Annotated in this window: 213 protein-coding genes and 3 pseudogenes (2 of these 216 cut by a window edge); 111 read left to right on the top strand and 105 right to left on the bottom strand. The window is 69.1% G+C overall.

What is annotated here, in order from left to right; all coding sequences use genetic code 11:
• On the top strand, positions 1-106 hold the 3' portion of the coding sequence (locus LTT66_RS18525; RefSeq protein ID WP_233059920.1) for a mechanosensitive ion channel family protein. It extends 875 nt beyond the left edge of the window; the window shows 106 of its 981 coding nt (coding positions 876-981); its start codon lies beyond the left edge, outside the window; it ends in the stop codon at positions 104-106.
• A 133-nt stretch (positions 107-239) separates the two neighbouring features.
• Here the strand turns inward: LTT66_RS18525 and LTT66_RS18530 are convergent, their stop codons facing one another.
• The gene (locus tag LTT66_RS18530) at positions 240-1,415 is read right to left on the bottom strand and encodes an acyl-CoA dehydrogenase family protein (RefSeq protein ID WP_233059921.1); all 1,176 of its coding nucleotides are present in this window, start codon (positions 1,413-1,415) and stop codon (positions 240-242) included.
• Between the two features lie 231 nt (positions 1,416-1,646).
• On the opposite strand from LTT66_RS18530, the gene LTT66_RS18535 reads away from it, so the two are divergent.
• Positions 1,647-2,789: a cystathionine gamma-synthase gene (locus LTT66_RS18535; protein ID WP_195033509.1), complete on the top strand. Its 1,143-nt coding sequence runs from the start codon at positions 1,647-1,649 to the stop codon at positions 2,787-2,789.
• Between the two features lie 97 nt (positions 2,790-2,886).
• Here the strand turns inward: LTT66_RS18535 and greA are convergent, their stop codons facing one another.
• Both greA and LTT66_RS18545 read right to left on the bottom strand, forming a co-directional pair.
• On the bottom strand, positions 2,887-3,381 hold the full coding sequence (gene greA, locus LTT66_RS18540; protein ID WP_043697694.1) for a transcription elongation factor GreA: 495 nt from the start codon (positions 3,379-3,381) through the stop codon (positions 2,887-2,889).
• A gap of 298 nt (positions 3,382-3,679) precedes the next feature.
• On the bottom strand, positions 3,680-4,150 hold the full coding sequence (locus LTT66_RS18545; protein WP_181723405.1) for a DUF4307 domain-containing protein: 471 nt from the start codon (positions 4,148-4,150) through the stop codon (positions 3,680-3,682).
• 119 nt (positions 4,151-4,269) lie between these two features.
• Here LTT66_RS18545 and mca point away from each other — a divergent pair, with 119 nt between their 5' ends.
• The 3 genes from mca to LTT66_RS18560 all read left to right on the top strand — a co-directional run bounded on the left by mca (position 4,270) and on the right by LTT66_RS18560 (position 6,874).
• On the top strand, positions 4,270-5,136 hold the full coding sequence (gene mca / locus LTT66_RS18550) for a mycothiol conjugate amidase Mca (protein WP_233069316.1): 867 nt from the start codon (positions 4,270-4,272) through the stop codon (positions 5,134-5,136).
• Positions 5,133-5,411, top strand: a complete 279-nt coding sequence (locus LTT66_RS18555) for a hypothetical protein (RefSeq protein ID WP_233059922.1) — start codon at positions 5,133-5,135, stop codon at positions 5,409-5,411. Before mca ends, LTT66_RS18555 begins: the two co-directional genes overlap by 4 nt.
• Before the next feature lie 152 nt (positions 5,412-5,563).
• Positions 5,564-6,874: an FAD-binding oxidoreductase gene (locus LTT66_RS18560; protein ID WP_233059923.1), complete on the top strand. Its 1,311-nt coding sequence runs from the start codon at positions 5,564-5,566 to the stop codon at positions 6,872-6,874.
• Positions 6,875-6,941: 67 nt separating this feature from the next.
• On the opposite strand, the gene LTT66_RS18565 is transcribed toward LTT66_RS18560, so the two are convergent.
• Complete coding sequence (locus LTT66_RS18565; RefSeq protein WP_233059924.1) at positions 6,942-8,546, bottom strand: TROVE domain-containing protein; 1,605 nt, start codon at positions 8,544-8,546, stop codon at positions 6,942-6,944.
• Positions 8,547-9,325: 779 nt separating this feature from the next.
• Between LTT66_RS18565 and LTT66_RS18570 the strand changes: the two genes are divergently transcribed.
• Both LTT66_RS18570 and LTT66_RS18575 read left to right on the top strand, forming a co-directional pair.
• Positions 9,326-9,904, top strand: a complete 579-nt coding sequence (locus tag LTT66_RS18570) for a TIGR03086 family metal-binding protein (RefSeq protein WP_233059925.1) — start codon at positions 9,326-9,328, stop codon at positions 9,902-9,904.
• A gap of 465 nt (positions 9,905-10,369) precedes the next feature.
• Positions 10,370-12,424, top strand: coding sequence for a thioredoxin domain-containing protein (locus tag LTT66_RS18575; protein WP_233059926.1), 2,055 nt, complete (start codon positions 10,370-10,372; stop codon positions 12,422-12,424).
• 49 nt (positions 12,425-12,473) lie between these two features.
• Here LTT66_RS18575 and LTT66_RS18580 read toward each other — a convergent pair whose 3' ends face one another.
• Together LTT66_RS18580 and trhA are read right to left on the bottom strand one after the other, a co-directional pair.
• Positions 12,474-14,111 carry an adenylate/guanylate cyclase domain-containing protein gene (locus LTT66_RS18580; RefSeq protein WP_233059927.1) on the bottom strand — a complete coding sequence of 546 codons (1,638 nt, stop codon included), beginning with the start codon at positions 14,109-14,111 and terminating at the stop codon, positions 12,474-12,476.
• Positions 14,112-14,341: 230 nt separating this feature from the next.
• Positions 14,342-15,043 carry a PAQR family membrane homeostasis protein TrhA gene (trhA, locus tag LTT66_RS18585; protein WP_408638643.1) on the bottom strand — a complete coding sequence of 234 codons (702 nt, stop codon included), beginning with the start codon at positions 15,041-15,043 and terminating at the stop codon, positions 14,342-14,344.
• A 188-nt stretch (positions 15,044-15,231) separates the two neighbouring features.
• On the opposite strand from trhA, the gene LTT66_RS18590 reads away from it, so the two are divergent.
• Together LTT66_RS18590 and LTT66_RS18595 are read left to right on the top strand one after the other, a co-directional pair.
• The gene (locus LTT66_RS18590) at positions 15,232-16,011 is read left to right on the top strand and encodes an isoprenyl transferase (RefSeq protein ID WP_043697657.1); all 780 of its coding nucleotides are present in this window, start codon (positions 15,232-15,234) and stop codon (positions 16,009-16,011) included.
• 61 nt (positions 16,012-16,072) lie between these two features.
• On the top strand, positions 16,073-16,681 hold the full coding sequence (locus tag LTT66_RS18595; RefSeq protein ID WP_233059928.1) for a hypothetical protein: 609 nt from the start codon (positions 16,073-16,075) through the stop codon (positions 16,679-16,681).
• A 6-nt stretch (positions 16,682-16,687) separates the two neighbouring features.
• Here the strand turns inward: LTT66_RS18595 and coaA are convergent, their stop codons facing one another.
• On the bottom strand, positions 16,688-17,620 hold the full coding sequence (gene coaA / locus LTT66_RS18600) for a type I pantothenate kinase (RefSeq protein WP_181723412.1): 933 nt from the start codon (positions 17,618-17,620) through the stop codon (positions 16,688-16,690).
• A 181-nt stretch (positions 17,621-17,801) separates the two neighbouring features.
• Between coaA and LTT66_RS18605 the strand changes: the two genes are divergently transcribed.
• Positions 17,802-19,001, top strand: coding sequence for a DUF885 domain-containing protein (locus LTT66_RS18605; protein ID WP_233059929.1), 1,200 nt, complete (start codon positions 17,802-17,804; stop codon positions 18,999-19,001).
• Between the two features lie 300 nt (positions 19,002-19,301).
• On the opposite strand, the pseudogene LTT66_RS18610 reads toward LTT66_RS18605, so the two are convergent.
• A pseudogene (locus tag LTT66_RS18610) lies at positions 19,302-19,577 on the bottom strand (PaaI family thioesterase); the annotation flags it as partial.
• Between LTT66_RS18610 and LTT66_RS18615 the strand changes: the two are divergent.
• Both LTT66_RS18615 and glyA read left to right on the top strand, forming a co-directional pair.
• Positions 19,578-20,093, top strand: a complete 516-nt coding sequence (locus LTT66_RS18615; RefSeq protein WP_233059930.1) for an LmrA/YxaF family transcription factor — start codon at positions 19,578-19,580, stop codon at positions 20,091-20,093.
• Positions 20,094-20,283: 190 nt separating this feature from the next.
• Positions 20,284-21,510, top strand: a complete 1,227-nt coding sequence (glyA, locus tag LTT66_RS18620) for a serine hydroxymethyltransferase (RefSeq protein ID WP_233069317.1) — start codon at positions 20,284-20,286, stop codon at positions 21,508-21,510.
• A gap of 74 nt (positions 21,511-21,584) precedes the next feature.
• Here the strand turns inward: glyA and LTT66_RS18625 are convergent, their stop codons facing one another.
• From LTT66_RS18625 to LTT66_RS18650, 6 genes are all read right to left on the bottom strand, one after another.
• Entirely contained in the window at positions 21,585-22,025 is a 441-nt protein-coding gene (locus LTT66_RS18625) for a nuclear transport factor 2 family protein (protein WP_233059931.1), read from the bottom strand.
• Positions 22,026-22,060: 35 nt separating this feature from the next.
• Positions 22,061-22,801 carry an ESX secretion-associated protein EspG gene (locus tag LTT66_RS18630; protein ID WP_233059932.1) on the bottom strand — a complete coding sequence of 247 codons (741 nt, stop codon included), beginning with the start codon at positions 22,799-22,801 and terminating at the stop codon, positions 22,061-22,063.
• Positions 22,798-24,006, bottom strand: a complete 1,209-nt coding sequence (locus LTT66_RS18635) for a hypothetical protein (RefSeq protein ID WP_233059933.1) — start codon at positions 24,004-24,006, stop codon at positions 22,798-22,800. Before LTT66_RS18635 ends, LTT66_RS18630 begins: the two co-directional genes overlap by 4 nt.
• Positions 24,007-24,024: 18 nt before the next feature.
• Entirely contained in the window at positions 24,025-24,621 is a 597-nt protein-coding gene (locus LTT66_RS18640; protein WP_233059934.1) for a DUF3558 domain-containing protein, read from the bottom strand.
• On the bottom strand, positions 24,618-25,004 hold the full coding sequence (locus LTT66_RS18645; RefSeq protein ID WP_233059935.1) for a hypothetical protein: 387 nt from the start codon (positions 25,002-25,004) through the stop codon (positions 24,618-24,620). The genes LTT66_RS18640 and LTT66_RS18645 overlap by 4 nt, the downstream gene beginning before the upstream one ends.
• Positions 25,005-25,204: 200 nt before the next feature.
• Positions 25,205-26,401 carry an FAD-dependent monooxygenase gene (locus tag LTT66_RS18650; protein WP_233059936.1) on the bottom strand — a complete coding sequence of 399 codons (1,197 nt, stop codon included), beginning with the start codon at positions 26,399-26,401 and terminating at the stop codon, positions 25,205-25,207.
• Between the two features lie 114 nt (positions 26,402-26,515).
• Between LTT66_RS18650 and LTT66_RS18655 the strand changes: the two genes are divergently transcribed.
• Positions 26,516-27,259 (top strand): TetR/AcrR family transcriptional regulator, encoded by a 744-nt coding sequence (locus tag LTT66_RS18655; RefSeq protein WP_195067690.1) that lies wholly within the window; start codon positions 26,516-26,518, stop codon positions 27,257-27,259.
• Positions 27,256-27,678, top strand: coding sequence for a limonene-1,2-epoxide hydrolase family protein (locus LTT66_RS18660; RefSeq protein ID WP_233059937.1), 423 nt, complete (start codon positions 27,256-27,258; stop codon positions 27,676-27,678). Before LTT66_RS18655 ends, LTT66_RS18660 begins: the two co-directional genes overlap by 4 nt.
• 6 nt (positions 27,679-27,684) lie before the next feature.
• On the opposite strand, the gene LTT66_RS18665 is transcribed toward LTT66_RS18660, so the two are convergent.
• Positions 27,685-27,957, bottom strand: a complete 273-nt coding sequence (locus LTT66_RS18665; RefSeq protein WP_195095032.1) for a hypothetical protein — start codon at positions 27,955-27,957, stop codon at positions 27,685-27,687.
• Positions 27,958-28,043: 86 nt separating this feature from the next.
• Between LTT66_RS18665 and LTT66_RS18670 the strand changes: the two genes are divergently transcribed.
• From LTT66_RS18670 to LTT66_RS18685, 4 genes are all read left to right on the top strand, one after another.
• On the top strand, positions 28,044-28,412 hold the full coding sequence (locus LTT66_RS18670; RefSeq protein ID WP_233059938.1) for a DUF488 domain-containing protein: 369 nt from the start codon (positions 28,044-28,046) through the stop codon (positions 28,410-28,412).
• 266 nt (positions 28,413-28,678) lie between these two features.
• Positions 28,679-30,064, top strand: coding sequence for a PhoH family protein (locus LTT66_RS18675; RefSeq protein WP_181723426.1), 1,386 nt, complete (start codon positions 28,679-28,681; stop codon positions 30,062-30,064).
• 186 nt (positions 30,065-30,250) lie between these two features.
• Positions 30,251-30,835: an LGFP repeat-containing protein gene (locus tag LTT66_RS18680; protein ID WP_233059939.1), complete on the top strand. Its 585-nt coding sequence runs from the start codon at positions 30,251-30,253 to the stop codon at positions 30,833-30,835.
• 102 nt (positions 30,836-30,937) lie between these two features.
• A complete protein-coding gene (locus LTT66_RS18685; protein WP_233059940.1) occupies positions 30,938-31,795 on the top strand; it encodes an acyl-ACP desaturase in 858 nt (285 codons plus the stop codon).
• A gap of 101 nt (positions 31,796-31,896) precedes the next feature.
• Here LTT66_RS18685 and LTT66_RS18690 read toward each other — a convergent pair whose 3' ends face one another.
• The gene (locus LTT66_RS18690; protein WP_233059941.1) at positions 31,897-33,300 is read right to left on the bottom strand and encodes a class II fumarate hydratase; all 1,404 of its coding nucleotides are present in this window, start codon (positions 33,298-33,300) and stop codon (positions 31,897-31,899) included.
• 656 nt (positions 33,301-33,956) lie between these two features.
• Entirely contained in the window at positions 33,957-35,000 is a 1,044-nt protein-coding gene (gene glpX / locus LTT66_RS18695) for a class II fructose-bisphosphatase (protein ID WP_181723429.1), read from the bottom strand.
• A gap of 130 nt (positions 35,001-35,130) precedes the next feature.
• Here glpX and LTT66_RS18700 point away from each other — a divergent pair, with 130 nt between their 5' ends.
• Both LTT66_RS18700 and LTT66_RS18705 read left to right on the top strand, forming a co-directional pair.
• Positions 35,131-35,697, top strand: coding sequence for a DUF4245 domain-containing protein (locus LTT66_RS18700; protein ID WP_195067682.1), 567 nt, complete (start codon positions 35,131-35,133; stop codon positions 35,695-35,697).
• Positions 35,698-35,895: 198 nt separating this feature from the next.
• A complete protein-coding gene (locus LTT66_RS18705; RefSeq protein ID WP_233059942.1) occupies positions 35,896-36,387 on the top strand; it encodes a GNAT family N-acetyltransferase in 492 nt (163 codons plus the stop codon).
• Positions 36,388-36,408: 21 nt separating this feature from the next.
• Here the strand turns inward: LTT66_RS18705 and LTT66_RS18710 are convergent, their stop codons facing one another.
• The 4 genes from LTT66_RS18710 to LTT66_RS18725 form a co-directional block, all read right to left on the bottom strand.
• Positions 36,409-36,753 carry a VOC family protein gene (locus LTT66_RS18710; protein ID WP_233059943.1) on the bottom strand — a complete coding sequence of 115 codons (345 nt, stop codon included), beginning with the start codon at positions 36,751-36,753 and terminating at the stop codon, positions 36,409-36,411.
• Entirely contained in the window at positions 36,750-36,956 is a 207-nt protein-coding gene (locus LTT66_RS18715; protein WP_195033582.1) for an exodeoxyribonuclease VII small subunit, read from the bottom strand. The genes LTT66_RS18710 and LTT66_RS18715 overlap by 4 nt, the downstream gene beginning before the upstream one ends.
• A 71-nt stretch (positions 36,957-37,027) precedes the next feature.
• Positions 37,028-38,347 carry an exodeoxyribonuclease VII large subunit gene (gene xseA, locus LTT66_RS18720; RefSeq protein WP_181723433.1) on the bottom strand — a complete coding sequence of 440 codons (1,320 nt, stop codon included), beginning with the start codon at positions 38,345-38,347 and terminating at the stop codon, positions 37,028-37,030.
• The gene (locus tag LTT66_RS18725; protein ID WP_233059944.1) at positions 38,344-38,955 is read right to left on the bottom strand and encodes a lipid droplet-associated protein; all 612 of its coding nucleotides are present in this window, start codon (positions 38,953-38,955) and stop codon (positions 38,344-38,346) included. Before LTT66_RS18725 ends, xseA begins: the two co-directional genes overlap by 4 nt.
• 295 nt (positions 38,956-39,250) lie before the next feature.
• Here LTT66_RS18725 and LTT66_RS18730 point away from each other — a divergent pair, with 295 nt between their 5' ends.
• Entirely contained in the window at positions 39,251-40,261 is a 1,011-nt protein-coding gene (locus LTT66_RS18730) for a 4-hydroxy-3-methylbut-2-enyl diphosphate reductase (RefSeq protein ID WP_233059945.1), read from the top strand.
• A 270-nt stretch (positions 40,262-40,531) separates the two neighbouring features.
• On the opposite strand, the gene LTT66_RS18735 is transcribed toward LTT66_RS18730, so the two are convergent.
• Together LTT66_RS18735 and LTT66_RS18740 are read right to left on the bottom strand one after the other, a co-directional pair.
• Positions 40,532-41,401 (bottom strand): DUF6542 domain-containing protein, encoded by an 870-nt coding sequence (locus LTT66_RS18735; RefSeq protein WP_233059946.1) that lies wholly within the window; start codon positions 41,399-41,401, stop codon positions 40,532-40,534.
• A 58-nt stretch (positions 41,402-41,459) separates the two neighbouring features.
• On the bottom strand, positions 41,460-42,605 hold the full coding sequence (locus tag LTT66_RS18740) for a DNA recombination protein RmuC (protein WP_233059947.1): 1,146 nt from the start codon (positions 42,603-42,605) through the stop codon (positions 41,460-41,462).
• A 317-nt stretch (positions 42,606-42,922) separates the two neighbouring features.
• Here LTT66_RS18740 and LTT66_RS18745 point away from each other — a divergent pair, with 317 nt between their 5' ends.
• Together LTT66_RS18745 and LTT66_RS18750 are read left to right on the top strand one after the other, a co-directional pair.
• Positions 42,923-44,098, top strand: coding sequence for an exonuclease SbcCD subunit D (locus tag LTT66_RS18745; RefSeq protein ID WP_233059948.1), 1,176 nt, complete (start codon positions 42,923-42,925; stop codon positions 44,096-44,098).
• A gap of 34 nt (positions 44,099-44,132) precedes the next feature.
• Positions 44,133-47,318 carry an AAA family ATPase gene (locus LTT66_RS18750; protein ID WP_233059949.1) on the top strand — a complete coding sequence of 1,062 codons (3,186 nt, stop codon included), beginning with the start codon at positions 44,133-44,135 and terminating at the stop codon, positions 47,316-47,318.
• A gap of 149 nt (positions 47,319-47,467) precedes the next feature.
• Here LTT66_RS18750 and LTT66_RS18755 read toward each other — a convergent pair whose 3' ends face one another.
• From LTT66_RS18755 to LTT66_RS18770, 4 genes are all read right to left on the bottom strand, one after another.
• Positions 47,468-48,010, bottom strand: a complete 543-nt coding sequence (locus tag LTT66_RS18755; protein WP_233059950.1) for a methylated-DNA--[protein]-cysteine S-methyltransferase — start codon at positions 48,008-48,010, stop codon at positions 47,468-47,470.
• Positions 48,007-49,638, bottom strand: coding sequence for a DNA-3-methyladenine glycosylase 2 family protein (locus LTT66_RS18760; protein WP_233059951.1), 1,632 nt, complete (start codon positions 49,636-49,638; stop codon positions 48,007-48,009). The genes LTT66_RS18755 and LTT66_RS18760 overlap by 4 nt, the downstream gene beginning before the upstream one ends.
• A 161-nt stretch (positions 49,639-49,799) precedes the next feature.
• Positions 49,800-50,003 (bottom strand): YbdD/YjiX family protein, encoded by a 204-nt coding sequence (locus LTT66_RS18765; protein ID WP_233069319.1) that lies wholly within the window; start codon positions 50,001-50,003, stop codon positions 49,800-49,802.
• A 53-nt stretch (positions 50,004-50,056) separates the two neighbouring features.
• A complete protein-coding gene (locus tag LTT66_RS18770) occupies positions 50,057-52,315 on the bottom strand; it encodes a carbon starvation CstA family protein (RefSeq protein ID WP_233059952.1) in 2,259 nt (752 codons plus the stop codon).
• Positions 52,316-52,519: 204 nt separating this feature from the next.
• Between LTT66_RS18770 and LTT66_RS18775 the strand changes: the two genes are divergently transcribed.
• From LTT66_RS18775 to LTT66_RS18785, 3 genes are read left to right on the top strand one after another with little or no spacing between them, the layout of a single operon-like run.
• A complete protein-coding gene (locus tag LTT66_RS18775; RefSeq protein ID WP_233059953.1) occupies positions 52,520-53,833 on the top strand; it encodes an ABC transporter substrate-binding protein in 1,314 nt (437 codons plus the stop codon).
• Positions 53,834-53,889: 56 nt separating this feature from the next.
• Entirely contained in the window at positions 53,890-54,765 is an 876-nt protein-coding gene (locus LTT66_RS18780) for a carbohydrate ABC transporter permease (protein ID WP_233069320.1), read from the top strand.
• Between the two features lie 50 nt (positions 54,766-54,815).
• A complete protein-coding gene (locus tag LTT66_RS18785) occupies positions 54,816-55,670 on the top strand; it encodes a carbohydrate ABC transporter permease (RefSeq protein ID WP_233069321.1) in 855 nt (284 codons plus the stop codon).
• Here the strand turns inward: LTT66_RS18785 and LTT66_RS18790 are convergent.
• Together LTT66_RS18790 and LTT66_RS18795 are read right to left on the bottom strand one after the other, a co-directional pair.
• Positions 55,667-56,089, bottom strand: coding sequence for a VOC family protein (locus LTT66_RS18790; protein WP_233059954.1), 423 nt, complete (start codon positions 56,087-56,089; stop codon positions 55,667-55,669). The genes LTT66_RS18785 and LTT66_RS18790 overlap by 4 nt on opposite strands.
• 10 nt (positions 56,090-56,099) lie before the next feature.
• A complete protein-coding gene (locus tag LTT66_RS18795; protein ID WP_233059955.1) occupies positions 56,100-56,936 on the bottom strand; it encodes a helix-turn-helix domain-containing protein in 837 nt (278 codons plus the stop codon).
• 407 nt (positions 56,937-57,343) lie between these two features.
• Here LTT66_RS18795 and LTT66_RS18800 point away from each other — a divergent pair, with 407 nt between their 5' ends.
• The 4 genes from LTT66_RS18800 to LTT66_RS18815 all read left to right on the top strand — a co-directional run bounded on the left by LTT66_RS18800 (position 57,344) and on the right by LTT66_RS18815 (position 63,405).
• Positions 57,344-58,267, top strand: a complete 924-nt coding sequence (locus tag LTT66_RS18800) for a quinone oxidoreductase family protein (protein WP_233059956.1) — start codon at positions 57,344-57,346, stop codon at positions 58,265-58,267.
• A 250-nt stretch (positions 58,268-58,517) separates the two neighbouring features.
• On the top strand, positions 58,518-59,612 hold the full coding sequence (ychF, locus tag LTT66_RS18805) for a redox-regulated ATPase YchF (RefSeq protein WP_233059957.1): 1,095 nt from the start codon (positions 58,518-58,520) through the stop codon (positions 59,610-59,612).
• Between the two features lie 358 nt (positions 59,613-59,970).
• A complete protein-coding gene (locus tag LTT66_RS18810; protein WP_233059958.1) occupies positions 59,971-61,920 on the top strand; it encodes a hypothetical protein in 1,950 nt (649 codons plus the stop codon).
• 957 nt (positions 61,921-62,877) lie between these two features.
• Entirely contained in the window at positions 62,878-63,405 is a 528-nt protein-coding gene (locus LTT66_RS18815) for a DUF6508 domain-containing protein (RefSeq protein WP_233059959.1), read from the top strand.
• A gap of 135 nt (positions 63,406-63,540) precedes the next feature.
• On the opposite strand, the gene LTT66_RS18820 is transcribed toward LTT66_RS18815, so the two are convergent.
• Positions 63,541-64,686: a transcription termination factor Rho, short form gene (locus LTT66_RS18820; RefSeq protein ID WP_332909626.1), complete on the bottom strand. Its 1,146-nt coding sequence runs from the start codon at positions 64,684-64,686 to the stop codon at positions 63,541-63,543.
• Between the two features lie 448 nt (positions 64,687-65,134).
• Here LTT66_RS18820 and LTT66_RS18825 point away from each other — a divergent pair, with 448 nt between their 5' ends.
• From LTT66_RS18825 to LTT66_RS18835, 3 genes are all read left to right on the top strand, one after another.
• Positions 65,135-66,664, top strand: coding sequence for an FAD-dependent monooxygenase (locus LTT66_RS18825; protein WP_233059960.1), 1,530 nt, complete (start codon positions 65,135-65,137; stop codon positions 66,662-66,664).
• Positions 66,665-66,936: 272 nt separating this feature from the next.
• Positions 66,937-67,962: a transglycosylase SLT domain-containing protein gene (locus LTT66_RS18830; RefSeq protein ID WP_233059961.1), complete on the top strand. Its 1,026-nt coding sequence runs from the start codon at positions 66,937-66,939 to the stop codon at positions 67,960-67,962.
• A 243-nt stretch (positions 67,963-68,205) separates the two neighbouring features.
• Entirely contained in the window at positions 68,206-69,825 is a 1,620-nt protein-coding gene (locus tag LTT66_RS18835) for a hypothetical protein (RefSeq protein ID WP_233059962.1), read from the top strand.
• Positions 69,826-69,834: 9 nt separating this feature from the next.
• On the opposite strand, the gene LTT66_RS18840 is transcribed toward LTT66_RS18835, so the two are convergent.
• Positions 69,835-70,173 (bottom strand): VOC family protein, encoded by a 339-nt coding sequence (locus LTT66_RS18840; RefSeq protein WP_181723179.1) that lies wholly within the window; start codon positions 70,171-70,173, stop codon positions 69,835-69,837.
• Positions 70,170-70,346, bottom strand: coding sequence for a ribbon-helix-helix domain-containing protein (locus LTT66_RS18845; RefSeq protein WP_233059963.1), 177 nt, complete (start codon positions 70,344-70,346; stop codon positions 70,170-70,172). The genes LTT66_RS18840 and LTT66_RS18845 overlap by 4 nt, the downstream gene beginning before the upstream one ends.
• 85 nt (positions 70,347-70,431) lie before the next feature.
• Between LTT66_RS18845 and LTT66_RS18850 the strand changes: the two genes are divergently transcribed.
• From LTT66_RS18850 to LTT66_RS18895, 9 genes are all read left to right on the top strand, one after another.
• Positions 70,432-71,826, top strand: coding sequence for an ATP-binding protein (locus LTT66_RS18850; RefSeq protein ID WP_195067658.1), 1,395 nt, complete (start codon positions 70,432-70,434; stop codon positions 71,824-71,826).
• A 25-nt stretch (positions 71,827-71,851) separates the two neighbouring features.
• A complete protein-coding gene (locus LTT66_RS18855) occupies positions 71,852-73,801 on the top strand; it encodes a vWA domain-containing protein (RefSeq protein WP_233059964.1) in 1,950 nt (649 codons plus the stop codon).
• Between the two features lie 101 nt (positions 73,802-73,902).
• The gene (locus LTT66_RS18860) at positions 73,903-74,244 is read left to right on the top strand and encodes a hypothetical protein (RefSeq protein WP_195067657.1); all 342 of its coding nucleotides are present in this window, start codon (positions 73,903-73,905) and stop codon (positions 74,242-74,244) included.
• 466 nt (positions 74,245-74,710) lie between these two features.
• Positions 74,711-75,064 (top strand): roadblock/LC7 domain-containing protein, encoded by a 354-nt coding sequence (locus tag LTT66_RS18865; RefSeq protein ID WP_220135733.1) that lies wholly within the window; start codon positions 74,711-74,713, stop codon positions 75,062-75,064.
• A complete protein-coding gene (locus LTT66_RS18870) occupies positions 75,054-75,884 on the top strand; it encodes a hypothetical protein (RefSeq protein WP_233059965.1) in 831 nt (276 codons plus the stop codon). The genes LTT66_RS18865 and LTT66_RS18870 overlap by 11 nt, the downstream gene beginning before the upstream one ends.
• Entirely contained in the window at positions 75,881-76,357 is a 477-nt protein-coding gene (locus tag LTT66_RS18875; RefSeq protein WP_233059966.1) for a roadblock/LC7 domain-containing protein, read from the top strand. Before LTT66_RS18870 ends, LTT66_RS18875 begins: the two co-directional genes overlap by 4 nt.
• 11 nt (positions 76,358-76,368) lie before the next feature.
• Complete coding sequence (locus tag LTT66_RS18880) at positions 76,369-76,740, top strand: hypothetical protein (protein WP_233059967.1); 372 nt, start codon at positions 76,369-76,371, stop codon at positions 76,738-76,740.
• 83 nt (positions 76,741-76,823) lie between these two features.
• Positions 76,824-77,408 (top strand): NADPH-dependent FMN reductase, encoded by a 585-nt coding sequence (locus LTT66_RS18885; RefSeq protein WP_233059968.1) that lies wholly within the window; start codon positions 76,824-76,826, stop codon positions 77,406-77,408.
• A gap of 269 nt (positions 77,409-77,677) precedes the next feature.
• A complete protein-coding gene (locus tag LTT66_RS18895; RefSeq protein ID WP_233059969.1) occupies positions 77,678-77,890 on the top strand; it encodes a hypothetical protein in 213 nt (70 codons plus the stop codon).
• Between the two features lie 5 nt (positions 77,891-77,895).
• Here the strand turns inward: LTT66_RS18895 and LTT66_RS18900 are convergent, their stop codons facing one another.
• Together LTT66_RS18900 and LTT66_RS18905 are read right to left on the bottom strand one after the other, a co-directional pair.
• Positions 77,896-78,201 (bottom strand): hypothetical protein, encoded by a 306-nt coding sequence (locus tag LTT66_RS18900; protein ID WP_195067653.1) that lies wholly within the window; start codon positions 78,199-78,201, stop codon positions 77,896-77,898.
• Positions 78,202-78,210: 9 nt separating this feature from the next.
• Positions 78,211-79,137, bottom strand: coding sequence for a DMT family transporter (locus tag LTT66_RS18905; RefSeq protein ID WP_233059970.1), 927 nt, complete (start codon positions 79,135-79,137; stop codon positions 78,211-78,213).
• A 66-nt stretch (positions 79,138-79,203) separates the two neighbouring features.
• Here LTT66_RS18905 and LTT66_RS18910 point away from each other — a divergent pair, with 66 nt between their 5' ends.
• Complete coding sequence (locus LTT66_RS18910) at positions 79,204-80,019, top strand: AraC family transcriptional regulator (RefSeq protein ID WP_233059971.1); 816 nt, start codon at positions 79,204-79,206, stop codon at positions 80,017-80,019.
• 15 nt (positions 80,020-80,034) lie between these two features.
• Here LTT66_RS18910 and LTT66_RS18915 read toward each other — a convergent pair whose 3' ends face one another.
• Positions 80,035-80,517, bottom strand: a complete 483-nt coding sequence (locus LTT66_RS18915) for a MarR family winged helix-turn-helix transcriptional regulator (RefSeq protein ID WP_181723188.1) — start codon at positions 80,515-80,517, stop codon at positions 80,035-80,037.
• A gap of 71 nt (positions 80,518-80,588) precedes the next feature.
• On the opposite strand from LTT66_RS18915, the gene LTT66_RS18920 reads away from it, so the two are divergent.
• A complete protein-coding gene (locus tag LTT66_RS18920; RefSeq protein WP_233059972.1) occupies positions 80,589-82,046 on the top strand; it encodes an MFS transporter in 1,458 nt (485 codons plus the stop codon).
• 14 nt (positions 82,047-82,060) lie between these two features.
• On the opposite strand, the gene LTT66_RS18925 is transcribed toward LTT66_RS18920, so the two are convergent.
• The gene (locus LTT66_RS18925) at positions 82,061-83,032 is read right to left on the bottom strand and encodes a helix-turn-helix transcriptional regulator (protein ID WP_233059973.1); all 972 of its coding nucleotides are present in this window, start codon (positions 83,030-83,032) and stop codon (positions 82,061-82,063) included.
• An 89-nt stretch (positions 83,033-83,121) separates the two neighbouring features.
• Between LTT66_RS18925 and LTT66_RS18930 the strand changes: the two genes are divergently transcribed.
• Positions 83,122-83,760: a TIGR03086 family metal-binding protein gene (locus LTT66_RS18930; RefSeq protein WP_233059974.1), complete on the top strand. Its 639-nt coding sequence runs from the start codon at positions 83,122-83,124 to the stop codon at positions 83,758-83,760.
• Positions 83,761-83,978: 218 nt separating this feature from the next.
• On the opposite strand, the gene LTT66_RS18935 is transcribed toward LTT66_RS18930, so the two are convergent.
• From LTT66_RS18935 to LTT66_RS18950, 4 genes are read right to left on the bottom strand one after another with little or no spacing between them, the layout of a single operon-like run.
• Positions 83,979-84,953: a glycine betaine ABC transporter substrate-binding protein gene (locus tag LTT66_RS18935; RefSeq protein ID WP_233059975.1), complete on the bottom strand. Its 975-nt coding sequence runs from the start codon at positions 84,951-84,953 to the stop codon at positions 83,979-83,981.
• Positions 84,950-85,711, bottom strand: a complete 762-nt coding sequence (locus tag LTT66_RS18940) for an ABC transporter permease (RefSeq protein WP_233059976.1) — start codon at positions 85,709-85,711, stop codon at positions 84,950-84,952. Before LTT66_RS18940 ends, LTT66_RS18935 begins: the two co-directional genes overlap by 4 nt.
• Positions 85,708-86,904: an ABC transporter ATP-binding protein gene (locus tag LTT66_RS18945; protein ID WP_269821962.1), complete on the bottom strand. Its 1,197-nt coding sequence runs from the start codon at positions 86,902-86,904 to the stop codon at positions 85,708-85,710. Before LTT66_RS18945 ends, LTT66_RS18940 begins: the two co-directional genes overlap by 4 nt.
• A complete protein-coding gene (locus LTT66_RS18950) occupies positions 86,897-87,547 on the bottom strand; it encodes an ABC transporter permease (RefSeq protein ID WP_181723234.1) in 651 nt (216 codons plus the stop codon). Before LTT66_RS18950 ends, LTT66_RS18945 begins: the two co-directional genes overlap by 8 nt.
• 198 nt (positions 87,548-87,745) lie before the next feature.
• Here LTT66_RS18950 and LTT66_RS18955 point away from each other — a divergent pair, with 198 nt between their 5' ends.
• From LTT66_RS18955 to LTT66_RS18965, 3 genes are all read left to right on the top strand, one after another.
• The gene (locus LTT66_RS18955) at positions 87,746-88,348 is read left to right on the top strand and encodes a CHAP domain-containing protein (RefSeq protein ID WP_233059977.1); all 603 of its coding nucleotides are present in this window, start codon (positions 87,746-87,748) and stop codon (positions 88,346-88,348) included.
• Positions 88,349-88,578: 230 nt separating this feature from the next.
• Positions 88,579-89,706 carry a hypothetical protein gene (locus LTT66_RS18960; protein ID WP_233059978.1) on the top strand — a complete coding sequence of 376 codons (1,128 nt, stop codon included), beginning with the start codon at positions 88,579-88,581 and terminating at the stop codon, positions 89,704-89,706.
• A 180-nt stretch (positions 89,707-89,886) separates the two neighbouring features.
• On the top strand, positions 89,887-90,600 hold the full coding sequence (locus LTT66_RS18965; protein ID WP_233059979.1) for a DUF1906 domain-containing protein: 714 nt from the start codon (positions 89,887-89,889) through the stop codon (positions 90,598-90,600).
• 526 nt (positions 90,601-91,126) lie between these two features.
• Here the strand turns inward: LTT66_RS18965 and LTT66_RS18970 are convergent.
• The gene (locus LTT66_RS18970) at positions 91,127-91,504 is read right to left on the bottom strand and encodes a hypothetical protein (RefSeq protein WP_195033439.1); all 378 of its coding nucleotides are present in this window, start codon (positions 91,502-91,504) and stop codon (positions 91,127-91,129) included.
• Between the two features lie 121 nt (positions 91,505-91,625).
• Positions 91,626-92,426, bottom strand: coding sequence for an Rv1157c family protein (locus tag LTT66_RS18975; RefSeq protein ID WP_233059980.1), 801 nt, complete (start codon positions 92,424-92,426; stop codon positions 91,626-91,628).
• Between the two features lie 344 nt (positions 92,427-92,770).
• Here LTT66_RS18975 and LTT66_RS18980 point away from each other — a divergent pair, with 344 nt between their 5' ends.
• The gene (locus LTT66_RS18980; protein ID WP_456299727.1) at positions 92,771-93,976 is read left to right on the top strand and encodes a mannosyltransferase; all 1,206 of its coding nucleotides are present in this window, start codon (positions 92,771-92,773) and stop codon (positions 93,974-93,976) included.
• Positions 93,977-94,394: 418 nt separating this feature from the next.
• On the opposite strand, the gene LTT66_RS18985 is transcribed toward LTT66_RS18980, so the two are convergent.
• Together LTT66_RS18985 and LTT66_RS18990 are read right to left on the bottom strand one after the other, a co-directional pair.
• On the bottom strand, positions 94,395-94,682 hold the full coding sequence (locus LTT66_RS18985; protein ID WP_043697419.1) for a 4a-hydroxytetrahydrobiopterin dehydratase: 288 nt from the start codon (positions 94,680-94,682) through the stop codon (positions 94,395-94,397).
• 52 nt (positions 94,683-94,734) lie between these two features.
• Positions 94,735-94,911, bottom strand: coding sequence for a hypothetical protein (locus LTT66_RS18990; RefSeq protein ID WP_085994939.1), 177 nt, complete (start codon positions 94,909-94,911; stop codon positions 94,735-94,737).
• Between the two features lie 231 nt (positions 94,912-95,142).
• Between LTT66_RS18990 and typA the strand changes: the two genes are divergently transcribed.
• The 5 genes from typA (at position 95,143) to LTT66_RS19015 (ending at position 101,364) form a co-directional block, all read left to right on the top strand.
• Positions 95,143-97,041, top strand: coding sequence for a translational GTPase TypA (gene typA / locus LTT66_RS18995; protein WP_233059982.1), 1,899 nt, complete (start codon positions 95,143-95,145; stop codon positions 97,039-97,041).
• 903 nt (positions 97,042-97,944) lie between these two features.
• Positions 97,945-99,723: an ABC transporter family substrate-binding protein gene (locus LTT66_RS19000; RefSeq protein ID WP_408638646.1), complete on the top strand. Its 1,779-nt coding sequence runs from the start codon at positions 97,945-97,947 to the stop codon at positions 99,721-99,723.
• Entirely contained in the window at positions 99,720-100,604 is an 885-nt protein-coding gene (mshB, locus tag LTT66_RS19005; protein WP_233059983.1) for an N-acetyl-1-D-myo-inositol-2-amino-2-deoxy-alpha-D-glucopyranoside deacetylase, read from the top strand. Before LTT66_RS19000 ends, mshB begins: the two co-directional genes overlap by 4 nt.
• Positions 100,605-100,768: 164 nt before the next feature.
• Entirely contained in the window at positions 100,769-100,927 is a 159-nt protein-coding gene (locus LTT66_RS19010; protein ID WP_174188148.1) for a hypothetical protein, read from the top strand.
• Positions 100,924-101,364, top strand: a complete 441-nt coding sequence (locus LTT66_RS19015; RefSeq protein ID WP_233059984.1) for a hypothetical protein — start codon at positions 100,924-100,926, stop codon at positions 101,362-101,364. The genes LTT66_RS19010 and LTT66_RS19015 overlap by 4 nt, the downstream gene beginning before the upstream one ends.
• A gap of 176 nt (positions 101,365-101,540) precedes the next feature.
• Here LTT66_RS19015 and LTT66_RS19020 read toward each other — a convergent pair whose 3' ends face one another.
• Both LTT66_RS19020 and LTT66_RS19025 read right to left on the bottom strand, forming a co-directional pair.
• Positions 101,541-103,148 (bottom strand): PH domain-containing protein, encoded by a 1,608-nt coding sequence (locus tag LTT66_RS19020; RefSeq protein ID WP_233059985.1) that lies wholly within the window; start codon positions 103,146-103,148, stop codon positions 101,541-101,543.
• Entirely contained in the window at positions 103,145-103,642 is a 498-nt protein-coding gene (locus LTT66_RS19025) for a PH domain-containing protein (RefSeq protein WP_233059986.1), read from the bottom strand. The genes LTT66_RS19020 and LTT66_RS19025 overlap by 4 nt, the downstream gene beginning before the upstream one ends.
• Positions 103,643-103,958: 316 nt before the next feature.
• On the opposite strand from LTT66_RS19025, the gene LTT66_RS19030 reads away from it, so the two are divergent.
• The 4 genes from LTT66_RS19030 (at position 103,959) to pruA (ending at position 110,111) form a co-directional block, all read left to right on the top strand.
• The gene (locus tag LTT66_RS19030; protein WP_233059987.1) at positions 103,959-106,571 is read left to right on the top strand and encodes a bifunctional FO biosynthesis protein CofGH; all 2,613 of its coding nucleotides are present in this window, start codon (positions 103,959-103,961) and stop codon (positions 106,569-106,571) included.
• A 370-nt stretch (positions 106,572-106,941) separates the two neighbouring features.
• The gene (fdxA, locus tag LTT66_RS19035) at positions 106,942-107,265 is read left to right on the top strand and encodes a ferredoxin (RefSeq protein WP_043697397.1); all 324 of its coding nucleotides are present in this window, start codon (positions 106,942-106,944) and stop codon (positions 107,263-107,265) included.
• A gap of 8 nt (positions 107,266-107,273) precedes the next feature.
• Positions 107,274-108,383 carry a succinyldiaminopimelate transaminase gene (gene dapC / locus LTT66_RS19040; RefSeq protein ID WP_233069324.1) on the top strand — a complete coding sequence of 370 codons (1,110 nt, stop codon included), beginning with the start codon at positions 107,274-107,276 and terminating at the stop codon, positions 108,381-108,383.
• Between the two features lie 93 nt (positions 108,384-108,476).
• On the top strand, positions 108,477-110,111 hold the full coding sequence (gene pruA / locus LTT66_RS19045) for an L-glutamate gamma-semialdehyde dehydrogenase (protein WP_233059988.1): 1,635 nt from the start codon (positions 108,477-108,479) through the stop codon (positions 110,109-110,111).
• Positions 110,112-110,120: 9 nt separating this feature from the next.
• Here pruA and LTT66_RS19050 read toward each other — a convergent pair whose 3' ends face one another.
• Positions 110,121-110,984: an oxygenase MpaB family protein gene (locus LTT66_RS19050; RefSeq protein ID WP_233059989.1), complete on the bottom strand. Its 864-nt coding sequence runs from the start codon at positions 110,982-110,984 to the stop codon at positions 110,121-110,123.
• A gap of 168 nt (positions 110,985-111,152) precedes the next feature.
• Here LTT66_RS19050 and LTT66_RS19055 point away from each other — a divergent pair, with 168 nt between their 5' ends.
• Entirely contained in the window at positions 111,153-111,785 is a 633-nt protein-coding gene (locus tag LTT66_RS19055) for a TetR/AcrR family transcriptional regulator (protein WP_233059990.1), read from the top strand.
• Positions 111,786-111,789: 4 nt separating this feature from the next.
• Here LTT66_RS19055 and LTT66_RS19060 read toward each other — a convergent pair whose 3' ends face one another.
• The gene (locus LTT66_RS19060; RefSeq protein ID WP_233059991.1) at positions 111,790-112,497 is read right to left on the bottom strand and encodes a hypothetical protein; all 708 of its coding nucleotides are present in this window, start codon (positions 112,495-112,497) and stop codon (positions 111,790-111,792) included.
• Positions 112,498-112,628: 131 nt separating this feature from the next.
• The gene (locus tag LTT66_RS19065; RefSeq protein WP_233069325.1) at positions 112,629-113,480 is read right to left on the bottom strand and encodes an oxygenase MpaB family protein; all 852 of its coding nucleotides are present in this window, start codon (positions 113,478-113,480) and stop codon (positions 112,629-112,631) included.
• A 145-nt stretch (positions 113,481-113,625) separates the two neighbouring features.
• Between LTT66_RS19065 and LTT66_RS19070 the strand changes: the two genes are divergently transcribed.
• The 5 genes from LTT66_RS19070 to LTT66_RS19090 all read left to right on the top strand — a co-directional run bounded on the left by LTT66_RS19070 (position 113,626) and on the right by LTT66_RS19090 (position 116,615).
• Positions 113,626-115,044 (top strand): acyl-CoA synthetase, encoded by a 1,419-nt coding sequence (locus tag LTT66_RS19070; RefSeq protein WP_233059992.1) that lies wholly within the window; start codon positions 113,626-113,628, stop codon positions 115,042-115,044.
• Positions 115,045-115,078: 34 nt separating this feature from the next.
• Positions 115,079-115,471: a PPOX class F420-dependent oxidoreductase gene (locus tag LTT66_RS19075; RefSeq protein ID WP_233059993.1), complete on the top strand. Its 393-nt coding sequence runs from the start codon at positions 115,079-115,081 to the stop codon at positions 115,469-115,471.
• A gap of 130 nt (positions 115,472-115,601) precedes the next feature.
• Positions 115,602-115,871, top strand: a complete 270-nt coding sequence (locus LTT66_RS19080; RefSeq protein ID WP_233059994.1) for a hypothetical protein — start codon at positions 115,602-115,604, stop codon at positions 115,869-115,871.
• A 75-nt stretch (positions 115,872-115,946) separates the two neighbouring features.
• Positions 115,947-116,141, top strand: a complete 195-nt coding sequence (locus tag LTT66_RS19085) for a hypothetical protein (protein WP_233059995.1) — start codon at positions 115,947-115,949, stop codon at positions 116,139-116,141.
• A 159-nt stretch (positions 116,142-116,300) separates the two neighbouring features.
• Positions 116,301-116,615 (top strand): putative quinol monooxygenase, encoded by a 315-nt coding sequence (locus tag LTT66_RS19090; RefSeq protein ID WP_233059996.1) that lies wholly within the window; start codon positions 116,301-116,303, stop codon positions 116,613-116,615.
• 53 nt (positions 116,616-116,668) lie between these two features.
• Here LTT66_RS19090 and dapD read toward each other — a convergent pair whose 3' ends face one another.
• Positions 116,669-117,616 (bottom strand): 2,3,4,5-tetrahydropyridine-2,6-dicarboxylate N-succinyltransferase, encoded by a 948-nt coding sequence (gene dapD / locus LTT66_RS19095; RefSeq protein WP_233059997.1) that lies wholly within the window; start codon positions 117,614-117,616, stop codon positions 116,669-116,671.
• A 284-nt stretch (positions 117,617-117,900) separates the two neighbouring features.
• On the opposite strand from dapD, the gene dapE reads away from it, so the two are divergent.
• From dapE to LTT66_RS19125, 6 genes are all read left to right on the top strand, one after another.
• Positions 117,901-118,974, top strand: coding sequence for a succinyl-diaminopimelate desuccinylase (gene dapE / locus LTT66_RS19100; protein ID WP_233069326.1), 1,074 nt, complete (start codon positions 117,901-117,903; stop codon positions 118,972-118,974).
• A 275-nt stretch (positions 118,975-119,249) separates the two neighbouring features.
• Positions 119,250-120,059 carry an LOG family protein gene (locus LTT66_RS19105; protein ID WP_233059998.1) on the top strand — a complete coding sequence of 270 codons (810 nt, stop codon included), beginning with the start codon at positions 119,250-119,252 and terminating at the stop codon, positions 120,057-120,059.
• Positions 120,053-120,625, top strand: coding sequence for an LOG family protein (locus LTT66_RS19110; RefSeq protein WP_408638647.1), 573 nt, complete (start codon positions 120,053-120,055; stop codon positions 120,623-120,625). The genes LTT66_RS19105 and LTT66_RS19110 overlap by 7 nt, the downstream gene beginning before the upstream one ends.
• Positions 120,612-122,399: a long-chain-acyl-CoA synthetase gene (locus tag LTT66_RS19115; protein WP_233060000.1), complete on the top strand. Its 1,788-nt coding sequence runs from the start codon at positions 120,612-120,614 to the stop codon at positions 122,397-122,399. The genes LTT66_RS19110 and LTT66_RS19115 overlap by 14 nt, the downstream gene beginning before the upstream one ends.
• Positions 122,400-122,574: 175 nt before the next feature.
• Positions 122,575-123,456 carry a dihydropteroate synthase gene (folP, locus tag LTT66_RS19120; protein ID WP_195067627.1) on the top strand — a complete coding sequence of 294 codons (882 nt, stop codon included), beginning with the start codon at positions 122,575-122,577 and terminating at the stop codon, positions 123,454-123,456.
• Positions 123,453-124,391, top strand: coding sequence for a glucosyl-3-phosphoglycerate synthase (locus LTT66_RS19125; protein WP_181723219.1), 939 nt, complete (start codon positions 123,453-123,455; stop codon positions 124,389-124,391). Before folP ends, LTT66_RS19125 begins: the two co-directional genes overlap by 4 nt.
• A 31-nt stretch (positions 124,392-124,422) precedes the next feature.
• Here the strand turns inward: LTT66_RS19125 and LTT66_RS19130 are convergent, their stop codons facing one another.
• The 9 genes from LTT66_RS19130 to sigE form a co-directional block, all read right to left on the bottom strand.
• Positions 124,423-124,758 carry a hypothetical protein gene (locus tag LTT66_RS19130; RefSeq protein ID WP_181723220.1) on the bottom strand — a complete coding sequence of 112 codons (336 nt, stop codon included), beginning with the start codon at positions 124,756-124,758 and terminating at the stop codon, positions 124,423-124,425.
• A gap of 164 nt (positions 124,759-124,922) precedes the next feature.
• A complete protein-coding gene (locus tag LTT66_RS19135; RefSeq protein WP_233069327.1) occupies positions 124,923-126,074 on the bottom strand; it encodes an XdhC family protein in 1,152 nt (383 codons plus the stop codon).
• A 91-nt stretch (positions 126,075-126,165) separates the two neighbouring features.
• On the bottom strand, positions 126,166-126,513 hold the full coding sequence (locus tag LTT66_RS19140) for a hypothetical protein (protein WP_233060001.1): 348 nt from the start codon (positions 126,511-126,513) through the stop codon (positions 126,166-126,168).
• A 22-nt stretch (positions 126,514-126,535) separates the two neighbouring features.
• Entirely contained in the window at positions 126,536-127,102 is a 567-nt protein-coding gene (locus LTT66_RS19145) for a hypothetical protein (RefSeq protein WP_233060002.1), read from the bottom strand.
• Positions 127,103-127,454: 352 nt separating this feature from the next.
• The gene (locus tag LTT66_RS19150) at positions 127,455-128,312 is read right to left on the bottom strand and encodes a hypothetical protein (protein ID WP_181723223.1); all 858 of its coding nucleotides are present in this window, start codon (positions 128,310-128,312) and stop codon (positions 127,455-127,457) included.
• Between the two features lie 52 nt (positions 128,313-128,364).
• Entirely contained in the window at positions 128,365-128,781 is a 417-nt protein-coding gene (tatB, locus tag LTT66_RS19155; protein ID WP_043697347.1) for a Sec-independent protein translocase protein TatB, read from the bottom strand.
• 101 nt (positions 128,782-128,882) lie between these two features.
• On the bottom strand, positions 128,883-130,421 hold the full coding sequence (locus LTT66_RS19160) for a S1C family serine protease (protein ID WP_269821963.1): 1,539 nt from the start codon (positions 130,419-130,421) through the stop codon (positions 128,883-128,885).
• A gap of 10 nt (positions 130,422-130,431) precedes the next feature.
• Positions 130,432-130,830 (bottom strand): hypothetical protein, encoded by a 399-nt coding sequence (locus tag LTT66_RS19165; RefSeq protein ID WP_233060003.1) that lies wholly within the window; start codon positions 130,828-130,830, stop codon positions 130,432-130,434.
• A 58-nt stretch (positions 130,831-130,888) separates the two neighbouring features.
• Positions 130,889-131,548 (bottom strand): RNA polymerase sigma factor SigE, encoded by a 660-nt coding sequence (gene sigE / locus LTT66_RS19170; protein WP_228782238.1) that lies wholly within the window; start codon positions 131,546-131,548, stop codon positions 130,889-130,891.
• A 285-nt stretch (positions 131,549-131,833) separates the two neighbouring features.
• Here sigE and LTT66_RS19175 point away from each other — a divergent pair, with 285 nt between their 5' ends.
• The 3 genes from LTT66_RS19175 to LTT66_RS19185 all read left to right on the top strand — a co-directional run bounded on the left by LTT66_RS19175 (position 131,834) and on the right by LTT66_RS19185 (position 133,264).
• Positions 131,834-132,466 carry an O-methyltransferase gene (locus LTT66_RS19175; protein ID WP_372478679.1) on the top strand — a complete coding sequence of 211 codons (633 nt, stop codon included), beginning with the start codon at positions 131,834-131,836 and terminating at the stop codon, positions 132,464-132,466.
• Between the two features lie 87 nt (positions 132,467-132,553).
• Positions 132,554-132,787 (top strand): hypothetical protein, encoded by a 234-nt coding sequence (locus LTT66_RS19180; protein ID WP_195033404.1) that lies wholly within the window; start codon positions 132,554-132,556, stop codon positions 132,785-132,787.
• A 246-nt stretch (positions 132,788-133,033) separates the two neighbouring features.
• Positions 133,034-133,264 carry a hypothetical protein gene (locus tag LTT66_RS19185; RefSeq protein ID WP_043697335.1) on the top strand — a complete coding sequence of 77 codons (231 nt, stop codon included), beginning with the start codon at positions 133,034-133,036 and terminating at the stop codon, positions 133,262-133,264.
• Between the two features lie 15 nt (positions 133,265-133,279).
• Here the strand turns inward: LTT66_RS19185 and glgC are convergent, their stop codons facing one another.
• Complete coding sequence (glgC, locus tag LTT66_RS19190; RefSeq protein ID WP_043697332.1) at positions 133,280-134,494, bottom strand: glucose-1-phosphate adenylyltransferase; 1,215 nt, start codon at positions 134,492-134,494, stop codon at positions 133,280-133,282.
• Between the two features lie 137 nt (positions 134,495-134,631).
• Here glgC and glgA point away from each other — a divergent pair, with 137 nt between their 5' ends.
• Complete coding sequence (gene glgA, locus LTT66_RS19195; RefSeq protein ID WP_233069329.1) at positions 134,632-135,786, top strand: glycogen synthase; 1,155 nt, start codon at positions 134,632-134,634, stop codon at positions 135,784-135,786.
• A gap of 11 nt (positions 135,787-135,797) precedes the next feature.
• Here glgA and LTT66_RS19200 read toward each other — a convergent pair whose 3' ends face one another.
• The 9 genes from LTT66_RS19200 to LTT66_RS19240 all read right to left on the bottom strand — a co-directional run bounded on the left by LTT66_RS19200 (position 135,798) and on the right by LTT66_RS19240 (position 143,696).
• A complete protein-coding gene (locus LTT66_RS19200) occupies positions 135,798-136,628 on the bottom strand; it encodes a putative RNA methyltransferase (protein WP_408638857.1) in 831 nt (276 codons plus the stop codon).
• 45 nt (positions 136,629-136,673) lie between these two features.
• Positions 136,674-136,841: a DUF3117 domain-containing protein gene (locus LTT66_RS19205; protein ID WP_011211259.1), complete on the bottom strand. Its 168-nt coding sequence runs from the start codon at positions 136,839-136,841 to the stop codon at positions 136,674-136,676.
• 141 nt (positions 136,842-136,982) lie between these two features.
• Positions 136,983-137,606, bottom strand: coding sequence for a DNA-3-methyladenine glycosylase I (locus LTT66_RS19210; RefSeq protein WP_233060005.1), 624 nt, complete (start codon positions 137,604-137,606; stop codon positions 136,983-136,985).
• Entirely contained in the window at positions 137,573-137,893 is a 321-nt protein-coding gene (locus LTT66_RS19215) for a DivIVA domain-containing protein (protein ID WP_043697329.1), read from the bottom strand. Before LTT66_RS19215 ends, LTT66_RS19210 begins: the two co-directional genes overlap by 34 nt.
• A 142-nt stretch (positions 137,894-138,035) precedes the next feature.
• The gene (locus LTT66_RS19220) at positions 138,036-139,172 is read right to left on the bottom strand and encodes an Mrp/NBP35 family ATP-binding protein (RefSeq protein WP_233060006.1); all 1,137 of its coding nucleotides are present in this window, start codon (positions 139,170-139,172) and stop codon (positions 138,036-138,038) included.
• 19 nt (positions 139,173-139,191) lie between these two features.
• A complete protein-coding gene (locus tag LTT66_RS19225; RefSeq protein WP_233060007.1) occupies positions 139,192-140,052 on the bottom strand; it encodes a lytic transglycosylase domain-containing protein in 861 nt (286 codons plus the stop codon).
• A gap of 112 nt (positions 140,053-140,164) precedes the next feature.
• A complete protein-coding gene (locus LTT66_RS19230) occupies positions 140,165-141,571 on the bottom strand; it encodes a lytic murein transglycosylase (RefSeq protein ID WP_408638648.1) in 1,407 nt (468 codons plus the stop codon).
• 138 nt (positions 141,572-141,709) lie between these two features.
• The gene (locus LTT66_RS19235; protein ID WP_408638649.1) at positions 141,710-142,360 is read right to left on the bottom strand and encodes a DUF1003 domain-containing protein; all 651 of its coding nucleotides are present in this window, start codon (positions 142,358-142,360) and stop codon (positions 141,710-141,712) included.
• 55 nt (positions 142,361-142,415) lie between these two features.
• Positions 142,416-143,696 (bottom strand): magnesium transporter MgtE N-terminal domain-containing protein, encoded by a 1,281-nt coding sequence (locus LTT66_RS19240; RefSeq protein WP_233060009.1) that lies wholly within the window; start codon positions 143,694-143,696, stop codon positions 142,416-142,418.
• 62 nt (positions 143,697-143,758) lie between these two features.
• On the opposite strand from LTT66_RS19240, the gene LTT66_RS19245 reads away from it, so the two are divergent.
• Genes LTT66_RS19245 through LTT66_RS19255 form a run of 3 tightly spaced genes read left to right on the top strand, consistent with a single transcriptional unit; the run spans position 143,759 to position 145,807 of the window.
• Positions 143,759-144,715: an HpcH/HpaI aldolase/citrate lyase family protein gene (locus LTT66_RS19245; RefSeq protein WP_181719363.1), complete on the top strand. Its 957-nt coding sequence runs from the start codon at positions 143,759-143,761 to the stop codon at positions 144,713-144,715.
• Positions 144,716-144,727: 12 nt separating this feature from the next.
• Positions 144,728-145,222 carry a general stress protein gene (locus LTT66_RS19250; RefSeq protein ID WP_181719338.1) on the top strand — a complete coding sequence of 165 codons (495 nt, stop codon included), beginning with the start codon at positions 144,728-144,730 and terminating at the stop codon, positions 145,220-145,222.
• Positions 145,223-145,225: 3 nt separating this feature from the next.
• Positions 145,226-145,807, top strand: coding sequence for a suppressor of fused domain protein (locus tag LTT66_RS19255; RefSeq protein ID WP_233060010.1), 582 nt, complete (start codon positions 145,226-145,228; stop codon positions 145,805-145,807).
• A gap of 11 nt (positions 145,808-145,818) precedes the next feature.
• Here the strand turns inward: LTT66_RS19255 and LTT66_RS19260 are convergent.
• A pseudogene (locus tag LTT66_RS19260) lies at positions 145,819-146,909 on the bottom strand (magnesium and cobalt transport protein CorA).
• A 74-nt stretch (positions 146,910-146,983) separates the two neighbouring features.
• Between LTT66_RS19260 and LTT66_RS19265 the strand changes: the two are divergent.
• The 4 genes from LTT66_RS19265 to LTT66_RS19280 all read left to right on the top strand — a co-directional run bounded on the left by LTT66_RS19265 (position 146,984) and on the right by LTT66_RS19280 (position 151,414).
• Complete coding sequence (locus tag LTT66_RS19265) at positions 146,984-147,838, top strand: PHP domain-containing protein (RefSeq protein WP_233060011.1); 855 nt, start codon at positions 146,984-146,986, stop codon at positions 147,836-147,838.
• On the top strand, positions 147,835-148,101 hold the full coding sequence (locus tag LTT66_RS19270) for a hypothetical protein (RefSeq protein ID WP_233060012.1): 267 nt from the start codon (positions 147,835-147,837) through the stop codon (positions 148,099-148,101). Before LTT66_RS19265 ends, LTT66_RS19270 begins: the two co-directional genes overlap by 4 nt.
• Positions 148,102-148,151: 50 nt before the next feature.
• A complete protein-coding gene (locus tag LTT66_RS19275; protein ID WP_233060013.1) occupies positions 148,152-149,690 on the top strand; it encodes an FAD-dependent oxidoreductase in 1,539 nt (512 codons plus the stop codon).
• A gap of 527 nt (positions 149,691-150,217) precedes the next feature.
• Complete coding sequence (locus LTT66_RS19280) at positions 150,218-151,414, top strand: NAD(P)-dependent malic enzyme (RefSeq protein WP_408638650.1); 1,197 nt, start codon at positions 150,218-150,220, stop codon at positions 151,412-151,414.
• Positions 151,415-151,505: 91 nt separating this feature from the next.
• Here LTT66_RS19280 and LTT66_RS19285 read toward each other — a convergent pair whose 3' ends face one another.
• The 4 genes from LTT66_RS19285 to LTT66_RS19300 are packed head-to-tail and all read right to left on the bottom strand — an operon-like array spanning position 151,506 to position 154,939.
• Positions 151,506-152,222 (bottom strand): ABC transporter permease, encoded by a 717-nt coding sequence (locus LTT66_RS19285; protein WP_233060014.1) that lies wholly within the window; start codon positions 152,220-152,222, stop codon positions 151,506-151,508.
• Positions 152,219-152,887 (bottom strand): ABC transporter permease, encoded by a 669-nt coding sequence (locus LTT66_RS19290; protein ID WP_233060015.1) that lies wholly within the window; start codon positions 152,885-152,887, stop codon positions 152,219-152,221. Before LTT66_RS19290 ends, LTT66_RS19285 begins: the two co-directional genes overlap by 4 nt.
• 6 nt (positions 152,888-152,893) lie before the next feature.
• Positions 152,894-154,042 carry an ABC transporter ATP-binding protein gene (locus LTT66_RS19295; protein WP_233060016.1) on the bottom strand — a complete coding sequence of 383 codons (1,149 nt, stop codon included), beginning with the start codon at positions 154,040-154,042 and terminating at the stop codon, positions 152,894-152,896.
• Positions 154,043-154,054: 12 nt separating this feature from the next.
• Positions 154,055-154,939 carry an ABC transporter substrate-binding protein gene (locus LTT66_RS19300; RefSeq protein ID WP_233069331.1) on the bottom strand — a complete coding sequence of 295 codons (885 nt, stop codon included), beginning with the start codon at positions 154,937-154,939 and terminating at the stop codon, positions 154,055-154,057.
• A 243-nt stretch (positions 154,940-155,182) separates the two neighbouring features.
• Here LTT66_RS19300 and LTT66_RS19305 point away from each other — a divergent pair, with 243 nt between their 5' ends.
• From LTT66_RS19305 to LTT66_RS19315, 3 genes are all read left to right on the top strand, one after another.
• Positions 155,183-156,073: a glycine betaine ABC transporter substrate-binding protein gene (locus tag LTT66_RS19305; protein WP_233060017.1), complete on the top strand. Its 891-nt coding sequence runs from the start codon at positions 155,183-155,185 to the stop codon at positions 156,071-156,073.
• A 483-nt stretch (positions 156,074-156,556) separates the two neighbouring features.
• Positions 156,557-157,261 (top strand): PadR family transcriptional regulator, encoded by a 705-nt coding sequence (locus LTT66_RS19310; protein WP_233060018.1) that lies wholly within the window; start codon positions 156,557-156,559, stop codon positions 157,259-157,261.
• Between the two features lie 11 nt (positions 157,262-157,272).
• Positions 157,273-158,754, top strand: a complete 1,482-nt coding sequence (locus LTT66_RS19315; protein WP_195096257.1) for a DHA2 family efflux MFS transporter permease subunit — start codon at positions 157,273-157,275, stop codon at positions 158,752-158,754.
• A gap of 99 nt (positions 158,755-158,853) precedes the next feature.
• On the opposite strand, the gene LTT66_RS19320 is transcribed toward LTT66_RS19315, so the two are convergent.
• The 5 genes from LTT66_RS19320 to LTT66_RS19340 form a co-directional block, all read right to left on the bottom strand.
• The gene (locus LTT66_RS19320; protein ID WP_233060019.1) at positions 158,854-160,533 is read right to left on the bottom strand and encodes a molybdopterin-dependent oxidoreductase; all 1,680 of its coding nucleotides are present in this window, start codon (positions 160,531-160,533) and stop codon (positions 158,854-158,856) included.
• Between the two features lie 171 nt (positions 160,534-160,704).
• Complete coding sequence (locus tag LTT66_RS19325; RefSeq protein ID WP_233060020.1) at positions 160,705-162,498, bottom strand: AMP-dependent synthetase/ligase; 1,794 nt, start codon at positions 162,496-162,498, stop codon at positions 160,705-160,707.
• Between the two features lie 118 nt (positions 162,499-162,616).
• The gene (locus tag LTT66_RS19330) at positions 162,617-163,534 is read right to left on the bottom strand and encodes an alpha/beta hydrolase (RefSeq protein ID WP_233060021.1); all 918 of its coding nucleotides are present in this window, start codon (positions 163,532-163,534) and stop codon (positions 162,617-162,619) included.
• Between the two features lie 22 nt (positions 163,535-163,556).
• A complete protein-coding gene (locus LTT66_RS19335) occupies positions 163,557-164,387 on the bottom strand; it encodes an SDR family NAD(P)-dependent oxidoreductase (protein WP_233060022.1) in 831 nt (276 codons plus the stop codon).
• On the bottom strand, positions 164,384-165,913 hold the full coding sequence (locus LTT66_RS19340; protein ID WP_233060023.1) for a flavin-containing monooxygenase: 1,530 nt from the start codon (positions 165,911-165,913) through the stop codon (positions 164,384-164,386). Before LTT66_RS19340 ends, LTT66_RS19335 begins: the two co-directional genes overlap by 4 nt.
• Before the next feature lie 70 nt (positions 165,914-165,983).
• On the opposite strand from LTT66_RS19340, the gene LTT66_RS19345 reads away from it, so the two are divergent.
• Both LTT66_RS19345 and LTT66_RS19350 read left to right on the top strand, forming a co-directional pair.
• Positions 165,984-166,616, top strand: a complete 633-nt coding sequence (locus LTT66_RS19345) for a TetR/AcrR family transcriptional regulator (RefSeq protein WP_233060024.1) — start codon at positions 165,984-165,986, stop codon at positions 166,614-166,616.
• Positions 166,617-166,643: 27 nt separating this feature from the next.
• Positions 166,644-168,692 (top strand): nuclease-related domain-containing protein, encoded by a 2,049-nt coding sequence (locus tag LTT66_RS19350; protein WP_233060025.1) that lies wholly within the window; start codon positions 166,644-166,646, stop codon positions 168,690-168,692.
• Positions 168,693-168,813: 121 nt separating this feature from the next.
• Here LTT66_RS19350 and LTT66_RS19355 read toward each other — a convergent pair whose 3' ends face one another.
• On the bottom strand, positions 168,814-173,010 hold the full coding sequence (locus tag LTT66_RS19355; RefSeq protein ID WP_233060026.1) for a CHAT domain-containing tetratricopeptide repeat protein: 4,197 nt from the start codon (positions 173,008-173,010) through the stop codon (positions 168,814-168,816).
• Between the two features lie 278 nt (positions 173,011-173,288).
• Here LTT66_RS19355 and LTT66_RS19360 point away from each other — a divergent pair, with 278 nt between their 5' ends.
• Positions 173,289-173,471: a hypothetical protein gene (locus LTT66_RS19360; protein ID WP_233060027.1), complete on the top strand. Its 183-nt coding sequence runs from the start codon at positions 173,289-173,291 to the stop codon at positions 173,469-173,471.
• A 24-nt stretch (positions 173,472-173,495) separates the two neighbouring features.
• On the opposite strand, the gene LTT66_RS19365 is transcribed toward LTT66_RS19360, so the two are convergent.
• Positions 173,496-173,711, bottom strand: a complete 216-nt coding sequence (locus tag LTT66_RS19365) for a hypothetical protein (RefSeq protein ID WP_233060028.1) — start codon at positions 173,709-173,711, stop codon at positions 173,496-173,498.
• A gap of 607 nt (positions 173,712-174,318) precedes the next feature.
• Between LTT66_RS19365 and LTT66_RS19370 the strand changes: the two genes are divergently transcribed.
• Together LTT66_RS19370 and LTT66_RS19375 are read left to right on the top strand one after the other, a co-directional pair.
• A complete protein-coding gene (locus LTT66_RS19370; RefSeq protein WP_233060029.1) occupies positions 174,319-175,122 on the top strand; it encodes a helix-turn-helix domain-containing protein in 804 nt (267 codons plus the stop codon).
• A gap of 2 nt (positions 175,123-175,124) precedes the next feature.
• Complete coding sequence (locus LTT66_RS19375) at positions 175,125-175,331, top strand: DUF397 domain-containing protein (RefSeq protein WP_233060030.1); 207 nt, start codon at positions 175,125-175,127, stop codon at positions 175,329-175,331.
• 109 nt (positions 175,332-175,440) lie between these two features.
• Here the strand turns inward: LTT66_RS19375 and LTT66_RS19380 are convergent, their stop codons facing one another.
• The 3 genes from LTT66_RS19380 to LTT66_RS19390 form a co-directional block, all read right to left on the bottom strand.
• Complete coding sequence (locus LTT66_RS19380; protein ID WP_233060031.1) at positions 175,441-176,205, bottom strand: hypothetical protein; 765 nt, start codon at positions 176,203-176,205, stop codon at positions 175,441-175,443.
• Between the two features lie 61 nt (positions 176,206-176,266).
• Entirely contained in the window at positions 176,267-177,520 is a 1,254-nt protein-coding gene (locus LTT66_RS19385; protein ID WP_233060032.1) for a DUF6973 domain-containing protein, read from the bottom strand.
• Positions 177,521-177,532: 12 nt separating this feature from the next.
• Positions 177,533-177,877, bottom strand: coding sequence for a hypothetical protein (locus LTT66_RS19390; RefSeq protein ID WP_233060033.1), 345 nt, complete (start codon positions 177,875-177,877; stop codon positions 177,533-177,535).
• A 321-nt stretch (positions 177,878-178,198) separates the two neighbouring features.
• On the opposite strand from LTT66_RS19390, the gene LTT66_RS19395 reads away from it, so the two are divergent.
• The 3 genes from LTT66_RS19395 to LTT66_RS19405 all read left to right on the top strand — a co-directional run bounded on the left by LTT66_RS19395 (position 178,199) and on the right by LTT66_RS19405 (position 180,044).
• Positions 178,199-179,236, top strand: a complete 1,038-nt coding sequence (locus LTT66_RS19395; RefSeq protein WP_233060034.1) for a GIY-YIG nuclease family protein — start codon at positions 178,199-178,201, stop codon at positions 179,234-179,236.
• A 158-nt stretch (positions 179,237-179,394) separates the two neighbouring features.
• Complete coding sequence (locus LTT66_RS19400; protein ID WP_195046562.1) at positions 179,395-179,652, top strand: hypothetical protein; 258 nt, start codon at positions 179,395-179,397, stop codon at positions 179,650-179,652.
• Positions 179,652-180,044 (top strand): PIN domain-containing protein, encoded by a 393-nt coding sequence (locus LTT66_RS19405; RefSeq protein WP_233060035.1) that lies wholly within the window; start codon positions 179,652-179,654, stop codon positions 180,042-180,044. Before LTT66_RS19400 ends, LTT66_RS19405 begins: the two co-directional genes overlap by 1 nt.
• A gap of 72 nt (positions 180,045-180,116) precedes the next feature.
• Here LTT66_RS19405 and LTT66_RS19410 read toward each other — a convergent pair whose 3' ends face one another.
• From LTT66_RS19410 to LTT66_RS19435, 6 genes are all read right to left on the bottom strand, one after another.
• Positions 180,117-183,860 carry a multifunctional oxoglutarate decarboxylase/oxoglutarate dehydrogenase thiamine pyrophosphate-binding subunit/dihydrolipoyllysine-residue succinyltransferase subunit gene (locus LTT66_RS19410; protein WP_408638651.1) on the bottom strand — a complete coding sequence of 1,248 codons (3,744 nt, stop codon included), beginning with the start codon at positions 183,858-183,860 and terminating at the stop codon, positions 180,117-180,119.
• Between the two features lie 175 nt (positions 183,861-184,035).
• The gene (locus LTT66_RS19415; RefSeq protein WP_233060037.1) at positions 184,036-187,899 is read right to left on the bottom strand and encodes an ABC transporter ATP-binding protein; all 3,864 of its coding nucleotides are present in this window, start codon (positions 187,897-187,899) and stop codon (positions 184,036-184,038) included.
• 51 nt (positions 187,900-187,950) lie between these two features.
• Positions 187,951-188,733, bottom strand: coding sequence for an ABC transporter permease (locus LTT66_RS19420; protein ID WP_233060038.1), 783 nt, complete (start codon positions 188,731-188,733; stop codon positions 187,951-187,953).
• The gene (locus LTT66_RS19425) at positions 188,730-189,716 is read right to left on the bottom strand and encodes an ABC transporter ATP-binding protein (protein WP_233060039.1); all 987 of its coding nucleotides are present in this window, start codon (positions 189,714-189,716) and stop codon (positions 188,730-188,732) included. Before LTT66_RS19425 ends, LTT66_RS19420 begins: the two co-directional genes overlap by 4 nt.
• A complete protein-coding gene (locus LTT66_RS19430; RefSeq protein ID WP_195096290.1) occupies positions 189,713-190,444 on the bottom strand; it encodes a hypothetical protein in 732 nt (243 codons plus the stop codon). The genes LTT66_RS19425 and LTT66_RS19430 overlap by 4 nt, the downstream gene beginning before the upstream one ends.
• A 202-nt stretch (positions 190,445-190,646) precedes the next feature.
• On the bottom strand, positions 190,647-191,669 hold the full coding sequence (locus LTT66_RS19435; RefSeq protein ID WP_195065128.1) for a glutathione S-transferase family protein: 1,023 nt from the start codon (positions 191,667-191,669) through the stop codon (positions 190,647-190,649).
• A 41-nt stretch (positions 191,670-191,710) separates the two neighbouring features.
• Here LTT66_RS19435 and LTT66_RS19440 point away from each other — a divergent pair, with 41 nt between their 5' ends.
• Positions 191,711-192,505 carry an enoyl-CoA hydratase/isomerase family protein gene (locus tag LTT66_RS19440; RefSeq protein WP_233060040.1) on the top strand — a complete coding sequence of 265 codons (795 nt, stop codon included), beginning with the start codon at positions 191,711-191,713 and terminating at the stop codon, positions 192,503-192,505.
• A gap of 92 nt (positions 192,506-192,597) precedes the next feature.
• Positions 192,598-193,857, top strand: coding sequence for a class I adenylate-forming enzyme family protein (locus LTT66_RS19445; RefSeq protein ID WP_233060041.1), 1,260 nt, complete (start codon positions 192,598-192,600; stop codon positions 193,855-193,857).
• Between the two features lie 7 nt (positions 193,858-193,864).
• Here the strand turns inward: LTT66_RS19445 and LTT66_RS19450 are convergent, their stop codons facing one another.
• Positions 193,865-194,611 (bottom strand): tyrosine-protein phosphatase, encoded by a 747-nt coding sequence (locus LTT66_RS19450; RefSeq protein WP_233060042.1) that lies wholly within the window; start codon positions 194,609-194,611, stop codon positions 193,865-193,867.
• Between the two features lie 413 nt (positions 194,612-195,024).
• Between LTT66_RS19450 and LTT66_RS19455 the strand changes: the two genes are divergently transcribed.
• Positions 195,025-195,507 carry a TetR family transcriptional regulator gene (locus LTT66_RS19455; protein ID WP_228825726.1) on the top strand — a complete coding sequence of 161 codons (483 nt, stop codon included), beginning with the start codon at positions 195,025-195,027 and terminating at the stop codon, positions 195,505-195,507.
• A 43-nt stretch (positions 195,508-195,550) separates the two neighbouring features.
• The gene (locus tag LTT66_RS19460) at positions 195,551-196,729 is read left to right on the top strand and encodes an amino acid deaminase/aldolase (RefSeq protein WP_233060043.1); all 1,179 of its coding nucleotides are present in this window, start codon (positions 195,551-195,553) and stop codon (positions 196,727-196,729) included.
• On the opposite strand, the gene LTT66_RS19465 is transcribed toward LTT66_RS19460, so the two are convergent.
• Both LTT66_RS19465 and LTT66_RS19470 read right to left on the bottom strand, forming a co-directional pair.
• A complete protein-coding gene (locus tag LTT66_RS19465; RefSeq protein WP_233069332.1) occupies positions 196,699-200,085 on the bottom strand; it encodes an AAA domain-containing protein in 3,387 nt (1,128 codons plus the stop codon). The two genes, LTT66_RS19460 and LTT66_RS19465, sit on opposite strands and share 31 nt — an antisense overlap.
• 116 nt (positions 200,086-200,201) lie before the next feature.
• Positions 200,202-201,992, bottom strand: coding sequence for a DEAD/DEAH box helicase (locus LTT66_RS19470; RefSeq protein ID WP_233060044.1), 1,791 nt, complete (start codon positions 201,990-201,992; stop codon positions 200,202-200,204).
• Positions 201,993-202,054: 62 nt separating this feature from the next.
• Between LTT66_RS19470 and LTT66_RS19475 the strand changes: the two genes are divergently transcribed.
• Together LTT66_RS19475 and LTT66_RS19480 are read left to right on the top strand one after the other, a co-directional pair.
• On the top strand, positions 202,055-202,909 hold the full coding sequence (locus LTT66_RS19475) for a carbon-nitrogen hydrolase family protein (protein WP_233060045.1): 855 nt from the start codon (positions 202,055-202,057) through the stop codon (positions 202,907-202,909).
• Positions 202,910-202,920: 11 nt separating this feature from the next.
• Positions 202,921-203,544 (top strand): phosphoribosyltransferase, encoded by a 624-nt coding sequence (locus tag LTT66_RS19480; protein WP_233060046.1) that lies wholly within the window; start codon positions 202,921-202,923, stop codon positions 203,542-203,544.
• A 6-nt stretch (positions 203,545-203,550) separates the two neighbouring features.
• Here LTT66_RS19480 and LTT66_RS19485 read toward each other — a convergent pair.
• From LTT66_RS19485 to LTT66_RS19505, 5 genes and pseudogenes are all read right to left on the bottom strand, one after another.
• Positions 203,551-203,819 (bottom strand): annotated as a pseudogene (locus LTT66_RS19485) (hypothetical protein).
• A gap of 177 nt (positions 203,820-203,996) precedes the next feature.
• A complete protein-coding gene (locus tag LTT66_RS19490; protein WP_233060047.1) occupies positions 203,997-204,845 on the bottom strand; it encodes an ESX secretion-associated protein EspG in 849 nt (282 codons plus the stop codon).
• Positions 204,827-206,122 carry a WXG100 family type VII secretion target gene (locus LTT66_RS19495; RefSeq protein ID WP_233060048.1) on the bottom strand — a complete coding sequence of 432 codons (1,296 nt, stop codon included), beginning with the start codon at positions 206,120-206,122 and terminating at the stop codon, positions 204,827-204,829. Before LTT66_RS19495 ends, LTT66_RS19490 begins: the two co-directional genes overlap by 19 nt.
• Positions 206,115-206,549, bottom strand: a complete 435-nt coding sequence (locus LTT66_RS19500) for a hypothetical protein (RefSeq protein WP_233060049.1) — start codon at positions 206,547-206,549, stop codon at positions 206,115-206,117. The genes LTT66_RS19495 and LTT66_RS19500 overlap by 8 nt, the downstream gene beginning before the upstream one ends.
• Before the next feature lie 34 nt (positions 206,550-206,583).
• Positions 206,584-207,300, bottom strand: coding sequence for an alpha/beta hydrolase (locus LTT66_RS19505; protein ID WP_233060050.1), 717 nt, complete (start codon positions 207,298-207,300; stop codon positions 206,584-206,586).
• 140 nt (positions 207,301-207,440) lie between these two features.
• On the opposite strand from LTT66_RS19505, the gene LTT66_RS19510 reads away from it, so the two are divergent.
• Positions 207,441-208,319: an NHL repeat-containing protein gene (locus LTT66_RS19510; RefSeq protein ID WP_233060051.1), complete on the top strand. Its 879-nt coding sequence runs from the start codon at positions 207,441-207,443 to the stop codon at positions 208,317-208,319.
• Positions 208,320-208,382: 63 nt separating this feature from the next.
• Here LTT66_RS19510 and LTT66_RS19515 read toward each other — a convergent pair whose 3' ends face one another.
• Together LTT66_RS19515 and LTT66_RS19520 are read right to left on the bottom strand one after the other, a co-directional pair.
• Entirely contained in the window at positions 208,383-208,691 is a 309-nt protein-coding gene (locus LTT66_RS19515) for an antibiotic biosynthesis monooxygenase family protein (RefSeq protein ID WP_233060052.1), read from the bottom strand.
• A gap of 244 nt (positions 208,692-208,935) precedes the next feature.
• A complete protein-coding gene (locus tag LTT66_RS19520; RefSeq protein ID WP_233060053.1) occupies positions 208,936-209,934 on the bottom strand; it encodes a helix-turn-helix transcriptional regulator in 999 nt (332 codons plus the stop codon).
• A 96-nt stretch (positions 209,935-210,030) separates the two neighbouring features.
• Between LTT66_RS19520 and LTT66_RS19525 the strand changes: the two genes are divergently transcribed.
• Positions 210,031-211,167, top strand: a complete 1,137-nt coding sequence (locus LTT66_RS19525) for an epoxide hydrolase family protein (protein ID WP_233060054.1) — start codon at positions 210,031-210,033, stop codon at positions 211,165-211,167.
• Between the two features lie 147 nt (positions 211,168-211,314).
• Here LTT66_RS19525 and LTT66_RS19530 read toward each other — a convergent pair whose 3' ends face one another.
• Complete coding sequence (locus LTT66_RS19530; RefSeq protein WP_233060055.1) at positions 211,315-212,034, bottom strand: hypothetical protein; 720 nt, start codon at positions 212,032-212,034, stop codon at positions 211,315-211,317.
• A 194-nt stretch (positions 212,035-212,228) separates the two neighbouring features.
• Between LTT66_RS19530 and LTT66_RS19535 the strand changes: the two genes are divergently transcribed.
• Entirely contained in the window at positions 212,229-213,401 is a 1,173-nt protein-coding gene (locus LTT66_RS19535) for an acyl-CoA dehydrogenase family protein (protein WP_181719294.1), read from the top strand.
• A gap of 9 nt (positions 213,402-213,410) precedes the next feature.
• Positions 213,411-214,535 (top strand): acyl-CoA dehydrogenase family protein, encoded by a 1,125-nt coding sequence (locus LTT66_RS19540; RefSeq protein WP_233060056.1) that lies wholly within the window; start codon positions 213,411-213,413, stop codon positions 214,533-214,535.
• A gap of 39 nt (positions 214,536-214,574) precedes the next feature.
• On the opposite strand, the gene LTT66_RS19545 is transcribed toward LTT66_RS19540, so the two are convergent.
• On the bottom strand, positions 214,575-215,009 hold the full coding sequence (locus LTT66_RS19545; protein WP_195064963.1) for a hypothetical protein: 435 nt from the start codon (positions 215,007-215,009) through the stop codon (positions 214,575-214,577).
• Positions 215,010-215,357: 348 nt separating this feature from the next.
• Between LTT66_RS19545 and LTT66_RS19550 the strand changes: the two genes are divergently transcribed.
• Together LTT66_RS19550 and LTT66_RS19555 are read left to right on the top strand one after the other, a co-directional pair.
• Positions 215,358-215,597: a hypothetical protein gene (locus tag LTT66_RS19550; protein WP_051169234.1), complete on the top strand. Its 240-nt coding sequence runs from the start codon at positions 215,358-215,360 to the stop codon at positions 215,595-215,597.
• Between the two features lie 89 nt (positions 215,598-215,686).
• On the top strand, positions 215,687-216,517 hold the full coding sequence (locus tag LTT66_RS19555; protein WP_233060057.1) for a GNAT family N-acetyltransferase: 831 nt from the start codon (positions 215,687-215,689) through the stop codon (positions 216,515-216,517).
• Positions 216,518-216,605: 88 nt separating this feature from the next.
• Here the strand turns inward: LTT66_RS19555 and LTT66_RS19560 are convergent, their stop codons facing one another.
• Genes LTT66_RS19560 through LTT66_RS19570 form a run of 3 tightly spaced genes read right to left on the bottom strand, consistent with a single transcriptional unit; the run spans position 216,606 to position 221,370 of the window.
• Positions 216,606-218,216 (bottom strand): serine/threonine-protein kinase, encoded by a 1,611-nt coding sequence (locus tag LTT66_RS19560; RefSeq protein ID WP_269821964.1) that lies wholly within the window; start codon positions 218,214-218,216, stop codon positions 216,606-216,608.
• Positions 218,217-218,219: 3 nt separating this feature from the next.
• Positions 218,220-220,040: a serine/threonine-protein kinase gene (locus LTT66_RS19565; RefSeq protein ID WP_233060058.1), complete on the bottom strand. Its 1,821-nt coding sequence runs from the start codon at positions 220,038-220,040 to the stop codon at positions 218,220-218,222.
• Positions 220,024-221,370, bottom strand: a complete 1,347-nt coding sequence (locus tag LTT66_RS19570; RefSeq protein WP_233060059.1) for a serine/threonine-protein kinase — start codon at positions 221,368-221,370, stop codon at positions 220,024-220,026. Before LTT66_RS19570 ends, LTT66_RS19565 begins: the two co-directional genes overlap by 17 nt.
• A gap of 143 nt (positions 221,371-221,513) precedes the next feature.
• On the opposite strand from LTT66_RS19570, the gene LTT66_RS19575 reads away from it, so the two are divergent.
• From LTT66_RS19575 to LTT66_RS19605, 7 genes are all read left to right on the top strand, one after another.
• A complete protein-coding gene (locus LTT66_RS19575) occupies positions 221,514-222,281 on the top strand; it encodes a deoxyribonuclease IV (RefSeq protein ID WP_233060060.1) in 768 nt (255 codons plus the stop codon).
• Positions 222,282-222,386: 105 nt separating this feature from the next.
• The gene (locus LTT66_RS19580) at positions 222,387-223,319 is read left to right on the top strand and encodes a TauD/TfdA dioxygenase family protein (RefSeq protein WP_233060061.1); all 933 of its coding nucleotides are present in this window, start codon (positions 222,387-222,389) and stop codon (positions 223,317-223,319) included.
• Between the two features lie 427 nt (positions 223,320-223,746).
• Complete coding sequence (locus LTT66_RS19585) at positions 223,747-224,967, top strand: CaiB/BaiF CoA transferase family protein (RefSeq protein ID WP_233060062.1); 1,221 nt, start codon at positions 223,747-223,749, stop codon at positions 224,965-224,967.
• Entirely contained in the window at positions 224,964-225,131 is a 168-nt protein-coding gene (locus LTT66_RS19590; protein WP_157229815.1) for a hypothetical protein, read from the top strand. Before LTT66_RS19585 ends, LTT66_RS19590 begins: the two co-directional genes overlap by 4 nt.
• A complete protein-coding gene (locus tag LTT66_RS19595; protein WP_233060063.1) occupies positions 225,128-226,051 on the top strand; it encodes a hydroxymethylglutaryl-CoA lyase in 924 nt (307 codons plus the stop codon). Before LTT66_RS19590 ends, LTT66_RS19595 begins: the two co-directional genes overlap by 4 nt.
• A gap of 251 nt (positions 226,052-226,302) precedes the next feature.
• Positions 226,303-227,079, top strand: a complete 777-nt coding sequence (locus tag LTT66_RS19600) for an ABC transporter ATP-binding protein (RefSeq protein ID WP_233060064.1) — start codon at positions 226,303-226,305, stop codon at positions 227,077-227,079.
• A gap of 34 nt (positions 227,080-227,113) precedes the next feature.
• Positions 227,114-227,875, top strand: the 5' end (the start) of a protein-coding gene (locus LTT66_RS19605) for an ABC transporter permease (protein WP_233060065.1). It continues 1,767 nt past the right edge of the window; 762 of the gene's 2,529 nt are visible here — the first part of the coding sequence; the start codon lies at positions 227,114-227,116; its stop codon lies beyond the right edge, outside the window.

Raw genomic sequence — 227,875 nt, forward strand, 5'->3', positions numbered from 1 at the left:
GCACGGCGCGCGGCCCCGGGGGCGGCATCGCGGGGAGGGATCGAGGCCGGTCTATCCGCAGTCGGGGGAGTACTCGGACCATCTCGATGGGGACGATTTTCGCTAGCGGCTCGCCTCGAGGCACACCCGGTGCGATGTGCCTGAATATGGCAATTGTCCAGTTTTCTCTGGTCGGCGATTTTTATCCGCCACGGTTCGTTAGGTAATCGGACCCCAGGAATTCGAAGGCGAAAGCGTTTTCAGCGGAAGGCATTCGCATCCGTCAAGGCCCGGCCGAGCACCAGCTGGTGCACCTCGGCGGTGCCCTCGTAGGTGAGCACCGACTCCAAATTGTTCGCATGGCGAAGCACGGGATAGTCGAGCGTGATGCCGTTGGCGCCGAGGATGGTGCGACACTCGCGAGCGATGGCGATGGCCTCGCGCGTGCTGTTCAGCTTGCCCGCGCTCACCTGTTCGGGCGTGACCTCGCCGCGGTCCTTGAGCCGCGCGATGTGCAGCGCGAGCAGCTGACCTTTGCCGAACTCCAGCGCCATGTCGGCGAGTTTGGCCTGGGTGAGCTGGTAGGCCGCAAGCGGCTTGTCGAACACCTCGCGGGTCCTGGCGTACTCGATGGTGGACGCCAGACATTCGCGCGCCGCGCCCAGCGCGCCGAAGACGATGCCGAACCGCGCCTCGCCCAGGCAGGCCAGCGGCGAGGCCAGTCCGCGCGACCCGGGCAGCACCGCGTCGGCGGGCAGGCGGACGTCGTCGAAGTCCAGCTCCGCGGTGATCGACGCGCGCAGCGACAGTTTGCGGTGCATCTCGCGCGCCGTGAACCCGGGCGTGCCCGCGGGTACCAGGAATCCGCGGATCACCTGCTTGCCCTCGTCCTCGGTCTGCGCCCAGACCACCGCGACGTCGCTCACCGACCCGTTGGTGATCCACATCTTCGATCCGTTCAGCACCCAGTCGGCGCCGTCGCGCTCGGCCCGGGTGCGCATGCCGCCGGGGTTCGAGCCGAAGTCGGGTTCGGTCAGCCCGAAGCAGCCGAGCACGCGGCCCGCGGCCAACTCGGGCAACCACTGCTGCTTCTGTTCCTCCGAGCCGTATTTGTGGATCGCCGTCATCGCCAGCGAGCCCTGGACCGAGACCATGCTGCGGACGCCGGAGTCGACCGCCTCCAGCTCCTGGCAGGCCAGGCCGTAGGTGGTCGCCGACATGCCCGCGCAGCCGTATCCCTCCAGATGCATGCCGAGCAGGCCGAGTTCGCCCAGTTCCGGGGCGATCTCGCGGGCCGGGAAGGTGCCCGCCTCGAACCACTCCGCGATGTGCGGACGCAGCCGCTTGGCCGCGAAGGCCGCGACGGTGTCCCGGATCTCGCGCTCGTCCTCGGACAGCAGCGCATCGGTGGCGAAGAGTTCTTCCACGGTGACCATGGACTCAGCGTAAACGGGGACGGAGGCGAGGAGACCGAGCTCACGTCTGCGGACCTCGGACGCAAGATTTCCGGCACAGACCTGATACGCACGTAAATTCGATCGCATCGAAGGGCGTACGAGCACCGTGCCGACGCCGTTGCGGCGGTTTGCCCGATTTGCCCGCGCGCACGGCCGCGATATGCAAGACCGGGAAGTTGCCCGGGCATCGCCCCGATTAGGCTGGCCCTCATGAGCGAGCTGGGATTCTCCACACGGGCCGTGCACGCCGGGTACGAACCCGATCCGCAGACCGGCGCGGTGAATGTGCCCATCTACGCGAGTTCGACGTTCGCCCAGGACGGCGTGGGCGGGTTGCGCGGCGGTTTCGAATACGCCCGCACCGGCAACCCGACGCGGTCGGTGCTGGAGGCGAACCTCGCCGCGCTGGAATCGGGCCGCTACGGCCGGGCGTTCGCGTCCGGCATGGCCGCGACCGACTGTGCGCTGCGCGCCACGCTGCGTCCGGGTGATCACATCGTGATCCCCGACGACGCCTACGGCGGCACCTTCCGGCTGATCGACAAGGTCTTCAGCCAGTGGGGCATCGAGCATTCCCCCGCGCACGTGTTCAACGTGGACGAGATGCGCGCCGCGATCCGGCCGAACACCAAGCTGGTGTGGATCGAGACCCCGACCAACCCGCTGCTGAGCATCGGCGACATCCCCGCGCTGGCCGACGTCGCGCACGCCGCGGGCGCGAAACTGGTGGTGGACAACACCTTCGCGACCCCTTATCTGCAGCAGCCCCTGCTGCTGGGCGCCGACATCGTGGTGCACTCCACCACCAAGTACCTGGGCGGGCACTCCGACGTCATCGGCGGCGCGCTGATCACGAACGATCCGGAACTCGACGCGGCGTTCGCGTTCCTGCAGAACGGCGCGGGCGCGGTGCCCGGCCCGTTCGACGCCTTCCTCACGCTGCGCGGCATCAAGACCCTCGCGCTGCGGATGGAGCGGCACTGCGACAACGCCGAAACCCTGGCCGAGTTCCTGTCCGGGCACCCCGCGATCTCGCAGGTGATCTACCCCGGCCTGCCGGAGCACCCGGGCCATGCCGTCGCGGGCAAGCAGATGCGGCGGTTCGGCGGGATGATCTCGGTGCGCCTGCACGGCGACGTCGAGGCGGCGCGCAAGTTCTGCTCGCGCACCGAAGTGTTCACCCTCGCCGAGTCGCTGGGCGGCATCGAATCGTTGATCGAGCATCCGGCCGCGATGACGCACGCCTCCACGGAGGGTTCCGAGCTGGAGGTGCCCGCGGATCTGGTGCGGCTCTCGGTCGGAATCGAGGATGTCAGCGACCTGCTTGCGGACATCGAACAGGCATTGAGCTAGGTTCACGGACATGAGGAAGCGGCCGCACCCGATGATCGGGCGCGGCCGCTCGTGTCCGCGGGGGTGTCGGCCGGGCGCGGGGCCACGGCCGAGTGCATCAGCTGTGGTAGGGCTCGGCGCTGAGCAGGGTGACCTTCATCGTGTTGCCGTTGGGCAGCGTGTACTCCCTGGTCTCGCCCACCTTGGCGTCGATGAGCGCGCCACCGAGCGGGGAGTTCGGCGAGTAGGTCTCCAGCTTGGAATCGTTGAGGCCCTCCTCGCGCGTGGCGATCAGGAAGGTCTCGGTGTCCGTCTCGTCGCCGTCGTAGTAGACCTTGACGACCGACCCGGGAAGTGCGACGCCGGATTTGGTGGGGGCGACCCCGACCTTGGCGTTGTTCAGCAGCTCTTGCAGCTGGCGAATGCGCGCCTCCTGCTGACCCTGCTCCTCGCGCGCGGCGTGGTATCCGCCGTTCTCCTTGAGGTCGCCCTCTTCCCGGCGTTCGTTGATCTCGGCGGCGATGACCGGACGGTTGGCGATGAGCGCGTCGAGTTCGCTCTTGAGCCTGTCGTGCGACTCCGGGGTCAGCCAGGTCACTTGCGTCTCAGTCATCTCGATCACTCCCTAGTAGTTGTTCCCGGCGGGCCGGGATTCCCTGAGCACCGGCGTGTACCCACCCGGAAGCGGGCACGCACCAGTCGACGGCTAGAGCGATCCTGGGAAGTTCAACGAACCCCGACAGGCCCTTGGTCGCGGGCATGCTCGCAAGCCCGAACCGTCAGCGCTGGCCGCCAATGCAGCAAACACGGCTCCGAGCCCCGGAACCGTGTATCACGCCATTTTAGCATGATTCACAAATGTGCAGGTCGGAGTTGATTTCGTGGGCAGGTCACCGGTGGATGCGCGGAAATCAGCCAGCTCTTAGATAGCCGGGTACCTGATCGCTGCACGCGTAAACACTGCCCGAGGCGGGCCGTGCGGACGAGCGCACGACGGTGGTCAGCTCCACCGTCCCGCTGCCCGACGGTTCGACCAGCACCTCGCGGCGGCCGAGTTCGGAGCCGTCGCGCGCCATGGCGCGCACGAAACACACCACCGGCCGCTGCGGGTCGGCCCTGGTGACCTTGAGCCGGATGGTCATGGTCGAGTCGTCGACGACGACGTACCCGAGCTGCTCGGCCTCGATGTCGTCCGGCCCGTATTTCTGGTATCCGAGATAGGCGACGCCGAGCCCGGCGAGCACCACGACCACGCCGAGCGCGGGGACGACCCATCGGCGCCGCTTGCGGGGCCGGGTGCCGTAGCGGTCGGCGGGCGGGCCGCCCGGCGACGCCGCCCTGGCCTCGGCGTCACCGCCGGCTTCCGGCGCGGGCTGGCTCATGCTGGTCGCTCCCGGGGGGTACGTCGGAACAAATGTGGGTCGAATGGAACTATAGGTAACGAAGCCCCGACACCCGCGACCAGAGCGACGGAGAACGAGACGTGAGTGGCCTTCGCCTCATGGCGGTGCACGCCCACCCAGACGACGAATCCAGCAAGGGTGCCGCGACGACCGCCCGCTACGCCGACGAAGGACACGACGTCCTCGTCGTGACGCTGACCGGCGGAGAGCGTGGAAGCATCCTGAACCCGGCCATGGACACGCCCGGCGTCCTGGAGCGGATCCACGAGATCCGCCGCGAGGAGATGGCCGCCGCGGCCCGCGCGCTCGGCGTGCGCCAGCACTGGCTCGGCTTCGTCGACTCGGGCCTGCCCGAGGGCGACCCGCTGCCGCCGCTGCCCGAGGGCTGCTTCGCGCTGGTTCCGCTGGAGGAGGCCACCGAGGCCTTGGTGCGCGTGGTGCGCGAGTTCAAGCCGCACGTGATCACCACCTACGACGAGACCGGCGGCTACCCGCACCCCGACCACATCCGCTGCCACGAGGTGTCGATGGCGGCGTTCGAGGCGGCGGGCGATCCCGAGCGCTTCCCCGCGGCGGGGGAGCCGTGGACGCCGCTCAAGCTGTACTACGACCACGGCTTCAGCATGCGGCGGATGGAGGTGTTCGCCGCGGAGTACGAGCGTCTCGGCGAGCCGTTCCCGATGCAGGAGTGGCTGGACCGGATGCGCAAGTACACCGCCGAGCGCGGTGACATGTTCTCCCGGATCACCACCCAGATCGAGTGCTCCAAGTACTTCCCGCAGCGCGACGACGCCTTGCGCGCGCACGCGACGCAGATCGACCCCAACGGCGCGTTCTTCGCCGTTCCGCTGGAGATACAGCAGCGGTTGTGGCCGACCGAGGAGTTCGAGCTGGCCAAGACCAGGGTGCGCACCGAACTCCCGGAGACCGACCTGTTCGCGGGCATCGAGGACGAGCGGTCGTGACGCTGGTCCTGCTCGCCCAGACGCCCGGCACGCCGACCGGCCCCGAGTTCGGCAAGGCGTCGCCGCTCGGCCTGGTCATCGTGCTGCTCCTGCTCGCGGGCACCTTCCTGCTGATCCGGTCGATGAACCGGCACATCAAGGGCCTGCCCGCGACCTTCGAGCCCGAGCATCCCGAGCCGGACCAGGAGGCCGACGAGGGAACCGAGCACGGCATCACCCGGCGCGCCGAGGAGTCGAAGGGCGCCGACCCCGAGGGACGCGCCGAGTCGAGCTGACCGGCGCGGGCCCCTGAACTGCGCGTTGTTACCTTTCCGCGTTCTCTTTCGTCACTGAGGTAGGCGCGGCGCGAACCACGGCCCCTCCAGGGCGGCCGGTATCGAATTCGTTGCTCGCGTCTGCTTCCGAAGGCTGAGAGTCAGGACAGGCAATGACATTCGACGAACTGCGGACCGCGCTGCCCGGCCGCGTGCTGGTGGCCGGTGACGAGGGCTTCGAGAGCGCGGCCAGGCCGTGGACGACAACGGTCGCCCAGCCGGTGGCCGCCGTGGCGTGGGCCGGGGACGCCGACGGCGTCGCGAGCGTGGTCCGGTACGCGGGCCGCGCGGGCGTGCCGGTGGTCACCCAGCCGACCGGCCACGGCGCGTCCGGCGGAGTGCCGGACGCGATCCTGCTGCGCACCGGACAGTTGGACGGCATCGAGATCGACGTCCAGCGGCGAGTGGCGCGGGTGGGCGCGGGCGTGCCGTGGGGCCGGGTGCAGGCCGCCGCCGCCCGGCACGGGTTGACCGGCCTCGCGGGCAGCAACCCGGTCGTCGGCGTCACCGGTTACACCCTCGGCGGCGGCATGAGCTGGTTCGGCCGCAAGCACGGCTGGGCCAGTGACGCCGTACGCGCGTTCGAGGTGGTGGACGCCGACGGCGCCCAGCGCCGTATCACGGCCGAGGACGACCCGGACCTGTTCTGGGCGCTGCGCGGCGGCGGTGGCGACTTCGCCGTGGTCACCGGGCTCGAATTCGCGCTGTTCCCGGCGCCGGAGCTGTTCGGCGGCCGCATGCTGTGGCCGGAAACACGCGTACGCGAGGTGTTCGACGTCTTCCAGGAGATCACCGCCGCGGCGCCGGAGGAGCTGACGGTGTGGTTGCAGCGTCTGCAGATCCCGGACGCGCCGCCGATGGTCGGGCTGGACGTGGTGTATCTGGGTGATCCGGATCGCGGCCGGTCGCTGCTGGCCGCGCTCGACGCCATCGGGAATCCGATCCTGGACAAGCGGGGCGTTTTCGGGCCCGCCGACATCGGCGCCGTCACCGGCGAACCCACCGGCCCGAGCCCGGCGCTCTCGCGCGCCGAGCAGCTGACCGAACTCGGCGACGCCGTGCTCAAAACCCTGATCGATGAACCGGTCGCCCCGCTGGCGAACATCCAGATCCGGCATCTGGGCGGCGCGCTGGCCGAAGCCCGGCCGGATGCGGGCGCGCGCGGCCCGGTCACCGAGCCGTACCTGCTCTACTGCCTGGGCCTGGGGCTGCCGCATCTCGCCGACGCGGTCCGGGCCCGGCGCACCGCCATCGTCGGCGCGGTGAGCGGGCAGATCAGCGGCCGCAAGCCGTACACCTTCCTCACCCCCGAGGAAAGCGCCGCCGCCGCGTTCGATTCCGCGACGCTGACCCGGCTGCGTGAGATCAAGCGCGCCCGGGACCCGCACGGCGTCATCCGGGCCAACTACCCGGTACTCGGGTAGCCGCCGACGACGGCAAGACGAATGGCCGCGGGGCCGGGACCGGTGATGGTCTCGGCCCCGCGGCCGTTCAGAAGGGCCAGTCGGCGTCGCGGCCCGCTTCCAGCAGCGGGATCATCCGGAACGCCGCGTCGGTCAGGCCGCCGAAGGTGTGCCGGTACGGGGTGCCGCCAGGGGCGTGCCCGTAGCGGTAGCCCGCCAGGTTCCAGGTGTAGAGCGGTACCCGGCCGGGTACCGCCCGGCCGACGTCGCCGTCGTTGGCCTGCTCGTCGGTCAGGATGACGACCCGGTCGTGCCCCGCGTAGTGCTCGCGGACCGCGCCCACCGTGTCGGTTCCCCAGCCGAGGAAGTAACCCTCCGCGCGCCACCGCCGCACCGCCCCGAGCACCGGCTCGGCGCGCCGCTGCGGGAACACCAGGCTGGCGGGCTGAGCACGGCCCTGCCGGGTGGCGCCCACGCTGGAGTACGACACCACGTCCGCGTGCGCGCAGCGCCGGGCGAGCGCGAGGCCGAACAGCGCCGCGGCGTCCCAGCGCGCCAGCGAGCCGTCCTTGGCGAACCCGGCCTGCATCGAGCCCGAGGTGTCCACCAGCACCAGCGTCCGCCCGGTCAGCGCGGGCACGGCGGCCAGCGAATGTCCGAGCGCCTGCTCGAGCGCGTGCCCCCAGCGCAGCGAGGGCGCGGCCCGGTACGCCGACAGGAACCGCATCGGCAGCTGCCGCGAACGGGCCACCCGGCCCGGATCGGCGAGTTCGGCGGCCACGTCCGCGGCCACGGCGTCGCTGACCCCGGCCTGGTCGAAGTTGCGCAGGTTACGCAGCTTGGCCATGTAGCCCATGGACGGGATCAGCGCCTCCCACACCGTCGCGTCCATCGGACCCTGCAGCCAGCCGGCCACCGCCTCCCAGGTCATGCCCGCCGCGTGCAGGGTGGCACGGGCCCGCTCGGCGTCGTCGAACAGCGCGCGGCGCTGCTGCACCGGACGAGCCATCAGCTCCGCGCGGGCACGAAGCACGGTCAGCGCGGCGTCCGGTCCGGTCGTGCGTCCGTACCGCCGGTCCAGCGCGTGGGCGAACAACGCGCCCTGCCACGGCCGGTCGGCCGCGGGCGTGGGGTGGGTCAGCTGCAGCACGTCGGCGAACCGGAAGGCCCGCGCGGCGCTGTCCCACTTGAGCAGGGCGCGCTCGTCGTACAACCGGCGCACGGCGTCGGCGACGCCGCGCTTGACCGGCTGAGGCAGGGCGCGCCCGTGCACCGCGGTCCAGTAGGCGAGCAGTTCTCCCGGCTCGTCGGCGCGCTGCAGCACCGAGTCGACCACCTGCCGCGACATCCCCGCCGCGCCCGCGTCGAGCCGTGCCTTGGCGAACTCGGCGGCGCCCACGATCGCGGCGCTGCGCAGATTCGCCTCGGTGCGCAGCCAGCGCAGGAAGCGGGCGGTCCACTCGGGAGTGGCGATCGTCGCCGCGCGTACCAGCGCGGCATAGCGCTCGTCGCGCTCACCGGCGGACTCGTAGAAGGTGTGCTCACCGACCAGGTTCGTGACGGCCAACAGGAACAGCTCGCTCTGTGGCGTGCGGGCATATCCCGCGCCGCCCTCGAAGGTGCGGCCGGTCGGACGGGTCTCGCTGGTGATCGGTGCGGTCGCGCCGGGGCGCGCGACGTTGAACTTGCTCATGGATTTCCCCCAGTTGCATCGGGGACAGTCGCCGCGCCGCGGCCCGAGATCGAAATCCGTTGCGGCGATGTGCCGGTCGACGCAGGCGCGGTGCGGTCTGCTCGCGGAAGTAGCCGTGTCGGTCGCACCGGGCCGGTGCGTTGCGATGCCCCCCGAGATCGATATTCGCCTGCGGCATCTCCCGAAGGGTCGTGGTCGAGAAGTAGCCGCCTGCTTCGCACCGGGAGGTGCGATGGAATTGTGCTGCACCCGGGTTTGCTCCGGGTGCACGAAAACTGTATCGGTGTGAATTGGATTGCCGCACCTTATTTTTCGCGCGGGGCGTCCGAGGAAAATCGGCGACGGCCTGCTCGCCATATCGAGCGGCCGAAATGGTTCGGCGGGAGTTGAACCCGAAGTAGCCGTTGCCTGCGCACCGGACGCGGCGAGCCGGCCGTGGCCCGCACCGGTTCACGCGCGCATGAATCGCTTTGTAGCGCATCCGAGATCGAAGTCGGCGACGGTACGTACCGCTCTGCCATTGAGCTACCGGACCGTGCGGTCCGGGCGGGACTCGAACCCGCAACCTGTCCATTAGAAGTGGAAGTAACCGTTGCCTGCGCACCGGGTGCCCAACGAGCGTAACGAGCGCGTCCGATACGCGCATCCGATTATTTCTCACGGACGCCGGAAGCACACTGCCGGCAACTATCTCGGCGCAAGGTGGTGTTCGCAATGCCGCGCCCTTGTCGGCGTCCTGTGTTACCAATTCAGCCAAACCGCTCGACCGAAGGAAGCTCATGGACAACGTGATCGGACAGATCGACCGCGCACTGGACGCGACCGGAGCGATCGTCGCCGCCGTGGGGGGAGCGGGTCTGGCCGCGCCGACGCCGTGCCGGGACTGGGACGTGCGCGCCGTCCTCAATCACACCGTGGGCGGCATGCACGTCTTCGCGGCCGCGCTGAGCGGCACCGATGCGGGCGCCGAGCACGAATCCGACTGGCTCGGCGGCGATCCGCAGGGCGCGTACGCCGCGGCGGCGGAGGTGGACCGCGCCGCCTGGCACCGGCCCGACGCGCTGGACGGCACGGTGGGCATAGCGCTCGGGGAGCTGCCCGGCCCGGCGGCGGCAGTGGTGCATCTCACCGAGGTTCTCGTGCACGGGGTCGATATCGCGGTGGCCATCGATCGGCCGGACCTGGCCGACGACGAGTTGTGTGGCGAACTGCTCGCCACCATGCAAGCCATGGGTGGTATCGAGAGTTTCCGGGCACCGGGCATTTTCGGACCCGAGGTCGTCGTCGCCGACGACGAACCGGCGCACCGGAGGCTGTTGGCATATGTCGGTCGAGAGGTACTTGCCCGGACCGCCTGATCGGCGGAACGCGCTCGCGACCGGGCCGCGGCAAGGATTGCGCACTCTGCCCGGTTGCCGGGCATTGTCCATCGGACGTCGCCGGACCGCATTAATGCGTAAAGGGAATCTTTTATATTCGATGATTCGCATTCTCGTGGGGAGCGGCCGATAGGGATCGGCCGCTCCCGCACAGCGCGTTGGGCGCCCGAGATCTGGGCGGCGACGGAATACCGGCTCGAGCGAATCGAGCCCGACGGGTCCGAAGACCCTGCCTTGGATAGCTCTGCCGATTGAGCTACCGGATCACCGCGATCCGGACGGGACTCGAACCCGCAACCCATCCATCGAATACGGAAGTAGCCGTTGCCTGCGCACCGGGCGCGGATAGGACTGTAACCGGCCGGAGGAAATGGGCGCGACTCATTTTCCAGACCCCGGCCCGTGCTGCCCGCACGGCGCCGGGAAGGGCCGTACGGTGGAGCCATGAACCGGCTCGGAAAGGCGACGTCTCCGTATCTGCGCCAGCATGCGGACAACCCGGTGCACTGGCGGGAGTGGGATGCCGAGGCACTGGCCGAAGCGCGCGAGCGGGACGTGCCCGTCCTGCTCTCGGTCGGGTACGCGTCCTGTCACTGGTGCCACGTCATGGCGCACGAGTCGTTCGAGGACGCGGACACCGCCGACCAGATGAACGCGAATTTCGTCTGCGTGAAGGTCGACCGGGAGGAGCGGCCCGACCTGGACGCGGTGTACATGAACGCCACCGTCGCGATGACCGGTCAGGGCGGCTGGCCGATGACCTGCTTCCTGACCGCGGACGGCGAGCCGTTCTACTGCGGCACCTACTACCCGAAGCTGCCACGCGGCGGCATGCCGTCGTTCACCCAGCTGCTCACCGCGATCACGGAGACCTGGCGCACCCGGCGCGACGAGGTGAACCAGGCGTCCGCGCAGGTGGCGGCGGCGTTGCGGGAGCAGACCGCTGGACTGCCCGACGCGGAGCTGACGATCACGCCGGAGCTGCTCTCCCATGCCGTCGCGGCCGTGCTGCGCGACGAGGACGCCGAGCGCGGCGGGTTCGGCGGCGCGCCCAAATTCCCGCCGTCGGCGCTGCTGGAAGGTCTGCTGCGGCACTGGGAGCGGACCGGTGACCGCGCGGTGTTCGACGCGGTGGCCCGCACCGCCGAGGCGATGGTCCGCGGCGGCATCTACGACCAGCTGCGCGGTGGATTCGCGCGGTATTCGGTGGACGCCGCGTGGGTGGTGCCGCATTTCGAGAAGATGCTCTACGACAACGCGCAACTGCTGCGCGCCTACGCGCACCTGGCCCGGCGCACCACATCGGTGCTGCCGGAATCGTTGTCGCATCGAGTCACGCGGGAGACCGTACGATTCCTGCTCGATGACCTGGGCACCGCCCACGGCGGGTTCGCCTCGGCGCTGGACGCCGACACCCACCTGGAGCCCGGTGCACCCGGCGTCGAAGGCGCGACATATGTGTGGACGCCCGCCGAGCTGGCCGGCGTTCTCGGTTCGATGGACGGGGCATGGGCGGCCGAATTCTTCGGCGTCACCACCGCGGGAAACTTCGAGCAGGGCACCTCGGTGCTGACCAGGTACACCGAGCCGACCACGGCGGAGGACGCCGCGCGCCTGGACCGTGTCCGCGCGGCGCTGATCGCCGCCCGCGACCGCCGCCCGCAGCCGGAGCGGGACGACAAAGTGGTGACCGCGTGGAACGGAATGGCGATCACCGCGCTCGCCGAGGCCGCGGCCGCGCTGGACGAGCCGGAGTGGACCGCTGCCGCCGTGCGGTGCGCGCGCTTCCTGCTGGCCGAGCACCTGGTGGACGGACGGTTGCGGCGCGCCTCGCTCGGCGGCGTCGCCGGCGCGGCGCCCGGCATCCTGGAGGACTACGCCTGGCTGGTCACCGGACTGCTCGCACTGCACCAGGCCACCGGCGAACTGGGCTGGCTCGAAGACGCGCAACGCCTGCTGGACACCGCGATCGGGCACTTCGCCGACCCCGATCAGCCGGGCAGCTGGTTCGACACCGCCGACGACGCCGAAACCCTCGTCACCCGCCCGCGCGACCCGATCGACGGCGCCACCCCGGCGGGCGCTTCGGCCCTGGCCGAGGCGCTGGTCACGGCCGCGGCCACCAGCGACCCGGAACGGGCCGCCCGCTACCGCGGACTGGCCGATCGCACTCTCGAGCGCGGCGCGATCGTCCTGGCGCGCGCACCCCGTTCGGCGGGCCAGTGGCTCACCGTCGCCGAGGCGGCGCTGCGCGGACCACTGCAGGTCGCCATCGCCACCACCGAATCGGCCGCGCATCCCACCGAGTTGCTGGTTACCGCCCGGCTGGCCGCCCCGGGCGGCTCGGTCGTGCTCGCCGCCGCCCCGAACACCGTCCCGCTCCTGGCTGACCGGCCCCTGGTACAGAACGCTGCCGCTGCCTACGTATGCCGCGGCTCCGTCTGCGACCTCCCGGTCTCCAGCCCGGACCAACTCCGCATGGCACTGCAACGGAACTAGCGCCACCTCGCCACTGTGCGCGACGACCCTTACGCGCCGGCGGCGCTGCCTAACGCCGCGGCGGGGCGTCGAGTTCGATGTCCGGCACCCCGGTGTTGTCGGATGCGGCTGCGGCCGTGTGGATGTCGATGACCGGGTTGGTGTCCGGAGGTAGGTCGCGGCCGTCGAGCTGATCGTTGTGCGTCGCAGTGCGTTCCGGGTGGGCGCCGGAGGTGTCGCAATCGGTCCAGCAGGCCGTGGGCTCCTTCATGCCGCGCAGCACGATGGAGTCGTAGAACGTCCACTTGGCGCTTTCGTGGTCCGTGGCGGCATCGATCACCGCTTGGCTCACCAGGATTCGCCGCGGTACCTCTTTGGCCGCCGTGGTGAGGCGGGCGGCTTCGTTGACGGCGTCGCCGATCACGGTGAACTCGAGCCGGGTATCGGAGCCGACGTCACCGGCGAAGACCGGCCCGCGCGCGACGCCGATCCCGATGTCGAGCTCCCCGGTGGCGATCACCTCGTCCCGGATACGGCGCGCCGCCCGTAGGGCTGGGGTCGCGTTGTCGCGCAGGGCGATCGGGGCTCCGAAGACGCACAGGGCCGCGTCGCCCTCGAACTTGTTGACCAGGCCGTTGTTCTCCTCGGTCGCCGCGACGACGATCGAGAGCAGCCGGTTCAGCTTGGCCACGAACTCCTGCGGCGGCAGTCCCGTGGACAGTTCCACCGAGCCGGTCACATCGACGAACAGCGCCGATACCTCGCGCACGTCACCGGTGAGGTCGGCCCCGCGGGCGAGCGCGCGCTCGGCCACCTCCGTCCCGACGTGCCTGCCGAAGACTTCCCGCATCCGCTCCCGCTCGCGCAGGTTCGCGGCCAGCTCGTTGACCGAGTGCTCCAACCTGCCGATCTCGCTGGTGCTGCCGATCGGCACCCGGGCGCCGAGATCGCCCTGGGCGATCCGGTCCAGTGCGCGGCGCAGCGTGCGCATCGGCGCGGCCACCGAGCGGGCGAGGAAAGCGGTGGCCAGCGCGCCGACGCCGATGCCGACGCCGGACAGGTAGATGGCGGTGCGGACCCGGTCGGGTGCCGCCGCGGCCGGGTCGGCCAGCACCACGATCAGCATGAGCAGCGGAAGCGCTGCCGCCACCGCCCAGGTCACCACGACCCGCACCAGCACCGAGGCACTCCAGTGCATCGTCCAGCCGAGCACCCCGGCCACCACCGGGATGGTCGGCCGGATCAACCGGTCGACGATCAGGAAGGTGACCGCCGCCGATTCGAAGGCGCCGATCGTGAACAGCGCCGCCGTGACGCCGGGGTCGTTGTCCGGGCTCAGATGCGCGAAGGTCGCGGTCGCCACGATCACGCCGGGAATCCACAGGGCCAGCGCGCGCAGGCTGATCGCGATGGGCAGCAGCAGCAGGCGGCGCGCCTCCGCCTCGGTCGGTTTGCGCGCGGCGTCGAGCCAGCCGAAGTAGACCTTCCGGTCGCGCACCGCGAGCACGATTCCGGCCAGGAACCCGACCGCCGGGTAGATGCCGACGAAGGCCAGCGCCTTCACCCAGTCCGGGCCCAGCCGGCCGAGAAATCCGTTCAACCACAGCTGGGTGACGATCACGGCGAGGCCGCTGAGGTTCGCCGTGGTGACCAGCGCGGCCAGACCACCCCGCGCTTTGAGCGCCCAGACGACGAGCTTCGCGATCATCGGACGCGCGACCCCGATGGACGACGCCCGCCGATGCGCCTCGGGTCCGGTGCGGCCGCGGGGCGCGGTGGGACGATGCCGCGCGAGGCGGCGACGAAGAACACGAACGAGCAGCATAGAACCAGGACGACCGGCACAGGCGGTTTCCCGGTCATCTCGCCGGACCGGCCCGGGAACCGATCGGCCACCTCGCCCCCTCTCGTTCTACCTCCCCCGTCGACTCTAGGCGTTCAGCGCAGGACCACCAGCCAGACCGCCGCGTAATGGGTCAGTGCCGCGAGCACCGTGGCCGCGTGGAAGAACTCGTGGTGGCCGAAGACGGTCGGCCACGGGTTCGGCCACTTGGTGGCGTAGAGGATCGCGCCGCCGCTGTAGAACAGGCCGCCGATCAGCAGCAGGATCAGCGGCGCGATGCCGATCTGGCCGTTCAGTTGCCCGGCCACCGGTACGATCGCCCAGCCGAGCAGCAAGTAGAGCGGAACGCCGACCCATCGGGGAGCGGTCGGCCACAGCAGCTTCAGCGCCACTCCGGCCAGCGCCCCCGCCCAGACCACCGCCAGTAGCGTCTGCCCCGTGCGCCCGGGCAGGCCGAGCAGGGCGAACGGCGTATAGCTGCCCGCGATGAAGAGGAAGATCATCGAGTGGTCGGCTCGTTTCATCCGGATGCGGGCGCGCGGGGTGGGCCAGGTCACCCGGTGGTAGACGGCACTGACGCCGAACAGCCCGCACACGGTGAGGCCGTAGATCAGCGTCGACCATCCCGCGGTCGCCGAGACCGTGGTGGCGGTGGCGACCAGCACCACCGCCGCGATCGCGGCGACGCCGACCGCCCAGGTGTGGATCCATCCCCGCAAACGGGGTTTGACCAGCGCCTCGGCGAGCGCTTCGTTCGCCGAACCGGGGACCGACGTGACCGGTGCCGCATCGGACACGAGTACCTCCTAGTGGGCGCGGGGGGACGACGATCGTCCGTCGCCGCGCCGGGCCGAGTGGGACGAGGCAGCCACCTAGCTGAACCCGTCGGTAACCTACGCAACCGTAACTTGCGACCTCCTGGCTACTGTACCGGCGTATCGCGGTCGATGCCGGGATCGTGTCGCCGAGGCGTAGGGTTGCCCGCGTGGAACTTCCGAGTCAGGTGCGGGGTCTGCCGTATCGCATCTACGAGGCCCGGCTGTCCAGGCAGCTGGCCGGCAAACAACATCCCCGCCATGTCGCGGTGATGTGTGACGGAAATCGCCGGTGGGCGCGGGAGAACGGTTTCACCGACGTCAGTCACGGCCACCGGGTCGGAGCGCTCAAGATCGCCGAGCTGGTGGGCTGGTGTGAGGCCGAGGGCATCGAGATGGTGACCGTCTACCTGCTGTCCACCGAGAACCTCCAGCGCGATCCGGACGAATTGGAGACGCTGTTCGAGGTGATCACCGACGTGGTGGAGGAGCTGTCGGCGCCGGAGCAGAACTGGAGCGTGCGCATCGTCGGCTCGCTGGACGGCTTCCCCGAGCTGATCGCCAAGCGGCTGCGCACCGCGGCCGAGCGCACCGAGGGGCGGGGCGGCGTGCACGTCAACGTCGCGGTCGGCTACGGCGGCAGACAGGAGATCACCGACGCGGTGCGCTCGCTGGTCCGCCAGGAGATCGCCGCGGGCGAGACCGGCGAGGATCTGGTCCAGTCGATCACCGTCAACGCCATCGGCCAGCACCTCTACACCTCCGGTCAGCCGGACCCCGACCTGGTCATTCGCACCTCCGGAGAGCAGCGGCTGTCCGGATTCCTGCTGTGGCAGAGCGCATACTCGGAGATATGGTTCACCGAGGCGTACTGGCCGGAGTTCCGTCGGGTGGATTTCCTGCGGGCGCTGCGCGACTTCGCCGCGCGCCATCGCCGTTTCGGCGTCTGATTCGATCTTGGCCGGGTGAATCCGGCGCCACCGCCGTCCTTCTCGCGTACCGTGCGGTCTCATGAGCTCGTTCGACCACCGGTCCGCCGACGCCGCCGGAGCCGTGCAGCACGGGCCGGGCGACTCGATCAGCTATGCGGAGTTCGGTAGACGCTTCCTGGAGTACGCCGCCTCCGAGGACCGCATCTCCGGCGCGTTCGATCAGTTGACCGGTACCGCATTCGATTTCGGCCCGATCGGGGTCGGCCCGGGACGGCTGGCCAAGGTGACCGCGGAGGTCCAACTCGGCTCGGCGCGGCTGCGCCGCCACGACGACGAGACGATCGTCTTCGAATTGATCATCCCGCTGGACCTCGACCTGCTGCTGGACCTGGCGGTCGACCGGCATCGGTTCCACGCCGAGGGCACCGTGCACCTGCACCTGACGGTGCGCACGGCCGCGCCGCTGCGGGTGGTGATCGATATCGCCGAGCCGCGCCCGGGCGACGTGCGCGTCGACGTGGCCGCCGCCACCAAGCGCGGGCAACTGCTGCGCATCCTCGCCAGCGTCGACCACGAGATCAGGCGTTTCGTCGCCCGGTATATCTCCGCCGAGATCCGTAAGCCGCACATCGCCGCGGTCCGCGATATCGATGTCGCCCGGCGCCTGGACCAGGCCTGGAAATTGTAAGCGGAATCACAATTTCCGCAGTCGCAGCCGATTGATGCTGTGGTCGGCGTCCTTGCGCAGCACCAGTGTGGCGCGCGGGCGGGTGGGCAGAATGTTCTCCACCAGATTCGGCCGGTTGGTGTTGTTCCAGATCTCCTGCGCGGCGGCGGTCGCCTGCTCGTCGTTGAATCCGGAGTAGTGGTGGAAATGCGCGTTCGGGTCGGCGAAGGCCGTCTTGCGCAGGGTGAGAAATCGTTGCACGTACCACTTCTCGATGTCCTCGATACGCGCGTCCACGTAGATCGAGAAGTCGAACAGGTCCGAGACCATCAGGCGCGGACCGGTCTGCAGCACGTTCAAGCCCTCCACGATCAGAATGTCGGGCTGGCGCACGCAGTGCAGCTTGCCCGACACGATGTCGTAGGAGATGTGCGAATACACCGGGGCGCACACTTCGGCGGCGCCGGATTTCACCTCGGTGACGAATCGCAGCAGCTTGCGGCGGTCGTAGCTCTCCGGGAATCCCTTGCGATGCATGATGCCGCGCCGGGTGAGTTCCGCGGTGGGATAGAGAAATCCGTCGGTGGTCACCAGGTCGACCCGCGGGTGGTGGTCCCAGCGCGCCAGCAGCGCCTGGAGCACGCGCGCGGTGGTTGACTTGCCCACCGCGACGCTGCCCGCGACGCCGATCACGAACGGTACCTGCTGGTCGGGATGGGTTTCGCCGAGGAAGGTCGCGGTCGCGGCGAACAGCCGCTGACGCGCGGCCACTTGCAGATGGATGAGACGAGCGAGCGGGAGATAGACCTCCGCGACTTCCTCGAGATCGATCTGTTCTCCGAGGCCGCGCAGGCCGATCAGTTCTTCCTCGGTGAGCACCAAAGGAGTCGACTTACGCAGGGTTCGCCACTGTTTCCGGTCGAATTCCACGTAGGGACTCGGCTCGCTCATTCGTGCCACTTACCCGACACTCCGTTTCGGCAAACACGCACAGTTACCGTGCGGATCCGGTGAGATTCGGTCTAGCTGTCGCCGCATAGCCGAATTCTGCTCCGCGTCGACATCGTGGGATGACCGGGGTACCACTACCGGTTGGTAACCGACTCGATGAGCCAGGTGTGAGCCGCTAATGTCGGCTGGCATGGAAGCGCATCCGCTCGTGACCGAATACCTGCGGCTCGGCTTGGCCTTCGACCGGTTGGAGGAAGGGTTCGTGGACGCCTTCACCGGCGATCCCGCGTTGCGCCGCGAGGTGCGGAACGCACCCGCGCCGCAGCCGCGCGAACTGGCTCGTCGTGCCGCCGAGTTGCGCGCCGCGGTGCCGGAGGCCGGATTGGCGCCGGGGCGCGCCGAATTCCTCGACGTGCACCTGCGCGCGCTGGAATGCTCCGGGCGGAAATTCGCCGGAGACGACATCGGGTTCGTCGAGGAAGTGCGCGCGTACTTCGACGTGGACATCGCACCCGGCGACGTGGACGACTACCGCGACGCCCACCGGCAGATGGACGAGGTGCTCGCCGGGGACGGGCAGCTGGCCGAACGGGTGGCCGCGCATCGCAAAGCCGACGAGATCCCCCCGGAACGCCTGTCGGCCTGCGTCGAGGCGTTCTCGAGCGCGCTGCGCGAGCTGGTCCGCGCCCGCTATCCGCTGCCCGACCACGAGCACGTCATCTACGAGGTGGTCGGGGACAAGCCTTGGTCCGGGTTCAACTACTACCTGGGCAACTACCGCTCCCGCGTCGCGATCAACTCCGACCTGAAACAGCACATGGCGCACCTGCCGCAGCTGATCGCGCACGAGTCCTACCCGGGGCATCACACCGAGCACTGCCGCAAGGAGGCCAGGCTGGTGGCCGCCGGGCAGGCCGAGCAGACGTTGTTCCTGGTGAACACCCCGCAGTGCCTGATGGCCGAGGGGCTCGCCGATCTGGCACTGCGTTCGATCGTCGGGCCGGGGTGGGGCAAGTGGGCACAGGAGATCTACGCCGATCTCGGGCTGCGCTTCGACGGCGAACGAGCCGAACGGCTTTCGAACGCCTCGGCCAAGCTGCTCGGCGTGCGCCAGGACGCCGCGCTACTGCTGCACGACCGGGGGCGTACGCACGACGAGGTCGCGGAGTTCTTGCAGACCTGGAATTTGACGACGCCGGAGCGAGCGCGCCAGTCGCTGCGGTTCCTGTCCTCGCCGCTGTGGCGGGCCTACATCTCCACTTATGTGGAGGGGTACCGGCTGCTGGGCGGATGGCTCGATCGCGCCGTCGACGCCGACGACCGAGCCGATCGCTTCCGCAGGCTGCTCGACGAGCCGCTCACTCCGGGTGCGGTGCGCGCCGCGGCGTGAGCCGGCGGGTCGCGCGGCTCGACCCCGGCGGGCCGAGCCGCGCGGGCTCAGGGTGGGACACGGGCTACTGGATCACCGCGCAGCCCTGCCCGCCCGCGGAGATGCTGCACAGCAGCAGCGAGAGGGTGCGCAGCAGCGCCTCGACCGGGGAGTTGGGTACCGAGACCAAGCCGACCATGTTCGTTCCTTCGTCAGGTGATGTGCACTGTCACCAGGAAAACCGGTCGGCGCACCATCGCTCGTTACGGCTCGTAGAGCCCCATGAATCAGGGGCCCGTCCGTGCGGGTGCGCTCCTCGGGTCAAGCTCGCGCGCGAAAGATGACGCAGGTGGTAGTGGCGTGTGCGACCAGGCGGCCCTGTTCGTCGACCACCCGTCCTTCGGCGGTCGCGGTGGTGCGCCCGACGTGGATCGTGGTGCCGGTGGCGGTGAGGCGTTGTCCGTCGGTGGGAACGGCGCGGATGTAGTTGATCTTCAGCTCCAGCGTCGTGTATCCGACGCCCGCCTCCAGCGTCGTGTGCACCGCGCAGCCCATCACCGAGTCGAGCAGGGTGGCGCAGATATTCGCGAGCAGGGTGTGCACGCCGCGGGGCTGACCACCCTGCTGGAACGGAGCAACGCCTCGCGCAACTCGCTCTACCAGCATTTCCCCGCGGGCAAGAGCGAGCTGGTCGAGGCCGCCACCCGGGTAGCGGGCGCGCGGATCGGCGAGGTGATCGACAAGGTCACCGCCGCGCCGCCGCGCCGGTGGTTCGATTCGCTGCTCGGCTGGTGGGTCTCCGCACTGGAGAAGACCGGCTATCGAGCCGGTTGCCCGGTCCTCGGGGCCGCGCCGGCCGAGTCCGAGCCTCGGGTGCAGGCCGCGGCGGGCGAGGTCTTCGCCGCCTGGCACGACCGGCTCGGCGCGGCGCTCCTCGCCGCGGGCATGTCCGCCGAGGAGGCGCGCTCCTTCAGCAGTTTCGCGTTCAGTGCGATGGAGGGCGCCATCGCCCAGGCGCGGGCGATGAAGTCCACGCAGCCGCTGGTGGACGCGCAACGGCAGCTGGGGGTGCTGTTGGCGAACTACCTGCCCGAGGACGGCGAATCCCGCTGAGGGCAGCTCGCCGCGCACCAGCGTGGCGCACGTCACCACCGGGCCACCCGACCCGCCTGTGCTGACACAGGGGATGAACCCCCTGCTCGGGGGATCGGCCCCCGGCCCATAGACTGAGGCCGTGACGCAGACGACCGCCTCTGTCAATTCCCAGTCTCTCGGTGAGCTCGATCCGGAGCTCGCTGCCGCGATGGCAGGCGAGCTCGCCCGCGAACGCGACACACTCGAGATGATCGCCTCGGAGAACTTCGTGCCGCGCGCGGTGCTGCAGGCGCAGGGCAGCGTGCTCACCAACAAGTACGCCGAGGGCTACCCGGGGCGGCGCTACTACGGCGGCTGCGAGCACGTCGACGTGGTGGAGACCCTCGCGCGCGACCGCGCCAAGGAGCTGTTCGGCGCCGACTTCGCCAACGTGCAGCCGCATTCCGGCGCGCAGGCCAACGCCGCGGTGCTGATGTCGCTGATGGATCCGGGCGACAAGCTGCTGGGCCTGGACCTCGCGCACGGCGGTCACCTCACCCACGGCATGCGCCTGAACTTCTCCGGCAAGCTGTACGAGGTGCACTCCTACGGGGTGAGCAAGGAAGACCACCGCGTCGACATGGACGAGGTGCGCGAGATCGCGTTGCAGGCGCGGCCCAAGGTGATCGTGGCGGGTTGGTCGGCCTACCCGCGCCATCAGGACTTCGCGGCGTTCCGCTCGATCGCCGACGAGGTCGGCGCGTACCTGTGGGTGGACATGGCGCACTTCGCGGGTCTGGTCGCCGCCGGTCTGCACCCCTCGCCGGTGCCCTACGCCGACGTGGTGTCCTCCACCGTGCACAAGACCCTCGGCGGTCCACGCTCGGGCCTGATCCTTGCCAAGCAGGAGTACGCCAAGAAGATCAACAGCGCGGTGTTCCCGGGTCAGCAGGGCGGCCCGCTCATGCACGCCATCGCCGCCAAGGCCGTCGCGTTCAAGATCGCCGCCGGCGAGGAGTTCAAGAATCGTCAGGAGCGCACCCTGTCGGGTGCGAAGATCCTGGCCGAGCGGCTCACCGCCGCCGACGTCAAGGACAAGGGCATCAGCGTGCTCACCGGCGGCACCGACGTGCACCTGGTGCTGGTCGACCTGCGTAACTCCGAACTCGACGGCCAGCAGGGCGAGGACCTGCTGCACGAGATCGGTATCACGGTCAACCGCAACGCCGTTCCGTTCGACCCGCGTCCCCCGATGGTCACCTCCGGCCTGCGGATCGGCACCGCCGCCCTGGCCACCCGTGGCTTCGGCGACACCGAGTTCACCGAGGTCGCCGACATCATCGCCGCGGCGCTGGCCGGCAGCGCCGACCTGGACTCGCTGCGCGCCCGGGTGAGCAAGCTGGCGCAGGATGTTCCGCTGTACGACGGTCTGGAGGACTGGCGCCTGCTGGGCTGACGCTCGCATCCGCTTCGCACATCCGCTGTCGGTCAGCGGATGTGCGAAGCCGGGAGCGCGAGTCGCCGCCGGGCTCAGGAACCCGGTATCTCGATGCCTTTGGCGGCCGCGAGTTCGATGAGCTTCCGCATTTCATCGATGGCGACCGCGACGTAGACGCGTAGCACGTCGTCGTCATCGCGGCGCAGCAGATATTCGTAGTCACTGTCGGTGAGCAATGCGCCCGCGGCGTCGAAGAAGTGCCATCGGACGTGCAGGCGGGTGATGCGCGCGGTGAGTTCGACCTGGCCCAGCAAGGTGTGGTCCACCCTCGCGAGCCCCAGCGCGCGATATAGGGGATAGGACTGGCGCAGACCCTCCGCCATGTCCGCGCGGGAAGCCAGCGAACCGACGAATCCGTCGCCCACGATCGTGCCCGGCGTGCCCCACAGCGCGGCCGAACGCTCGGCGTCGAACGAGCTCAACGCCTGCTGATACGCGACCAGAAATGCCTCGATCTCGTCCCGAGTTGCCATGGTCTCAAACTACGAGGCGGCGCCGCGATCCGGAACTACCGATCCATGCGCGCTTTCGCCCGCACGATCGACTCGTCCAGATATCGGGTGATATCGGCGCTGGTACCGGGTCGGATCATCAGGGCGCGATTGGCGGGCACCTCGCAGTACCGACCGTCGGTCGTGTCGATCCAGCGCAGGCGCCCGGTCCGCAGCGGCGCGGCGTTGCGCGGGCCGAGCAGCACGACGGCGGTGCCGCGGGTGGTGCACGACTGCCGCCAGAAACGCCGGTAGCGTTCCTTGGCCTGGCTGGCAGGCGCGTTGCCGAACAAATCCGGGCGATCGTCGTTGAGATCATCGAGCAAAAAGCTCTTCTCACCGACCGTTCCAGCGGGGGTTTGCGGCAGTAGGCGCACCACTTCGGTGGCGAGCTGGTCGACTCGGCAGCGGCGCAGCTGGACTCGGCCACCATCCGGCGCGGGTGATTGCACGGCGAGCACACCGGAGCCGGTGCGTGTCCCGCACGCGACGGCGCGCAGTTCGACACCCTCGCGCGTGTTGTCGTAGCCGAACAGTTCGATGCGCCAGTCGGGGCCGGCCAGCGTGCCGATCGCGCTGCGCAGGGGCAGCCGCTCGTCGCGGTCCAGTTCGGCGCGGAACTGCCGCTGATACTCCTGGTACTCGTTCAGGCCGGGAAACCGGCTGGTGAACCGGAACGGGAAGGGCATGCGATCGAGCCCGGTCCCGAACCACGCCGCGGCGAACTGCTCGGCCGACAGCGACCACTGCGCCATCATTTCTCTCCGAGGGCGGGCGGCACGGTCGGTTGCACCTCGCCGAGCAATTCCTTCGCGTGTTCCTCGGTGCGCAGGTACTTCGGCGACTTGTGCTCGTCGTCGTCCGTGCGCCTGCCGCGCATCCCCGGCGGGACCATGCCCGGGTAGCCGGGAACGCCGGGCGCCCCGGGGCGTCCCGCCGGAGCGGATGACCCAGGGGACGCGGCCGGGGCGGTGGGCTGAGCGGGACGTGAAGTGCCCGATCGTGCTTCGTTCTCCGCGGGGCTCGGAGTTCCCACCGCACCGGGCGTGCCCGGCCTGGCCGGCGTGCCGTTGGGCCTGCTGTCGAACGACACCGGCGTGACGGCGGCGGGCGCGGTCGGCAGCGGCGCGGTGGACGGCAACGGGGTAGCCGAAGTCGGCGTCTGCGTCCTCGTGGTGGAGGCGGGCGTGGTGGCCGCCGCGTCCTGATTCTGCGAAACGGCCTGCGGGGTAGTCGTCTCCGGAGCGTTTTCGCTCGTCTGCTGTGACTGGTCGTCCGGGTGGCCTTCCTCCGCCGTATCGCTGGGTGTGGCGGTGTCCTCGGAGGTGTGATTGCCGCCGGAAGACGGCTTGTCGCCCGAGGAGGATGTGTCGGCGGGGCGAGTGCCGTCCACCGGCTGCGAACCGGCGTTCACGCCCGCTTCCGTACCGGCGCCGGTCTCGATACCCGCCGGTGCCGCGGCGGCGGGGCTGACCGGGGGCGGCAGCGTGGGAATGGCCGGCGCGGTGGCCCCGTACGGCTGGATGTACTGGGTGTTCATTTCGTCGCGGGCTTGCTCCTCCCGCGAGTTGCGCTGTTCGGGATCGGCCGAGCCACCCGAAGTGTCGGCCAGGTCGGGCACCGACATCTTGAACTTGGCCGCCGCGTCCGCCGCCGCCGACAGCGGCACACCCTGCGCGCCGAGCGCATCGCCGAATTCGCCCATCCGCGCCGCGTAGTCCCGCACGCCGCGGACCGCGCTGTCGGCCGCCGCGCCTTCCCACTGCTGCTCAACGGCCTTCTTGATCGCGGACTCGAACTGCTGCCCCGCGTTCGTGACCGCCGCGGCGATGGCCGACCACGCGGCGAGCGCGCTGTCGAGCCCGGCCGGATTCATCGCGTCCGCCGCCTGTTTGATCTCCGCGTGCGAGAAGCTCTGCGCGTTCTCCGGATTGGTGATCGCGCGGCCGTCGGTTTGTCTCATGATCGCTTCCCCCGGTGTTCAGCTGCCCGCGGGCAGCAGTGGTGCGACTGCTCGGGCGATGTCGGTGGCGTTGTCACACGGTGACAGTTTGCGTGGGTGCTTGCCGCTCGGATCGTCGACGAGGATGTACAGCGAGCCGCCGTGCAACTCGACGTTGACCGTGCAGCCACCAGGAACGTCAGGGCGAGCTTCGTACCGCAATGCATTCCGACGACCGATCGGGACACCTATGGCCGAAGGAAACCTCTCCTTCACCTGGTCGAGCGTCCCGTTCGTCGTTTGGATCGTGAGGCTGTACCCGGCTCGCGCGACATAGCGGCAACCCTTCCAGCTGATCCCGCTCGTGCTGTTCTGCTTAGGGACGGGTGGCAGCGCGTCCCATTGGTGGTCGGCCAAGAACTGAGGCGTCAGGGCGGTGCAGGGATCGAACGATGTCTGCGAGCCGGGCCCGGCAGTCGAACTCGTCTCCGTGCCTGCGGCATTCGGTCGCGTCATCGATGTCGCATTCTGTGAGGACGTGGTCTCGTCCCCACATCCGATGAGCAGTACCGCCAGCGCCGCCGCTGCTGCGAAACCCGCCGTCGGCCGAAAAACCCTGTGCTCGCTGCCGCTCATACGCCGAGTTCCCGCATCTTGGCGGCGAACTCGGCATCGGTGCGCTGGTAGGAGTCGCAGATCGCCTTGAACATGGCTCGGATCTCCTCGGCGACGGAAATGTAGTCGCTCAGAGTGTCATAGGCGTTGTTCGGGCCCCCGAAAGCTTTCTCCCGGAACAGCCGAACCAGTTCGACTGCCGATGAAAGGCGCGGATTGTCCTCGCCCAACCCCCACTGCGTCTTCTCGCCTAGATCACGAGCGTCCGCGCGGGCACCGGTGAGCTGGTCGATCAACTCCTGGCACGCCTGGTCGATCTCGACGAACCCTTGCGGGTCCATCCGCACCTGCAATGCCCCGGTTTTCGCAGCGTCGATGTACCCGGGAAACGGGCTGTCCGCCATAGCCGCCCCTTCCGTCAGTGCCGTCTGACTTTATAGACGCGTCTGATCTCGCTCCGGTTCCATCGAAACACAGCCGATCGCACGGAGCCGACCGGTCGTGCCTCACTGCATCTGCGGCGCGGCCGCGGCGAACTGGGATGTCGTGCCCTGCCCCGGCCGGCGCGCGGGGTCCGATCGCTGTCAAGGCGGGTGGCGGATGATCAGCGCGCGCCGGCGGTGCCGACCAGTGCGGGGTAGTCCTTCAGATCGATGTCGTTGGCGGCGTTGTCGCTGTACTTGGTCATCAATGCGAACAGCCGGGATTCGAGGAACCAGTCGCGCATCTTGATGCCGCGCGCGGTCTTCGGCGCCAGGAAACGACCGGCGTTGCTGTTGCCCGCGATCTTCGCGTAGCGCTTCATGAGTTCGTCGTAGCGGGCGAACGCGGTCGTGTGATCGCCGTCCGCCAGGGCGAGTTCCCCCGCGATGACGTACGCGCCGACCACGGCGAGCCCGGTACCGAAGCCGCCCAGCGTGTTTCCGTACGCGGAATCGCCGACCAGGGCGACCCGGCCCTTGGTGTATCCGTCCGGCATGCGGACCTGGCTGATCGAGTCCATGTAGAAATCGTCGAATCCGGCCAGTTCGGTGAGCATGCGCGGCACCTCCCAGCCGACCTCGGCGTAGGTCTCGGTGAGGATGCGGCGCTGGGCCGCGCTGTCGTCGCGGGCGTAGTCGAGTTCGGGAGCGGCGAACATGTACATCTGCTGCGCCTTCGGTCCGCCGCTGATCGCGAGTCGTCCTGGAGCGTTGTGACCGTAGGCGGTCGCGCGTTCGGGCCGTCCGGCTGTCTTGCCGCCCCGTGGGCTCGCGCCCGCGACGGCGTAGTAGTAGCCCAGGTACTTCACGAAGTCGCGCTCGGGGCCGAAGGCCAGGCGGCGAACCCGCGAGTGGATGCCGTCCGCGCCGAAGACGAGGTCGAAGGTGCGTGCGGGCGCGTGCTCGAACTCGACGTGCACGCCTGCCGCGGTCTCGGTGAGCGCGGCGACCGAATCGCCGAACAGGTACTCGCAGCGGTCGCCGGTGCGGCTGTAGAGGATTTCGGACAGGTCGCCGCGCAGGATTTCGACGTCGCCGCCGGTGAATTCGCCCGACATCAGCGCCCGCCGCGAGCCCCGCTCGTCCACGAAGACCGTGTCGGTGGTGCCCGTCCTGCGCTCCTCGACGTCGTGCAGGATGCCCATCCGTTCCAGCACGGTGCGGTGGGTGCGGCCCTTGAAGTCGATCGCCTGACCGCCGGGCCGCAGCGTGCGGGCGCGCTCGACGACGGTGACCGCGAATCCGTATCGGTGCAGCCAGTAGGCCAGAGCGGGCCCGGCGATGCCGGCGCCGGAAACGAGGACGGTGGTGCTGCGCATGAGTCTCTCCAGAGTCAAAAATCTGTGTCCAAAGGAAACTGTATCCGACGGACGCTGATCAGCGTATGGTAGACACAGTTTCGGGTCAAGACGTTCTCCGGAAGGATTTCGGGCATGCCGACACCGACCACACTCGAACTGCTCTGGGGTACCGGTCACCGCCCGACGCGCGGTCCGAAACCCGCGCTGTCGGTGGAGCGGATCGTCGCGGAGGCGATCGCGCTGGCCGACGCCGAAGGGCTGGCGAGCCTGTCCATGCAGCGCCTGGCCGAGCGCCTGGGTTTCACCAAGATGTCGCTCTACCGCTACGTGCCGGGCAAGGCCGAACTCGTCGCGCTGATGCTGGACACCGCCCTGGGCGCACCCCCGGAGATGGGCGGCGTCGACGGCGCGGCGGAGGAGGCTTGGCGCGGCCGGCTGAGCGTGTGGTGCGAGACGGTCTACGAACGCTTGCGCGAGCACCCCTGGTCGCTGGAGGTGTCGGTGGGGGTGCGGCCGATCGGGCCGAACGAGATGGCCTGGATGGAGTCCGCGCTGGCGGCGCTCGCCGACACCGGGCTCACCACCGCCGAGCGCCTGGACACCGTCGTCCTGCTGATCGGGCACGCCCGCAGCCTGGTGCAGCAGACGCGGGTGGTGGACGCCGACGAGTTCGAGAAACAGATCGCCGGGCAGCTGGCCGAGATGGTGGCCGCGGCGGCGGATCGCTACCCGGCCGCGGTCGCCGCCTTCGCCGAGGAGGGTGCGGTCGCCGGAGGAGAGGGCGCGCTGAAATTCGGCATCGGGCGCATCCTCGACGGACTGGCCGTGCTCATCGCGCGCCGCGGAGGACCGGCGCGGCCTACGCTCGGACCATGACCGACGAACCCGACCTGAGACAGGACTCGATCACCACCGTGCGGGAGTTCTTCGCCGCGCTGGAAATCGGCGCCGCCGAGGAGGCGATCGACCTGCTGCACCCGGACATCGTCTGGAAGAACACCTCGCTGCCCGATGTGAAGGGCCTGCGCCGGGTCGCGGGCGTGCTGCGCGGCCTCCGCCGCGACTGGCTCGGCTTCGGCGTCGACCTGCATCACATCGCCGCCGACGGCGACGTCGTGCTCACCGACCGCACCGACTACCTGCGCTTCGGGCCGGTGCGTGTCGGATTCTGGGTGACCGGCACCTTCGAACTGCGCGACGGCCGAATCATCCTGTGGCACGACCACTTCAGTTGGGAGAACGTCCTGCGCGGCACCGGAGTCGGCCTCTGGCGCGCGGCGCTGAAGCGGGGCTGACCCGGCTCAGGAGTGCTGAGCCAGGTAGTCCAGGTAGACCGGCCGCAGCACCTCGGCGACCGCGCCGTCGCCCGCGTGGACGTACTGGTCGAGCATCGGCAGCACGTACTTGATGTCCGCCTCGCTCTCGCCCACGTTGCCCGCCGCGGCCTCCGCGGCCGGGATCGAGGTGAGCAGCCGCCACAGGAACCTCACGTCGCCGCGCCGCACGGCCAGCTTCATCGCCCGGTCGTGCAGCTCCTTCGACGACAGCTTCTCCAAATCCTCATTACCGGACATACCAGCGACTCTAACCGTCGAATCGGGCGACAGCGACCGCGTGGCGAATCATTATCGTCCCCGGAAGCCGTGCTGCGATGACTGCTATGACACCGCAAACGCCGCCCGCCTTCCGCGTGAAGCGCGTCTACGACACCCCGGACCCGGACGACGGCACGCGGGTGCTGGTCGACCGGCTCTGGCCGAGGGGGCTCACCAAAGCGCAAGCGCGGGTCGATCGCTGGCCCAAGGCGCTCACCCCGTCCACCGAATTGCGCCGCTGGTTCCATGCCGACCGGGACGCGCGCGGCCCGGAATTCGCCCGCCGCTACCGCGCGGAACTGGCGGCGCCGGATGTTCAGCAATATTTGCGGGAATTGCGCACGATGGCCGCCGAAGGTCCGGTGACATTGCTCACCGCCGTACAGGATCCGGCGAACAGCCATGTTCCGGTGTTGCTCGACGTGCTGCGTTGAACCCGCGCGACGTGCGGGTTTACCACAAATTCACGGACATGCTTCCCGGTCCCTGAGCGCGGATGCCCCGGTCGAAGGTAGCGTCGGGTGTGCGGGCCGCGGCGGTGTGGCTCGTACGGGAGGTCCTGGCCGTGACTGAGCTACTCAGTACGAGGGGGCCGGTCCCCGGCCCTCGTGGCGCCTGACGGCAACGTCGGGTCCATCAGGACGGACCGGTCCAGCGAGATCGTTCGTGCGACTGCCGCGCGAACACAGAGGAGCCCACCGTGACTGCTGCACGCTCCGTTTCCGCTCCCTCGGCGAACTCCAGCTCCGCGAAAGGCGGAGCCGCCGCGAAGGGGGCCCGCCCCTCGCAATCAGCCGGCAAAACCTTCGTCATCGACACGTCCGTCCTGTTGTCGGATCCCTGGTCCTTCACCCGGTTCGGCGAGCACGACGTGGTGTTACCCCTGGTGGTCATCAGTGAACTCGAGGCCAAACGGCACCATCACGAACTGGGCTGGTTCGCGCGCGAAGCCCTGCGCAACCTGGACGATCTGCGCCTGCAGTACGGCAGGCTGGATCAGCAGGTGCCGATCGGCGCCGAGGGCGGAACGTTGCAGGTGGAACTGAACCACACCGATCCCGCGGTCCTTCCGGTCGGCTTCCGCACCGACACCAACGATGCCCGGATCCTGGCCTGTGCGCTCAACCTCGCGGCCGAGGGCCGCGAAGTGGTGTTGGTGTCCAAGGACATTCCGCTGCGGGTCAAGGCCGGCGCGGTGGGCTTGCACGCCGACGAGTACCACGCCCAGGACGTGGTGACCTCCGGTTGGTCCGGCATGGTGGAGCTCGACGTCAGCACGGCGCGCATCGATCAGCTCTACGCCGAGTCGGTGATCGATCTGGACGAGGCGCGAGAGCTGCCCTGCCACACCGGCATCCGGCTGCTCGGCGTCAGCTCCAGCGCTCTCGGCCGGGTCACGCCGGACAAGCGGGTGCAGCTGGTGCGCGAGCGCGAGGCGTTCGGGCTGCACGGCCGGTCCGCCGAGCAGCGCATCGCCCTCGATCTGCTGCTGGACGAGAGCGTCGGCATCGTCTCGCTCGGCGGCCGCGCGGGCACGGGCAAGTCGGCGCTGGCGTTGACCGCGGGCTTGGAGGCGGTGCTGGAACGGCGCACGCAACGCAAGGTGGTGGTGTTCCGCCCGCTCTACGCGGTCGGCGGCCAAGAGCTGGGCTACCTGCCCGGCAGCGAGAGCGAGAAGATGGGCCCCTGGGCGCAGGCGGTCTTCGACACGCTCGACGGGCTGGCCAGCCGCGAGGTGATGGAGGAGGTGCTCGCCCGCGACATGCTGGAGGTGTTGCCGCTGACCCACATTCGCGGGCGGTCGCTGCACGACTCCTTCGTGATCGTGGACGAAGCCCAGTCGCTGGAGCGGAATGTCCTGCTCACGGTGCTCAGCCGCCTGGGAACCGGCTCGCGGGTGGTGCTCACCCACGATGTGGCTCAGCGCGACAACTTGCGCGTCGGCAGGCACGACGGCGTCGCGGCGGTGGTCGAGAAGCTCAAAGGCCATCCGCTTTTCGCGCACATCACGCTGACCCGTAGCGAGCGCTCGCCGATCGCGGCGCTGGTCACCGAGATGCTGGAGGAATACGGCCCCAACGCCTGATCCCGCAGCACCGCCCGAGGGTGTGTTTCACGGCACATCCGCCGGGTAATATCCGCCGCGATAGCTGTTCGATATGACCCGGTGACCTCGTCGGTCACCGGGTCATCGCCTGACAATCGGCCGAGGCTACGCGCGGCGTCACGGAGCCCGTGGTGTGTGCCGGTAGCCCACAGCGAGAGGATGGACATGCACCACTTCGCTCGACGAACGGCTGGATTCACCGCGGTGCTCGCCGCGGCAGGGCTGGCGTTGGCCGGCTGTGGCGACGACAACGACTCCGACACCGCCGCCACCATGACCGGCATGGTGACGACCATGATGACCACGCTCGCGCCCGGGACCACCACGCCCGACAACGACCGGACCACCACCGAGAACCGTGCGACGGGCACCGCGGGCCCGGCCGCCGAAGGGACCAAGATCCCCACTCCGGCCGGTGAGATCTCCGTCGACGGCGACATCTACGAGAAGTACACCGAGCTCGGCGGCCCCACCGGCACGCTCGGCCTCCCGCTGGAAGCCGAGGAGAAGGGCCCCGACGACGGCGAGTACCAGGACTTCGCGGGCGGCACGATCTACGAGGCCAAGGAAGGCGAACCGCACGTCGTCTGGGGTGAGATCCGCAAGGCGTGGGAGGACAACGGCGGCGCGCAGGGCCAGCTCGGCTACCCGGTCAGCGACGAGAAGGACATCCCAGGCGGTAAGCAGAGCGATTTCACCGGCGGCACCATCACCTGGGTGGACGGTACTATCACCGTCACGCCGAAGTAGTAACCCGGGATTTCGGCGTCCGGGACCGCCCTGCGGTCCCGGTAGCCCGCCCATTCCATCCATCCGCCCCCGCTTCGCGGGCCAAGCCGCTAGGTTATCTCGGTGCAAACTCTCCTGACCGATCGCGAATTGCTCGAATCGCTCGCGGTGGACGTAGAACTGCTGCTGCGCAAGCACGTCGATGTCGCCGACGGGTGGCAGCCACACGACTTCGTGCCGTGGGACGACGGGCGCAACTTCGCCTTCCTCGGCGGTACCGACTGGTCGCCGGAACAGTCCGAGCTCAGCGACACCGCCAAACTGGCGTTGACCGTCTCCGTGCTGATCGCCGACAACTTGCCCTCGTATCACCGCGAGATCGGCAAGTACCTGCGCACCGGCGCGTGGTGGCGCTGGGTCGGCCGCTGGACGGCCGAGGAGAACCGTCACGAGATCATGATCCGCAACTACCTCATGGTCACCAGGGCCGTCGACCCGGTGCAACTGGAGCGGTTGCGGATGGAGCACATGACCAAGGGCTTCCGCCGCCCGGCGATGCACCTGCTCGATGTGCTGGCCAACTGCGCGTTCGAGGAGGTCGCCAGCGCGGTCCGGCACCGCAACATCGCCGCGCTCGGGGAGAACCCCCTGGTCACCGCTATGGCCGAGCGCATCGCGCGGGACGACGAACTGCAGTCGGTCTTCTTCGCCGACCTGGTCGCCGCCGCGCTCGACCTGGTGCCGGACCAGACCGTGCGGGCCATCGCCGACCGCGTCGCCGGTTTCGAGGTCCCGACCGTGACGCTGCCGGACGGCCGCAGCAGCGACGCGGCGCTGGCCGAGGCGGGCGTCTACGACCGGTCCAAGGAGGACGAGCTGGTCTTCGCGCCGTTGCTGCGGCGGTGGAACATCTTCACCCGCACCGATTTCGGCCCGGACGGTGTGCTGGCGCGCGAGGAACTCTCGCGCTTGCGCGACTGACCTGCCGTCATCCGAGACGGACCCGCTTCGCGGGCGTTCCAGCCGAAAACGCCACCTCGGTAGCCCCACGGCTACCGAGGTGGCGTTCGTTTGCGGTCTCCTCAGTCCTGCTCTTTCACCTTCGCCATGGCCAGCACGTCGAGTCGGCGGTCGAGTTCCGCTTCGGTCAGTTTCTCGTCGAGCAGCCCGCGATCGATGACGGTCTGGCGAATCGTCTTCTTTTCCTTCAGCGCTTCCTTCGCGACCGCGGCCGCCTCCTCGTAACCGATCGCCGAGTTCAGCGGGGTCACGATCGAGGGGGAGGACTCGGCGAGCGTACGCAGGTGCTCGACGTTGGCGGCCAGACCGCGCACGCACTTGTCGGCGAAGAGGCGAGAGACATTGGCCAGCAGGCGAATCGACTCCAGCAGGTTGCGAGCCATCACCGGGATGTACACGTTCAGTTCGAAAGCGCCGTTCGCGCCCGCGAAGGCGACCGCGGCGTCGTTGCCGATCACCTGCGCGCCGACCTGAGTGACCGCCTCGGGCAGAACCGGATTCACCTTGCCCGGCATGATGGAGCTGCCCGGCTGCAGATCCGGCAGCTGGAGCTCGGCCAGACCGGTCAGCGGGCCCGAGCCCATCCAGCGAATGTCGTTGGCGATCTTGGTCAGGCTCACCGCGATCGTGCGGAGCGCGCCGGACGCCTCGACCAGACCGTCGCGCGCGGCCTGCGCCTCGAAGTGGTCCTCGGCCTCGCGCAGCGCATCGATGCCGGTGGTGCGCACCAGTTCCGCGACGACCTTCGCGCCGAAGCCGTCCGGTGCGTTCAGCCCGGTGCCGACCGCCGTTCCGCCGATCGGCAGTTCGCCCAGCCGCGGCAGCGTCGCCATGACACGGTCGATGCTCGCCGCGATCTGACGGGTGTAGCCGCCGAACTCCTGACCCAGGGTGACCGGCACCGCGTCCATCAGGTGGGTGCGCCCGGACTTGACCACGGTCCGCCATTCCACCGACTTGTCCAGCAGCGCCAGTCGCAGATGTTCCAGCGCGGGAACCAGATCCGTGATGACCGCCTCGGTGGCGGCCAGATGCGTCGCCGTCGGAAAGGTGTCGTTGGACGACTGCGACATGTTCACGTCGTCGTTCGGGTGGACGGTGACGCCCTTCGCCTTGGCCAGCGAGGCGATCACCTCGTTGGCGTTCATGTTCGAGCTGGTGCCGGAACCGGTTTGGAAGACGTCGATCGGGAACTGATCGTCGTGCTTGCCTTCGGCGATCTCGTTCGCCGCGGCGACGATGGCATCGGCCTTGCCGGGATCGAGCAGACCCAGGTCGCGGTTCACCGTGGCGCACGCGGCCTTCAGCAGGCCGAGCGCGCGGATCTGCGCGCGCTCCAAGCCGCGTCCGCTGATCGGGAAGTTCTCCACGGCCCGCTGCGTCTGCGCCCGCCACAAAGCGTCCACCGGAACCCGAACCTCGCCCATGGTGTCGTGCTCGATGCGGTACTGCTGCTCCTCGGTCATAATTCCGACCCTATGCCGCAGCCGCCCCCCATGGGGCAGCCACGCCTGAGGTCATTCGCACACCCCAGCCGCCACGCACCGGGAATACGAAACCGACTCCCCGAATGCCGCCGCTCCCATATGAAAGCCGTGCTCGCGCCCGATATCGCGAAGGGCACCGTCGAGCTGTCGTGATGGCCGTGCGAATGCTCACCCGACTCGCCCCGAGGATCTGCTGCTCCGCGACGAATCGCCACGGACAGCTGTTTCGCCCCGGGCAGCGCGATCGGGTACCCGAGGGGTATTGCTGGATCCCAGCCCCCCAGCCCCCCAGCCCCCCAGCCCCCCGGCACCACTCGGCCACTCCGGTTTCGAGCGGAGCGAGACCGAGCATTGTCCGTTCGCGGTCCGGCTCGCGTCCGAACGACTGCGGCGTTGGCGATGAGGGGCTGCTCGTCACCCACGACGGCGAACCCCCGATCGCGCGGCTATCAACCTCACGCGCCCTGCTGACCTCGACCCCAGGTTTCGAGCGAAGCGAGACCGAGCATGCGCCGTTCGCGGCCCGGCTCGCCTCCGAGCGGCCGCCGCGTCCGCGACGAAGTCGCCAGCGGCGGTCGCTCGGAGGCGAGCCATAAGGGGGCCGCGAACACGCCGCGACGAAGTCGCGGCCAATATCACGGCAGCGGCGGAACCGCGTGTTCGTCGCCGATGAAGTCGACCGAGGAGTATTCGCGCAGCTTGGTCAGGCGGTGGTAGGCGTCGATCATGCGGACGGTGCCGGACTTCGAGCGCATGACGATCGACTGGGTGGACGCGCCGCCGCCGTAGTAGCGCACGCCGCGTAGCAGGTCGCCGTCGGTGACGCCGGTGGCGCAGAAGAAGACGTTCTCACCGGAGACGAGGTCCTCGGTGGTCAGCACGCGGTCGAGGTCGTGGCCCGCGTCGATGGCCTTCTGCCGTTCCTCGTCGTCCTTCGGCGCGAGCTTGCCCTGCAACTCGCCGCCCATGCAGCGGATCGCGGCGGCGGCGATGATGCCCTCGGGCGTGCCGCCGATGCCGACCAGGATGTCGGTGCCGGACTCCGGGCGGGCCGCGGCGATCGCGCCCGCGACGTCGCCGTCGGAGATCAGGCGGATGCGGGCGCCCGCGTCGCGCACCTGCTGGATCAGTTCGGCGTGCCGGGGACGGTCCAGGATGCAGACGGTCAGGTCGGACTTCGACAAGCTCTTGGCCTTGGCGACCCGGCGGATGTTCTCGCCGATCGGCGCCGAGATATCGAGCACGTCGGCAGCGTCGGGACCGACGGCGATCTTGTGCATGTAGAACACCGCGGACGGGTCGAACATGGCGCCGCGCTCGGCGACCGCGAGCACCGAGATCGCGCCCGGTACGCCCTTGGACATCAGCGTGGTGCCGTCGATCGGGTCCACCGCGAAGTCCACTTCGGGGCCGGTGCCGTCGCCGACGGCCTCGCCGTTGTACAGCATGGGCGCCTCGTCCTTCTCGCCCTCGCCGATGACGACGATGCCGCGCATGGACACCGAGCTGACCAGCTGCCGCATGGCGTCGACGGCGGCGCCGTCGCCCCCTTCCTTGTCGCCGCGCCCGACCCACCGGCCCGCGGCCATCGCCCCTGCCTCGGTCACGCGGACCAGCTCGAGTGCGAGGTTGCGGTCGGGCGCCTCGCGGCGGCTAGGTGTGGGGGAAGTTGCCGTCATTGCGGGGTGCCTCCTGTGCGTCGGTACGTACCGGTCGATTGTCTCATTCGATGTGGCACGGGCGTACACCCCTGCTCGACGGTGTCGGGGTGCGCGGGGCAGCGTTACCGTCCGAGTGGATACTGGGAGCGTGTCGTACCAAAAGCCACGCATCCTGAACGACTACCGGGATCTGTTCTGGTCGCTGATCCCGTTGGTGTTGATCGCGCTGGTTTTCGCGGGCCTGGCCAGCCAGTGCAGTTTCGCCGCGAACGGTCCGACGCAGGGGCAGATCCCGCACTTCGACGCGCGGGCGGCGCTCACCGCCGACGCTCGCTCCATGCCGTTCCCGATCCGCAACCCGGACCTGCCCGCGGACTGGACGCCGAACTCCGGCAGCCGGGAGTCCATCGGCGGCACCGGCGGCGGACCGGCCAGCACGGTCGGCTACATCACGCCGCAGGGCACCTACATGCGATTCACCCAGAGCAACGCCACCGAGGAGGCGCTGGCCCGGTTCGTGCTCGGCTCCCGGTACGCCGGCGGCACCGAGCAGGTCGGCGCGCAGAAGTGGATCGTCTACGCCGAGCAGGGCTCGGAGACCGCCTGGATCACCGACCTCGGCCAGTCCCGCGTGCTGATCACCGGCGCGGGCAATCAAGCGGCGTTCACCACGCTCGCCCAGGCGATCACCGCGGCGCAACCACTGAAGCCCTGAAACGCCCTTGCCTTCGGCCGCGCGCGACCGTTAAGTTTGCCGCGGTACGAGACACGTGCCGAACCGGATCCCGGAGGTCGATGAATATGGCTGCCGCCAGCCGTATTTCGCATGCCCTTCGCCGGTTCGCGCGCTCCTGATTCTTCCGCAGACTCCTCGACGTGAACCGGTCTGTTCATCGATGACCAGGAGTATCACGTGTCTGTTTCCATCTCTTCCGATCTGCTCACCGAACGCCTGATCCTGCGGTCGTGGTCCGCCGGTGCGGCGGCCGCCGTGCTCGATGGCCGGCGTCATGCCCTGTGGGCGGCGGATTTCCCGGCCGAGGGAGATCGCGTCATCGCGGGGTTGTTCGCCGCGCATCCGGACTGGCTCGGACCTTTCGGGCACCGGCTGATCGTCGAGCGATCGAGTGGACTCGTCGTCGGATCGATCGGGCTGTTCTGGCCGCCCGCCGACGGCGAGCTGGAGCTCGGGTACGGCATCGTCGCCTCGCGGCGCGGTCGTGGCTACGCGACCGAGGCCACCGTCGCTTTGACGGCGCACGCGTTCACCGCGCCCGGCGTCCGCGTGGTGCGCGCCGATGTGGAACTGGCCAATCCACCGTCGGTGCGGGTGCTGGAGAAAGCCGGGTTCGAGCGGGTGAGCAGCGAGGACGGCGTCGCGCGGTTCCGCGCCGTGGCGCGGTAGGAGCGATTCCGAGGACCGCCGTCAGCGGTGGCTCACCACGTTGACGATGGTCCCGCTCGGGTCGCGGACGAAGAAGCGGCGCACGCCCCACGGCTCGTCGCGCAAGGGGTAGACGATGTCGGCCCCTGCGGCGATGACCGCCGCGTGCACGGCGTCGACGTCGTCCACCTCCACACTGATGTCCGGCTGGAGCTGTTCGGCCTCCGGGCCGACGAGCAGGACCTGGGCGGTCGGGTTGGACGGCGAGACCATCGTCACCACCCAGCCCAGGTCCATCGCCTCGCGGAAACCGAGCAGCCGGTAGAAGTCGCGGCTCGCGGCCAGGTCGGCGGTGCGGACGTCGGGCGTGGCGCGGCGGATGGTCATTGCGGCTGTTCCAGGTCGGTGCGGTGCAGCGCGTCCTCGACGCGCTTGCGCGCGCCCGCCAGGTGTTCTTCGCAGCGGTTGGCCAGCGCCTCGCCGCGCTCCCACAGGGCGAGGGATTCGTCCAGGTCGAGGCCGCCTTGCTCGAGGATCTTGACGACGTTGACGAGTTCGTCGCGCGCCCGTTCGTAACCGAAACCGGCGATCTCGGCCGATTCGTCGGCCGGGTCGGCGCCCGTCCCGTTCTTCCCCGCGGACTTGCCGGACTCGGCCAAGGTCAGTTCCTCCCTGTGTCGGTGTGCTTGGCGCCCAGCGCCTGAGTGCCGAGCGCGGCGGCCGTGACGGCGCCGTCGGCGACCCGGATGCGCAGCTGGCTGCCCGCGGGCGCGTCCTCGATGGAACGCACCACCTCCCGTTCCCGGCCGGTGACGCGCTGTACGACAGCGTAGCCACGCGACAGTGTGGCGGCCGGGCCCACGGCGGTGAGTTTCTCGCGCAGGTGCCGGGTGGCCGTGGATTCGGTGCGGATGAGCTGCTCGGCGCAGCGGTGCGCGGCCGTGCGCAGGCGTTCCACCTCTTCCTGGCGGCGATCGATCTCGCGCAGTGGTGCGGCGAGTACCGGCCGCGACCGCAGCTGGGCCAGCGCCCTGGTCTCCCGGTCGACCCAGCCGCGCAGCGCGGCGGCGGTGCGTTCGCGCAGTTCGCGGATGCAGGCCAGTTCGGCGGCGGCGTCCGGGACGATCCGCTTGGCGGCATCGGTCGGGGTGGCCGCGCGCAGGTCGGCGACCAGGTCGCTGAGCGGGTTGTCCGGCTCGTGGCCGATCGCGCTCACGATCGGCGTGGTCGCGGCCACGATGGCGCGGCACAGCGCCTCATCGGAGAACGGCAGCAGGTCTTCCACGCTGCCGCCGCCGCGCGCGAGCACGATCACCTCGACGGCCGGGTGGCGATCCAGCTCGGCCAGGGCGGCGAGCATCTGCGGCACCGCGGTCGGTCCCTGCACGGCGGTATTGCGGATTTCGAAACGGACCGCGGGCCAACGATTCCTGGCGACGCTCAGCACGTCGCGCTCCGCGGCACTGGCGCGGCCGGTGATCAGGCCGACCGTCCCGGGCAGGAACGGGATCGGGCGCTTGAGCCTGGGATCGAACAGCCCCTCGGCGGCCAGTAGCGCCTTCAGTCGTTCGATGCGGGCCAGCAGTTCGCCGATGCCGACCGGCCGAATCTCCAGCACGCGCAAGGAGATCGTGCCGCGCCCGGTGAAGAACGAGAGCTTGCCGTAGACCACCACTCGGCTGCCCTCTTGCAGGGGCACGGGGGAATTGCGAATGAGATCGGGGTCACAGGTCACCGACAGCGACATGTCGGCGGACGAGTCGCGCAGCACCAGGAACGCGGTCCGGGTGCCGGGACGGAGGTTGATCTGGGTGATCTGGCCCTCCACCCAGATGCTGCCGAGCCGGTCGATCCACTGGGCGACCTTGATGGACACCGAGCGCACCGGCCACGGGTGCTCGGCGGAATTGGCCGGTGCGGCGGGTTGGCCGGGGGTTTCCCGGCCGACCGCGGGCGACGCGGGTGTCCTTGGTTCGGTCACTGGGCCTGCACGGTGGCGATCCGGTTCGTCAGCATGGTCACGAACGGCGCCCTGGCGCGGGTGTGCTGCTCGTACTCCAGCAGCGCGACGAGGTCTTCGAGGGTCAGCATGCGCAGCCGTGCGCGCAACTGGGCCAGGGTCATGTTGGCGTAGTCGTATCGGACGGCGACTTCCGGTTCGGCGATCGCGGGCGCTTCCGCGACAGGGTCGGGATCGGATTCCGGCTCGGCCGGTTGCTCCCCGATCGTCGTCACCGGGGCGGCATGGCCGTTGGTCTCGCCCGCGCGGAACGGTTCGGGATCGTCGGCGGTGTAGAGGTCGAATCGGCTCGCGCGATGCGAGGCGGGGCTCGGCTCGTCGGCGAGGTCCTCGTCGAACGTGGCCCACTCCGGCTGCTCGACCGGGCGGTTGGACAGTCGATCGAAAACCGCGTCGCCCTTCAGCGCCAGACTGGTCACGAACTGCTGGACGTGCATCGTCGTCTGCAGCATCTGACTGATGGCCGTGATCGGGAAATTCATTGCCGCCGTAGGTAGCCGACGGGATTCCTCGAGAGCGTATACGGCGGCTCCGGCTGCGACCCGGGCCAGAAAGGGTGGTCGAAACATGGTCCTAGCCTGCCCGAAATGGTGTGTTATGCAAAGGAGGGGCGAGCGCGGTTCGGATATTCGCCCGTTCCGGCGCGCGGCCGATCGGCCGGAATTGCGCGGCGCTGTGCTCATAATGCGGAGAATAAACGCAGGTCCCGGCGAAGTGTCCGAGACATTCGCCGCGGCATGTCGGCAACCCCGCGGTGACGGCCTTCCGTCCCAGCTCGCGGCCCGTGCTCCGCGGATCTCGCGGGGGATGTGACGGACAACTCCCGGAGGTGGCGGGGTCCCGGGCCGCACGTATCCTGTGGGCATGTCTTCGGCCATTCCCTTGAACGTCGGAATCGCCCGCTCGGCAGGCGCCGGAAACGCCGTTGCCGACGGCGGAAAACGCGTGCTGCTCGCGGAGCCGCGCGGGTACTGCGCCGGCGTGGACCGCGCGGTCGAAACCGTGGAGAAGGCGCTCGACAAGCACGGCGCGCCGATCTACGTGCGTAAGGAGATCGTGCACAACCGGCATGTCGTGGAGACGCTGCGCGACCGCGGCGTGGTCTTCGTCGACGAGACCGACGAGGTGCCCGAGGGCGCGGTCGTCGTGTTCTCCGCGCACGGCGTGTCGCCCGCGGTGCACGCGTCGGCCGCCGCGCGCAGTCTGCACACCATCGACGCCACCTGCCCGCTGGTGACCAAGGTGCACCAGGAGGCCAAGCGCTTCGCCCGTGACGACTACGACATCCTGCTGATCGGTCACGAGGGCCACGAGGAGGTCGAGGGCACCGCCGGTGAGGCGCCCGAGCACGTCCAGCTGGTCGACGGGCCGGACGCGGTGGACAAGGTCAGCGTGCGCGACGAGTCGAAGGTGATCTGGCTCTCGCAGACCACGTTGAGCGTGGACGAGACGATGGAGACGGTGCAGCGGCTGCGCGAGCGCTTCCCCGGACTGCAGGACCCGCCGAGCGACGACATCTGCTACGCCACGCAGAACCGCCAGGTCGCGGTGAAGGCGATGGCGCCCGAATGCGACCTGGTGATCGTGGTCGGCTCCCGCAACTCGTCGAACTCGGTGCGTCTGGTCGAGGTCGCGCTCGGGGCGGGCGCCAAGGCGGCCTACCTGGTGGACTTCGCCCGCGAAATCGACCCGGCCTGGCTCGAGGGTGTCCGCACGATCGGTATCACCTCGGGAGCCTCGGTCCCCGACATCCTGGTCCGCGGCGTCCTGGACATGCTGGCCGAGCACGGTTACGGGGAGGTCCAGCCGGTCACCACGGCCAACGAGACCCTCGTCTTCTCGCTGCCCCGGGAACTGCGCGACGCCCGTCGCTGACGCCGAGCCCCGCGCAGGCGGGTGCGGGCTTCGGTACGTGTTCGGCGGGCCGCCCGCGAACGTGTCGCACCTGCGCTGGTGCCGCCGATCGCGAGCATGCGGTGCGATCCGTTCACCATTGCCGACGAGACCCTCGTCTTCGCGTTTCGCTGGGCATCGAGCGACGTTCGTCGCTGAAGCCGCGCTCGCGCGGGTGGTGGGGCTTCGGTACGTGCTGGTCGATCGCCCGGGGACGCGGAATTCGCGCAGCCGGGCGAGCGGCGAACTCGCCTACAAGTTCTCCGGCCTGCGCCGTTCCGTGCGGCTGGAATCGCGTTCGCGGTAGCGCACATTGGGCTGGGGATGCGGCGGCATGTCGCGTCGGCGCGCGCCGCGCGGTGGTTCGCCGTCGGGACGGGGCGTGGCAGCGGCCGGACGGCCTGCACCCCGGGCCGGGCCCCGGCCTTCGCGCGGACGAGACGGTGCGACCCGGGGCGCGGCATCGGCGACCTGCGCCGCCGGTCGGCGGGCCGGCCGAGGCGCGGGCTCGTCCGCGTCGTCCAGCGGGGGCTCATCGGGCTGCTTCTTCGGGCGGCGGGCTTTGCGGCGCGCCGAGTCCGCGAGGCCGCCGGACGAACGCGCGGGCCCGCTCTTCTTCGCCTGCGACCGCTTACCCCAGCTCTCGCCACGGCGGCGAGACGAGGGCGGCCGGGCCGCCTCCTCTTCGCGGCGGTGCAGATAGATCCGGGCGCCGCCGATCAGCAGGACGGCGATCGTGGCGAGCATCATCGTCGGGAACCGGTTCACCAGCGGGATCGCCAGGTTCAGCAGGATGTCCTTCAGCGAGGTCGAGCCACGACCGGTGAGCTGCTGATAAGCCAGCGGCACGGCGATGAAGAGCAGCAGGGGCGGCAGCACCATCGTGCTGAACAAGCCGCGATAGCGCACGGCGGCGACGGCCGCCACGCACCCGAGGACGTACAGCGCGGCGAACGTGCCGGTCAGTTCGGCGCTGCCGCCGCTGGCATCGATCAGAAACCCCAGAAACGTGCACGCAACCGCGATCAGGATCGCCGCGCCGACCGGGATCCCCGGCACCGACGGCAGGATCGAGCGTTGCGGCGCGGGCACCCGGGATCGCACACGTTCGGAAGCAGCCACGACATGCACACTAGTTGCCGCCGTGCTCGGCGGCGTGGCGGCACGGCTATCGGGCTGGTTACTCACCCGCGTCGGCGAAGCCCACCGCGCGGGGCAGGGAATCCACCCGCCCGATCGTAGGCACGTCCTGCTCGGCTATTTCCAGGTCGTGCAGCTTGCGCGCGGTGACCATCACCCGCGACTCCACGGAGGCCACGGTGTAGTTGAACGCCTCCACGGCTTTGCCGAGTTGCGCGCCGAGCCGGTCCAGATGCTTGCCGGTCATGCCGAGCCGGTGATACAGCTCACGCCCGAGACGCTGCACCGTCGCCATGTCCTCGGACAGCGCCTCCTGCCGCCAGCCGAAGGCGATGGTGCGGAGCAACGCGATCAGAGTGGTCGGCGTAGCGAGGATCACGTTGCGGCCGAACGCGTACTCCAGCAGCTCCGAATCGGTGGTCAGGGCCGCGTCCAGGAACGGATCGCCGGGCACGAACAGCACCACGAATTCCGGCGTGGGCTCGAAGGCGGCCCAGTACGCCTTGTCCGACAGCTGGTCGACGTGCGCGCGCAGATGTTTGGCGTGCCTGGTGAGCAGCTCGGCGCGCACATCGGGGTCGTCGGTGCCGCAGGCGTCCAGGTAGGCGGCGAACGGCACCTTCGCGTCCACCACGATGTGCCGGGCGCCCGCCAGCCGCACCACCAGGTCCGGCCGCACCGTGCGGTCGTCCTCGCCGCGACCCGTTCGGTGCACCTGCGTCTGGAAGTCACAGTGCCTGGTCATCCCGGCGAGCTCGACCACCCGTTCCAGCTGGATCTCGCCCCATCGCCCCCGTACCTGGGGCGCGCGCAGCGCCGCGACCAGCTGGCCGGTCTGCCCGGTGAGCTGGTGGGAGGTGCGCTGCATGCTCGCGACCTGTTCGCGCAGACCCGAATACGCGTTGATCCGCTGTCGCTCGACCTGCTGGATGTGCTCGTTCAGCGCGCCGACCGCCGCGCGCAGCGGCTCCACCATCGCACCGACGGCGTGCGAATGCCTGCGCGCGGCATCCTCGTTGGCGGCGCTGAGCGACTGGCGTAGCAATCGCTCGTTGTCCGCCGCGACCGCCAGGCGCGCCTCCGCCGCCGTGGCGCGGTGACCGGCGCGCGCGGTATGGCCCAGCCAGCCGAGGCCGAGACCGGCGGCGAACACCAGCAGCAGTGCGACGAGCATCGGTGCGGTCATAGCGCCGATAGTGCCGTACGTCACCGACAAGAAGCCGGCAGTGGGCAACTGCCCGGCATCGCGTCGGCAATCGGCGCTGCCAGCGCGTTCCGCAAAGATCCGCACACCATTCGAGATTCCGGCATCCGGAATCGCCTGCGTCGCGCGGGAATGGAGGCAAACGGATATGCGGTGATTCGCATGTCGGCGAATCCCGCCCGCCGGGCCGGACACGTGCGCTCGTTCCGGTGGACACGCCGTAGCCCGGCTGGGCAGATGCGACTCAGCCGGGCCTGGCGATTGAAGTCTGTCGGTGGGTTGCCCTACGGTTTCGCGGCATGCGGATGCTGCACACCTCGGACTGGCACATCGGGCGCACGTTCCACGGGGTCGATCTGCTTGCCGACCAGACTCGTTCACTGACCGCGATCGCGGAGCTGGTGGCCGAGGAGTCGGTCGACGTGGTGGTGCTGCCCGGTGACGTGTACGACCGGTCGATTCCGAGCGCCGACGCGATCGCGGTGTGCAACCGGGGATTCGAGGCCATTCGTGCCGCGGGGGCCCAGATCGTGGCCACCTCGGGCAATCACGATTCACCTGCCCGGTTGGGCGCGGGCGCGAGCTTCGCCGCGGCGGGCGGGTTGTATCTACGCACCACCGTCGCCGACGCCGATCGCCCTGTCCTGCTGGAGGACGAGCACGGGCCGGTGGCGTTCTACGGCATCCCGTACTTGGAGCCGGAGATCACCCGCGCCGAACTCGAAGTGCCGCAGGCACGCTCGCACGCCGAGATCCTGGACGCGGCCATGGCGCGCATCCGTGCCGACATCACACGGCGGCCAGGGGCACGGACGGTCGTACTCGCCCACGCCTTCGTCGTCGGTGCGGAGGCCACCGGATCGGAGCGCTCGATCTCGGTCGGCGGCGTGGAGACGGTTCCGCTGTCCGCCTTCGACGGCATCGACTACGTGGCCCTCGGCCACCTGCACTCGCCGCAGACGCTGGCCGAGCCGGTGCGCTACTCCGGTTCGCCGCTGCCGTACTCGTTCGGCGAGAACGCGCATCGCAAAGCGGTCTGGATCGTCGACCTGGACGCCTCCGGCCTGGGCGCGGTGCGACGCCGGGACCTGCCGACCGTCCGCGGGCTGAGCAAGCTCACCGGCACCCTGGACGAGCTGCTCAGCGGCACGCAGCACACCGCGGCCGAACAGCACTACGTGTCCGCCGTGCTCACCGATGTCGCCCGCCCGGTCGACGCGATGCGCAAGCTGCGCGAACGGTTCCCCTATGCCGTCCACGTCGAATGGGCGCGGCCCGAGGGGAGCCCGGAACTGCGCTACCGTGAGCGGGTGCACGGCCGCCGCGACATCGAAGTAGCCCGGAGCTTCCTCACCGACGTCCGCGGCCTACCCAGCGCGAGCGAGATGACCTGGCTGGAGCGGGCGCTTGCCGCCGCCGTCGCCGAGCCCGAACAGGTGACCACGGTGAGCGCCACCGAGGAACTGACCGCATGAGCGCACCGCCGAGGCCGGGCGTAGGCGCGGTGGCATGAGGCTGCACAAGCTGGAGATGATCGCGTTCGGTCCGTTCGCCGAGCCCACGGTCGTCGACTTCGACGCGCTCGGCGCCGACGGTTTGTTCCTGCTGCACGGCCAGACCGGCGCCGGCAAAACCACGGTGCTGGACGCGATCGCGTTCGCGCTCTACGGCAGAGTCCCCGGCGCACGCGGGGAGAGCAAGCGGCTGCATTCCGATCACGCACCGGAGCACACGCCACCGCAGGTGACGCTGGAGGCGACGCTGGGTGGACGGCGGCTGCGGCTCACGCGCAGCCCCGAGTTCCAGCGTCGCAAGCGAGACGGCACCGGCCTGCGCACCATCAACCCGAAGGCGACGCTGACCTGGCTGGACGGCCGCGGGGAGAACCTCTCCCGAATACCCGATATCGGCGAGGAGGTGCTGCGCCTGCTCGGCATGAGCGCCGACCAGTTCTTCCAGGTGGTGCTGCTTCCGCAAGGCGATTTCGCCCGATTCCTGCGGGCCGACAACGAAGATCGGGAGAAGCTGCTCGAAAAGCTCTTCGACACCGGACGTTTCGGCACCGCCGAGCACTGGCTCGCCGAGCAGCGCCGCGCCGCCGAAGCGGAGTTGGACGCTCGTACAGACGGCATCAAGCGGCTGATCACCCAGGTGGGTATGGCGGCGGGGGTGGCGGATTCGGCCGGTCTGACGGAGTGCGTGGGTTGGTCACAGGACCTGCTGTCCAGCGCCCGCGCCGATCTGGCTACCGCCGTGGCGGAACTCGAACGCTGCCAGCGAGAATCGGCCCGCGCCCGCGAGCGGGCCGACCAGCAGCGTCGGCTGCACGAGCTGCGCCGCCGCATGTCCGCCGCGCGTGCCCAACTGGACGACTACGCCGCAGGCGCCGAGCTTCGGGCCGCGGCACAGGCCGAACTCGAACTCGCGCGCCGGGCCGAGCCGGTGGCCGCCGCCATCGACGAAGCGCGTTCGGCGGTGCGCATCCAGCGGCAGCGCGACGGCGAAGAGCGTGACGCGGCGCGACGACTGGCGGCCCGGCTCCTGGAACCGGCGAGCGTGGAACTCGGCGGTACCGAGCTGGTCGATCCCGATGGCGCGCAGGTGCGCGACGACGCCGACATCGACGCGGCGATCCAGCGCTGGAGCGGGCAGATCGGCGCACTGGACGAAGTGCTGACCGTCGCCGCCGGCGCCACCCGGCTCGAGGGTGAACTCGGCGCGCTGCGCACCGAGGACGCGACGCTCGCCCGGCGCGTCACCGAACTCGCCGCGCGGCGCGACGAGCTGCCCGCCGCGCTCACCGCGGCCGAGGCCAGGCTGCGCGAAGCCACCGAAGCGGTCGCGGCGTTGCCCGGAATCACCAGCGAAACCGAGCGGTTGCAGGCCGCCGCGACGGCGGCGGTCGAACTGGCCGCCCGCCGTACCGACCTCGACCACGCCCGAGTCGAGTTCGACGCCGCCCGCTCGGCACACCTCGACGCCAGAGAACTCGTGCTGGAACTGCGCGAGCGCAGGCTGTCCGGCATGGCCGCCGAACTGGCTGGTGGGCTGGTCGCCGGAAGTCCGTGCGCGGTCTGCGGTTCCGCGGAGCATCCGGCGCCCGCCCGGCCCACCGACACCGCGGTGTCCAAGGACGAGGAGGAAGCCGCCGTGGCGGCCGAGCGCGCGGCGGAGGACACCCGTGACCGCGCGCTGGCCCGCATCACCGGGCTGGAGCGGGAGATCGAGGCGCTCCTCGCCCGCGGCGGCGACACCGACCGCGTCGAACTCGCCGCAGTCCTGCGCGCCGCGACCGACCGCTACGAGGACACCTCCGAACTGGCCGCCGGCGCCGAGGGGCTGCGCATCGAACTGACCCGTTTGCGCGACGACGAGGCGCGCCTGCACGACGAGCTGCGCGCCTGCGAAGCGCGTCGCAGCGCGGTCGCCGCCACCATCGTGTCCGCGCAGTCGCGCCTTACCGAGCTCACCGAACGGCTGCGCGCCGCGGCGGGCGCCGACGAGACCGTCGACCGGCGCCGTGCCCGGCTCGCTGCCCTCGTCGCCGAGGCCGCCGCCCTGCGCGATGCGCGCGCGGAAGCGGCGGCGGCGCGGGAACAGGTCTCGCTGATCGCGGATCGGGTCGAAAAGTTGGCTCGTGCCGCGGGTTTCGTGCCGGAAGGCGAGTTCGGTGCGGCGCTGCCCGCGGACTCCTCGTCGGCGGATCTCTCCGGGGCAGGATCGGCGGTTCCCGAGAAATCCGGCGAGGTGGTCCGCCCCGGCTCGGGCTCCGCTGGTGCAGACGAACCGGTGCACCGCGACGCCACCGCCCGTGACAATGTCGCACTTCTGACCGCGTACGCGAAGGTCGTCGCGGTCGCGGCGCGCGGCCCGCAGCGGCAAGCGGAGATCGAAGCGGACCTCGTGGCGGCCGACCGCGCCCGTGCCGCGGCGGAAGCCGTCCTGGCGGAACCGGAGATCCGTGCGGCGTCGGAGCAGGAGCCCGGCGACCTGGCCGAACTCGACGCGCTCGTGGCGGCCGCGCAGAACGAACTCAACGCCGCGGTGGCCGCGCACGCCGAGGCGAGCAGGCGGGCGAGCCAGCTCGAGGACCTCGGCGGTCAGCTCTGGGCCGCCGTGGACCGGATCGCCCCGGCCCGGCAGGCGTTCGAGGAACTGGACGGCCTCGCCGACGTGGTCGCCGGGCGCGGTGCGAACAACCGCCGCATGTCGCTGCACTCCTACGTTCTGGCCGCTCGCTTGGAAGAGGTCGCTCAGGCCGGGTCGCTGCGGTTGCGCAGGATGTCCGGAGGCCGCTACGAATTCGTGCACTCCGACAAGGCCGGTCCGCGCGGTCGCCGAGGCGGGCTCGGCCTCGACATCCGTGACGACTACACCGGAGCTGTCCGCCCGGCCAAGACTCTCTCCGGCGGTGAGACCTTCATGGCGTCGCTGTCGCTGGCGCTGGGCTTGGCCGACACCGTCGCCGCCGAATCGGGCGGCCTGGTGCTGGACACCCTGTTCATCGATGAGGGCTTCGGCGGCTTGGACGCCGACACCCTGGACGCCGTGATGGGCGTGCTCGACGAACTCCGCGCGGGCGGCCGGGTGGTCGGCGTCGTCAGTCACGTGGACGAGATGCGCCAGCGCATCCCGAGCCGCCTGCACGTCCTCCGTGGCCGCGCAGGCTCCCGTTTGCAAGCGACCCTCGCCTGACAGCTCCGCGGCGGCGCCGCACCGGCATCGCCGGATTGTCATGCCGCCGTTCGCTCACCACGCCCGAACCACCTCATTAGCCCACGCCTTTTGCGCCGGGGCAGGCCCGAGTGGCACACGGTCTGCGCGCCGAATCGCCGTCCGGCGGCTCACCCTTCGTGGTCGAGCAGCCACCGCTTGATCGGCAATCCCCAGCGGAAGCCGCCGAGCGCGCCGCCGATGCGCAGGATTCGGTGGCAGGGCACGAAGAGGGCGGCGGCGTTGCGGGCGCACGCGTTGGCCGCGGCGCGGGTGGCGTCGGGGCGGCCGGAGCGGGCGGCGAATTCGGTGTAGGTGAGCGGGCTGCCCGCGGGGACGGCGCGGAGCACTTCCCACGCGTGCAGGAGGAACTCACCGGACTGCTGTCGAACGGGGATCGGGTCGATCGCCGTGAGGTCGCCTTCGTGGTAGGCGGCGACAGCGCTGGTCACCTCGCCCAGCGCATCTCGCTGCCGCAGCCCGGCAGGGCGGAGGGTGGGGTGGATCAGGCCGCGCAGGTTTTCCGCGTCGGACGTCCAACCGGAAGCCAGGACCGCGCCGTCGGAGTCGATGAGGGTGGTGAACGGTCCGAGCGGGGTATCCGTGACGGCGAAATCCGCTGTGGTGGTGCGGATGCCGCGAACTGCGGCGCGGACGGCGATGCTGGCGTTCATGATTCGACACGGCCTTTCGTGGTGGCGAGCGCGGGAACTTCGGCAGGCGTGGCGCGGCTGGTCAGCGCCGCTTTCCACAAGTGCATCGACAGGTACGACCGCCACGGCGCCCAGCGCGCGGTGTCGGTCAGATCGATGCCGAGGAGGCTCGCGCCGCGGCGGACGACCAGATCGGTGCCGAGCAGGACGTCCGGGTCGGCGAGCAGCCGCATGGTCACGTAGTCGGCCGTCCACGGTCCGACACCGTCCAGTGCGAGCAGATCGCGGCGCAGGTCGGCAGCGGTGCGGCCCTGGTGCAGCAGCAGCTCACCGGAGGCGAGTGCCGCGGCGGCCCCGACGATGGAACGGATCCGCCGCGCCGGGCCGGTCAAGACCTCGGCGCCCCGTTCGGCGATCGTCTCCGGCGCCGGGAACAGCAGCGGGATCGGCCCGTCCACCCGCTCGCCGAGCGCCTCGACCAGCCGGGCGGTGTGCGTGGCCGCGGCGGACACCGAGATCTGCTGCCCGATCATGGTGCGCAGCAGGAGCTCGGCTCCGTCCAGGCACCCGGGCACGCGAATACCCGGCGTGAACGACAGGCGCCCCGCGTCGAACGTGTTCACGTCGGGGAGCGCTTCGCTTTCGGGCGGAGAGCCCGCCCCCGCGTCCGGCAAATCTTCGGCGGCGTGTTCCGGCAATCGGTCCCCGGGGCCTCCGCGCGCCGCGGCTCCCACACCGAGCGCTTCATCGATCCCGACCGGATCGGCGTCCAGATCCAGCAGGTGCCGCAGTCGCGTCACCGTCGGCGCGAGATCGCGCATGTCGTGCAGAGACAATTCCGCCCGCACGTGGTCGCGCTGGAAGCTCAGCCGCGTGGTGGCGTGCCCGTGGGGCGTGCGCAGGTTCCTGGTGTAGGTGCGGTTCTCCCAAAGCTCCATACCCGGCACGACATGCGCGGACAGGAACCACTCCAGCCAGGCCCGGTCGAGCGGTTCTCGATAGGGCAGGCGCAGCGTGAGCGATCCGCTGCCCCCGGGCACCGGCCGCGCGGGGGCCGCGGTCTTCGCGCGCTGCGCCTCGAGTCGCATGGTGGTGGGGCTGACCGCGAACACCTCGCGCACCGTGTCGTTGAACTGACGGATGGAGGCGAATCCCGCCGCGAACGCGATATCGGACATGGGCATCGCGGTGGTCTGGATCAGCAGCCGCGCGGTGTGGGCTCGGTGCGCCCTGGCCAGCGCCAGCGGCCCAGCGCCCAGTTCGGTGGTCAGCACCCGGGTGAGCTGGCGCTGGGAATAGCCGAGCGTGGCGGCCAGCCCGGGCACCCCGGCCCGTTCGACCACGCCGTCACCGATCAGCCGCATCGCGCGCGCCGCCAGGTCCGCCCTCGTGTTCCACAGCGGCGAGCCGGGCGCCGCGTCGGGCAGGCAGCGGCGGCAGGCCCGGTAGCCCGCCTGCTGCGCCGCGGCGGCGGTCGGCAGGAACGACACGTTGGCCCGCTTCGGGGTGATCGCCGGACACGAAGGGCGGCAATAGATTCCGGTGGTGCGCACCGCGGTGAAGAATTGCCCGTCGAATCGCGAGTCCCGGGTCGACACCGCCCGGTAGCAACGTTCGAAATCCAATGCCGTGATCGTCACGCACACCACAATGGCAGCTGCGGCGAACCCGTGCTAGCGGGAATCGGCCACGACCGCGGGTGGTGGTCACCACCTCGCACAACTGCCATGACATCGCACAACTGTCGACCCACCACAGGTGTGGGAACTGCCAAAACGACGTGTGGCGGCACGCGCCGAAATCGTCCCGCTCAGCAGCAGCGGTTGGCCGGATTGCGATCCGCCTCGGCATGCCGCTGCCGCCAATACTCGCGCTCGGTCGGAACGGCGCGGTCCGGATGCCTGCGGCGCAGGTGTTCGACGTAGCGCTGGTAGTCCTGCCCGCCGAGGATGGAGTTGAACCACCAGACACCCGCGCGGAAGCCGTCGCGGCAGACGTGGGCGGCCGTGCGCAGCCGGGTGCCGGCCGGTCGCTCGGACCGGTCGGCACCCTTGCTCGCGGAATCGCTCATTGCGCGTGGACGTGTGCAGCGCCCGGAGCGCGCACCTTTCCGGTCGCGATCAACTCGTCCCACTGCTTCTGGACTTCCTTCTCCGCCGCCGTGGCGACGAATCCGCTGGGCGCGAAGATCTTCGACGGCTCCTCCGGCGTCTCGGTGGTCGTCGTCTCCCCGGAGCGCCGGGCCCGGTAGGCCACCACCGCGCCGACGACCGCCACGATCAGCACCAGCACCGCGAACACGATCGACAACGTGCCCTGGATGAAGGTGTTGCGCACGATCGCGTCCATGTCGTCCTGGGTCTTCGCCGTCAGGCAGAGCTTCCCGGCGTCCTGCGCGGTCTGGCAGATGCTGTGCTGCTTCCAGTATCCGAGCTTCGGGTCGGCGGAGAAGATCTTCTGCCACGACGCCGTCATGGTCACCACGAGGTCCCAGACCAGCGGAATGCCCGGAATCCAGGCCCATTTCGCCAGGCCCTTCTTCACCACGATCACCAGCACCACGGTCAGCGCGATGGCCGCGAGCAACTGGTTGGCGATGCCGAACAGCGGGAACAGCGTGTTGATGCCGCCCAGCGGATCGGTGACACCCATCAGCAGAATCGAACCCCAAGCGGCGACCACGATGGCGGAGCACAGCCAGGCGCCCACCCGCCAGGACGGATCACGGAACTTCTTCGCGGGTCCGCCGAAGTTGCCCAGCGCGTCGGAGAGCATGAACCGCGCCACCCGGGTGCCCGCGTCGATCGTGGTGAGGATGAACAGCGCCTCGAACATGATCGCGAAGTGGTACCAGAACGACTTCATGCTCGCGCCACCGAGGAATTGGTGGAACACCTCGGAGATGCCGACCGCCAGCGTCGGCGCGCCGCCCGTGCGGGAGATGATCGTCGACTCGCCGACATCGCTCGCCGCCTGGCTCAGCTCCGCAGGCGTCACCGCGGGCCCGCTGAGCCCGAGGCTGTTGGTGTAGGCGGCGGCCTTCTCCGCGGTGCCGCCGGTGAGACCGACCGGCGCGTTCATCGCGAAGTACAGGTGCTGGTCGATGATCGAGGCGGTGATGATGGCCATGACCGCGACGAACGACTCCATCAGCATGCCGCCGTAGCCGATCATCCTGGCGTGCGATTCCTTCTCCAGCAGCTTCGGCGTGGTGCCGGAGGAGACCAGCGCGTGGAAACCGCTCAGCGCGCCGCAGGCGATGGTGATGAACAGGAACGGGAACAGCGAGCCCGCGAAGGCAGGACCGGTGCCGCTGGACGCGAACGACGAGACGGCGGGCGCGTGCAGCACCGGCAGCGTGACCAGGATGCCGACCGCGAGCAGCACGATCGTGCCGACCTTCATGAACGTCGACAGGTAGTCGCGCGGCGCCAGCAGCAGCCACACCGGAAGCACCGAGGCGAAGAAACCGTAGGCGATCAGCAGCCAGGAGATGGTCACCGGCGAGAGTGTGAACCAGTCCGCGCCCCAGTCGGTTTCCGACACCCAGCCGCCGCTCACGATGGCCAGCAGCAGCAGGGCGAACCCGATGGCGGAGACCTCCCCGACCTTGCCCGGCCGCAGGAACCGCAGGTACACGCCCATGAACAGCGCGATCGGAATGGTCATGCCGATCGAGAAGACGCCCCACGGGCTGTGCGCGAGCGCGTTGACGACCACCAGGGCGAGCACCGCCAAGAGGATCATCATGATCACCAGAACGCCGACGATGGCCGACCAGCCGCCGATCACGCCCAGCTCGTCGCGGGCCATCTGCCCGAGGCTGCGACCGCGCCGCTTCATCGAAACCCACAGCACCAGGTAGTCCTGCACGGCGCCGGCCAGGACTACACCGACCACGATCCAGATGGTCCCCGGCAGGTAGCCCATCTGCGCGGCCAGCACCGGTCCGACCAGCGGCCCCGCGCCCGCGATGGCGGCGAAATGGTGCCCGTAGAGCACCCGCCGGTCCATCGGCATGTAGTCCTTGCCGTTCTCCAGGATCTCGGCGGGCGTGGCCAGGTCGTCGCGAGGTTTGGTGATCTTGCGTTCGATGAACCTGGCGTAGAACCGATACGCGATGACGTAGGTGGACACCGCGGCGATCACGATCCACACCGCGTTCACCGATTCGCCGCGCGAGATGGCGAGCACCGCCCAAGCTATGGCGCCGAGCACGCCGATCCCGGCGAAGATCAATTTCTTGGCCGGAGTGATCGGGGACTTGTCGACCACGCCGACGGGCGGCAGATCGGGATCGGTCCGCAGATATTCGATTGTCGCCATCGGCCTACTCTCCTGTGAAACGCGCAGGATCTTGCTGAAACACGTGACAACGTATCCGATCGGAGTTCGCCGTCGTGCCGATTCCGGACGCCAGGCGGGCACCGTGAAATATTGTTCATGTGTCGGCCGTCACCATGTGATTGCCGAACGTATGCTGCCATGCGGTTCGAGGAGCTCCACATCCGCCCTGGGAGGAGGGCTGCGTTGCGTGCGAATCCCGTCGCCCGGGTCCGTCGCCGGACGCTGCTCGGGTCGGCGCTGGCCGCCGGGCTGCTGGCAGGCGGCGGATGCGGTTCCGACGACGACGCGTTGACCTTCTTCTTCCAGGCCAGACCGGAAGAGGCGCGGGTGCGGCTGAAGATCATCGACGAGTTCCGGAAACTGCACCCGGAGATCAAGATTCGCACCATCATGTCGGGGCCGGACCCGCTGCAGCAGATGCTCACCTACTGCGCGGGCGGCAAGTGCCCGGACGTGCTGATGGCCTGGGAGCTGCTGTATTCCGGGCTGGCCGAGCGCGGTGTACTCCTGGACCTGAACGCGCTGCTGCATCGCGATCCGCAATACGCGGCCCAGCTCCGCGCCGACAGCTACCCGGCGCTGTACGACACCTTCGGCTACGCGGGTGGGCAGTACGCGTTGCCCGAACAGTGGTCGGGGATATTCCTGTACTACAACCGGCGACTGTTCGAAGAGGCTGGGATCAGCCCGCCCGTGCGCTGGCGCGACGCCTGGTCGTTCGATGAGTTCCTGGCTGCCGCTGCCGCGTTGACCAGGCATGACTCGTCCGGCCGGACCAGGTGGGGCTTCGCCGACGCCTGGGTGCCGTACTTCTCGGCGGCCTGCTTCGGCATGAACAACGGGGCCGAGTGGTTCTCACCGTCGGTGAATCCGACCAGGACCAACCTCGGCGATCCGCGGTTCGCCGAAGGGTTCCAGTTCTACGCCGACCTCGCCGTACGTCATCGCGTGGCGCCGAAAGCCGCCGACACGCTCTCGGTTTCAGCGCCCGATCTGTTCCGGCGGGGCCGGGCGGCGATGGCACTGGGCGGGCACTGGCTGTATTCCGAATTCGCCGGACACGACGATCTCCCCATCGACGTCACGGTGCTGCCGGTCGGCCCGCGGGGCGGTCCCGGCGCCGTCACCGACGTCGGCAGCACCGGGCTGGCCATCGCCGCGGACAGTCCACGCATCGAACAGGCGTGGGAGTTCGTGAAGTTCGCGACCGGGCCGGTAGGGCAGGCGATCATCGCAGCGTCCGGGCTGTTCGTGCCGGTGCTGAAGTCGGCCATGAGTTCGCCGGGTTTCGCCGCCGCGCACCGTGAGGTCCGCAATCTCGAGGTGTTCACCGACGGCCCGGCCAGTTCCCGGCCGCTGCCGGTGACCCCGGCGTGGGGCAAAGTGTCGGCCTTGCTCGAGCGCGGCTCCAACCGAGTGTTGCGCGGCGCCGCCACCGCCGCGTCCTTGGACGGGCGTTTCGCCGCCGACGTCGACGCGCTGCTGGACACGCCATGAGCCGGGCACGGCCGTCGCAAACCGCGGGCAAAGACCTCGGCGGCGTTTCGTCCCGTCTGGCCCGGCGTCGGGAGCGTGCCGGTTGGGCATTCGTCGCGCCCAATGTGGCGGCCGTGGCGATTTTCTTGTTGTTTCCGCTGGCCTTTTCGCTCTATCTGAGTTTTCATTCGTGGGACTTGTTCAGCCCCATGCGTTTTGTCGGTCTGGACAACTATCGGCGGCTGTTCGGATCCGATCCGTTGTTTCTCATCGCCGTGCGCAACACGGCCGTTTTCACGGTGCTGACCTTGGTGCCCACGGTGACGATCGGACTCGCCGTCGCCGCTGCGCTGAATCGAAAGCTGGCCGGTATCGGGATCTTTCGGACGATCGCGTTCCTGCCGCTGGTCGCGTCGGCGGTCGCGATGGCGGTGGTGTGGCGGTTCCTGTTCACCGACGACGGGTTGCTGAACCTCGCGCTCGGCTGGATCGGCATCGACGCCGTGCCCTGGCTGACCGACCCCGATTGGGCGCTGGTCTCGCTCAGCATCGTCACCGTGTGGAAGAGCGTGCCCTTCGCGACGGTCATCCTGCTCGCCGCGATGCAGGGAGTGCCGGAAACGCTCTACGAGGCCGCGAAGATCGACGGGGCCGGGGCGCTGCGGCGGTTCTTCGCGATCACCGTGCCGTTGATCCGGGGGCCGCTGTCGTTCGTCTTCATCATCACGATCATCAACTCGGTGCAGGCATTCGACCAGGCCTACGCGCTGACCGGCGGTAACGGCGGTCCGGAGACCGGGACCTATCTGCTGGGGATCATGGTGTTCCAGAACGCGTTCGGCTTCTACGAGGTGGGCTACGCCTCCGCGCTGGCCTGGGTGATCTTCGCGATGCTGTTCGTGCTGACGCTGGTGCAACTGCGGATGGCCCGGCGGTCGGAGGTGGAACAGTGAACACCTACGAGGTGGTGCGACGCGCGCTGCCGGTCCGGCGTGATCGCGCGATCGTCGCGTCCAGCCGGGTAGACCGCGCGATCGTGCGGCGGGTGGTTCGCGGGACCGTGCTGTACGCCGTGCTGGCCGGCATCGCGTGGTGCGCGCTGCTGCCGATCCTGTGGGCCGTGTCCGGCTCGCTGAAGCGGGACGGGGAAATCGCCGACGCCGCGTTTCTCCCGCAGCGGCCGCAGTGGTCGAACTACGGCAAGGTCTTCGATCTGCTGCCGATGGGGCGAATGCTGCTCAACACCACGATCTACGCGGTGTGCGTCACGGCGGGGCAGGTTTTCTTCTGCTCACTGGCCGGTTACGCGTTCGCGCGCTTGCGTTTTCGCGGGCGCGACATGCTGTTCCTCGCCTATCTCGCGACGCTGATGGTGCCGCTGACCGTCACGGTGATCCCGCAGTTCCTGCTGATGCGGGCGTTCGGCTGGGTGGACACCCCGTGGGCGATGATCGTGCCCGGACTGTTCGGCAGCGCGTTCGGCACGTACCTGATGCGGCAGTTCTTCCGTACGCTGCCCGAGGAACTGGAGGAGGCCGCCATCCTCGACGGCTGCTCCACCTGGCAGGTCTACTGGCGGGTCCTGCTGCCGCACACCCGTCCCGCGCTGATGGTGCTCGCCGTGCTCACTTGGATCACGGTGTGGAACGACTTCCTCTGGCCTTTGGTGATGATCCAGCGCGAGGACGTCGCCACCGCGACACTGGGCCTGGTCCGGCTGCAAGGCCAGTACCACACCCAGTGGCCGATCCTCATGGCCGCCGCGGTCGTCATCCTGCTTCCGCTGCTGGTGATCTACGCGATCGCCCAGCGAGCGTTCATCCGCGGCATCGCGATGTCGGGGCTGGGTGGTCGTTAGTCGGTCGAACCCCAGTAGGTGCCGAAGCTCCACAGGTTGCCCTCGGGGTCGCGGACGGTGAAGCCGCGCGAGCCGTAGTCCTCGTCGCGCAGGTCACGGACAACTTCCGCACCGGCGGCGGTCGCTCGGGTGAACAAGGCGTCCGGCTCCTCGCAGACCAGGTAGACCGAGTCGGTGCCGGTCGGGCGGGTGCCGAACGGTCCGTCGTCCTTGCCCGCCGAGCCGAACATGACGCCGCCGCCCAGCGGCCAGCGCAGTTCCGCGTGCTCGACGATCGACGGATCGTCCTCGCGGGCGTAGAGCGCGGCCTCCCGGAAGCCGAACGCCTCGACCAGGAAGGTGGCCATGGCGCGGGCATCGCGGAAGGTCAGGGTGGGCCAGACGGCGGTGCGGGTGCTGATTTCTGTCGGATTCGTCATGCGTCGATCGTCATCCGGCGGACTCGTCGGCGGCTTGGACAGATGGAACCTCCTCGGCCAGCCAGCCGGTCGGACTGGTTCCGGCGAGGTCGGCGAAGTCGCGATCCAAATGGGCCTGGTCGTAGTACCCGCACGTGGCGGCCACCTGAGCGATCGTGATGTACGAAGGCGTCTGCGCGAGCATGCGCCGCGCCCGCTCGAAACGGGTGATCCGAGCGGCGAGCTTCGGGCTCAGACCGAACTCACGACTGAACCGGCGCGTCAGATGCTGCCTGCTCCACCCGATCTCCTCGGCCAGCGGGCCGATCGCGATGCCGCCGCCCGAACCGACCACACTGCGCCAAGCCCAGGTGAGTTCGGGACCGACCGAGCGATCCGGATCGGCGAGCCCCGAAAGCACCTGATCGCAGGTGGCGAAACGAGCAGGCCAGGTCGGCGCGGATTGCAGCCGCTCCCACAACTCCCGGCCTGCGGGGCCGACGACATCCGAGAATTCGACCGACGTGTCCCACAGCGCCGCCGCGGGGATGCCGAACAAGGTGCGGCAACCGAGCGGCGTCAGCGCCACGGCCACGCCCTCTTGGCGGCCGTCGTGCGCGATCAGCGCCGTGCTCGCCTGCAGGCCGCTCAGCACGCACCGGTAGTTCTGCGGAGCCTGTCGCGGATCGGTCTGCTCCACGACGTCGATCGTGGGGCCGATCGCGACGATGAACGTCATGTGCCGCGAGGGCAGCCCGCGATGGATCCCCGCCGCGAACCCGGACATGCGATACCCGAGGTAGCGGTCGATGAACGCCGCGAGCGCGGGTGCCGGACGCGCCGTCACCACTTCCGTGGTCGGCTCCATACGGGTCACGCTACGCCAGGAGACCGACATGTGGCCCGCCGTGAGGTCGATCAGTTCGCCACGTTGACGTGCTTGTGAATCGCCGATCCGTCGGTGGCCGGGTCGAGCAGGCAGCCGGCTCGGTCGTCGGCCGCGATACGGATACCGAACAGTACGTTCCGCTCGACCGCGGTGCGGACGCGGCACCAGCGCCGGTTGAATCCGCTCGCGAATCGGCACGGACCCTGGTTCGTAGTCTCGGGCAGTGGGCGCGGCGGGTGCGTCGATCGTGACGGCGAACGCTTGCCGGGGCGCCTCTCCGCCGGCGCCAGGGGACGGTGAGATGTACCACTACAGCGTGTAGTTGACTGGGGTCACCGGCCTGGATCCGGTTACCGTTGCGCCTCCTAACGATTTCTGGAGGTGTGATGCGGCGGGTGCAGTACGAGCGCAGCGGTGGTCCCGAGGTGCTCGAGCTCGTCTCGGTCGAGGTCCCGGCGCCCGGGCCGGGTGAGCTCCTGGTCCGCGTCGAGGCGGTCGGGGTGACCCTGCCGGTCGTGCGGAAGGTGCGTGAGCAGCGCGAACCGATCGCTTTGGGCGGGGAGGTCGCCGGCGAGGTGGTCGCGGTAGGTGAGGGCGTGGACCGGTACGCGCCGGGCTACCGCGTGACCGGCCTGGTGTTCGACCACGGCTACGCCGACTACGCCCTGCTCTCGGCGGCCATGGCCTCGCCGATCCCCGACGGAGCGTCGGCCGTCGACGCCGTCGCGCTGGTGCGCAGCGGCTTGGTGGCGCTCGGTGCGCTCGACGCCGCGTCTCCCGCGGAGGGCGAGTCCGCCCTGATCACCGCCGCCGCGAGCGGCGTGGGCCACCTCGCGCTCCAGCTGGCGCGGGTGCGCGGCGCCGCACGGGTGGTCGGCGCGGTGTCGGATCTCGCCAAGGCCGAGTTCGTACAAAAGCTCGGAGCCGACGAGGTGGTCGAGTACGGCAGGCAGTCGTGGGGCGCTCCCGCCGACTACGTGCTCGACGCGGTGGGCGGCGACCTGCTCTCTCCCGCGCTCGCGGCCCTCGCCCCCGGCGGCAGGCTGGTCGCCTACAGCTCCGGCGGCGGCACCATCCAGGCATACGACCTGCTCGTCGGCGCGAAATCGGTGATCGGCTTCCAGCTGGCCCGCATCGCGCAAGGACAGCCCGACCTCTACGAGCACTGGCGCCAAGAGCTGTGGCAATACTTCGCCTCCGGCCAGCTCCGCCCCGCCGTCCACGCCGAATTCCCGCTCGAGGAAGCCGCCGCCGCGCACGCCGTCATCGAAGCCCGCGCCAATCTCGGCAAGGTAGTCCTCATTCCCTGAGGGAGTACCGCGAGTGGCACATGGTCGCGGCAAAGTGCGAGAAGACCCCTCCACCGTGTGCCACCCCTCGGAGGTGTGGAGGGGTGCGCCACGGTTCAATTCTCAGTACCGATGCGGCGTGATTGTGAACCGGGTGATGTCGGCGTTCGGGTCGCGAGCGCGTGTCCTGGTTCGGCGAGACGTCCGCGCTGGTGTGGACGGGGCGGGCGCGGGGGAGGGGAGTCGGTGCGCCGCGTAGACTCTGTTCCTCGTGAGTCTCACCCTCGGAATCGTCGGCCTGCCCAACGTCGGAAAGTCGACGCTGTTCAACGCGTTGACCAAGAACGACGTGCTCGCCGCGAACTACCCGTTCGCGACCATCGAGCCCAACGTCGGCGTGGTTCCGCTGCCCGACCCGCGGCTCAACAAGCTGGCCGAGATCTTCTCCTCCGAGCGGATCGTGCCCGCCACCGTGTCGTTCGTCGACATCGCGGGCATCGTGAAGGGTGCTTCCGAGGGCGCGGGTCTGGGCAACAAGTTCCTCGCCAACATCCGCGAGGCCGACGCCATCTGCCAGGTGGTGCGGGTGTTCGCCGATGACGACGTGGTGCACGTCGACGGTCGCGTCGACCCCAGCGCCGACATCGAGGTGATCGAGACCGAACTCATCCTCGCCGACCTGCAGACCCTGGAGAAGGCGGTCGTGCGGTTGGAGAAGGAAGCCAAGGTCAAGAAAGACCGCAAGCCGGTCGCCGACGCCGCCAAGGCCGCGCAGGAGATCCTCGACAGCGGCACCACCCTGTTCGCCGCGGCCGACAAGGTCGACACCGAGCTGCTGAAGGAACTTTCGCTGCTCACCACCAAGCCCTTCCTCTACGTCTTCAACGCCGACGAGTCGGTGCTCACCGACGAAGCGAAGGTCGCCGAGCTGAAAGCGTCCGTCGCCCCGGCCGATTCGGTCTTCCTCGACGCCAAGGTGGAAGCCGAACTCCTCGAACTCGACGAGGAATCCGCCATCGAACTCCTCGAATCCATCGGCCAAACCGAACCCGGCCTGCACGCCCTCGCCCGCGCCGGCTTCCGCACCCTGGGCCTGCAGACCTACCTCACCGCAGGCCCGAAAGAAGCCCGCGCCTGGACCATCCACCAGGGCGACACCGCCCCCAAGGCCGCAGGCGTCATCCACACCGACTTCGAACGCGGCTTCATCAAGGCCGAAGTCGTCGCCTTCGACGACCTGGTCGAAGCAGGTTCCATGGCCGCAGCTAAAGCCGCGGGCAAGGTGCGCATGGAAGGCAAGGACTACGTCATGGCCGACGGCGACGTTGTCGAGTTCCGCAGCGGATTAGCGTCTGCGAAGAAGTAGGCCTCAAAGTGACGAACCTGCTGGTCAAGCCGTAGCTGGAGCCCCTCCTGATCGCCGGAGCCATGCGTTCGAGTGCTCGGTCTGTTTGCTGAGACACGCCGGTCAGCGGCACATGAGTGCACTCGTTCGGGGGCAGCAATCTGCAGCAGAGAGGGACAGGGGTCGAGACCGCCCTCGACGACCTTGCAGTGCTTTGCGCGAACTGCCACGTGATGATCCGCCCTCCCAAGCACAATAGCTGTCCCTTGATCGACTACTCGCGGTGCTCGTCCGGCCTACACGAAGCTTCGCCTCGGTTCAACTGACCCTGCCGCCCGGTCATGCTCCGCTAAGCATTAACCAGCACAATGGAGGTTGGATGTTCGAACAGCGTGATCGGTGGCTTGAGGAACTCAACGAGTACACCGGACGGAAGGATTCCATCACCTGCACGGCAGGTCGTATGCCATTAACCGCGATCGTCGACGAAATCACCAATGCCTGCGCAGATGCGCGCGAGCACACTGGACAGCAGATACGCGACTGGCAGTCGATGGCCTCCGACCTCAGCGAAGCCGTCGATTGGATCGGGCCAAAGCTGGATTCACTTGTCGCCTCCAAAGCGACGGCTGTTCATCAAACAATCACGAAGCAACTTCTGGTAACCAAGAATGGAAAAGTGCGCCTCGACGACAGCATACGGCCCGTGGTCGCCGGACAGGTCGGTAAGCTGGCCGCGGCCCTAAAACCGGATGACGCGCTCGCCGCAGCGTGGAATGACCTGGTGGAAGCCTGTCGCGACATCGACTACGCCAAGTACCCACAAGAGCGAGTCGCCTACCTTCGAGACACGCTGGTCGGGTTGAGTGAGTTGCGCCGGCAAGGGCGTTGGTTTTGGAGCCCGATGTCAACCGCAGTAAAGGTTCTGTTTGGATACGCCAGCAGCGTCAGAGATGCGCAACATCAGCTGGGTGACACGGTCGACCCAACCACATGGGCCGATATCGATAAATCTACAACGTTGACCGATAGCGAACTTGTCACCCTGGCCGAACGCTGCATTGTGCAAACTCCCTCGACTGGGGATTATGTGGTGTGGTTTCGTCTTCACCCGGCGTTTGTTAAGAGCTACGAATGCCTTACCCATGGCTCGGTCACGTTCTACGACGCACAGCAGCTTGCCAGCGCACTCTGCGACCACGAGCGGGCGAGGGAGACGTTCTCCGTCGTGCCGGAGGAGTTGCTGACTGACGAGATCCGCGAATTCCACCTGTCAGGCGAAACGGATGAGTTCGCAGGATTCGAATACGCTCCCCAGCTCGTCTACGCCAGGGTGACCGTTGATAGGGTCGAACGCCACCGCGCCGTAGAAATGGCTCGGCTGTACTTGGACACGGTGCTTGCGGTGGCTGGAGTTCCTGAGCAGATGTGGGAGGTCCTCGATGGCACGTTGCTTTTCGGCGACCATTCTTACAGTCCGCGGCCGGTCGATTGGGGGCCGAAGCGTCCGATGCCCGATCCCGTGTTCTTCGAAAACGACTTCTTCTCCCACAATCTTCGCGAGATGACTGCCGACAGCTTTCTGATAACCCACGAAGGTGCACAGCAACTACAGCCAGTCCTCGCACTACTTGCTGCGCTCAAGAGTGTGCCTCGGGAAGACCCGCAGGCGATTGTGATGGCCGCAGTCAGGGCCATCGAACATTGCAACACATGGGTTGCTCCTCTTGGGGGGTACCGTTGGTACGCGTTTGCCGAGGAGTACCTGTTCGATGAGTACGCCGTCACAGCGTTGGGGAGACGTGTCGGACGCGACGTTTTTGCCGCTGTGATCAAGTACAGGCCGGACCATACTCCTGGTGCGGTGGAAGATCCCGCTCTGCGGGCGATTAAGCGAGACATTGAAGACTCAGGCTGGAGCTCGCGCATTGATCTACGGAAATCCCTGCCACATGTTGGCACGTTGAGGAATATCTACGCGAAGCACTGGCTGATTCGCCAGCTAAGCGAAACCGACGATATTCTCCGATCGACGACAGCGCTCGGAAGTTCCTTCGACGCCGAGTTTCGCCTACTCGATGCTCGGGTGAATCGGTTGACACGATCCCGCAACGCAGCGATACATGGGGGAACCCTATCTACCGCGGCATGCGAAAGCATCGCGGATTTCGCCCTGATGATGGGGCGGAACGCGCTGAACACTGTAATCCGGGCGATTGTCACCGGCGAAGAAGTGAGCACTTACGCGACACGTCAGCGAGACCAATACCGCCTGAGGATCGATAACCTCAGGCAGGGCGGCGATTTGAGGAACCTGTTTTCGCCGTAGCCTGAAATCATAGTCGGACAACTCGAACTGGCCCTGTTCGGTGGTGGCATGCACCCATAAGGGGGAGCTTCACCGCCGTAGTTCGGGGTCAGAACCAATGATCGATGTCAAGTGGGTCGAGGCCGTAGCGGAGTAGCCTCACCGTCGAAAAGCAAGTGACCTGCGGGCAAACCGGCAGCGCGCAGGCTCATTGAGTCCGTCCGGTCTCCTGGGGGCTCCATTGTGTATCGACCATCCGCGGTGGCCGGTTCGATCAGCGCGGTATTCGGCATGCGCGGATATTCGGAGCACAGACGGATCTCAGCCAGGCGCTATGGCTCACTCCAGAGGAACTACAGGCAGTAGTCTTTGATCAGGAACGCACCTCGGGCGCCTGACCGTCCGGTCGGAGCCAAGCGGTCGCAGGACATCTTCGGCGACTCTGTCTCCTCCTGTCGCGTGCTGAGGTGATTCGGTTCCGGAACGCGAGTCAGGGGTGAGCAGGTTGTTTGACGTGCGGATATTCGACGGCGCAGTGGTCGAGTTCCGCTTCAACGTCTGACGGCATCAGCGGTCCGCTTGTTCGCGTTCATCGCGGCGGTTCGCGTCAATGGTTCACGTACCAGCTCGGCGCCAACGGATGACAGAAGTGCGCAGAGTACCCGCACATTCAGGCCCCGCGATATCCGGCATCGCGGGGGTGTTCGGCTCGTTGCGGCTGGACTGTTGATGGCTCAAGGTAGGCGCGTTGGCGGCTGTTGGCGCGTCGGTCGGCTGTCGGCCGACTGCCCGCTAGGCCGGACGGATCCGCCCGGCCGGACTTCGACCGCCGCCGACTACCTCAACGGGCCAGGAAGTGTTGAATCTCTGGGGCAAAGTGTCTTTCAGGCGAACCGAAAGAAGAGAACCGTGCCCGGATAGTGGAAAAGGTTGTTCGGCAAGAGCCCAGGGTGCGTTCCGCCCGGCTACACCGCGGAGATGGCCCGGATCAACGCTCAGTTCGACGAGTTCAGCCGTATGGCGCGGCAGGCCGAGGCCGAACTGCGGGCCAATCCCTATCACCCCGACCCGAGCGAGAATCCCGCCATCGAATCCGCCCTGCGTGCCGCACGGCCGGAAGCATGGCAGCGACTGTGGTCCGCCGTCGATGAAGTCCTCGCCGAGGACCCGCAGTCCCACGGGGTTCGGAAGTTCGAGAACCATGACGGCTCCCTATGCATGCCCTATGTCGTCTACAGCGATGCGGTCCTTCGAATGACCAAGGCCCTGCACGGCGTCGGTTGTATGGTCAGCTTCCCGTATATGAAATGGGACTTCACGCGTGCTTACCCGGGCGGTCTGGGCTTGGATACCGCCCCGGTCGCCGACGCCGCGCGCGTGGTCACCGTCGTGGTAGGTGCCGAGCGCTTCAGCGATGGCACAATTCTGGCCGCGCTGGGGGACGGTACCCTGGCGTCCGCTCTGCAACGGCTGCGGACCTGGTACGAGCAGCAAGCGAACCCTTGACCCAAGATTCCGAAGGAGTTGCGGTGCGGCCCCGCAACGACTTCACACGCGCACGTGCCGAAGGGCAGCCTGGCGAGGTCTTGCCTTAGCACCCCTTGCGGGATCGCTACAACCCGCTCGACCGAGATGATCTTCTCAGCCTGCGGCCCGGATCTGGGTCAGGAATTCGTGGTTGGTTTCGGTTTGTCGGAGGCCGGTCAGCAGTAGTTCGATCGCTTGCCGTGGGTCGCGGCCCGCGAGGGTCTTTCGCAGGGACTGAGTGGCGGTGAGTTCATCGGGGGAGAGGAGCAGTTCCTCTTTGCGTGTGCTCGAGCGGTCGATGTCGATCGCGGGGAACAGGCGGCGGTCGGCGAGGTGCCGATCGAGTTTCAATTCGGCGTTACCGGTTCCCTTGTATTCCTCGAAGATCACGGTGTCGGCGAGCGAGCCGGTTTCGACCAGGGCGCTGGCGATGATGGTCAGTGAGCCGCCGTTCTCGATATTGCGCGCGGCGCCGAGAAATTTCTTCGGTGGCGCGAGCGCCCCGGCGTCGACGCCGCCGGAGAGGATGCGGCCGGAACCGGCGGCCGCCAGGTTGTAGGCGCGGGCGAGCCGGGTCAGCGAGTCCAGCAGTACGACCACGTCGCGGCCCGTTTCGACGAGGCGTTTGGCGTGTTCGATGGCCAATTCGGCGAGCGCGATGTGTTCGTGGGCCGGCTGGTCGAAGGTCGCGGCGGCGACCTCGGCCGGCACCGTGCGGGACAGGTCGGTCACCTCTTCCGGACGTTCCCCCACCAGTACCAGCATCAGCTGGCATTCGGGATGATTCTTGGCGATGCCGTGTGCGATGGACTGCAGCACGGACGTTTTACCCGCCTTGGGCGGTGCGACCACCAAAGCGCGCTGGCCCTTACCGATCGGCATGACCAGATCGGTGACGCGCGTGGTCAGCTCATGCGGCTCGGTCTCCAGCCGCAAGCGGTCCTGGGGATAGATGGGGACCAAGTCGGAAAAGTGCGGTCGCGACTTGGCATTGCCGGGCGGCAGGCCGTTGATGCTGTCGACTCGGATCAGCGGCGCGAGTGTGGCGCCATCGCGTGCGGGTCCGACTGTGCCGGTGACGATATCGCCACGGCGAAGTCCGTGCTCGCGGATCAAACGCGGCGGCACGTGGGCGTCGCTGGGTCCGGGCAGATAGCCGTCGACGTGCAGCGAGGCGTGGTTGGGGGTGATGTCGAGGATGCCGGTGACCGACGTCGTCCGGCTCTCTCCAGTTGTCGTACGAATAGTGTTGTCCTGCATGGTTTCTTCTCCTGAGGCTTGTTATGGGTGCGGCGGGCCGCCGTGAATGCCGCCTGCTGGGAATGGCGCTCGCTGCACGTGCCGACGTGACGTGTGGCTGGAATCCGTCCAGCCCGGACACTGGGCCGGGTGCGCGGCATGCGAGACCGCCGTGGCGAATGGGACTCTTGTGGGAGGGAGTTGTCACCTGCATCCACAAGATGGAGACCGCACCTACAGTAGCGGCACTGGGAACAACACGCAATAGCGCCCGTTTGTTCCACGTCGCCGACCGGCTGACGCCCCGGCGGATCAACCTCTGGGCATCGCGGTTACTCGGCAGGCTGATGGAGCGGATGCTCCTCTTTCCGTTTTCAATCTATAGCGCACCGGGGGGCTTGCGGCAAGGCCCGGGGTATGCCGCAGAATCGCTGACCGTCGCAATAACCAGTGGAAATGGGAGTACCGAGTGACGGATACCGATGTGATCATCGTGGGCGCGGGCCCGACGGGTCTGATGCTGGCCGGTGAACTGCGCCTGGCCGGTGTGCGTCCGCTGGTGCTGGAGCGGCATCCGCAGCCCCGCGACACCCCGAAGGCCAGCGGTCTCGGCGGGCGGATCCTGGATTTGCTGTGCTACCGAGGCCTGCTGGACCGATTCGAGGCGGCCAGCAGCGACCCCAACCTGGCTCCCCGATTTCCGTTCGGCAATATCTATTTGGACTTCACACACCTGGCAGATCCGCCGATGCGGGCGTTGCCGATCCCACAGCTGGAAATCGAGCGACTGCTCGATGAACGTGCCCGTGAACTCGGCGCCGACATCCGTCGCGGACACGACGTGGTCGGGGTGAGCCAGGACGACGCCACGGTGACCGTAGACGTGCGTGGGCCGGACGGGCCGTACCAGGTGACCGCCCGATATCTGGTGGGTTGCGACGGCGGGCGCAGCCAGGTTCGCGACATGGCCGGAATCGCGTTCTCCGGCACTACGTATCCAGAGGTCAACAGACTCGGCCAGGTCGCCGTGCACGATTCGGTGACTGTGCTCGACAACGGCGACATCGACGTCCCCGGAGTGGGCAGGATCCAGACGGGTTTCACGCGAACGGATCGCGGTGTGTTCGCGTTCGCGGTCAACTCCGGGGTCATGTTCCTGCAAACCACCGAGGACGAGCCCGACGAATACGACGACGACGAGCCGCTGACCTCGGCCGAGCTCGCGGACAGTGCTCGCCGCGTGCTCGGCGCGGAGCTTCCGTTGGGCGAACCGACTCGGCTGACGCGCTACACCTTCAAGGACCGGCAGGCCGAACGTTACCGCGAGGGGCGAATCCTGGTGGCCGGTGATGCGGCCCACCTGTTCCCCGCCACCGGCACTGCGCTCAACGTCGGCATGCTCGACACGGTCAACCTTGCCTGGAAGCTGGGTGCCGACATCCACGGCTGGGCGCCGACCGGCCTGCTGGACACCTATCACGACGAGCGCCACTTCGCCGGGGCACGGGCACGACTGCAGACCCGAGCTCAGGTGGCACTGCGGCGCGGGCAAGACCCGGCTGCCGAAGCGCTTCGGCAGGTCTTCCAGGAACTGCTCCTCGACGAGCCGGCATTGCGCCGGATGGGCGCCCTGGTAGGCCACACCGACATTCGCTATCCGATGCCGGGCTCCGACCACCACGTTTTGGCCGGTACCTTCGCGCCCGACCTCACCCTGCACACCGATCAGGGCATCACCAGCGTCGCGGAACTCATGCGGACCGCACGGCCTGTCCTGCTCGACCTCGCTGACCGTGCGGACCTGCGCGAGATCGCCCGAGGCTGGCAGCATCGGATCGACATCCGCACCGCCAAGACCGACAGCCGACCAGCCGACGCACTGCTGATCCGCCCGGACGCCCACATCGCCTGGGCCGCACCCATCGACGAATCCGCGGACACCGCCGGGCTCGCGCTGCGGGAAGCGCTGTCGTCCTGGTTCGGCGCACCCTCGAAATGACGGTGCCGATCACCGTTCGGCGATCCTGAGCGGCCGACCGGCTCCCGCCACGCGAATGCGGTGATTGCGGCTATCGCCTCATCGGGGCGATAGCCGCAGTTTCGCCGAGCCTTGAAAGTTACTCCCAGTGTCGGGAATGGGCGATTCCCCGCTGAGCGATACTCGGTGGTGTCGCAGTGGCAGGCCGCATAGGGCCTGATGAGGGTTGTCAGGCGTGAGGTGATGATGGCGGTGTTCGCAGGTCGGCAGCCGACCAGGTTTCGGGTGCCGCGATGAGCCCCGAACGCTGGGTGGTGAAACTGGAGCCGCCCGCCGGCGTGCGCCCCGGGTTCGTCGGGCTCCTCGAGGCGGCGCAGGAGGCGATTCAGACCTCCGCGGATCTGCTGGCGACGGGCTCGCCTTCGCAGGCGCCGGATCTGTTGAAGCTACTGCGTGATGAGAAGCTCGTCACCGGTGACGAGAACAAGTCCGTCATGGCCGATGGTTACTCCGACCGCGCGCAAGAGTTTCGCGATATCAAGGATGAAATCCACAAGCAGGACAGCAACGTCGACCTGTCCGCCTACGGCGCCTACGACATCTCGACCGGCGCTTTCGCGGCGATCAAACAGCACGTCAAGGATCTGCAGTTCGCCCTGAGCGAGCCGAAACCGAGCCCCGGCAAGGAATTCATCGACCGCGACATCGAAATGCGGCTGGCCAACACCGTGCTGAACACGGTCGACAAGGTGAACGACGAGATCGAGAAAGCCAACGACAAAGTCCAGACCCACGCGAACGACATCACTGGCTCCACCCCGGCATACACTCCGGCGTCCGCGGGCAGCAACTACGTGCCGAGCAACTACATGCAGCGCAGCTACTCGCCCGGCCCGAGCTTCGTGCCCGCCGCGACGACCGCCGACTACGCCCGCTACCAGGGCAACGTCTCGGTCGACGCCGCCATCGAGGGCGCGCTCGACGCACTCGGTATCACCGATCCGGTAGCCCGCGAACACTGGAAGCGCGGCTATCAGGTGCTGATCGAACGGGAATCGAACGGAAACCCCAACGCCGTCAACAACTGGGACAGCAACGCCGCCGCAGGGAAGGCATCCAGGGGGCTTACCCAGACCATCCCTGGCACCTTCTCGGCCTATCACGTGGCCGGAACGTCCAACAACATTCACGATCCGGTGGCCAATGTCGCCGCCAGTATGAACTATGTCATGGAACGATACGACGTCTCCCGAGACGGCCACGACCTGCAGGCGAAGGTCCAGCAGGCCGATCCGAACCGTTCGCCGAAAGGCTACTGAGCGACGATCGCGTGGGAAGATCCGCATCGTGGCCCGAGCTCTGTGCTGGGCGGTTCGTCCCGTCACCCGGCGGCGGACTCCGGCCGGGCTCGTTTGCTCGTCGGGTCGAACGGATTTCGATGACGGGTTATCTTTTCGGTCTGGGCCGGGTCGGTCGTCCGGTTCGGCGGAAGTGGTCGACGGCCGAGGCAGCTATGGCGCGCTGCGTCTGGAACACTCGATCGTCGGAAAGGTTCTTTGCTGATGTTCCGTCGTTTCACGACCCAGGCGCCCACTGGGGCGCCGCCGGTGGATGAGCTGGTGGCCGGCGCACTGCCGGATCGGGTGCAGATCGCGCATGAGCGGTTGGCCCACCAGGACGATCCGGCGCTGCTCGAAGCATTGTCGGAGCGTGAGCTCGCCGCCTCCCGCGAGTTGGCCGAGCTCGTGCGCGACTACGAGCGCCATGAGAAACGGGCGCGCATCCAGGCGGCCGCCGACGCCGCGGAGCGGGTGCGGCGCACGGCCGCCGAGCTGGCCGAACGCGAGGCCGCCGACCTGCTTCGGGCGGCGCAGGCGATCGGTGAGCAGCGCCACAGCAGTAGCCCGCACGCGAAAGTCGCTCGCCTGCACCAGCGCAAGCCGCGGGTGCTGGGGCTGCTCGCCGGTGTGGTCGCGTTCTCGATGCTGTTCTCCGCGGTCACGGTGCAGCAGAACATCGCGCCGACCGGCGGCGCGGCCAATCCGATGTTCTGGCTGTCCTACGGCCTGGAAGCCCTGATCAGTGCGGTGCTCGTCGCGCTGATGCTGTCCACCGGGGATACCGCCGAGTGGGGTGTGATCGATCGGCTGTGGCAGGTCTACACCGTCGAGGGCGTCCTGCTGACGGCGAGTATCGCGCTGAACACGTTCCCGTACTTCCGGGTAGGCGACCTGGCCGGGATCGGGATCCACGCGATCGCGCCGATCATGATCGGCGTCGCGCTCGTCACCCACCGGCTCGTCGCGGAGCGATACGGGCGCGCGATCGAACAGGCGACCGCCGCCGTACCGGACCACGAAGATCTCCAGGAGCGGCTGGCGGCGCTCACTCAGGTCGGCGGAGCCGGAAACCAGATACTGCCGAGCATTCTCATGGAGCCGCCGGCGGTCGCTCACCACGAACCTGCCACGCAGCAGCCTGCCTCGAACGCTGAGAGCGCCGCCGTCTCCGCGCAGCCCGCCGAAGCGCGGTCGCAGGAAGGGGGCACAGCGGTGCAGCCCGCTCCCGAAACCGTCGCGCCTGCCGCCGATCCGGCGCCCGAACTCACGGAACTGTGGCTGGCCACGACGCCGTTTCCGGCGATCGAACGGCCCGTTGCCGAGAACGGCGCCCAAGCGCCTGCCGAGGCCACTGCGGACGAGGCTGTTCTGGACGCACGGTTGGCGGCGGCGGTGCGCCAGACGCTCGACCGGATCCGGTTCAGCAGGCAGCCGGAGTCGCCCGAGCAGCCGGGGGAGCGCCCCGCCGCTGCCGTGCCCGAACCGAGCCCCGCTGGATTCGCGGAGACGGCAGACGCGCAGGGTGCGCGCGGAGAGGTCGCCGAGGCGCACCCTGACGTGGCGGAGGCGGTTACCGTGCGCGCGCCCGCCGAGGAGCACGCCGTGCGCTCGGAGACTGCCGAGACGCACTCCCAGCCGGAGGCCCGTACGCTGGAGCCGATCGGTGCGGGCGTGGCCCAGCACTACGTGCCCAGCTCGGACGACCACGATCGCCCGGCGCGGATGGAAAAGGTCATACCGGTCGTGGCCGCGGACATGTCACCGATCGCGTCCGAACCCGATGACACGACCGTTGCGGCAGCGCCGCGCGCGACCGGAGAACCTCAGCTCACCATTCGATAGGCCGCGATCTCAGCCCTGAGCCTGCAGACTCCACGTACGCCCGTCCGGGTCGCGCACCGTCATTTCCTTGGTGCCGTAATGGGTTGCCTCGAAGGGCGTGACGACGTCGAGGTCGCTGTTCGGCTGGAACGCGTCGGCGTCGGTGACGGTCAGGACCAGCTGTGTCCGGGGCGTCCGGTTGTTCGGGATCTCCGCGATGAAGACGTAGGGCCCGTCGCCGTTGCGGAACAGGCCGGAGTTGTGGTCGGTAGTGAATTCCGGCTCGTAGCCGAGGGCTTGGAAGAACCGCGCCGTCTTTCCCCAGTTGTGCGTCTCCACGTGCACGCCCTCGATGCCCTTCGTCGTCACAGCGAATCTCCTTCGGTCGGATCGTTGTCTCGGGGGTCCGCGAGGTAGGCGCGCAACGCGTCCGCCACCAGCGCGGACAAGGACGTGCCCGACTCGATGGCGCGGAATTTCACCTGCTTGATCAGTCCGATCGGCAGATACACGTTGAACTGCTTCACTTCCTCGTCGCCCACGAGCCGATGCTAGCATGCTAGCAAGCTAGCTGAGCAAGACCGTTCCCGGTCGACCCGATGGCGGAATGGACGTAGCGTCGAATTCGTGAAAGTTCCCGCACACCTGCCCGCCACCGCGGGCGAGCTGCGTTCGGCCGGCTACCTGCCGCGTGGCGTGAAGACCGAGATCCGCGAGAACCTGCTCGCCCTGCTGGCTTCCGGCGCCGACCCGTGGCCCGGCATCGTCGGGTTCGAACGAACGGTCGTGCCGCAACTGGAGCGCGCGCTGCTCGCCGGGCACGACGTCGTACTGCTCGGCGAGCGCGGCCAGGGAAAGACCCGGCTGCTGCGTTCCCTGGTCGGCTTGCTGGACGAGTGGACACCCGTGATCGCGGGCGCCGAGTTGGGCGAACACCCGCTCGATCCGATCAGCCCGGCGGGGCGGCGGCTGGCGGACGAACTGGGCGACGATCTGCCCGTCGCGTGGCGGCATCGCTCGCAGCGGTACGCGGAGAAGCTCGCCACGCCGGACACCTCGGTCGGCGACCTGATCGGTGACGTCGACCCGGTCAAGGTGGCCGAAGGGCGCAGTCTCGGCGACCCGGAGACCATCCATTTCGGGCTGGTGCCCCGCGCGCATCGTGGCATCGTGGCGATCAACGAGCTGCCCGACCTCGCCGAACGCATCCAGGTCGCGCTGCTGAACGTCATGGAGGAACGCGACATCCAGGTCCGCGGCTACACGCTGCGCCTGCCCTTGGACGTTCTGCTGGTCGCCACCGCCAACCCGGAGGACTACACCAACCGCGGCCGGATCATCACGCCGCTGAAGGACCGGTTCGGCGCGGAGATCCGCACGCACTACCCGCTCAGCGTCGAGGCCGAAGTGGCTCTGGTCCGTCAGGAAGCCGAGCTGGTGGCCGAGGTGGGCGATCCGCTGATCGAGGTGCTCGCTCGTTTCGTGCGGCAGTTGCGCGAGTCGTCCGCGATCGATCAGCGGTCCGGCGTCTCCGCGCGGTTCGCCGTCGCCGCCGCCGAAACGGTGGCCGCGGCGGCGTTGCGCAGATCGGCCGTCACCGGCGAGCGTCCTGCGGTCGCGCGTCCGGTCGACCTGGAATCCGTGCCCGCGGTGCTGCGCGGCAAGCTGGAGTTCGAGTCCGGCGAAGAGGGCCGGGAACAGGAGCACCTCACCCACCTGCTGCGCCGCTCGTTCTCCGAGACGGCGCGGGCCTTGCTCGGCGGTCTGAACCTGCGGCCGCTGGCCGAGGCGGTCGGCGACGGGCACCTGGTCACCACCGGTGAACGCGTGCCCGGCGAGGACGTGCTCTCGGCACTGCCCGAGCTGCCGATCCTGCACGAGGTCGCCGGACGGCTCGGCGTCGACGCGGCCGATCCGCCGCCCCGGATCGCCTCGGCCGTCGAATTCGCGTTGGAGGCGCTCTACCTGGCCCGCCAGATCGCGAAGGACTCCGACGACGGCACGGCGGTGTACGGACGATGACCGCCGCGGTTCCCGGCGAGGCGTCGTGACGACGCCCGACCGCTACTCCTACGGCCCCTACCACGACGGGCCCGACCCCTTGGCGCCTCCGCTCGACCTGCGGGAGGCCCTGGACCGGATCGGTCGCGAGGTGATGGAGGGCAGCTCGCCGCGCAACGCCCTGCAAGAGCTGTTGCGCCGTGGCACCCGCACCATGCCGGGGCTGGAGGAGCTGACGCGCAAGCTGTGGCAGCGCCGCGCGGAGATCTCCCGGCGCCACCGGCTCGACGGCACCTTGCAGCAGGTCCGCGAACTGCTGGAACAGGCACTGGAAGCCGAGCGCGGCGCCCTGTTCCCCGACCCCTCCGACGCCGCCAGGTTCGCCGAGGCGCAGCTGGACGCGCTGCCGTCGAGCACGGCCGCCGCCGTCACCGAACTCGCCGAGTACCGCTGGCGGTCGGAAACCGGCCGCGAGAACTACCAGAAGATCCGCGATCTGCTCGGCCGCGAATTGCTCGAATCACGCTTCCAAGGCATGAAACAGGCCTTGCGGAACACCACGCCGCAGGACGTCGAGCGGGTCGGTCGGATGATGTCCGACCTCAACGACCTGCTCGCCGCCCACGCGCGCGGTGAGGACACCGAGCAGCGGTTCGCCGAGTTCATGGCCGAGCACGGCGAGTTCTTCCCGGAGAACCCGCGCGACACCGAGGAATTGATCGACGCGCTCGCCGCCCGCGCCGCCGCGGCGCAGCGGATGATGAATTCGATGTCCGAGCAGCAGCGCGCGGAGCTGTCGGAGCTGATCGGCCAAGCGTTCGGCGACCCCGGGATGGCCCAGCAAGTCGCCGCGCTGGATGCGCATCTGCGAGCGCTGCGCCCTAGCGAGGACTGGGATTCCGGGCGGCCCTTCCGCGGCGAGGACCCGCTGGGACTCGGCGCCGGCGCGCAGGCTCTGCAGGATCTCGCCGAACTCGACGCACTCGCCGAGCAACTCGGGCAGACCTACGCCGGTGCGCGGCTGGAGGATATCGACCTGGAGGCGTTGACGCGCCATCTCGGCGCGGAGGCCGGCGTGGACGCGGCGCGGCTGGCCGAGTTGGAGCGCGAATTGCGCAGGCAAGGCGTCTTCGAGCGGACGCAGGACGGCTCACTGCGATTGACGCCCAAGGCTTTGCGGCGGCTCGGCGAGGTGGCGCTGCGCGATGTCGTCGGGCAGTTGCGATCCCGGCGTGGTGAACGGGACACGGCCAGGGCCGGTGCGGCGGGCGAGCCGACAGGCGGGTCAAGGGCATGGCGATTCGGCGACACCGAGCCGTGGGACGTATCGCGCACTGTGCGCAACGCCGTGTTGCGGTCGGCGTCGACGGGCAGCCGCCAGGTGACGCTGGAGGTGTCCGATGTCGAGATCATGGAGACCGAGCAGCGGTCCAGGGCCGCCGTCGCGCTGTGCGTGGACACGTCCTGGTCGATGGTGCAGGACGGGAGATGGGTGCCGATGAAGCGCACCGCCCTCGCGCTGCACCACCTGATCGGCACCCGGTTCCGCTCCGACGCGCTGAGCGTGATCACCTTCGGCAGGCACGCCACGACCGTCGACATCGGCGAACTGACCGCGCTGGAAGGGGTGTGGGAGCAGGGCACCAATCTGCACCACGCGCTGCTGTTGGCGGCGGCGCACCTGCGCAGGCATCCGGACGCGGTGCCGGTGGTGCTCGTCGTCACCGATGGTGAGCCGACGGCGCATCTGGAGCCGGATGGCGAGGCGTATTTCAACTGGCCGCCGGAGCCGCGCACGCTGGCCGTGACCATGGCGCAGGTCGACGCCTTGGCCAAGCTGGGCGCGTCGGTGACGGTGTTCATGCTCGGCGACGACCCGCGCCTGGCCGCGTTCGTCGACCTGGTGGCCCGTCGCAGCGGCGGTCGCGTAGTGGCGCCGGACCTGGACGGTCTCGGCGCCGCCGTGGTGAGCGACTACCTGCGCGGCAGGCGCTGAAGTTCGCACTCGCCGGGTAGCGGCGTCGGCGACGGACGGTGCGTCCACCGCACGGAGCGGATGCGCCGGACGGGGAGGTCGATCGGCTCTACACTGAGCGGGTGGTTCTTCGCCGGCTCGTCGCAGTGTCCTTGTTCGCCTTGGTGACTCCGCTCGGCGTGGCCGCCTGCACGACGGAAGGCCCTGGTACGAAGACCGATTGCGCCGTGAGCGGTTGCACGGTGACCTTCGCCCGCGGTGTGGACGCCCGAGCGAGCATCCTGGGCATCGAAGCGAAACTCATTGCCGTGAACGGCAACCTGGTCACCCTGTCGGTGGGTGGTCAGGAGGTCACCGTCCCGGTCGGGGAGACCCAGTCCGCCGACGGGAGCACCGTTACGGTGCAGGAGGTCACCGACGACAAGGTCGTGGTCAAGATCTCCACCGGTATCACCGGCGGCTGACCTCTCGTCGCCCAGCGGCGCGGCCGAATCCGCGTTCGTATCCGCTGTTGCCGATCTTGTAATTGCTGCGCGGTCACTGTCGGTCGCGCGGGCCCCTCGTGTAGGGCCGTGGCGCTCAGCCGGAAGCTTCCCGCGCTCGTTTCGTTCAGGCGGCGCATGGCCGTGCCTGAATGGTCGCAGTCGTGCCGCGTAAGTGGCACCGGAGCAGTCGAGTGGCCGTATCGAGGACTTATTGTGGCCGGATCCGGTGCGCCGCCACGGAAAACCGACGGGTATTGAATACCAAAAGGTATTGAATACCGAAAGGTATAATTCCACGCTGCCAGGGAAAATAATTTTTACCGGAAATTTCTCCCTGATTTGCTGTACAGCCCGCGGCGCCCGTGTGTAGCGTCTGGAAACCGTAAACCCCTCCCATGACAAGTGGTGGCGCGTGATCGGTATCGACGGCTCTCTGAAACGCATCATGGATATTCCGGGTGCGCGCAGTGTGACGCTGGTGGACGGCGCGAGCGGTCTGGCGATCGCCGCGGACGGCAGGCACGACCTCGTGGACGAGCACGAAGACGCCGCGGCCACAACGGATGTGGTGCGCGCGGTGCTCGCCTGCCCGGCGTTGTCCACCGACGGCGACGATGTCACCGAGATCATCGTCTGCGGGACCCGCGGATATCACCTGCTGAACCTGGTGAACGGCGATTTCGACGGACGGCTTTTCGTGCACGTGCTGTTCGACGAGGACACCGGGAATCTGGCGATGGCGCGATACCAGCTCCGCGGAATTCTCGATGAAATGGCCGAGGACGGCGATGAGCCCTGAACTCGCGGTCGAATTGCGGCGGCTGGAGCAGGAAGGACGTACGGGGGTGCTGCACGCGGGCGACGGTGCGTTTCATCTCGCCGAAGGCGCGATCGTTTCCGCCGACTGCATGCGCACCACCGGGCTGGACCGGCTGGTCGTCGAGGCGGGGGTGGCGACCGCCGAGGACTGGCGGCGCGCCGGGTCGGGCGATCCAGGTCGTGTGCTGGGGCGGCCACAGCTGGAAACGCTCGCGATGCTGTCGGTTTTCGATGCCGCCTACTTCTTGCTGGCCACGCCCGCCGTTCCGGAATTCCGGCCCGCGCCACCGCACTGGCTCGCCCCCGTCTGCCACATCACGCCCCGGGCGCTCGTCCAGGAGTGCGCGCGGCGCGGCGATCCGGAATCCGGGCCGTGGCCCGCGGATCTGGTCGATCGCGTCCCGGTCGTCCCGGTTCGCCGGGTGCGGCGACGGCGCGTGATGCTCACCGGGGGGCAGGCCGAGGTGCTGGCCGCCGCCGACGCCCAGCGCAGCGTCGCGGGGATCGGCCGTGAGCTCGGCCGCACCACCTATGGATGTCTGGTCGCGGTGCGGGATCTGACCGCGGCGGGGCTGATCGAGCCGCCCGGCGCGACGTCGGCGCGCATGGCGGTCGAGCCCGCGGTGCTCGCGCCGGTGACCGCCGAGCCCGTAGCGGTCGCGCGCGCCCTCGCCGAGCCGGGTCGGCTTCCGCGACGTCGTGGGCGGCACTCGGCGCCGGTCCCCGTCGCCGATCGTTCGGAGCCGCCGGACCGCGACCTGCTCGTCCGCCTGCAAGCGGCTTTGGAGGAGCTCGCGTGACCGCGCGGAAGAAACTGCTCGGCGATTTGATGGGAAGGTTGACCAAGGTGGCGATGTCCGGACCCGAACCGAACGCGGCGGTGCTCACGGAACTGAAGGCGCTGCGCGATCGGGTCCCGCGGCTGACCGGCGCGCTGGTGGCGTCCAACGACGGGCTGCTGGTCGCCCACGATCTGCCGCCGCAGATCGAGCCCAACGGAATGGCCGCGATGGCCGCCTCGCAGCTGTCGCTCTCGCACCGGTTGGCCAGCACCGCGCACGGCGGCGGGTTCAGCGAGGTCGTGGTGCACGGCACCGGCGGGCACGTGGTGATCTACGCGGCCGGCTGGACCTCGCTGACCGTCTTGGCCGCCCCCGAGGTGAACATCGGCAGGCTGCATCTGGAATCCCGCCCGGCGGCCCGCGCGATCGCCGACTTGCTGACGCCGGTAGCGACCGACGCGGGAAGCGAACAAGCAACGAAAACCTATTGAAAGGAACAGATATGTCCAATATGGATCTGGCGCTCAAAGACATGATGGTGATCGACGGCGCGATCGGCGCGGCCGTGGTCGACTACAACAGCGGCATGGCGCTGGGCATGCTCGGCAGTTCCAAGTCCCTGGATCTCCAGGTCGCGGGCGCCGGCAACACCGAGGTGGTGCGCGCCAAGATGCGCACCATGGACCAACTGGGTCTCAAGGAGGACATCGAGGACATCCTCATCACGTTGTCCAGCCAGTACCACATCATCCGGCCGATGACCGGCCGCAAGTCCAAGGGCCTGTTCCTCTACCTGGCGCTGGACCGGGGCCGGGCGAACCTGGCGATGGCCAGGCACCGCCTGAAGGGCATCGAGGAGGAACTGGAGGTCTGACCGGCGATCGTGCCGACTTGACCTAAACCTTTGTTCAGGCTCGAGGCTGTTCCCGTATCGAAACATATCGAAGGGAATGCGCCATGCCGGACAATCCGATCCAGCTCGCCGTCATCATCGGCAGTACTCGTGCGGGCCGCTTCGGCCCGACCGTCGCGAAATGGTTCGCGGCACGCGCCGACCGGCACGATGACGTCAGCGTCGACGTCATCGATCTGGCCGAAACGCCGCTGCCGGACCGTCTTTCCCACCGTCCCGAACCCGAGGCGGCGCGGGCGCTGGCCGCGATCGGCCCCCGGCTGGCCGCGGCGGACGCTTTCGTCGTCGTGACACCCGAGTACAACCACAGCTATCCGGCGCCGGTCAAGAACGCCATCGACTGGCATTACACCGAATGGCGGGCCAAGCCGGTGGGATTCGTCTCCTACGGCGGCATCTCCGGCGGCTTGCGTGCGGTGGAGCACCTCAGGCACGTCTTCGCCGAACTGCACGCGGTTACCGTGCGCGACACGGTGAGCTTCCACGACGCGGGCAGGCGATTCGATGCCGCGGGACAGCCGACGGATCCGGAAATGCCGGTCGCCGCCGCCGATCAACTGCTCGGCCAGCTGGTCTGGTGGGGCCGGGCGCTGCGGTCGGCCCGCGCCGAACATCCCTATACCGCGTGACGCTTGCGAGGTTCGGCTCGTCTCGACGGGGCGGGCGCAGGGGATCGGGCGATAGAAGCTGAAGTCGGCGATCGGAAGCACCTGCGCGTCGGCGAAGCCCGCGTCGCGGGCGTAGCGGCGCAGGATGGCGTGGCGCATAACGGTGCCGGTGGCGGCCGAGCCGGGAACGGCGCGGCCGTCGGGCAGGCAGATCAGCAGGCAATTCCCCCGCCCGGTAGGAGGATCCGGCGTACGCTGTGCGGCGACGAAAGGACTCCACGATGCGAAAAATGCTCGCGGCGTTGGTGATCGCCGGTTCGTTCATGGCGGGGGGAACGGCGATCGCGCAGGCGAATCCGCCGTCGCAGCCGCCGACTCCCCTGTGCCTGGTGGTCGGCGGAGCCATCTGGGTGGTGCGCAACAGCATCGACCCCTATGGCCTGTCGCAGGAGCCGCTCGCGGTCGCATTGCGTAACGCGCACCGGCAGGTCTGCGGCGGCTAGCCGGACTACGTCAGGCGCTGCCACCGCTTCTTCCCCCACCTGCGCAATCCAGGGCTGACGATCAGAGCGGGCAGGAGCAGAACGAGCCCGATCAGGGTCAGGTAGACGACGAGTTCGCTCACGATCTGCACGACCGTGGGGAGGGCGAAGGGAACGGCCAGCACTCCCAGGGCAATCGACAGTGGATACGCACCCGCCTGAGCCGCGGTGACGGCGGCGAAGACCAGTCCGCCCGCCAGAAGTAGACCGACCAGTGCGACCAGGTAGTTGTTCCACCACGCGGTTCCCGTCGGCCGATGCCTCTCTCGCATGGGCGGAGCCTAGCGCCGCGCTCCCGGCAAGAGGGGCAAATCGTCGGCATCCGGTTCGATCGGCGGCACAACGGCCGCACGCGGTTTGCCGTCGCGGGTGTTGAGCCATGCTCCGGCGAACATCAGTGCGGCGCCGAGCGCTTGGACGGGCGCGATGGATTCGCCGAGCAGTACCCACGCACAGGCGAGGCCGAAGGCGGGAACCAGGAACATCGCGGAGGCGGCGGTCGCCGGACCGACCTCGCCGACCGCGCGATAGTAGAGGACGTACGCCAGCGCGGTCGGCAGGACGCCGAGATACGCCTGGTTGAGCCAAAACCCGGGACCGAGCTCGGACCATGCCACGCCGGACAGGTGCGGCAGCGCGACCACGCCCAGCGCCAAAGCGCCGGTGGCCGTGGCATAGACGGTGACGGCCGGGGCCGCGAGGCGGGCCAGCACCGGGGCGCCGAGCATGGTGTAGCACGCCCAGCACGCGGCCGCAGCGAGGAAGAGGAGGTCACCGAGCAGCCGGTGGCCACCGCCGGACGGAATGCCGAGAAAGAAGACGGCGCCGCCGCAGACCGCTACGGCGATCCCGACGGCGCGCGCGACGGGCAGCCGGGTGCGAGTCAGCGCGGCCGTGACGGCGACGGTGATGACCGGCGCCGCCATCGGCACGATCACACTGCCGTCCGCAGCGGGCGCCATGGCCAGTCCGAGGAAGAAAAGGAAGTTGTAGCCGAACACGCCGACCAGCCCGAGCGCCGCCACACGTCCGAAGTCCCGTACCGCGATCCTGGGCATACGCAGGGCGACGAGCAGAACGACGGCGCCGAGGAAGAAGCGGAGGAATCCCGCCACCTCGTGCGGGATCTCCTGAATCGCGAGTTTCGAGCACGCGAAGGCGCTGCCCCATAACGCCATGACCACAATGAGCAACAATCGGATACGCACGGATCCGATCCTGCTGACTTACCGCCTCGCGGTCTTGAACGCTGGTGCGCGGCGCACAATGGGACGGTGGCCGACGGTGAGTGGGTGCGGTACCGGCGAATGCCGAACCGCCCGGTGGAACTGATGCACGCGCACTTCGAGCGGCACGTCTATCACTCGCACAGCCACGAGACCTACTCCTTCGGCTTCACCGAGTTCGGTGCGCAGAGCTTCGATTGCCGCGGCGCCGCGCGGACCAGCGCGGCGGGCATGGTGATGGCGTTCAACCCGGACGAGCCGCACAACGGCCACAGCACCACCGAGCAGGGCTTCACCTACTCGATCGTGCACATCGGCACCGAGTTGGTCACCGACGTGCTGTCCGATCAGGCGGGCCGTCCGACCGGGCTGCCCCTGTTCGCCGACCCGGTGCTGCGCGATCCGGTGCTCACCTCGGCGCTCCGTCGCCTCTGCGCCGGCCTGACCGGCCCGGCCACCGCACTCGCCGCCGACGAGGCGCTGGCCGCTTCGGTCGCGGCGCTGGTGCAGCGCGGGGCGCGCCGACCCCGGGTTCGCTCGACGGCCCGGCCGGACGCGGCCGTCGCCCGTCGCGTGCGCGTCGTCCTCGACGACCGCTATCTCGACCCGCTCTCCATGGACGACCTGGTCGAGGCGAGCGGTGCGAGCCGGTTCGCGCTGTATCGCGCGTTCCGGGCGAATTACGGCCTCGCGCCGAGCGATTACCAGCGCCTGCTGCGTTTGCGCGCGGCCAGGCGCCTGATCGCGGCGGGCCGCCCGGTCGCCGAAGCGGCCACCGCCGCCGGTTTCGCCGACCAAGCCCATCTCACCCGGTGGTTCCGGCGTTGCTACGGCATCACCCCTGGCGTGTACGCCGCGGCGTGACCGCTCGATCCGGTCTCACTCCAGCCCCTGCGGGCGGGGCCAGGGGTTGTCCTCTCGGTCTTCGACCGACTGGTTGAAGCGCGCGATGAGCCTGCTGAACTGATCGACGTCGGCGTCGCTCCATTCGGCTACCACCGCGCCGATACCCTGGCGGCTCTGCTTGCGGTCGGAGGCCAGGAAGTCCAATCCCTTGGCGCTGGCGCGGATCTTGCGGGCGATGCCGCCGTCGGGGTCGGGCACCCGGTCGACCAACCCCTGTTTGAGCATGGCCCCGACCTGACGGTTGATCGTGGAAATGTCCAACCGGAACGCTTCGGACAGCTCGCGCAGGCTCAGCGGGTGGTCCAGTTCCAGCCTGGTCAGGATCAGGTATGCCGAGCGGTCGAGCCGGAAGCCGGGACGGCGTAGCAGTGCGGCCGGGAAGTGCCTGGACAGCAGCGAGAGTTCGAAGGCGAGGCGGGTCAGCGCTGCGCTGTCGCCTGGGCCGAAATCGGACATGCCCCACTATGTCGCGCGTATCACGCCGAGATCAAATTGTGCACCATGCACATGATATGTACCGTACATATGTGACTGTGGCTGCCGACGCGTCCTCGACCGTCTCTGGTTCCGGCGATCGGCGCGGGCCTGCGCCGGCCCTGCTCATCGCGACGCTCGGCATGGTCGGTGTCGTCGTCTCGCTGATGCAGACGCTCGTCATTCCGATCATTCCGTCGCTGCCCGCCCTGTTGCACACCTCGGCGTCCAATGCCTCCTGGGTCGTCACGGCCACACTGCTGGCGGGCGCGGTGGCGACCCCGATCAGCGGCCGTCTCGGCGACATGTTCGGCAAGCGCCGCATCTTGTTCGCGAATCTGCTTCTGCTGGTGGCCGGTTCGGTGGTCTGCGCGTCGTTCTCCACGCTGCTGCCCGAGATCGTGGGACGCTCCCTGCAAGGTGCGGCGGTCGGGGCCATTCCATTGGGCATCAGCATCATGCGGGACGAATTGCCCGCCGAGCGGGTGGGTTCCGCGATGGCGATCATGAGCGCCACGCTCGGCGTCGGCGGCGCGATCGGTCTGCCGGTCGCGGCGGCCATCGCGCAGAACGCGGACTGGCACGTGCTGTTCTGGACGTCGGCCGGGCTCGGCGTCGTCTGCGCCGCACTGGTCTTCGCGTTCGTGCCGGAGTCGCCGGTACGAACGCCCGCCCGGTTCGATTTCGGCGGCGCGATCGGGCTGTCGGTCGCGCTGCTCGCGTTGCTGGTGGCGATCACCAAGGGCGCGGATTGGGGCTGGGCCGGCGCGCCGATCCTGATCCTGTTCGCGGTTTCGGTCGTGGTGTTCCTCGGCTGGGGCGCTTTCGAATTGCGCCAGCGCTCGCCGCTGGTGGACCTGCGGGTATCGGCGCGCCCGAGAGTGCTGTTCACCAATGTCGCCTCGATCGCCGTGGGATTCTCGCTCTACGGCATGTCGCTGACCTTCCCGCAGTTGCTGATGGCGCCGGAGCAGACCGGATACGGCTTCGGGCTGTCCATGGTCAGCGCGGGATTGGCGCTGGCGCCGACCGGTTTCGTCATGATGCTGCTCTCCCCGGTGTCGGCGCGGCTGTCGGCGAGCCGGGGACCGAAGGTCACCCTCGCGCTCGGGTCGTCGGTGATCGCGGTCGGCTACCTGTGCGCGGTGGTCCTGATGAACAGCGTCTGGGAGATCATGCTCGCCTCGATGATCGTCGCGGGCGGTGTCGGTCTGGCGTACGCGGCGATGCCCGCGCTGATCATGGGCGCGGTGCCGATCACCGAGACCGCGGCGGCCAACGGCTTGAACTCGCTGATGCGCTCGATCGGCACCTCGACCTCGGCGGCGGTGATGAGCGTGGTGCTCGCGCACATGACCATCCAGTTCGGCCCGCACCTGCTGCCCTCGCGCGAGGGGTTCCACACCACCTTCCTCATCGCGATGGCGGCGGCGCTGGCCGCGATCGCGATGACCGCGCTGATCCCGATGCGGAAGACGGCCGACGCGGCGACCACCACCGGGCATTCCTGACGTCGTCCTCGGAATCAGGCGTTCGCGACGGCAGCGGTGTACCGGCGGCCGAGGGTGCGGATGTGGGCGACGAGTTCCGGGGGGCCGTCGACGCGGAAGTCCATCATCAGCATGGACAGGTAGATGGCGATCGTCTCCAGTGCGTCCGCACCCGTGTAGAGGACGCAGGTGTCCGCGTCCACTGCCTCGACCACCCCGACGGCGGGGTTGATCCGGGCCACGACGGTCTCGGCGGGCGCGAGCACGGTGACCCGCGCCTGCACCTTCCACCCCGTGGTGGCGATGTGGCGCATGACGAAAGCGACCAGATCGTCGTCGGGGAGTGAGCGGGCGGCGAAGCGGCGGGAACTGGGCTCGGCGCGAAGGACCGCGGCCAGCGCGATCGCGCGCCAGGAGTGGTCTGCCAAGCTGTAGGCGACCAGGTACCAGCGGCGCTGCCAGTTGATCAGCCGGTACGGCTCGATCTCGACGGAGGATCCGGCTCCGGCTTCCGCGATCCGGACCGTCGCACCGTCGCGGATGGCGCCGGCCAGGGTGGTGAGCACCGCGGCGGGAACCGGCGCGTCCGGCTCCCGCGATCCGGTCGTGGCCGGGCCGATCGCCGTCGCTTCGCGCAGCGCGGACACTTTGCGCTGCAAGCGTTTCGGCAGGATCTGATCCAGCTTTCCCAGAGCTTTCGCGACGTGCTCGACGATGTCCGCGATGCCGGTGGAGCCGTCCTCGGCGAGCCCGACCGCGACCGCGACGGCCACCGCCTCGTCGTCGTCGAGCAGCAGGGGTGGCATGGTCGTGCCGCGCCCGAGCCGATAGCCGCCGATCGCGCCGCGTGCGGCGTGCACCGGGTAGCCGAGCTCGCGCAGACGCTGGATGTCGTGGCGCAGCGTGCGATCGGTGACGCCGAGGCGTTCGGCGAGTTCGCGCCCGGTGTGCGCGCGGTCTTGGAGCAGCGCCAGCAACCGCAGCAGACGCGTCGTGGTCGACGCCACTTTTTCCTCCTCGGCCTATTAGGAACAGAAATAGCCTAATTGCCGCATAGCCTGATGTCAGTAGCAAGAACGAAGCGAAAGGCTCCGACATGAACGCCACCTCCACCGCCCTGCAGACCGTCTGGCGCGATGTGCTCACCGACTCCTACCGCGCGCTGGAGACCGTGGTCGCGGGCGTCGGCGCGGACCAGTGGCACCTGCCCACCCCGTGCTCGGAATGGGATGTGACGCAGGTCGTTCAGCACGCCGCGGGTGATCAGCTGGCCTTCGCCCAGTTCCTCGGTATCGGCGACGGGCCGGCGTACAACCCGTTCGCCCCCTCCGGCGCGATCGACGGGACCGCATCGGACCTGGTGCGCGAGGCCGTCGAGCAGACCTCCGTCGCCTGGGCCACGGTCGACGACGGCACCGAGACCGTGCCGACGCCGCTGCCGCACGGCGCGCTCGCCACCCCGGTCGCCGCGGTCATGTGCGCGCTGGACGCCGCGGTGCACGCCTGGGACATCGCGGTCGCCACCGGCCAGCCCTCGCCGCTGACCGATGAACTGGCCACCCACCTGCTCACCGCGGCCCGCGCCATCCATCCGGCGCCGGGGAGCGGCGCGGCGGCCGAGATCGTAGAACCGTTGCGCCAGTGGGGCGCCTACGCCGCGATCGTGGACGGCCCGGCCGACAGCACCGCCGTCGCGGCCCTGCTGCGCTACCTCGGGCGCGAGCCGCGCGCCTGAGCGCAGGCCGATGGTTTGCCGGTCGCCCCACCCGCGGCGACCGGCAGCCTGTTCGGGTCACACGGTGACCCGGACAGCGACAGGAGTTCATCGCCCCGTTCCAGCGTCTCCTGGTTCATCGGCATGGTGCGACCGTAGGTGTAGCGAGCCGAAGCGTGCTGACCGGGCGCGGGCGTTCCCGGCACTCGCCCGGCCGAATAACCCGTGTACGACGAGGGCTAGCGCGCGGTGACGAAACCCTGCGCGACCATCCAGTCTCGCGCCACATCCGCGGGTTCGCGTCCGTCCACGTCGACCTGCCGGTTCAGCTCGGTGATGGTCTCGTTGGTGAGGCGCTGCGAGATCGGGGTCAGCACGGTGACGACCTGCGGATGCGCCTCGGCGAAACTCGCGCGCATCACCAGCGCCGCGTTGTACTTCGGGAAGAAGCCGCGATCATCCTGCAACAGCGCCAGATTCAGCGCCGGGATGCGTCCGTCGGTGGCGGCGACGGAGCCGAAGCGGCACTGTTTGCCGTCGGCGGTCGCCTGGTAGACCACGGCGTCCTGGACGATCTGCTTGCGCACCTTGCCCGCGTCGATCTCGTATTTGCGGGTCAGGCCGGGGAATCCGTCCTGGCGGACGTTGAATTCGGTGCCGACGCAGATGGACGCGGCGGCCGGGTCGGCGTCGACCAGCCGGGCGTAGTCCGACAGCGTCCGCACGCCGGTCTCCTGCGCGGTCCGGGCGCTCATGACCAGCGCGTAGGTGTTGTTCATCGGCGCCATCGCCGCCCACACCATGCCGTGCTCGGCGCGGTCGGCGTCGCGAACCGCCTCGAACTGGCCGATCTCGTCCGGCACCGGCGTCTCGTTGCCGAGGTAGTTGATCCAGCCGGTGCCGGTGTAGTCGTAGGCGATGTCGATCTGCCCGTGCAGCTGGGCGTCGCGCACGCTGTTGGAGCCCTGGATGTTGGTCAGGTCGCGCACGTCGGCGCCCGCTGCCGAGAGGGCGAACTCGATGAGATACCCGAGGATGTTCTGCTCGGTGAAATCCTTGGAGCCCACCGTGATGCGCACACCTTCGAGCTCGGGCACCGGTCCGATGCTGCCCGGACCCACCCGCAGCGGCACCGCGCCGCCGGATTGCAGCCCGCACGCGGCCACCAGTGCCATACCGAGCGCCAGCGCGAGTGTGCGCCACGCGCGGGTCATCTCAGCCCCCTCGGCCCGAGGAATGCTTCGGCGAGCGCGCCGAGCCAGTCCACCAGCAGGGCCAGTGCCACCGCGAGCACCGCGCCGACCACCAGGGTCACGTTGTCGCGCAGCTTGTAGCCGGTGTCGATCAGGATGCCGAGCCCGCCCGCGCTCACCAGGAACGACAGCGTCGCGGTGCCGACCGCGAGCACCAGCGACGTGCGCAGCCCGGCCAGGATGTAGGGCACCGCGAGCGGGAATTCGATGCGCCGCAGCACCGTCGCCGCCGACATCCCCTGACCGCGGCCCGCGTCGACGAGCGTCCGGTCCACCTGCTGGTAGCCGAGGATGGTGTTGCGCAGTACCGGAAGCAGCGAGTAGAGCGCGATCGGCGCCACGCCGATCCAGAAGCCGGTGGTGCGGGTGGCCAGATAGAACAGCACGATCAGGCCGATGGCCGGTGCGGCCGCGGCCATGTTCGCGATGCCGACGAAAACCGGTGCGAGACGGCGGAATCCCGGCCTGGTGAGCACGGTGCCCAGCGGGACGGCCACCGCGACGACGATCAGCACCACGGTCGCGGTGATCAGCGCGTGCTGCCAGGTGACGGTCGCGACGTTGCCCGCGTTCAGGCTGGCCTGCTGCGTGACGGTGAGGTCGCGGGCGTACGCCCACACCAGCACGCCCGCGGTGAGCGCGAGCACGAGCGCGGGCTGGGCGACCAGCCGGATACGCTCGGCCCTGCGCTGGGCGGCGGGTGACACTGCGGTGGTCATGGCGCGCCGTCCGCCGCGGCGTGGTCGGCGCCGTGCTCGGCGCGCAGGGCCGACAGATGGCCGATCAGGGTGTCGATGGTGATCAGCCCGGCGTACTCGCCACGCGTCCCGGTCACGACCGCGGTCGCGTTCTGGTAGGTCAGCAGTGCCTCGAGCGCGTCCTGCAGAGTCGATTTCAGCGACAACGTCTCCGGCACCGGCGATCCGACGTCGCGCAAGGACGCGGCGTGCGCCAGCTGTTCGGCCGAAACCCACCGGCGTGGGCGGCGCTGAGCGTCCAGCACCAGCGCCCACGGCCAGTCCCGGTCCGCGAGCGCGGTGCGCAGCTGCTCGACCGTGTCCTGCTCGCTCGCGGTGGGGCAGTCGCCGAGTTCGACGTCCCGGACCCGGGTCAGCGTGAGCTGCTTGAGCGAGGCGTCCGCGCCGACGAAACCGGCGACCGTCTCGTCGGCCGGGTCGGCCAGGATCGCCGCGGGCGTGTCGTACTGCAGGATGCGGGATCGGTCACCCAGCACGGCGATGCGGTCGCCGAGCTTGACCGCCTCGGTGAAATCGTGGGTGACGAAGACGATCGTCTTGCCGAGTTCGCCTTGCAGGCGCAGCAGCTCGTCCTGCAGCAGTCCCCGCGTGATCGGATCGACCGCGCCGAACGGTTCGTCCATCAGCAGCACGGGGGGGTCGGCCGCCAGCGCCCTGGCCACGCCGACCCGCTGCTGCTGGCCGCCGGAGAGCTGGCGGGGATAGCGGTCGCGGAAGGTGTCCGGGTCCAGACCGACCAGCTCCAGCATCTCCTCGACCCGTGCCGCGATGCGCCGCCGGTCCCAGCCGATCAGGCCGGGCACGGTCGCGACGTTCTTCGCGATGGTCAGGTGCGGGAACAGGCCCGCCTGCTGGATCGAGTAGCCGATGCCGCGGCGCAACCGGTCGGGATGGATCGTGGCCGCGTCGCGCCCGTCGATGGTGATGGTGCCCGAGGTGGGCTCGATCAGCCGGTTGATCATCCGCATGGTGGTGGTCTTGCCGCAGCCGGACCGGCCGACCAGGACCACGATCTCACCGGCCGGGACGGTCAGCGAGACCTGGTCGACGGCCGGATCGCGCTGTCCCGGATAGTGTTTGGTCACCGAGTCGAGCACGATCTCGACGCCGGAGACGACCGATGCGGCGGCGCCGCTGGTTTCGGTGTCAGTCACGAATTCCCCTCGAGGTGGTGAGCCGTCCGATCAGGACGTAGATCCCGTCGAGCACGAGGGCGAGCACGACGACGAGGATCGTGCCGACCAGAGCCTGCGGCACCGCGTTCGGGCTGCCGAGGCGCGCGAGTCCGGAGAAGATCAGGTTGCCGAGCCCGGGGCCTTTGGCGTAGGCGGCGAGCGCGAGAATCCCCATGATCAGCTGGGTGCTCACCCGCATTCCGGCCAGGATGGCGGGCCAGGCCAGCGGCAGTTCGATCCGGGCGAGTACGCGCAACCGATTCATCCCGACCCCGCGCGCCGCGTCGGTCACGGCTGGGTCCACCGAGGCGAGCCCGATGATGGTGTTGCGCATGATCGGCAGCAGCGCGTACACCACCAGTGCCGTGATCGTCGGTGCGACACCGAGGCCGAGGAACGGGATCAGCAGGCCGAGCAGCGCGAACGACGGCACGGTGAGCACCGCGCCGGCCAAGGCGGAGGCGATCGAGGAGCCGAGCGGGCTGCGGTAGACCAGAATTCCGATCAGCACCGAGACCACCGTGGCCAGCAGCACCGATTGCACCACGGCCGAGACGTGCAGGTATGAGTCGACCAGCAACTGGTGCCGGCGGTGCACGATGAATGTCCACAGCGTGTCCAGGGCCGTACCTCCCCATCGGCTGGTCTCTCCGGAGACTAGCGCGGTTGTCCCGGTGCCGTAAACGATTTCGGCTCGTAAGGGTTGCCCGGCCACGCGGTAGGCGAAACCGATCAAGGTGTCGCCGGGAACTGTTGGGCGCGCTCGCGCGTCGAATTCCATAAGGTCGACATCGGCAGCACAGGACGAATCGGGGGAAAGATGACACAACAGGTGGGAGTGCGACCGGGGCGGTGGATCGCGTTCGCGGTGGTGGTGCTCTGTGTGGCTGCCGCCGGGATCGCGGGCGGCCTGTGGTGGCAGGACCGGGCGGACCACCGGGCCGTCGTAGGCGAGCGCCTCACCGAGTTCCCCGCACTGGACCGTTCGGCGCTCGATGCGGCCCAGGCCGGAATCGTCGCGGTCGCCGAGCGGGAGTTCGCCGATCCGGGTGCCGGCACGAAATACGCGGAAGGCGTCGAGGAGGCGTGGTGCGCCGATTTCGTCAGCTGGGTGCTGCGGGAGGCCGGTGCTCCGCTGGCCAACCCGAATTCGGGCTCCTGGCGGATACCCGGTGTGTACACGTTGCAGGAGTACTACGAAAGCGTCGGCCGGTTCGTCCCCGCGGGGTCGGGTTATCGGCCGCGCACCGGTGACGTACTGCTGTACCGGGAATCCAGCCCGTTCGGGCAGCACACGAACCTGGTCCTGCGAGCCGACGCGGGCCAGGTGACCACGATCGGCGGCAACGAGTACGGCGAGGTCCGAATCCACCGCTTCGCGCTGGACGACGTGCCGGGTGTGGTCGGTTTCGGGCGATTGTGACACTCACCCTCGAACAGCCGCGTCTGTCCGATATGCGGGTGAAACGGCGTGCCGGATAGTCCTAGGATGGAGACGGCGGCGCCCGGCAGCGCCGTCGCCGGTCCCCGCCCTGCTTCCCCCTCATCGGCAGGACGGGGATCTCGGGCACAGCAGCGCGTTCCGGGGCGGGACAAGATCGGTCGCGTACCGTGTCGGGTGTCCATCGAAAGGTGAGGGTTCCGGGACTACTGATGCATCCGACCGACGACGCGGGTAGTGCGCCCGGCTGGATCGACTACGCCGAGTTCGGTGAGCGTTTCGTCATACACGCCGTGAAAGCGGCGCGGATCGAGTCCGCCGTCTCGGGCATGGCGGGCCGCGGCATCACCATCGGCCCGGTCTCGATCGGCCCGGCCGGGCTCGCCGGTTTCGTCGCCGAGGGGAAGGTCGGCACCCCGCGCGTCCTGGACAGTGGTCCACGCGTGGCCTTCGAGGTCACCGTCCCGGTGTCGCTCACGCTGAAGGTGCTGCTCGGTGGCCGGAAGCTGCGCCTGGAGGCCAGGGTCGAAATAGATCTGACCTTGCACGCCCGCACCGCCGAACCCGTGCTCATCATCATCGACATCCCGCCGATCACCCAGCGCGACATCAGCTTCGTCCTGCGCGCCCAAGCGGTGGACTCGGCGTGGGAGTGGCTGCTCGACCCGATCGCGGGCGTTGTGCAGCGGGAGGTCGCCTCCCGGGTCAACGCCATGCTGGCGGATCCGCACACCCGACGCGGCCTGGTGTTCGACGTCGAGGCCATGGTCGCGGGCAAGCACTCGCCGCATCGGGACAAGACCGCGTTCGACTGGATCGGCTACGGCGAGTTCGGTCACCGATTCTTCTCCCGCATCGTGACACGCGAACGGGTGTACGACGTCGTGGAGCGGTTGGCGGGCCGGCCGATCGAGGTCGGACCGCTGCGGACGGGGCCGCGCGCCGGTGTCGTGGTGACCGTCCGCGGCGCGGTCCGGATACCGCGACTGGCGGACCGAGCGGCGGACCCGGTCGCGTTCGCCCTGACCTTGCCGGTGAGCCTGGACATCACCGTGGACGTGCTGAAAGCCAATCGCTATCGCGCCGACCTCGAGGTGCCGCTGATGCTCACCGCCCGCGCCGCCGACCCGTTGCGCGTGGTGATCGACGTACCGCCGCCGAACCCGGCGGACATCCGGATGGAGTTCACCGCGCACGGTGCGCGAGCAGCCGCCCTCGGTGCGCTCGCCGGGATCAAGAAACAGGTGGTGGCACAGGTCGCGGCGGTGATTCGCAAAGAACTGGCCGATCCGGCGATGCGCACCATCGACGTCGCCGCACGCGTCGACGGCGTCGCTTGAGCCTCGGTACGGCGTTTGCTTCCTGTGGCAAATGTGAAACGTGTTTCTCCTGGGTCTAGCGGTTCTGATGTGAATGTGGTGAAATGAGTTCACGTTCGAGGCTCCCGGCGCACATCAGGTATGGGGAAGGTGCGCCGGGCACGCTGCTATCCATATCGGGGTTGCGCGAAGGAGTCCACGATGCGTTCCAGCTCGGTGTCCCGGCGTGATCTGTTCGTCTACGCGGCCGCCGCGGCCGTGGCCGGCGTGACCGCGGCGGCGGCCCCGGCCTCCGCCCGGCCCTCGCTCGGCACCCTGATCGATTACGCGGGCGGCGTGCCCTCGGCCGCGGCGATCCGCGACGCGGGACATCTCGGCGTGATCCGCTACGTGTCCGATCGCAGGCCCGGGGCCGAGTGGATGGCGGGCAAACCGCTACGCTCCGCCGAGGTCGACGACCTCAAAGCGGCGGGTCTGCAGATCGTTTCGTGCTACCAGTTCGGCAAGGGGCCGTCTGCGGACTGGCGCGGCGGGCTGGAGGCGGGCAAGCGGCACGCCGAGCGCGGGCTCGCGCTGCACCGAGCGGCAGGCGGCCCCGACAACGTGCCGATCTACGCGTCCATCGACGACAACCCCTCCCCGGTCGACTTCGCCACCATGATCGCGCCGTACCTGCTGGGCTGGCAGTCTGTGCTCGGCAAGGAGAACACCGGTGTCTACGCGAACACCCCGACCATCGAGCTCGCCCAGGCCGCGGGATTGTGTTCCTGGTACTGGCAGCACAATTGGGGCACCCCGAAGGGTTTCGTGCACCCCACCGCCCATCTGCACCAGTTCGAGATCGACAAACGATCCATCGACGGGGTGGGGATCGATGTGAACAACGTGCTCACGCCCGAATACGGGCAGTGGTGAAACGGAATCCGTCTGCCGACTGCCGTACCGCGCAGAATCCTTGACGTCCCCCACACGCCAGTGGCTGCCGAAACCGGGCCGATAGCGCAGGAGCTACACGCAGAATTCAGGTCCGCAGCCGCGACCGGCCCGGCTCTGGCAGCGGAATTCGTAGTCGCTGCACCGACCTCCAAGTCTCGGAGGTTGCGCGCACGTGACGGTTCCACCGACATCCGATGTCCTCGAGGCGAGAGCCGAGAGAGCTTCCCCCTGTCCACCGGAGTTGTCAGGTCATCGGTCCAGCGGCGTGAATCCCGATCGCTGTGCGCGTCCGGCCGCCAGTCAGTGAGTATCGCGGCACGCATGCCACGTGCCCAGCGCACCTCAACCACGTATTTCGAGCGAAGCGAGAGCGAGCATTGTCCGTTCGCGGCGCGGCTCGCGTCCGAGCGGCCGCCGCGTCCGCGACGAAGTCGCCAGCGGCGGTCGCTCGGACGCGAGCCATAAAGGGGCCGCGAACACGCCGCGCCGAAGGCGCGGCCAAAAATTACGTCTGGCAGTGGCTCATCGGTGCGACGCGCAAGTCGGGTTCGTCGTCCGGGACGACGCGCAGCGACGGGCGGCTGTCCGGCGCTTCGTGGTCGCCGAGCCAGGAGAACAGCGACCACCGGGACACGCCGGAGAACGCGGAGCCGAGGCTGGCGAAGGAGAACGACGAGATCGCCGAGCCGAACGACCCCACCGACCCGATCGACAGCACCGAGCCGACGCTGCCGATGGACAGGATGGAGTAGGCCGATCCGATGGACAGGATCGACCCTTCGGAGCGGATCGACAGGATGGATCGGTGTGAGCGCCTGCTCCGGATCGAATGACCCGGCCGTGTCGAACAGGCCGTGGATTTCGAGTAATCGGTGGTCGCCATAGTTAGCGGTCTACCACAGTCCGGACCGCTCATGGGGCGAGGCGGCGGATCTGTTGGAGGTCTTCGCGGCGAACGACGAGGGCGGCGATCCCGATGGGATCGCCGCCCTCGGCGGGAAGGCTCAGCCTACGGTGAAGAATCCGAGCGTCGGCAGGAACGAGCAGGTCCGCGGCGCGTCGTCACCGGACTTGGTGGTCAGCGAACCGGAGACGACCGCGACGACACGGCCGAAGCCGGTGTCGGCGATCGCGGACAGCGTGGCGGGCCCGTCGGGGTTGATCTTGGCCTCGTCGGTCAGCGGCTGGACGCCGGACTGGCGGGTGTCGAGGTTGAGCCACTGCACCGTCATCGGCGGGTTCTGCACCGGCGTCGGCGACTTGGTGCCGAGGGCGGTGAAGACGAACCCGGTCTGACCGGCCTGCGGTCCCGGCGGCGGCAGCGTGGCCGGGCCGGGCACGGCCAGCGCGGTGCCGACGGAGTCGGAGGTCGGGCCGATGCAGCCCTTGCCGATGGTCGGGTACAGGAACTGCGCGATCACCGGGCCGTCCTGCGGCACCTCGGGGCCACCGCCACCGCTGCCGTCCAGGAAGGTGATGATCCGCTCCAGTGTGGACTTGATCTGCGGCGGCAGGTTCAAGGTGGCCAACAGCCTGCGCGCCTGATCCAGGATGGCCGACTGCGGGCCCGCGATACCGGCGGGGCTCGCGATATCCGCGGGGCCCGCGATGGCGCCGACGATGGCCGGGGCGAGCGCGGCCAGCGCATCCACCGGAACACCTTCGGGAACCATGGGAACGCTGTTCGTTATCGCCGCGGGGGCGGTCGCGGGGGCCGCGATTGCTGTCGTCGGCGCGGCGAGCGTGGCACTCGCCGCGACGGCGAGTGCGGACAATGCGATCCGCGATCCTCGGGTGCGAAGCACTGGTCTGGCCGTCCTTACCTCGGGTACATCTGGGTTCGATTGCTAAAAGCCATCGTTTCGGGGTCACTCTAGGGACATTGCGGCTACGTGTACAGCCGCGGCGTCCGAAAGGCGCCGGGGACGATCAGTGTTAGCAGAACATACCGTGCCCTTGTGTTACTGGTGTGAAAGTTGATGCAAATGTTACCGGTGGTTCAATGGGTGCGCCGACCGCATTCGCGCTGCGGTTAATCTAATCCGTGCCGTCCGCGCTGTCGCCAGAACATCGAAGTCCGGGCGCGCCGAACCGACGCACCGCACCCGAGCCGAAAGCCAGCGATTTGAATCGTCACCTCCGATGGGCTGTGTCGATGCTCGGCCTGTCCGTGCTGGCCCGGCTGCTGTGGATGCTGTTGTCCCCGAATGGGATGAACCTGGTCGACCTGCACGTCTACGTCGGTGGGTCGGCCGCGCTGCTGACCGATCAGCTCTACGACTTCACCTATGCGGAGAAGACGCCGGACTTCCCGCTGCCCTTCACCTATCCGCCGTTCGCGGCGCTGGTCTTCTTCCCGCTGCACTATCTGCCGTTCACGGTGGTCGCGGTGGCGTGGTTGCTGGCCATCGCCGCGGCGCTGTACGCGGTGGTGCACATCGGTTTCGAGCTGATGTTCGGGGCCGAGCGGCTGCGCTCACCGCAGTGGCGGGCCGCAACTGTCGGCTGGACCGCGCTGGGGCTATGGCTGGAGCCGGTGCGAACCACGATGGACTACGGCCAGGTCAATGTGTTCCTGGTGCTCGGCGGGATGCTCGCGGTGCGCAGTTCGCGGTGGTGGATCTCCGGCGGGCTGGTCGGGATCGTCGCGGGCATCAAGCTGACGCCCGCGATCACCGGCCTGTATTTCGTCGCGCGCAGGCGCTGGGGCACCGTGGCGTGGTCGGCGGTGGTTTTCGGCGCGACGGTCGGCGTGAGTTTCCTGATCGCCCCCACCGAGGCGCGCCGATACTTCGGCACGCTGCTCGGGGACGCCGATCGGATCGGCCCGGTGGGCTCGGTGTGGAACCAGTCGTTGCGCGGCGCCCTGAGCCGGATCCTCGGTTACGACGTGGAATCCGGCCCGTGGTGGATCGCGTCCGTGGTCCTGGTCGCGGCGCTGGCATTCCTGGCTTGGCGCGCGCTCGCCCCCGACGACCGGCTCGGCACCCTCATCGTCGTGCAGCTGTTCGGGTTGATGATCTCGCCCATCTCGTGGTCGCATCACTGGGTCTGGTTGCTGCCGACGGTGCTCTGGCTGGTCTACGGCCCGCTGCGCCGAGCGCCCGGCGCGCGGATCGTGGCCGGATACTGGCTGGTGACCATGCTCGTCGGCGTGCCGTGGGTGCTGTCGTTCTTCCAGGACTCGATCTGGACCATCTCCCGCCCGGGCGTGCTGTCCTGGCTCGGCGCCGTCGACGTGCTCGGCGTCGTGGTCTTCTACCTCTGGGTGATCCGCTTCGGGCCCCGGCATGCCCGCTTGGGCCCGCACGAGGAAACGCGCGTACCGACCGAAGGGCCCGCGCGCGCCGCATAAATGCCACCGCCCGCTCGGGCTCGAACGTGATCTTCAGGGCTGGCTCCGGTCCCGGCCACGGCGCGATAACAGCGGAGAAATCCGACTGCCCGCAAGCATGGTGGCCCGACCACCGGTTTCGAGCGGAGCGAGAGCGAGCATGTGCTGTTCGCGGTGCCCGGCTCCTCTCCGAATGGTCGCCCGTTCACCACGATCACCGGTCGACCTGACGATCAGCCGCTCCAAGTCGCCCGCACTATGTGCTGCGCTCGACTACCAACGCGCCCGGCGTACCCCAACTCCAGGTTTCGAGCGAAGCGAGACCGAGCATGCGCCGTTCGCGGCCCGGCTCGCGTCCGCGACGCAGTCGCCAGCGGCGGCCGCTCCGACGCGAGCCACCCGGGGGCCGCGAACACGCCGCGACGAAGTCGCGGCGAATTCAACACAACCGATCTATCTCGTGAGCCAGGGCGACGTCGAGCGCGGTGAGCCCGCCCGCGGAATGGGTGGACAGACTGAAGGTGACTTTGCGCCAGCGGATGTCGATGTCGGGGTGGTGATCGGCCTCCTCCGCGGCCTCGGCGACCCGGCGCACGAGTTCGATGCCCGCGGGAAAGGTGGGCGCTTGGACAGTGCGGACCAGGTTGTCCCCTGATCTGGTCCAGTCCGGCAGTTCGGTGAGGGCCTCGGCGATCTCGGTATCGGAAAGCAGTGTCTGCTGGGCCATAACACTCCTTACTACTCACCTCGGGCCGCCCCGGAAAGGGGGGCGGCGGGGGTCAGGCTGCGCGCGCTTGCTTGAGTGCCTTCTTCAGATCCTTGCCGGTGACTCCGGCTGCTTCGCACTTCTTCATCCGCATGATGACCACGGGGCACTTCAAGCAGCGCGTCTTCTTCCGACAGCACTTCTTCTTCGGTTTCAGGCTCGAAACCTTCTTTGCTTTGACCTTGCCCACGGCGGTTAGCTTACCCTAACTACAAAGCCTGAAACGCGGGGCGAAACGGACTGCCGGTAGGGTGTTACTGGCCGCGATGCCCGGTGAGTTTCGATTCTCCACCCGTTTGCAAGGAGCCCGGCGTGAGCGTCAGGACCCGGAGGCGGCTGCCTGCGTAACCACGTAGGGTCCACTCACGCCGGACACCGAGCACCGTCGGCGCCCCACACCGAACAGCAGGAGGATTCAGGCGTGTCGTCTGCACGCGATTTCCGCAACGTCGCCATCGTGGCCCACGTCGACCACGGCAAGACGACCCTGGTCGACGCCATGCTGCGCCAGTCGGGCGCCTTCGCCGAGCGGGCCGAGCCCGTCGATCGCGTGATGGACTCCGGGGATCTGGAACGCGAGAAGGGCATCACCATTCTCGCCAAGAACACAGCGGTGCACCGGCATCATCCGGATGGCTCGGTCACCGTCATCAACGTCATCGATACCCCGGGTCACGCCGACTTCGGCGGCGAGGTCGAGCGCGGCCTGTCCATGGTGGACGGCGTGGTGCTGCTGGTCGACGCGTCCGAGGGGCCGTTGCCGCAGACCCGGTTCGTGCTGCGCAAGGCGCTGGCCGCGTCGTTGCCGGTGATCCTGGTCGTCAACAAGACCGACCGCCCCGACGCCCGCATCGAGGAGGTCGTGGAGGAAAGCCACGACCTGCTGCTGGACCTGGCCTCCGATCTGGACGACGCCGCCGCCGAGGCCGCCGAGCTCGCGCTCGACCTTCCGGTGCTGTACGCCTCCGGGCGAGAAGGCAAAGCGTCCAAGGAACGTCCGGAGAACGGCAACGCCCCCGCCGCCGAGAATCTCGACGCGCTGTTCGACGTGCTGCTCGAACACATCCCCGCGCCGAAGGGTGATCCGACCGCGCCGTTGCAGGCGCACGTCACCAACCTGGACGCCTCGGCGTTCCTGGGCCGCCTCGCGCTGGTGCGCATCCACAACGGCGAACTGCGCAAGGGGCAGAACGTGGCCTGGATGCACGCCGACGGCGTCAAGCAGGTGAAGATCACCGAACTGCTGCAGACGATCGGCGTGGAGCGTCAGCCCGGTGAGCTCGCCGTGGCGGGCGACATCGTCGCCATCGCGGGCATTCCGGACATCATGATCGGCGACACCCTCGCCGACATCGACGAACCCGTCGCGCTGCCGCGTATCACCGTCGACGAGCCGGCCATCTCGGTCACCATCGGCACCAATACCTCGCCGCTGGTCGGCCGGGTGCAGGGCCACAAGCTGACCGCCCGCATGGTGAAGGCGCGCCTGGACCAGGAACTGGTCGGCAACGTGTCGCTGCGCGTGCTCGACATCGGCCGCCCGGACGCCTGGGAGGTGCAGGGCCGTGGTGAGCTGGCGCTGGCCATCCTGGTCGAGACCATGCGCCGCGAGGGCTTCGAGCTGACCGTCGGCAAGCCGCAGGTGGTCACCAGGCAGGTCGACGGCAAGGTGCACGAGCCGTACGAAGAGCTGACCATCGACTGCCCCGACGAGTACCTCGGCGCGATCACCCAGCTGCTGGCCGCGCGCAAGGGCAAGATGGTGCAGATGAGCAACCACGCCGCGGGCTGGGTGCGCATGGAGTTCATCGTCCCCTCGCGCGGCCTGATCGGCTTCCGCACCGACTTCCTCACCGAGACCCGCGGCACCGGCATCGCCAACGCGGTGTCGCACGGCTACGCGCCGTGGGCGGGCGAGATCCGGGCCAGGCACACCGGCTCGCTGGTCTCGGACCGGTCGGGCACCGTGACGCCGTTCGCGATGATCCAGCTCGCCGACCGCGGGCAGTTCTTCGTGGAACCCGGCGCGGACACCTATGAGGGACATGTGGTCGGCGTGAATCCCCGCGCGGAGGATCTCGACATCAACGTCACTCGGGAGAAGAAGCTGACCAACATGCGCAGCTCGACCGCCGACGTGATCGAGACCCTGGCCAAGCCGCTGCAACTGGATCTCGAAGGCGCGATGGAGTTCTGCGCCGCCGACGAGTGCGTGGAGGTCACCCCGGAAGTGGTCCGGGTGCGCAAGGTGATCCTCGGGGGGAACGAGCGCGCGCGGGAACTGTCGCGGCGCAAGGCGCGCGACCGCGCGGCGCTGTAATCTCTTCCGGCTGAACGGGTTCCGGGGTCGCTGCTGGCGACGCCGGAACCCGTTCCGGTGGAGCGCCTCGAGGTGGCTGCACGCGTTGTCCGCGTGATCGCCGCGCAGGAGGGCCGCGTACGGGTGGGTCGACATCGCAATTTGTTCCGATAGGTCGTGAATTCGCTGTGAACGTAGCCTGTCCGAGAGCGATTTGTAATTGCTGGGTGCCGGGGTCGCAGTGGATCGGAAAGCTGCCGTTACCAGTGTTCGCTGGCCCTATGTTTCGGAATTGATTCCGCTAGTCGTTCAGTCCATGTGACACATGGATATGTGTAATGAGCGAGACATGTGGATAATCGATTCCGGGTGATTTCGGTCGGTATGAAAAATTGTGAACCATCGGCGACGAGAGACTCATATCGGAGATCTCCTTCCGATCGGGAAGACTGTCGCGGGGGACTGTGTTCGCGGCGCTGTCTCGCTCCGCGCATGTGGCCGATATAAGCTCCCGTCCGGCGGATTGCTCGCGGGACAGAAGTCGGCTTGACGTGCAAGTATCGTGCCAGCTGGGTGGCTCGTCGGCGCTACTGCCCGATACCGCTCGGCAGGGCCGAGTTTCCGCGCCGTTCAACGTGCCGGGGCAATTGTTCACTTTCGGAGCGCGGCGATGCCTCCTCCGGTTCTGCGGCCGCCGTTGCCGTGCATCCTCCGGCTTTCCGCGCGCCGGTCCGCAACCGTTATCGCGGCGGTGGCGGGTACGCCGAATATTTGCCGAGGTTTGACACCGTACGGCGCGCGACCTCATCGACCGGCGGCGCGCTCGCAGTTTCTGCTGCGCCGATAACAGCTCCCTCGCGGCGATTCCGTCGACGTCGGAAGGAATCTGCGACCGGACTCGACCGTACGGTAGAGTTCCCGAGCGTGAAAGTGGGCGCAGGAAAACGCGCAGCGTGGCGCACGTTGTTGCCGGCCGTGGCAGTGCTGACCTTGATCAGCAGCTGTGCGGCGAACCCGCCGCCGCCCATCGAGAGCACCGACAGCCCGAAGACCACACCGGTCAAGCCCGCGGAGACGACCGTGGTGGTCGCCTTGGACACCATCGGTACCGCCTTCAATCCGCATCTGCGCTCGGACCAGTCCCCGGCCACCTCGGCGATCGCCTCGCTGGTGCTGCCCAGCCCGTTCCGTCCGGTGCTCGATCCGGCGCGGCCCGGAGCGACGGCCTGGGTGCCGGATTCGTCGTTGCTGATCTCCGCCGAGGTGACCGCGCAGGAACCGTTCACCATCACCTACAAGCTGCGCAACGAAGCGTCCTGGTCGGACGGGGCGCCGATCGCGGCCGAGGACTTCCGCTACCTGTGGCAGGAGATGATCTCCGAACCGGGCGTGGTCGATCCGGCCGGATACCGGTTGATCTCGGATGTGAACTCGTCGGCCGGTGGCAAGACGGTCACCGTCGTGATGTCGCAGCCGTATCCCGGCTGGCACGAGTTGTTCTCCGATCTGCTGCCGTCCCATCTGCTCAAAGACGCCCCCGGCGGGTTCGCCCGGGGAATGAACGGTCAGGTCAACGGCGTCCGCGTGTCCGGGGGCCCGTTCGGGATCCGCTCGGCGGACCCCGGTCGCGACGAGATGCTGCTGGAACGCAACGACCGCTTCTGGGGCACACCGGCGATGCCGGGTCAGATCCTGCTCCGCCGCGGCGGCACCACCGCGCAGCTGGCGGGCTCGCTGCGCACCGGTGACGTCCAGATGGCGCTGGTCCACGGCGGTGTGGCCACGCAGGCGCAGCTGGGGGCGATTCCCTCGGTGCGGACCGCGATCATGCCGCAGTCGCGGGTGCTGCAACTCGCGCTCAACGGCCGCAAAGGTGAACTGAGCGATCCGCGGGTGCGCTCGGGTGTGCTCGCGCTGCTGGATCCCGCGCTGCTGGCGACGGTCGGCGCGCAGACCGGCAATTGGGTGGAACCGGCTCGCGCTCAGGTGCTCGCGCCGTCCGACCCCGGCTATGCCCCGACCGCCCCGGCGCGGCCGTCCGCGGAGGAAGCGTTCGGGCTGCTCGCCGCCGCGGGGTACGGGCGCGCGCCGGAGCCACCGCCCGCCACCTCCCCGACCTCGCCCGCACCGCAGCCGCGCACCGTCGGGAAGGACGGCAAGCCGCTGGTCGTGCGCATCGGCGCGGTGGACCGGGACGCGACCGCCCTGGCGGTGGCCAACACCGCCGCCGACCAACTGCGTAGCGCGGGCATCGACGCGACGGTGCGCAGCGTCGCCGCCGACGAGCTGTACGGCAAGGAACTGATCGAGGGCACGGTCGACGCGATCGTCGGCTGGGAGGTGGCCGGTTCCGATCCGGCGACCGTGCTGGCGTCGCGTTACGGATGTCCGCCGCCCGCGCTGCCGGGGGCCACCGGCCCGGCGCAGGCCATCGCCGAGGCGGCGCAGCGCGCTCCGAGCAACCTGTCCGGGGTGTGTGATCCGGCCCTGCAACCCGCGATCGACGAGGCCCTGCGAGGCGGCGATGTGGCACGCGTGCTCGCCGAAGCGGAGCCCAAACTGTGGGCTATGGCGACGGTGCTGCCGATCGTGCAGGACAACGCCGTCGCCGCGTCCGGTCCCCGGGTGGACGGCGCCTCGCTCAGCGGCGCGATCCAGGTCGGCGTCTTCGGCGACGCGTCCATGTGGCGCAGGATCCCGTGACGGTGGCGACCGGCGGGCTGCTGCTGGTGCACGCCCATCCCGACGACGAGTCCATCACCACCGGAGGGACGATCGCGCTCTACCGCCGTCGCGGCGTGCCGGTCACCGTGGTCACCTGCACCCTGGGCGAGGAGGGCGAGGTGATCGGCGACGAGTGGGCTCTGCTCGTCGCGCAGCACGCCGACCAGCTCGGCGGTTATCGCGTGCTGGAGCTGACCCGCGCGTTGAAAGCGCTGGACGCGGGGCCGCCGCTCTTCCTCGGTGGCGCGGGCCGCTGGCGCGACTCCGGAATGGCGGGCACCCCCGCCGCGAACAAGCCGCGGGTCTTCGTGCGCTCCGGGGACGAGGCCGTGCGAGCTCTCACGGACGTTGTGCTGCGTCTGCGACCGCGCGTGGTGGTCGGCTACGACCCGAGAGGTGGCTACGGCCACCCGGACCACATCCGGGCGCACGAGATCACCACGGCCGCGGTGCGGGCCGCCGCGGGCGAGGGCTGGGACACCCCGAAGTCCTACTGGACCGTCACCGACGCCGACATGCTTCGCGCGCACACCACCGCCCTGGCCCGGCGCACGGCTGCCGGCCTGCCCGGCGCGCTGCCGCCGGGTTGGCGGCTGCCCGCGGAAGGCGAACTCGCCAGCGTGCCCAGCCACGAGGTCACCACTACGATCGACGTCTCCGACGTGCTGGCGGCCAAGCGCGCCGCGCTGCGGGCGCATGCCACTCAAGTCACCGTCGCGCCGTCCGGTCGGGAATTCGCCCTGTCGAACAATGTCGCCCAGCCGGTGCTGCCCGAGGAACACTTCATCCTGGTGCGAGGTCGACGCGGACCGCTCGGTCCGGACGGCCGGGAGCACGATTTGTTCGCCGGAGTGGAATGACGGAATCCCGGCGATCACGCCCGGCGATTCTGCGTTGCCTGAGGGTTGCCGCGCGCACTACTCGCGTGGTGGTCCGACCGGCGAATTTCCCGGTGGTCGTCGGCCCGCCCGCCGACGGAGAGAACTGATCATGCGCCTGGGAGCGCCGGAATAGACTCGGCAGTATGTACAACTGGGAGCTCCAGAGCGCGATCGCGGCGTTCGTCGACAGTATGCGGCCGCACTGGCAGGAACAGCACGATCTGTATATGACCGTGCTGTACGCGTTCGCCGATATGCAGAGCCACCTGTTGACCCTCCTCGGCTATCCTCCGGTGCCGTGACGACCAAGGTCGACGACCACGCAGGCGATCATGCTCCCGTGGCGTCCGGCGGCACCCGGCTGTCAGGAGGCATCGTCCTGGGGCAGGTGATCATCGTGCTGCTGATCTTCGACGCTCTGCTCACCTTGGCGCTCGAGGTGCTGTACCTGCCGACCTATCTGGGCTCCCTCGCGTTTCCGGTCTCCGTCGTGGCGGCCGGGGTGGTGAACGTTCTGCTCGTCGCGGGCGTGCGAACGGTCACCCGGCGCCCCGCGGTCATGGGTCTTCCCGTGGTGGCCTGGGCGTTCGGCTTCCTGGTCTGCGCGAGCAGGGGGCCGGGCGGTGACATTCTGCTCGGCAGTGATTGGCGGACGGCGCTGTTGCTGTTCGGTGGGCTGCTCCCGCCGCTGGGGTACATCTACATCCAGGCGAACGCGCACGTCTTCAGCCGCCATTGAGCCGGGCGGGGTCGAGCCGGCGCCGAATGCCGCGGCCTGTCCGCACGCTGCGTCTGCGGGACGCGGCGGTCGGCGATCCGCGGCTCCCATGGGTGCGGCTCGGTCTTGGTCACTACGGCGTCCATTGAACTCGGTGGTCGCTCGGCAACCGATCAGCGACACCGATGCGCGGGTGCTCAGCGCGCGGCGGTCAGCCCCGGAGTGACGTCTTCTATGAGCCGCCATGCTTCGTGGGCCGGAAGGTCGACCACCGCGTAGCGCTTCTTGCCCGCCGCGGTCGCCGCGACCACCGTGGCGACCCCGGCGCGCCGCTGGAACAACGTCTGGCGCACCGTCCAGCCGATCACGCCGGGCGCCTCCAGGCAGTCGCGATCCCGGTCGAGCGATCCGGTCCGGGTGATCAGCCAGGGCGGGCCCGCGGCCGAGCGGGGGAGCACCGCGTGCCCGAGGCCGCGGTAGCGGTCTTCCGCGAGTGCGAGCGCGAGCGGCAGGGCGAGGCCGGGCAGTAGCCACCACCACGGCGAATAATGCTGTCCGGCAAGGGAGATGGCGGCCAGCACCGCCGCGACGAAGACGACCGGTGCGAGCGCGCGGGAATGCCTGCGGCGCCGCGCGGCCGGGCCGTGCGCGATCAGCGGGGTGCTGCCCGGCGCCGGGACGGTGCGCGTGTCCGACGCCCCCGCGCCCGTGGGCCGCGCGTCGGGACCGCCGGGTAGGTCGCTGTCGCGTATGTCGTCGGGGGCGAGCAGATGGCCGAGGGTGTGCTCGACGGCGCCGCGCGGGGCCTGCGGCAGAATCTTCTGCCGCGGGTTCTCGCCGGTCATGATCGCTTCGAGTTCGGCGCCGCCCGCCAGGCGCAGCAGCAGTGGTTCCTTGACCGTCGCCCCGCGCAGCCGCGCCCGGTCGAGGGTGATCTGGCGGGTGGTGAACAGTCCGTGGCGCAGCTGCAAGGTCTTGCCGTCGTCGCGGACGCGTAGCCCGAAATAGGTGGTCAGATAGTGCGCGCACGCCGCACCGCTGACCACGAGGACGATGGTGCACAACAGTGCGGCCCCGGCGAACGCGAGGACGAGCGCGCCGCCGTCCTCCACGTCGTGCACCGCGTCCGACCGGAACACCACCTCGCCGAGCCCGTACTGGAACGCGAGGCCGACGATCGGCGCGATGATTGCGAACCCGGTCAGCGACAGCGGGGCGTAGCGCACCCAGGCCGGACTCCAGTGCCCGATCTCGCGCCCCCGGGTACGTGTCCCGGTGAAGCCACCGGATACGTTCTCCCGCGGTTGTTCTCGATCCTCTGGCGCGTGTGCCGGACCCGCCGTGTGGGCGAGCAGCGCGGAGCGCAACGGCGGTACGACCCGTGTGTTCAATGCGTCGAGCTTGAACTGCTCGCCCGAGTCGGCCTGCTGGCCGGTCCCGATCGCGAGCACCGCGAGCCCGAGAATCCGGTGCAGCAGGTCCGCCTCGATGTCCACCGAGCGGATCCGTGATCGCGGCACCGACAGTCTCTTGCGCGCCAGCAGTCCGGTTCGCAACTCGACGTGCGTCGGCCCGACCCGGTACGTCGTGGTGAACCAGCGGGTCAGCGCGAACCCCACGATCAGCACGATCGGGATGATGCTCCACATGGGGTTGCCGCTGCTGGTACCGAGGATCACCGACCCGATCAGCACCGGGATGAACTTCACCACCTCGGTGATGGGATGGACCAGCAGCATCCGCTTGTCCAGCCGCTGCCACGGTTGCTCGGCCTGCGCGGGGTCGGCGGCCGGCTCGCCGCTCATGTCGCGTCGCCGCGGTGCTGGGCGGCGATGCGGGCCAGCCGCGTCACGGTCTCTTCGGCCACCGGGAGATCGAGCGCGCTGATCTGGACCGCTCCCGCGGAGGACGCCGTGGTCACGGTGACCGTGGCCAGTCCGAGCAGGCGCTCGAGCGGACCGCGCTCGGTGTCGACGGTCTGCACCCGCGAGATCGGCGCGACCCGGCTCTCCTGGGTGAGCCAGCCGACCCGGGTGTAGACCGCCTCGTCGGTGACCTCCCAGCGGTGCACGGCGTACCGCCACCACGGCGCCACCCCGACGTTCAGCGCGGCAGGCACGAGCGCGACCAGCAACCATCCGAGCTGCCACCCCCGGTGCGTGGAGTCGAGCACCGCCCACACCAGCAGCGCCGCGAACGGGATCGCCCAGGCCAGCGCGGCCTGCACGGTCCACAGGAGCTTCGCCTTCGGACTCGGGCGCCAGGCCGGACCGGCCATGATCGTGCGCGGCTGCGACATGCTGCCAATATTTGCACGGCCACGCCCGCGCTGTCGCAGGCAATCGTCAGCGCCTCACGGTGGCGCCGCGGACCTGGCACCGAGACCGCGTGCTCCTGCGACTCGGCGGTGCTCACCCGGGCCACCGGAGAAGGCGGAGCGCGGGCCCTGCGGCGCGCGGCGCCCTGGAATAGCCTCGGGCACCGCACAGTTGTCAACGCTCAACGGCGCCCCCGTCCCCGCGTGGGCTTCGTGGTGAGCGGAGCAGTGGCCCGGAGCGGCTCGTCCGCTTCGCCGCAATCAGCACTGGAGGGAGACAGTTCCGGATGTGTAGCGCATGATCGAGGGCGTGACCGACCTACCGAACCCGAGCGTTCCGTCCGCGCCGCCCAGTCCATCGGCCATGCGCCGGGCGCTGCGCAGGGCCCGCGACGGTGTCACGTTGAACGTGGACGAGGCCGCGGTGCTGCTGCACGCGACCGGTGACGATCTCGCCGACCTGTGTCGCAGCGCCGCGCGGGTGCGCGACGCCGGGCTGGCGTCCGCCGGGCGCCCCGAGACGATCAGTTACTCCCGCAACGTCTTCATCCCGCTCACCCGGCTGTGCCGGGACAAGTGCCACTACTGCACCTTCGTCACCGTGCCCGGCAAGCTGCGCGCCGAGGGCAAGGGGATGTTCCTCGAACCCGACGAGGTGCTGGACATCGCACGCCGCGGCGCCGCGCTCGGTTGCAAGGAGGCGCTGTTCACGCTGGGTGACCGGCCCGAGGACCGCTGGCCGGAGGCGGCGCAGTGGCTGGACGAGCGCGGCTACGACTCCACGCTGGACTACCTGCGCGCCGTGTCGATCATGGTGCTGGAGGAGACGGGCCTGCTGCCGCACCTGAACCCCGGCGTGATGTCGTGGGAGGAGATCGCGCGGCTCAAGCCGGTGGCGCAGTCCATGGGCATGATGCTGGAGACCACCTCGGCCAGGCTGTTCACCGAGAAAGGCAACTGCCACTACGGCAGCCCGGACAAGGACCCGGCGGTGCGGCTGCGCGCCATCACCGACGCTGGCCGGCTCTCGGTGCCCTACACCACCGGCATTCTGGTGGGCATCGGGGAGACGATGGCCGAGCGGGCCGAGTCGATCATGGCGATTCGCAAGCAGCACAAGGCGTTCGGGCACATCCAGGAAGTCATCATCCAGAACTTCCGCGCCAAGGACGACACCGCGATGCGCGACGTGCCGGACGCGGGCCTGGAGGAATTCCTCGCCACCATCGCCGTCACCCGCATCCTGCTCGGGCCCGACGTGCCGGTGCAGGCGCCGCCCAACCTGGTGTCGCACGCCGAGTGCCGGGCGCTGATCGAGGCGGGCATCGACGACTGGGGCGGCGTCTCGCCGGTGACGCCCGACCACGTGAACCCGGAGCGGCCGTGGCCGAACCTGGACACGTTGCGGGAGATCACCGAGGCGGCGGGCTATCAGCTGGTCGAGCGGACCTCCGCGCACCCGAAGTACGTGCGCGCGGGCAACCCGTGGGTCGATCCGCGCATCGGCGCGCACGTCGCGGCGCTCACCGACCCGGCGACGGGGCTGGCCGATCCGGACGCGATCCCGGTCGGCCTGCCCTGGCAGGAGCCGGACGAGTCCTGGGAATCGGCCGGACGCGTCGACCTCAACACCGCCATCGACACCGAAGGCCGCAACACCGAGCACCGCAGCGACTCGGCGCTCGGGCAGGACGTCGTCGGCGCCTTCGGCGACTGGGACACCATCCGGGAGCAGGCGCGCGACCTCGCCGCCGCGCCGCAGCGGCTGGACGCCGACGTACTCGCCGCGCTGCGCGCCGCCGAACGCGATCCGGCCGGGCTCAGCGACGCCGACTACCTCGCGCTGGCCACAGCCGACGGCGCCGAGCTGGAGGCCGTCGCCGCGCTGGCCGATCAGCTGCGCCGCGACACGGTCGGTGACGACGTCACCTACGTTGTGAACCGGAACATCAACTTCACCAACATCTGCTACACCGGGTGCCGGTTCTGCGCGTTCGCCCAGCGCAAGGGCGACGCGGACGCGTTCACGCTGAGCACGGAGGAGGTCGCAGACCGGGCCTGGGAGGCGCACGTAGACGGCGCCACCGAGGTGTGCATGCAGGGCGGCATCGACCCGGATTTGCCGGTCACCGGGTACGCCGACCTGGTGCGGGCGGTCAAGCGACGGGTGCCGTCGATGCACGTGCACGCGTTCAGCCCGATGGAGATCGTCAACGGCGCCTCGCGCGGCGGCCAGAGCGTCCGCGACTGGCTGGTCGCGCTGAAGGAGGCCGGTCTGGACACCATTCCCGGCACCGCGGCGGAGATCCTGGACGACGAAGTGCGCTGGGTGCTCACCAAGGGCAAACTGCCCAGCTCGGCGTGGATCGATGTGATCACCACCGCGCACCGGGTCGACATCCGATCCAGCTCGACCATGATGTACGGGCACGTGGACAATCCGAAGCACTGGGTCGGGCATCTGCGGGTGCTGCGCGGAATCCAAGATGAGACCGGCGGTTTCACCGAATTCGTGCTGCTGCCGTTCGTGCACCAGAGCGCGCCGCTGTACCTGGCGGGCGCCGCGCGGCCCGGCCCGACCAATCGGGACAACCGCGCCGCGCACGCGCTGGCCAGGATCATGCTGCACGGCCGGATCCACAACATCCAGACCAGCTGGGTCAAGCTCGGCACTACCGGAACCCGGGTGATGCTGAACAGCGGTGCGAACGACCTGGGCGGCACGTTGATGGAGGAGACCATCTCCCGGATGGCCGGCTCGCAGCATGGGTCGGCGAAGACGGTCGCCGAGCTGGTGGACATCGCCGCGGGCATCGGCAGGCCCGCCCGGGAGCGGACGACCACCTACGGCGTGCCCGAGCACAAGAGGCCGACCGCCTCCGCGGGGCTGCAGGCCGTACTGGTCAAGTGATACGGGACCGGCGTTCAGGACCTGCGCCGGGTGCCGCTCGAATGGTGGGCGCACTCGGCCGGGCCTACTCTGGGACTACCAGCCTGCGGCGGCGATAGGTTCCGGTCCGCGGTGCGATCGGTTTTCCGGTCCGCCGCGGGAATGCGGGTGACCGGCGCAATGACGAGTCGGCTCCCGCTTCGCTTCGGAACCACCTCGCACAACGCGGCGACCACCGCGTACGCCGGGTGGCGGAGTGGAATTCACTGCCAACGTCGGCATGCGCTGGACCCGAAGTTAGGGCAGGCTGACCAGTAGTAACGTGGGGTGCCGGGATAGGGTTTCGCCGGGCGGACTATCCCGCAGGCGAGGACAGACTAGGAGAGCGGCAGTGCCGTACATCATCGCTGAACCGTGCGTTGACGTGAAGGACAAGGCATGCATCGAGGAATGCCCCGTGGACTGCATCTACGAGGGTGGCCGGATGCTGTACATCCATCCCGACGAGTGCGTGGACTGTGGTGCATGTGAGCCGGTGTGCCCGGTGGAGGCGATCTTCTACGAAGACGACACCCCGGACCAGTGGAGCGGATACGTGAACGCCAATGTCGACTTCTTCGACGAGCTGGGCTCGCCCGGCGGCGCCACGAAGGTCGGCAAGGTGGACTACGACCCGCCGTTCGTCAAGGAACTGCCCCCGATGGCGAGTGAGTGAGCCCTGACGTGTCACCGCGTGGCCGGGTCAGCAGCCTGCTGCCCGATTTTCCCTGGGACACCATCGCTTCGGTGAAGGCGCGCGCGGCCGCCCACCCCGGCGGAATCATCGACCTGTCCGTCGGCACTCCGGTCGACCCGGTCGACCCGCTGATCCGGACGGCGCTGAACTCTGTCGCCGCGGTACCCGGATACCCGACCACGCACGGCACCCCCGAACTCCGCGCGGCCGCTGTCGACGCGCTGAAGCGGCGTTACGGGATCACCGGACTCGAACCCGCGGCCGTGCTGCCCGCGATCGGCACCAAGGAGCTGATCGCGGGACTGCCCCGGCTGCTCGGCCTCGGCGCGGGCGACCTGGTCGTCATCCCCGAAGTCGCCTACCCCACCTACGAGGTGGGCGCGCTGCTGGCGGGCGCGCAGGTGCTGCGCGCCGACGGACTGACCCGCCTCGGTCCGCAGACGCCCGCGCTGATCTACGTGAACTCGCCGTCCAACCCGACCGGCCGGGTGCTCGGCGTAGATCACCTGCGCAAGGTGGTGGCCTTCGCCCGGGAGCGCGGCGTGATCGTCGCCTCCGACGAGTGCTACCTGGGCCTTACCTGGGAGGGCCGCGCCGTCTCCTTGCTCGACCCCGAGGTGTGCGACGGCGACCACACGAACCTGCTCGCCGTGCACTCGCTGTCCAAGACCTCCAATCTGGCCAGCTACCGCGCCGGATTCGTGACGGGTGACCCGGCGCTGGTCGCGGAGCTGCTCGAAGTGCGCAAGCACGCGGGCATGATGGTGCCGTTCCCGATCCAGGCCGCGATGACGGCCGCGCTCAGCGACGACGCGCACGAGGCGCGGCAGCGCGAGCGGTACCGGGCTCGTCGCGACGTGCTGCGAAAGGCGCTGGAGGGAGCCGGTTTCCGGATCGATCACTCCGAGGCGGGCCTGTACCTGTGGTCCACCCGCGGCGAGTCGTGCCGGACCACCTTGGACTGGCTGGCCGACCGCGGCATCCTGGCCGCGCCCGGCGACTTCTACGGCCCGGGCGCGAGCGAGCACGTGCGGATCGCACTGACCGCGACCGACGAGCGGATCGCGGCGGCGGCCGAACGCCTGGCCGCGGGCTGACGCGCAGAGCCGCGGCCCGCGAGGATCTTCACCGATCCGACCGGAGGTGTGTCGGCACCGGTGCACGCCGGGCCGGGAGAGCTAGCCTGAGGTATGGACGCTGTCACGGTTGTCCCCACACCCGGCAACGAACCGGTGCACTCCTACGCGCCCGGAACCAGCGAACGGGAGTTGTTGCTCGGCAAACTGGCCGAGCTGTCCGCCGAAGTCGTCGACGTGCCGCTGGTGATCGGCGGCAAGCACCGGCCCGGCATCGGTGCCCGGCACGACATCGTCGCACCGCATCGGCACCGGCAGGTGCTGGGGACCTACACCGACATCACACACTCGGAAGCGCACGGGGCCATAGACGCCGCGATCGCGGCGGCCCCCGGCTGGCGGGCGATGCCGTTCGAGGAGCGCGCCGCGGTGCTGTTGCGCGCCGCCGACCTGCTGGCCGGGCCGTGGCGGGAGACGATCGCGGCGGCCACCATGCTCGGGCAGTCGAAATCGGCGCAGCAAGCCGAGATCGATGCGCCCTGCGAGCTGGTCGACTTCTGGCGGTTCAACGTCGCTTTCGCGCGCGGGATTTTGGAGCAGCAGCCCCAGTCCAGCGCCGGGGTGTGGAACCGGATGGACTATCGGCCGCTGGAAGGGTTCGTCTACGCGATCACGCCCTTCAACTTCACCGCGATCGCGGGCAATCTGCCCACCGCGCCCGCGCTCATGGGCAACACGGTGGTGTGGAAGCCCTCGCCGACGCAGACGTTGTCGGCCTTCCACACCATGCGGCTACTCGAGGCGGCGGGCCTGCCGCCCGGCGTGATCAACATGGTCACCGGTGACGGGGTGCAGCTGTCGGAGGTGGCCCTGGCCGATCCGCGGCTGGCCGGAATCCATTTCACCGGCTCCACCAAGACCTTCCAGCACCTCTGGCAAGAGGTGGGCGCGAACATCGGTCGCTATCAGGGCTATCCACGCCTGGTCGGCGAGACCGGCGGAAAGGACTTCATCGTCGCGCACTCCTCGGCCGACCCGGACGCACTTCGCACCGCACTGATCCGCGGAGCCTACGAGTATCAGGGGCAGAAGTGCTCCGCGGCCTCACGGGCCTACATCGCGCGGTCGGTCTGGCGCGCGATGGGTGAGGAGTTCCTGCACGAAGCGGGCGAGCTGAGCTATGGCGACATCGCCGATCTGTCGAATTTCGGTGGGGCGCTGATCGATCGGCGCGCGTTCGACAAGAACGTGGCGGCGATCCGGCGCGCCGTGGACGCGGGGGTCACCGTCCCGGTGGGCGGCACCTACGACGACAGCGAAGGCTGGTTCGTCCGGCCCACGGTGTTCCTGGTGGACAACCCGCACGACGAATCGTTCGCCACCGAGTACTTCGGACCGATCCTGTCGGTGTACGTCTACGACGACGCCGAACCCGGCGCTTACAGCGCGATTCTGGCCGAAGTCGAGTCGGGTGCGCCCTACGCGCTGACCGGTGCGGTGTTCGCGCAGGACCGGTACGCGATCGAGCAGGCCGACGCCGCATTGCGATTCGCGGCGGGCAACTTCTACATCAACGACAAGCCCACGGGCGCGGTGGTGGGTCAGCAGCCGTTCGGCGGCGCGCGGGCCTCTGGCACCGACGACAAGGCGGGCTCGCCGTTGAACCTGCTGCGCTGGGTCGCGCCGCGGACGATCAAGGAGACCTTCGTGCCGCCCGTGGGCTACCGCTACCCGCACATGGGGAGCTGAAGCGCGGCGTCAGACCAGCGGCTTTCCGCGCCGCAGCCGCCTGCGCAGGTCGAACAGATAGGCGTTGAGCGGGAACATCCGCGCCGCTGCGGGCAGCCGCCGGTGCACCGCGCCGATGGCCCGCAGCGGCCGGTCCAAGCGCTGCTGGTCGCGGTCGGTCCAGGTCATGCCCATCTCGTTGCGCAGGTGCTGCGGGAGCAGGCCGGTGACGACGAAGCGCTGCAGCCCGGCGAACACCACCTGCACCGGTCGCGGCATCATCTTCAGATCGATCAGGCCGTTGAAGTACTCCCGCAGTTCGGGCTCGATGCCGCGCTGCTTCAGGTTCTCGTCCCAATACCGCTGGAATTCCGCGCGATTCGCCGGCCACATCTCCGGCCGCATCTGCAGGGTGGTGCCCAGCCGCGCGGCGTAGCGGTAGAAGGCGTCGGCGGTGGCGGCGTCCATCGGGCCGTGCATCCGGGTGTAGAGGTCGTCGATGCCCCAGTACAGGCAGGCGGCGACCCACAACTGCAGGTTCGGGTCGAAGGCGTTGTACTGCACCGGGCTCGCCGCGGTGGAGCGCACCGAACGGTGCGACACGTTGACCGCCGCGCGGTAGGCCGCGCGTTCGGTGTCCGACCCGAGCAGCGCGACGGCGATGTAGGTCAGCGTGGTGCGCAGCCGCTTGATCGGATGCAGGGTGACCTTGCCGCTGTCGACGGTGCTCTCCAAGACGCCGCGGCCGACGGGGCGCAGGCTCAGCTGCATGATGACGTTGGCGGCTCCGCCGAGGAACGCGGCGATGCCGTCCACGTATTCCCCGACGGTCTCCGGGGTGAGGATCTCGCTCGGGTCCGGCTCGTGCTCGGCGGTGCGCAGTGGCGCGGTCATCGTCGACCTCGTCTTTCGTGTCCGCCCGATCCCGGAGAATCGGTCGATGAGAAGATTATGCTCCAACTTTCTCATCGACTCGCGGGGCTGTCAATCGTCCCGAGACGACGGTGACGATGTGCGATGCTGAAAGTGTCATCGTTTCGCTGTCGCGGATAGGGTTGAGGCATGGCCAGGCTGACCAGACTGCTGCCGCTGGTGCGCAGCGCCGCCCCGGAGGATCGCAATCAGACCCGGGTGCTGGACGCGGCGCTGCTGGCGTTTCTCGACTTCGGCATCAAGCGCACCAGCATGGTCGAAGTCGCGCGCCGTGGCGGATTGTCGCTGGCCACGCTCTATCGCCGCTTCGCGAGCAAGTCCGACCTGATCAGGGCCGTCGGACTGCGGCAGACCCGCGAGTTCATCGAGGAGGTCGACGCCGCGCTCGAGCGGCAGGTCGACCGAGACGCGAGCGCGGAGGACCAGGTCGTAGAGCTGTTCGCGGCGTTCATCAACGGGCTGCGCCGAAACCAGCTGATCCACCGGCTGCTGGCCACCGAGCCCGAACTCGTGCTGCCCTACCTCACCACTCAGGGGGCGCCGGTCATCGAACTCGGCCGGGATTACCTCGCCGAGTTCATCACCCGCTTGCAGCGGGAAGGCAAGCTGCCCGACTATGACCCGGAACCGCTGGCCGAGATGATCGCCCGCACCGCGCTGTCACTGGCGCTCACGCCGCAGACCGTCATCCCGCTCGGTGACGACGCGTCGATCCGGAAGTTCGCCCGCGATCACGTGGTGGTGTCGTTCCGGGTGCGATGAGCGCTCAGCGGGGCTGCGGTAGTCCGGTGAGCATCGCCCCGAGCGCGGCGAGCACGTCGGCGGTCTGCTCGGCCGCGGTGCCACGGGTGTGCGCGGTCACCGCGAAACCGGGGCCATAGGACGCCGAGGCGACCTCCGGCTCTCCCAGATCCGACCACCCCCACTTGGTGCCGAGCACGAACGGCCACCGCGCGGTGCCCCAGTCCTGTTCGGTGCCGTCCAGCGCCGTCGAACCCGCGGCGGCCATCCATTCGAAGATCGGTGAGCCGGGATCGGTGCGCAGTTTGGCGGCCAGGAAGTCGGACACGTTCGCGACGCTGGTCGCGCTCGCGCCCCAGTTGGGCCCCGGCACCGTCTCGGTGAGGCCGTACTCGGCGGCGATCGCGGCGATGGCCTGGGGATACTTGGCCTCCATCGTGGTCGCCGCCCCGTCATCCGAGTAGCGGATCATTTGCTCGGCTAGGAAGCGATCCTCGGGCGAGCCGTCGCCGTGGCGCAGGGCGTAGTCGGCAAGGAACAGCTTGGACAGGGACAGGCTCGAGCGTGACTCGTGTTCGTTCGCCGTGCCCCAGCCGGGGCCGACCGCAGTGCGGACCGAAATCGCAGTGCGTGGCGGCACCGCGGCAACCTCGGTTTCCGTGGTCTCTTCGGCGCAGGCGACCGGCGCGGAGAATGCCAGGAACGCGCACGAGACCAGCGTGGTCATCGTCATTCGGCAGCCCATCGTCTCCTCCTGGCTCGTGGCGGCGCGGCATCGGAGGATCGTCCTCCGCAGGCGCGATACGGCAGTACGAGATGCGATTGCCCAGTGATTGCTGCTATGAAACGAGTCCGGGAAACGCGTCAGACCAGGCGCAAGCCGAGTAGGCGCCGGATTCGCATATCCAGCAGGTAGGCGTTCAGGGGAAACGCGCGGATCGGTCGCGGGAGCCGCGACTGTGTGGCGCCGACGGCGCGCAGGATGTGGCCGAGCGTGCGCTCGTCGCGGTCGGTCCAGGTCATGCCCATCTCGTCGCGCAGGTGCTGGGGTAGGAGGCCGGTCACGAAGAAGCGATGCACGCGCCCGAACGCCAGCTGCGCCGGGCGCGGCAGCATGCGCAGATCGATGAGGTCGTCGAAATAGGCGCGCACAACCGGGTCGATGCTGGTCTTCGCGAGGTTCGTCGCCCAGTACTCGTCGAAGGCGCGCCGATCGGGGGGCCACATCGCTTCGGGCATCTGGAGGGTGGTGCCGAGTCGCGCGGCCAGGTGGTAGAACGCATCGGCCGTCGCCTCGTCCATCGGGCCGTGCATACGCTCGTACAGGTCCTGTGCTCCCCAATGCAGGCAGGCCGCGACCCAGAGTTGCAGCGCGGGGTCGAAGGCGTTGTAGCGCACCGGACTCGAGGCGGTGGAGCGCACCGGGCGATGCGAAACGTTGACCGCCTCGCGATAGGCGGCGCGTTCGTCGTCGGTGCCGAGCATCGCCACGGACAGGTAGGTCAGGGTGGTGCGCAGCCGTTTGATCGGATGCAGCATCACGTTCCCGCTGTGCACCGTGCTCTCCAGAACGCCGTAGCCGACCGGTGGAGTGCTCAACTGCATGATGACGTTCGCGACGCCGCCGAAGAGGCCGGCCACGCCGTCGATGTACTGCCCGATGTCGAAGGATTCCGGCGGTTCGGGGTGACGCGTCGCGGGAAGTGGCCTGGTCATCATCGACCTCGCAGTACTGAGAAGGCTATGCAACAACGTTCTCACCGCGTCAGCGGCTGTGTCAACCGTCACATCGTCGACTCGGCGCGCGTCGGCACAGGATGTCGTGAGGCCGCCACGGTACCGGGGGAAGTAGCGTAGTCGAATGTCGTTCGGCCCACCCCTGCTGCTCAGTTCCCTGAACCCGCTCGCCGTCGCGGGCGGCGCGGATATCTCCGACGCACTCACCATCGACGGGAGCACCCTCTCGCGCAGCGACCTGCTGGGCGCGGCCACTTCGGTAGCCGAACGCGTCGCGCGCGCGGAGCGGGTGGCGGTGCTGGCCGAGGCGACGGTGGAGACCGCGCTCGCGGTGGTCGGCTGCCTCATCGCGGGCGTCACGGTGGTGCCGGTGCCCCCGGACTCCGGCACCACGGAGCGGGCGCACATCCTGGCCGACTCGGGCGCTCGGGCGTGGCTGGGGAAAGCGCCGGAGGGCGCCGACCTGCCCGTGGTGCCGGTGCGGCGGCACGCCAGGTCGTGGCACACCTATCCCGAACCCGATCCGGCCACAACGGCTTTCGTGCTCTACACCTCGGGAACCACCGGCCTGCCCAAGGGCGTGCTGCTCAGCAGGGGTGCGATCGCCGCGGGCCTGGACGCCCTCGCCGACGCGTGGGCGTGGACCGCGAGCGACACTCTGGTGCACGGGCTTCCGCTGTTCCACGTGCACGGACTGATCCTCGGCCTGCTCGGCCCGCTGCGCGTCGGCAGTCCGCTGATCCACACCGGCAAGCCGACACCGCAGGCATACGCGGCGGCCAAAGGCTCGCTGTATTTCGGCGTGCCGACCGTGTGGTCGCGTGTGGTCGAGGACCCCGACTCGGCAAAACAATTGGCCGACGCGCGGCTGCTGGTCTCCGGTAGCGCACCGCTGCCGGTGCCGGTGTTCGAGCGACTGCGCGAGCTGACCGGGCACGCGCCGGTCGAGCGCTACGGCATGAGCGAAACCATGATCACGCTGTCCACCCGGGCCGACGGCGAGCGCAGGCCGGGCTGGGTCGGCACGCCGGTGCGCGGGGTGCGCACCCGGCTGCGCGACGAGTCCGGCGCGCCGGTCCCGCACGACGGCGAGAGTATCGGCGGGCTCGAGGTCTCCGGGCCCATGTTCTTCGACGGCTATCTGAACCGCCCGGAGGCCACCGCGCAGAGCTGGACCGAGGACGGGTGGTTCCGGACCGGCGATGTCGCCGCCATCGATGCGGACGGCTTCCATCGCATCGTCGGCCGGGAATCGGTGGACCTGATCAAGTCCGGCGGATACCGGGTCGGCGCGGGGGAGGTCGAGACGGTGCTGCTCGGTCATCCCGCGGTCGCGGAGGCCGCGGTGGTCGGCCTGCCCGACCACGACCTCGGCCAGCGCATCACCGCGTTCGTCGTGCTGCGCGATTCCGCGACCGAACGCGAACTGATCGACCATGTGGCCGCGCGACTCTCGGTGCACAAGCGCCCGCGCGAGATCCGGGTGGTCGACACGCTGCCCCGCAACGCCATGGGCAAGGTGCAGAAGAAGAAGCTGGGTTGACCTCGAGTTCGGTAGAGGTTCTACCGTCGGGCGCATGACTTCGACCCTGACCCCCGAACAGATCGACTACCTGCACACCCAGCGGCTGGGTCGCCTGGCGACCGTCCGCCCCGACGGCACGCCGCAGAACAACCCGGTGGGCTTCCGCTACAACGCCGACCTCGGCACCATCGACATCGCGGGCTGGAACATGGGCGCGTCCTGGAAGTTCCGCAACCTCGCCGGCAACGACCACGTCGCGTTCGTCGTCGACGACGTGGCCTCGGTCCAGCCGTGGCGCGTCCGCTGCCTGGAGATCCGCGGCACCGCCGAAGCGCTCACCGACGTCGACCCCTACATCTCCGGCGTCTCCCGCGAAATGATCCGCATCCATCCCCAACGGGTCATCGCCTTCGGCCTGTCCGGTGAGGGTCCCGACTTGACCTGAGCTGCCCGACCGGCGTGCGTCCGGACGGACCTGGCGTGGGGCCTGAAGCCGTCAGATGGGGGTGCGGCCCTCATCCAAAGGAGTGATGTACTCCGGCTGGCCGACGAGGCATATCGCCTATGATCGGGTCATGCCCCCCGCGAGTCCCCTGCCTGCCGGCGACCCGCACCGTGTGATCACCGGACCAGACGGTGTCGTTGAAGTCATCGTCAGCTTGAGCGAGTACCAGCAGCTCAAAAAGGCGCGTGAGGAACTTCGTCGTCTTCGTGAAGAACGGACGCGCAGTGCGATCGCAGCGCAGATGCGCGAAGGGATGGTGCAGTTCGAAGCCGACCCGGACGCCTTCCGGACCTTGACCCGCGAGGATCTGCTGCGGACGGACATCTTTGACCGACCGTAGGGTTCTCATCGAAGTCGGTCCACGAGCCGAGCAGCAGATCTACGAACTCCCCGAGCAGTTGCGCTTCAAATCCGCTTGGCGTTGCTCGATCTGTTGGACGATCCGCTGCCGCTTGCGAAAGGGGTCGTCCCCTTTCGAGCTGACGGGGACGAAATACCGGACGCATACGAGTGGGACATCGGCGGCGTGACGATCTTCTACAACTTGATCGAAACCGGCCCGCTGTTGATCCAGATAATCATCCAGGTCGTCCTCGTCGACGCTCTCTGAACGGGTGGCCACGGGCGCCTGCGCACCTCGTCCCCAGCGGGTCATCGCCTTCGGTTCATCCCACCCGGCGACGGCGCCGAGCCGACGCGACGCTCGGGGTTAGCGTGCGGGGCTCTCGTCGCCCTGTACGGTGACCGTGTACCGGTGCCGAGGAGGGCTATGTTCGCGCTCGTGGTGAGGTTCGACCTGCAAGACGCCGACAAGGTTGCCGAGTTCGACGAGCTGGTAGCCGAAACCGTTGCGGCAGTCACCCAATTCGAACCCAGAACGCTGGTGTATGCCACGCACACCGTCGAGGGAGAACCACTGGCACGGGTGTTCTATGAGGTGTACCGCGACCGCGAGGCATTCCGGGAGCATGAGCGGCAGCCCCACACCCGGCACTTCCTGAGCCAGCGGGAGAACTACGTCGCTTCTTTCCGGGTGGAGCTCCTGTCGACCTTGGACACCAAGGGCCTCCCCGCTGCGCGCTGAGACGCACCGAGCTCTCCACCATGTGCCCCTCGCGGAAGCTTCAGCGAGGAAGTTCAGTTGTGGGCGTGCAGGTCGGCGTTGAGTTCGATGCCGGTGCCCTTGCGGGGAACGACCTCGACCGCGCCGGTGGCGGAGTTGCGGCGGAAGAGGAGGTTGTCGCGACCGGCCAGTTCGGCCGCCTTGACCAGGGTGCCGTCGGGGGTGGTGACCTTGGTGCCCGCGGTCAGGTAGAGGCCCGCCTCCACCACGCAGTCGTTGCCGAGCGGGATGCCGAGGCCGGAGTTCGCGCCGAGCAGTGACCGCTCGCCGATGGAGATGACCGTGGTGCCGCCGCCGGACAGGGTGCCCATGGTGGACGCGCCGCCGCCGATGTCGGAGCCGTCGCCGACCACGACGCCCGCGGAGACGCGGCCCTCGATCATGGACGCGCCGAGCGTGCCCGCGTTGAAGTTCACGAAGCCCTCGTGCATGACGGTGGTGCCGGAGGCCAGGTGCGCGCCGAGGCGGACCCGGTCGGCGTCGCCGATGCGCACGCCGGTGGGCAGCACGTAGTCGACCATGCGCGGGAACTTGTCCACGCTGTACACGGTGACCGGGCCGCGGGCGCGCAGCTTGGCGCGGGTGACCTCGAAGCCCTCCACCGCGGCGGGGCCGTGGTTGGTCCACACCACGTTGGTCAGCAGGCCGAACTGGCCGTCCAGGCTCACCTCGTGCGGCCTGACCAGGCGGTGTGAGAGCAGGTGCAGGCGCAGGTAGACGTCGTGCGCGTCGACCGGGGCGGCGGACAGGTCGGCGATCGTGGTGCGCACCGCGATCACGTCGACCCCGCGCGCGTCGTCGAAGCCGAGCAGCGCCGCGTACTCGGCGGGCGCCTCGTCCAGCCGCTTGGTGCCGGTCTCGGCGAACTCGCCCAGCTGCGGGTTCGGGTACCACGTGTCCAGTACGGTCCCGTCCGCGGTCACGTTGGCGATACCGATTGCTGCTGCTCCCTGGATGCTCACGGCCTAGAGGTTACCGACTCGCGCCGGACAACGGTGCGGCTGCTCCGGCGACCGCGATCACCAGGCTTCGCACGCGTCCGACCCGGGACCGATCGGCGGCGTGCCCGTGCCGGAACCCACGGCTGACAAGGACACGAAGGCGGTGCATCGGCCTCGCTGGACTGGTCCCGCAAGAGACGCCGCCGGGATGTCGGGACGGACCGGAGGGAAGTGGCGTGCGGGCGGGACGGGTGAGCGGCCGTAGGGTGAAGCGCGTGACCATCGACCTGCATGCCGACCCGATCATGCTGACCGCCGCCCTCGTCGACATCCCGAGCGTCTCGCGTGACGAGGCGGCCGTCACCGACGTGGTGGAGCGGGCGCTGCGGGAGCAGACGACGGGGTTCGAAATCGTCCGGCACGGGAACGTGGTGCTGGCGCGCACCCATCGCGGGCTGCCGACCAGGGTGATCCTGGCCGGGCACTTGGACACCGTGCCGATCGCCGACAACGTGCCGGGCCGGTTCGCTGTCGGCCCGGCGGGCGAGCGGGTGCTCTACGGCTGCGGCTCGGTGGACATGAAGTCCGGCGACGCGGTGTTCCTGCACCTGGCCGCGACCGTCGCCGACCCCGTGCACGACCTGACGCTGATCTTCTACGACGGCGAGGAGATCGCCGCCGAGTTCAACGGGCTCGGCCACATCGAGCGCGATCTGCCGGACTGGCTCACCGGCGACCTCGCCGTGCTCGGCGAACCGTCCGGGGGCTGGATCGAGGCCGGCTGCCAGGGCACGCTGCGCGCTCGGCTGCGCACCTCCGGCGTTCGCGCGCACTCGGCGCGAGCGTGGCTGGGCGACAACGCGATTCACCGGCTTGCTCCGATCCTGCAGCGGCTCGCCGACTACCGCGCACGGGAAGTGGACATCGACGGCTGCGTCTATCGCGAGGGCCTGTCCGCGGTGCGGGTGGAGGGCGGCGTGGCGGGCAATGTCGTGCCGGACGCCGCCGAGGTGGACGTCAACTTCCGCTTCGCGCCCGACCGCACTGTCGACCAGGCCGTCGAGCACGTGCGCGAAGTCTTCGCCGGACTCGAACTCTCCTTCGAGGTGACCGACTCGGCGCCGGGCGCGCTGCCGGGGCTGACGGCACCGGCGGCCAAGGACCTCATCGCCTCGGTGCAGCGCCACGGCGGCGGCGGTGTGCGCGCGAAGTACGGCTGGACCGACGTCTCGCGTTTCGCGGCCCGCGGCATTCCCGCTGTCAACTTCGGTCCCGGCGATCCCAACCTCGCGCACAAGCGCGACGAGCACGTCCCCGTCGACCAGATCACCGCGGTCACCGCCATGCTGCGCAGCTACCTGAGCGGCACGCCGGACTGAACGGCTGGGCGTGGCCGGAACCAGCCGGTGCCCGCCGCCGGCTCGTTCGCGCCGGTGTCCGGGGTTCCCTGCGCGGGTCCGGGTCGTCGCCTCCGACGGTCGCTGAGATCGCGAGTGGCCGACCTGGCGCGCCGCCCGCCTGATTCGAGCCACGACGTGCGAGCCGTGCGCCGAGATTGCGGCTGCGCCTCGCCGCCGCGGCGCCCGGCTGAACGTCGGACGACTTCTCTCGTCCGGCCCCTGAGCGGCCCCGGCCGGGCGGTAGCGTGGAACGCATGTCCACCGACGCCGCGGACCATGAGGTCGCCAATAAGCCGAAGTCGACACCGAAGTTCCGTGGGCCGATCATGTTCCGCCGCGATCGCGCGGACGGCGTGGGTACCGCCGACCGGAACCTGCTGGACAAGCGCGGTGACACGGACTGGGTGCACACCGATCCCTGGCGGGTGCTGCGTATCCAAGCCGAGTTCATCGAAGGCTTCGGCGCGCTCGCCGAGGTGCCCCGGGCGGTGACCGTCTTCGGTTCCGCGCGCACGTCGGCCGACCATCCGGAGTACCAGGCGGGCTTGGCGATCGGCGCCGCGCTGGCCAGGGCAGGCTTCGCGGTGATCACCGGCGGCGGCCCCGGCGCGATGGAAGCGGCCAACCGCGGCGCCTGCGAAGCGGGGGGCTACTCGATCGGTCTCGGCATCGAGCTGCCGTTCGAGCAGAGCCTCAACGAGTGGGTGGACCTGGGCATCAATTTCCGGTACTTCTTCGTCCGCAAGACGATGTTCGTGAAGTACTCCCAGGCGTTCATCTGCCTGCCCGGCGGTTTCGGCACCCTCGACGAGTTGTTCGAGGCGCTGACGCTGGTGCAGACCCGTAAGATCACCAGGTTCCCGATCATTCTGTTCGGCACCAGGTACTGGTCGGGGCTGGTCGACTGGTTGCGCGATTCGCTCGGCGGCTCCGGCAAGATCTCACCGGGTGACCTCGGCCTGCTGCACGTGACCGACAGCGTCGAGGAGGTCGTGCACATCATTCAGGCCGCCGCCGAGGCAGGCGGCGCCGAGGACGCGATCGGGACGGAGGATCAGTGGTGAGTGAACAGCCTTTCGCCGTCTGTGTCTATTGCTCTGCGAGTACGACCGACCAGGACTACCTGTCGCTGGCCGCCCGTGTGGGTACCGAGATCGCCCGGCGCGGCTGGCAATTGGTGTCCGGCGGCGGGCATGTCTCGATGATGGGCGCGGTCGCCACCGCGGCGCGCGCGGGCGGGGCGAACACCATCGGCGTGATCCCGAAGCACCTGGTGCACCGGGAGGTCGCCGACGTCGACGCCGACGAACTGGTGGTCACCGACACGATGCGCCAGCGCAAGCAGGTGATGGAGGATCGCGCCGACGCCTTCCTCACCCTGCCCGGCGGCATCGGCACCTTGGAGGAGTTCTTCGAAACCTGGACCGGCGGCTACCTGGGACAGCATGAAAAGCCCGTTGTTGTGCTGGATCCCAATGGATTCTTCCGCGGTTTGTTCTCCTGGCTGGACGAGTTGTACGAGCGGAAGTTCGTGCCCCAGACAGCCCTGTCCCGGATTACGGTGGTGACCGATCTTCCGTCCGCTTTCGCGGCACTGGAGGGGGTACGTACCCGGGATGAGGAGAGCTGAAGACGTGAGCACCGACGGCCGCTCGACGGTGAGTTTGATCGACCTCGCCCGCAACCTGCCCGCGATGGCCCTGGACGCGCCGGGCATGCTGCGCAACGCGCTGGGCATGCTGGTGACGCCGGATTCCAAGTCCTCGGTGGGGCTGTACTTCCAGCGCAACGCCCACCGGCATCCAGACCGCGTGTTCCTGCGGTTCGAGGGTGCGGCCTACACCTACGGCGAGGCCAACGCGCAGGTGAACCGGTATGCGAGCGTGCTCGCGGCGCGCGGGGTGGGCCGCGGCGACGTGGTGGGTGTGCTGATGACCAACCGGCCGGAGACGATGTTCGTCGTGCTGGCCACGGTCAAGCTCGGGGCCACCGTGGGCCTGCTCAACCACCATCAGCGCGACCGAGTGCTGGCGCACAGCTTCGGCCTGCTCGACAGCGTGCTCAACGTGGTCGGCGCGGAATGCGCCGACGCGATCGAGTCGTTGCCCGAGCCCCCCGCCGACATTCTTCCGGCCGACGAACTCGAGCAGGCGGCCCGCAGCGCCGCCGATACGGACCCGCCGAGCTGCGCGGAGGTGACCGCACGGGAGCGCGCGTTCCTCATCTTCACCTCGGGCACCACGGGCCTGCCGAAGGCCAGCGTGATGACCCACTTGCGCTGGACCAAGAGCATGTCCGGACTGGGCGGCCTCGGGATTCGCCTGCGCGGCGACGACACGCTGTACTGCTGCCTGCCGATGTATCACAACAACGCGCTCACCGTCGCGCTGTCGGCGGTGCTGGCCTCGGGCGGCACCTTCGCCCTGGCCCGGGGATTCTCCGCATCCCGGTTCTGGGACGAGGTCATTCGTGAACAGGCGACGGCGTTCATCTACATCGGTGAGCTGTGCCGCTACCTGGTCAATCAGCCGGCCAAGCCGACCGACCGGCAGCACTCGGTCCGGCTCGCCGTCGGCAACGGGCTGCGCCCCGAACTATGGGACGAGTTCAAGTCCCGGTTCGGCATCAAGCGGATCGTGGAGTTCTACGGCGCGAGCGAGGCGAATATCGCGTTCGTCAACGCATTCGGCGTGAACCGTACGGCAGGCTTCGGTCCGCTGCCGTACGCCGTCGTGGAGTACGACGACGAGACCGGAAAGGCCAAGCGTGACAAGAACGGGCGCTTGCTCCGGGTCGGCACCGGCGGCGTCGGGCTGCTGCTGGCCAAGGTGACCGACCGCTCCCCGTTCGACGGTTACACCGACAAGGCCGCCTCCGAGGCCAAACTGGTGCGCGACGGCTTCGAGCAGGGCGATGTCTGGTTCGACACCGGCGATCTCGTGCGCGAACAGGGCTGGCATCACATCGCGTTCGTGGACCGGCTCGGCGACACGTTCCGCTGGAAGGGCGAGAACGTGGCGACCACGGAGGTGGAGGGCGCGCTGAGCAAAGCGGAATCGATCGCGCAGGCGGTGGTCTACGGCGTGGACATCCCCGGGACCGACGGCAAGGCGGGCATGGCCGCCGTGACGCTGCACCCCGACGCGGAATTCGACGGGGCAGCGGTGGCGAAAGTGGCCTACGAGCAATTGCCGGGCTACGCCGTCCCGCTGTTCATCCGCATCGTCCACGAGCTGGAGCAGACCTCGACGTTCAAAAGCCGCAAGGTAGAACTGCGCAAACAGGGCTACACCCCCGACCCCGACAGCACGCTGTACGTACTCGCGGGCCGCACCGAAGGCTACGTCCCCGCCTACGACGACTACGCCGCGGAGGTAGCAGCGGGCCGCGCCCCGAAGAGCTGACCGAGCAGTAATTCCTCTCGGAAACGAGCGAACCGATCTCGCACGCACCTGGGTAACTCACCGGGTACGCCCAAAACCTGAGCAGCGCCCAACGCAGGACCTGCACGCAAATCGCCTGCCACCTGACCGGTATGGCCTGAATTCGCGGGGAGGCGGAACAGCTACAGTCGTTGACATGTTCAGCTCCGTGGCGCCGCTTCCGACGCTGTGCGGACGGCCGGTGGCGACGGATCGAGCGCTGGTGATGGCGATCGTGAATCGCACCCCGGACTCCTTCTACGACCGCGGCGCCACGTTCACCGATGCGGCGGCCATGGACGCGGTGGCGCGCGCGGTGGACGAGGGCGCCGACCTGGTGGACATCGGCGGGGTGAAAGCCGGGCCCGGCGATTCGGTGGACGCGGCCGAGGAAACGCGGCGGGTGGTGCCGTTCGTCGCGGCCATCCGCGCGAAGTACCCGGAGCTACTGATCAGCATCGATACCTGGCGCGCAGAAGTCGCGCTCGCCGCGGTGGGCGAGGGGGCGGATCTGATCAACGACACGTGGGCGGGCGCCGACCCCGATCTCGTTCCGGTGGCCGCCGCGCACGGCGCGGGTCTGGTGTGCAGCCACACCGGCGGCGCGGTGCCGCGCACGAGGCCGCATCGGGTCCGTTACGCCGATGTGGTGGGCGAAGTCACCGAAACCGTGGTGCACGCCGCCGAGAACGCGCTCGCGGCCGGGGTACGCCGGGATTCGATCCTGATCGATCCGACTCACGATTTCGGCAAGAACACTTATCACGGTCTCGAACTGTTGCGCGGAGTCGAAGTTCTTGTAAAAACCGGATGGCCAGTCTTGATGGCGCTGAGCAACAAGGATTTCATCGGGGAGACTTTAGGTGTCGGTCTTTCCGAACGGCTGGAGGGCACATTGGCGGCAACAGCATGGTCGGCGGCGGCCGGCGCCCGAGTCTTTCGTGTTCACGAAGTCGCCGCGACCCGGCGGGTGGTGGACATGATCGCCGCGATCCAGGGCATCCGGCCCCCCGCACGAACCTTGCGAGGTCTGGCATGACATTCAAATACCGTGAGCCCGCCTGGGCGACGACCAATACCTGGGACACCCCGGACTGGCGGGTGGATGAGCTCGTCTCCGCCAAAGCCGGGCGCACCGTGTCGGTGGTGCTGCCCGCGCTGAACGAAGAGCGGACGGTGGCCGACGTGGTGGCCAGCATCCGCCCGCTGCTCGGCACACTCGTCGACGAGCTGATCGTGCTGGATTCCGGCTCGACCGACGCGACCGCGCAGCGGGCGCGCGCGGCGGGCGCCGAGGTGATCAGCCGGGAGCAGGCGGTGCCGGAGCTGGAGCCGGCGCCGGGCAAAGGCGAGGTGCTGTGGCGCTCCCTGGCGGTGACCAGCGGCGATCTGATCGCCTTCGTCGACTCCGACTTGATCGACCCGGATCCGGCCTTCGTGCCGAAATTGCTCGGCCCGCTGCTCACGGTCGACGACTTGCATCTGGCCAAGGCCTACTATCGCAGGCCGCTGCGGCAAGGCGGCGCGGTGGACGCGCACGGTGGGGGCCGCGTCACCGAGTTGGTCGCCCGCCCCCTGCTGGCCGCGCTGCGACCCGAACTCTCGCAGGTGTTGCAGCCGCTCGGCGGTGAATACGCGGGCACCCGCGAACTGCTCACCTCGGTGCCGTTCGCGCCGGGCTACGGCGTGGAGATCGGGCTGCTGCTGGACACCTACGACCGGCTCGGCATGTCCGCGATCGGCCAGGTGAACTTGGGCGTGCGCACACATCGCAACCGTCCGCTGGCCGACCTCGGTGTGATGAGCCGCCAGATTCTCGGCACGGTGCTCGGCCGCAGCGGTGTGCAGGACTCCGGTGCTGCGCTGACGCAATTCCCGCTGATCGGCGGCGAATTCACCGCGCACAACACTGAAGTGTCGCTGGTGGACCGTCCGCCGATGGTCACCCTGCGGCCCGCGTGCGCGGCGGCCTGAGCTGATCCAGCGCCCCGGGTCCGCGCATCGCTCAGGCGCCTTCCGCATGCGGGTCGCGCATGTACCCCGCCTCGATCAGGGTGCGGAAGGCCGCGAGCTTGTAGACGCATTCGGAGGGCTCACAGATCCGGTGGCGCTGCATGAGTTCGTGCGCTTCCGCGACCGTCAACGGTTCGATGGGCACCCGCTGTGGCCTGCCGATCGGGCAGACCGGTAGCACGGTGGCGGGGATCCGCTGCGCGATCCCGTGCTGAGCGAGGCCGAGTCTGCGTCGCCGGTTCGCCGGTCCGTGCAGCAAGCCGATGGTGGCGACCAGGCCGGCGGCGCCGGCGAGCGAGCAGAGGACGGCGATCTGGGTGGCGGTCACGGCGCTTTCTCCTCTCGGTGGGGCGGGCCGGGCAGAGCGTGGCGGGGCCGAAGCGCAACGCACCGTCACCTACTCGTAGTTAACTTTTAGCAAATCAAGTGTGCGGCCGCATGCCGCGCGGTGCAAGGTGGATTGATACGAGGCTCTGGGCGGTATGTGCGGCTCTATGGTCGGGTATTCCCGGCGATCCGGCGTCCAATCCGCTTCGCGGAGCGAACTTCGAGCAGATCGCGGTGGAGGGGTCCGTCGAGGCGATCCAGCGGAAGTGCGGAGGCGCCGCCGCGTTCGGCCAGGATCTGGGCGGCGATGGAGATGGCCGTCTCGTCCGGTGTCCGGGCGTCGAGGTCCAGGCCGACCGGACTGCGCAGCCGTCCGAGCTGGTCGTCGGTGACGCCTGCGGCGCGCAGTCGCTCGACACGCTCGGCGTGCGTCCGGCGGGAGCCGAGGGCGCCGACGAAGCCGATGCGCGCGCACGACAGCGCCTCGACCAGCATCGGGACGTCGAATTTGGCGTCATGGGTGAGCACGCAGACCACGGTGCGCCGGTCGATCCGCCCCGCCTGCTGTTCCCCGCGCAGATACCGGTGCGGCCAGTCCACGACGACCTCGTGAGCCGCGGGGAACCGAGTGGTGGTGGCGAAGGTCTCGCGGGCATCCACGACGGTCACCCGGTAGCCGAGCTGGCGGCCGGTGCGGCTGAGCGCGCGCACGAAATCGTTCGCGCCCGCCAGGATCATGCGGGCCGGGGCGGCGAAGACCTGCACGAACGTCCGGGGGCGCGGTGCGCCGCGCGCCGCGCCGCGCGCCGCGCACTCTTCGGCGCCCACCACACCGCAGCGGCCCGCGGCCAGCAGCGCCCGTGCGTCGCGGTCCACGCCGTGCCACGGATCGGTGTCTTCGGGCGTCAGCAGCTTCCATTCCGGTGTGGCGTCCAAGGTGGTGGCCACAGCGACGGGGAAGCCGTTCTCGATCCGCTGCCGCAGCGCGAAGAGCAGGGGCAGCTGCTCGCGCGAGATCCGCTCGACGAATACTTCGATCTCTCCGCCGCAGGTCAAGCCCACGGCGGGCCCGTCGGCATCGGCATAGCCGAACCGGTCGGTCACCGCGTGGCCGCTCGCCAGCACCTCCTGCGCCGAGGCGAGGACGGCGGACTCGACGCATCCGCTGGACAGTGAGCCGTGCACGGAGCCGGAGCCGGTGACGACCATCGCCGCGCCCTGTTCCCGAGGTCCGGGGCCGGTGGTGTCCACCACGCGGGCCAGCGCGACCGGCCCGTGCGGCAGCAGAGTGATCAATTGCCCGAGTATCGCGCGCACCGCGACCGGTCCTTTCCCGAGCGGGTCCGGCGCATCGGGCCCGAGGCTCACGGCGAATCCGCGCCGTACCGCCAGCCTAGTTATTCGAAGGCTATTCGGCGCGGCGACGGTGATCCGGCAGTAGCACCTGATCTGCCCGCGCCTCGGGCGCCTCGGCGGGATTGCCCGTCCCGGCACGAGGGCCGTTCGTGCGAGGCTCGTCGGCTTCCGGACGCGCAGGGTCTGCCTGGGCGTCGTCGGTGTGCAGCTGGTCGGCCACCGGTTCGTCCGAACCGTCCGGTTCGGGCGAGGTGGCCGATTGCTCGTGCGCGAGCCGGGCCTGGAGATCGGCGACGGTCAGATGGGCCTTCGACCCCCCTGGCCGCAGCAGCACGCTGACGAGCAGGCCGAGCAGCCCCACCGCCAGGACGGCGCCGCCGATGAGCAGTAGCGGATTCACTATTTCCTCCTTGCCGGACGCCTCACGCGTCCGTTTCGCGGAGCTGGAGATGGGGCGGGACGGCGTCGGTCTCGAAATACGCCGTGAAAATCTCGGCGGCCTGCTCCGCCGTGAACACTTCGTCCGGATACACCCTGTGGGTGTGCACACCGACCGGAACCGGCACCTCGACAGCGGGCGGACCGATCCGGTCGCCGGGGAGGCCGACGGTGAATCGGTGCGGCGTGCCGTCCACGGCGGTGCGCATCTCCACGGTCAGCGCGTCCGCCGAGCCGGTGCACTGCAAGAACTCCCGACCGGGTGCGGCGCTGATCGCCGGGTCGATGTCGGCAGGTCGCATCGGTTCGGCGAGCCGGGTCATGTTCACCGAGTAGCGGTGGAAGCCGTCCAACCTGCGCAGCGGACGGAGAAAGCTGTCGAGGGCCTCACCGCGGCTGAGGAAGACCTTCAGGCGGTCGCTGTAGGTGACCCGGTGGGTGGACACCGCCGGATCGCCGGTGCGGGCGGGAGCCGCGATGTCGTACGGCTCGCACCGCAGTACGGAACGAAGGACCACCGAACTCGCAGACATCGACTTTCGGTCACGCATCAGAGTTCACCTATCACATGCGGTTATCGTCCAGCTATTCAATCATCTGTGTATGAACCCGCTCGCGGGAGGGCTGGTGACCTGTACCACATAGGGGGTGGGCACGCTCGGTTGACTCCGCATAAGTACTGTGACCTGGCGGGTCGATGAGGTGGGTTACCGTCCGAGCGTGCGCTCCGCAAGGTTCACCACGACGGGTGGTTTGCGCTCCCCTGCGGTGCTATCGATTTGCCGAATCTCGTTGCGGCAGTGCACCCACCGCCCCTGGTTCGGCCGAACTCGCAGGGAGGTTCGAATCCCGGTCTCCGATCGCCGCGCAGGACGAAACTCCCGCCGCGTCCTTTCCCTCGCCTCAGCGACGCAGACCTGTTGCGTGCGATCGGTTCTCGGGGTCGTGACGGTAGACCGGGGTGAGTAGTTCGGCCTCGAGTGGCTCACCGGTGGCGCGGTCGAAACGACAGGCGACCAGCACCGAGAACAGGTAATTGCCTGCCCGCTCGTGCAGCGTGGCCAGCCTCGTGGCGAGCAGCCGGATGGCGCCGAGCGAGCCGGGCGGATGCATGCCGTCGATCATCAGCACGCTGCCGCGTCCGTCGGGCCGGGGGAGCCTGCCCAGATAGGCGATGTCGTGCGGCTCGGGTCCGCCCGGCCGGTAGACCCGCCGTGCCGCCCGGTCCTCGATTCCCCGGCGCGCGTCGCCCATTCGGGCCACCGCGCGCCGTAGCCGGGGATCGGCGGCGACCAACTGACGCAAACTCGGCGAGAGCTCCGGACCGCCCAACACGATCAGGCCGTCGCGATGCAGGTCGATCGGGCGGCCCGGGAGAAAGTGCTCGACCGCGACGCCGAAGCCGAGTTCGCGCAGCAGTTCGGCCAAGCGTTGCGGCGCAGCCGGATCCGGCGCGCCGATCACCCGGCCGGCGCGCACCTCGGGGACGAGCACGGTGAGCGAACCATGCCCGAAGAACAGTCCTTCCGGCGCGGGCCCCTGCGTACTCACCTGGTGGATGCGGGCACGGGAAAGCCCTGCCGCCGCACCGATTCTGGCGAACGTCCAGCCTTCGGCATGGAGCTCCCGGATCACGGCACGCCGAATCCTGGTCAGTTCGTTGATGGTCTGCTGGGCCGCCGCCACCCCATCGGTGGCCGCCTTCAGTCGCTCGACCTTGTCCTCGATCGCGAACACGCGCGCCACGTCATCGGCCGACATGTGCGAAGTCTAGACAGCTGAACAGCGCATTGCGTCTAGACTTCTTGACAAATCAGGTGGCGTCGGTGTCGATCGGAGGGCGTTCGTTGCGCTCCAACGGCTTATCCAACTTGGGCATCGGGTAGTCCGGCATGCCGCTGTTGGTGCTGTAGAGATCCTTCGGATCGGGCAGTGCGCTGTCGAAATCCTTGAACAGCGAATCGTCGCCGTTGAGAAGGTGTTTGGTCACCATCGCGCGCGGAGTCATTCCGCGCAATTCGTTCAGGTCGGCCAGCGGCTTGCGCAGATCGTCGAATTCCGGCCCCAGTTCCTGCCGCAGCTGGGAGGTGGCGCCACTCGCGTAGTCGCGCACCTGCCGCAAGCTGCGCGTGGTCCAGCGCACAGCACCGGGCAAGCGCTCCGGGCCGAGGATCACGAGGGCGGCGACGAGCAGGATGACCATCTCGCTCCAGCCGATGTTGCTGAACACGTAACCAGGCTACCTGGGCCTACCTGCCGCCGAGCCGGCGAGAGGAGGTTTGGAAGTGCACGCTGGGTGTCGTCCAGCCCGAGCCGAGCCGTGCAACACGCCTAGTCCGATTCCAGGGTCACCGAGACGTCGACCTGGCGGCCCTCGCGGATGAGCTGGACCGGTACGGTCTGTCCGATCTCGTTGGACTGTTCGGCCACCGTGAACTCATCGGAGCTGGTGACCTCACGATCGCCGACGCGCACGATGACATCGCCTTCGACGATGCCCGCCCTGGCGGCCGGCCCGTTCGGCGACACATCGGCCACCGCGGCTCCGCTCATGGCGTCGTTGGCGACCGTCTTGGTGCGGACGGACAGGCCCATGGTCGGATGGTGCACCGCACCGTCGCGGATCAAGGTCTGGGCGACCTCGGTCATCTTGTCCACCGGGATGGCGAAGCCGAGGCCGACCGAGCCGCCGGTCTCGCTGCGGATGGCGGTGTTGATGCCGACGACCCGGCCGTCCATGTCCACGAGCGCGCCACCGGAGTTACCCGGGTTGATCGACGCGTCGGTCTGCACGGCGTCGATCACGGCCTTCGTGTCGCTGCCCTCGCCCTCCAGCTTCACCGGGCGGTGCAGGGCGCTGACGATGCCCGAGGTGACCGTCTTGCTCAGACCCAGCGGCGAACCGATGGCCAGCACGTCGTCACCGACCTGGACGTCGCCGGACTTGCCGAGCTGGGCCACGGTGAGATTCTTCACATCGACCTTCAGTACGGCCAGGTCGGTCTTCGGATCGCGGCCGACGATCTGCGCGGGCACCCGGGTGCCGTCGGAGAACTGCACCTGGATGGCGGCCCGGTTGCTCTTGTCCTGGGCGGCCATCGAGACCACGTGGTTGTTGGTGACCACGTAGCCACCGCCGTCGATCACCACGCCGGAGCCGGTGGCGCCGTTGTCGCCGACGGTCACCCGGATGGAGACCACCGAGGGCAGTACCGCGTTGGCCACCTGCGCGATCAGGCCGTGGGGACGGGTGGCGTCGCCGGACTGTTCGAGGGTGACCTTGCGGGAGGTGAGCGTCGAGGCGGTTTCCGCGGTCAATCGTCCGACCAGCCCGCCGAGCAGCCCGACGACCAGTGCGACGAGCGCGAGCAGGGCCAGCGCCTTGGGCGCGACCCGGGAGCCGAACAGCACTTCGCGTGCGCTGAGCTTCTCGGCCTGCGGCAGCGCTTGCGCCTTGGGGGTGGGCACCGCGGGGGCGCCGAGACGCGCGATCGCCTCAGGGTCACGCCAGGGATCGGCCGGTCCGGCGACGGATGCGGGGCCATCGGCGGCGTCGGGGTCGCGCTGGAGGATCTCGGTGGAACCCTCCGGGCGGCCGAACGCCTCGGCCAGCACCGCGTCGGGCGGGCGATTCTGCATCAAAGGGCCGGATTGCGGCGCCGAACCGGCCTTGCGCAGCGGCAGCGGCTCGGCGAACGAACCGGAGAGGCCGGACGGCCTGCGGAAGGCACGCGCGGTGTGCGTGTCGACATGGGGCCGATAGACCGGGCGCGGGCCGAGCACGGGTGCGTCCGGCGGACGGAGATTCCCGCGGTTGGCCGCCGAATCCGAGGTGTCGGCCGATCCGGAATTCGTCGATTCGGTGGTCACGCGGAAAACTCTACTTGCGCCACCACGTAGTCCACCGGGTCGCGGTGAACGAATCGGTCAGAAATCCGAAAACCGCCTCGTTGCGGGGTGACTGACCGGACGGCGAGGACGGCGTGCGCCCGCTGGAGGCGCCGCCGGGCAGTTCGGCGAGCGGAATCCTGGTCAGGCTGTCGTGCAGTCCGGTCGGGATAGCCACCTGCCCGGCATGCCGCAGCGCGATGCGCGCCTGTTGCTGGGCATCCACCTCCGCCGCGCACTCCGGACACAGCGACAGGTGCTGAGCGGCCCGCAGGTAAGCGTTCATCCGCAGCTCACCGTCCACGTACGCCGCGACCGCCTCGCTCGCCAGATGCTCGGTGGAGCTGAAACGGGGCGGACGACGACCGGACGTGCTGGAGTCGCCACTCATTCGGTGCTCACCCTTTCAACCGACCTCGACCGTTCGGGCGACGCCGGCGTCCGACGAATCACCCTATGTTCGCGTCAGCGGCGAACCGCTGCTCACTTCCATTATGCGCAAGGTAGTCGCGCAGGGCTTGGCGTCCACGGTGGATCCGACTGCGCACAGTGCCCAGTTTCACGCCGAGCGTAGCGCCGATCTCCTCGTAGGACAGCCCCTCGATGTCACACAGCACCACGGCGGCTCGGAACTCCGGCGCGAGCGAATCCAGGGCCGTTTGCAGGTCGGGATCCAGCCGGGCGTCGTGGTAGGCCTGCTCCGGGCCGGGGCCCTCGGCGGGCACCCGGTCGTAGTCCTCGGGCAGCGCTTCCATCCTGATCCGGTTGCGGCGGCGGACCATGTCCAGGAACAGGTTGGTGGTGATGCGGTGCAACCACCCCTCGAAGGTGCCCGGTTGGTAATTCGACAGTGAACGGAACACCCGGATGAACGTCTCCTGGGTGAGGTCTTCCGCGTCCTGGGCGTCGCCGGACAGGCGGTAGGCCAGGCGGTAGACCCGGTCGGCGTGCTCGCGGACGAGTTCGTCCCACGTCGGCATCGCCGACCGGTCACCGGTGGCATCGAAGGCAGCGGTGCCGGTCAGCTCGCCCGCCTCCGCGGCGGAGTCGGCTTCGACCGGCAGGATCTGCTCGGGCAGGGTGGCGTATTCGCGCGCCGCATCGACCATGTGGATGGGGCTACCTCCTACTAGGGACCGCAAACGTCGGGACTCACTCGGGCCCGGGTCTGCGGACCGTTGCGTACGGATACAACCGACAACCGGTATGTCGTTGTTCCCGCGTCCCGTGTAAACACGGTCGGTGGTCTTGCGTTGCCCATACTCTTTCTGGTCCTGATATGGCCGGGTTATGGAGACCCTGAGGGACACCTGAGAAAACCGGCGGCGGAAATGGCGGGCGGCGCGTGTTGTCCGGAACGCCGAGATCACCCGCCCGGCGTTAGCCTCATACCCGTGGCATCGAATCTGGAGCGGAATCTCGCCTACGTGGAGGAATCCGTCGTGGAGGACGAAATCCTCGTCGGCGCGCGGGAACGGGCCACCGAACTCGGCGCGGTACCCGTACCGCCCTCGGTGGGCGCGCTGCTGAGCATGTACGCGCAGTTGCTCGGGGCGCGCGCGGTGGTCGAGGTCGGCACCGGCGCGGGTATCAGCGGGCTGTGGCTGCTCGACGGCATGCGCGAGGACGGCACGCTGACCACCATCGATTCGGAGCCGGAACACCAGCGCGCGGCCAAGGAGGCGTTCCGCGCCGCCGACATCCCGCCGGCCCGCACCCGGCTGATCAACGGGCGGGCGCTGGATGTGCTGCCCCGGCTCGCCGACGGCGCCTACGATCTGGTCTTCATCGACGCGGCGCCGCTCGAACACCCGGAGTACGTCGCCCAAGCGGTGCGTCTGCTGCGCGACGGGGGCGCCATTCTGCTGCACAACGCGTTGCTGGGCGGACGGGTACCCGATCCGGCGCAGCGCGATCCGGCCACCCAGGCGGTGCGCGCCGCGACCCGCGCCATCGCGGAAAACCCGGAACTCACCTGCGTGCTGATTCCGGTCGGTGACGGATTGCTCTGTGCCTCACGGGGTTAGTGATTCGCGCGGCAGCCGCGCCGTGAGCTGATTTCTTCCCGGAATCCGGGGTATGCGCTGAGAAACAACTCAGTGAGGAAAACAGTTATGCGTGAACTAACTCCCATAGAAGTGGCCGCCATGGGGGACGTCGTGACGGAGCGTCGAACGAGCTGGCTGCGGCCCACGATGCTGGCCCTGTTGCTCGTGATTCTGGGAGCGGTGCTGGTGATGGTGGTGGTGAGCAACACCGATTTCGACACCGGCCCCGAGAAGACCCCTCCGCCACCGGGATCCTGCGAGCCCTTCTGCACCCAGAACGGCGCCCCGCCCGCCCAGTAGTCATCTCCGCCGCGGCCGTTGTCGACGGTCGTCCCAGTGCGGTCGAATATGTCTGCCGCCGAAGTTTTTCCGGATTTTCCGCCGCCGCGCCCTCGTCTTCCAGGGAAATGCGGCCTCGGCCGATGTCGGGCGAAGTTCGCGAAAAAGCCACCGTACCGCGACGGTTCGGCGCACCCTGCAATGGAAAGCCGACGATCGCCGATACTGGTGAGGTCACGCTCCGAGCGGGTGCGGAAGAGGTGCGGTGTGGTGATGATGATGTTCCTTTGGGACGAAGACGAGCGTCGTCCCAAGCCGATTCACTGGGGGCGGGCCATGGTGGCATTCGCCGCCGTGCTGCTGTTCGCTCTGCTGGCGGTCTATCTGGTGAGCACCGCCGATTTCGGTGAGGCCTCGAAATCGACCGTGCCGCGCACGCCGGGGCCCTGCGCGCCGTTCTGCATCGGCTCGCCCGCGCCGCAGCCGGGCGGGCCCTGACCGCTCACCGGGCGACTACACCCAGACGCCTTTGCCGACCGTGACGACGCCGCCGTTGCTCACGGCGAAGCGGCTGCGGTCGCGCGCCAGGTCCACCCCGATGATCTCGCCCTCGCCGACCACCACGTTCTTGTCCAGGATGGCGTGGCGCACCACCGCGCCGCGACCGATCCGCACGCCGGGCATGAGCACGCAGCCTTCGACGGTGGCGCCGTCGTCCACGACGACGTTGGCGCTGAGCACCGAGTTGCGGACGGTGGCGGCGGACAGGATGCTGCCCGCGCCCACGATGCACTCCTGCGCCAGCCCGCCCTGGGCGAATTTCGCCGGTGGCAGGTTCTCGGCCGCCCCGCGGATCGGCCAGTGGCGGTTGTACAGGTTGAACACCGGATGCACCGAGACCAGATCCATGTGCGCGTCGTAGAACGCGTCGATGGTTCCGACATCGCGCCAGTAGCCGCGGTCGCGATCGGTGGCGCCGGGCACCTCGTTGTCGGCGAAGTCATAGACGCCCGCCTGGCCGGCCGCGACCAGGGAGGGGATGATGTCGCCGCCCATGTCGTGGTCGGAGTCGGCGTTGTCGGCGTCCGCCCGGATCGAGTCCACCAGGACCTTGGTGGTGAAGACGTAGTTACCCATGGACGCGAACGTGACGTTCGGGTCGTCCGGGGTCCCGGGCGGGTGGGCGGGCTTCTCCAGGAACTGCGTGATGCGGCCGGACTCGTCGCTGTCGATGCAGCCGAACGCGCTCGCCTCGCTGCGGGGCACCCGGATACCGGCCACGGTGACGCCCGCGCCGGAATCGATGTGATGGCGCACCATCTGCTCCGGATCCATGCGGTACACGTGGTCGGCGCCGAAGACCACGATGTAGTCCGGGTCCTCGTCGTAGATCAGGTTCAGCGACTGCATGATCGCGTCCGCGCTGCCGGTGTACCAGCGCGGACCGAGCCGCTGCTGCGCGGGCACCGGCGTGATGTACTCGCCCGCGAAACCGGACAGCCGCCAGGTCTGCGAGATGTGCCGGTCCAGCGAGTGCGACTTGTACTGGGTGAGCACGCACAGCCGCAGGAAACCCGCGTTGACCAGATTGCTGAGCACGAAGTCGATGAGGCGGTAGGCGCCGCCGAACGGGACGGCGGGCTTGGCGCGGTCGGCCGTGAGTGGAAAGAGTCGCTTGCCCTCGCCACCGGCGAGCACGATCCCGAGTACGTGCGGCTGGCTCCTCACACCTGCCAAACTACCGGGTGGAGCGCCTGTGAGTGGCCGCCGCGGACCCGAACGTCTACTTTGAACCGGTGAGTTTCGGCACGGATGGCGGACGTTCGGCGGTGGATTCCGGCGAGCGGGACCGGCTTCGCGTCGCGATGCTGACCCGCGAATATCCCCCCGAGGTGTACGGCGGCGCGGGAGTGCACGTCACGCAGCTGACGGCGCATTTGCGTCACCTGTGCGAGGTGACCGTGCACTGTATGGGCGTCGATCGCGCGGACGCCGTCGTGCATCAACCGGATCCGTCGCTCTACGCCGCCAATGCCGCGCTGCAGATGATGTCCGCCCAGCTGCGGATGGCCGACGCCGTCGGTGAAGTGGACGTGGTGCACTCGCACACCTGGTACAGCGGTCTGGCCGGTCATCTGGCCGCGACCCTCTACGGCGTGCCGCACGTGCTGACCGCGCATTCGCTGGAGCCGCGCAGGCCGTGGAAGGCCGAGCAACTCGGCGGCGGCTACCGGCTCTCGTCCTGGTCGGAGCGCAACGCCGTCGAACACGCCGACGCGATCATCGCGGTGAGCGAGGGCATGCGCCGCGACGTGCTCGACGCCTATCCGGCCGTCGACCCGAACCGGGTCCACGTGGTGCACAACGGCATCGACGGGACAATCTGGCATCCGGGCCCCGTCACCGAGGACGAGCCGTCGGCGCTCGCCGAACTCGGCGTGCGGACCGACCTCCCGATCGTCGCCTTCGTCGGCCGCATCACGCGGCAGAAGGGCGTCGGTCACCTGCTCGCCGCCGCCCGCGACTTCGACCCCGACATCCAGCTGGTGCTGTGCGCGGGCGCGCCGGACACGCCCGAACTGGCCCAGGAGGTCACCACGGCGGTCCACCAGTTGCGGCAGCGGCGCGGCAACGTGTTCTGGGTGCGCGAGATGCTGCCCACCGAGCGGATCCGGCAGATCCTGGCCGCCGCGTCGGTGTTCGTGTGCCCGTCGGTGTACGAGCCGCTGGGCATCGTGAACCTGGAGGCGATGGCCTGCGCGACCGCGGTGGTGGCCTCCGACGTGGGCGGCATCCCCGAGGTGGTCGACCGCCGCAACGGGCGGCTGGTGCACTACGACGCGGGGACCGCCGAGGACTACGAGCGGGCGCTGGCCGCCGCGGTGAACGAGGTCGCGGGCGATCCGGCGCTGGCCGCCCGTCTCGGCGCCGCAGGCCGGGAGCGCGCGATCTCCGAATTCGACTGGTCGCGGATCGCGGCGCGCACGGTAGCGGTGTACGACGAGATCAGGAAAGGCTGAATCGGGAGCGCTCAGGTCGCCCTGCGATAGGTGCCGACCATGACCGACGCGGTCACCTCGACGGACTCCGGCAGCCGCGCGAGCCGTGCCGCCCCGGCGGCCGAGTGATGCGCGGAGGGCCCCATGCCCACCACATGCGCGACGTCGGTTCTGGCGAGCGTCATCGGGTACTCGACCAGCGTCTGGCCGACCGGCTCGAAATGGCCCGACATCGCGGCATCGAGCCTACGATCCTTGTCCGGGTCGACCCGCACCATGTCCAGCGGCTCGATCAGCTCGCCGAGGTGGCGTTCGGTGGGGGTGGCGACGACGAAGCGTCCGTCGCCGGCGAGCACCCTGGCGATTTCGCCGGGATTGCGCGGCGCGAAGACCGAGAGCACGCCGCCGAGCGCGCCGTCGCGGATCGGCAGCCCGCGCCACGCGTCGGCCAGTACCGCCGCGGCGCGGGGGTGGGCGCGGGCGCAGCGCCGGACGGCCGGCTTGGCCACGTCCAGCCCGATGCCGACGGCCGGGGGAGCGGCGTCGAGCGCGCGGGCGAGGTAGTAGCCGGTGCCCGCGCCGATTTCCAGTACCGCGCCGTCGGTCCGGTGCGCCGTGACAGCTCGTGTCACGGCGTCGGCGATCGGCGCGAAGTGTCCCCCGCTCTGGAAGGCGGCGCGAGCGTCGAGCATGGCCGCGGTATCGCCGGTCATCTTGGTCGACGCGCCGGTGAGCAAGCTGACGTAGCCCTGTCTGGCGACGTCGAAGCTGTGGCCGCGACCGCAGCGCAGTGCTCGATCCCGCGGTTCCAGTGCCAGCGGCGCGGCGTCCTGGCGTGCCCGGAGACATTCCGGGCACGCCAGGACGCCGGCCGCGACGGCGAGGGCCGAGTGCTCAGCCGGGGCCACTCAGCTCGTGACGCTCTTCAGTTCGTCTCCGAGCGCCGCTGCCTCGTCCGGCGTGAGTTCGACGACCAGACGCCCGCCACCCTCGAGTGGAACCCGCATGACGATTCCACGCCCTTCTTTGGTTGCCTCGAGGGGACCGTCCCCGGTGCGGGGCTTCATGGCCGCCATCCTCTGCTCCCTCCAGATCTGCGCGGTCTGCTGCGCACTTTCTTGGAACTCCAGTTGTCACCAACCAGTGAGCTCGCCGGCGTTTGGCGAGCTACACCCGTCCCATTCTTCCCTATCGCTGATGTGGACGGATAGCTGAGTTCAAAAAGTGACCGGTCGGCCCGTGCCGGACCGGTCGCCGTCCACCCAGCAATCGGCCAAGTGGTCATCGACCATTCCGGTCGCCTGCATCAGGGCGTAGGCCGTGGTGGGTCCGACGAAACGGAATCCGCGCCGTTTCAATTCTTTTGCCAGGGCGGTGGATTCGGGTGTGGTCGCGGGCACGTCGGCGCCGGTGCGCGGGCGCGGGCGCGGCGGCGGGGCGAACGACCACAGCAACTCGTCCAAGCCGACGTCGAGGTCCCGGGCGACCCGGGCGTTGGCGATGGCGGCGTCGATCTTGCTTCGGTTGCGGACGATGCCCGCGTCGGCCATCAGCCGGGCGACGTCGTCGGCACCGAACTCCGCGACACGCTCGATCGAGAATCCGGCGAACGCCGCGCGGAAGGCCGGGCGTTTCCGCAGGATGGTCAGCCAGGACAAGCCGGATTGAAACGCCTCCAGGCAGAGTCGCTCGAACAAGGCGTCGTCGCCGTGCAGCGGCTTGCCCCACTCGTAGTCGTGATAGTCCCGGTACAGCTGGGTTTCCAGCGGCCAGGCGCAGCGGACCAGGCCGTCGCCCGCGGGGGCGGTCACTTCGACTCCGGCGCGATCGGCGTCTGCCATCGCGCGGCCTGTGCCTCGGCCAGCTGGTGTTGCAGCTCATCGATCCGCGCGGCCAGCCTGGCCAGCGCCCAGTCCACCTCCGCGGCCTTGTATCCGCGCACCACCTGCTGAAACCGTAACGCGCGCACGTCCGCCCCGGTGATCCCCTCCACCGGCAGTACGGTGGCCGTCGTCCCCTCCGGCAGCGGACCGAGTTCCTCGGACCGCCCGAACACCGCACTGGCGAGCAGGAACAGCACCGCGGCGACCAAGCCGACGATCAGCACGTACAGCAGCATCGTGAGCATGAGACGAGTTTATTGGTGCTGATTTCCGCGCCCGGTCCCGCGGCGCGCGAAACGCGGAGTTCGGTCCGAGTGGTCGTGCGCAGCGGCGAACCACGGCACGTCGATGCCGGGTGACTTCGAAGCTCCGGTCCGAGCGGCGATTTTACAAATGCCGGGTGGTGTCGATGCCGAGGGACATGCCCGCGAGGCCGCGGCGCCGGACGGCCAGTTTGTCGGCTATCTCGAGCAGTGCCTTGGCGGCGGGGTTCTCCGGATCGCGCAGCACGATGGGGGTGCCGTCGTCACCTGATTCGCGCAGCGCCTGTTCGATGGGGATCTGACCGAGCAGCGGCACGGTCGCGCCCACGGCGCGCGTGAGCCGGTCGGCGACGGCCTGCCCGCCGCCGGAGCCGTACAGGTCCATCCGGGTACCGTCCGGCAGGTCCAGCCAGGACATGTTCTCCACGACGCCCGCGATGCGCTGCCGGGTCTGCAACGCGATCGCGCCCGCCCGCTCGGCCACCTCCGCCGCGGCGGGCTGCGGGGTGGTGACCACCAGGATCTCCGCCCCCGGGATCAGCTGCGCGATGGAGATCGCGACGTCGCCGGTGCCCGGCGGCAGGTCGAGCAGCAGGACGTCGAGATCGCCCCAGAACACGTCGGCGAGGAACTGCTGCAACGCCCGGTGCAGCATCGGGCCGCGCCACACCACGGGGGTGTTGCCCTGGGTGAACTGCGCGATCGAGATCATCTTCACGTCGTGCGCGACCGGCGGCATGATCATCCGCTCGACCTGGGTCGGCCGGGCGTCGGTGCCGAGCATGCGCGGGATGGAATGACCGTAGATGTCCGCGTCGAGCACGCCGACCGACAGGCCGCGCGCGGCCATGGCGGCGGCCAGGTTCACCGTGACGCTGGACTTGCCGACGCCGCCCTTCCCGGAGGCGACCGCGTAGACGCGGGTCAGCGAACCGGGCTGGGCGAACGGGATGACCGGATCGGCCGCGTCGCCGCGCAGCTGCTTGCGCAGCGCGGTGCGCTGCTCGTCGTCCATCACGTCGAGGTCGACGGTGATCGCGCCGACACCCGGCACGTCGGCGACGGCCTTGGTGACCCGCTGCGTGATCTCGGTGCGCAGGGGGCAGCCCGCCGTCGTCAGGTAGATCTCCACGTGGACATTGCTGTCGGCGCCGATCGCGACGCTTTTCACCATGCCCAGTTCGGTGATCGGCTTGCGGATCTCCGGATCGTCGACCTTCGCGAGGGCACCCCGCACATCCGATTCCGTAACCATTGGCATGGCAGAAATTTTAGGCGTGTCAAATTTTCGGCAGGTCCCCGGCCCGGGGTGCGACCCCGGTGCTGTAGGAGGTCTCCCACGCCATGACGTTCGCGACGTAGGCCATGGAGTGGTTGTAGCGCAGGATGGCCTTGGACTGTTGGGCCAGGTCACGCATGTTCAAGCCGCCGTCGCACAGATACTTTCCGGCCGTCAGGGCGGCGTCGAACAGGTTCTGCGGATCGGCGATGCCGTCGCCGTTGCCGTCGGCCGCGTAGCGCTTCCACGTTTCGGGCAGGAACTGCATCGGGCCGATCGCTCGGTCGTACCCGTCCAGGCCGTCCAGCGCGCCGTCGTCGGAGTCGCGGATGACGTGGTTGCCGTTCAGTGAGCCGTCCAGCACCGGGCCGTAGACGGGGCTCAGCGGGTTGCCGTCGGCGTCGGCTTTGCCGCCGAACGCGTGGGTGGACTCGACCCGGCCGATGCCGGCCAGCAGCGACCAGGGCATGCCGCACACCGGATTCTCGGCCGCCAGGACACGTTCGGCGTTCTGATAGGCCGCGACGGCCACACCGGGGACGCCCAGCGGGCCTGCGGGCATCGCGGCGCGCTGCCGGCCATTCGGTAGCGCAACGGTTTTCACCACCGGCGTGGCGGTGGGCGCGGCCTTCGCCATCGCGTGCGCCATGAATTCGGTGACCGGCTCGGCCGGCGCCTGCGGTCTGGCGCCCTGTGCTTCCTGGTCGCCCCCCGTCGGCTGGACCGCGGCCGCGAGGGGTACGGCGTCGCCGACCTCGGAGGCGGCGGTGACGGATACGAGCCCAGCGGGAACCAATCCGGTCAATGCGATAACGGAACTCCGCCGGACGGTGGCAGGCGGTTGTTTTCGATGACGCCCCACGGTGTGGTGACCCTCCCATGACTCGCTGTGAGCCCTTTGTGATCGAACAAGGGAAGGTTACCGCACCCGAGATCTTTTTGTTACTCCTTCGTGATCTGATGTCAGGTTTGAATCACGGCTGGGGCGCGGCCGGTGGGGCGGGGAGCGGGATGACGATTCCGAAGGGCAGGGTGATCCCGGGCGGTGGCGTGGGTGGGGTTTCCGCGCTGGGCGCCGGTTGGGGTTCCGGCGCGGGCGGTGTGGTGATGGCCGGTTCGGGAGCGGTGCGCGATGCGTCGTCGTGGGCGGGCAGGTCACCGGGGATCGGTGTGGGTTCGCTGGTGGCGAGAGTGGCGTCGGGCTGGGCGCAGCCGGCGGCCAGCTGGTCCGGTGCGCCGGCCTGGCCCGCGGTTCCGGCATAGGCGGAGGTGCCCGCCCCTGTGGGATCGGCCGGGCCCCCGGCGCCGGGGTTGCGGGGGTCGGCCGGTGCGCCGCCGTAGGGCTGCCCCGGTACGAGCGGCACGCGTGCGGTCCCGGGTAGCTCCGGGAACGGCATCGGCGCGGGAGCCGGTTGTCCCACGCAGGGATTCACCGGAGGTGGTGGGCAGAAGATCCCGCACGGGATCGGCGGCAGACCCGGAATCGTGATCATCACCTGCGTCGGCTGCGGCCGCGGCCGCGGCAACGGCGCCTGACCCGCCGCCCGCGCCTGCTCACCCGGATCGGTACCCGGCACACCGGTACGCACCGCCGACATATCCGAACCCGGCGACAACACCCCCGGCGGCACCAGATCCGGCGAAATCCGCACCTGCGTCGGCGAACCCCCACTGCGATAAGCCGCCGACCAACTCAGCACATTCGCCGCATACGCCATCGAGTTGTTGTACCGCAACACCGCCCGCAACTCCTGCGACCGATCCCGCAGATCCACACCCCCCGAACACAAATACTTCCCCGCCGCCAACGCCGCATCGAACACATTGTGCGGATCGGCCACCCCGTCCCCGTTCCCGTCCGCACCATAAGCCCCCCACGTCCCCGGCAAGAACTGCATCGGACCCAACGCCCGCACAAACCCCCCATCAGCAGCCCTGATCACCTCGTTCCCCGGCAAAGTCCCATCCAACGCCGGACCCAGAATCGGCGACACCGTCGTACCCGCCGCATCCGTACGCCCACCCCGCGCATGCCCCGACTCGATCCGCCCGATCCCCGCCAGCAGATTCCACGACAACCCACACCCCGGCGCCGAAGACCCCAACGCCAACTCCGCATTCCGATACGCCGCCAACACCACCTCCGGAATCCCCAACGCACCCCCCACCGCGGGCAACGTAACCTCCTGCAACGGCACCACACCCGCCATCGGCGGCGACACCGCCCGCAACCGCCGCGGCAACTCCGGCGACACCGGCAACAACCCCGCCACCCGCGACTCCCCACCGCCGGCGCCCGCGCCGGGAGACGCCGCTGCCAAGACCTCCGGCGCCTGCGGCGCCCCCGCGTCCACCGGGGAATGCACTCCTGAACCACTCACCACCACACCAGCAACAACCAAAGCCGAGACCGTTATCGGAGCGGATACACGCATTCGGCCACACCCAATCCTCGACGTCGTGGGAGCGGCCGTCCGGGACATGCCCTGCCCTGGCCGCTCTGGACAACGTTGTCCAGGTTACCCACCAGTCAGGTCGTTATTCGGTATTTCCGGTTGATCACTGGTTACCGACGGTGAAACCGGAGCTGGAGCGGTCTTTCGGCCGGGGCTTTTCTTGCGTCCGCTCTTTCCACCGCTTTCCGCCCGGATCTCTTGATCCGGGGATTCCGCGGACTCGATCCGGTCCAGAATGCCTTTCAGCTCTTCCAATTCCCGGCGCAGGTAATCGCGGGTGGCCACTTCGCCGACCGCGATGCGCAGCGCGGCGAGTTCGCGGGCCAGGAACTCGGTGTCGGCCTTGGTCTGCGCCGCCCGCCTCCGGTCCTCCTCCAGGGCGACCCGGTCCCGGTTGTCCTGCCGGTTCTGCGCGAGCAGGATCAGTGGCGCCGCGTAGGCGGCCTGGGTGGAGAACGCCAGATTCAGCAGGATGAACGGGTACGGGTCCCAGCGCAGCGCGACTACGAAGACGTTCAACAGGATCCAGACCAGCACCAGGATCGTCTGGACCGCGAGATATCGTCCGGTGCCCAGGAATCGCGCCACCCGCTCGCTGCTGCGGGCCATAGCCTCGGCGTCCCACTCCAACCGGAACCGGCCTTCCACCGGCGTCTCCAGCCGCTGGCGGGCCCTGCTGTGACCGAGCCGCACGCCCGGGTCGTTCTCGCTCACGGTATGTCCTTCCGGGCGTGCGCGCGGACCTGCGTGGTCACGTCGCGCCGCCGCCTCACGCCCCGCCCCTCTCGTCGGTCTCTTGCTGGTCGCGCCAGTCCTCGGGCAGCAGGTGATCGAGGACGTCGTCGACGCTCACCGCCCCGAGCAGGTGGTTCTCCTCGTCCACCACCGGTCCGCAGACCAGGTTGTAGGTCGCGAAGTACCGGGTCACCGCGGCGAGCGGGAGTTCGGGGCGCAGCGGCGACAGATCGGTGTCGAGAATGCCGCCCACCAGGTGGGCCGGTGGTTCGCGCAGCAATTGCTGGATGTGCACCGAACCCAGGTAGCGGCCGGTCGGCGTCGCGGTGGGCGGACGGACCACGAACACCATGCTGGCCAGCGCCGGGGTCAGGTCGGGGTTGCGCACCCTGGCCAGCGCTTCGGCCACCGTGGTGGCCGGCGTCAGGATGATCGGCTTCGGCGTCATCAGCCCGCCCGCGCTGTAAGGGGAATGCTCGAGCAGCCTGCGCACCGGCTCGGACTCCTGCGGGTCCATCAGGGCCAGCAGCGATTCGGCCTCGCCCTCGGGCAGCTCGCCCAGCAGGTCGGCGGCGTCGTCGGGGTCCATCGCCTCCAGCACGTCGGCGGCTCGCCGTACTTCCAGGTGGCTGAGCAGCTCGACCTGCTCGTCGTCGGGGAGTTCCTGCACCACGTCGGCCAAGCGTTCGTCGTCCAGCGCGACGGCCACTTCGATCCGCCGCTTCTCCGGCAGCTCGCGCAACTGCTGTGCGACGTCGGCCGCGCGCATGCCCTCGAACTGTTCCAGCAGCTGGGTGACGTCCTGTCCCGGCCGGTCGATCTCGTTGGGCGTCAGGCCGGACACCATGATCCAGTCGACCACGTGCACCGTGCGCCTGCGGCCCAGTCTGCGGTGCCCGCGCACCGCCACCCTGCTGACCAGCCAGTCCCTGGAACGGGTTTGTTCCATGCCGAGATCGATCACGTGCACGTCGACGCCCGCCAGATCCGGCAGGTCCGGGTCCTCGACCCGCACCACCGAGTCGACGATCTGCGCCAGGGCCAGCATCTCGCCAGGTCGCTGCGTGAAACGCCGCAGGCTGACCGTTCCGGTGTTCAGCGTGACCACGCCGGGTTCGATCGCGGTGACCCGCAGGATGGGCACGAAAATACGCCGCCGCGTGGGCAATTCGACGACCAGACCGTGTACGCGGGGCTGCTGGCGGTCGGAGCGGACGGCGACGACGACGTCACGGATCCGGCCGATAGACTCGCCGTCCGGTCCCAGCACCGCCAAACCGGCCAGCCTGGCGACGTACACCCTGGTAGCTGCCATGCTGCCAGGCTAGATGTTCGCGGGCCGGTGTTCGCACCGCGCCACGATCGACGGGAGTGATCATGCAGCCGCGCCGTTCGGTGCTCGCCTGTCCGGGCAGCAACACGAAGATGATCGAGAAAGCCAAGACCTTGCCGGTCGACGAGGTGTTTCTCGATCTGGAGGACGCGGTCGCCCCGGCCGCGAAGGCCGAGGCGCGGGCGAACATCGTCGCGGCGCTGAACGACTCCGGGTGGGGAACGCAACTGCGCGTGGTCCGGGTGAACGACTGGACCACCGAATGGACCTACGCCGACGTGATTTCCGTGGTCGAGGGCGCGGGCGCGGCGCTGGACGCGATCCTGCTGCCCAAGGTGACCGACGCGGGCCAGGTGCGCGCGCTGGACCTGCTGCTGACCCAGTTGGAGAAGACCTGCGGCCTGGACATCGGCCGGATCGGTATCGAGCCGCAGATCGAGAACGCGCTGGGACTGCGCAACATCGACGCGATCGCCACCGCGAGCCCACGGGTGCAGACCCTGGTCTTCGGCCCGGCCGACTTCATGGCCAGCATCAACATGCGCACCCTGGTGGTCGGCGAACAACCGGAGGGCTACGACACCGGCGACGCCTACCACCACATCCTGATGACCATCCTGCTCGCCGCCCGTGCCCACGGACTGCAGGCGATCGACGGCCCGTACCTGCAGATCCGGGACGTGGAGGGTTTCCGCCGCGCCGCCGCGCGCACGGCGGCGCTCGGATTCGACGGCAAGTGGGTGCTGCACCCCGGCCAGATCGAGGCGGCGAACGAAATCTTCAGCCCGCGCCAGGCCGATTACGACCGCGCCGAGGAGATCCTGGACGCCTACGCGTTCCACACCTCCGCGGCGGGCGGCGCGCGTGGCGCGGTGATGCTCGGCGACGAGATGATCGATGAGGCCAGTGCCAAGATGGCTCAGGTGATCGCGGAGAAGGGGCGCGCCGCCGCAATGACGCGCACCACGCGTTTCACACCACCGCGGGATGCCTCGAAATAGCAGAATGGAGCCATGACGAATCCCTTGGGGAACAACTCGAGCCGTGCGCGGCAGGGCCTCCCGACGCCCCCGTCGGGCTGGCCGGTCGGTTCCTATCCGACCTATGCCGAGGCGCAGAAGGCGGTCGACTACCTGGCCGACAACCAGTTCCCGGTGCAGGACGTGACCATCGTCGGTGTCGACTTGATGCAGGTCGAGCGGGTCCTCTATCGGCTCACCTGGGGCAAGGTGATCGGCGGCGGCGTGGTGTCGGGCGCCTGGCTCGGCCTGTTCCTGGGTCTGCTACTGAGCCTGTTCACCACCAGCGGCGCCCTGGGGCCGTTGCTCGTCGGCCTGGTCGGCGGCATCATCTTCGGCGTCATCTCGACCTCGATCCCGTACGCGGCGACCAGGGGGCAGCGCGATTTCGCGTCCACCATGCAGCTGGTGGCGGGCCGCTACGACGTGCTGTGCGATCCGAAGTCGGCCGAACAGGCGCGGGATATGCTCGCGCGGCTGGCGATCTGACGCATGGAGGTGCTGGAGCGGGTCCGCAGCGAGGTGCTGGGCCATTTCGGCGTGGACGCCGCGAACGTCGACGCCGCGTCGGTCACTTTCCTGGGCTTGGAGCCGATCGAGATCCTGCGCATCGCCGACGGTGATCTGGTGCATTACGTGACGCTGGGCGGTAGCCGCCATCCGATGGGCGATCCCACCGCCCTGCACGCGGATCCGGTGCGCGGGCCGCGCGCGGAGCTCGTGCTGACGCTGCGTTCCGGCGTGGGCGCGAGTGCGGGCCTGGCCAAGTCGCTCGGCGTGCTCGCCGCGGCACCGGCCGTGGAAGGCGTTGTGCTGCAACCGGACGCGTTGATGGACCTGAGCGAGCCGATCTGGCGCAACGCCCCGTTCACCGCGGTGCTGCTCGGTGACAGCGAAATCCCGGACGTGGCGCTGCCCGACCCGGCCGAGCCGGTGCGGTACTTCGGGGTGACGCCGGTGACCGCGACGGAAGCGGCATGGGTGCGGGTCCGTGGCGCGCAGGCATTACGCGACGCCTGGCGGGAGGCGGGGATCGACGTGCGCGACCCGGGGCGCGGCGCAGCCAGCCTGTGATCCCGGCCCGGCTACAGCCACTCGTTGCGCCGGAAGGTGAAGAACAGGCCGGTGCAGATGGCGAGGATCACCAGCCATACCGCCGGATAGCCCCAGACCTGGTGTAATTCGGGCATGTGGTCGAAGTTCATGCCGTAGATGCCCGCGATCATCGTCGGCACCGCCGCGATCGCCACCCACGCCGAGATCTTGCGCATGTCGGTGTTCTGCTGCACGCCGATCCGGGCCAGCGCGGCGCTGATCAGCGCACTGAGCGCCTCGTCGAAGTCGTTGATCCGTTCCGCGACGGCGGCGTGATGCTCGGCGACGTCGCGCAGATAGCGCCGGACCTCCTTGGCCACCGGCAGATCCGGTTTGTGACCGAGCAACTCCAGTGGCGCCGCGAGCGGATTCACCGCCCGCCGCAACTCGACCACTTCGCGCTTGAGCTGGTAGATGGATTCCACCGTGACCCTGCTGCGCGGGGTGAAGATCTCCTCTTCGATCTCATCGATGTCGTCCTCGACCGACTGGGCCACCTCGATGTAGGAGTCCACCACCCGGTCGGCGATCGCGTGCAGCACCGCGCCGGGACCCAGCGCCAGCTGCGCGGGATCTCCTTCCAATGCCTTGCGCACCTCGGCGAGCCCGGAGTGCTCACCGTGCCGGACGCCGACCACGAAGTCGGGACCGGTGACACGATGATCTCGCCGGTCTCCACGATCTCGCTGACGCTGTTCAGCTCGTGCTCGACGTAACTGACGGTACGCAGCACCAGCAGCAGCGAATCGTCGTAACGCTCCAGCTTCGGCCGCTGGTGCTTTTGCAGGGCGTGCTCGGTGGCCAGCTGGTGTAATCCGAAGGTCTCGGCGATATCGGTCATCTGCGTGAGGTCCGGGTCGTGCAGCCCGACCCAGACGAATCCGTTCTGTTCCTCCCGGGCTCGCGCGAGCGCCGCCTTGTGGGTGAACCGCCCGGGCAGCCGCTTGCCGTCCACGTACACCGCGCAGTCGACGATCGCCTGCGCTGTCGGAACCGGGATGAACCGTTGCTCCTGCCGCGGCGGCGTGCGGCCGGAGCCACGAAGCGACGAAAGCGGAGAAAACGACGGCACGGTGACGATGCTACGTGGACCGAGCTGGGGGAAGGCCGCCTGCGCGTGCGGGACGCCCGCGCCGCACTGTAAGACTTGAAGGCGTGCGCATCGACCTGCATACCCATTCGACCGCGTCCGACGGCACCGACACTCCGGCCGAACTCGTGCGGAACGCGGCCGCGGCGGGCCTGGACGTCGTCGCGATCACCGATCACGACACCACGGCCGGATGGGCCGAGGCGGTCGAAGCGCTCCCGGAGGGGCTGACGCTGGTCCGCGGCATGGAGATGTCCTGTGTCGGTCTCGGCGCGGACGGCTGGCCGGTGCCCGTGCACCTGCTGGCCTACCTGTTCGATCCGACCCACCGCGGCTTCGCCGAGGAACGCGAGCGGCTGCGCGCCGAACGGGTGGAGCGGCTGCGCGCCATGGCCGAGCGCATGGCGGCCGACGGACTGCCGATCGATCCCGACGCCGTCCTGGCCTCGGCGGGCCCCTCGGCGGGACGTCCGCACCTGGCCCGCGCGCTCGTCGAGGCAGGCGTGGTGCCGAGCGTGGACGCGGCGTTCGACGAGTTGCTCGCCCCGCACGGCCGCTACTACGCCGAGAAGGCCGACACCCCGCTGCGTCGCGCGGTGCAGATGATCGCCACCGCGGGCGGCGTCAGCGTCCTCGCGCACACCAGGGCGCGCAAGCGGGGCAGGCTGCTCGCACTCGACGACATCCGCGAGCTGGCCGACCTGGGCCTCGGCGGCCTGGAGATCGCGCACCCCGACCACTCCGCCGCCGACCGCGCGGTGCTGACCGATCTCGCCGCCGAACTCGGCCTGCTCACCACCGGTTCGTCGGACTACCACGGCACGAACAAGACCATCCGGCTCGGCGAATTCACCACCGATCCGGCGCAATTCGAGAAACTGGCCGACAAGGCCTCCGGCGTGCCGGTGATCACCGCGTGAGACTGGTGCGCGGCCTCAGCGGCATCGTGGCCGGGGGCACGGTGGTGGGCATGCTGGTGGTGGTCGGTACCGCGGTCCTTGCGGATCGGCGCGGGTTTCCCGGCCCCGGCGGTGAATCGGTCGCTTGGCATGTGGCGGTCGCGGCGGTCGCCCTCGCGGCGCAGATCTATTCGGATCGGCATCGGGGTCCGGCCGCCTTTACCGGATCCATGGTGGTTTTTCTGGCTGCTGGACTATTGCTGTGGACGCAATGGTGGAGCTGATTCCCCGCTTTGGTTGCGGGTGAATGAATTGTGCCCGAATATTTTTCTTTATGACCGAACTCGAGACGGACGTGCTGGTAATCGGCGGCGGCCCCGCCGGTACCTGGGCGGCCGTCTCGGCCGCCGCGGCGGGCGCCACGGTCGTGCTGGTCGACAAGGCGCGGTGCGGGTCGAGCGGACCGACCGCGCACGGCGTGAGTTCGTTGTGGCACATCCCGCCGGGCCCCGCGCGGGAGGAGGCGGTCCGGCGGGCACACGCGCACGGTGGCGGGCTGGGGGACGCGGAGCTGATGTACCGCGTGCTGGAGGAGTCCTATCAGCGGATCGAGCAGGTGGCGCGGTGGGGATACCGGATCGCCACTGATCCGGCCGCCCCGGCCACGCGGCGGATCTACCTGGACGGCGCCGGTTACCTGCGGCGAATGCGCCGCGGGGTGCGGGAAGCCGGCGTACGTGTGCTCGATTACCACCCCGCCCTGCAGTTGCTCGTCGACTGCGACGGTGTGGTGGCGGGCGCTACCGGCCTGCGCGACGACAACGGGTTCGAGCGCTGGACCGTGCGCGCCGGCGCGGTAGTGGTGGCCACGGGCGGCTGCGCGTTCCTGTCCGGCGGCGTGGGCACCGACGTGGACACCGGCGACGGTCTGTTGTTCGCTGCGGAAGCGGGCGCCGAGCTGTCCGGGATGGAGTTCTCCTGCGCCTACAGCCTGCTGCCCCAGGAGAACGCCGAGACTTCCGCACTGCGAGGTCTCGGCCTGCGGTTCGCCACGCTCTACGACGAATCCGGCGCGGAGTTGCCGGGGCATCGCTCGGCGGCGCTGGCCGCCATCGCCGATGGTCGCCGGGTCTTCGCCGGTCTGGACGACAGGGAGGCCGTCCGCACCCGGCCGGCGCGCCAAGGCATCGCCGACCGCGCGAAGCGGGTGCCACTGCGTGCGGTGCTGGGCGGCACCGTGCGCGGTACCGGGGGACTGCGCGTCACCGGGCCCGAATGCGCGACGACCGTCGCGGGCCTGTTCGCCGCGGGTGACGTCGTCAGCCGCGAGTCGGTCACCGGCGCGGTGAGCGGCGTCGACGGCCTGGGCGGGGCGTGGGCGATGGCCTCCGGCGTCTGGGCGGGCACGGCCGCGGCGAAATTCGCGCGCACGGCCGATCGGCGCGCCCCGGCCCACGCGGTGCCGGGAGCCGGGCTCAATGCCGTGGCGCGGATCGATCCGCGGGCGGTGATCGGTCTCGTGCAGGAGCACACCTTGCCGCTGCGGCGCAGCTACTGGCGCAGCGCGGGCAGCCTGCGCGACAGCATCGGCGAACTCGACGGTATGTGGCCGGGCGCGGAATTCGACCTGGGCGGCAGGGGTGTGGACCTGCTGCGCGCCCGGCAGGCCGCCGCGCTGCTGGCGGTGGCGCGATGGACGAAATACAGCGCGCTGACGCGCGCGGAGAGCCGGGGCATGCACCGCAGGACCGACCATCCCGGCGCGGCCGACAGCTGGCGGGTGCGGTTGACCTCGGGCGGAGTGCGCAGCGTGTGGGTGCGCCCGGAGGCACAGCGGGCGGTGCCGCGGCAGCCCCGCGATATCGTCGCCTGAGTCGGGTGGCCGGACGCCGCTACGGCCGCGGCTGCGCGTCGTGCGCAGGCGATTCTCACACCGGTGCCGGCTCGAGCAGTGCGACTACTCACCGCGTCCTGGCCGGAAACGGCGAGTTTCCCCTTACCTGAAGGTAATTCCCGGCCCCTAACGTTGGGTGATGGAGCGCGACACGGCCCAGCGGGTATTCGGTTTGGCAACTCGCCTACCGGACTGGCAGAATGTGTCGGATTCCTTACCTCCGCCACCGCCGGGTGAGGGAATTACGGAGGTCTCCGCCTCGCCGACGTACCGTCGCGACCCGAGAGACCACACCGCATGTTCTGTCCGGGCCCACCCGTCCGGTTCCGCTTCGCGGATCAGTGCCGCGCCCGTCGTCGAGATACCGGCAAGCCGTGTTCGCTGCGCTCGCAGCCGCCTTGAAACACACCGGTCAGTGCACTCGATGAGCGTAGTGAAACGACTTATACCCATTACCCGGTGGTAACCGTCCCCCGGTTTAGCCCGACCCGAGCAGGAGTGAAATCGTGTCACCTGTGACTGACGCACCGAATTCCACCGCAAGCCTGTCCGAAATCACAAACGACGAAATCTTCGCGGGACATCTCGGCGGCAAACTCTCGGTCGAACTCAGTGCGCCCTTGGAGACCCAGCGCGACCTCTCGATCGCCTACACCCCGGGGGTCGCCCAGGTCAGCCGCGCGATCGCGGAGGACGAGGCGCTGGCCAAGCGCTACACCTGGACCGACCGGCTCGTCGTCGTGGTCAGTGACGGCACCGCCGTGCTCGGCCTCGGTGACATCGGTCCGCGCGCCTCGCTGCCGGTGATGGAGGGCAAGGCGGCGCTGTTCAAGAAGTTCGCCGGGCTGGATTCGATTCCGATCGTGTTGGACACCAAGGACGTCGACGAGATCGTCGAGACGCTGATCCGGCTGCGCCCGAGCTTCGGCGCGGTGAACCTGGAGGACATCTCCGCGCCCCGCTGCTTCGAGATCGAGAAGCGCGTGATCGAGGCGCTCGACTGCCCGGTGATGCACGACGACCAGCACGGCACCGCCATCGTGGTGCTCGCGGCCCTCAACGGCGCGGCCAAGGTGCAGGGCCGCGGCATCGAGGGACTGAAGGTCGTGGTGTCCGGCGCGGGCGCGGCCGGTGTCGCGTGCACGAACATCCTGCTCGCCGCGGGTGTCCGGGACGTCACCGTGCTCGATTCCAAGGGCATCGTGAACCGGGAGCGCGGCGACCTCAACGAGGTGAAGGCCGAACTGGCCACCCGCACCAATCCGCGCGGCCTCACCGGCGGTGCGGCCGAGGCGCTGGCGGGCGCCGACGTGTTCCTCGGGCTGTCCGCGGGCCTGATCGCCGAGGAGCTCATCGCGTCGATGGCGCCGGAGTCGATCGTGTTCGCCATGTCCAACCCGGACCCGGAGATCCACCCCGAGGTGGCGCGCAAGTACGCCGCCATCGTGGCCACCGGCCGCAGCGATTTCCCGAACCAGATCAACAACGTGCTGGCGTTCCCCGGCGTCTTCAAGGGCGCGCTGGACGCGGGCGCCCGGCGGATCACCGAGGGCATGAAGATCGCCGCCGCCGACGCGATCCTCAGCGTCGTGGCCGACGAACTCGGTCCGGACAAGATCGTCCCCAGCCCGCTGGACCCGCGGGTCGCTCCGGCTGTCGCCGAGGCGGTCGCGGCCGCCGCCCGCGCCGAGGGCGTCGCGTAACGCGCATTCCCCCGCATCGACGAAGGCGCTCCGTTCACCTCGAACGGGGCGCCTTCGGCGTAGCGGACGCCGACTACCTGGACTCGCCGACTCAGTTCGTGGTCTGCAATTCGGCCGCGGGCGGACCCACCGGGCGTGGCGTCCGGCGCAAGCGGCCCGCGCCGGGCGCACTCGCCCACACCGCGAACGCCAGCAGACCATCCAGCAACATCGCCAGTACGGCCACCAGCAACGCACCCACCAGCACCCGGTCGTAGCGGTAGAGGCTGATGCCGTCGAAGATGTACCGGCCCAGCCCGCCGAGGTTGACGTAGGCGGCGATCGTCGCGGTGGCCACCACCTGCAGGGTCGCGCCGCGCAGGCCGGTGAGCAGGATGGGCAGCGCGTTGGGCACCTCCACCCGGAACAGGATCTGCCGCTCGGTCATGCCCATGGCGCGCGAGGCGTCCACGACATCGGCGGGGACGTTCGCGATTCCGGCGTACGCGCCCGCCAGCAGCGGCGGAACGCCGACCGTGACCAGGGCCAGCAGCGGCGGGATGAGGCCGAGGCCGAGCAGCAGCACCAGGAACGTCAACAGGCCGAGGGTCGGCAGCGCGCGCATGGCGTTGGCGAACCCGACCAGCACCGCCGCGCCGCGCCTGGTGTGCCCGATCACCAGGCCGAGAGGCACCGCGATCACCGCCGAGACGGCGATGGTCAGAAAGCTGTACCAGAGATGCTGAAGGACGCGGGTCCCGATGCCGGAGGGCCCGCGCCAGTTGGCGGCGTCGGTGAAGTACTGCCAGGCGTCGAGGAAGAGATTCACGCGACGGCGCCTTTCGCCTTCGCGGCCCTGGCGTCGGCGCGGACCCACGGCGTAGACCAGCGGCCCAGGGCGTACACCACACGATCGGCGACCAGCGCGAGCCCGAGCGTCACGAGGACGCCCGCGATGATCTCGTCCGGGTAGTCGCGCTGATAGCCCTGGGTGAAGAGCTTGCCGAGCCCGCCCACGCCGATCAGCGCGCCCACCGACACCATCGCGATATTGGTCACCACCACCACCCGCAGGCTGGACACGAAAACCGGTACGGCCAGCGGCATGTCCACGGTGAGGGTGCGGCGCAGCGGGCCGTAGCCGACGGCGTCGGCCGCGTCGAGCACGGTGGCGGGCACCGAGTCCAGGGCCGCCGGAACAGCGATCACCAGCAGCGCCGTGGAGTAGATGGTGAGCGCGATGATCACGTTCAGCGGGTCGATGGCCGAGATCCCCACCAGCGGAGGAATGATCACCAGCAGCGCCAGCGACGGAACCGTGTAGGCCAGGCTCGCGGCGGTCACCGTGACCCGGCGCAGCCACGGCACCCGCCGCACCAGCGCGCCGACCGGAATCGCGATCACCGATGCCAGCAGCAGCGGCGTCAGCGCGAGATGGAGATGGGTCGCGGTGAAACCCATGACCTCCGGGAAATTCTCGATGAGATATCGCATGGCCGGCTATCGCACCTGTTCTTCGAAGAAGTGCCGGTTGCGTTCGGCGTCTTCGTGCGCGCGCTGCCCGGCCAGTTGCTCGAGCACCTCGGTGGCCAGCACCCCGCCCCGCAGCGCGCCCGCGTCGTCCACGGCGACGCCCACTCCGGAGGGCGAGGAGATCGCGGCGTCCAGCGCTTGGCGCAGGTCACCGGTCGGAGTGAACAGCGAGCCGCCCGCCGACATGCAGTCAGCCGGCGCACGACCCGCGCGCAAGCCCTCGACCCCGGTGACGTCGATCCAGCCCACCGGCTTGCGCTGCACGTCCACCACCAGCACCCATTCGCCCGCGTCCAGCCGCAGCCCGTTCACCTCGTCCGCGACGGCCGTCCGGATCTCGTGCAGCGGAACGTCGGTGGCGGTGCGGAAGGACAACCCGCGGTAGCCGCGGTCCCGGCCGACGAAGTCGGCGACGAAGTCGGTGGCGGGCTGCGCCAGCAGGCGCTGCGGCGGGTCGTACTGCTGCAAGGTCCCGCCGCGGCCGAACACCGCCACGCGATCGCCGAGCGTGATCGCCTCATCGATGTCGTGCGTGACGAACACGATGGTCTTGTGCAATTCGGCTTGCAGCCTTTGCGTTTCGATCTGCAATTCGGCGCGCACCACCGGGTCGACCGCGCTGAACGGCTCGTCCATCAGCAGGATCGGCGGATCGGCCGCCAGCGCGCGGGCCACGCCGACGCGCTGCTGCTGACCGCCGGACAGCTGCGCCGGGTACCGCTGGGCCAGCGATCGGTCCAGGCCGACCCGGTCGAGTACCTCGAGCGCCGCGGCGCGGGCGGCCCGGCGCGAGTCACCGCGCAGCACCGGAACGGTCGCGACGTTGTCGAGGACCGTCCGGTGCGGCAGCAGGCCGCCGCTCTGGATGACGTACCCGATCCCGAGGCGGAGCCGGACCGGATCAACGGTCGAAATATCTTGTCCGGCAATGGTGATCGTCCCCGAAGTGGGCACGATCATGCGGTTGATCATCCGCATCGAGGTCGTCTTCCCGCAGCCGGAAGGTCCGACGAAGACGGTGAACGACTCGGATTCGATGCGTAGATTTAGGTCGGTGACGGCGTGGGTGCCGTCCGGATAGATCTTTCTGATACCGGAGAACGCGATATCGGACATCGATTCGCCCTCCTAGCCCACCGGCTTGTTCAGCCCCTTGGCGGCGACCCAGGCCGCTGCGGCGGCCTTGGGCTCGGTCTTGGCGCTACCGGAGACGGCCTTGTTCAGCTCGACCAGCTCGGCGGTGGTCAGCTGCGCCGACACCGCGTTCAGCGCCGCGAGCAGCTTGTCGGACTTCTTGCTCGCGTTGAGCAGTGGCACCACGTTCTGCGCGGGGAAGTTGTGCTTCGGGTCTTCCAGCACCACGAGGTCGTTCTGCGCGATGGCGGGTGCGGTGGTGAAGATATCGGCCGCGGTCACCTGGCCCTCGACCAGCGCGCGCACCGTGGCGGGGCCGCCGCCGTCGGCGATCGGCACGAAATTGCTCGCGGTGATGTCGAGGCCGTAGTTCTTCTTCAGGCCGGGCAGACCGCCTGCCCGCTCCTGGAACTCGGCGGGCGCGCCGAATTTCACCTCGGCCGAGTGCGCGGCGAGGTCCGCGATCGTGCGCAGGTTCCAGCGCTGCGCGGTGGCGCGGGTGACCACGACGGTGTCGGAATCCTCCCCGGGCGCGGGCGTACCGATCGCGAGATCGGAACCGAGCGCCGCGCCCAGCGCGCTCTCGACGTCGGCCGCGCTGGTGGCCGTGGCGTTCTTGTCCAGGTATTGCAGCAGGTTGCCGGTGTAGTCGGGGATCACCGAGATGGCGCACTGCCGCACCGCGGGCACGTAGGCTTCGCGGCTGCCGATATTGAGCTTGGTGTCCACGGTGAAACCGTTGGCGCGCAACACCTCCGCGTACACGTTCGCGACGGTCTCGGATTCCGGGAAGTTCGCCGAACCGACGATCAATCCGTCTCCCGAACAGCTGCCGCCGGTGGCGAGCGGGTCGGAATTGCCACAAGCCGACAGGATCATCGCGACGGCGAGCGCCGCGGCGGCGGCGAGGACGCGGGCGGCGCGCAGCGCGGCGCGCACAGCGGGGCGCCGACGCCCGGCGGCATCGGGGATGCGGGTGGATTTCACGACAGTCCTTCCGACATGACGGCGGTGCGCGGTCTCGGCACCGAGCGGCCGCCGGTACATTCTGGGTGTCCATACTGCCCGCTTCCGGGTTTTTCTGTTGGCTGTGTCGATTCGACGGAGAGTTGGTGTCGCCGGATGATGTTGGCCGCGTCACAGCGGTTGCTGGCTCGGTTGCTGGTGGTCGCTTCCGTCGCGCTGGTCGTGTCCTGCGGGAACGACGCGCCGGGATCGTCGATCACCGTCGGCGCGGGAGATTCGGTGGAGTCGTCGGTGCTCGCCGAAATCTATGCGGGCGCACTGGCGCGTACCGGGACGCGCACCGCGGTCTCCGCGCGCCTGGGTGGCCGGGAGGACTACCTCGCCGCGCTGGACGCCGACCGGGTCCAAGTGGTCGCCGAGCACACCGGCGCGTTGCTGACCCATTTCGACGAACACGCGACGGATCGGCTGCCGAAAAAGGTGGCGAACGCGGTGAGTGCCGCACTGCCCGAGGGGCTGGTGGTCTCCGACTTCGCCGACGGCGCCGATCTGCGACCGCGGGTGCTGCTCACCGCGCAGGCGGCGGCCCAGGACAAGGTGCGTTCCGTGGGCGATCTCGCCCCACGCTGCGGTGAGCTGACCGTGGGCGTGGCAGTCGCGCCCGGCCTGTTGCCGTCGGCGGGGCGCGATCGCGTCGGCGGGTGCGACTTCGCGGCCACCGTGGCGTTCCCGGATCCGGCCGCGCTGCGAAAAGCGTTGCTCGACGGTCAGGTCCAGGCCGGTCTGCTGAGCGGTCCGCCCGAACTGGCGCCCGGTGCGACCGACGGTCTGGCCGTGCTGTCCGACGACGATTACGCGGTGCGCGCCGAGAATGTGCTGCCGCTGTTCCGCAAGGGCTTGCTGGACCAGCGCCAGATCAAGAAGCTGAACTATGTCGCGGGTGAACTGACGACGGACGAGCTGGCCGCGATGATCCGGCGCGTTCGTGACGAGGGCTCGGCACCGGGGGATGTCGCGCGCGACTGGCTGGACCAGCACGCCCTGTAGCCGGTCGACCGGTCCGCTTCGATACCCCGGTGAGGTTCACGGCCAACGCAAGAACTGATGTCGGAAATCGAGCGATAGATGTCGCATCCGACACTGCCGCTCCGGAGAGCCCGGGCATAGTCTTCTAGTCGAGCCCTCTGGTGGGCTTCGCCAACATCACCACACAGTCCCGTATCAGCAATGGCGCTGTACCGGGGTCGCCGACGTCGCCGACCTCGCGGCGGGAGCTGATCGAGAGGCCGTCGAGAGTCGCATCTCGACGGCCTCTCATCTATTCGGCAGGCCATCGGGAACGCGCCGGCCAGAGAACTGTGTCGCCCATCACCGGTCACCCGCCCTTGCCGACGGACTGCTCCGCGCCGTATATTCCACGTGGAATATTTAGCGTGGAGCATGTCGCCATCCGCCGATACCCTTGCGGGGCAAACTCGGCGTGTAGGCGGCTGACAGGTCGAGACTCGTTCACAACGGAGGTCCACAGGCGTGGGGCAAGAGCAGGCGCATTCATCGGTCACGCCGCTGGCCATCGCTGTGCTCGCGCTGCTCGAGGAGCGGCCCATGCATCCGTACGAGATGTTCCAGACGCTGATCGCCCGGCGGGAGGACAAGCTGGTGAAGGTGCGGCCCGGTTCGCTGTACCACACCGTGTCCCGGCTGGCCGACCAGGAATTGGTCCGCGCCGAGGGCGTCGACCGGGCGGGCAACCGGCCCGAACGCACCACCTACCGGATCACCGGGCGCGGCAGGGACGCACTGCGCAACCGGATCGCCGAGATCGTGCGGCGACCCGTTCCGGAGTATCCGATCTTCCCGGTGGCGCTGGGCGAGATGCACAACCTGCCCAAGCCTGAGGCGCTCGCGTTGCTGCGCGAACGGATCGGCGTGCTGAAAGCCGAGTTGGCCGACACCGACATGCTGAGTGCGTGGGCTCGAGAGCACGCCGTCCCGCGCCGCTACTGGATCGCCCTGCCCTACTTGCGGGCGATGTTGGCCGCCGAACTGACCTGGGTCGAGGAGTTCACGGCCGAATTGGACAGTGACGCGATCGAATGGGAGAACTTCGACCCCCGGACCGGCGCGCCCGCCGGCTCCGGCGACGGCCCATCGACCGACGCAGGCACGACGCCACCGGTGCCGAGCGGCCTCGTGGAGAACCGCGACCCGAACTTTTCGGATAGTCCGAGTTAGGAACGAAACACATGTCCACACCACGCAATCCGTGGCCGGCGCTACTCGCGCTGGTTGTCGGCTTCTTCATGATCCTGCTGGACATGACGATCGTCGCGGTCGCCAATCCCGCGATCATGACGAGCCTGCACGCCGATATCTCCCAGGTGATCTGGGTGACCAGCGCCTACCTGCTCACCTACGCGGTGCCGCTGCTGGTCACCGGAAGGTTGGGCGACCGCTTCGGCCCCAAGAACATCTATCTGATCGGCTTGGCGGTGTTCACCGCCGCGTCGCTGTGGTGCGGCCTGTCCGGCAGCATCGGCATGCTGATCGCCGCGCGCGCCGCACAGGGTGTCGGCGCCGCGCTGATGACGCCGCAGACCATGGCCGTGATCACCAGGACTTTCCCGCCGGACCGGCGCGGCGCCGCGATGGGTCTGTGGGGTGGCGTCGCGGGACTGGCGACGCTGATCGGGCCGATCCTCGGCGGTGTGCTGGTGGACGGGCTCGGCTGGGAGTGGATCTTCATCGTGAACGTCCCGGTCGGTGCGGTCGCCTTCGCGCTGGCGGTCTGGCTGGTGCCCGCGCTGCCCACCCACGAGCACAAGTTCGACATCCCCGGCGTGCTGCTCAGCGGTATCGGCATGTTCTTGCTGGTGTTCGGTATCCAGGAGGGCAACAGCTACGACTGGTCGTTGCGGATCTGGCTGTTGATCGGTGCCGGCCTGGTGGTGCTCGCGGTGTTCTTGGTCAACCAGGCCAGGAACAAGGGGGAGCCGCTGCTGCCGCTCAGCCTGTTCCGGGACCGCAACTTCGCGCTGTCCAATGCCGCGATCGCCGCGATGGGTGCGGCGGTGACCTCCCTGATGGTGCCGACGTACTTCTACCTGCAGGCCGTGCGGGAGATGTCGCCGACCAAGTCCGCGCTGGTCTTCGCGCCCATGGCGATCGTGACCGGCTTCGCGGCCCCGCTGGTCGGCAAGTTCGCCGACCGGTTGCACCCGAGAACCGTGCCCACCATCGGCTTCGGCCTGTTCGCGCTGTCGGTGTTCTGGTTCTCGGTACTGATGGACCCGCACTCGTCGCTGGTGTGGTTCCTGGTGGCCGCCGCACTGGCCGGCTTCGCCAACGCCTGCATCTGGGCTCCGCTGGCGGCCACCGCGACCCACAACCTGCCGGTCCAGCAGGCCGGTGCGGGCGCCGGTGTCTACAACACCACCCGCCAGGTGGGCTCGGTGCTCGGCAGTGCGGCGATCAGCGCGCTGGTGGCGGCCAGGATGACGGCGAACGGACTGGGCGGCGGGACCGTCGCCGAGGGCGGCGCGGGCCAGGGCCCGATCCCGGAGTTCGTGAAGGACTCCTTCAGCACCGCGCTGAGCCAGTCCACCCTGCTCCCCGCGGCCATCCTGCTCCTCGGCGTCGCCGCCTCGGTACTGTTCATCCGCCACGGCGCGTCCGCTCCGGCGCAACTCGAGAAAGAACGAGCCACGGCCGACTCGGCGGCGAGCTGACGTCCCGAAACCTCATGCCCCGCGGAAGACGCCCTTCTGCGGGGCATGTTCGTCGGCGCAGCGTCCCGGCCCGGTGGTTCGATCGGGAATGGGTTGCGCTCAGGCGATCTGGACAGTGACCGAGGGATAGCCGGTGGCGCCGTCGGGGATCACGTCGCGGCGTTCGGCGGTTTGGGTTTCGCCGGTTCCGTCGGTGGCGCGGGCGCGGATGGTGTGCGGGCCGGAAAGGGCATCCCAGTCGAAGACCCACTGGCGCCAGGTGTCGATGGACTGTTCGTCGGAAAGGCGGGCCTGCTGCCAGGGGCCGTTGTCGATCTGGACTTCCACGGCGCGGATGCCGCGATGCTGTGCCCAGGTGACACCGGCGATCGGGATGCGGCCCGGCTGGAGGCGGCCGCGAGCGCGTGGAGTGTCGATGCGGGTGCCGGTCTTGATCGGGCCGAGTGCCGACCAGCCGCGCCGGGTCCAGTACGCGGTGGCGCGGTCGAAGCGGGTGACTTCCAGTTCGGTCACCCATTTGGTGGCCGAGACGTAGCCGTAGAGACCGGGCACGACCAGCCGGGCCGGGTAACCGTGCTGCACCGGAAGGGGTTCGCCGTTCATGCCGACAGCCAGCAGGGCGTCGCGTCCGTCGGTGAGCACCGCCAGCGGAGTGCCCGCGGTCCAGCCGTCGGCGCTGTGCGAGAGCACCATGTCCGCATCGGGGTGCGGTCCGGCTTCGGCGAGCAGCCGATCCACGCGGTAGCCGAGCCACCGCGCGTTGCCGATCAGGTCACCGCCGACCGGATTCGACACACAGGCCAGGGTGACCAGGTGTTCCTCTACCGGACGGTTCGCCAGATCCGCCCAGCTCAACCGGATTTCCCGGTCGACCATGCCGTGGATGCGCAGCGACCAGCTGTCCTTGGAGACCTGTGGAACGATCAGCGCGGTATCGATCCGGTAGAAGTCGTCGTTGGGGGTCAGGTACGGCGTCAGCCCGGACACTCGGAGATCGACGCCGGGTGCGAGAGGTGCGGCGGGAGCAGTCGGCTCCGGCAGCCGCACCGCGGCGCGTTCACCCGAAACGTCGCTGCGCCTGGCGCCCAGCAGTCGTCCGGTGACCCCGGCGGTTACGGCCAGCCCACTCGCCACCAGCAGTCCCTGCAAGACCTGCCTGCGCTCCGGAGACGAACCGATGGCGGAGCCGCCATCAGCGGAAGCGTCGGACACATCGCCGGTGCCCGCGGTGCGCTCGGCGTGACCTCGATGCCCTTCGGCTCCGGAAGTCCGCGACGTTTCCGCCCTGGGCTGGGTCTCGGAATCGACGGTCGAGCGCCCTGCCCCGGCCCGGCCGTCGGCGGGAAGGACTTGTGTTGTCGCGTCGATTCGACGGGTGAGCGCACGCAGCGCGCAGATACCCACGGCCACACCGACGACAGTCGGCATCGCGGCGGACAGACCCGTCCGAGTAACGGCCAGCCATGCCGTGAGGACCCCGAAAGCGACGAACAACCACGACCCGGCGGCGCGGTCGGTCCGCTCGACGGCTCCCGCCAGCCCGGCGACCAGCACGGTGATCACGCCCATGACCAGGTACAGCACGGCCTTGTCGTTCGTGCCGAAGGTGGTGATGGCCCATTCCCGCAACCCGTCGGGCGTGTGGTCGACCACGGCCGAGCCGAGGACGTGCAGCGGCGCGTTGTCGGGCCCGAGGAAAGCCGCGAACAGTTCGGCCACACCCAGCGTCAGCCCCGCCGAGACGATCCCGGCCACCACGCGCAGTCGCAGATCGGCCATGGCATCGAGACTACTGCGGGGTCGGCCCTCGCGGCCGGTGACCGATCCACCGGTCACCGTTGCGGCGTTCACGCCGGTGGCGGTCCCGGTCGAGTGCGGGTGCCCAGCCCTCGGGAACGCGAAAGGCGCTGTCCGGGAACAATTCGCGGACAGCGCCTCGCAGCGATCAGCTCAGTTGTAGATGCTCGCCACGTCGTCGGCGTGCTGCTTCATCACGACCGCGCGCTTGAGCGACATCTTCGGGGTGAGCTCGCCGGTCTCCTGGGTCCAGTCGATGGTCAGCAGACGGGTCTTCTTGATCTGCTCGGCGTGCGAGACCTTCTTGTTGGTCTCGGCCACCGCCGCGTTCACCTCGGCGATCAGATCCGGGTTCTCGATCAGCTTCTCGATCGGGGTGTCGGCGGGCAGGTTGTTGCGTTCCTTCCAGCCGGGCAGCGACTCCGGGTCCAGCGTGATCAGCGCGCCGATGAACGGCTGGCCGTCGCCGACCACCATCACCTGGCTGATCAGCGGGTGTGCCCGCAGCGAGTCCTCCAGCAGCGCGGGGGAGACGTTCTTGCCGCCGGCGGTGACGATGATCTCCTTCTTGCGGCCGGTGATGGTGATGAAGCCGTCGCCGTCGATGGCGCCGAGATCGCCGGTCTTGAACCAGCCGTCCTCGAACGCGTCCTCGGTGGCCTCCGCGTTGCCCCAGTAACCGTCGAACACGACCGAGCCGCGCAGCAGCAGCTCACCGTCCTCGGCGATCTTGGCGGCGTGGCCCTCGATCGGGCGGCCGACCGAGCCGACCCGGATCTGCTCCGGGGTGTTGACCGCGATGGCCGCGGTGGTCTCGGTGAGACCGTAGCCCTCGTAGATGGTCACGCCGACGCCGCGGAAGAAGTGGCCCAGCCGCGCGCCGAGCGGGCCGCCTCCGGAGACGGCCGCCTCGCACTGGCCGCCGAGGGCCGCGCGCAGCTTGCTGTAGACCAGCTTGTCGAACAGCGCGTGCTTGAGCTTCAGCCCGACGCCCGGTCCGCCGTTGTCGAGCGCCTCGCTCCACGCGATGGCGGTGGCGGCGGCGGCGTCGAAGATCTTGCCCTTGCCGCCGTCGTGAGCCTTCTGCTTGGCGCTGTTGAACACCTTCTCGAACACCCGGGGCACCGAGAGGATGAAGTGCGGGCGGTAGCTGCCGAACTGCTCGACCAGGGTGGACCAGTCGGCGGTGTGCGCGACGATCACCTTCGCGTCGAACGCGGCGAGCGCGACGGCGCGGGCGAAGACGTGCGCCAGCGGCAGGAACATGAGGGTCTTCTTGCCCTCGGTGACGTACTTCTGCAGCGCGATACGGTCGGACTTGGACTCCGCGTACAGGTTCGCGTGGGTCAGCATGACGCCCTTGGGGCGGCCGGTGGTGCCCGAGGTGTAGATCAGGGTGGCCGGGGACTGCGCGCCCACCTGGGCGCGGCGGTCGTGCACGGCCTGGTCGTCCAGGTCGGCGCCACGACTGATCAGCTCGTCCAGCGCGCCCTTGTCGATCTGCAGGATCTCCCGCAGGTCGGGCAGCGACCCGGTTTCGATCTCATCGATCACCTTGCGGTGCTTGTCGCTGTCCAGGATCAGCAGCTTGGTGGCCGAGTCCTGCAGAATCCACTTGGCCTGCTCGGCGGCGGAGCTGTCGTAGATCGCGACGGTGCAGCCGCCCGCGGCCCAGATGGCGAAATCGAGGACGGCCCATTCGTAGCGCGTCGGCGCCATGATGGCGACGCGATCGCCGAAGTCGAGGCCCGAGGCGATCAAGCCTTTCGCCACGCCCGTCACGGTCTTCGCGAACTCCGCGGCTGTGACATCCTGCCAGCCGCCACTGCCGTTCGGCACATTGAACAGCACCGCGTTCGGCGCTTGCTCGGCGTGGCGGAAGACGTTGTCGGAATTGTTCGCGTCATCCGGAATGGTGTAGGAAGCCGGGACTTCGAACTCTCGCATCAGTGCCCTTCCACGTGGGTTTACTCGCCAGTAATCTACGACACCTGCGCCAGGGTCGTGAGGTCGACCACCGAAATCGCCTCCGTACATCACCGCAGGGTAGGGACCCGCTCGGATTTCATCCTAGTTCGCGCAGGTCCGCCGGTTGAATGGCTTCGCGCAGGAACTCCGCGAGTTCGCGCAGCGCGGCCGCCGCGGGCGCGGCCAGCGCGGCCTGCAACTGTGCGACGTGCCACAATCCCTTGCTCTCGGTGAAGCGGACGTGCACGCCCGCCTCGCGCAGCGCGGCGACCAGCGCCACGCACTGGCCGTGCAGCAGTTCGCTCAGGTCCACTTGGACGTAGGTCGGCGGCAGGCCGCGCAGTTCACCGGTCAGCGGGGCGTAGGACGGATCGGCCGAGTCACCGGCGCCCAGGTAGGCGGACGCGCAGGCGCGTGACCACGGCTTGCTGATCACCAGGTCGCGTTCGCGCTCCGGGATCTCGTTGGGGTCGGCCCACGGTGCGATGAGCCCGAGCGCCGCCGGGGTCTGCCCGTGCCGGGCGATCAGGCGTTGCGCGAGCGCGAGCGACAGCCCGCCCCCCGCGGAATCGCCCGAGACGGCGATCCGGCCCGGCTGGAATCCCTCGCTCGTCACGAGTTCGAGGAAAGCGGCCTCGGCGTCATCGAGCGCCGCGGGGAGCGGGTGTTCCGGCGCGAGGCGGTAGTCCAGCACGTAGACCGCGTAACCGGTGTCTCGCGCCAGGCGGGCCGCCAGTGAGCGGTGTGTCGCCAGGGAGCCGACCGCGTAGCCGCCCCCGTGGAGATAGAGGACGGCGCCGTCGTCGGCGGTGTCGGCGAAGCCGATTCGCTCGGCGGGCCTGCCGCCCAGCCGTGTAGCTCGCACGACCGCGCCCGCGGGCAGCAGCTGCGCCCGCGAGCTCACGTCGAGCAGCCTGCGCTGCACCGCGAACGGCAGCCGCTTGTTCAGCGTCACCCGGAAGATCGGATTCAGTACCGCCCGCGCGACGGGCAGCGGAAGGTTGATGTCCCGCATCGTCGTTTCTCGAATCCCGGGATCAGGGCAGGAAGCGGCGTTCGACGTTGGCCGCGATCCGCTGGTAGCCCGACGCGGTCACCCGGACGAACAGATCCAGCAGTTTGGCCTCCCAGCCGATCAGCACGCGGCCGTGCCCCTTGCGCACGCCCTCGGTGATGGTCTGCGCCGCCATCTCCGGGGTGTGGATGGCCAGCTTCTTGTCGAACATCGACGCGGCCGACTTGCTGTCGATGCCCTCGGCGTAGGTGGCGTTGCGCGCGACCGCGGTCTTGATGCCGCCGGGGTGCACGCAGGTGACCTTGACCGGGTGCCGCGCGACCAGCATCTCCTGACGCAGCGACTCGGTGAAGCCGCGCACCGCGAACTTGGCCGCGTTGTACGCGGACTGACCGGGGATCGCGATCAGCCCGAACAGGCTGGAGACGTTGACGATGTGGCCGTCGCCGGACTCGATGACCATCGGCAGAAACGCCTTGGTGCCGTTGACGACACCCCAGAAATCGACGTCCATCACGCGCTCGAAGTCCTTGTACTCCGAGCGGATGACCTCGCCGTGGTGGGCGATGCCGGCGTTGTTGTAGACCTGGTGCACGGTGCCGAAGTGCGCTTTCACCGCGTCGGCGTAGAGGATCACCGCTTCGCGTTCGACCACGTTCAGCCGGTCGGATTTGACTTCGGCGCCCAGCTGCTCGCAGCGGCGGGTGGTCTCGGCCAGACCCTCGACGTCGATGTCCGACAGCGCCAGCTTGGCGCCGCGCCTGGCCAGATTCACCGCCAGCGCACGACCGATGCCGGAGCCCGCTCCGGTGATCACACAGACCTTGTTCTTGAAGTAAGCGTCACTGCTCACGATGCCACTGCTTTCACATCGGTTCGGGAAATGGAGATGTCGTACGCCGCCACGTCGAAAGTCTTGGTCAGCCTACGGAATTCGAAAGTGAAGTCCGGCCACAGCGTGGTGTTGTTGCCGTGCTTGTCCAGGTACCAGCTCGAGCACCCGCCGGTGAGCCAGACGCTCCCGGCCAGCTTCGCCTGCAGCTCCTTGTTGTAGGCATCCTGCACGTCGCGGCGCACTTCCACGGTACGCAGGTCGAGGCGGTCGATGGTAGCCAGTGCGTCGGCGATGTAATTGATCTGCGATTCGATCATGTACACCATCGAGGTGTGCCCGAGGCCCACGTTCGGCCCCAGCAGGAAGAACATGTTGGGGAAGTTGGCGATCGAGGCGCCCTTGTACCCCTGCTGGCCGATCTCGTCGAACACCTCCGACAGGGTGCGGCCGTCGCGGCCCGCGATCGTGTCGTAGGTAGGCGAGTCGGTGACGTGGAAGCCGGTCGCCACGATCAGCGCGTCGATTTCGCGCTCGGTGCCGTCCTCGGTGACGATCGAGTTCGCGCGCACCTCGGCGATGCCGTCGGTGACCACGTCGACGTTGGGGCGCGACAGCGCCGGGTAGTAGTCGTTGGAGATCAGCATGCGCTTGCAGCCGATCCGGAAGTTCGGCGTGACCTTGGCGCGCAACCGCGGATCGCGGATCTCGTAGCGCAGTTTGGCCTTCGCGATGGCCTCGAACAGCTGCATCATGGCCGGAGCCTTGGCCAAGCCGACCACCTGGGTCTCGCGCGCGGCGTAGATGGCCGCGCGGGATAGTCGCTGCAGGCCGGGCACGTACTTGAAGGCGAGTCGCTCGGCCTTCGTGTACGGGCGGTCCAGGCGCGGCAGCAGCCACGGCGCGGTGCGCTGGTAGACGTCCAAGTGGCCGACCTGCGTCGCGATGGCGGGCACGATCTGAATGGCCGAGGCGCCGGTGCCGATGATGGCTACCCGCTTGCCGGTGAGGTCGGCGTCGTGGTTCCAGCGCGCGGAGTGGAAGATCTCGCCTTCGAACTCGCCGATGCCTTTGATGTCCGGCAACGCGGGCTCGCACAGCGCGCCGACCGCCGACACCACCGTGTCGGCGGTGAAGCTGCCCTTGGTCGACTCGATCTCCCAGCGGGAGGCCTCGTTGTTCCAGCGGGCGCTGGTCACGTCGCAGTCGAAGATGTGCTTGTCGCGCACGTCGTAGCGCTTGGACACGTCCTGGATGTACTGCTGGATCTCACCCTGCCGGGAGAACGACCGCGACCAGTTCGGGTTCAGCGCGAACGAGTACGAGTACAGGTGCGAGGGGACGTCGCAGGCGGCGCCGGGGTAGGTGTTGTCGCGCCAGGTGCCGCCGACGTCGCTGCCGCGCTCCAGCACGAGGAAGTCGTTGCGACCCTGCTGGGTCAGCCGGATGGCCAGACCCAAACCCGCGAACCCGCTGCCGATGATGATCGTCCTGGCGTGGCGCGTGGGTCGGGCGGCGACAGCTTTGTCTGTAACCTTGCGACTCATGTAATGGAGACTACGGTGCTATTGAGCACGAGTCAACAGTATATTGACTTCCGTTCAGTAGGATGTGCTGGTGACCAGAACCCAAGGAGACGCCCCCAGGCGCACGCGGCTCAGCCCCGACGAGCGCCGCGAGCAGCTGATCACCTTGGGCGCCAAAATGCTCGGCGAACGCGCCATCGAGGACATCTCCGTCAGCGAGATCGCCGCCCAGGCCGGCATCTCCCGCGGCCTGCTGTTCCACTACTTCCCGACCAAGCAGGATTTCCAGCTGGCGATCGTGCGACACGCCAACGCCGAACTGCTCGAGCGCGTCGTCCCGGACCGCTCGCTCGGCCTCTTCGACATGCTGCGCGACTCGATCGAGCGCTACATCGAGTACGTCACCGAGAACCGGACCTCTTACCTCGCGCTCCTGCGCGGCCCGACCAGCGTCAGCCCCGACCTGGCCCCCTTGGTGGACCAGACTCGCGACGCCATCATCGAGATCATCCTCGCCGAGACGCCCGTGCCGGTCTCCGAGCCCGACCATCCCCGCCTCATGCTCGCCATGCGCGGCTGGATCGCGTTCGTCGAGGAATCCACCCTGACGTGGCTGCGTTCCGAACCCGTCTCCCGCGAACAACTCGTCGACCTGCTGGTCGAGTCGCTGATCGCCATAGCCTTCTCCGTCGATCCGGCCTTGGCCTCGGCGCTGCGGGGTTGACGGGTTCCCGCGTCGCACGTCCCCACTGTGGCGCTGCCCACACGCCGTACTCTGTATGCCCTTGTGCTGCCAATACCGTGCTCCTCCAGTGCCTTTCGATTTTGTGCCGATTGTCCCGGCGCTTACCGTTGTGGGGTCCATGGCGTGGGACGACGATGGAGGCCGCCGATGTTGGTCATCAACGAACGAACGACGGCGCCGCAATCCGAGCAGCGTGTGCTGAACTGGATGCGGACCTGGACCGGCCAGTACGTCATTGTGGGGCTGGCGATCTCGGGGTGTTATCTACCCGAGCGCGACCGCACGGACGAGACGCAAGAGGCCGATCTGGTGGTCATCACGCCCAGGGCGGCGGTCGTGATCGAGGTGAAGGGCGCCGTCCCGGAAGCCACGACGGGCGTTCTCTCGGTGCAGGCCAACGGGCGCTGGCGGCTGTCCGGCTTCGCGGGCGACCCGATCCACGTGCGCGACCACGACAGCAGCCCGTTCGACCAGGTGACGAGCAACGTCTTCAACCTGAAGGCACTGGTGCGCAAGCACAATGCCGAAGCCTTCGTGGACGGCCTCATCGTGGTGGTGCCGCCCAAGGACTCGAACCTCACGCTGCACGTCGAATCACGTCGGCGCGGTTGCGCAGTGGTCCTCGGAACCACGCCCGTCGACCTTCGCGCGTGGTTCCACCGCACCGCGAGCCGCAAACTCATCTGGACCGCCGAACGCACCCACGCCCTGCTCACCGATCTGAACCTGGGCGACCAGGTCACCATCGACGACTTGGTCGCGGACGGTTTTCCCCCGGAGCGGAAGTTGCGGACCGGGACGCTCGCGGCGCTGGACAGCGTGACGCGCAAGCCGCGTCCAGTCGACGGCAGAGCTACGGCAGCCGAGATCTCGGAAACCGATGACAGCTCGAAAAATTCGGACGCGCCGCCGTCGGAGCTTGCTTCCGAGTCGGCGGACGTGGTTCCCGTTGCGGCGCAACCCGCATCCAACTCGATGCGGAGCGCTGAGATGGATGACGGACCGGTCGAGGTAAGTAAGCACGCGCCGGAGTCGGATCGGTCGACGCCGCCGCTGTCCGAGACACCCGCGGGGACGCCAACCGACGCCGCTGAACCTGCCGCTTCGGAGCTCGATATCTCGGAAATCGAGGCTTCTCAGCCAGGACTGTCGATGCAATCCGATGCGGAGAGCGGACAGCGAGCGGACGCGTTCTCGTCGACGGTTCAGCAGCCGCTCGAATACGTGGATGTATCAGACGACATCCGAGTGGTGTACGCCTCCGAGCCACATCCTGCGCAGGATGCGCCCGTTGCGAGGGTGGTGCCGACGCGACCTGCCGAGCCGGACCCGTTCGCACCGGAATTCCTCGCGCCGGAGCCGGCGGCATTCGAACCCGCGTCCTCCGGTGCGACAGTCGATCCCGATCTGGGCGGTCGCGAAGAAACGCACCACACGCCGCCAGCTGCGGCGTATGCGCAGTCGCGCGATTCGGCGGACGGGCCAGAGGATGACGCCCCGGAACGGGCCTCCAAGCCGCCGCGCTCCGAAGGACGGCTCGCGGCCACGCCGGATCCGGTCGCGGACTCAGCGCACGGACCGTCGTTCACGGACAACTGGTCGTCGTGGATCGAATCCGCCCCCGACCGGCCACTGCGCCAGCGGCCCGCGCCCGCATCTCCGCCGAGCCGGCCGGCATCGTGGTCCACGCCCAGTCCCGAACCTCAGCCACTGCGCCGATCCACGCCGACCGCTGTCCTCGAGCGCCGTCCACGGATTGCGGATCTCCGGCGCATAACCGCCCTGCCCGCACGAACTTCCGGTCGCGCAGCCGAGAAGCCGCAGCCGCGTGGGCACCGCTCGCAACAGATCGCGGCCGTGGCGCTTATCGTGTTCGTCATCGGCACGATCTGGATTTTGGCCGCCTCCTGCTCGACCCCCACGGGCGGCGCCGTACAACAGCCACAAGTGCCCGCGTCCACGACCGAAGTTGTGTCCCCGCCCCCGACTGTCACGGAGACTCCGGCCCGCCTGAATCTGCTGCCCCTGTGCACTCCCGTCAAACCCAAGTGCTGAGAACGCAGATCGCCCAGATAGGGCGTTTATCCGGGCATCCACCAGAGTCCGCTGCTGGTGGCGTTGCCGATGACGCTCCGGTACATCCGCCCGGTGCGGGAAAGGAAGCCTGTCGTCCGTCTCATGCCCCGGCGTGCAGGTAGGTGGCCCACAGCGAAGGGGTGGCGGGAAGCGCGTCGCGCACATCGCGGATGGCGTAGTGCAGTGCGTATGCGGCGTGATTCACGTCGAGCGCACCGCCGTGATTCGTGGCGCCCAGGGCGGAGTAGAACGCATCGGCGATTCGGACGGCGATCTCGTCATCGATGGTCCACAGCGTGCCGATGACGTGGGGGTATCCCGCGAGTTGGAACGCCGAGGTGAGATGGATGGCTTCGTCGAGGAGTTCGGTGTTGGCGGTGAGAGCGGTTTCGCAGGCCGAGAGGTAAGCCAGTCGTGCGTGCTCGAGGTGAATCGGGGCGAGCGCGGCGACGGTGAGCGGGTTCGTGTCGTGGTCCTGCAACAGCAGGTGGCTGCGGGACGGGTCGGCCGGATCGGTGGCGCCGTGGCAGGCGAAGTGCGCGATGGCGCAGTCGGGCAGATGATGCAGGACATTGTCTCTGGTCGGAAGGGTTGTCGTGGAGCCAGGTGGTGCCGTGGTCGCGGAGCCATCGGAAGGAAGGTCGGCCTGGGCGTCGGGCGCGGTGAGCGTGATCGCGGGCGACAGGTGGGCAGCGACCGTGCGGACTTCATCGGGTACGTGGTGCAGGCGCCCCGCGACGCCCGGGGTGGTCGGCATTCCGAGGACGAGTGCGGGACTGCGTGCAGGTGGCTCGGTGTTCGCGGAGCGCAGGCGCGCGTGGCGCAAGGCGGCGACGGTGGGGGTGTAGGAGGAGACAACCCGGTCCATCACGGCCCGACCGGCGGGATCGGGCGGTGTGCTGTGATAGCCTGCGGCGTGGATGGGCAATAGACCCAGCAGGCCGCCGGGTATCCACCACACTCGCGGGCTCGTCCGGTTCGGAGCAGGCCGCTCCAGGTAGCCCAAGACGTCCAGGACGGGGCCCGCGGCGTTGTCCCACAGCCATTCCAGGATCCGGCCGAGCTCTCGTTGGGCGGCTTGCCGCTGCTGCCCGGTGTGGCCATGACCAGCGATCTGTAAGGCTTCGTGGAAGGCGAGAACCTGGTCGATCACGGTCTGGAGCCGCAGGCCGGGCAGCGGCAGGCAGGTTGTTCCGTCCGGGGTGAGCAGCAGCGCATCGCTGCGATATCGGCTGATGTTGAATACCACCACCGGGCCTTGGTCGGCTCGAGCGGTGAGTTCGTCCGCCGACGGCGGCAGGGCGAAGGATTCGAATCCGGGCTGCGCACGGATCCGCGCCAGCATGTCGTTCAACTCCCGTGCCGATCGCGCCCGGTCCGCTACCGGGTCGGCCGCCGTGTCCGGCACAGCGACGGCCTCGGGCGTCCGGTCGAGAAGGTTCCGCAATCGGATGAAGTCGGAGGCCAGATCCGGATGCTGCTCCGCGAGATCGGTGATGTCGCTGCGGACCTGCAATGCTTGGCTCAACAGCACTGCCCGCCCCGCCTCCAGTAGCCGCAATGCCAGGATGGGCCGCTCGCCCGGCGGTGTGGACGGATCTTCCAGCGCCAGTGCCGCCGCGTCGGAGGCGATTCCGGCGTACTCGCCCAGAGCATGCTGTTGATCCGGGCGGGCCAACTCGCGTGGCGCGACTTCGGGCAACAATCGGATCGCCCCCCGCAGCAGCTCCGCCGCCCGGCCCGGTTGTGCCGTCGCGGCGAGTTCGGCGGCGGCGCGCGCTGCGCGAATGCGGATCGACGGTGGCGCTGTGGCCAGTTCGGCAGCGTGCTGCAGGGCAGTCGTGGCCTCCTCCCGATCAGTTGGCGTGCCGGTCAGCTCGTATCGTGCCCGCAGGACTTCGGCGAGGTTGACCTGCGTGACGGCGTGGCCTGGGTGATCGGTCGGCATGGCCGCGACTGCCTGCCGACCGAGTCGGATCGCCTCGTCCAGATCGTCCGTCGTCCCCGTCCGCTGGAACCGGATATGCAGAGGCGCTGTGAGATTGATCAGTCGGTCGGCGAGTTCGGGATGATCTGCGGGCGTGGCCGCGACCGCCTCCCGGCCCATCGGGATCGCCTGGTCCAGATCAGCCGCCGACCCGGTCTGTTCGGACCGCCTCCAGAGGGCGGCACCGAGACCCGACAGGATCCCGGCACGAGCGGGGTGGTCGGGAGGGACGATGTCCAAGGATCCCCTGAGGGTGGCGATGGCTTCGTCCAGAGCGGCGATAATCCCCGTCCGCTCGAACCGGCTCATCAGGGCGGCCGCGAGCTCGGAGAGCATGGTGGGAAGGTCGGGATGGTCGGTGGGCGTGGCCGCGACCGCCTGCCGTCCCGTTCGGATCGCCTCGTCCAGGTCGTCATTCGCTCCCGTCCACTCGAACCGAATCCGGAGGGGGATCGCGAGATTGGACAAGTGGCGGGCTCGGACGGGGTGGTCGGCCGGTGTGGCTGCCACCGCGAGCCGATTCATGCGGATCGCCTCGTCCAGATCGACCGGCGCTCCCGTCCGATCGAACCGCATCCACAATGCGACACCGAGATTGGACAGCATCGTGACAAGACCGGGATGGTCTGGAGGAAGGACGTCCACCGCTTTCCGGAGGTTGACGATCGCCCCGTCGAGGTCCGTCGTCAGCCCCGTTCGTTGGAATCGGCTCACCAGGCAGGTCGCGAGATTGGACAGCGTGCCGGCCAGGCCGGGGTGGTCGGTGGGCATGGCAGCGACCGACTCTCGACCGATTCTGATCGCCGCGTCCAAGTCGGCCATTTCGCCTGTCCGCTGAAATCGGCTCACCAGGCAGGTAACGAGATTGGACAGCGTGCCGGCCCGGTCCGGGTGGCCGGTGGGCATGGCTGTCACCGCCCGTCGGCCGATTTCGATCGCCTCGTCCAAATCGGGCAGCCGGCCGGTCCGCTCGAACCGCTTCAGCAAGGTGATCGCCAGGTTGGTCAGTGTGCTCGCCAGGTCGGGATGATCGGGGGTCGAGAGGTCCGCGGCTTTCCGTAGGGTGGCGACAGCCTCGTTCAGATCGCTCATTTCGCCGGTCCGCTCGAACCGCCTCAGTACCGCGACCCCGTGACTGGACAGGATGTTGCCGAGGTCGAAGCGGCCGGAGCCGGCTGCCACCGCCTGCCGACCGATCCGGATCGCCTCGTCCAGGTCGGCCTGCGCCCCGGTCCTTTCGAAACGGTTCATAAGGGCGGTCCCGAGAGCGGACAGCGACACCGGACGCACGGTGTCATCAGCTAGTTCCACGGCCTTCCGCAGGGCAGTGACGGCCTCGTCCAGATCGGCCGGGGCGCCTGTTCGCCCGAACCGGAACCGCAGGGCCGCTCCGAGAATGGACATACTTGCGCCACGCTCGGGGTGATCCGAGGCTGTGGCCGCTACCGCTCGTCGACCGATATCGATCGCTTCGTTCAGATCGTCCGGTAGTCCCGCCCACGCGAACCGGTCCACCAGAGCGCGGCCGAGGCTGGTCATGTGGTCGCCGCGCTTGGGGTGGTCGGGGGGTGTTTCGGCTACCGCCTGCCGACCCAGTCGAATCGCCTCGTCCAGATCGGCCCGCGCACCGGTCCGCTCAGCCCGCACCCGTAAAGAGACCCCCAGATCGGACAGCATGCGGGCACGCTCGGGGTGGTCCGGGTCCGTGGCGGCTACCGCCTGTCGGCCGGCCTGGATCGCCTCCTCGAGATGGGGCAGCGCCATCGTCACCGTGAACTGATGCCGCAGCGCGCGGCTCAGCGCGCTGATCCTTCCGGCGCGCTCGGGGTGATCAGTCGGCGTGGCCGCGACCACCCTCCGAAGCATGTCGACCATCTCGTCCAGATCGGCCAGTGCGCCCGTCCGCTCGAACCGAATCTTCAGACACGCCCCGATGAAACCCAGCAGGGCGACCATCTCGGGGTGATCAGGGGGCGTGGCGTCCACCGCGCGTCGAGTGGTGCGCATCGCCTCGTTCAGGTCGGCCGAATCCTCCGTCTGCTGGAACCGGATCCAGTGCCCGCCGGCCAATTCGGTGAGCGCGACGGCGAGGTTCGGGTGACCGGTAGGGATCACCTCCACGGTCTCCCGTAGGGAGACGATTGCCTCGTCCAGATCGGCCATCGCCCCTGTCTCCTTGAACCGGCGATGAAAAGCGTCCCCGAGGCGGAACAGGCACAGCGCCCGCGCGGGGTGGCCAGCGGGGATGGTGGCCAATTTGCGTTGCATCAGCTTGATTTCACCCGTGATGAAGGCGACGCCGATCTTCACACCTCATCACCCCCGGACGCGTGCCCCATCGAGTGCCTACGCTGTCACACGGTTACCCCTGGCACAACGGTATACGGCGACCATCGAGCAGTACACGGGTGTGCTGTATCTGAAAAGTCGGACGAAGTGCAGCGATATCGTGCTGTATATGCTGACATCCAGCGCGTCGCGGTGTAGCAGGATGACAGTCGTCAGCTGATTCGGCAGCTGGGCCCGGCATCGCCGCACTGCGGTCGGTACTGGACGAGGTCGTCTCGGCCCACAGCGACGGCGGCGAAATGGCGTTGGCCCTGCGCTTCGACATCGGTGTAATGCTCGCCAGCACCGGGCAGTTCGCCGAGGCGAGGACGTTGCTCGCCGCATTGCACGAAGATCTCTGCGTCATCAACGGGCTCGCGGACGAATTCACGGTGGAAGTCGCGGAGTTCTTGCGAACCTTGCCGGAGGAAGATCCGGAGTGACCGCTCCCTGCCCGCTGGCGGCGGTCACGGATCCAGGTAGAGGCGCTCGCACGGCAACCGGCTGAGACCGGCCGTTGGGCCGGGAATGACAGTGATGGGTTCGTGCTCCCGGGCGTGCCATTCCGCGATGAAGCGGAGGGCTGCGGTGCGGCACGCCGCGTAGTCCAGCTGTGTTCCGTGCAGGAAGATGCTCAGATGGAGGTCGGGTTCGTCGGGGCGCGGTGTGCTGGGATCGGTCATGTGGCGCAGGCGACGAGGGCGTCGAGTACCGTTTTCAGGCATGGGCGGTAGCCGTCCCGAGCTGGTTCTATCCATCTGCGGTAGGTTCCGTGGTCCGTGGGAGAGGGCAGCGCGACGATGCCGAGTGGCGGGATGATCAGCGAGTTCGTGCGAAGCAGGGCACGCGCGTAGAGCGAATGGTCGTCGGCCTCAGCCGAGTAGCCCGTGAGAAACGTGTACCTACGCGATCGGTGCCATACGATCGGTCCTGTCCACGATCGGGCGAGTAAGTAGTCACGGATCGCGTTTCCAAGTGGCTCCGGCGTGGTGACCGCGCGGACTCGACCGCCAATGGTGACGGCGATCCGCCCGGAATCATCTATGTGGCAGGGCAATTGGCAGACGGTGCGGTAGTAGTGGCAGCGGCCGAGCGCGTCCGCTACGGCGGATACGGACATAGTGACCCCCTGGATGCTCGTACGTGTGAGTGCGCCCGGTCCGACATGATGACGGCGTCGGATCAGGTTGCGAGGGCGTTCGCGGCGTCGCTTCTTCCCGGGCGCATTGATAGCTTGACGCTTCAAAAGAATGTGATCCACGGCACTTAAGAGATGTCTATGATGCATCCATGCGACGCAAGCGGCTGATCGACGCGCGGAAGGCATCGGGGAAGACTCAAGAGCAGATCGCAGAGTTCGTCGGGGTCGACAGAACGACACTAGGTAAGTGGGAGCGTGGTGAGTCCACGCCGCAACCGACCCAGCGAGAACGGTATGCCGAGGCTGTCGGTGTGTCCATGCGCGAGCTGGACGCGATGCTGAATGGGGTCATGCCGCGCGTCAGTGAAATGCCGGAATGGCTGACTACCTATCTCGGTATGGAGCAGTCGGCAACCATCGTCCGCGCTCATGAGCGCCGGGCCGTCTACGGACTTCTGCAGACGCCCAGATACCTCGAGAGTCTTGGTAGCAAGGTGGGAATCTCCGGCATGTCGGACACTTACTTGCAGCGGACGGTCGACCAGCGAATCTACCGGCAGAAGCGAGTGCGGAATGGCGATCTGATGGTCGACGTAGTGCAGCCGGAATCGGCGCTGCATCTTCGCATCGGGGACGGACCGGTGATGTCTGAGCAGATGCGGGTAATGGCGGAGCTGGCGGACTTGCCGAACGTGACGATCCGGATCAGCAAGTATGACGCCGGCTTGTATGAAGCTCTGAGGTTAGGCGACTTCTCGATTATGACGCATCCGTGGGGCGGCCACGATCGGGTGCACGTCGAGGGCAATGGCGGTGGACGGTTTCTTACGGATGTGGACGAAGTTGCATACTTCTCAGCCGCATTCGATCATGCGTGTCGAGTAGCGCTGTCTGCCAAAGAGTCACGTGAGTTCATATTGGAGGCCGCCGAGAGATGGAGCAGGAGATGCTAGGTATGAAGCAGGACTCGAACGAACTGGACTGGCGGAAGTCGAGCTTCACCAGCCCGGAGACTTGCGTAGAGGTTGCCGCGATTCCAGGGGGCGTACTGGTCCGCAACAGCAACGCACCTGAGGCCGGAACATTGGAGTTCACCCGAGCCGAGTTCGCCGCTTGGCTGGAGGGATGTAAAGCCGGAGAGTTCGATGACCTCGCTGTCTGATGCCGTGGGCGGCGCGAGTGCTGGGCAGCGACCGCTTCGACCTCGTTGCGCCGCACGACCGAACCCGGGCCGCCACCGACCAACCGTCCGCGTAAACGCAGCGGCCGAGTTACCGCGGCGGGGTCGTCGTCGTAGGCTGAGTGGGATCGACGAGTCGCACCTCCAGAGGGGCAACGCTTGCGTCGAGACGTACGGCAGGACTGTAGACTCCGTCGGGAGGGAGATACCCGCGGATGTACGCGGCTCGTTGCACCAAACCGTCCTTTGTGAAAACGAGAATGCTGCCGCGCTTGGTGAAGACGGTCTCCATCTCGATCGGAGCGCCGACGAACGCCTCGACTTTCCCACGGGTGTCGGCGGTCACGACGTAGACCCGGTCCCAATCGCCGCCGGTAAGATCGCGGAGCAGCGCTGATCCGTGAGTGCGGAAGAGTTCGTCTTTCTTCGCCTCCAGATCGGTGTCTTCGGTCAGGTGTGGACCGGCCGGCGGGGGCTCCACGAACTCGAGATAGCGCGGGTAGCCGGGCGCCCGAAGCTCGACGTCGGCAGTGTAGATCCCCGAAATCAGCGGCACTTCAACCCATGCCGCCCGCTGGACGCTATCCCCTTTCACGAAGACCAGCACAGAGGCGCCCTGCTTGGAGAACGTGTCCTCCATCTCCACCGGTGCGCCGACTTCGCGCTCCACCTGCTCTCGCCCGAGGTATTCCTGCTGGTAGACGTAGACACGGTCCCATTCTCCGCTGGCGAGATCGCGCAGCGGCGCGGAGCCGCCCTTCCGCCACAGGTCGTTCAACTGTGCCGACAGCTTCTGGTCCTGGCTCAAGTGCGGTTCGAACGGCCCGCCGCCCACATACGCCAGCAGTCCGACCATCGCCAACACCGGCACAGCGAGGAGAAGGACGCCCCACAGCGCCCTGCGAAGCCACTTTCCCTTAGTAGTAGGTTCCGTTCTTGGGCTCACCGCGCGTTACCTCCGGATCGTGACCACCTCGCGCCGGGGGCTCTTTATCGGTAATCCCCGTATCGCCGAATGGCACCTGGTTGCTGTACTTCAATTGCCCGTCGGGTCCGACGACAACCAACTGACCGCTTTCTACCGCGTTCTTCACAAGCTCCTTCAGCTCGGTCGGCGACGCATTCGGATGCTCGGCTTGGATGCGACGGCCCACCTCGTTGTTGTGCAGGTCCATCGCCTCCGCGCTCGCGTGTGAAGTCGGACCGTCGATGCGCTCGTGCGCAGTCGTGTACGCGCTTGCCCAGTCTTGTCCGAACTCTTTGGACAGCAGAGTGTTCCAGTAGGCGTGCCGGAACGCGTCGGCGTGACCGTCGCCCACCCCGCCCGCGCGCGGCTTGTCCTCGAAGATCGTCTTACCCTCCTCCGAGGCGGCCTGCTCGATCATGGAGAACGCCAGGACACCATGCAAGTCCAGTTCGGACAGCATTCGGGCCTCACTGGCGGTTACTCGTCTGGGCTCGAATCCGGCGGCTGCCAGAGCTTTGCCGAGTGCGCTGTCCGGATCGGTAGGGAACATGACCGTCCCGTCCGGATCGGGTGTGACATTGTATTCGGCCAGCAGACGCTCGTGTAGCGTCGCCGGTCCTGCCCCGGCGGGTCTGCCCTTGATCTCGGCTACTTCGGCTGGATCGGTCGCGAAGCGGTCCGCTGCCGACGGCGGTGCCAGCAGTCGAATATCTCTGATGACCTGTGTGATCTGCGGAGCCCACGTCTCCATGGAGGATCCGATGTGCTTGGCTTGAGCCTGCAGACTGACGGTGTCATTGGTGGCCCGATCCTTGTCACCGCCGTCGGGCGCATGAACCGTCCAGTCCTGGTCAACCGTAAAGCCCTCGGACATGAGCAGCAGCGCTGTGGACGTCAAGAATGAGACGGCGTAGGACATGTCGTTATAGGCGCCGATCGCCAGTTCGCCGAGCCGACCGTGCGCATCGGCGATCCTGCGAACGTCCTGGTACTCCTGATCGGCGCGATCTGTCGCGGCGCTGCTCGCGGCGCCCGACCACTCCAGTGCCTGGATCTGCCTGCGCATCGCGTCGGCCGTGGCGTTGAGCCCTTTCTCGACATTCTCTGCACGTTCGCCGAGCGCCTTCAGGGCCGACACGTCCAACGACTGAGACTCCGCACCGGCAGAGATACTGATGAGATCGGCGAGCTTCGGCATCCACATGGCGTTCTCGATTCAGTTCAACCCGCCCATGGCGTTCAGCTGGTTGGCCAGGTCGACGTCGACGCCGTGGAACGTTGTCGCTGTGAGGTACAGCAGATGGGCCATCCAGCGATATCGTTTCTCCATCACGATCTTGGCCTGCTCGCTCGCTCCATCGGCGTCGACGAGCGCGGTGGCGATCGGTGAATCCCGCAACGACTTGATGCAGTCCGCGGCATCCAGCCCTGGCGTCTTCACCGGATCCTTGACGTCGTCGGCGATGAACTCCAATACGCGCGCTGCATCTGTCAGCGTCACGGGGTCGATCTGCACTCCGGCCACCCCCACATCAACGGTCTCGGAGGGTACAGCGTACATACGGGCGTGATCGGGCTGCCAAAGGTGGGGTGGAAGTCGCTGCGCCTACAACTGCTTCAGGCGAGCAGCCGGTCGACGTTGTCTAGATTGGTGCGCCTTCGGAACGATGGGATGCGCGCTGAGATCAATGGAGTGCGGCGGGCCAGTATACGCAGCGTGTGCCCGGGTGCGGCGAGTGAGCGTGGCTCACCTCAGCCGTTCGTGATCGTCCGGGTGAACCCCACCCCTACCCTCGACCAAGCAGCGACCAAATACGGTTGGTGCTGAGAGCATTTCGTATTCGAGTCCTATGCTCTCTCCGTGAACCCATCGTCTGGATCGGTGGCCGAGAGCTGGGCCGATTCCCGGAATTTCGGCACCGCATTTCGGTTCGCGGAGGCCCGAACAGTGGCGCTGCCGCCCGGTCAGCCGGTGCTGAGCGGCTGGTACTTGCTTCGATTCCACGACGACAGCTTCTATGTCGGTGAATCTGTGGATCTACGGGGCCGGATGGCTGGGCACCGCGCGAAGTGGGGCGACGAGATCGCCACAGTGCGATTTCTGCCGGAGGTAGCCTCCAAACAGAAGCTCAAGCGGCGTGAGCGAATTTTCACCCACGAGTTGGAGGCGCTCGGTGTACCGCTGCGGAATGTGATCAACGCGAGAGTCACCGCTGGGCGCGACGCCCTCGACGAATTGTTGCCCACCGACGAACAGGGCCGGTGGCTGGCCAACCCGCAGGCCTACAATGCCGCCGATGCGACACCGCTGAAGTCGATGCCTGCGCAGGAGGTCCGATACGCGGCACATGCGCGGCGGTACCAGGCGAAGCCGGAGGCTGGTGAGGTGACCGCGCTGCTCCGAGCCTTCCTGGACTCGTCGGTTCCCCTCCCGCGTGCGACTGAGTTCCAGTATTGGTCGGTAAGTACCGGGACCTACGGCGGCAAGCGCCGTTTCTGTGTGAGTGTCGGCACGATGGAGGTATTCGTCGTCTCCGATGACCTGTCGGGCTTTCTCAATGTCCGCCGCAGCCTGCTGGTTCCCAGCGCCGAGGCCCAGCGCGAATTTTTGCGTCGGCATCCTCGGGTGCGGTTGTCGTATGGCGAGTATGCCGACGCGGGCAGTGACGACATAACGGTGCAGTGCTGGACTCTGAACAGTCTCCAGCGTGTGGTCGATGACCCGTGCGTCACCACCGCAGCGGCCGGATTGGTCCTGGACGTCATGCGTAAGCGCTTCTGCATTTACAGCCGTTACCACTGTCCGCAACTGGTGCAAGCGGTGTACCCCGAATACCCGCGCCCAGGGTCACCGAGTAACTCCGTGGCGAAAAGCGTCGCACGCGCGTGCATTCCAGTACAGCAGCGAACACGTCGATGACGGGGGTATGGGTGTCGCTACGGTATCTGATGCCGCTGGGCTGAGCGGGCTCGGTAACCGATGAATTCGTGACGTGACCATTTTGCGCCGTAGCATTCGAGCGATATCCGAGGTGTAAAGGCTGGCGGCGTGTTGCTACCCTTGGTAGCATTCAGGGCATGGGTGGTAGTAAGAAGTACTCGATCAGTCTCCCGGAGGATCTCGCTGAGCAGGCTCGGGCCCATGTGGGCCCCGGCGGCTTCTCCGCCTATGTCGCCGAGGCGTTGGAGCAGCGTGTCGCGATGGACAAACTGGGGGAGTTGGTGGCCGATTTCGAGAAGGACAACGAGCCGCTGACGCGGGCGGAAATCGATGAGGCACGAGCGGAGTTGGGCTTCGAGCGGCGCCGTCGGGGTTCGCGCGGATCGGCCGCCTGATGTCGGATGTACTGTTCCTCGACAGCGAGGGGCTGTCCATGCTGTATCGGAAGGATCGCCGCATGCTTGGGTGGGTGCAGGCGGCAAAAGACGACGGCGTGCGAGTGGCGACCACGGCTATGACGACTGTGGAAGCCGACTACAGCAAAGTGCATGCCGCCCGGATCGCGTGGACTCTGTCGCAGATCGATGTGCACGCCGTCACTCGAGAGTTGGCCGGTCAGGCGGCCGCGCTGTTGCGCGAGCACGGCCTTGGTGGACACAAGTACGCGATCGACGCTGTCCTCGCGGCGTCGGCCCGCTCGGTTCATGGGCTGGCCACGGTGGTGACGTCGGATCCCGAGGATATGGCGTTGTTGTGTGGGCCGGAGATCGAGATCGTCAAGGTGTGAGCTTGTCGGGATACGAAACGGGGCCGGGCCGCTCAATGAATTGAGCGGCCCGGCCCGATTTCAGCTCGGCGACTAACTCGTCGGCTCGAACGCCTCCGCGATGATCTCCGCCTGCTCCACCGCGTGGACCTTGCTCGACCCCGAGGACGGGGCCGACATGGCGCGGCGGGAGATGCGGCGGAGTTTGCCGAGGCGGGCCGGGAGGGTTTCGGGGAGGTTGAGGCCGAAGAAGGGCCAGGCGCCCTGGTTGGCCGGTTCCTCCTGGACCCACGCCAGGTCGGTGGCGTTGGGGTAGCCCTCCAGTGCCTCGTTCAGGCGGCGGACGGGCAGCGGGTAGAGCTGCTCGATTCGTACGATGGCCACGTCTTCGCGCTTCTGCTTGGCCTTTTCGGCGGCCAGCTCGTAGTAGAGCTTGCCGCTGGTCATCAGGATGCGCTTGACCTTGCTGCGGTCGCCGATGCCCTGCTCGTAGGCCGGCTCGTCGAAGACCGAGCGGAACTTGCTCTCGGTGAAGTCCTTCAGATCCGAGACCACGGCCTTGTTGCGCAGCATCGACTTCGGGGTGAAGACGATCAGCGGGCGGCGGATGCCGTCCAGTGCGTGGCGGCGCAGCAGGTGGAAGTAGTTCGCCGGGGTGGACGGCACCGCGACGGTCATCGAGCCCTCCGCGCACAGCTGCAGGAAGCGCTCGATGCGGCCGGAGGTGTGGTCCGGGCCCTGGCCCTCGTGGCCGTGCGGCAGCAGCAGCACGACGTCGGAGAGCTGGCCCCACTTGGCCTCACCGGAGGAGATGAACTCGTCGATGATCGACTGCGCGCCGTTGACGAAGTCACCGAACTGCGCCTCCCACAACACGAGTGCGTTGGGGTTGCCCAGCGAGTAGCCGTATTCGAAGCCGACGGCGGCGAATTCGCTCAGCGCCGAGTCGTGTACCGCGAACCAGCCCGGGTTCTCGCTGCCGATGTTGTGCAGCGGGGTGTACTCCTCGGCGGTCTTGCGGTCGATGATCACCGCGTGCCGCTGGGTGAACGTGCCGCGGCGGGAGTCCTGACCGGTCAGGCGCACCGCGCGACCTTCATCGATCAGCGTGCCGAACGCGAGCAGCTCGGCGAAGGCCCAGTCGACCTTGCCCTCGTAGGCCATTTCGCGGCGCTTCTCCAGCACCGGCTTGACGCGCGGGTGCACGTTGAAGCCGTCGGGCACGTGCAGGAACGCGTCGCCGATGCGTTGCAGCACAGCCTTGTCCACGGCCGTCGCGACGGTCGCGGGCACCGGCTGGTCGCCTTCGACCGACTCACTCGGGCCCGGTGAGTATTTCTCCAGCTCACGGACTTCGTTGAAGACCCGCTCCAGCTGGCCCTGGTAGTCGCGCAGCGCGTCCTCGGCCTCTTTCAGCGAGATGTCGCCACGGCCGATCAGGCTCTCGGTGTAGGCCTTGCGGACCGAGCGCTTGGTATCGATGACGTCGTACATGTACGGCTGCGTCATCGACGGGTCGTCGCCCTCGTTGTGGCCGCGACGGCGGTAGCAGATCATGTCGATCACGACGTCCTTGCGGAACTTCTGCCGGAAGTCGACCGCCAGACGCGCCACCCAGTCGCACGCCTCCGGGTCGTCGCCGTTGACGTGGAAGATCGGCGCGCCGATGAACTTCGCGATATCGGTGGAGTACTCGGTGGAGCGGCTGTTCTCCGGCGCGGTGGTGAAGCCGATCTGGTTGTTCACCACGATGTGGATCGTGCCGCCGACCCGGTAGCCGCGCAGGCCACCCAGGTTCAGCGTCTCGGCGACCACGCCCTGACCGGCGAACGCGGCGTCACCGTGCAGCATCAGCGGAACGACCGAGTAGCCCTCCGGCCCGTCGCCCTTGTCCAGCAGGTCCTGCTTGGCGCGGACCAGGCCCTCCAGGACCGGATCGACCGCCTCCAGGTGCGAGGGGTTGGCGGTGAGCGAGACCTCGATCTCGTTGTCGCCGAACATCTGCAGGTAAGTGCCCTGCGCGCCGAGGTGGTACTTCACGTCGCCGGAGCCGTGGGTGGCGGCCGGGTTCATGTTGCCCTCGAACTCGGTGAAGATCTTCGAGTACGGCTTGCCGACGATGTTGGCCAGCACGTTGAGCCGGCCGCGGTGCGGCATGCCGATGATGACCTCGTCGAGGCTGTGCTCGGCGCACTGGTCGATCACCGCGTCCATCATCGGGATGACGGCCTCGGCGCCCTCCAGCGAGAAGCGCTTCTGCCCGACGTACTTGGTCTGCAGGAAGGTCTCGAAGGCCTCCGCCGCGTTCAGTCGGTTCAGGATGTACTTCTGTTGGGCGACAGTCGGTTTCGCGTGCTTCTGCTCGACCCGCTCCTGGATCCAGTGCAGCTGCTCCGGGTCGAGGATGTGGGTGTACTCGACGCCGACGTGGCGGCAGTAGGCATCGCGCAGAATCGACAGCACGTCGCGCAGCTTCATCTGCTCCTGGCCGTGGAAGCCCGCGATGTTGAAGGTGCGGTCCAGGTCCCACAGGGTCAGGCCGTGCTGGGTGACGTCCAGGTCCGGGTGGCTGCGGAACTTGTCCTTGACCAGCCGCAGCGGATCGGTGTCGGCCATCAGGTGACCGCGGTTGCGGTAGGCCGCGATCATCTCCAGCACGCGCGCGCTCTTGTCCACGCCGCGTTCGCGGATGTCCTTGCGCCAGCGGACCGGCTCGTACGGCACGCCGAGGCCGTGGAAGATCTCGTCGAAGAAATCGTCGGAGATCAGCAGCTGGTGGATGGTGCGCAGGAAGTCACCGGACTCCGCGCCCTGGATGATGCGGTGGTCGTAGGTGGAGGTGAGCGTCATCAGCTTGCCGACGCCCAGTTCGGCGATGCGCTCGTCGCTCATGCCCTGGAACTCGGCGGGGTACTCCATCGCGCCGGCGCCGATGATCGCGCCCTGACCGTTCATCAGGCGGGGGACCGAGTGCACGGTGCCGATGGTGCCCGGGTTGGTCAGCGAGATGGTGACGCCCGAGAAGTCCTCGGCGGTGAGCTTGCCGTCGCGGGCGCGGCGGACGATGTCCTCGTAGGCGGTGTGGAACTGCCCGAAGGTCATCGCCTCGCAGCCTTTGATGGCCGCGACGACCAGCGACCGGCTGCCGTCCTTGCCGGGCAGGTCGATGGCCAGACCGAGATTGGTGTGCGCGGGGGTGACCGCGTTCGGCTTGCCGTCGACCTCGGCGTAGTGCCGGTTCATGTTCGGGAAAGCCTTGACCGCCTGCACGATGGCGTAGCCGAGCAGGTGGGTGAAGGAGATCTTGCCGCCCCGGGTGCGGGCGAGGTGGTTGTTGATGACCAAGCGGTTGTCGATCATCAGTTTGGCCGGGATGGCGCGCACGCTGGTCGCGGTGGGGATGCTCAGCGACGCGGCCATGTTCTTCGCCACGGCCGCGGCGGCGCCACGCAGCACCTTGGACTCGTCGGTGGCGGTGTCGGCCTGCTTGGGGCCGGAGGTCGGTGCGGCGTTCGAGGTCGGCGCCGGGGTGGTCTGCGGTGTGCGCGTGGTCGCCGCGGCGGGCTTCGCGGCGGCCGGGGCAGGCTTGGCGGCGGCCGGTGCGGGCGCTTTCGGGGCTACGGCGGCGGGCTTGGTGTCGGCAGTCGCGGCGTCGTTGCGCTTGGCGGCAGCGGGCTTGGTGGCCGCTGGAGCCGGTGCAGGAGCGGCAGCCTGCGCGGGCGCGGAGGCGGGCTGGCTGTTGCCGGCGTCGCCACTCGCGTCAGGCGTGTAGTCGGCCAGGAACTCGTGCCAGCTTTCATCGACCGAGGATGGATCTTGCTTGAACTTCTGATACATCTCATCGACTAGCCACTGGTTCTGTCCGAACTGGGAAGTTGAGCTGCTCACAGCAGGTGTTCGCCTCATTTCGTTCTTCGCGCTGCGACGTTTGTGACGTGCCCGGCACGGGGATCAGCGGATTGCGCGCCGATGCGCCCTATCTGAGGATAGGCCCAGCAGCAAATCGGCGGATTCACTGACCACCCGACACCCCCGACCCTATTGGTGACGACCCGTCGTCTCCCGAGAATATTCCCTCCGACGGCAGCGCCGCTGCCCACAGCCGGGCATATGGTCCGTCTGCCGCGAGCAGCTGCTCGTGCGAGCCGCATTCCACGATGCGCCCGTGATCGACCACGGCGATCCGGTCGGCGCGCGCGGCCGTGCCGAGCCGGTGCGCGACGATCACCGTGGTCCGGTCCCGGCTCAGCGATCGGCTCGCGGCCAGCACCGATGCCTCCGTGTCCGGATCGAGCGTCGCGGTGGCCTCGTCGAGCAACAGCAAGTCCGGAGCGACCAGCTCCGCGCGGGCGAGCGCGATCAGCTGCCGCTGCCCGGCCGACAGGCCGCGGCCGCGCTCACCGACCGGTTGGCTCATCCCCAGCGGAAGGGCGGCGATCATGTCCGTCGCCCCCACGGCCGCGGCCGCCGCGGCGATCTCCGCGGTGGTCGCGAATGGTTTCCCGAATGCAATGTTGCTCGCCACGTCCCCGCTGAACAGGTGAGCTTCTTGCGGGACGATACCCAGCCGGGAGCGGTAGTCGGCGAGGCGGTAGTCGCGGATGTCGGCGCCGTCCACGCGGATCGCGCCGGGATCCCTCGCGATCGGCCGGGCGCCGTTCGTCGCCGCGGCGGGCTCGGGCTCCCGCGTGGCCGGGACCGCGACCTCGCCCGGTTCTGCGGAATGTCCGCCCGGTGGCAGGTCGTACAGCCGCGCGAGCAACTTGACGACGGTCGACTTGCCCGCACCGGTGGGCCCGACCAGCGCCAGGGTGGAACCGGCCGGAATGCGCAGCGAGACGCCGTCCAGCGCCGGAACGTGGCTGCCCGCGTAGTGGAAGCGGACGTCGTCGAACGCCACGTCGCCGCGCAGCCCCTGGTCTATCCGCACCGGCTCGGCCGGATCGGCGGCGATCGAGGAGGGTGTGCGCAGCAGGTCCCCGATCCGGCGCAGGCCGACCCTGGCCTGCTGGTAGCCGTCGAAGACCTGGGACAGCTGCAGGATCGGCACGAACAGCAACTGCAGATACAGCACGAACGCGACCAGCGTCCCCGCGCTGGTCGCGCCGCCTGCGACCTCGCGCGCACCGAAGAACACCACCGCGGCCAACGCGACGTCCGCCCACCCGACGACGAACGCGAAGTACAGCGCGATCGCCCGTTGGGCCCGCAACCTGCTGTTGCGGTAGCGCTGGGAGTATTCGGCGAAGCGCCGGGCGGCGCGCGGCTCGTGCCGGTTGGCCTGCACCGCGCGCAAGCCCGTCACGTTCTCCTGGAAGTCGGCGTTGACCGCCGACACGTGCTCCCGCGACACGGTGTACGCGGTGGAGGACACCCGCCGGAACAGCACTGTCGCGATCACCAGGGCGGGCACCGTCGACAGCACGACCAGCGCCAGTGAGACGTCGATGACCAGCAGCGCGACCGTGATGCCCGCCAGCGTCAGCAAGCCGACCAGGGTGGTGGCGACACCGGTCTGCAGGAACGTCGACAGGGCGTCGACGTCGGTGGTCATCCGCGTCATGATCCGCCCGGACAGCTCGCGTTCGTAATAGTCCAGCCCGAGCCGTTGCAGATGCGCGAAGCTGCGGACCCGCAGCCCGAACAGCACCCGTTCGCCCGTGCGCGCGGTGAGCAAGGTGGTGGCCGCGCCGACCGCCCAGCCCACGGCGGCCAGGATCGCGCCCAGCAGCGCCGCGCGGACCAGTGCCGCGGCGTTCTCGCCGAGCACGCCGCCGTCGATCGCGTACCGCACCAGCGGCGGGAACGCGAGCGCGATCGCCGCGTCCGCCGCCAGCAGCGCTATCACCGTCAGCACCAGCCCGCGAACGGGGCGCAGCATGCGGGCCAGCCGGAAGCGGGGGTCCGGCTCGCGCAGACCTTCCGCGTCCAGGCCCGGCTGCTCGGTGGCGGGTGGGAGGAGTTCGATGTTCCGGCGCAGCTCGGGGGTCTCGCTGATGTCGGCCGCCGCGCCCGCGAAGCGGCCGGCGGAACCGCTGACCGCTTGCCTGCTCGCGGCCGCGTTCGGCTCCGGAGCGAGAGGTGCGGCGGGAGCGGGCAACCGGATCACGCGGTCGGCGTGGGCGAGCGTCGACTCCCGATGCGCCAGGATCAGCGTGGTCCGGCCACCGTCGCCGGGCAGCGCGTCGAAGATCGCCGCTTCGGTCACGGCGTCCACCGCGGAGGTGGCGTCGTCCAGCACCAGGACGCGCGGGCGCGACAGCAGTGCCCTCGCCAGCGCGATCCGCTGCCGCTGACCCCCGGAAAGGGTGAGGCCGCGCTCACCGACCACCGTGTCGTAGCCGTCGGGCAGTTCGGCGATGAATTCGTCGGCGGCGGCCTGCACGGCCGCGTGGCGGATCTCCTCGTCGGTCGCGTCCGGCCGTCCGAGCGCGATATTGGCCGCGATCGTGTCGGAGAACAGGAAGGGGTCGTCGAACACGACGCCGATGGCGGCGCGCAGGTCGGCGGCGCGCACGTCGGCGATGTCGACCCCGACGGTCTCGGCGGTGCTGGTCGCGGCGAGTGAGCTCGCGTGCGCGGAGCGGAACGCGTCGGCCGGGTCGTCACGCGGCGGGACGCCGGTGGCGGGGACAGTGTCGGCGAACAGGCGGATACTGCCTGCGTCCGGCGCGTAGAACCGGGGCAGCAGCAGGGCGAGGGTGGACTTGCCCGAACCCGCGGGGCCGATGACGGCCACCGTCTCGCCGGGGCGCACGCGCAGGTCCAGTTCGCGCAGCACGGGCTGGTCGGGATCGAACCCGAAGGTGAGCGCGTCGATCTCGATGCCGAGCGGTCCGTCCGGCAGTTCGACCGGGTGATCGGGGTCGGCGACGACCGGCGCGGTGTCGATCACCTGGAACACGCGCTCGGCCGCCGCCCGGGTCAGCTGAGCCATGACGATCACCGAGGAGAGGATGCGCGCGGTACCGGTCATCACGGCGACGTAGGCGGCGAACGCGACGAAGGTGCCGATGCCGATGCTGCCGTGCAGGGCGAGCAGCCCGCCGAGCGCGATGACCGCGACCATGCCGACCTGCGGAATCGTCGAGACGGTCGGCGCGAACCCGGCGTCGATCCGGGCGGCGCGCATCCGCTCGGCGAACAGCTTGCGACCGTGCCGCTCCAGCAAGTCGACCATGCGCGCTTCCTGGCCGAAACCTTTGACCACCCGCACACCGGTGACCGTCTCCTCGACGTGCTGGGCGAGATCGGCGGCGCGCTGCTGCGCGGACCAGGTCGCCGCGTGCAGGCGTGGTCGCATGCGGTAGACCACCAGACCGATCGCGGGCACCACCAGCAGCGCCGCGGCGGCCAGCGGCGGCGAGAGCCAGATCATCACTCCGGCGGCGAGCCCGAATTCCAGCAGTGCCATACCCGACAGCGGCACCATCGCCATCAGGCCCTGGACCAGCTGGAGATCGGTGATCGAGCGCGACACCACCTGCCCGGTGCGCAGGGTGTCCTGTCCGGCGCCGTCCAGCCGCTGCAGTGAGCCGAGCAGATTCACCCGTAGCGCGTGCTGCACGTCCAGGGAGAGCCGTCCGGCCAGCCAGCGCCGCCCGAACCCGGCCGCGGAGCGGCTCAACGCCAGAATCAGCAGCAGCGCCGCGACGGCGCCGATCGTTCCCGTGTCACCGATACCCGCCGCGTCGATGGCCCGTTTGGTCAGCAGTGGCCCCGCGGTCTCGACGAGCGCCCCGCCGAGCACCGCCGCGGCGAGCCCGGCCAGCACCGCGCGATGCGGTAGGCACTCGGCCCACAGCCTGCTCATCCACCCCGATCTGTGTCCTCCGTCCACGCCCGCCGGCCCCCTTCGTCGCACCGTGTTCGCCATCGACGGTACCGACACCGGCCGACATGTCGTTGTTCCCGGTCCGCCCCCGGGTCACAGATCGCGGGTGCGCAGGCTCCACCAGCTCGCCGCGCCCAGGCCGATGGTCCACAGCAGCAGCACCACGACGGCAACGGGGGTGGGTGCGAGCAGATCGCTGTCGGGGTAGGAGCCGACGGCGACCGCGCCCACGCTGGCGGAGACCGGCAGCAGGGTGACCACGCCCGGAATGCCGAGGCCGCGCGCGATCAGCCAGAGCAAGGGTTCCGCGAGCACGATCCAGCCGAGCAGCAGCGTCACCGCCCTGGTCGAGGACCGCAGGAGGATGCCCGCGCTCGCGCCGATCAGCGACCAGCAGACCGCGGCGAGCAGTCCGCCGCCCAGCACCGCGCACAACTCCCCGGTGACGGCGACCTTGCCGCGACCGACGCCGAACAGCGCGCCTACCGACACCAGTTCCACCGCTACCGCCGCCGCCAGCACGCAGCATCCGATGACCAGGAACTTCGCGGCGGCGAGCCGGTCGCGGTCGGCGGTGAACAGCGCGGTCACGGCCATGCTGTGATACCGGTACTCCGAGCCGCTGCCCACCGCGCCGAAGACCGCGGCAGCCAGCGCGACGAGTGCGAGGCCGACGTAGAGCCCGATCGTCGCCGCGCCCGTGGCGGGCTGGCCGCGCGGATCCGGCGGTCCGGCCATGCTCGCGGATGCGAGGCTCGCGAACAGCGCCACGGCGACCAGCGCACCGGCGAGCACCCGGACGCGCGGCACAGTGACGATCTTGCGGACCTCGGAGTCGACGTTCGGCACCAGGTCCGCGGGCAGGATGGCGATCATCGTGGAATCCCGTAGGGCGTCGGCGTGGGCTGGGGGCCGGGCGCGGTGAGGCCCGGATAGGGGGGCGCCGGCGCGGCGCTGGGCTTGGTCAGCGACGCGAGCACCCGGTCGGGGTGGATCGGGTCGGGGACGATGCTGTCGATCCGCACCTGTGCGGCGGTGGCCGCGGCTCTGATCTGCGCTTCGCTCGCTTCGGCGACGGCCAGACGGCCGTCGGGCCGGATGACCGCGTCGGTGAATCCTTGTGCCGCGAGCATGGTGGCCAGTGCGATCGGTGTGGACGCCGCGACGACCAGCCGGTCCGGATGCCCGCGCCGCAAACGCGCGGGGGTGCCCTGGTAGACGACCATGCCCTCGTGCAGCACGATCAGCTGGTCCGCGCCCGGCAGGACAGCGCCGAGGCTCTCGCTGGTCAGCAGGGCACTACCGCCGCGACGGGCATGCTTGCGCAGGAAGTCGTGCAACCAGCCGCGTTCGGCGGCGTCGAGCCCGTCCATCGGCTCGTCGAGCACCAGCAGCGGCGGATCGCCGAGCAGCGCGGTGGCCAGGGCCAGCCGCGTCTGCTGTCCGATCGACAGGACGCCGATCTTCGTCGTGGCCTGTTCGTCCAGACCGACGAGCTCGAGCACCTCGGAGACCCGGCTGTCGGCGACGCGCGCCGCGGCGGCGTAGATCCATAGGTGGTCTCGCACGGTACGCGCCGGAGGCAACCCGCGGGGCGCGAGCACGCCGCCGATCACGCCCGCGGAGTTGACGCCGTCGCGCCGGGAACCGGGGCCGCCGACGGACGTGGTGCCGGCGGTGGGGGCGAGCAGACCGAGCAGCGCCCGCAGGATCGTGGTCTTGCCCGCACCGCGCGGACCCACCAGTGCGGCGACGGCGCCGGAGGGCACGGTGAAGCTGACGTCCGTCACGGCGGTCGCCAGCTCGTACCGCTTGGTCAGTCCCCGGACCGCGAACGCGACCGGACGCGCCCCGCTCATCGTGGCGTGGCCGGAGGTTGCGGCTTCGCCGGGTCGATCGCGGTGAGCGGATCGGCGTCGATGACCAGGTTCCGGTCGACCGGCCAGGTGCCCGGCGGCGGCCCGAATGCCTTGCGCGCGTTGGTGATCGTGGCCTTGCCCAGCGCACGGTTGCCCGCGCCGCCGATCACGGCGCCGATGCCCGCCGGCAGCACCTTGCCCGCCATCAGCGCGGCGCGCTTGGTGATGAACCGAATGATGAACCGCTTCAACAGCGAATCGTTCATGCTCGACAGGCCGGGAATCCGGTTGGCGAAGGCGGTGCCCCAGTTCTTCGCCGAGGTGCCGACGCTCTTCTGGACGATCTGCATGCCGCTCTCGCCCAGCACGACGGCCAGCACCAGCGCCCTGCGCTGCTCCTGATCTTCCGGCGTTATGCCGTGCACCGAGGCGACCGCCAGGGTGAACACCGCCGAGGCCTCCATGAAGAAGGTGGTCTCGGCGCTCACCGCGGCGATGGCCGCGACGGTGCCGACGCCGGGGAAGGCGGCGGTCGCACCGACCGCGCTGCCGCTGCCGGTCACCGCGAGCAGGTACTGCTTCTCCAACCGTTCGATGATCTGCGCGGGACTTTCGTCCGGGTGGGAGCGGCGAATTCGGTCCACGTACTTGGCGACCGCGGGGGCCTGCAGGCGGGACCCGGTGTCGAGCAGTTCGACCACCGTCTTCTCGAACGCGCCTTTGAGCATCGGCGGCATCCTCCTCTTCCGGTCTGCTGGGTAGAACTGTATGGCACCGGTTGCCGTCAGCTCGTCATGACAACGAAGTACCCAGGCGGATCGGTTCCACCGGCGGCCGCCTGCTTTGGACCGGACTCGGTCCGGCTGCGCTCGTCAGGCGCCTCCGCTCGGCCCGGCGCGGTTCATGTCGGACTTTGTCCGGCTGCGCCTGTTATGCGGGTGTGTGGATCGCGGGCACGCGCTCGGACAGCTGCGGAGGGGGCGGCGGGGTTCCGTCCCCGAAGGGCCTGCCGCCGAGGACCTCTCGGCCGTGCGGGGTCAGCCAGTTCGCCAGATCCGGGCCCTTGGGGACGATTCCCGTCGGGTTGATGTCCCGGTGCACGACGTAGTAGTGCGTCTTGATCTGCTCGAAGTCGATCGTGTCGCCGAAACCGGGGGTCTGGTACAGATCGCGCGCGTACGCCCACAGCACCGGCATCTCGGCGAGCTTGGACCGGTTGCACTTGAAGTGCCCGTGGTACACCGCGTCGAAGCGGACCAGTGTGGTGAACAGCCGCACGTCCGCCTCGGTGATCGTGTCGCCGACCAGATAGCGTTGTCCGGCAAGGCGTTCCGACAGCCAGTCCAGCCGGTGGAAGAGCCGGTCGTAGGCGGCGTCGTAAGCGTCCTGCGCCCCGGCGAAACCGCAACGGTAGACGCCGTTGTTGACGTCGCGGAACACCGCGAGACTCACCTCGTCGATCTCCGCGCGCAGCGGTTCGGGGTACAACTGCGGTGCGCCGGGCCGGTGGTGCTCGGTCCACTCGGTGGAGAAGTCGAGCGTGATCTGCGCGTAGTCGTTGGTGACGACCTGCCCGGTCGGCACGTCCACGACAGCGGGCACCGTGATGCCGCGCGGGTAGTCCGGGAACCGGGCCAGGTAGGCGTCGCGCAGCCGGGGAATGCCGAGCACCGGGTCGACGCCGCCGGGATCCAGATCGAAGGTCCAGCTGAGTTTGTCGTGTGTGGGCCCGCACAGGCCGAGCGAGAGCACCGGCTCGAGCCCGAGCAGACGGCGCACGATCAGCGTTCGGTTGGCCCACGGGCAGGCGCGAGCCGCGACGAGCCGGTAGCGCCCCGGCTCGACGGGGTAGCCGTCGCGGCCGTCGGCCGTGATCCGGGTGGTGATGTAGTTCGTGTCCCGCTTGAACTCGCCGGACTCGACGTAGGAACCGCGTTCGCTGGCCGACTTGATCACACCCACAGTCTTCCAGATCGACCTCGTAGGCTGACCGGATGAGTGAAACGAAGGCGACCCGGCTGGAACGAGACCGCACCGACGGCGGCGCGGAGGTGGCGACCCTCACCCTCGCCCATCCGCCGCTCAACCTCTTCGATCGGGCCATGCTGGACGCGCTGATCGCCGATATCGCCGACCGGTCCGCGCGGCCGCCGCGGGCGGTGCTGCTGCGCGCCGAGGGCAAGCTGGTGTCCGGCGGCGTCGACGTGCACGTCTTCGACGGCCTGTCCCCGGAGCAGGGCGCCGAGTTGTGGCGCACCTTGTTCGCGCAGATCATCCATCCGCTGGAGGCGCTGCCGTGCCCGGTGGTGTTCGCCGCGCACGGGCTGACCCTGACCGCGGCCTTCGAGATCGCGCTCGCCTGCGACATCCTGCTGGCGGCGCCGAAGGCGAAGTTCGGATTGGTGGAGATCGTGGTCGGGCTGACTCCGTCGATGGGCGGTCCGCAGCGCCTCGCCGAGCGCGCGGGCTCGGGCCGGGCCCGCGAGTTCGTGATGACCGGCGACCTCTACGACGCGGCGACCATGGCCGAGTGGGGCGTGGTGAACGCCGTGCACGACGACCTCGACGCCGCCGCGCGAGCCCTGACCCACCGGCTGGCCGAGGGGCCGACGAAGGCGAACGCGGCGACCAAGAAGATCATCGAAGCCTGGCGTTCCGGCGGTGTGGCACATGCCGATTCAGTGACGCCGGAGGTGTCCGGAGTGCTCTTCGACACCGAGGACCTGAAGGGCGGCGTGCGCAGTTTCCTCGAGCAGGGGCCGGGGAAGGCTCGCTACGCCGGGCGGTGACAGCTAGGACACGTTCATCGCCTATCGCAGCGAAGTTGTGACATGCGTCATATAGTCGCAGTGCCTGATAACTCGAGGCACGCGGAGGACGAATGTCGCAGTTGCTCGTCGAATATCCCCTCACCGGCTCGCACGCCTGGGACAACCCGCTGGCCCGGGGTGCCGATGGGGTGCTGCGCTACGGAAACCTCACACCCGCGCTGACCGAACTCCTGGATCTGCAAGTGCACGCGTTCGCCACCCGCGAAGCCGTGGTCGAGGTCGGCGGCCCGCGCCTGACCTACCGCGAGCTGTGGCACTCCGCCTCCCGGATCGCGGGCGGCTTGCAGGAACACGGCATCGGGTTCGGCGACCGGATCGCTATCCATATGCCCGCGGGCGTCCGCTGGGTGCAGGCGTTCCTCGGCGCCTTGCTCAGCGGCGCGGTACCGGTGCTGGTGCCCGACGGGCTGCCCGAGGCGATGGCCGAGCGCGTGATCGCCGACAGCCGTACCGATTTCGTGCTCGGGCGCACGGGCGCCGAGAGCGAGTTGCCGGACGGCGCCGCCTACATCGATGACGGTGCGTCGCTCGGCGACTTGGCGCTGCTGTGCTACACCAGCGGGTCCTGCACGCCCAAGGGCGTGGAGCTGACCAACGAGAATCTGCTGTCCGCGGTGCGCTCGGTGGTCGCGGCGCTGGATCTGCCGACCGACGGCCTGCGCAACCTGGTGCTGCTGCCGTTGGCGCACGCCAGTGGCTGTGTGGACCAACTGCTGCCGACCTTCGCCGTGGGCGGCACCGTCGTGCTCGCCCGGGACGCGCGCGGCCTGGCCGACGCCATCACCGCCGAGCGGGTCGACATGGTCTCCGCGACGCCGCGCATCTTCGCGGGCCTGCTGCCCGAACTGGCGGATCTGCGTGCCGAGGGACTGCGCACCGAGGGCATCGCGCGGATCAGCAAAGCCGGTCATCGCGCCGAACGGGCCGCGTCCGCGTTCGCTCCGGTCGATCTCACGACCGAGCTGCGCGGCGTGTTTCCCGAGGCACGGCAGTGGTCGGTGTGGGGCGCGACCGAGACCAGCGGCATCGGTCTCGCGGTGGACGACGCCGAGCGGGACGCCGACCCGTACGACGCGGCCAGTGTGCTCGGATTCCCGTTCGGCGGTACGGAATTGGCGCTCTGGGGTCCCGAGGCGACGGCGGGGCATGGCGAACTGCTGTGCCGAGGGCCGAATATCACGCCGCGCTACTGGAACGACCCCACCACGACCGCGGCGCGGTTCACCGGTACCTGGTTCCACACCGGTGATCAGGTGACCATCGACCCCGACGGCTTGGTGCGCAGGGGAGCGGCGGCGCCCGTCGAGTGAGCCGGTCTCACTCGAGCATGCGCTCGCGCAGCCGCGCAAGCAGTTCCGGCGTGAGCCCGGCGGTCGCGAGATAACCGGGCAGGCCGCCGTGCACCTCGCGCATCGACACGGTGGCGATGTCGAGGTACTCCTCGCGCACACCGAGCAGGTCGACCGAGACTTCCTCGCCGGCGAGCAGTTTCGTCGTCATGACGGCGCGCAGCGCGGGGATCGCCCCGTTGCTGAGCAGGTAGTCGGCCTGCACGTCGGCCTCGGTGACGCCAACCGCGCGCAGCAGTGTCGCGACGGCCCAGCCGGTGCGGTCCTTGCCCGCCGCACAGTGCACCAGCACGGCGCCGTCGCCGCGCACGATGGACTCGGCGAGGGAGACGATGGCGGTATGTGCCTCGGGTAGCGCCGGGAACATCCGGTAGACCTCGAGCATGTGCGTGTAGGCGGTCCGCGCGGTCGCCTCGTGCGGCGGCGCCTCGGCCATCCGGGAGTCGAACGGCGTGACGGTCAACCGGACGCCGGCGGGGAGCAGGTCGGCGCCCATGTGGTCGATCTCGCGCTGTCCGCGCAGGTCGTGCACATCGCTGACGCCCAATTCGCGCAGCGCGTCGTGGCCGGTCTCGTCGAGTCCGCTCAGCTGGGCCGAGCGCAGCAGGACGCCGGGGCGGACCTTGGCGCCGTCGTCGGTGCGCAGCCCGCCGGTGTCTCGGAAGTTGAACGTGCCGGAGAGGAAGTACTGGTCGGCGGGGGGCGAGAGAGTCACCGATCCAGGCTATCCGCACCGCGGAACGAAAAGGTGTCGGTTGCGGATCGGAGCCCACACGATAAGCTGACCGTTTTGGGCGGTTTCGGTGTGGGATGCGCCACAGAATTTGGGTTGCTCGCGCCTCGAACCGTACCGTTGTCAACGGTCTGCCGAGCAATAGGGTGGCCCCGAGATCCACCGTCATAGCGGGATTTCCGGGCGACACGGGGGGATCGCATCCCGGTCCCGGTTGGGTAACAAAACATTCTTCCAGTCTGGAATTACCCATCGAACCCATTCTCAAACCCCGAAAACGCACTACCATTGATGAACGTTGGACCGGGCAGCCCAGGTGTTTCCCGATGTTGCCCGCCCTGTTCAGCGAGTCGCGCCGCGGAGGTGCGCGAGTTCTTTCGCCGAGGGAGTCGTCGTTGAGCGCACGTGGAGAAGTGATAACAGAAATCCGGCTACGACCCGCCGTCACCGACGCGGTGGAAGCCGCGGCCGCCACGCTCGACTACACGGGCCTGCGCGCGCTGCGGGTCCTGCTGCACGCGGGGGTCAGTGCGTACTGGCCGCTGGTCAAAGCCACTCCGGACAGACAGATCAAGTCGTATGAGATGACCTTGCAGGCCTTGCGTGCCCGCTGGCATGCCAGGGGCGACTGCTTTCCGGATCCGATCGCGACGGAGTTCTATCGCGAGAAGGACGCGGAGGTCACCGCGTTCCTGAAACTGTGTGCCGAGCTGTCGGATACGCAGTGGCTGGAGCCGGTGGAGGCGATCGCCTGCAACGTCGTCTCGATCGTGCAGGGCACGGTGCTGCGCTGGCTGGCCGACTGCAATGACGAGACCATGCTGGTGGTGCTCGATGAGATGGTCAGCGGACTCGCCGGCAAAGCCGTGGAGATCTGACAAATACTGGACGTTTGACCAACTTGGTGGTTGAGTTGTCCTGGTGACCGAGACGTCGCCGATCGCGGGGCTGCACGCGGCCACCGCCGAACTGGATCCACCACTGGCCGCCCTCGACCTGCCCACCCTGCGAACGAACGCCGCCGATCTGGTGCGCCGCGCCGGTGGCACGCCGGTGCGTGTGGCCAGCAAATCCGTGCGCTGCCGCGCCGTCCTCGCCGAAGTGCTCGGCCCCGACCTCACCGCCGCGGGCGGCTTCGCGGGCATCATGTCTTACTCCCTGCGCGAAGCGCTCTGGCTCGTGCGCCACGGGGCGCGCGATGTCCTGCTCGGTTATCCGAGCGTGGACCGCGCGGCGCTGGCCGAACTGGCGGCAGACGACCTCCTGCTGCGCTCGATCACGCTGATGATCGACGATGCCGCGCAACTCGCTCTGATCCGGGCCGTCGTCGGCACCGACCGGGTGCGGCCACGCGTCTGCTTGGACGTGGACGCCTCCCTGCGGATCGGCCCGCTGCACCTCGGTGTGCGCCGTTCTCCCTTGCGCACGGCAGAGCAGGCGGCCACCCTCGCGGGCGAGGCCCTGCGGCAGGGCTTCGACGTGGTGGGCGTGATGACCTACGAGGCGCAGATCGCGGGGCTGCCGGACTCGAATGTCGCGGTGCGCCTGGTGAAGCGGGCTTCCGCGGCGGAAATCCGCAAGCGCCGGGCCGAGGTGCTCGACGCGGTCCGCTCGGTGACCGGCGAACTCGAGATCGTCAACAGTGGCGGCAGCGGATCCATCGAGGTCAGCGTGGCCGATCCGGACGTCACCGAGGTGACCGCCGGGTCCGGGCTGTACGTGCCGACGCTGTTCGACGACTACCGCTCGTTCACCCCGCGACCTGCCCTGTATTTCGCGATGCCGGTGCTGCGGCGGCCCGCGCCCGATATCGCCACCGTCTTCGCGGGTGGCTACATCGCCTCCGGCCCGGCCGGGCCGTCGCGGGTACCCAAACCGGTCTGGCCGCGCAAACTGAAGCTGCTCGGCACGGAGGGCGCGGGTGAAGTGCAGACTCCGCTGTCGGGCGCCGCGGAACTCCGGATCGGCGACCGGGTGTGGTTCCGGCACGCGAAGGCCGGTGAACTGTGCGAGCGCTTCGACGCGGTGCATCTTGTCGAGGAGGACGGCTCCCGCGTCGCCGTGCCGACCTATCGGGGCGAGGGCGTCTGCTTCGGCTGACCCGCGGCGGCCAGCCGCAGGAACGCACCCAGATCGGCGAGTTCGTCCGCGGTGGCGGGCAGGTACTCGATCAGCAGCGGTGAGCGGATGACCACCGCCTTCCACATGGCGCGGCACAGCGCGTGGATCAGGCCGCGCGACAGTAGCGACGGCATGCCGTAGGGAGCGTCGGTAGGACTGGAAGTGGCCATGGAGAGCAGCACGACCGCCGCCTCCCGGCCGCGGAATCGATCCGGCGTGCCGACCAGGACGTCTTCGATCTTGGCGCGGGCCAGCAGGGTCCGGATGCGCCCGACCTGAGCCGCGTACGGCGCGACCACGAAGATGTCGTGCGGGTGCAGCCTGCGGGTGGTCGCGCCGATCGTCCAGGACATGCCCAGCAGCGCGCGAACCCGGCGCACCACTTCCCGCGCCTCCGCCGGTGACTCGGTGGCGTTGCCGTAGTGCTCCACCAGGACGGTGTCCACGCCGGGCTCCTCGCCGTCCAGACGCCGGGCCAGGGTGACCGTTTCGTTGGCGCGCAGGCGGCCGTCGTAGTAGAGGCGGGAGACGGGTTCGCAGACGGCGGGGTGCATCCGCCAGGTGCGGTCCAGGAAGTAGCCGCGTTCGGCAGGCAACGTCTGACGTCCCTCGGCCAGCCAGCCGAGCGCGGACTCGCCGACCGGGGCCGGATGCGCGCCGCGAGCGGTCGACGGCACCGGATCGCCGAGCAGCAGCAGGTTGCGTGCGCACGCCGCGACGGCCACGGTCTCGGCCAGTGGGAAGCGGCCTGCGTCGGCGATGACGAGCAGGTCGAGGCCCCCGCGTGGCACCAGGTCTTCGTTCGCGAAATCGGCCGGTGCGCCGCCGAGGACGCACCCACTGATCGCGCTGTCCAGGAACCGCGGATAGCGGGCGGCGTCGATCACCACCCACTCCGGGGCGACCGTCGCCGCGTCCTTCTTGGCGACCAGTTCGGGCAGCACGCCGGCGCGCACGATCGCGTCGAGCAGGTTCTCCACGATCGAAGGCTCGGCGGCCACAATGCCGATCCGCCACTTGTTCCGCGTGATCAGCCGCTCCAGCACCCGCGCGGCGGTCGCGGTCTTCCCGGTGCCCGACGGGCCCTGCACCGCGACGTAGGAGTCGTCGAGGGCGCACAGCGCGGCGGTGATCGCGGCGGCGTAGTCGCCGTGCACCTCGGGCAACCGGGCGTCGCCGTGCAGCCGGGGCGGACGGCGCGCGAGCAGGTCGAAGACGGCGGTGCGGGGCGTGCCGGGCAAGGCCATCAGCAATTGCTGCGCCGCGAGTTCGATTGCCAGTGCGGCGTTCTCGTCCCATGCCGGAAGTCCCGGCGCGATCGCGGACGGCAGTTCGTCGTAGGGTTCACAGCCCTCGGGCAGCAGTTCCTCCAGCCGGACGGCGTCGTCGAATTCGGCGTCCACCGAGCAGCCGAGCACCGTCGCCGTCGCGATGGCTCGGCGGCCCGCGCCGGTGACCATCCCGGCCATCGGCTGGTCGTAGAAGGTGTAGACGGTGGTACCGGGCGTGAGCGCGCTCGGCCCCGGGGAGCTGCTCGCACCGGTTCCGATCCGGCCGGTCAGGGTCAGGTAGCGGCGCATCGTCGGGCGGTCGGGGCGGCGGTGCCACTTGGTGTCGACGGTGCCCCAGTCGGCGACCAGAACTCCCGGCGCGTCGGCCCATTCCTCCACCGGATGGTCGAGCCGGTCGGCATGCGCCCACCACAGCGGCTGTCGCTCGCGCCGGTGATAGCCGAGCGCCGCGGCCGTCAGCGCGGCCGGGTGCAGCGGATCACCTTGCGCGGCGGCGTATTCCGTGAGCGCGGCCTCCAGCGACGACGGCCGGGACGACGGCGCCGGTCGCGACTCGCCGGGGACCGCCGCTGCACACCACGCGTCCGGCCGCTCCGGTGTCCCGGTGCGCGTGGCGACGCGCTGCTCGGCGGCGCGGTCGAGCAGCCAATCGCGCAGTCGCAGCACGGTGTGGCAATCGCGTTCGGCGGCGGGCGTGTCCGTCGTGGCGGGAAGCAGCCGCCGCAGCCCGCTCAGCCGGTAGGACGACTCGCCGACCAGCAGCGCGCCGCGCACGATCGGATACAGGTCGACCAGAACGCCCCCGCACAGCAGCTCGTCCACGAGTTCCTCGTTGACGCCGTGCCGTCCGGTGCAGTGCAGCAACGCCGTCCGCACCGCGGAGGAATAGTGGTAGACGTGCAGGTCGGGATAGATCCGGCGACGCTGAGTGAGATAGTCCAGCACCTGCTCGAGCACGCGGCGTTCGCTGGGCGCGGCACGGCCGGGTTCGGTCGAGCCGACCGGCCCGCGCAACGACAGGTGCACCGTGTCCGGACCGCCGACCTCGACGGTGAGCGGGGTGCGCCCGCCGCCCGCGATGGTCAGCGAGAGATCCCCGGGCGAGGGTGCGGGCAGCGCCGCGAGCACGGCCGCGTCGAGCAGCGCGTACGTGGGCGCGCCGGAAACTTCGCGCCGCAGCTGGATTTCCGCTTGGCGGCGCAGCGTGGCGACAGTGCGCGGCGGCACACCGGGCACCGCGCTCTCGGTGGCGGCCAGCCGATCGATGGTGTGTACACCCGCCTCACGCAGCCGGGCCCGAGTCGCGGGCGGCATGCCGGCCACGAGCAGCAGGTCCCGCGCGGCGGACAGGGCCTCCGTGCAGGAGGGGCAGCGGCCGCAGGCCAGATAGCGCGGATCGCCCCACTGCACCGGCAGCAGTTCGCCGAGTTTCTCCTCCACGATGCGCTCCACCCGGCGCCTGCGCGCCCGATACAGCGGAAGCAGTGCGCTGAGGGCCTGGGCGGTGCTCTGCTCACCGGGATGCAGCCGGACCAGCGGCGCGGTGAGCGCGCCCGAGCGGTCGAGCGCGTCGGCGCAGGCGGCGAGTCCGAGCGCGGCGCCCACTCGGTCGGCGGTGGTGGGCGCGATGCCGTGCACGGTGTAGCGGACCCGATGTTCCGCCCGCACCAGGAAGTCGGCGGAGCAATGGAATCGGCCGTCGAAGAAGGTCGCGTCGTGCACGACGTGCGCGCCGGAGCGCAATGCGGCGACCGTGTCGGAGTGCGCGGCCGTCAGCGCCGCGACATGCCGACGCGGATCGCCCGGTTCATCGGGTGGGCGGTCGATCTCGACCACCGCGCCGCCGAACCGCGTGCGGTAGTCGTCGAGCAGACGTTGGCGGACCTCGTCGGTTCCGGGTGCGGGCTCGGACCCCGGTGCGGTGCTTGCGAGTTCGGCCGGGATGGTGCCCAGTTCGGCGTCGAGGCCGCGCAGCAGCGCGAACTCGCAGTGCGCCGCGCGGACGAGATCGACGGTGCTGCAGACGACACGATCACCGAACACGAACAAACGCGGCCCTCCTGTGTCTTCGCGGGACACCCGCTGCCGGCGTGCGCCTCATTACACATGGACGGCAACACTGTAGCTAGCGCGCCTGACCTCGACCTACCCTGCCCGGTTCAGGAGCGCGGCTTACGACGCTCCGGCCGTTTGACAGCGTCGCGCTCCCGGCGCGGGCCGCGGCTGAACGGGCGATGCTGCGGCGGTCCCTGATCCAGTTGCAACTGGATCAGCACACCACTGATCCTGGTGCGCCGCAACGCCTCCAGCGTTTCCTCCGGCAGCTGCGCGGGCAGCTCGACCAGGCTGTGGTCGGGACGGATGCTGATGTGCCCGAAGTCGCTGCGGCGCAGGCCGCCTTCGTTGGCGATGGCGCCGACGATCGCGCCGGGCACCACCCGATGCCGCTTGCCCACGCTGATCCGGTAGGTCGCCAGCTCGGTCCCGGTGGCGCGGTGGTGCGAATCACCCTGCCGGTCCTCCTCGAAGCGGCGGGCCGGCCGCTCACGCGGGGTCCGGTCGCGCTGCGGGCGCTCCACCGGCTCCGGTTCGGGCTCCATGAAGAAGTTGTCGCCGTCGTAGGAGCCGATCGCCAGCGCCGCCGCGATGTCGGCCAGCGGGATGTTGTGCTCGCGCTCGTAGTCCTCGATCAGCTTGCGGAACAGCGGGAGGTTCGACGAGGTGAGATTCTCGGTGATGGCGTCGCCGAACTTGGTGACGCGCTGCGCGTTGACATCCTCCACGCTGGGCAGCTGCATTTCGGTCAGCGGGTGCCGGGTAGCCCGTTCGATCGACTTGAGCAGGTGCCGCTCGCGCGGCGCGACGAACAGCAGTGCCTCACCGCTGCGCCCGGCCCGGCCGGTGCGGCCGATGCGGTGCACGTAGGACTCGGTGTCGTGCGGGATGTCGTAGTTGACCACATGCGAGATGCGGTCCACGTCCAGTCCGCGCGCGGCCACGTCGGTGGCGACGAGAATGTCGAGCGAACCGGACTTGAGCTGGCCGATGGTGCGTTCACGCTGGTTCTGCGCGATGTCGCCGTTGATCGCGGCGGCGGAGAAACCCCTGGCGCGCAGCTTCTCGGCGAGTTCCTCGGTGGCCTGCTTGGTACGGACGAAGATGATCATCGCCTCGAACGACTCGACCTCGAGCACCCGGGTGAGCGCGTCCAGCTTGCGCTGATGCGAGACCTGCACCCAGCGCTGGGTGATGTTGGTGGCCGTCGAGGTCTTCGCCTTGACCGTGATCTCGACCGGATCGTGCAGGTACTGCTTGGAGATCTTGCGGATCGCGGCGGGCATGGTCGCGGAGAACAGCGCCACCTGCTTGTCCGAGGGGGTATCGGCGAGGATGCGCTCGACGTCCTCCTGGAAGCCCATCTTCAGCATCTCGTCGGCCTCGTCGAGCACCAGGTATTGCAGCTGCGACAGGTCGAGCGTGCCCTTCTCCAGGTGATCGATCACCCGGCCCGGCGTGCCGACCACGACGTGCGCGCCGCGGCGCAGGCCCGAGAGCTGGACGCCGTAGCTCTGCCCGCCGTAGATGGGCAGCACGTGCAGGCCGGGGATGTGCGCGGCGTAGCGGCCGAACGCCTCGGCGACCTGGATCGCGAGCTCGCGGGTGGGGGCGAGCACGAGGGCGCGTGGGCTGCGGCCGGTGGCTTGCAGTCCCATCAGGATCGGGATGGCGAAAGCGGCGGTCTTGCCGGTGCCGGTCTGCGCGAGACCCACGACGTCGGCACCGGAGAGCAACGGGGGAATCGTCGCCGCCTGGATCGGCGAGGGCGATTCGTAACCGACGTCGGCGATGGCCGCCAGAAGGCGGTCATCGATCCCGAGATCGGCGAAGGACGGGCCGTCGGTGTCCCTGTCGTCGTCGCCAGAAACGCTGTCGACCTGATTGGTGCTCATTGACCAGGAGTTTACTGCCTCGTGCTGGCCGTCCCGGCCACCGCCCCAATACGGTGAGACGTATGCAACTGGACAACTCGCCCGCGCATCAGGACGCGACGCCGGATCAGCTGGACGTGGCGGTCGTCCAGTTCGCCCCCTCGACCGACCCTTCGGCGAATCTCGCGATGGTGCGCGCACACGTTCGCACGGCCCGCGAGCGTGGAGCGCGGGTAGTTGTCGCACCGGAATACTCGATGTTCGCCGTCACCCGGCTCGACGAGCGGGTCGTGGCCGTCGCCGAGCCGCTGACCGGCCCATTCGTCACCGGGCTCGGCAGCATCGCGCGCGAGTTCGGCGTGTTCCTGGTCGCCGGAACGGTGGAGCAGGTCGCTCCCGGCGGCGACCGCATCCGCAACACGCTCGTGGTGCTCGGTCCCGACGGCTCCCTGGTCACCCGCTACCGGAAGGTGCACCTCTACGACGCGTTCGGCCACCTCGAATCCGACGTGGTGGAGCCGGGCGTGATCGAGGCGCCGCCCACCTTCACGGTCGCGGGTGTGACATTCGGCATGCAGACCTGTTTCGATCTGCGTTTCCCGGAGGGCGTGCGGCGGGTCGCCGCGGCGGGCGCGCAGGTGCTGCTGCTGCCCGCCCAGTGGATTCCCGGTCCGGCGAAGGTCGATCAGTGGACCACGCTGCTGCGAGCGCGCGCCATCGAGAACACGGTGTACGTCGCCGCCGCGGATCAGGCCGCGCCGCGCGGCGCGGGCGCGTCGATGATCATCGACCCGGCCGGCGCGGTGCTCGCCGAACTCGGCGACGAGCCGGGCGTACTGACCGCCGGAATCGACCTGGCGTATCTGAGCAAGGTGCGCACGGCCAACCCGAGCCTCGCGTTGCGTCGATTCGCGATCACCGAGCGCGGACCGGAGTAGCGTTCGAATCGATGGTGTACGCCGATCGGACCTCGGCCGGTCGCGCGCTGGGTGCGCGTCTGGAGCACCTACGCGCGTCGAACCCGCTGGTGCTCGGCCTGCCGCGCGGTGGAGTGCCGGTGGCCGCGGCGGTGCGCGAGGTGATCGGCGGCGACCTCGACATCCTTCTGGTCCGCAAGCTGGGCGTGCCGTGGCAGCCGGAGTTGGCGCTGGGCGCCGTCGGCGAGGACGGGGTCCGGGTGCTGAATCCGGATGTGCTGGCGCACACCGGGTTGTCGCCGAAGAAGGTCGACTCGATCGAGATGCGGGAGCGCGCCGAGCTGGAGCGGCGCAGACAGGTACTGCGCGGCGCGGCGCGGCCGATCCCGCTGACCGGACGCACGGTGGTGATCGTCGACGACGGCATGGCGACCGGCGCCACCGTCGTGGTCGCCTGCCGGGTCGCGCGTCTGCACCAGCCCGCGCTGGTCGTGGCCGCGGTGCCGGTCTCCTCCACGGAGGCGATGCGCCGGGTGACCGACGAAGCCGACGAGGTGGTCTGCCCGTGGGTGCCGCGCTCGCTCGGCGGTGTCGGCGGCGCCTACCGTGACTTTCACCAGCTCGCCGACGCCGAGGTCACCGCGCTGCTGTGCTGACCGCGGTCAGATCTCGGCGATGCCCTTGCGGTGGCGTTGCGCCAGTTCCGCGTAGAAGCCCGGATTGAGCCGCACCCACATCTGCGCCTGGGTGCCCTCGATCGGGCGTTTCACCTCGGCGGGGGAGCCGGCGGCGAGCACGCCGTCGGGGATCTCGGCGCCCGGCGGCACCAGCGAGTGGGCGGCGATCATGCTCCGATCAGAGTCGCCGTCGGCGCGACGAACGCCGTCGGATCGACCTGCGGCCGTTTGCCTTCGAATTCGTAGAGTGGCACTCGTCCACCGTAAACGGTGCTACGGGGTGGCCGTCGGCACTGCCGCCGACCGTGCCGAACTGTTCGGCTGGAGCGCTCCGAAGACCCTCGGACGGTGCCGCTTCGGGGCGCACGGCGGCCCGGTGGCTCGGTCGCAAGTCGAGTGCCGGGTTCCAACGAGTAGCAGTGCGTGCGATGTCAGCGCCCGGCGTAGGCCGTCGACGTGCGCGCGGCCGCGGTGACCAGCGGACGCAGGTGGGCGGCGAAGCGTTCCGCGGTCACCGCGTCGACATCGACGTCGGTGCCGGTGCGGACCGCGTACCGCCCGTCGGCGACGACATCGATCCAGCACAGCACGCCGAACGGGTGCAGTTCGCCCGCGCCGCGGCGGGCGGAGACGACGATCTGGCCGATGCCTTCGCGCGGCTGTCTGAGCAGCCGCCGGATCCGGGCGGGCGTGGACGGTCCGGCGACCGGGACGGTAACCAGGGCGCGGCTGTCCTCACCGACCTGGGCCAGGGGAGCGGTCATGCGCGCGAGGGTGCCGGGGGTGTTCTCCGGAAGCATCGACACCACCCGGGCGCACAGGCTTTTCGAGCTACCGGCGAACAATCGCACGTCGCCGCCGCGGTCGGGGGTGTCGCCCGGGCGCTGCGCCGCGACCACCGCGATGTTCCCGGCGGCGGCGCCGAGGACACGCACGGGGCGCGCCGTCGGCTGAGGTCCCTGCCCGATCGCGGTGGCCGGTGCGGACGGCCGCGGCCCGCCGTCCCCGCGTGGCACCGGGGCTGGCGTGGTGTCACGCTGCCCGAATACCTCGATGCGCAGGTCCGGCTGGGCGAGAACGCGCAGCGCCGCTTCCAGATCCGCGTCCAGCACCTGACCGCACCAGCGGTCGAGCGCGGGGAGTTGCGCCGCCCGCTCGCCGGTGTCGCGTGCCGACAGGCGCACGGCGAGTGGATAGGGAATGCGATCACCGTCGGTGCGCGACCAGGCCAGCGCGAACTGGTCCGGGGTCAGCGTCCAATTCACTCGTACTCGGTCCATTCACCGAGCACGGGCGGCGTGGTCGGGTCGAGCGCCCCGATGAGTTCGCCGCCGTCGTCGGAGGGCTCGAGGAAGGTGGGGAGGTCGTCGAGGTCGAACTCGTCGTCCTCGTCGTCGAGCGGCACCGCGCGCGCGGTCGCCGCGTTCGCGGCCACGCTCGATCCCGGGCGCGGGGTGTCGGCGGCGGCCAGCGCACCGCCCATCAGACCGCCCACCGCGCCCGCGCCCAGACCGGTCACCGCCGCGTCACCGCTGTCGTCCCTCTTGCGCCGCTCGTCGCGCTTGCGCTGCTCCTCGGGCGCCACCTGGCCGCCGACGCCCGGCACCGTCGTCGGTGCGCTCGCCACCGAGGCGGGCGCGGTCGCCGGGCCGGGGACGCTCGCGCTGGGTGCGGAGTGGAGGACCGCCGCGGCCGCCGCCGTCGACAGCGGCGCCGCGGCGGCGGGAGCGACCCTGGACGCGGGCGTCGCCGGTGTTTCCCCCGCGGCCGCGGGCGCGACGGGCGCGACACCGGCGGTGGACGTCGACGGTGTGTCCTCGGTGGGTGCCGGATCGGCGGGCGCGGCCCCGATGCTCTGCTCCGACGGCCCGCTCGGCTCCCGCAGGTGTGTCCCGAGTGAAACAGGTGGCCCGTCGGGCGAAACCGGGGTGGTTCCGGTGATCTTGCTCGCCGGTGCGGCGGTGGGCGCCGGGGCTGCCGGCTCGTCGGTCTCGTCGGGGAACACGGGCACGTCGGTGCCGGTGCGGACGAAAACGCCCGCGTAGATGTCGTTCATCGCGCGCACGACGTCTTGGCGTGCGTGCTCGCTCGCCTTCTGTCCTTCGACATTGCTGGTCGCCTGGGACGGATCCAGCAGCGCCGCCCCCAGATCGGTCGCGTCGGCGGAAGGCTCGGGCACCGCCGCGCGCAGCGCTTCGGCCGCGTCGCTCGCTTGCCCGAGGCGCTGCGCGACCACGGCGAACACATCGGCGAGGTCCTGGCCGCTCTGCTCGAACACGCGCACCACCGCGTCCGCGCTGGTAGCCGCCGAACCGCGCCAGCCATCGGCGATGACCGCGCGGATCTCGGTGTGCGCTTGGAAGATGGCGTCGGCCAGGTTCGCCGCGGCGTCACCCCAGGCCTGCCTGCCGCCCGCGAGGACCGCCGGATCCAGCTGCTGAACTCCGGCATGGATCTCGGTATGGGTGAGGTTGTCGAATATTTCGACGTTCGGCGCGTAAGCGGGGTCGGTGCGGCGGTGCCTGGCCCGCTCGCCTGCACGCGGCATCTCACGCATGCGCGGCTCCCGTCACGTCGATCCGTTCGACCGCCAGCGCGAGCGCCTGGTCGGCCTGCTGGTAGGCGGCGGCCGCCGCGCGGAAGGTCTGGGCGAGTTCCCGTGCCGCGGAGGCGTATTCGCTCAACCGGGCGATCGCTCCGTCGGCCTTGCGCTCGAAACCCGCGCGCAACGCGTCACCGGAGGCGAATCCGCCGAAACCGGGCAGCGCGATCGCGGCGCTCAGGACGCGGATCTGCTCCTCCACCCGGTCGGCGAGCAACTCGTACCGACGCGCGCAGCGTTCGTGCGCGCCGCCGGCGACCAGCAGGCCGTCGATCCACAGCGAGCCGTCGTCGACCGCTCGATTCAGCGCGGCGATATCGACACCGGGTGCGGTGATCTCGGCGGGTGGCTCTCCGCCGAACCCGTTCTCCTGCGATGGCATCTGCGCCGTCCCCCTTCCTCGTCCGAAGAGCGGTTCACGGATGTCGTGCCAACCCCACGACGACACCCTGCATCCAATCCGCGATGTCGGCAGTGACCCGCGCGTGCACCGGCTCGTGCAACAGGTCGTGCCCTGCGTCGATGTACTCCCGTAAATCTACCGATTCGTGGCGGCTAGTCCAGACCCTGATCGCATCGATCGGTGCGCGCCGGTCATCCACGCCGTGCACCGCGAGCACCGGAAGTTCGCGCGGCAGTGGCGTTCCCGGCGCACCGGGCGCACCACCGCCCAGCGCGCGCTTCGGGACGCCGGACAACACCAGACCCGCAAGCCTGCCCGCGGACAAGGCGGGCCGCAGCGGGATATCCCGTTCCAGTACGGTCGAATCCGGCTGCTCCACACCCGGTTCCGGCACGGCCGCGCCGAGCATGCCGAGCGCGGTGACCGCGCCGAGCGAGTGGCCCATCAAGATCAGCGGCCTGCCGGTAGCGGCCAGCTCGACCAGCCGCAGCGCGTCGGCCACCAGTTCGGTCAAGCTGCCCGGCTGCCGCGGATCGCCCTCGCTCAGGCCGTGCCCGGAAGTGTCCAGCGCCCACACCTGCGCACCGGCGGGTTTCACGGCGCGCGCGAAGCGATGGTAGTGACCGCTGTGCTGGCCGATTCCGGGCAGCAGAACCACGGTGTACAGCGGGTCTTCGATCGGCCACTGCCGATAGTGCATCCGGCCGCGCGCGCCGTCGAAAAATGGCATTCACCGATAGTGCCAAAAAACGTCTCGCGGATGGGACCGCACGATTTCGGCGCGCGGACGGTTAAAATGCGCGGCGACTCACTCCTACCGAGCCCGAGGTGCCCGCGTTGCGAACACTCCGCCGTCCAGGCGCCTTTTTCTTGTCCGCCACGGTGCTGACCCTCACCGCGGTGCTCGCGCCGGGCGCGGACGCCGCGCCACCGGTCGCCGCATGCGACCCCGCGGCGGCGGTCACGGCCGTCGCGGCGCCCGCGCCCGTGCTCGACTGGGCGGAGAACCTGGGGTACGACGCGCAGGGCAACTTGTGGGTCTCGCGGCTCTACCGCAACGAGGTCCAGCGCTACGACGCCGCGGGCACGCTCACGGCGACCGTTCCGGTGGACTTCCCCGGCGCGGTCCGGCTCGGTCCCGACGGACTGCTCTACGTCGTCTACGGCGACGCGCCGGTCAGCGTCGTTCGCCCCGGCGGCGTGATCCGGTTCGATCCGGCGGCGGCCGTGCCGAAGCCGGAAGTCTTCGTCTCCGGCTTCACGATGCCCAACGGCGCGGCGTTCGACCCGAGCGGCAACCTGTACGTCGCGAGCTTGTCCGGCGTGGTCAAGGTTCGTCCCGACGGGTCGGTCGATACCGCGTGGGGCGCGCCGCTGGCCGGACTGGCCGCCAACGGCGCGGCCGTGCACGACGGCGTGCTGTACGTGACCGCCAACGGCGGGCCGCTCGGCCGGATCGTCCGCATCCCCCTCGCCGCCCCCGCGGATCGCGCCACCGTCACCGACCTGTCCACGCGGCTGCCCGGCCTCCCGGATTTCGCCGACGACCTTTTGGTCGACCCGACCGGCATTCTGTACGTCACGACCCTTACCGGTCAGTTGATCCGCGTCGATCCCGCCACCGCCGCCGCGTGTGCCGTTCTGCAAACGCAGCCACTCACCGCCGTAGCCGCCGTTCCCGCCCAGCCGGACCAGCTGATCGCCACCACAGAATCCGGCGCTCTGCTGCGAATCCACCTCTCCCGCTGAACCGGGTGCGCGTAGCGGCTGCGAGAAGTGCGCTGGAGTGCGCAACCCCGAAATCCGGCCGGCTCAGGTGTATTCGGCTACGACTTCGTAGAGGGCCGGATTCGCGTCGGCTGTCTTCCTGGCGTCGTCCACGGATGCCAGGACCGCCGGGTGGGCTCCGGCTGCCTCGCAAGTCTCGGCGCTGTCCCAGTGTGCGACGTTGATCAGCTGGAATCGCGTGTCCGGCAGGAGCGCCCGGTGCAGGCGGACGTCGCGGAAACCCGGAGCCGCGCGCATGATCCGCGCACGTTCGCGCCAGTTCTCGACGAATTCATCGATCTGCTCTGCGGTGATCTCGAAGACATTGATGAAGGTGACCCCGTCGTCGGTCATGCGAGTGCCTTTCTGTTCCTCTGCGTGAATGAGCCGCACCGGCAGTGCGTGCGCGTGTCGCGGATTGCCGCGCCGAGCCCGCGGACACCAGTCTTTGCGGGCCGGTGCGCCCCGTCGAGGACAGGTTGTCCACAGATCCGGACATCCGCGGTCGATGGCACTGCGACGGGCAACTCGTCGAGCAGAACGACGCCGCACCCGCCGAGAGGCGGAACGAAACGATGTGGTCACCGGGGCCGGATGTCTAGGCGCCTGCGCTGCGCGGCGGTCTGCCGCCTGGATTCGGGCTGATCGCGCGCTCGGCACGGTCGGCGATCGCGCGCAGGTGTGCGATCAGTTCCGGCGGCTCGTGGACCTCGAAGTCCACGCCCAGCCCGAGGAGGCGGTGGGCCAGCCATTCCGGTGCGTCGTCGCGCAGGGCGTCGATCCGGCAGGTGCTCCCATCGATCGCGACGACCTCACCCGAGTCGTCGCCCAGCCGTCCCGCCACTCGGTCGGCGGATGTGTGGATGGTCGAGTGCAGCCGGAAGACCGGTGTGCCCCAGTCGGTGCGGCGGCCCGCGACGTAGGCGGCGGCATCGGCGGCGGGTAGCGGGCGCGGGGTGAACCGAGCGGCGGTGGGCTGCGGGCGGTCGATCCGGTCGACCCGGTAGACGCGCCAGTCGGCGCGGTCTAGGTCGTAACCGACCAGGTACCAGCGCCTGCGGGCGGACACCAGGCCCACCGGCTCGGTATTGCGCCTCGTTTCGGCGCCCGCTTCGTCGCGGTAGGCGAAACGCACCCGCTCCCGGTTCGTCACGGTCGCCGCCAGTGTCGCGAGCACTTCGGCGTCGACAGCGAGGCCGTCGCCGGAAGGCGGGGTCAGCGCGGCGGCGAGGACCCGCACTCTGCGCCGCAGCTTCGGGGGCAACACCTGCTCCAACTTGGACAGCGCCCGGACCGACGCCTCTTCCATCCCGGCCACCGCCGACCCCGCGGCGGCGCGTAATCCGACCGCGATGGCGACGGCCTCGTCGTCCTCCACCAGCAGCGGCGGCATGGCCGTGCCCGCCACCAGGCGGTATCCGCCCGTCGCGCCGAGCGTCGCGGTCACCGGATAGCCGAGCTCGCGCAGCCGGTCGATGTCGCGGCGCACCGTGCGGTCGGTGACGCCGAGACGTTCGGCCAGCTCGCTACCCGGCCATTCGCGCGGCGTCTGGAGCAGCGAAAGCAGCCGAAGCAATCGGGCGGGGGTGTCGTTCATGAAAGAGAGGATGCCCGAAATCTAGGACCTGATCAGTCCTAGATCCTTCCTAAGGTCGTCGTCGTATCGCAGAACCGACCGGCAAGGAGCCATCCGATGACCGACATCCGCCCGTTCCGCATCGAGATCCCGCAGGCCGACGTGGACGACCTGCACGATCGGCTCGCCCGCACCCGATGGACCGCGCAGCTGCCCGGCTCCGGCTGGGATCGCGGCGTGCCGGTCGGCTATCTGCGCGAACTGGCCGAGTACTGGCGAACCGGATTCGACTGGCGGGCGCAGGAAGCGGCGCTCAACGCGTTCCCGCAGTTCACCACGCGCATCGAGGGCCTCGACGTGCACTTCCTGCATGTTCGCTCACCGGAGCCCGACGCCACGCCGCTGCTGCTCACCCACGGCTGGCCGAACTCGTTCGTCGAATTCACCGAGACCATCGGCCCGCTGGCCGATCCGCGCGCCCACGGCCTCGATCCGGCGCAGGCGTTCCACGTCGTGGTGCCCTCCGTCCCCGGGTTCGCGTTCTCCGAAGGCCCGCGCGAACCCGGCATGACGCCGGGCAAGGTGGCCGGAATGTGGCTGACGCTGATGGATCGGCTGGGCTACCGGCGCTTCGGCGCGCAGGGCGGCGACCTCGGCGCCTACGTCGCGCCCGAACTGGCCATCGCCGCCCCGGACCGGGTGATCGGCGTGCACCTCGACGGAGGGATCGGGATGCCGACCGAGGCGGACGTGCCCACCATGACGCAGGACGAGCGCGCCGAGTGGGATCTCATGCAGCAGTGGATGACCGGCGGGGTGGACCACCACGTCCTGCTGCGCCACGCGCCGCAGACCTTCGCCCACGCGTGGACCGATTCGCCGGTGGGTCTGCTCGCCTGGCTGATGCAGAAGTTCACCGAGTTCGCCCCGCTCGCCGATCGGGTCGAGGATGTGATCAGCCGCGATCATCTGCTGACCAACATCAGCGTCTACTGGTTCACCGACACCGTGGCCTCCTCGTCCTGGCCGATGTACAACGGCCTCGGCGACGGGGGATTCGCCTGGCCGAAGGGGCAGAAAGCGGTGCCGACCGGCACCTACGGCGGCGGCTCCGCGCTGATGCGGCGGCTCGCCGAACGGGACAACACCATCGTGCACTGGCCGCAGGGCAACACCGGCAATCACTTCGTCGCGATGGAATGCCCGGACGCGCACGTCGCCGACATCCGCGCGTTCTTCGCCGCCCTCCGGTAGGAAGCCTCGGCTCGGGCGGCGATTCGGTGGTTCGCAGCCTCGTCCCATGCACGAACGGCGGACCGACCGGTCTCCGGTCGTGGACTCGGCGGCGCACCAACTGCGAACCGGTTCACGGCGGCTGGGGGACAGCGGCCGGAGCGAGCCTCAAGGGGTGGGCTCGCCGCCGGAGCCGCTCGGGCCGGGCTGAGCCGGAGCGGCAGGTTGCGGGGCCGGGGCGGGAGCGGCAGGCGGCGGGGCCGGGTGGTCCGGAACCGTGAACAGTCCCACGGTGGGCGTCATCACACAGTGGGCGAACGGGTAGTCGATGATGCCCCACATCGAAGCGATCACGGTGCCCGGTCCGCTCTTGATCGTCTTGGACAGCGACGGCAGGCGGTACTCGGTCACGTCGTCGAGCGGGTCGAGGCCGCTGGCGCCGGTGTTGACGTTCACCCACGCGACGACGAGCCCGGAGGCCAGCGGCGCGCCGGAGTGTGAGGGCGTCGCGCTGAAGCGCAGTTCGCCGGGCGCGACGTTGAGGTCACGGCCGGTACCGCCGCCGTCGGTGGTCGCGGCCGCGATGATCGTGGTGATCGGCCCGTTGCTGCCGCAGCCGAAGGTGGGCGCGGCGTAGGAGAACGGGGTGAACACGCTGGAGACGTCCCGCAGGTTCGCGGCGTCGACCAAGGCGGCGTATTGCCTGAGCGCGGCGACTCCCTCCTGCGTGGACTGGTCGGCCCCCGCGACGTGGGTCAGATGGGCCAGGCCGGCGTCCACCGGAGTCTGCGGTTGTTCGGCGATGGCCGGCGCGGAGAAGGTCAGAACCGCGCCGATGCCGAGGGATGCCGCCGCCGCGGCGGCGCGTGCGATGGTCCTGCCGTTCACTCGTTCTCCTCGATACCGAACCCTGCGGGGTCCCGACCCACGTGCAGCAACGTACCAGCTCGCGGCGGGCGCCGTCCCGGGGAGCGGGGCCGCCGATCGCCTGGGCGGTGCCGCCGCTTGTGATCCAGTCGGCAATGAAGGATTACCGAGGGGTAGGTTTGACTCGGACGTACGAGACACGCAGGGAGATGCGTATGAAACTATCCTTGTCCCCCGACGACGTCGCCTTCCGCGACGAACTGCGCAAGTTCTATCGGACCGAGATCCCGGCCGAGATCCGCGAGCGCGTCCGGAACGGCCGCGAGCTGTCCCGCGACGACATCGTCACCGCGCACAAGATCCTCAACGACCACGGCCTCGCGGTGCCCAACTGGCCCGTGGAGTGGGGCGGCAAGGATTGGACGCCGATGCAGCGCCACCTCTGGCAGGACGAGATGCAGCTCGCGTCCGTGCCGGAGCCGCTGACGTTCAACGCGCAGATGGTCGGCCCGGTGATCGCCCACTTCGGCTCGCAGGAGCTGAAGGAGCGCTTCCTGCCGCCCACCGCGGCGCTGGACATCTGGTGGTGCCAGGGCTTCTCCGAGCCGGACGCGGGCTCCGACCTGGCCGCGCTGCGCACCACCGCGGTCCGCGACGGTGATTCCTACATCGTCAACGGCCAGAAGATCTGGACCACGCTGGCCCAGTACGCGGACTGGATCTTCTGCCTGGTGCGCACCGACCCCAACGCGCCCAAGAAGCAGGCGGGTATCTCGTTCCTGCTGTTCGACGTGAAGTCGCCCGGCGTCACCATCCGCCCGATCAAGCTGATCGACGGCGGGTACGAGGTGAACGAGGTCTTCTTCGAGAACGTCCGGGTCCCGGCCGACCAGCTGGTCGGCGAGGAGAACATGGGCTGGACCTACGCGAAGTTCCTGCTCGGCAACGAGCGCACCGGCATCACCGGCGTCGGCCGCACCAAGGTCAAGCTGGGCGTGGCGAAGCAGTACGCCGCGCAGACCAAGTCGGGCAACGGCACTTTGCTGGAGGACCCGGTGTTCGCGGCGCGAATCGCCGAACTGGAGAACGAGCTGCTCGCGCTGGAGCTCACCCAGCTGCGGGTGGTCTCCAACTCCTCGGACGGCAAGCCGAATCCGGCCTCCTCGGTGCTGAAGCTGCGCGGTTCCGAACTCCAGCAGGCGGCCACCGAGCTGTTACTGGACATCGCGGGACCGGACGCCATCCCGGTGGACGCCGGCGACATCGCCTCGCCCGGCTGGGCGCAGCGCAGCGGCCCCGCCTACCTGAACTACCGCAAGACAACCATCTACGGAGGCTCCAGCGAGGTGCAGCGCACCATCATCGCCTCCACGATCCTCGGATTGTGAGGCGACACCATGGATTTCGATCTCACCGATGAGCAGGTCATGCTCCGCGACACGGTCCGTGACCTGCTCGCCCGCACCTATGACGCCGAATCCCGGCTCAAGGTCGTCGACTCCGAACTGGGCTGGAGCCGCGACGTGTGGCGTCAGCTCGCCGATCTGGGCGTGCTCGGTCTGAGTTTCGCCGAGGAGGACGGCGGCGTCGGCGCCGGTCCGGTGGAGACGATGGTCGTGCTGGAGGAGGTGGGCCGCAGGCTCGCCCCGGAACCGATCCTGGACGCGGTGCTGGTGCCCGGTGGGCTGATCGCCGCGGCGGGCAGCGCCGAACAGCGGCAGCGGATCCTGCCCGAGGTCGCCTCGGGCGCGAAGCTGCTCGCCTTCGCCCACGCCGAGCCCGGAGTGCGCTGGCCGTCGAGCGAGCCGGCGACCACCGCCGCGGCGCAGGGTGATTCGTACACGCTGACCGGCGTGAAGAACCCTGTCCCGCATGGCGACAGCGCCGACGAGCTGGTGGTCAGCGCCGCGTTGCCGGACGGCGGTGTTGGGCTGTTCCTGGTCGCGCCCGATGCGACGGGCGTGGTTCGCAAGTCCTACCGCACGGTGGACGGTCAGCGCGGGGCGCAGCTGGAGCTGACCGACGCGCCCGCCGAGCGGCTCGGCGAGGGGGACGCGGCCGAGGCGATCGCGTCGGTGCTCACCCACGCGCAGGCGAGCCTGTGCGCGGAGTCGGTCGGCGCGATGGAAGAGGCGCTGCGGCTGACCACCGAGTACCTGAAGCAGCGCAAGCAGTTCGGGGTCACCCTCTCGAAGTTCCAGACGCTCACGCAGCGGGCGGCCAATATGTACGTCTCGCTGGAACTGGCGCGCAGCATGAGCCTGTACGCCACGGCGTCGCTGGCGGACGGGGCCGACGATCCGGTGATCGCGTCGCGCGCGCGGCTGCAGGTCGGCCGCGCGGCCCGGCACATCGGGCAGGAGGCGATCCAGATGCACGGTGGCATCGGCGCCACCGCGGAGTACCCGGTCGGCCACTATGTCGCCCGGTTGACCGCGATCGAGCGCACCCTCGGCAGCGGACTCGAGCATCTGCGGGTGCTCAGCTCCCGGGTGGGCGACTACGAACTGCCCGAACTGTAGGCAGTGCCGCGGTGGTGCGGGTATACGCACCACCGCGGGTCACTCGTCTTCGGCCTGCGGGTTCGTCTGCAGTTGCGTGGGCGCCTCGTCCGATGACTCGCTCGTGGGCGTCCGCGCGGCGGCCGGTGGTCTCGGGTCCTCCGGCGGCGCGGCCTGCGAGGTGTCCTCGTGCGGATTCCGCGTGGACGGCTCGGCGGTGGTGCTGCTGATGAAGCCCGCGAACGGGGTCGGACGCCGCTGATCGGCCGGCGCGATCCGCCACGTGGGCGAGGGCGGGATGACGACCCTCGGCGTCATCGAGCCGGTAGTGCTTTCGTGGACCACGGGTTCGGCGTATTCGCCCGCCTTCAGTGGCGGGGGCGGGACGTAGGTGTCCTGCTTGCCGACGCCGCAGGCGCCGATCAGGACGAGTCCGATGGAAACCGCTCCCGCGGCGATCGCCGGACCGGCGATCTTGGCCCTGCTGCTTTCCAACGGTGACGCTCCTCGTGTGTATCGAGTCGACTCACCATAATCGAGGCCGGTCGGCCAGGCGAGGCGAGTGGTCGCTGGGGATGCGCCGGACGGCGCGGGTAAAACGGTTCTAATTCAGATATCGAATTGGTCTCTTCGGCGTGTCGCGGGCACGTGTCGCTATCTTCCGGCGTCCCGGAGTCGTAGCGTGTGTGAGCAAAGTTACGCGTGAGACGCCGGTTTCAGGATGAGAGACACGTTGTGTGAGAACGTGATAGTGGTTCTCTGACCGGCGTCATCGAGGAGTAGATGATGGGAGCTTACTCGACAGCGTCGCGGCGTGGTTCATCCCACGCCGCGGAAGATGCGGTGTCGGCAACGGCGCAGCATCCCGCGTCGAATCAGCAGGCACGCACGCTGTCCACGATTCTGTCGCGGACGCTCGCCTGGTTGATCTTCATCGGCGGACTCGTCGGGGCGGTGCTCGGTATTGCCGGCCTGCACGTCGAAATCACCGTCGCCGGTCTCATTCTCGCGTGCACCGCGGGCTTGGTGCTGCTCAAACTCCGCGCCGGTGGCGGCGAAGCGGGTGGCGGCGAAGCCGACTGAGCGAACCGGCCGGTCGCCTCGGTGCCCCGGCCTTTGATCGGCACGAGAAATCCGGGCGCGCAACAGTTTCGGCGCCTACCGTGATTTCCATGAGGATCGAGATCACCACCGACGCCGCCGAGTTCCGCTCGGTCGCGGGGTCGTTTCTGCTCCGCGATCCATTGCGACACACCGTGATCACCACGAGTGTCGCCAACCACGTCACGGGCCTCGACGCCCCGGCCGAGCCATCGCGTTTCCTCACCGTCCACCGCACGGACGCCTCGGTCGTCGGCGCCGCCATGCGGGTGGCCGGTCGCGACGTGTACCTGGGCGAACTACCGCCCGAGGGCATTGCGGCGGTCGCTCGCGCGCTGGCCGACGTGGTCCCCGAGACCGCAGGCGTCGAGGGCGTCGTCGACGACGCGACCGCGTTCGCCCAGCACTGGTGTGCGCTGCTGGGAAAGGGTTTTCACCAGAGCTATGTCACTCGGCTGCACCGGCTCGGCACCCTGCGGATCCCGGATGTGCCCGGGGCGCCACGCCGAGCCGGTGCGGCCGACGTCGCGCTGTGCCGGGACTGGCTGGCCGCCATGCGCGAGGAATCCGGCCACGCGTCCGGACTGGACGAGGCCGCGATCCGGCGCCGAGTGGACGCCGGACGCTGGTGGCTGTGGGAACGCGACGGGGAACCGGTGAGCTTTGCCGGCCACCAGATCCCGATCCAGGGCTGGTCGCGGATCGGACCCGTCTACACGCCGCCGCGGGCCCGCGGCCACGGCTACGCCAGCGCGGCCACCGCGCACGTCGCCCAGCTGCTGCGCGCCGAGGGCCTGGACGTCTGCCTGTTCGCCGACAGCGCCAACGCCACGGCCAACCGGATCTACCGCACGATCGGCTTCCACCCGACCCACGCCTTCGCGCACTACGTCTTCGACTAGTCGGCCAGGCCGGTGCGCAGAGCCGCGGTGAATCAGGCGAAGACCGGCGCGAGGCGCCTCGACGGGCGCCCCGGCCCGGTCGCGCAACTCAATTCAGCGGCGCGGATTTCCACCAATCCAGGAACTCGGCGTCGGTGGCGATGAATCCGGCGCTGTACATCAGCATGGTCGCCCGGCCCTGGTCCGAGAACGCGGTGACCATGCGCGGGCGCAGGTCGCGGCTGTCGTGCAGCGTGTAGTTCGTGTAGCTGTGGCCGCTGTTGTTGGTGGCGGCCGCGCGGTCGTTGGCCGGTAACGCGTCGAGAACCGTTTGCGCCTCGGCGGGCGAGCCGTAGAGGTAGAAGTCGAAGGACGCCTTGTTCGGCCCGCCGAAGCAGCTCCACATCACCAGCCAGGGGCCGAAGTCGGGGTCGTCGTGGTCGCGCGTCGTCGGGGAGTCCGGCGCGTGAGCGAAACAACCCGCCTTGTTGTAGCCGGTTCCGGAGTGCACCAGGCGCTGGGCGGAGGTCTCCGGCAGCATGTCCGGGAACGCGGCGCTCAGTTCGGCCGCGCGGGCGCCGATCGTGGCTCGGTCCGTGGTGGCCGCGACGGTCGTGGTCGGACGCTTGGTGGTCGGCGTCGCGGTGGTCGCGGTATTCGGCGCGGGCATCGTCGTCGTCGGTGCGGCAGAGCCGGCGGACGTGGTGCCGCGCAGCGAGGCCGCCAGGAGGAGACCGGCGACGCCGACCACCATCAGTAGCCCGATCAAGGCGCCCACCGAGGCTTTCCGGCGCGAACGTCGCGCCTGGTGGTCTGCCCCGTGCCGCGCGATCGGCGCGTTCGCCCGGTGCGCCGCGTGATTCGACCCGGTCGGCGGCCACGGCGCCGCGGGCGCGGTCAGCGCCTGCCACGCGGCGGTAGCGAATTCGCCGCACGAGTCGAAGCGCTCGGCCGGGTGCTTGGCCATCGCCTTGGCCAGTACGGCGTCCAGCGCCACGGGCAACCCGGGGCGCAGCCTGCTGACCGGTGGCGGCGGTGCGTTGAGATGGCCCTGGATCACCGCGACCGGATTGGTGGCGTCGAACGGCACGGTGCCGGTCAGCAGCCGGAACAGGGTGCAGGCCAGCGAATACTGATCGGCGCGGTGATCCAGCGGCGCACCGGAGAGCTGCTCCGGTGCGGCATAGGCCAGGGTGGCGGTGAAGGTTCCGGTCTGGGTGAGCCCTCCCGCGTCGTCCCGCAAGCGAGCGATGCCGAAGTCGGTGAGAAAGACGCGCTCCGCCGCGCCTTCGACGCGCTCCAGCAGAATGTTCGCCGGTTTCACGTCGCGGTGCAGCACACCGCGGCTGTGCGCGAAATCCAGTGCCTCGGCCGTCGCCGCGACGATCTGCACCGCCCGCTGCGGCGGCAGCGTCCAGGCGTCCAGCGCGGCGGCGTCGGTGCCGTCGATGTAGCGCATGCAGATCCACAGCCGGTCGCCCTCGACGCCCCGGTCGAACACCGTGACGATGTTCGGGTGGTCCAGCCGCGCGACGAGGTCCGCCTCCCGCACGAAGCGGGCGCGGATCTCCTTGTCGTCGAACAGCTCCGGGTTCAACAGCTTCATCGCCGTCAACCGGGGTAGCCGCGGATGCCGGGCCAGGTACACCGATCCCATCCCGCCGCGGCCGAGCAGGCGTTCGATGGTGTACCCGGCGAATACCTCGCCGGTGCTGAGCACGGGTCAGTTCAGCGGAGCCGAGCGCCACCAGCGCAGCAGCTCGTCGATGGTGGTGTGGGCGAAGCCGTCGGTGTACATCAGGAACTGGGTCCGATCCGGGTCGCCGGTGAACGCCGTGACCATCTTGGCGCCTTCGTCGACGTACTTGTAGTTGGTGTAGGTCTTTCCGCCGTTGGTGTCGCTGGACTTGGTGGCCGAGGAGGGCAGGCCCTTCAGCACCGCCTGGACGTCGGCCGGGGTCTTGTAGGCGTAGATGCGGTAGTACGGATCTTCGTTGTTGCCGCCTTTGAAGCAGCGCCATTGCGCGGCCCAGTCGCCGAACTCCGGGTCACCCTTGGACGGCGACGGCGGTGAACTCGGCGAGGCCAGCCAGCACTCGGCGCCGTTGTAACCGATCTCCTCGGTTTTGGAGGCGGGCACCATCCGCGGGAACTCCGCGCTGACCGACTCCGGCGTCGCGTCGACGAGGTTCGGTTTCACCGCCGAGGTGGTCGTGGTGTCGGCTTGGTTCGAGCCCGAATCCGAGACCGCGCCGATGATGCCCAGCACCACCACGATCAGCACGACCACGCCCACCGCCACACCGACGATCAGACCGGTGTTCTTCTTCGGCGGCGGTCCGGCCGAAGGGTGGCTGTGCGCGCCGTACAGCGGTGCGGGCGGCGCGGCGAAAGAGGCGAACCCGGATTGCTGGTGGGCGTACGGGTTGACGGCGGTGGGCTGCGGCGCCGGGCCGGTGCGCGGACCGGAGTTCGCCACCGGGGCGGGCGGGGGACTCGCGGTGGATGCCGCCGCGAGCGAATTCGGCCCGCTGGCGTGCGGAGGGTTCACCTGGTGGCCGGGGCCGCTGGTGTAGTGGCCCTGCGCCACCGGATACGGCGAACCGGTGGTCGGGAGCTGCGGCCCGGTGTTCGGGCGTGGGCCGGTGGTCGGGTGCGGCGGGCCGGTGACCGGGCGTGGACCGCCCACCACCGGCATCGACGGCACGCTGGAACCGGTCAGCGCCTGCCTGGCGGCCGCGGCGAACTCCGCGCAGCTGCCGTAACGGTCGTCGGGGCGTTTGGCCATCGCCCTGGCCAGGACGCCGTCCAAGGCGAAGGGCAGACCGGGCCGGGCACTGCTCAGCGCGGGCGGCGCGCCCTGCAGATGCCCCTGGATGACCGCGGCGGGATTGGTCGCGGAGAACGGACCGGTGCCGGTGAACAACCAGAACAGCGAGCAGGCCAGCGAATACTGGTCGGAGCGGTGGTCCAGCGAGGCGCCGGTGAGCTGTTCGGGCGAGGCGTAGGCGAGGGTCGCCGTGAAGGTTCCGGTCTGGGTGAGATGACCGGTGTCGTCGCGCAGCCGCGCGATGCCGAAGTCGGTGAGGTACACCCGTTCACCGCGACCGGCGCTGGAACGGGCCAGCAGGATATTGGCGGGCTTCACGTCACGGTGCAGCACCCCGCTGCCGTGCGCGTAGTCCAGCGCGTCGGCGGTCTCCTTGATGATCTGCACCGCGCGTTCGGGCGGCAGCGATTTCGGTTCCACCGAGGCGGCGTCGATGCCGTCGATGTACTGCATCGAAATCCACAACTGCTCGTCCTCGAGCCCGCGGTCGTAGACCGTGACGATGTTCGGGTGATCGAGCTGGGCGACCAGATCCGCCTCCCGTTCGAACCGCGCCCGCACCTCCTTGTCGAAGAACATCTCCCGATTCAGCAGCTTCAGCGCGGTCATCCGCGGCAGCCGCGGATGTTTCGCCAGGTAGACCGAACCCATGCCACCGCGGCCGAGTTGCCGCTCGATGACATAGCCGGCGAAAACGTCACCGCTGGCCAGCATGACTGCTCCACTTCCCGCCGCGCACCGGGACCCACCGGCGAACAGGCGTACAGCAAAAGAATGCGTGGCCGGAGATGGGCCCGACCACGGAAAACACCGAAACCATAGCAGTAGTCGCGCCCCGCCTATCGCTCGTCGAGCGTGGTGACGTGCGGGCGATCGACGGAGGCGGACCGCCTGGCGGGGGCCGGGCGTCCGGAGGTTGCTGGTGCGGCCGTTCCGCCGATCCCGGGCGCATGGGCAAGTTCGGCAACTCGATCAGGCCGGGGTGCGTGGGGCGGCGCGGCGGAAGGAAGCTCGGACGCGGCGCGGGCGGGCGGGGCGGTTCCTGCGGCCTCGCTCGGTGCTGCGGCACGGGATTCGGCGGCGTGGCCGGAGGGGTGCGGTGTGTCGGCACGGGATTCGGCGGCGCGGTCGGAGGGGTGCGGTGTGCCGGCGCGGTCGGGTGCCCATCGGCGTGGAGGCCGTGCCGCGGCGCCGTTCGGTGCCTGCCCGGGTGCCCGGCGAGGGCGTGCTTCGCCGCGGCGGCGAACTCGGCGCAGCTGGCGAACCGATCCGCCGGGCGCTTGGCCATGGCGCGAGCCAGCACCGGATCGAGCGCGGGCGGCAGGCCGGGACGCACCCGGCTGAGCACCGGGATCGGCGCGTACAGATGGTTGTTCACCACAGCCGCCGGGTTCGCGCCGGGATACGGCGGCGCGCCGGTGAGCATCCAGAACAGCGTGCAGGCCAGCGAGTACTGATCGGCCCGGTCGTCCAGCGGCTGGCCGATCAACTGTTCCGGCGCGCCGAAGGCGAGTGTCGCGGTGATCGTGCCCGACGAGCCGATCGTGCTCTCCGCGCCGCGGATTCCCGCGATGCCGAAGTCGGTGAGCAGCACCCGTTCCGGCTGCCCGATCGGCGCCTTGGCCAGCAGGATGTTCGCCGGTTTCACGTCGCGGTGCAGCACCTGGTTGGCGTGCGCGAAGTCGAGCGCGGCGGCGGTGTCGGCCACGATCTGCACCGCCCGGCCGGGTGCGAGCACGTCGACGTCCGCGCAGGAGGCGTCCGCGCCGGGCACGTACTGCATGGAGATCCACAGCTGCCGGTCCTCCGCGCCGCGATCGAACACTGTGACGATGTTCGGGTGGTCCAGCCGCGCGACCAGATCGGCCTCGCGCTCGAAGCGGCGGCGGATGTCGGTGTCGGCGTACAGGTCGCGCTTCAGCAGCTTCAGTGCCGTCAGCCGGGGCAGGCGCGGATGCTGGGCCAGGTACACGGTGCCCATGCCGCCGCGGCCGAGAACGCGCTTGATGACGTAGCCTGCGAAGACGTCGCCGATCTGCAACACCTTTACACCCCCTTGTCGAGTCGAGCGCGCGGACACTATCCATGTATCTCGCCGGGCCATCGCGATGCAACAGTCGCGGCGAAACCGTCGGTCGCCGGCCTGCGGCACGGATTCTTGACACACCCACTCGTTAAGGTGACCGCATGCGCATTGGAGCACACGTCCGGCTCGACAGCGACCCGATCGGCTTCGGCGAGAAACTCGGCGCCGACGTCATCCAGATGTTCGTGGTCGACCCGCAGAGCTGGGACAAACCCACTCCCCATCCGCGGACCGAGGAGATCCTCGCGAGCCCGATCGAGGTCGTGGTGCACTCCTCCTATCAGATCAACGTCGCGAGCCTGAACAACCGGCTGCGCATGCCCTCGCGCAACGCGGTGGCGCAGCAGGCCGAGGCGGCCGCCGAACTCGGCGCGTTCGGCCTGGTGGTGCACGGCGGGCACGTGCGATCGGACGCCGAGCTGGACACCGGGATCGACAACTGGCGCAAACTGTTCGAGCGTCAGCAGGACAAGGGCGGTTTCGCGGTCCCCATCCTGATCGAGAACACCGCCGGCGGAAATCACGCCATGGCCAGGCACTTCGATTCCATCGCGCGGTTGTGGGACGCGGTCGGCGACTATGGCGCCGGTTTCTGCCTTGACACCTGCCACGCCTGGGCGGGCGGTGAGGAACTGGTCGGCGCCGTCGACCGGATCAAGGCGATCACCGGGCGGATCGACCTGGTGCATTTGAACTCCTCACGCGACGAGTTCAACTCCGGCGCCGACCGGCACGCCAACTTCGCCGAGGGCACCATCGACCCGCAACTGCTCGCGGAGGTGTGCCGGACGGCAGGCGCTCCCGTTGTGCTGGAAACCCCGGGAGAGGGACTCGCGGAGGACCTGGCGTACCTGCGCGAGTGTGTATAGGGTCGCCTCGTTTGTGATCAGCGCGACGAAAACCCTGGTCGGTGCGGTGGTCTCGGTGATGTGCTCGACAGAGCAGTAACCGATCTCGACAGCGAAGGTGATCTCATGACGGTCGCAACCGCCACCCCATCCACCGCCTCGGTGACCAGGCTCGGCGCCCGGATCGGCGCGCGGATCGACAACGTCCGGCTCGGCGGCGACTTGGACGCGGCCACCGTCGACGTGATCCATCGCGCGCTGCTGGAGCACAAGGTCATCTTCTTCCGTGGGCAGAACCACCTCACCGAGGACGGACAGTACGAGTTCGCCCAGCTGCTCGGTTCGCCGACCACCCCGCACCCGACGGTCACCTCGCACGGTGTGAAGAGCCTGGCGATCGATTCCGAGAACGGCCGCGCCAACAGCTGGCACACCGACGTCACCTTCGTCGACCGCGTCCCGAAGGCGTCCATCCTGCGCGCGGTGCACCTTCCGCCCTACGGCGGCGCCACCACCTGGGCGTCCACCGTCGCGGCCTACGAGTCGCTGCCGGAGCCGCTGAAGCGGCTCGCCGAGTCCCTGCGCGCCGTGCACACCAACGTCTACGACTACGCCGCGCGCACCGGAGAGGAGCAGCGCCCCGACTCCGCCGTCTACCGCGCCGAGTTCGAGTCCACCTACTACGAGACCGAGCATCCGGTGGTGCGCGTGCACCCCGAGACCGGGGAGCGCGCATTGCTGCTCGGCCATTTCGTCAAGCATTTCGTCGGGCTCTCCAGCACGGAGTCGCACGCCCTGTTCCGGCTGTTCCAGGACCGGGTGACCCGTCTGGAGAACACCGCCCGCTGGAACTGGGCGCCGGGCGACGTCGCGATCTGGGACAACCGCGCCACCCAGCACTACGCCATCGACGACTACGACGACCAGCCGCGCAAGCTGACCCGCATCACGCTGGCCGGCGACGTCCCGGTCGGCGTCGATGGATCGGCGAGCACCATCATCGCGGGCAACGCCGAGCACTACTCGATCATCGAGGACACCCAGCTGCTCGCGTCCTGAGCGGACCCCGCATGGTTGCCGGGCGCAAGCCCGGCCGTTGAGGGGCCATGCGGTGTCCCCGGGTGCCCGGACGGGACAGCTCCCTGCCACCACCGAGGCAATTCCCGTTGCCGGGCGTCGAGCACGTCCGACAGCGCGGACACGACCCCCACTCGCGCGAACCAAAGCCCAGCTCGCTGGACTGCGAGCCAGTACGGCCCCGCCCTGTCGGTGCAAGTGTTGTGAACACCGTTCGCGGCCCGTTCCCGCCAGTTGCCGACGCCCCGAGGTCGCCGCGAATCGGACCCAGCCGTGCGACTCGGATTGCGTGGTATCGCCCCAAGCAGGAGGAGCGAGGCCGACACAGCCCCGCCGGGTGCGAGTCTTACGAACACGCAGCGCCGCAGGCGCTGCAAAAACCAACACAGCATGGTCCACACTGGTTGCCATGAGTATTCGGCCGCTGGACGGGGTGCGCGTCCTGGAACTCGGCAATTACATCGCCGCGCCGACCGCCGGGCGCATCCTCGGTGATTTCGGCGCTGAGGTGATCAAGGTGGAGCGCCCGAAAGCCGGCGACGAGTTGCGCAACTGGCGGCTCTACGGCGGCGACACCTCGATGCTCTACCGGACGATCAATCGCAACAAGAAGTCGATCACGCTGGATCTGCGCACCGAGGCGGGGCGCGGCATCGTGCTCGACCTGGTCCGGCGCTGTGACGTCCTGTTGGAGAATTTCCGGCCCGGCATGCTGGAGAAGTGGGGCCTGGGCCCGGAGGCGCTGAACGAGGCGAATCCGGATCTGGTGATCACCAGGATCTCCGCCTACGGGCAGACCGGGCCGATGTCGCAGCGCCCCGGGTTCGCCGCGGTGGCCGAGGCGGTCGGTGGGCTGCGCGAACTGGTCGGTGATCCGGACCGTCCTCCGGTGCGCACAGGCGTCTCGATCGGCGACTCCATCGCGGGCGTCTACGCCGCGTTCGGCACCGTGATGGCTCTGTTCCAGCGTGAGCGCCGCACCGAGCGGGACGCGCCGGTTCCGCTGCGGGAGCGAGTGATCGACGTGGCGCTCAACGAGGCGATCCTGTCGGTGATGGAATCGCTGGTGCCGGACTATCTGGCCTACGGCATCCAGCGCGAACGCGTGGGCGGCCGGATGGAGGGCATCGCGCCGAGCAACGCCTACCCGTGCTCCGACGGAACCAGCATCATCATCGGTGGCAACGGCGACGCCATTTTCCAGCGCTACATGGCGGTCATCGATCGGCCCGATCTGGCCGCCGACCCGGAACTCCAGGACAACGCAGGCCGCTGGCGCCACCGGGAGCGGCTGGACGCGGCCATCGGCGAGTGGACGGTCCGGCACAGCCGCGCGGAGGCGCTGAAAATCCTCGAAGCCGCCGCGATTCCGTGCGGCCCGATCTACACCGCGGCCGACATCGTGGCCGACGAGCAATATCGGGCGCGCAACATGATCCAGCCGTTCGCCGTGGACGTCGGCGCGCCGGAGCCCAAGGTCGTCGGGTTTCCCGGCATCGTCCCGGTGATCGGCGAGCAGTCCCTTCCCATCCGTACCGTCGGCCCCGACCTGGGTGAGCACACCCGGGAAGTGCTGTCCGACGTGCTCGGCATGACCGAGGCCGAGATCGACGCGTTGGAGGCGCCATGACCATGCAGCCGCACGACCGGAGGCGTCCGGAAGGACGCGGAGCGCGGGAACTGCGTGCGCCGGGCAGCAGCAGGCCCGCGGTGCAGCCGAATCCCACGGGGGCGGGCGAGAAGCCCTGGGGCGGCGTGATGTGCGGCCGCCGCCAGAAGCGGGAGCAGCGATGACCGCGCCGGTGCTGCGCGACGTCACGCTGCGCGACGGACTGCAGCTGACCGGCAAGCTGCTGCCGGTGCAGCGCAAGGTGGACATCGTGCGCCGCCTGCTCGCGCTCGGAGTGCCCGCGCTGGAGATCGGTTCGATGGCGCGCCCGGACCTGGTCGCGCCGATGGCGAACACCATGGAGCTGGTCGCGGCGCTGACGCCGGAGGAACTGCGCCGCTGCTGGGTGTGGGTGGCCACGCCGCGGCACGTGGAGAAGGCCGCCGCGGCCGGGGTGCGCAACTTCCAGTACTGCTTCTCGGTCTCCGACGCGCACAATCGGGCGAACATCGGACGCGACACCGCCGACAGCCTCGCCGCCATGCCGGACGCGGTGCGCCTGGCCCGCGCGGTGGACGGGTCGATCCAGTTGTGTTTGGCGACGGCCTTCACCTGCCCCTTCGACGGCCCGGTCGACCCGAAGCGGGTGCTGGCCATCGCCCGCGATCCCCGCACCGAGGGCGCGGACGACATCGTCCTGGCCGACACTCTGGGGCAGGCCCATCCCGGCCAGGTCGCCGCGCTGGTCGCCGCGGTGCGCGACCGCACGCCTCCGCGCCGCATCGTCTTCCACGGCCACGACACCTGGGGAATGGGCGTGGCCAACACCCTCGCCGCGGTCGCGGCCGGCGCGGACATGGTCGACGGGGCTCTCGGCGGACTCGGCGGCTGCCCCTTCGCCCCGGGCGCGAGCGGCAACACCGCCTCCGAGGACATCCTCTTCGCCACCCGGCCCGATTGGTTCGATCCCACGACCCTGGCTTCGCTGGCGAACCTGTCGGAGGAACTGCTCGCCGAACTCGGCGAGCCCAACCGATCGCGCGCACTGGAAGGCGCCCGATCGAAAGCATCGGCCTTCGAGTGGGTCGTGGGGGAGCGCCCCTAGCCGGAGCCCCGCGGCGGCATACCGCGACCTGTCGGCCTCACGGCGAAGGAGACCGAGCATGCGCCGTTCGTGGCCCGGCTCGCGCCCGAGCGGCCGCCGCGTCCGCGACGAAGTCGCCAGCGGCGGCCGCTCGGACGCGAGCCATAAGGGGGCCGCGAACACGCCGCGCCGAAGGCGCGGCAAATCAAACACCGCAAACACAGGGTCTTCCCTGATGGCGTGCGGGAGCTGAGCCGGTAAGACTGGACGGCATGACTTCGCAAGCTTTGGGCGCCGAGATCGCCGACGCGGCGGCTCCGACCGATGTCGCGGCCCACGCTATCGAACTGACCAAGGTCTACGGATCGGGTGACACCCAGGTCAGGGCATTGGACGGAGTGTCGGCCGAGTTCGCGAAGGGGGAGTTCACCGCGATCATGGGCCCGTCGGGATCGGGCAAATCGACCCTCATGCACTGCCTGGCCGGGCTGGACAGCGCCAGTTCCGGCACCGTCCGCATCGGTGACACCGACCTGACCACCCTGTCCGACAAGCAGATGACGCGCCTGCGGCGGGACCGGATCGGTTTCGTCTTCCAGGCGTTCAACTTGGTGCCGACGCTCACCGCGCTGGAGAACATCACGTTGCCGCTGGACATCGCCGGGCGCAAGGCCGATCAGGAGTGGCTGGACACGGTGCTGAAGCGGCTCGGGCTGGTCGATCGGCTCACCCATCGTCCCAGCGAGCTGTCCGGCGGCCAGCAGCAGCGGGTGGCCTGCGCCCGTGCCCTCGCGGGCAAGCCGGAGATCGTCTTCGGTGACGAGCCGACCGGCAATCTGGACTCGCGCGCCTCGGAGGAGGTGCTGTCGATCCTGCGCGCCGCGGTGGACGAGTTCCGGCAGACGGTCGTGATCGTCACCCACGAACCGCACGCGGCCGGGTTCGCCGACCGGGTGGTGTTCCTGGCCGACGGACGCATCGTCGACGAGATGCGCGATCCGACCTCCGACACCGTGCTCGACCGGATGAAAGCGTTGGAGCAGGCGTGACCGGGTCGGTGCGGAAGATTCGGGGGCGGGCGTGATGGCCGCGAGTCCGATGCGGAAGGTGGCGCTGCGCAATCTGGCCGCGCACAAAGTGCGGCTCGCGCTGACGCTGTTGTCGGTGGTGCTCGGCACCGCGTTCATCGCGGGCTCGTTCGTGTTCACCGACACGCTGCAGAGCACCTTCGACGGGATCTTCGCCGGCGAGGCGAAGGGCGTCGACGTCCGGGTGAGCCCGAAGGAGCGCCAAGCGCAGGGCATCCCGAACAATGTGGTGGACGAGCTGGTGAAGTACCCCGGCGTCCGCACCGTCGCGCCGAGCGTGAACGGACCGGTGGTCCTGCTCGATCCGGCGGGCAAGAAAGCCGTGCAGACCGGCGGGGCGCCTACGCTCGGCAAGTCGTATCTGCCGCCGGGGAAGGCCGTCGCGGAGCCGGAGAAGTTTCTGCAGGGCGTCCCGCCCGCCCGGTCCGGCGAGATCGCGCTCAACACCGGCGGCGCCGAGCGAGCCGGGCTGAAGGTCGGCGACCGCACCAAGATCCTCATCCCCTCCCAAGCCGATCCCATCGACGTGACCCTCACCGGGATCTACGAGGTGCCGTCCGACACCGGCGGTTTCATCGGGGTGCTGTTCGACGACACGCAGGCGCGCAAGCTGTTCACCGACGGACTGCACGTCGCCTACGTCGATCTCGCGGCCACCGGCATTCCCGGCGACGAACTGCGCGACAACCTGGCCGGTGAGCTGCCGGGCTACAAGGTGCAGAACGGCGACCAGGTGCGCGCGGACCTGAAGAAGGAA

The sequence above is a fragment of the Nocardia gipuzkoensis genome, from assembly GCF_021183645.1.
Lineage (GTDB): Bacteria > Actinomycetota > Actinomycetes > Mycobacteriales > Mycobacteriaceae > Nocardia > Nocardia abscessus.

Coding starts and splice junctions, on each gene's coding strand:
- LTT66_RS18650 (WP_233059936.1), bottom strand. CDS start 26,401: ATGCGCAGCACCACCGTCCTCGTTTCCGGCGCCGGCATCGCCGGGCCC.
- LTT66_RS18565 (WP_233059924.1), bottom strand. CDS start 8,546: ATGAGCAAGTTCAACGTCGCGCGCCCCGGCGCGACCGCACCGATCACC.
- LTT66_RS18935 (WP_233059975.1), bottom strand. CDS start 84,953: ATGACCCGCGCGTGGCGCACACTCGCGCTGGCGCTCGGTATGGCACTG.
- LTT66_RS19500 (WP_233060049.1), bottom strand. CDS start 206,549: ATGCCATCGCAGGAGAACGGGTTCGGCGGAGAGCCACCCGCCGAGATC.
- LTT66_RS18800 (WP_233059956.1), top strand. CDS start 57,344: ATGCGGCGGGTGCAGTACGAGCGCAGCGGTGGTCCCGAGGTGCTCGAG.
- LTT66_RS18885 (WP_233059968.1), top strand. CDS start 76,824: ATGCCGGACAATCCGATCCAGCTCGCCGTCATCATCGGCAGTACTCGT.
- LTT66_RS19600 (WP_233060064.1), top strand. CDS start 226,303: ATGACTTCGCAAGCTTTGGGCGCCGAGATCGCCGACGCGGCGGCTCCG.
- LTT66_RS19430 (WP_195096290.1), bottom strand. CDS start 190,444: ATGCTCAAAGGCGCGTTCGAGAAGACGGTGGTCGAACTGCTCGACACC.
- LTT66_RS19495 (WP_233060048.1), bottom strand. CDS start 206,122: ATGCGTGAGATGCCGCGTGCAGGCGAGCGGGCCAGGCACCGCCGCACC.
- LTT66_RS19075 (WP_233059993.1), top strand. CDS start 115,079: ATGACTTCGACCCTGACCCCCGAACAGATCGACTACCTGCACACCCAG.
- LTT66_RS19115 (WP_233060000.1), top strand. CDS start 120,612: ATGAGGAGAGCTGAAGACGTGAGCACCGACGGCCGCTCGACGGTGAGT.
- LTT66_RS19030 (WP_233059987.1), top strand. CDS start 103,959: ATGATCGAGGGCGTGACCGACCTACCGAACCCGAGCGTTCCGTCCGCG.
- greA (WP_043697694.1), bottom strand. CDS start 3,381: ATGACTGAGACGCAAGTGACCTGGCTGACCCCGGAGTCGCACGACAGG.
- LTT66_RS19365 (WP_233060028.1), bottom strand. CDS start 173,711: ATGACCGATCCCAGCACACCGCGCCCCGACGAACCCGACCTCCATCTG.
- LTT66_RS18895 (WP_233059969.1), top strand. CDS start 77,678: ATGCTCGCGGCGTTGGTGATCGCCGGTTCGTTCATGGCGGGGGGAACG.
- LTT66_RS18750 (WP_233059949.1), top strand. CDS start 44,133: ATGAGGCTGCACAAGCTGGAGATGATCGCGTTCGGTCCGTTCGCCGAG.
- LTT66_RS19330 (WP_233060021.1), bottom strand. CDS start 163,534: ATGCGGGACATCAACCTTCCGCTGCCCGTCGCGCGGGCGGTACTGAAT.
- LTT66_RS18930 (WP_233059974.1), top strand. CDS start 83,122: ATGAACGCCACCTCCACCGCCCTGCAGACCGTCTGGCGCGATGTGCTC.
- LTT66_RS19290 (WP_233060015.1), bottom strand. CDS start 152,887: ATGCGATATCTCATCGAGAATTTCCCGGAGGTCATGGGTTTCACCGCG.
- LTT66_RS18770 (WP_233059952.1), bottom strand. CDS start 52,315: ATGGCGACAATCGAATATCTGCGGACCGATCCCGATCTGCCGCCCGTC.
- LTT66_RS19080 (WP_233059994.1), top strand. CDS start 115,602: ATGCCCCCCGCGAGTCCCCTGCCTGCCGGCGACCCGCACCGTGTGATC.
- LTT66_RS19385 (WP_233060032.1), bottom strand. CDS start 177,520: ATGTGGATGCCGAAGCTCGCCGATCTCATCAGTATCTCTGCCGGTGCG.
- LTT66_RS19180 (WP_195033404.1), top strand. CDS start 132,554: ATGCGTGAACTAACTCCCATAGAAGTGGCCGCCATGGGGGACGTCGTG.
- LTT66_RS19165 (WP_233060003.1), bottom strand. CDS start 130,830: ATGAGTGGCGACTCCAGCACGTCCGGTCGTCGTCCGCCCCGTTTCAGC.
- LTT66_RS18795 (WP_233059955.1), bottom strand. CDS start 56,936: ATGGAGCCGACCACGGAAGTGGTGACGGCGCGTCCGGCACCCGCGCTC.
- LTT66_RS19490 (WP_233060047.1), bottom strand. CDS start 204,845: ATGGACCGAGTACGAGTGAATTGGACGCTGACCCCGGACCAGTTCGCG.
- LTT66_RS18820 (WP_332909626.1), bottom strand. CDS start 64,686: ATGCAGGACAACACTATTCGTACGACAACTGGAGAGAGCCGGACGACG.
- LTT66_RS19425 (WP_233060039.1), bottom strand. CDS start 189,716: ATGAGCGGGGCGCGTCCGGTCGCGTTCGCGGTCCGGGGACTGACCAAG.
- LTT66_RS19525 (WP_233060054.1), top strand. CDS start 210,031: ATGACCGACATCCGCCCGTTCCGCATCGAGATCCCGCAGGCCGACGTG.
- LTT66_RS19150 (WP_181723223.1), bottom strand. CDS start 128,312: ATGTCGGCCGATGACGTGGCGCGCGTGTTCGCGATCGAGGACAAGGTC.
- LTT66_RS19475 (WP_233060045.1), top strand. CDS start 202,055: ATGCAACTGGACAACTCGCCCGCGCATCAGGACGCGACGCCGGATCAG.
- LTT66_RS18915 (WP_181723188.1), bottom strand. CDS start 80,517: ATGTCCGATTTCGGCCCAGGCGACAGCGCAGCGCTGACCCGCCTCGCC.
- LTT66_RS19210 (WP_233060005.1), bottom strand. CDS start 137,606: ATGGCAGACGCCGATCGCGCCGGAGTCGAAGTGACCGCCCCCGCGGGC.
- LTT66_RS19380 (WP_233060031.1), bottom strand. CDS start 176,205: ATGGTCGGACTGCTGGCGTATGTGGGCGGCGGGCCGTTCGAACCGCAC.
- LTT66_RS18880 (WP_233059967.1), top strand. CDS start 76,369: ATGTCCAATATGGATCTGGCGCTCAAAGACATGATGGTGATCGACGGC.
- LTT66_RS18635 (WP_233059933.1), bottom strand. CDS start 24,006: ATGAGACAAACCGACGGCCGCGCGATCACCAATCCGGAGAACGCGCAG.
- LTT66_RS19515 (WP_233060052.1), bottom strand. CDS start 208,691: ATGACCGACGACGGGGTCACCTTCATCAATGTCTTCGAGATCACCGCA.
- LTT66_RS18665 (WP_195095032.1), bottom strand. CDS start 27,957: ATGTCCGGTAATGAGGATTTGGAGAAGCTGTCGTCGAAGGAGCTGCAC.
- LTT66_RS19050 (WP_233059989.1), bottom strand. CDS start 110,984: ATGACCGCGCCACTGCGCACCGCCGAGCACGAGCCGGACCCGAGCGAG.
- LTT66_RS19090 (WP_233059996.1), top strand. CDS start 116,301: ATGTTCGCGCTCGTGGTGAGGTTCGACCTGCAAGACGCCGACAAGGTT.
- LTT66_RS19445 (WP_233060041.1), top strand. CDS start 192,598: ATGTCGCAGTTGCTCGTCGAATATCCCCTCACCGGCTCGCACGCCTGG.
- LTT66_RS18580 (WP_233059927.1), bottom strand. CDS start 14,111: ATGATCGCGAAGCTCGTCGTCTGGGCGCTCAAAGCGCGGGGTGGTCTG.
- LTT66_RS18710 (WP_233059943.1), bottom strand. CDS start 36,753: ATGACCATCCGCCGCGCCACGCCCGACGTCCGCACCGCCGACCTGGCC.
- LTT66_RS18985 (WP_043697419.1), bottom strand. CDS start 94,682: ATGGCCCAGCAGACACTGCTTTCCGATACCGAGATCGCCGAGGCCCTC.
- LTT66_RS19325 (WP_233060020.1), bottom strand. CDS start 162,498: ATGCGAGAGTTCGAAGTCCCGGCTTCCTACACCATTCCGGATGACGCG.
- LTT66_RS18965 (WP_233059979.1), top strand. CDS start 89,887: ATGCGTTCCAGCTCGGTGTCCCGGCGTGATCTGTTCGTCTACGCGGCC.
- LTT66_RS19555 (WP_233060057.1), top strand. CDS start 215,687: ATGAGGATCGAGATCACCACCGACGCCGCCGAGTTCCGCTCGGTCGCG.
- glyA (WP_233069317.1), top strand. CDS start 20,284: ATGGCAGGCGAGCTCGCCCGCGAACGCGACACACTCGAGATGATCGCC.
- LTT66_RS19025 (WP_233059986.1), bottom strand. CDS start 103,642: ATGTCGCAGCCGCGCACGATCATGGCCGGTCCGGCCTGGCGCCCGAGT.
- LTT66_RS19575 (WP_233060060.1), top strand. CDS start 221,514: ATGCGCATTGGAGCACACGTCCGGCTCGACAGCGACCCGATCGGCTTC.
- LTT66_RS19315 (WP_195096257.1), top strand. CDS start 157,273: ATGTCCACACCACGCAATCCGTGGCCGGCGCTACTCGCGCTGGTTGTC.
- LTT66_RS18730 (WP_233059945.1), top strand. CDS start 39,251: ATGTCTTCGGCCATTCCCTTGAACGTCGGAATCGCCCGCTCGGCAGGC.
- LTT66_RS19370 (WP_233060029.1), top strand. CDS start 174,319: ATGCGACGCAAGCGGCTGATCGACGCGCGGAAGGCATCGGGGAAGACT.
- LTT66_RS19320 (WP_233060019.1), bottom strand. CDS start 160,533: ATGGCCGATCTGCGACTGCGCGTGGTGGCCGGGATCGTCTCGGCGGGG.
- LTT66_RS19060 (WP_233059991.1), bottom strand. CDS start 112,497: ATGACGATGACCACGCTGGTCTCGTGCGCGTTCCTGGCATTCTCCGCG.
- LTT66_RS18745 (WP_233059948.1), top strand. CDS start 42,923: ATGCGGATGCTGCACACCTCGGACTGGCACATCGGGCGCACGTTCCAC.
- LTT66_RS19585 (WP_233060062.1), top strand. CDS start 223,747: ATGAGTATTCGGCCGCTGGACGGGGTGCGCGTCCTGGAACTCGGCAAT.
- LTT66_RS19440 (WP_233060040.1), top strand. CDS start 191,711: ATGAGTGAAACGAAGGCGACCCGGCTGGAACGAGACCGCACCGACGGC.
- LTT66_RS19275 (WP_233060013.1), top strand. CDS start 148,152: ATGACCGAACTCGAGACGGACGTGCTGGTAATCGGCGGCGGCCCCGCC.
- LTT66_RS19470 (WP_233060044.1), bottom strand. CDS start 201,992: ATGAGCACCAATCAGGTCGACAGCGTTTCTGGCGACGACGACAGGGAC.
- LTT66_RS18835 (WP_233059962.1), top strand. CDS start 68,206: ATGTTCCGTCGTTTCACGACCCAGGCGCCCACTGGGGCGCCGCCGGTG.
- LTT66_RS19520 (WP_233060053.1), bottom strand. CDS start 209,934: ATGAACGACACCCCCGCCCGATTGCTTCGGCTGCTTTCGCTGCTCCAG.
- LTT66_RS18570 (WP_233059925.1), top strand. CDS start 9,326: ATGGACAACGTGATCGGACAGATCGACCGCGCACTGGACGCGACCGGA.
- LTT66_RS18755 (WP_233059950.1), bottom strand. CDS start 48,010: ATGAACGCCAGCATCGCCGTCCGCGCCGCAGTTCGCGGCATCCGCACC.
- LTT66_RS18645 (WP_233059935.1), bottom strand. CDS start 25,004: ATGGCGGACAGCCCGTTTCCCGGGTACATCGACGCTGCGAAAACCGGG.
- LTT66_RS19220 (WP_233060006.1), bottom strand. CDS start 139,172: ATGCCAATGGTTACGGAATCGGATGTGCGGGGTGCCCTCGCGAAGGTC.
- pruA (WP_233059988.1), top strand. CDS start 108,477: ATGGACGCTGTCACGGTTGTCCCCACACCCGGCAACGAACCGGTGCAC.
- LTT66_RS19505 (WP_233060050.1), bottom strand. CDS start 207,300: ATGCCATTTTTCGACGGCGCGCGCGGCCGGATGCACTATCGGCAGTGG.
- LTT66_RS19340 (WP_233060023.1), bottom strand. CDS start 165,913: ATGAGTCGCAAGGTTACAGACAAAGCTGTCGCCGCCCGACCCACGCGC.
- LTT66_RS19215 (WP_043697329.1), bottom strand. CDS start 137,893: ATGCTCACGATGCTGCTGTACGTGCTGATCGTCGGCTTGGTCGCCGCG.
- LTT66_RS19295 (WP_233060016.1), bottom strand. CDS start 154,042: ATGTCCGATATCGCGTTCTCCGGTATCAGAAAGATCTATCCGGACGGC.
- LTT66_RS19405 (WP_233060035.1), top strand. CDS start 179,652: ATGTCGGATGTACTGTTCCTCGACAGCGAGGGGCTGTCCATGCTGTAT.
- LTT66_RS19055 (WP_233059990.1), top strand. CDS start 111,153: ATGGCCAGGCTGACCAGACTGCTGCCGCTGGTGCGCAGCGCCGCCCCG.
- LTT66_RS18810 (WP_233059958.1), top strand. CDS start 59,971: ATGTTCGAACAGCGTGATCGGTGGCTTGAGGAACTCAACGAGTACACC.
- LTT66_RS19595 (WP_233060063.1), top strand. CDS start 225,128: ATGACCGCGCCGGTGCTGCGCGACGTCACGCTGCGCGACGGACTGCAG.
- LTT66_RS18725 (WP_233059944.1), bottom strand. CDS start 38,955: ATGTTTCGACCACCCTTTCTGGCCCGGGTCGCAGCCGGAGCCGCCGTA.
- LTT66_RS19565 (WP_233060058.1), bottom strand. CDS start 220,040: ATGCTGGCCAGCGGTGACGTTTTCGCCGGCTATGTCATCGAGCGGCAA.
- glpX (WP_181723429.1), bottom strand. CDS start 35,000: ATGACGGCAACTTCCCCCACACCTAGCCGCCGCGAGGCGCCCGACCGC.
- LTT66_RS18640 (WP_233059934.1), bottom strand. CDS start 24,621: ATGAGCGGCAGCGAGCACAGGGTTTTTCGGCCGACGGCGGGTTTCGCA.
- LTT66_RS18605 (WP_233059929.1), top strand. CDS start 17,802: ATGGAAGCGCATCCGCTCGTGACCGAATACCTGCGGCTCGGCTTGGCC.
- LTT66_RS19020 (WP_233059985.1), bottom strand. CDS start 103,148: ATGAGCGGCGAGCCGGCCGCCGACCCCGCGCAGGCCGAGCAACCGTGG.
- LTT66_RS18830 (WP_233059961.1), top strand. CDS start 66,937: ATGAGCCCCGAACGCTGGGTGGTGAAACTGGAGCCGCCCGCCGGCGTG.
- LTT66_RS19420 (WP_233060038.1), bottom strand. CDS start 188,733: ATGATCGCCATCCTGCCCGCGGACCTGGTGCCGAACGTCGACTCCGAG.
- LTT66_RS19590 (WP_157229815.1), top strand. CDS start 224,964: ATGACCATGCAGCCGCACGACCGGAGGCGTCCGGAAGGACGCGGAGCG.
- LTT66_RS19125 (WP_181723219.1), top strand. CDS start 123,453: ATGACATTCAAATACCGTGAGCCCGCCTGGGCGACGACCAATACCTGG.
- LTT66_RS19300 (WP_233069331.1), bottom strand. CDS start 154,939: ATGATCCTGTCGGCTTGTGGCAATTCCGACCCGCTCGCCACCGGCGGC.
- LTT66_RS19400 (WP_195046562.1), top strand. CDS start 179,395: ATGGGTGGTAGTAAGAAGTACTCGATCAGTCTCCCGGAGGATCTCGCT.
- LTT66_RS19240 (WP_233060009.1), bottom strand. CDS start 143,696: ATGGCAGCTACCAGGGTGTACGTCGCCAGGCTGGCCGGTTTGGCGGTG.
- LTT66_RS19390 (WP_233060033.1), bottom strand. CDS start 177,877: ATGTACGCTGTACCCTCCGAGACCGTTGATGTGGGGGTGGCCGGAGTG.
- LTT66_RS18575 (WP_233059926.1), top strand. CDS start 10,370: ATGAACCGGCTCGGAAAGGCGACGTCTCCGTATCTGCGCCAGCATGCG.
- LTT66_RS19305 (WP_233060017.1), top strand. CDS start 155,183: ATGATGTTGGCCGCGTCACAGCGGTTGCTGGCTCGGTTGCTGGTGGTC.
- LTT66_RS18815 (WP_233059959.1), top strand. CDS start 62,878: ATGGCCCGGATCAACGCTCAGTTCGACGAGTTCAGCCGTATGGCGCGG.
- LTT66_RS19070 (WP_233059992.1), top strand. CDS start 113,626: ATGTCGTTCGGCCCACCCCTGCTGCTCAGTTCCCTGAACCCGCTCGCC.
- LTT66_RS19360 (WP_233060027.1), top strand. CDS start 173,289: ATGGCGTTGGCCCTGCGCTTCGACATCGGTGTAATGCTCGCCAGCACC.
- LTT66_RS18690 (WP_233059941.1), bottom strand. CDS start 33,300: ATGACCGAGGAGCAGCAGTACCGCATCGAGCACGACACCATGGGCGAG.
- LTT66_RS18970 (WP_195033439.1), bottom strand. CDS start 91,504: ATGGCGACCACCGATTACTCGAAATCCACGGCCTGTTCGACACGGCCG.
- LTT66_RS18870 (WP_233059965.1), top strand. CDS start 75,054: ATGAGCCCTGAACTCGCGGTCGAATTGCGGCGGCTGGAGCAGGAAGGA.
- LTT66_RS18680 (WP_233059939.1), top strand. CDS start 30,251: ATGCACCACTTCGCTCGACGAACGGCTGGATTCACCGCGGTGCTCGCC.
- LTT66_RS19145 (WP_233060002.1), bottom strand. CDS start 127,102: ATGCGTGACCGAAAGTCGATGTCTGCGAGTTCGGTGGTCCTTCGTTCC.
- LTT66_RS18625 (WP_233059931.1), bottom strand. CDS start 22,025: ATGGCAACTCGGGACGAGATCGAGGCATTTCTGGTCGCGTATCAGCAG.
- LTT66_RS19065 (WP_233069325.1), bottom strand. CDS start 113,480: ATGACCAGGCCACTTCCCGCGACGCGTCACCCCGAACCGCCGGAATCC.
- LTT66_RS19480 (WP_233060046.1), top strand. CDS start 202,921: ATGGTGTACGCCGATCGGACCTCGGCCGGTCGCGCGCTGGGTGCGCGT.
- LTT66_RS19250 (WP_181719338.1), top strand. CDS start 144,728: ATGACGAATCCCTTGGGGAACAACTCGAGCCGTGCGCGGCAGGGCCTC.
- LTT66_RS18560 (WP_233059923.1), top strand. CDS start 5,564: ATGACATTCGACGAACTGCGGACCGCGCTGCCCGGCCGCGTGCTGGTG.
- LTT66_RS18955 (WP_233059977.1), top strand. CDS start 87,746: ATGACACAACAGGTGGGAGTGCGACCGGGGCGGTGGATCGCGTTCGCG.
- LTT66_RS18630 (WP_233059932.1), bottom strand. CDS start 22,801: ATGATGGCGCAGTGGTCGCTGTCGGCCGAGCAGTTCGCCGCGGCGTGG.
- mca (WP_233069316.1), top strand. CDS start 4,270: ATGGCGGTGCACGCCCACCCAGACGACGAATCCAGCAAGGGTGCCGCG.
- LTT66_RS18865 (WP_220135733.1), top strand. CDS start 74,711: ATGGATATTCCGGGTGCGCGCAGTGTGACGCTGGTGGACGGCGCGAGC.
- LTT66_RS18545 (WP_181723405.1), bottom strand. CDS start 4,150: ATGAGCCAGCCCGCGCCGGAAGCCGGCGGTGACGCCGAGGCCAGGGCG.
- LTT66_RS18790 (WP_233059954.1), bottom strand. CDS start 56,089: ATGACGAATCCGACAGAAATCAGCACCCGCACCGCCGTCTGGCCCACC.
- LTT66_RS19010 (WP_174188148.1), top strand. CDS start 100,769: ATGTACAACTGGGAGCTCCAGAGCGCGATCGCGGCGTTCGTCGACAGT.
- sigE (WP_228782238.1), bottom strand. CDS start 131,548: ATGGTCGATGCGGCGCGCGAATACGCCACCCTGCCCGAGCAGATCCTG.
- LTT66_RS19580 (WP_233060061.1), top strand. CDS start 222,387: ATGACGGTCGCAACCGCCACCCCATCCACCGCCTCGGTGACCAGGCTC.
- LTT66_RS18530 (WP_233059921.1), bottom strand. CDS start 1,415: ATGGTCACCGTGGAAGAACTCTTCGCCACCGATGCGCTGCTGTCCGAG.
- LTT66_RS18660 (WP_233059937.1), top strand. CDS start 27,256: ATGACCGACGAACCCGACCTGAGACAGGACTCGATCACCACCGTGCGG.
- LTT66_RS18900 (WP_195067653.1), bottom strand. CDS start 78,201: ATGCGAGAGAGGCATCGGCCGACGGGAACCGCGTGGTGGAACAACTAC.
- LTT66_RS19375 (WP_233060030.1), top strand. CDS start 175,125: ATGAAGCAGGACTCGAACGAACTGGACTGGCGGAAGTCGAGCTTCACC.
- LTT66_RS18595 (WP_233059928.1), top strand. CDS start 16,073: ATGAGCTCGTTCGACCACCGGTCCGCCGACGCCGCCGGAGCCGTGCAG.
- LTT66_RS18670 (WP_233059938.1), top strand. CDS start 28,044: ATGACACCGCAAACGCCGCCCGCCTTCCGCGTGAAGCGCGTCTACGAC.
- LTT66_RS18940 (WP_233059976.1), bottom strand. CDS start 85,711: ATGACCACCGCAGTGTCACCCGCCGCCCAGCGCAGGGCCGAGCGTATC.
- LTT66_RS19245 (WP_181719363.1), top strand. CDS start 143,759: ATGCAGCCGCGCCGTTCGGTGCTCGCCTGTCCGGGCAGCAACACGAAG.
- glgA (WP_233069329.1), top strand. CDS start 134,632: ATGCTGACCCGCGAATATCCCCCCGAGGTGTACGGCGGCGCGGGAGTG.
- LTT66_RS19255 (WP_233060010.1), top strand. CDS start 145,226: ATGGAGGTGCTGGAGCGGGTCCGCAGCGAGGTGCTGGGCCATTTCGGC.
- LTT66_RS19205 (WP_011211259.1), bottom strand. CDS start 136,841: ATGGCGGCCATGAAGCCCCGCACCGGGGACGGTCCCCTCGAGGCAACC.
- LTT66_RS18740 (WP_233059947.1), bottom strand. CDS start 42,605: ATGACCGCACCGATGCTCGTCGCACTGCTGCTGGTGTTCGCCGCCGGT.
- LTT66_RS18535 (WP_195033509.1), top strand. CDS start 1,647: ATGAGCGAGCTGGGATTCTCCACACGGGCCGTGCACGCCGGGTACGAA.
- LTT66_RS18960 (WP_233059978.1), top strand. CDS start 88,579: ATGCATCCGACCGACGACGCGGGTAGTGCGCCCGGCTGGATCGACTAC.
- LTT66_RS18655 (WP_195067690.1), top strand. CDS start 26,516: ATGCCGACACCGACCACACTCGAACTGCTCTGGGGTACCGGTCACCGC.
- folP (WP_195067627.1), top strand. CDS start 122,575: ATGTTCAGCTCCGTGGCGCCGCTTCCGACGCTGTGCGGACGGCCGGTG.
- dapE (WP_233069326.1), top strand. CDS start 117,901: ATGCTGACCGCCGCCCTCGTCGACATCCCGAGCGTCTCGCGTGACGAG.
- LTT66_RS19535 (WP_181719294.1), top strand. CDS start 212,229: ATGAAACTATCCTTGTCCCCCGACGACGTCGCCTTCCGCGACGAACTG.
- LTT66_RS19105 (WP_233059998.1), top strand. CDS start 119,250: ATGTCCACCGACGCCGCGGACCATGAGGTCGCCAATAAGCCGAAGTCG.
- LTT66_RS19410 (WP_408638651.1), bottom strand. CDS start 183,860: ATGTATCAGAAGTTCAAGCAAGATCCATCCTCGGTCGATGAAAGCTGG.
- LTT66_RS19540 (WP_233060056.1), top strand. CDS start 213,411: ATGGATTTCGATCTCACCGATGAGCAGGTCATGCTCCGCGACACGGTC.
- LTT66_RS19415 (WP_233060037.1), bottom strand. CDS start 187,899: ATGGCGAACACGGTGCGACGAAGGGGGCCGGCGGGCGTGGACGGAGGA.